This window comes from Streptomyces sp. NPDC001507, from assembly GCF_042894765.1.
Lineage (GTDB): Bacteria > Actinomycetota > Actinomycetes > Streptomycetales > Streptomycetaceae > Streptomyces.
The window spans coordinates 399,423-628,915 of the sequence record NZ_JBIAVV010000006.1 but is presented as its reverse complement, the minus strand read 5'-3'; the positions used below and the strand labels follow the sequence as shown (position 1 = coordinate 628,915).

Here is a 229,493-nt window from a genome sequence, read left to right as displayed (position 1 = left end):
CGACGGTGGTCCGCACCCGGCCCGAGCCGTGCGCCTCCGCGAGATCCGCGATCTTCGCCAGGGTGGCGCCGTCCACCCGGCCGACCCGCGGGGCGAACCCGACGTAGAAGTTGCCGTCCTGCTGCCGGTGCACGCCGACGTGGTCCCGCCAGCGCGACACGGGCTCGGCGGGCGCGGGGCCGTCGACGAGCTTGCGCTCGAGGTACTCGTCCTCCAGGACCTGGCGGAACTTCTCCGCGCCCCAGTCGGCGACCAGGAACTTCAGCCGGGCGCGGGTGCGCAGCCGCCGGTAGCCGTAGTCCCGGAAGATGCCGATGACGCCCGCCCAGACGTCCGGGACCTCCGCCAGCGGCACCCAGGCGCCGAGCCGGACGCCGATCTTCGGGTTGGTGGACAGGCCGCCGCCCACCCACAGGTCGAAGCCGGGACCGTGCTCGGGGTGCTCCACGCCGACGAACGCGATGTCGTTGATCTCGTGCACCACGTCAAGCAGCGGCGAGCCGGAGATCGCGGACTTGAACTTGCGCGGCAGGTTGGAGAACTCCTTGCTGCCGATGTACCGCTTGTTGATCTCGTCGATCGCCCAGCTGCCGTCGATGATCTCGTCCTCGGCGATGCCGGCCACCGGCGAGCCGATGACGACACGCGGGGTGTCTCCGCAGGCCTCGGTGGTGGACAGGCCGACGGCCTCCAGGCGCTGCCAGATCTCCGGCACGTCCTCGATGCGGATCCAGTGCAGCTGGATGTTCTGCCGGTCGGTGACGTCCGCGCTGCCCCGGGCGAACTCCTGCGAGATCTCGCCGATCACCCGCAGTTGCTGTGTGGTCAGCCGGCCGCCGTCGATGCGCACCCGCAGCATGAAGTACTTGTCGTCCAGCTCCTCCGGCTCCAGGATGGCGGTCTTGCCGCCGTCGATGCCGGGCTTGCGCTGCGTGTACAGGCCCCACCAGCGCATCCGTCCGCGCAGGTCGTTGGGGTCGATCGAGTCGAAGCCGCGCTTGGAGTAGATCGTCTCAATGCGTGTCCGCACATTGAGACCGTCGTCGTCCTTCTTGAACTGTTCGTTGCCGTTGAGCGGGGTGAAGTGCCCCATGGCCCACTGACCCTCGCCACGGTGACGGCTCACCTTGCGGCGGGGCGCGGAGGCGGGGTTCTGCGGGGTGGCGGCCATGGCGATATACGTCCTTCAGACGGCGGGGAAGCGGCTCTGACCTGCGCTTGCGGGCGCGCGGGGGCATGTCTGCGCGGCACTGCGCAAGGAGGGTCTGGACAGGGAGGCGCGGCGGTGCTGTGCTCTCAGCCCGCCGGACAGATGGCGCTGGACATGCGGCCGAGGTCGACGTGCCGCCGACTCACCAAGGCAATTCCAGTTCCAGACATGACGGAAGCGTGTCACGCGGATCTCCGGCCAGTCCACCATTGTCCGCGATTCGGACCGATCTATTCTGAATAGTGAGACAGAGTGCTGTGGGTCACGCCCCGTCCCGCGCGGGGGTGTACGCCCCGGGCCACGGTCCGGGCGCCGGGACGTCCGGTTCCTCCTCGACCTTCGTGTCGAAGAGCCGGAACCCGCGTCGCTGGTAGTTCGCCATCGCGTGCTCGCCGTCCAGGCTGCACGTGTGCAGCCACACCCGCTTCGTCGGCGGCAGCCCGTCCCACCGCTCCGCCAGGTCCCACGCCCGCGCGGCGCCGTACGAGAGCAGGTGACCGCCGATGCGGCGGCCCCGGAAGGCCGGGACCAGGCCGAAGTAGACGATCTCCACCACACCGTCGTCCTGCGGTTCGAGTTCCACGTAGCCCGCCGGGGTGCCCCGGTCGTATGCGACCCAGGTCTCCACGCCCGGCCGCGCCAGGTGCTGCTGCCAGCGGGCGTGGCTCCAGCCCAGCCGGTCGGTCCAGCGGATGTCACCGCCGACCGAGGCGTACAGGAAGCGGCTGAACTCGGGGGAGGGCACCTCGGCGCGGACGATCCGGACCGCGTCGCCGTCGGGGGCGGCGGCGGGCAGGAGGTCGGCGGGGGAGGTCTGCTCCAGGGACCAGGTGGTCACGACGATGCTGCTCATGGGGGCCAGGCAATCATCCCGGCCCCGGACGTGTCGACGGCTGTTATCCGAGTGACGCGTCGATCGAGCGCAGCGGGACCGAGAACAGCATGCGGTCCGTGACCGACCACACCTCGCCCGTGTCGGGTGCGTAGGAGAGCGAACCGGTGCCCTCGGCCCAGCAGCGGTGCGAGGCGTCCGAGCCGCAGCGGGTTCCGTCCGCGCCCCTGGCGTCCTGCCGCCACAGGCTGCCGTGCCCGTCCATGGCGCCGGGCAGGTGCCCGACGTACCACTCGGAACCGGTCGCGCCCGGTGGCCGGTAGGACAGGACGCCCCGGATCTCCGAGGCCCCGGTCCGGTACGCCTCGACCGCGTCCACCCGGCCGGAGGCGTCCGTGGCGAGCAGTCCGGCACGCTGCGGGCTCTCGTCGAACGTGTACCGCCACAGCCGGGCGTTCCGGCCGCTGCCGGCGGGTGTCCACTCGCCGAGGACCAGGCTGTCCGGGGCCGTCCCCCGGTCCACGGAGAGCGCGCTCGGACAGGGGGCGCCGGTCCGGGAACAGGCCCCGGCGGTGAACCGGTACGAGCCCACGGCGGGCATCACGTACCGGAAGCCGTCGGCCGACCAGCCGTCGGACACCCGGCCGACCGCGTCGGTCAGCACCGAGGCGCGCTGGATGCGGTTCAGGTCGTAGACGTAGAGCGCGTCGGCGCTGCCCTGCGCGGTGGTGACCAGCAGCCGGTCCCCGTACCAGGCCATGCCGGAGATCTGCGAGGTCAGGCCCCGGTAGTCGCTGCCGCCTTCGGTGGGCACGGTCAGCAGGACCCAGGAGTAGGAGGGGTGGGCGGGGTCGTTCGCGTCGATCACCGCGACCCTGGCCAGGCCCCGGGAGGCGGCGGGGCCGGTGGTGGTGCTGTGCGTCCAGCCGGCCAGCACGACGCGGTTGGCGCCCCACAGGCCGTCGTCGTCCGCCTCCGAGGAGGTGGTCACCGAGGCCGGCCGCCAGTCGTCGGTGAGGGTGTCGGTGGGGTCCCAGCAGTACGCCTCGGTGGCGGCCGGGGTGACCGGCAGCGATTCCCGGTCGTCGGAGCCGCAGTCGGCCGCCCGGCGCAGGGTGTGGTCGGAGGCGGCCAGCACGTCGGCGACCCCGACCGTGCCGCCCATCGCCGAGGCGAGCCGGTCCAGCGAGCGGCGCGGTACGAGGTGCTCCCGGAGCTGCAGCCGGGCGGTGTCGGCGGTGGCGGTCAGGGGCTTCAGCGCGCCGGGGTCCTCGGCGACCGTGGCCTGCGAGGCGCTGACGATCGTGGCCGCCGCGGTGAGCGCCAGCGCGGTGCCGGCCAGGGCAGCGCGCAGGGCCGCGCCCCGTCTGCGCCGCCGGTGTCTGCCGCGATGCTTCATGTCTCCTCCCGAGGCGGGCCAACTGCGCCTGATGGTCAAAGCGTTGACCATGGAGCAGGTGGGGGGCCCGTACCGGGATGCTACGGCAGCCGGGGCCGCCGTACCTCGAAGACCCCGCAAATATGCGGAACATACCTCCCCGGGTGCCCTGGATGCGTCGAACACGGCTGTGTGGACCCGGCCGTGTGAACACAGCCGTGTCAGGTACGTCAGGGCGTCCGGGACGCCGTCACCGCCGGGGCGGTCGAGTCCGGCAGCAGGTCGCGCGGGTCGTCGGGGAGCAGCACCTCGACATCCGCGTCCTCCCGGAAGCGGTACGGCCGGTGTTCGAGCAGCGCCCCCAGGTACCGCCGGATCCTGGACATCTCGGCGCGTACGGTCACGGTCCGCGAGGCGTCTCCGAAGACGTCCTCGGCCAGCCCGGCCGCACTGCGCCCGCCCCGCCGTACCGCCAGCAGGTACAGCAACTCGGCGTGCCGGGGACTGAGTTCATGGGACCACGAGCCCGCGCCGCCGCCGACCGTCACGGACGGCCGGCGCGGCCGGGCCAGGTCGAGCACGAGCCGGCCGCCGCCCACCGGTGCCGGCTCGTCCACCGCCCGCAGCAGCCAGCCACCGGCCAGCGGCTCCACCGCGCACAGCCCGAGCGCGGGCAGCCACCGGCGGCCCGGCGACAGCGACTTGGGCAGCGCGAGCCGCCGCGGGTACGGCATGCCGGTGACCGCCGCGGTCCAGCCGTCGGCGTCCACCACCAGTGCCCGCCCGCCCAGCCGGGCCAGCACCGGCGCCGCGACCGCCCGCAGCCGCTCCAGCGCTTCCAGGTGCAGCTCCCGCAACCGGGCCTCGGCGAGCTTCGCCACCGAGTTCACCCAGGCCAGGGTCGCCGGATGCATCGTCTCCAGCGGGCCGCTGACGTCCACCACCCCGAGCAGGCTGCCGTCCCGGGGGTCGGTGATCGGGGCGCCGGAACACGTCCAGGAGACGTGCGAGCGGACGAAGTGCTCGGCGGCGAACACCTGCACGGGCCTGCGCACCACCGCCGGGGTGCCGACCCCGTTGGTCCCGACGACGTCTTCGCGCCAGTCGGCGCCGAGTTCGAAGCCCAGCCCGTCCGCCTTGCGCAGCACCGGCGAGGATCCCTCCCGCCACAGCACCCGGCCGTCGGCGTCCGCCACCACCATGATGTGCTGGGCCACGTCCGCGACCGAAAGCAGCCCCTCGCGCAGTACCGGCAGCACGTCCTTGAGCCGTGACTCCTCACGTCTGCGCCGGACTTCGTCGGCGGACAGCAGCCCCGCACGGAAGTCGTGGTCGGGGTCGACACCGCTGCGCAGCATTCGCCCCCAGGACTGTTCGATCACCGGCCGGGGCGAGACGCGCCCACGCTGTCCGGCGAGTCTGGCCTCGCGCACCTCGCTCAGTACCCGCGCCGCCTGCGCCGCGTCCTTCGCGGCGAGTCGCGCCACGTCCATCGGCGGGTTCCCCACTGAGGTCCTCCCGGATACGCCTCGGAAAAGGCATCGATGAGTCGCTGTCAAGCCGTCCGGGCGGCGGTTTCCGGTCCGACTGCGCGTCTTATACTGCCGTTTTCCGATGCCGGAGGCACACAGTCCACGCACAGTCACCGATATGTTGCAACCCCTTGCAACCCTGGTGGACCGGCCGGGGGTGGCCGAAACTTGAGCCGACGCCGTGGCGTCACTGGCCTGACATGGGCCGAAGAGGCGGGGGTGGTGCCGTGTCGGCGCAGCACCACCTCCGCCGCCTGGCGGGGGCCGGTCGCAGCAGGGGGTGCGTTGTCCGGTGCGTCGGCGGCTGACGGTTGTGCGGGGTTGCCCGCGCAGTTCCTCCCCCAGCCTTCGGCCGGGGGACCCCCAGCGCCCCTTCAGGCAGGGCGAGTCCCGGATCTCAGAAGGTCACCCGGGATCGGTCCACCACCGCCGTGAGGTCCAGGCCGCTTGGCAACGTGCCGAAGGTCGAACCCCAGTCGTTGCCCAGCCTTGACGCGCAGAAGGCGTCCGCGACCTCCGGTGGGGCGAAGCGGACCAGGAGCGAACCCTGGAGGACCGTTGCCAGGCGTTCCACGAGCCGCCTGGCGCGGGCCTCCATGCCCTCCAGGTCGGCGAGTTCGGAGAAGAGGTCCTTGACGGCCCGGTCCAGGCGGTGGTCGGCGCCGTGGGCGCGGCCGATCTCCTGGAGGTAGGCGTCCAGGGCGCCCGGTTCGCGTTGCAGGGCGCGGAGCACGTCCAGGGCCTGGATGTTGCCCGCGCCCTCCCAGACGGAGTTGAGCGGGGACTCGCGGACCAGCCGGGGCAGGCCCGACTCCTCCACGTAGCCGTTGCCGCCCAGGCACTCGGCGGCCTCCACGACGAGCGGCGCGCAGCGCTTGGTCACCCAGTACTTGGCGGCCGGCAACGCCAGCCGCAGCAGGGCCCGTTCGCTCTCGCTCCCGTCGTCGTAGGCGGCGGCCAGCCGCAGCGCGAGCGTGGTCGCGGCCTCCGACTCGACCGCGAGGTCGGCAAGGACGCTGCGCATCAGCGGCTGGTCGGCGAGGACCGCGCCGAAGGCCTGCCGGTGCGTGGCGTGGTGCACGGCCTGCGCCACCGCCTGCCGCATCAGTCCCGCCGAGCCGAGCACGCAGTCCAGCCGGGTCGCGGCGACCATCTCGATGATGGTCCGCACCCCGCGCCCCTCCTCGCCCACCCGCCGCGCCCAGGTCCCGTCGAACTCGACCTCGGCGGACGCGTTCGACCGGTTGCCGAGCTTGTCCTTGAGCCGCTGGAGGAGGAAGGCGTTGCGGGTGCCGTCCGCCAGGACGCGCGGCACGAGGAAACAGGTGAGGCCCTCCGGCGCCTGGGCCAGCACCAGGAAGCCGTCCGACATGGGCGCCGAGCAGAACCACTTGTGCCCGGTCAGGGTGTACGTGCCGGCCTCGGCGAGCGGGGCGGCGGTGGTCGTGTTCGCCCGGACGTCGCTGCCGCCCTGCTTCTCCGTCATGCCCATGCCGAACAAAGCGCCGGCCTTCCGCGCGGCCGGCCGCAGCTCACGGTCGTAGATCGTCGAGGTCAGCAGCGGCTCCCAGGCGGCGGCCTGCTCCGGGTCGGCGCGCAGCACGGGCACCGCCGCGTTGGTCATCGACAGCGGGCAGCAGTTGCCGGCCTCCACCTGGGTCCAGACCAGGAAGGCGGCGGCACGCCGGACGTGCCCGGACGGCCGCGTCCACCCGGTGGTCAGGCCCGCGCCGACGCCCTTGCCGAGCAGCCGGTGCCAGGCGGGATGGAACTCGACCTCGTCGATCCGGTGGCCGTAGCGGTCGTGGGTGCGCAGTCGCGGCGGGTACTCGTTCGCCTGGACCCCCCACTCCTGCACCTGCGCCGAGCCGGCCGAGACGCCGAGCCCCGACAGCTCGGCGCGCACCTCGTCGAGCAGCTCCGGGCCGGTGTGCCGCTCGACGGCCTCGGCCAGGGCCCGGTCGGCACCGAACAGGTCGTACCCGACCAGCGGAGGCGGCTGGTTGGTCACGGTGTGCGTGGTGTTGCCTGCCATGTCTGCGAACCTACCCGGGAAGGCGGTGGTGGCATCCAGCCTGACACAACGGCCCCGGTCACCGCGCCCGCCCCGACCGGAGCCCCGTGAGGTGAGGAGGGCCCCGGACGGCGGATACCGTTAGGGCGTGCAGCCAGCAAGCGAAACCCCCGAACGGCCCTCCGGCCGGCTCCACCGGGCCAGGGCCCTCTACCGGAACGTCTCCAAGCGCAGGACGGCGTGGCTGCTGCTCAAGGACACCGTCAATTCCTGCATGGAGTACCGCATCCTCGGCCTCGCCGCCGAGGCCGCCTTCTTCACCCTGCTGTCCGTTCCGCCGCTGCTGCTCAGCCTCATCGGACTGCTCGGCTACGTCGACGCCTGGACCGGCGCCGACACCATCGCCAGCCTGGAGAGCAACCTCCTGGAGGCCTCCCGCACGGTCCTGTCCGACAAGGGCGTCAAGGAGATCGCCGAGCCGATCCTGCACGACGTGATGAAGGGCGGCCGCCCCGACGTCATCTCCATCGGCTTCCTGTTCGCCCTGTGGTCGGGCTCCCGCGCGGTGAACGTCTTCATCGACACGATCACCGTGATGTACGGCCTGGACGGCGTCCGGGGCATCGTGAAGACCCGGATCGTCTCCTTCCTGCTCTTCATCGCCGCGCTGCTGATCGGCTCGGTCGCGCTCCCGCTGATGGTGGCCGGGCCGGACGCGGTGGTCGGGATCGTGCCCTGGTCGGAGACGCTCGTCCAGGTCCTGTACTGGCCGGTCGTGATCGTCCTGTCCATCGTCTTCCTGACCACGCTGTACCACGTCTCCGTGCCGGTGCGCTCGCCGTGGATCGAGGACGTGCCCGGCGCCCTGGTCGCCCTGGCCATGTGGGTCCTCGGCAGCTTCCTGCTGCGCATCTACCTGACCAACACCATCGAGGGCGCGACGATCTACGGCTCCCTCGCCGCGTCCGTCGCCGTGCTGCTGTGGATCGGCGTCTCGGCCTTCGCCGTGCTGGTCGGCGCCGCCGTGAACGCCGCGATCGACCGGGTCTGGCCGGCCGCCGCGACGGCGGCGGCGCGCGCCGCCAACGAGCGGCTGCGGGGCGCCCAGGTCGCCGAGTACGTGGCCCGCGCGGCCGCGGCGGCCCGGGAGGCGGGGCCGGACGACCCCGACGACCCGGACATGCCGTCGGAGTTCCCGGAGCGGTGGTCCCGGTTCCTGCCGCCGGAGGACGTCTCGGCGCGGTTGCGGGCGCATGTGAAGAGCAGCCATCCGCCCCACAAGCCGAAGGCCTGAGGGCCGACGCCGGGTTCGGCTCGGGGGATCGCCTTGTCGGCGGGGTGCGGGCGCGTCGTGCTCACCCGCGCAGTTCCTCCCCCGGCCTTCGGCCGGGGGTACCCAGCGCCCCCTGGAGAGGCGCGTCTACGCTGGCGTCCGTGTACAAGGAACGGGCGTCTCGGCTCCCCGGTGCGGTCGTCTGGGTGAACGCGCCCGGCGACGGCGGCGCCGGGCGGGTGCTGCCCGACGGATGTATGGATCTGCTCTGGCACGAAGGGCGGCTGCTGGTCGCCGGGCCCGACACCCGTGCGTACGTCACCGGGGGCGGCGGGGGCGAGTGGGTGGGCCTGCGCTTCTACCCCGGTACCGCGCCCGACCTGCTCGGGGTGCCCGCGTACGCGCTGCTCGACCAGCGGGTGGAGCTGAGTGAGCTGTGGCCGGCTGCCGACGTGCGGCGGCTGCGGGACCGGGTCGACGGGGCGGGCGATCCCGCCGCCGCGCTGGAGGAGATCGCCCTGGAACGGGCCCGGCCCGCCGATCCGTCGTTGCGGCGGCTCGTCGAAGCCCTGGACGCCGGGCGGTCCGTGGCGGCCGCCGCCGAGGAACTCGGACTCGGCGCACGGCAGTTGCATCGGCGCAGTCGGGCCGCCTTCGGCTACGGGCTCAAGACGCTCGCCCGGGTGCTGCGGATGCAGCGGGCGCTCGCGCTCGCCAGGGCCGGGGTTCCGCTCGCCGAGACGGCGGTCCGGGCGGGGTACGCGGATCAGCCCCATCTCTGCCGCGAGGTACGGGAGCTGGCGGGGCTGCCGTTGCGCGGGCTACTCGGCGGGTAGCGGCGCGAACAGGTCGACGCCGTTGCCGTCGGGGTCGTGCACGGTGGCGTACCGCTGGCCCCAGAACGCGTCCCATGGCTTGAGCTCGCCGTGGTACCCGGCGCCGACCAGGTCGTCGTAGAGCGCGTCGACCCCGGCGGGCGAGTCGCAGCGGAAGGCGAGACCCACCCGGCCGCCGCCGGCCGGCGGGCGCCAGGCCGGGTGGAAGGAGCGGATCGTCGCCTCGGTGTCCAGGGCCAGGGTGAGGCCGCCGGGCAACTCGGCCTCGACGTGCGGCTGTTCCTCGGCGCCGGGCGGGAACTCCAGTCCGAGGCGGCGGTAGAAGGCGAGGGCGGCGGCCAGGTCGGAGGTGACCAGACCGATCACGGCGAATCGTGGAGTCATGCCGTCACGGTAGGCGGCGGCCGGCCGCCGGTCTTGAAGGAATCGGACACGCGGTTCAGCGGAAGGCCACCGGGACGTGCGGAAAAAAAAGCGGTCCTCTGCGGAACGCCTGTGCGGCACGATGGGCGCATGATCCGTGCCGTGCGCGTCCTGCCGCCCCTGCTCCTCGCCGCCGCCCTGCTCACCGGGTGCGGCACCGAGAAGGCGGGCCCCGGCGCCTCCGGGAACTCCGGTGCCCCCGCCGATCCGGCCGAACTGGCCTCCAGGGAAGCGGCGTTGGGGATGGCCCCGGAGATGGTCTACGTCACCGACGCGCCGGGCTTCACCCTCGCCCAGCAGTCCGTCGGCGTCCAGGGCGACGACGGCTTCTCCGCCTCGTACGCGGACGAGAAGGGCGCCGTCATCCACCTCTACACCGACCACCTGCGCTATGCCGGGCAGCACAAGTACGAGGTGTCGGAGAAGGACTGCGTGGTGTGGCTGGAGGGTGAGGGCGGAGTCTCCGACGCGGTGCTGGGCAAGGCGCTGCGCGCCGTCCACCGCCCCACCGCCGCCGAACTCGACACCCTCCTGCCCACCCCCGACCCGGCCTTCACCGACGACCAGCCGGTGCAGCGCGGCGACCTGCCGAGCGACGGCGGGGCACCCGACAACAGCGTGCCGACGCCGGGCCTTTGAACCGGCCCCGGCCGTGGGCGATCATGCGGGCATGGCCCCTCGACTGCTCGTCCACACCCGCACCACCGGCTACCGGCACGACTCCATCCCCGACGCCCTCGCCGTCATGCGGGAGTTCACCGGTGCCGGCATCGACGCCACCGAGGACCCGGCCGCCCTCGAACAACCCCTGGACGGGTACGCGGCCGTCGTCTTCCTCTCCACCAGCGGCGAGATCCTGACCCCGGCGGGGCGGGCGCGGCTCGCCGCCCACGTCGAGGCCGGCGGCGGCTTCGCGGGCGTGCACGCGGCGGCCTGCACCGAGTACGACTGGCCGTACTACGGCGAACTCCTCGGCGCCCGCTTCGACCGCCACCCGGAGTACCAGCCCGGCCGGGCGCTCGTCGAGGACCACGACCACCCCGCGACCCGGCATCTGCCCGCCGTCTGGGACTTCACCGACGAGTGGTACGACTTCCGCGACAACCCGCGCGGCCGGGTCCGGGTCCTGCTGCGCGCCGACGAGACGTCGTACGAGGGCGGCGGGACGGGGGACGACCATCCGCTCGCCTGGTGCCGCGAGCAGGGGGCCGGACGGGTGTTCTACACCGGCCTCGGTCACGCCCCCGAGGCCTACCGGGATTCCCGCTTCCTGGCCCACCTGTACGGGGGTGTCGCCTGGGCCGCACGGCTGGTCCAGTGACGTTTCTCCGGTGAACCGGATCCGCCATTGGGGTGAGTAAAGGTCGCGCACGGAGATGGTCACGTGCGTATCTAGAGATGCTCTTGACTTGGCAAAGGGCTGCAGAGACGCGGAGGCCGGTCGCGCCGCCGCGCCACCCACCCACAGGAGGAGCCGGACCTTGACTTACGGGAAGAAGCTGCGCGAGCAGATCGCCGGGCCGGGGACCACCCCGCTGATCGGCGTGTACGACATGTACTCGGCGTCGATCGCGGCCAAACACTACGACGGGATGTTCGTATCGGGCTTCGGCTTCGCCGCCTCGTACTACGGCCTGCCGGACATCGGGTTCATCGCCTGGCCCGACATGGTGGCCTTCGTCCAGCGGCTGCGGGGCGCGTTCCCGCACCACCACCTCCTCGTCGACATCGACGACGGCTACGTCGACCCCGAGGTCGCCTGCCACGTCGTGGAGGGTCTGGAGCGGATCGGCGCCTCCGGGGTGATCCTGGAGGACCAGAAGCGGCCGCGCCGCTGCGGGCACGCCGACGGCAAGCAGGTGCTGCCCCTGGAGGAGTACCTGGACAAGCTGGAGAAGGTCCTGGAGACCCGCAAGGACCTGGTCGTCGTGGCCCGCACCGACGCCACCGACGAGCACGACATCCTGCACCGCGCGGAGCGCCTCGCCGCCACCGACGCCGACGTGATCCTCGTCGACGGGGTACGCAGCGAGGAGTGGATCCGCCGGATCCGCAAGGTCGTCGGCGACAAGCCGCTGCTCTTCAACCAGATCGCCGGCGGCAAGTCGCCCCGTCTCTCGCTCACCGAGCTGGACGAACTCGGCGTCGACGTCGCGATCTACTCCACGCCCTGCCTGTTCGCCGCGCACGAGGCGATGGACTCGGCGCTGAGCGAGCTGAAGTCCGCCGACGGCCGGCTGCCGAAGGTCGACGCGGCCGGCGGCGTGGGCGTCAAGGCGTCCACCACCCTGCTGGAGCGCAACATCGCCCGCGAACGGCTCGACGAGCCCGAGGGCGTGGGCGTGTGACGAACCCGGGGGTGCGGCTGCGCGCGGCCGCGGTGGTCGCCGCAGCCCTGCTGGGCGGGGCCGCGGCACCGGCCTGTGCGGGCGGGAGCCTGATCACCGTGCTCGACAACTCCCACGCGGACTCCATCCTGGAGGTGGACCGCACGGCCAACATCCAGGCCGGGAGAGGGACGGCCGGCAGCGACCACGACGGCAGCGCCGTGGACGCGATCCAGGCGCTGATGGGGGAGCCGCGTCAGAACGACGACGACTGAGCAGGCGGCCGGGCCTGATCGGCCGGTGGGGAACTGCGGGACCGTGTGGCTGGTCACGCAGTTCCCGGCGCCCCTTCGAGGCGCTCTGCGCCTCAGTCCTCGGTCAGGTCCGGCAGGCCGTTCTCGTCCAGCTCCACCTCCTCCTTCGGGTCGTGCTCGTCGGTCGGGGTGGCGGCCACCGTGGCGTGGTGCTGAGCCGGGGCGACCGTCAGGGTCGTGGCCCGGGCGGTGCCCAGGGCCGTGGTCACGGCCGCTGCGGCCAGCAGACAGGCCGCAGCGGTGCGCAGGGTGAGTTTCATACCCCCGAAACGATCTTGATCAAGGTGCGGTCACCGTCGTACGGCCGAACGGGCCGCCGGCGCCGCCGTACTCGCCCGCTGCACCAGCCTGGTCGACAGCTCGGTCGGGGTTCCCTCCGGGCGGTCCCCGTGCACCATCCGCACGAGCAGCCGCAGCGCCGTCGCCGCCACCGCGTGCAGCACGTCGTACGCCGACGGCACCTTCACCGTGCGCGGCGTGGGCCTCAACCTGAACGCCAACGGCCAGGGAATGCCGGCCAGTTCGTACGAAAGCGGGTCACCGGTGACTGCGAGCTCACCGCCGGTCTGGTCGCCCGCTCCGGAGCCATCGCGGACCGGGGCGGGCTGCTGGTGGCCAAGTCGCTCTCGCCGTTCGACCAGGCCGCCGGGGTGATCGTCACCGGCGGCAGCACCGCCCAGCTCATGCGCCGCCCCACCGTCGCCGACGCCTCCGCCTTCACCGGCACCGCCACGGTCCAACTGCCCCTGCTGCTGCGGCTGAAGCGCACCGGCACCGCCTTCGCCGCCGCCGTCTCCGCCGATGACGGCGTCACCTGGACCGCACTTCACCCCCTGAACCCGGGGCATCGGTCAGAGCCGCGCCCAGTCGTCCCAGACCGTCATCTCCGACAGCTCCCGCGGCCGGATCCGCCCCGTCTGCGGCTGCGACCGGCTCGGCTTCGGCACCCTGATGTACGCCAAGTAGTCGCGTGTAGCCGCCCGGCCGCCGTGTGTACCGGAATACTCGAAGTGGCTGTGGTGCTCTTTTCCTGTCGGCGTTTCCGGTGCACGTGGCGGGAGGAGCTGGTGGGGCGGATGACGGCAGAGCGGACGGACCCGGAGGACCCCGTGGCCGGCACCCCGTACGGGGCGGTGCGCGGCAGGTGGGAGCGCGGGGTCGCGGTGTTCCGCGGCATCCCGTACGCCGCCCCGCCCTTCGGGGAGCACCGGTTCCGTCCGCCCGTGCCGCCCGAGCCCTGGGACGGCGTCCGGGACGCGGGGGCGTTCGGGCCGACGGCGCCCAAACCGCCGTACTCACCGGCGTTCGCGCGGTACCTGTCCGACCCGGTGATCCCCGGCGACGACTGCCTCAACCTGAACGTGTGGACCCCGGAGCCGGGCCCCGGCGGCCGGCTCCCGGTCCTGGTCTGGCTGCACGGCGGCGCCCTGACCAGGGGCTCCTCGGCCGTACCGGTGTACGACGGGCACGCGTTCGCCCGGGACGGGGTCGTCCTCGTCTCGGTGAACTACCGGCTGGGCGTGGAGGGCTACGGCCTGTTCCCCGACACCCCGCCCAACCCCGGGCTGCGCGACCAGCTCGCCGCCCTGCGCTGGGTCCACGACACCATCGCGGCCTTCGGCGGCGACCCGGACCGGATCACCCTCTGCGGCCAGTCCGCCGGCGCCATCAGCACCGGCGCCCTGCTCGCCGCCCCCCAGGCCCAGGGCCTGATCCGCCGGGCCGTCCTGCAGAGCGGGCCGCCCGAGGCCTCGGAACGGGACAAGGTACGGCGCATGGTCCGCCGGATGGCCAACCGGCTCAGGATCCCCGCCACCGCCCAGGCCTTCGCCGAGGTGGACCGCGGGCTGCTGCTGCGCACCCAGGCCGAGGTGGGCCGGCTCAGCAGCCCCGTCCTCGGCGGCCCCGCCTTCGGGATCGTCGTCGACGGCGACCTCGTCCCGCGCGACCCGCTCCAGGCCCTCCTCGACGGCGAGGCGGCGCCCGGCGTCGACCTCCTGATGGGCTGGACCCGCGACGAGTACCGGCTCTGGCTGGTACCCGGCGGCCTCGTCGACCACGTCGAGCGGCTCGGCCCGGTCGCCTTCGCCGGCGCCATGGCCCGCTGCCGCGCCGGCCACGAGGTGCCGCGCGGCTACCGCACCCTGCATCCCGAGGCCGGGCCCGCCGAGACCGTCGGCCAGATGGTCACCGACCACCTGCTCCGCCTCCCCCTGCACCGGCTGGCCGAGGCCCGCCCCGGCTCCTCCTACCTCTACGAGTTCGCCTGGCCCTCCAACCGGCCCGGCCTCGGCGCCTGCCACGCCCTGGAACTGGGCTTCGTCTTCGACACCGGGGAGGACCCCGACTCGGTCCGGCTGGCCGGCGAGGGCGCCCCGCAGGAGCTGGCCGACGCGATGCACGGCGCCTGGGTCCGGTTCGCCACCACCGGCGACCCCGGCTGGCAGCCCTGGGACGACACCCACCCGGTCCGCGTCCTCGGCGACGGCGAGCCACGCACCGTGTCCGGCCCCCGGGACGCGGAGTTCGCCCTCTGGAACTCCGGCGCACCCGCGCCGCACCCCGAGCGGACCGCCGAACTCGCCCTGGCGGTACGCCGGCTGCGCCGTTCAGTCGCCGCCGTACGCCGCCACTGAGTGCCGTACCACCACGTGCGTGCCGAGCAGCAGGTGGTCGTCGGCCGACTCCCCGCCGGGCCCGAGCGCGGTGCGCAGCAGCACCCCCGTGGCGAACCGGTGCACCCTCACACCACCCGAGCGATCCCGGCGATCGCCTCCGGCCCCACCCGACAGCACCCGCCGATCAACCGGGCCCCCGCCGCCCGCCACCCCGTCACCTGCTCGGCGGCGAACGTCGACCGCCCCGTCCACGCCCGCGCCTGTGCGTCCCACACCTCACCGCTGTTGGGATAGACGACCACCGGCTTCCCCGTCACCCGCGCCGCCACCTCCACCGCACGGTCGGCATCCTGGGGCGCACAGCAGTTCACGCCCACGGCGATCACCTCGTCCACGTCGGCGGCCAGGGCGAACGCCTCCTCCAGCGGCTGCCCCGCCCGTGTGAGCCCACCGGCCACGCTGTACGACAGCCAGGCCGGCACCCCCAGCCCGCGCACCGCCCGCAGCAACGCCGCCGCCTCGTCCGCGTCCGGCACGGTCTCCAGCGCCAGCACGTCCGGCCCCGCCCCGGCCAGCACCTCGAGGCGCGGCCGGTGGAACCGCTCCAGTTCCCCGACGCTCAGCCCGTACCGCCCCCGGTACTCGGAGCCGTCGGCCAGCATCGCCCCGTACGGCCCGACCGACGCGGCCACCCACAACGGCCTTGCGATCCCCTCCGCCCGCGCCCGCCGTACCGCGTCGCGCCCCAGCTGCACGCTCAGCGCGAGCAGCCGGGCGGCCTCCGCGTGCGGGATCCCGCGCTTGCCGAAGCCCTCGAACGTGGCCTGGTAGCTGGCGGTGATCGCGACGTCGGCGCCCGCCTCGAAGTACGCGAGGTGGGCGTCGCGGACCGCGTCGGGCCGGTCGGCCAGCAGCCGCGCCGACCACAGCTCGTCGCTCAGGTCGTGCCCGGCGGACGCCAGCTGGTTGGACATGCCACCGTCGAGCACGACCGTCCCGGCGGCGAGGGCGTCGGCGAGGCTGGGGGAGTTGTCGCTGGTCATGCTCCCGACGCTAGTCGACCCGGCACCTGAACCGCCATCACGGCCGTCGCCCCGACGGCGCCTCGGATCCCTCCGCTACGCTCGCTCGCGTGACCGTCACCATCGTCCGCGCCTGCCTGCGCGACGGCCGCGGGGGCAGCCCCACCGCGGTCCTGGACGACACGCCGCTCACCGACGACGAGCGCCGCGAGGTACCCGTCCGTGCCGGAACGTCCCACGCCGTGTTCCTCTCGGCTGACCGGGACGGCGGCGGGGTCGCGCTGCGCTTCTTCACCGCCGAGGGCGAACTCCCCGGCTGCGGCCACGGCACGATCGCGGCGCTGGCCGTCCTCGCCGGACGCGCCGGCACCCACGAGGTCACCCTGCGGACCCGGGGCGGCACCCTCGAAGGCCGGGCGATCCGGCACAGCGGCAACGGCGGCCTCGAGGCCTGGTTCGCACCGGGGCCGGTCCGCCTGCGGGCCCCCGCGGCCGGCGAACACGACGAAGTGCTGGCCGCCCTGGGCGTCGCCGGGCACCCGCCCGGCTGTGTCGTCGCCACCCTGGGACGGCCCCGGCTCCTCGTCCCGCTGCCCACCCGGTCCGCCGTCTCCGCCCTGGCCCCGGACCTCGACCGCCTCCGCACCGCCTGCGACCGGCTGGCCCTGCTCGGCTGCTACCTCTACTCGGCCCCGACCCCCGAAGGCCGGGTGGCGGCCCGCATGTTCGCCCCGTCGATCGGCGTCCCGGAGGACATCGCCAACGCCAACAGCACGGCCTGCCTGGCCGCCCACCTCGCCCGTGCGGGTCTGCGTGGCGTCACCGCGGACATGGGCGACCCACTCGGCACCCCGGCGGCCGTCCGGGCCGCCGCAGGCCACGGCCCGGACGGCCCGGAGATCCTCGTGGGCGGCACGGCTGAGATCGTCCGCGACCCGGCCCCGGGGTAGGCCGTCAGGCCGCGTGCCGCCTGCCCCTGCGGCGGCTCCCGCACCGGACATGTCGAGGGCACGGGCGGATCATTCAGAAATCGCTTTCCCCCTTGTCTTGTCAGATCCGTTGACCTTCTCGTAACGCGCCCTTACCTTTTCGCCGATCTCAGAATCCCCCAGAACCCACCAGGAACAATCAAGGAGCGTGTGTGAGATGAGACGTGCGTACGCGATCCTGCTGTCCCTCTGTCTGGCGGTGGTCGGCGCCCTGGCCGCCGCGGGACCGGCCGCGGCCGCCGCCCAGACCGTCACCAACGGCACCCGGTTCACCGACACCTCGGGGAACGTCGTCCACGCCCACGGCGGCGGGGTCGTCAAGGTCGGCGGCTACTACTACTGGTTCGGCGAGGACCGCAACTCCGACAACACCTTCAAGTCCGTGGACGCCTACCGCTCCACCGACCTGAAGACCTGGGAGTTCCGGGGGCACGTCCTCACCCAGTCCTCCGCCTCCGAACTCGGCACCGCCTACATCGAGCGCCCGAAGGTCATCTACAACGCGTCCACCGGCAAGTTCGTGATGTGGATGCACAAGGAGAACGGCGTCGACTACAGCCAGGCCCGCGCCGCCGTCGCCGTCTCCGACACCGTCGACGGCACCTACAGCTACCAGGGCAGCTTCCAGCCGCTCGGCCAGTACATGTCCCGCGACCTCACCACCTTCGTCGACACCGACGGCACCGCCTACATGGTCTCGGCCGCCAACGAGAACGCCGACCTGCACATCTACAAGCTCACCGCCGACTACACCGGCATCGACAGCCTGGTCGCCAACCCCTGGGCCGGCGCCGGCCGCGAGGCCCCGGCGCTCTTCAAGCGGGGCGGCGTCTACTTCATGCTGACCTCGGCCGCCACCGGCTGGAGCCCCAACCAGCAGAAGTACGCCACCGCGAGCTCGCTCACCGGCCCCTGGACCTCCTGGACCAACGTCGGCGACTCCACGGCGTACGGCTCCCAGACCGCGTACGTCCTCCCGGTCAGCGGCACTTCCGGCACCTCGTACCTCTATATGGGCGACCGCTGGGGCAACTCCTTCGGCGGCACGGTCAACGACTCCCGTTACGTCTGGCTGCCGTTGACCTTCCCGACCGCCACCTCGATGTCGATGTCCTGGTACCCGGAGATCTCCGTCGACACGGCCGCCGGCACGGTCACCGGCACCAGCGCCACCTACAACACGCTGATCGCCCGGCACAGCAGCAAGTGCGCCGACGTGCCGAACCAGTCCCTCTGGGAAGGGATCGCGATCAGCCAGTACACCTGCAACAGCGGTGCGAACCAGAAGTGGTGGTTCAAGGACCTGGGCACCGGCTACTACGAACTGATCGGCCGCGGCAGCTCGCTCTGCCTCCAGGAGAACGCGGCCGACGTCACCCAGGAGGACTGCACCGGCGCCGCCGCCCAGCAGTGGTCGGTCGTCACCTCCGGGTCGTACGTGAACATCAAGGCCCGCACGTCGGGTGAATGCCTGGACGTGAGCGGCGCGTCCACCGCCAACTCGGCCGCCGTCATCACGTACACGTGCAACGGCGGCACGAACCAGCAGTGGACGCGCGGAACATGACGGGCTCCCGGTTCAGGTCAGCAGGTCGATCGCGTCGATCGAGGTGCCGGCGCTGAGGTAGGACGTCGTCCCCGAGCCGCTCACCACGTAGATCTTCAGCGTGTTGTAGGCGCTGGTGTCCGTCAGCCAGGCGGACGCCGGCACGCTGTAGGTGAACGTGTGGTTGTTCCCCCGGTACGAGCCCACCGTCAGCGACCGGGTGCTCGGCTGGGTGGGCGGCGAGGGGACGGCGGAGGTCCAGGTGTCGTTGACGACGACCTGCGGCCGGCCGTTCGCGTAGGCCGTCGTCACGCCGATCCTGAGGGTGTGGGCGGCGGCGGCCTGGGCGGCCGTGAGCTTGAAGTAGACGACGATCCCGCTGTTGACGTCCTTCCACAGGTAGCAGGGGAAGGCCGAGGTCTCGGTGCCGCTGCCGACGACCACGTTCCCGGTCCAGGACGCGGCCCGCACGTCGGACGGATGCGCGTACGTCATCAGGTCGGCGTTCTTGAACCCGCCCGGCGTGCCGTCCCAGTTGTTGATCCGCCAGATCGCGGTGGCGTTGCCGGGGTCGTTGGAGGAGGGGACGGCGATGGTGTTGAGCGTGGTGGTCGCACCGGCGGAGACGCTCACCGAGGAGGTGTAGACGGCCAGTTCGCCCTTGAAGACGGTGAGGGTGTACGTCCCCGGCAGCACCCCCGCGATCGAGAAGTAGCCGTCCGACGAGCGCGCCGAACCCCAGTACTGCGCTGCCGAGTTGGCGAGGCCCACGGTGTACGGGTACGCCGTGTCCCGCCCCGTGATCCCGACGCCCGCGACCCGGCCGCGGCCGCCCGCCGCCACGTACCCGGAGATGCCGAGCGAGTCCGCCCACGAGGTGGTCAGGGTGCCCGGGTAGAGGGCCGGGGAGGGCGCGCCGCCGTCCGTGAGGGCGATGACGTACGGGCCCTGGAGGCCGTAGCGCTCCGACTCGGTCTGGTTCTCGCCGTAGTACAGGATCTCGTACAGCCCGCCGCCGTCGGCGCTCTGGTGGCGCAGCAGTGAGCGGTAGAACGGGCCGCCGGAGGCCTTCTCGTGGTTGCTGCGCACGATCCACAGGCCGACGCTGCCGGTCGTCCAGCCGATGTAGCTGTAGTCCATCACCCGCAGTTTCGAGTAGTGCTTGGCGCGGGTCTGGCCGTCGGACTTCTCGAAGACGTCCGCGGACTCGATGACGGTGGGCGCGTAGGTGTAGGAGTCCGGCTCGTCGTTGAGGAACAGACCGGCCTTCACGCGCACGATGTACCGGGTGGCGGTGACGGAAGAGTCGGCCTTGTCGGTCCAGAGGTAGACGTTGTTCTCGCCGCTGCGGGCCGCGTAGTAGTGCTTGAGCGTGCCGTACGAGACGGAGACCAGGATCGTCGAACCGGACTGGGCGATGGTCACCGTGGAGGTCCCGAGCCCCGACTCGACGTGTGAGTTCTTGCCGCCGTAGCCCTGGTACTCGGTGCCCCTGTAGACCAGCGAGGTCAGGTCGCCGTTGGTCTTGCTGACCTTGAAGACCAGGCCGGCCCCGGTGTCCACGACGTAGTCGGAGCCGTCGTCCGACCAGCCGAAGCCCGCCGCCGCGGCGGTGCCGGCGAGCGGTCCGGCGAGGGCGGCGGCGCCGGCGGCGGCCGCGCTGCCGAGGACGAAGGTGCGGCGTCCGAGCGGTCTCCCGGTGGATCCGGACATGGGGGTGCCTCCTTCGGTGGGGCGGGGGTGCGGTCGAGTGTGAGAGTGACAGTTGAATCGATTTCGCGAAAGGGCTTTCGCTGTCAGGGAGTTGGCAGTTTGCGGAAATGGGTCCAGGACCTAGAAAGCGCTTGTCGACCTGGGGTACGGTCCGCGCCAGGTCATGTCGCCACGACGGAGGAGTTACGGGTGAGACGTTTCAACGGAGTCCGTGCCACCGCGCTCGCCGCGGCCGTCCTCGCCGCCTGCCTGACGGCCGCCCCCGCCGCCCGGGCCCACGGCCGGCAGTCGCCCCCCGGCATCGGCAACTGCACCGCGACCGCCTGCCACTTCGACGTCCCGCCGGGCGACTACGACGTGACGGTCCGGCTCGGCGGCGCGGCCGCGTCCGCCACGAGCATCGGCGGCGAGACCCGCCGCTCGCTCCTCCCCGAGACGTCCGTGGCCGCCGGGCGGCAGGTGACCCGCGGCTTCACCGTCGACGTCCGCACCCCCGAGGGCGAGCCGACGGGCCCGGACGGAACTCCCGGACTGGACCTCACCGTCGGCGGCCCGGCCCCCGCACTCGCCGGCATCAGGGTCACCCCTGCTTCCCGGCACACCCGGCAGCTCTTCCTCGTCGGCGACTCCACCGTCTGCGACCAGCCCGCCGACCCCTACTCCGGCTGGGGCCAGCAGCTCCCGCAGTACCTGCGCAGGGGCGTCGCCGTCGCCAACTACGCGGACTCCGGCGAAAGTACGGTGACCTATCTCCAGAACCCGCAACTCTGGGGTACCGTCCAGCCGTTGATCCGCACGGGTGACCTGGTCCTCATCCAACTGGCGCACAACGACAAGACGACGGACGAGGCGACCTACCGGGCGAATCTGGAGACACTGGTGGCGGGCGTACGGGAGAAGGGCGGGCGGCCGGTGCTGGTCACACCCATCGTGCGCCGCTGGTTCAGTGCCGACGGCACGCTGAACAACGACATCGCGCTTCTGGTCAACGGGCTCGGCGTCAATCATCCTGAGGTGATCCGCTCGGTCGCCGCCGCCGAGGACGTTCCGGTGATCGACCTCACGGCGAAGACCAAGGCGCTGGTGGAGTCCCTCGGCGTGGAGGGCTCCAAGGCGCTGTACCTGTACGACGAGAAGAAGGACAACACGCACACCTCCGCGTACGGAGCCACCGTCTACGCGGGTCTGGTGCGCGACGGACTGCTCGCCCAGCATCTGGTGCCCCGGGGCACCGTGCGGGCGGGATGAGCGCCTGGGGCGTCCCGACCGGAACCGGGGCGCCCCAGGTCTGCACGGCGCGAGGTCCGGTACGAGGTCTGGTGGGAACGAGGTCCGGTTCGAACGAGGTCCGGTTCGAACGAGAGCCGACAGGAACGAGAGAGAACCGCGATGCAGCTGCCTCCCGAGGACCACGGCCCGAGCCCGCGCACCGGCTTCACCCGCGCCCACTGGGAGGCCGCGGCCGACGCGCTGCTCGCCGCCGTCGAGCCGTACGCCACCCCGGACCGTGCCCTCTACCACCTCCCCGGCGACCACCAGAGCTGGTCGGGCCGGCTCTCCGACGGCCTGGAGGGCTACGCCCGCACCCTGCTCCTCGCCGCCTTCCGCCGCGACGAGACCGTGCTCCAGCGGTACGCCGACGGCCTCGCGGCCGGTGTGTCGGGCGCCTGGCCGCGCATCGAGGACCGCAGCCAGCCGCTGGTCGAGGCCGCCTCGATCGCCCTGGCCCTGCGCCTGACCCGCCCCCTGCTCTGGGACCGGCTCGACGACGCCGTACGACAGCGCGCCGCGGCCTGGCTCGCCGACGCGCTGACCGCCGAACCCTGGCCGTGCAACTGGGAGTTGTTCCCGGTGACCGTCGGCGGCTTCCTGGCCGAGACCGGCCACGGGCCGGAGGCCGCGCACCGGGCGGTCGACCGCGGCCTGGCCCGCATCGAGGACTGGTACGCAGGCGACGGCTGGTACACCGACGGCGACGGCCGCAAGTACGACTACTACAACGGCTGGGCGATGCACCTCTACCCGGTGCTGCACGCCTGGCTCGCCGACGACGAGAAGCTGCTCGACCTGTACGGCGCCCGTCTGGAACGCCATCTCGCCGACTACGCCCGCCTGTTCGGCGGCGACGGCGCCCCCATGCACCAGGGCCGCTCACTGACGTACCGCTTCGCCACTACCGCCCCGCTGTGGCTGGGCGCGCTCACCGGCCGCACGCCCCTGTCCCCCGGGGAGACCCGGCGGCTCGCCTCCGGAGCGCTGAAGTACTTCCTGGACCGGGGCGCGGTGGACGCCCACGGGCTCCTGACCCTCGGCTGGCACGGCCCCGACGCCGCCGTCCTGCAGGGCTATTCGGGCCCGGCCTCCCCGTACTGGGCGAGCAAGGGCTTCCTCGGCCTGCTGCTCCCGCCGGAGCACGAGGTGTGGACGGCGACGGAGGAGCCCGGCCCGGCGGAACGCGCCGACGCGGTCACCCCGATCGCGCCCGCCAACTGGCTGCTCCAGTCCACGCGTGCGGACGGCGTGGTCCGCCTCCACAACCACGGCAGCGAGGACGTCCGCTACGACCCGTACTACACCCGGCTCGGCTACTCGACCGTGACCACGCCCTCGGCGTCGTACGACAACAGCGTGCTCGTCGGCGACGACCCGAGCCGTACACGGATCGAGCCGCTGGGCGTGGGGGAGGGCTGGGCGGCCTCGCGGCACGCGGCCGGTGCGGGCGCCCGGGTGACCGCGGTCGTCCTCGTGCGCGGGGCCGTGGAGGTGCGGGCCTTCCTGGTGTCGGGGGCGCAACCCGGGACGCCCGTACGGGCGACCGGATGGGCGGCACCGGAAGGCCTGCGGTCCGAACTGCTGCCCGCCGTGGGCCTCGACGACACGTCCACCGGCCTCACGGGGGAGGGCCCGACCCTGTTCGTCGCCCTGAGCCGGCTCACCGGGGCGGTGGACGCCGAGCCGCTGGCGGAGACGGTGACCGTCCGTGCCGAAGGGGAGCGGGAGCTGACGGTGCGGTGGCGCGGGGGCCCTGTTCTCCGGGTCCGGTGGCACGACTCCGGCGTGGACGTGGAACACACCGTGGAGGAGTGAGCCGCGGCGGCCACGACCCCGATCCGCAGGCGGACGTCTCCCCTAGTCCCGGTCGGTGCCGAGGGCCTTGCGCAGGAACGTGGTGGCCTGGTCGATGGCACCGCGGGCGGCCTCGGACTCGCTGAGCGAGTTGAGCATCATGAAGTCGTGGACCGTGCCGTCGTAGCGCACCGTGGTCACCGGAACGTCGGCCGCCCGGAGCTTGGCGGCGTACGCCTCGCCCTCGTCGCGCAGCACGTCGGCCTCGTCGACGATCAGCAGGGCCGGCGGCAGGTCGGAGAGCTGCTCGGGGGCGGCCCGGTTGGGGGAGGCGGTGATCTCCGCGCGCTGCTCCGGGTCGGTCGTGTAGGCGTCCCAGAACCACTCCATCAGCTTGCGGCTCAGGTAGTAGCCGTCGGCGAACTGGTCGTAGGAACCGGTGTTCATCGCCGCGTCCGTGACCGGGTAGTACATCGACTGCTGGACGAACGTGACGTCGCCGCGCTCCTTGGCCATGAGGGCGAGTGCGGCCGTCATGTTCCCGCCGACCGATTCCCCGGCCACCGCCATGCGCTGTGCGTCCAGCCCCTTGGCGGCCCCCTCGCGGACGATCCACTGCGCGGTCGCGTAGCCCTGCTCGATGGCCACCGGGTAGTGGGCTTCGGGCGACGGCGTGTACTCCACGAAGACCACGGCCGCGCGGACCCCGACCGCCAGTTCCCGCACCAGGCGGTCGTGGGTGCCGGCGTTGCCCAGGACCCAGCCGCCGCCGTGCATGTACAGCACGACGGGCAGCATTCCGGTGGCGCCCTGCGGTTTGACGATGCGGACCCGTACGTCGCCGACGGCGGCCGGCACGGTGACCCACTCCTCGTCGACCGGCAGCTTGTCGACCGGCGCGGCCTGGAGGTCGTCGAGGACCTTGCGCGCCGCGGCCGGGTCCAGCTCGTACAGGAAAGGATGGTGCGAGGTCGCCTCGGCGAGTTCCCGTGCTTCGGGTTCGAGGACGATCGAGGAGGTCTGAGCAGCCATGGGAATGCTCCCTGGGAAATCCGAGAACGGCATGGTCGGGAAGGCCGGGAAGGCCGGGAAGGCCGGGAAGGCCGGGAAGGGCACGGCGCCGAGCGCACAAGGCTGACGAGCATCGCGACCCGCCGGCGCCGCGCGGTGGCCGCCGGAGCCCGCGCCCCGGGTCAGCCCCTCGGTGAAGACCTACCGTCCACCATAATCACGGCAGCGCCGCCGCTGCATTCCAGGTGTGCGGCCGGTTGCTCAGCGTATCCCTGCTGCGTCATCCGGTCCTGAGCAGCAAGCGGTTATGGCGCCTGCCCGGCGGCATAAGGTGGTGCGCGGGCGGAAGGGGGATCCGTGACATACGGTGCGCGGCGGGCGGCGCGGTCGGCGGCGCGGAGGGGTGCGGCGGACGGCCGGCCACTGTGGAGACAGCGGGACTTCGGGTTCTTCTGGCTCGCCCAGACCCTATCCGTGCTCGGTGACTCGTTCAGCCTGATCGCACTGCCCCTGCTGGTGCTCCAGGCGACCGGCTCGGTGGCCCGGATGGGTCTGCTCACCGGAGTCGGCGGGGCGGCGATGGTGCTGGCGGCGGTCTTCGCCGGGGTGGTCGTGGACCGGGTCGACCGGCGCAGGCTCCTCATCGCCTGCGACCTGGTCCGGATGGTCCTCTACGGCCTGGTCCCGCTCGTCTGGCTCACCGGGCCGCGGCTGTGGCTCCTGTACGTGGTCCTGCCTTTGTGCGAGGCCGTCGGGATGCTCTTCGCCGTCGGGTACGTCACCGTCGTCCGCGGGCTGGTCGGCACCGGCCTGCTCACCGAGGCCAACGGGCGGTTGAACGCCACGGCGGCCGCGGCCGGTGTGCTGGGCCCGCTGGGCGCGGGCCTGGTCGCCGCCTGGACGGGACCGGCCGATGCCGTGGCCGTGGACGCGGCCAGCTACGCGGTGTCGGCGGGCTGCCTGTTCTTCGTACGGCTGCGGGAGCGCGCCGGAGACGACCGCGTGCCCAAGGACACGAGCGTGGGGCGCGACCTGCGCACCGGCGTCGCGTACCTCGTCCGCCATCCCGTGCTGCGCTCGCTCACCGGCCTCCTCTGCCTCTTCAGCTTCCTCACGCTCGGCATCAACGACCTGGTGATCTACCACCTGAAGCACGACCTCGGCCACGACGACGGGACGGTCGGCACCGTGCTCGCGGTCGGTGCGGTCGGCACGATCACCGGGGCGCTGCTGGTCGCCCGGTTCCGCCGGCGGCTCGGCTTCGGGCCGACCTGGATCGGCACGACCGCGCTGTGCGGACTGGCCTTCGCCGGGCTCGGCCGACTGCACGCGGTGCCCGCCGTGGCCGTCGTGACCGCGGTCTACCTGGCCTGCGTCGGCATGGCGGGCACCTGCTCCATGTCCCTGCGCCAGGAGATCACCCCTGAACCTCTCCTCGGCCGCGTCACCTCCGCGCACTGGACGCTCCAGTACTCGATGGCCCCGGTCGGCGCGGCCGTCCTCACCTGGGCCGCCGAGCGCTACGGCACCGCCCCCGTGGCCGCCGTGGCCGGAGTGGCCTGCACCCTGATCGCGCTCGCGGGCCTGTGCACCCCGATCCGTGGCGCGGGCCGCACCTGACACACGGGGGCAGGTCAGCCGTTGACCCCCGTGTAGTGCCCGAGCGACCACCGCCACAGCAGCCGGGCGGCCAGGTAGGCGAGCAGACCGAGGAGAGGGGAGGCGGCCGCCAGCCAGTAGGGGGCGCCGGTGGAGTGGCCGTGGCCGGTGAGGACGGCCGCCGGGAAGTAGGCGACGAAGGCGAGCGGAAGGCCGTAGGTGAGCAGGCCGCCGACGGCCCGGGGCAGCACGTTCAGCGGGTAGCTGCCGAAGGTGCCGAGGAGTTCCTCCAGCCAGCGGCTCCAGTAGTCGGCGGCCGGGTAGCGCAGCGAGGCGCAGGCGACCACCGTGAACAGGGCCGCCTCCAGCAGCATCCCGCCCAGGACCGCCGCGACCAGGTACGAGATCCGGCCCGCCGTCCAGTCGAGGTGGCTGCGGCCGAGCGCACCCGCCATCAGGCCCGCGGCCACGGTCAGGTCACCGATGGCGTTGGTGGGGAAGTACTCCAGCTGCACCTGCCGGTACACGGGCATCGGGCGCAGCAGATAGGCGTCGATCCTGCCTTCCTGGATGTACCGGCCCACCCCGTGCACCCGGCCCAGGACCAGGACGAACAGACCGTGCGCCAGCATCCGCGTCGCCGGGATGAGCAGGACGTCCGAGCTGTCCCAGCCGCCCATCCCGGAGAACCGGGTGAGCAGCACGGTCGCGAACACGATCACCGACACCTGCCAGACGGCGCCGATCGCGATCATCATCAGGAACTCGGTGCGGTACTCCAGCTGCGCACGGAAGTTGAGGCGCGTGATGCGCCAGGCGATCCGGACGGCGTTCAACGGCCTCAGCCTCCCTGGGAGATGACACGGCGGGCGGCGCGCCGCCACACGAAACGGGTGAAGAGGTACAGCGCCACGACCCAGCCGGCCTGGACACCTAGCTGCCGACCGGCGTCCGACAGCGGGATCCGGCCCACGTACAGCGACAGCGGCACACTCAGCGTCGCCTGGAAGGGCAGGAAGGAGCTGAGCGTGACGAACCAGTGCGGGAAGAACCAGAGCGGCGCGTACACCCCGGACAGCAGGTTCTGCGCGAAGACCAGGATCAGCATCGCCGCGCTGTTGCGCAGCGTCCAGAAGCAGAACTGGTCGATGAGGAGCATGACGTAGTAGAGGACCAGCTGGCCGAGCAGCAGGCTGAGCGCGAACACCGCCGCCGCCGCGGCCGACCGCGGCGGATCCACCACCCCGGCCGCCAGACAGACCACGTATCCCGCCAACGCCCAGGTCAGCCCGTACAGTTGCTCGCCGACCGCGCGCAGCGCGTGGTAGCGCTGGGGCGGCAGCGGGCGCAGGTACCAGTAGACGATGGTGCCGAAGTGCATGTGCTGCATCACGGAGTCCCGGCCCGCGTACTGGTCCAGCTCGCGCAGCCGGGAGGCGAGCACGGCCAGCACCGCGTAGGTGACGGCCTGGCCGCGGTCCAGACCCGCGGTCGTACCCGACTGGGAGTACAGGCCCCGCCACAGCGAGGCGACCAGCACCACCTGCACGGTCAGCCGCAGCAGGACCCCGGTCATCCGGGGCGGGGTGTACAGCTCGCCGAGCGGGGTGACCCGGGCGGCGCGCCAGGCGTACAGGAGGGCCATGTCAGACCGCCTCGGCCTTCGCCTGCGCGTAGGCCGCCCGCATCACGTCCTCCAGGTCCGCCTCGTCCACCGCCACACCGGTCACCTCGTGCCGCTCGATGACCAGCTTCAGCGCCTCGTGGACCGTGGGCGCGGCCGGACCGTCCGGGCCGAACACCACCTGCGGGCCCTCCCGGCTCACCAGGGTGATGCCGGGCAGCGAAACGACCGGCGTGTGCGCCTCGGCGAGCGTGGCCCGCACCTGCCAGGTCGAGCCGAACCGGCGCCGCATCTCGGCCAGCGAGCCGTCGAGCACCAGCCGCCCGTGGTTGACGAGCACCACCCGCTCGGCGAGCCGCTCGACCTCGGTCATGTCGTGCGTGGTCAGCAGCACCGTACGGCCGCGCTCGGCCACCTGGTACCGCAGGAACTCGCGGACCTGCTCCTTCACCACCACGTCCATGCCGATGGTCGGCTCGTCCAGGAAGACGACCGGGGGGTCGTGCAGCAGGGCGGCGGCCAGGTCGCAGCGCACCCGCTGGCCGAGCGAGAGGTGCCGGACCCGGGTGTCCCAGAAGGCGGAGAGTTCCAGAAGGTCGTCGAACTCCCTGAGCCGCGCCGCGTGTTCGGCCTTCGGCACCTCGTAGATGTCCCGCAGGATCGCGAACGACTCCCGCACCGGAAGGTCCCACCACAGCTGGGTCCGCTGCCCGAACACCGCGCCGATGTTGCGGGCGTTGCGCTCCCGTTCCCGGTACGGCACCACGCCCGCGACCCGGGCCTCGCCGGCGGTCGGGGTGAGGATCCCGGTGAGCATCTTGATGGTGGTCGACTTGCCCGCGCCGTTCGGGCCGAGCAGGGCGAGGAGTTCGCCCGGGGCGACGTCGAAGGTGATGTCGGAGACCGCCTGCTTCTCCACGCGTTCGGGGTTGACCAGAGATCGCAGGGCGCCCGCGAACCCCGGGCGCCGGACGGTGGTGTGGAAGGTGCGGGACAGACCGCGGACCTCGATGGTTCCGGCCACGCTGGGTACTCCCTCGTTCCGTGCACGACGTACGGCCGGTCGGTTTGGGAGGCCGACCGGCCGCGGATACGCCACGACGGTCGCAGAGCGCCGAGGGGCCCGGCAATGGACTAATCGTGCCGCGATTTGGACTGTTCGATCAGCGGCGGGACGGCGGTCCCACGGCCGGGAAGTCCGCGTCGGTCAGCGGGAGGCCGGCACGGTGCGGCCCGGGCGTCCCCCGTTGCGCAGGCCCACCGACCGCAGGGCGCCCTCCAGGGCGAAGGTGGCCGCGCCCAGGCAGACCGGGTCGGTGGGGATGGGGGAGAGGACGATCTCGGTGGCGGCGAACGGCCGCCCGAGCGCGTGCCGCCGGACCGCCTCGCGCACTTCCGCCAGCAGCGGCTCGCCGAGCTTGCGGGCCACCCAGCTGCTGAGCACGACCAGTTCGGGGTTGAGCAGGTTGACCAGGTTGGCGATGCCGGCACCGATGTAACGGGCCGTGTCCCGGACGACCGCGACCGCCACCGGGTCGCCGTCCGCCAGACCCCGGGCCAGCGCGCCCACGGTGGCCGTCTGGTCCTCCGGGTGCAGCAGCGGGCTCTGCGGGCTCAGCTCCCGCAGGTTCAGCATGATCCCGGGGGCGCCCACGTACGTCTCGACGCAGCCGCGGTTGCCGCAGTGGCACGGCCGCCCGTCCAGGACGAGCGTCGTGTGACCCCACTCCCCGGCGCTGTTGCTGACCCCCCGGTGCAGCCCGCCGCCGAGCGCGAGCCCGGCGCCGACCCCGGTCCCGAGGTTCACCACCACGGTGTCCCCGCGGCCCCGCGCCGCCCCGAACCACTGCTCGGCCACCGCACACGCCCGCAGCGGGTTGTCCAGGTGGAGCGGGTAGGCGATGTGCTCGGCGAGCAGGCCGAGCAACGGCACGTCGTGCCAGTCCCAGTTGGGCGCGTACTCGGCGATGCCGGTGGCCCGGTCCACCTGCCCCGGCACGCTCACCCCGACGCCCAGCACCCGCGCGCCCTCGATCCCGGCCTGCGCCACCACCGCACCGACCGCCGCGGCCACCTGACCCACCACCTGCTCCGGCCGGTTCTCGCCGGGGCGCATGTCCTCCTCGGCGCGGGCCAGCACGTTCAGGGCGAGGTCGAACAGCTCGACGTGGACGTACGTCTCCGCTATGTCGACGCCGATCAGCGCACCCCCCGAGGCGTTGACCGCGACGAGCCCCCGGGGCCGGCCGCCCGCCGAGTCCTCGAAGCCGACCTCCGTGATCATCCGCAGCTCCAGCAGCTCCCCCACGAGGGTGGCGACCGTGGCCAGGCTGAGCCCGGTGACGGCCGCCAGCTCCTGCCGGGAGGTGGGAGACTCGGCGATGATGTGCCGCAGTACCTCGTAGCGGTTCGCGGTGCGGATGTCACGTGATGTGTGCTTCACGCGGCGCAAGGCTATGGCCTGGGAAGCGCTTTCGACAAGGTATTACGCTAAGGGTTTGATTAAGTCGGTCCTGCCGGGTCCTGTATGGCCCTGGCGGGTCCTGTCCGGTGCGTCAGTCGTCCAGGAGATCCGCCACGAAGGGGTTCGTGAACTTCCCTTCGGGGTCCAGCTCCCGGGCCAGGGCACGGAACTCGCCGAGGCGCGGATACCGTTCGCGCACGTCCGCGGCCGGGACGGCGAAGACCTTGCCCCAGTGCGGCCGCGGGCCGAAGGGCTCCAGCGCCTCCTCCAGGCGGCGCACCACGGGCAGTACGGCCGCCAGGTCGTCCACCCAGGTGAAGTGCAGGGCGACCGAGTCACGGCCGTGGGCGGGGCTGAGCCACTGCGGATCGGCGGCGATCGTCCGCACCTCGCAGGTCTGCAGGACCGGGGAGACCGTCTGCCGGACGGCGTCCACGGCGTGCAGTGCGTCGAGGGCCGTCGTCCTCGGCAGCAGGTACTCGGACTGGAGCTCGTCCCCGCTGCTCGGCGTGAACTCCGCCCGGAAGTGCGGCAGCCGCTCGTGCCAGGGGCCCGGCACCCCGAACTGCTGGGTGCAGTTGCCGGCCGGCATGCCCGGCACCGGGTGCATCGCCTCGGTCGCGGGCGCGGCCCACTCGAACTCCGTGGTGGGCCGGTCGGTGCGCCGCTTCACCCACACCTGCCGGAAGCCCGGCTCCCGCCAGTCGGTGAACAGGCTGACGCTGTAGGCGGCGCCGGAGACGGCCGGGAAGTCCAGGCCGGCCAGGGGGAGTTCGGTGTATACAGTCTGCGCCATGTCATATGCCGCCTCCAGGTCCAGGGTGAGCGCGGTGACGGCCCCCAGCGCCCCCAGCGAGGTCACCGCCCCCTCGAACCCCGCCTCGCCGCGCGCGATCCGCGCCGTCGAGCCGTCGGCGAGGACCAGCTCCACCTCCCGCACCGGCGCCGCGAGCGACCCGTTGGCCACCCCCGAGCCGTGGGTGCCGGTGGCGACCGAGCCGGCCACCGAGATGTGCGGCAGCGAGGCCATGTTGGGCAGCGCGAGGCCGTGCGCATGGACCGCGCGGGCCAGCTCGGCGTACCGTACCCCGCCCGCGACCCGGACCGTGCGGGCCGCCGTGTCCACCTCGGTCACCGGCGGCAGCCCGGCGAGCGAGACCAGCACGCCGTCCGGGCCCGGGTCGGCGATGCGGTTGAAGGAGTGCCCGCTGCCCAGCACCCGTACCCGCGCACTGCCGGCCACCAGCGACCGCAGCGCGTCGAGCGAGTGCGGCCGGTGGAACTCCTTGGCGGTGTACGTGATGTTGCGCGCCCAGTTGGTGACCGTCTGTGCCGGATCCGTCATCTCTGCCGTCCCATCCCTGTCGTTCGCCGGAGAGTGCCGGCCGTCCTGGTAGCAGTGTCCGTCCCCGCCGGGCGGTGCCTGTCCATTGACCCTCTCATTCGCCGAGACCTACGGTAGAGACCGGTTGCTATCGCCGCGTCACCGAGCCGGAAGGTCACTTCCTTGCCCGAGCGTCCCCAGGCATTGTTCGCCATGACGGCCCGGAACGTGCCGCACGTCTTCCCGCCGGAGGTGCTCGCGCGCCTGCGCGAGTACGTAGAAATCGATCCCACTCTGGTGGCGCACGACTTCACCGACCCCCGGGTACGGGAGACGCTCGCCCGCACCGAGGTCCTGGTCACCGGCTGGGGCTGCCCGGTCCTGGACGCGGCCGCCCTGGACGCGGCGCCGAAACTGCGCGCGGTGCTGCACGCGGCCGGCTCGGTCAAGGGCTTCACCACGCCCGAGGTGTGGCGGCGCGGCATCGTCGTCTCCTCGGCCGCCGCCGCCAACGCGCTGCCGGTCGCCGAGTACACCCTGGCGATGATCCTGCTCGCCGGGAAGGACGTCTTCGCCCACCGCGACCTGCTGCGCACCCGCCGCGCCTACCCGTACGGCGACATCGTCCCCGGCATCGGCAACTTCCGCCGCCGGGTCGGCATCGTCGGCGCGTCCCGCATCGGCCGCCGCCTCATCGAGCTCCTGCGCCCGTACGACCTGTCGGTCGCCCTCGCCGACCCTTACGTGGACGCGGCGGAGGCCGCGAGGCTCGGTGTGCCCCTGCTGCCCCTCGACGACCTGCTGCGCACCTCGGACATCGTCACCGTGCACGCCCCCGAGACCCCGGAGACCCGGCATCTCCTCGGCGCCCGCGAGCTCGCCCTGATGCCGGACGGGTCGGTGCTCGTCAACACCGCGCGCGGCTCCCTGCTCGACCACGACGCCCTGATCGACCAACTGCGCACCGGCCGCCTGACCGCCATCCTCGACGTCACGGACCCGGAGCCGCTGCCCGCCGACTCCCCCCTCTTCGACCTTCCCAACGCCTTCCTCACCCCGCACCTGGCCGGCTCGCAGGGCAACGAGCTGGCGAGGCTCGGCCGCACCGTCGTGGAGGAGGCCGGCCGGCTGCTGACCGGTGACGGTCTCCTGCACGCCGTCGACCACTCGGCCCTGGAGCGGGCCGCGTGACGGGCCGTCCGCCTGGCGCCCCCGGCCGTCTCGTAGGGTGACGTGAACACATGACGAAGGGGAGCCGAGCGGTGGCGAAGCGGACGCAGCCGGCGCCGAACGGGGACGCCTCGACGGTACGGGACGTGGCCGCGCGGGCCGGGGTCTCCGCGTCGACCGTCTCCCGGGTCCTCGGCGGCACCTATCCGGTGGCCGCCGCCACCCGCGCCCGGGTCCTGAAGGCCATGCGCGAGCTGGACTACGTGGTCAACGCGCACGCCCGCGCGCTCGGCGGCGCCACCAACAACACGGTCGCCTTCGTCGTCGACGACGTCACCGGCCCCTTCTACGCGCACATCGCCCGCGGGGTGGAGGAGCAGGCCTCGGCGGAGGGCCGGCTGTGCATGCTGTGCACCACGCACGGCGACCCGCGCCGCGTCCTCGCCGTCGTGGAGACCATGCGGGAGCAGCGCGCCGACGCGGTGATCGTGGTGGGCGGCGCCCTTCAGGACAAGGCCTACCACGACCGGATGACCCATTTCGCGCACGCCCTTGACCGGTCCGGCTCCCGGCTGGTGCTCGTCGGCCGCCCGCCGCTCGGCCCCGGCGTCCCGGCCACGGTCGTCGACTACGACAACGAGGGCGGCGCCTTCGCCCTCACCGGCCACCTCCTCTCCGGCGGCCACCGGCGCATCGCCTACCTCGGCCGGGTCCCCGGCCTGTCCACCAGCGCCCAGCGCATCGCCGGCTTCACCCGCGCCCACGAACTCCTCGGCCTCGCCCCGGACCCCGGCCTCGTCCTCGACGGCGTCTTCTCCCGCTCCTACGGCTACCAGGCGACCCGTGAACTCCTCGCCTCCGGGCGCGACTTCACCGCGATCTTCGCGGCCACCGACATGATCGCCACCGGCGTGATCCAGGCCCTGCGGGAGTCCGGCCGCCGTATACCCGACGACATCGCGGTGGCCGGCTACGACGACATCCCGGTCGCACGCGACGTCTACCCGACCCTCACCACGGTCCACGTACCCCAGGAGGAACTGGGCCGTGCCGCCGTCCGCCTCGCCCTGCACCGCGACGAGCTGCCGGACGGACAGCACCTGGTGCTGGGGACACATGTGGTGCTGCGGGAGTCGACGCGGCGCGCTGCCGGTAGCTGACACCTGGAGCACCGGCTGCGGATTTCGTTGCAATGTGCGCTGGGATTGTCGTAATCGTTGATTGCATGGCTATCGGGCTGCGAGATCGGTAGCGTGCGAGGATGACGTCCGACCCACTGCCCCCGCGCCTTCCGGTCACCGACCTCACCCGCCATCGCCGGCTGCGCGAGCAGGGCAGCCATGACCGGGCCGAGCTGGAGGCGATCCTCGACGCCGGGTTCGTCTGCCATCTGGGGGTGGTGGCCGAGGGGCGGCCGCTGGTCGTGCCGACGGTGTACGGACGGGACGAGCGGCAGCTGTACCTGCACGGCTCGGTCGCGAGCCGCAGCCTCGCGGGCGGTACCCCGGTGTGCGTCACCGTGACCCACGTCGACGGCCTGGTGCTGGCGCGGTCCGTCTTCGAGCACGGCGTCAACTACCGCAGCGCGGTGATCCACGGCACGGCCCGCAAGGTGACCGACCCGGAGGAGAAGCTGGCGGGGCTGCGCCTGCTCACCGAACACACGGCCCCGGGCCAGTGGTCGTACGCCCGGCTGCCGAACCGCAGGGAACTCGCCGCCACCACACTCCTCGCCCTCTCCCTGGAGGAGGCCTCCGTCAAGATCCGTACCGGTGCGCCCGAGGACGGCGACGGGCCGGACGCGGAACTGGGGCTGTGGGCCGGCGTCCTGCCCCTGACGTCGGCCTGGGGTGCGCCGGTGACGGACCCCGCACTGCCCACGAACACCCCCGTACCGGGACACATCGCGCGCCGAGAGGGGACCCGGCACGGCTGACGGCGGGGCGGGGGCATACCGTGAGGAGCTGAACGCCTGAGCCGGGAGGAGACACGGGATGGGCAGCCGTACCGCGCTGGTCGAGGATCTGATGGAGAGGTTCCCGCACGTACCACGGGAAGCCGTCTTCAAGGAGGACCTGCTCCGGGGCGGTGTGGCCTTCGACCCGTCCGCGCTGAGCGACAACGAGAGCGGCGAGGTCAAGCCGAAGTCGTACTTCATCTTCTCCTTCGACCACGGCACCCTGCCCGAGCTGGGCGAGGCCGCGCTGCGCCGGCCGCCGGAGGAGATCATCCTCACCGGCGGCCCGTACGACCTGCGGCGGACCGTGGTGTCGGTGCGGGTGAACCCCACCTCGCCGTACCGGGTGGCCGCGGACGAGGAGGGCATGCTCGGGCTCTACCTCGACGGGAAGCGGATCGCCGACGTCGGCGTGCCGCCCATGCCGGAGTACTACCGGCACAAGCTCTCCAACGGGAAGTCCGTGATGGAGGTCGCCCCGACCATCCAGTGGGGCTACCTGATCTACCTCACCGTCTTCCGGGTCTGCCAGTACTTCGGCGCCAAGGAGGAGTGCCAGTACTGCGACATCAACCACAACTGGCGCCAGCACAAGGCGGCCGGGCGGCCCTACACGGGCGTGAAGGACGTCGAGGAGGTCCTCGAAGCCCTGGAGATCATCGACCGGTACGACACCGCCAAGGCGTCCACCGCCTACACGCTGACCGGCGGCGCGATCACCAAGACCGTCTCCGGGCGCGACGAGGCCGACTTCTACGGCCACTACGCCAAGGCCATCGAGGAGCGGTTCCCGGGCCGGTGGATCGGCAAGGTGGTCGCGCAGGCGCTGCCGCGGGACGACGTGCAGCGGTTCAAGGACTACGGCGTGCAGATCTACCACCCCAACTACGAGGTGTGGGACGAGTACCTGTTCAAGATGTACTGCCCGGGCAAGGAGCGGTACGTCGGCCGGGACGAGTGGCACAAGCGGATCCTGGACTCCGCCGAGATCTTCGGCGCGCGGAACGTGATCCCCAACTTCGTGGCCGGGGTGGAGATGGCCGAGCCGTACGGGTTCAAGACCGTCGACGAGGCCATCGCGTCGACCACCGAGGGGCTCCGCTTCTTCATGTCCCACGGCATCACGCCCCGCTTCACCACCTGGTGCCCGGAGCCGACCACCCCGCTCGGCAAGGCCAACCCGCAGGGCGCCCCGCTGGAGTACCACATCCGGCTGCTGCAGGCCTACCGCCAGACGATGGAGGACTTCGGGCTCTCCTCCCCGCCCGGCTACGGCCCGCCCGGCCCCGGCCGCGCCGTCTTCTCCGTCAGCTCCTTCATGGACAGCCTGCCGGCCAGGGAGCCCACGGAGGTGTGACATCCGGCGGCGCGAGCGACTTCCGGGAACGGTGAGTCGAAACGTGGTCGCTGTCCGTACTAGAGGCCGGAGTTGTGGGCCACGGCGGGCACGAACGCGCTTTCCAGCCCGTCGGCGCAGGGGTTGACGTGACACCGGGGACCGGTGGTACGGGTGACGGGGAGAATCCGTGGCACGACCACCGGTAAGCGGTTTCGCATACGCCGCTTGTCAGTTGTGCAGGAGACGTGAAAAGCTCTGGCCCTGCCGTGAGGTTCCCCCCAACTCCGTTGCCGATACGGTGAGTTGACCTCGCTTTGGATGCAGGAGACCCATGCCCGACCTGCCGACCCCTCAGGACGCCGCCGAGGCAGCGCTGTTCTCCGAATGCTGGGACGCGGTGCTCTCCTACGCCGACCTGTGCACCTCCGGCTCTCTGGCGGCCAATCAGCTGGCCACCGAGGCCTTCACGCTCGGCATGCGCGAGGCCCGGGAATCGGACTTCGCGCCGGTGCGCAGCTCCGGACGGCGCGCCGCCCGGCTCCCGATGATCCCGCTGCTGCTCACCGCCGTGCGCAACACGGCCGCCGGCTGGGAGTCCGGCGGGCTCGGACACAAGCTCGACCCGGACCTCAGGCTGTGGCTCAACTCCGAGAAGGCCGCACGCTACACGGGACCGCCGCTGCAGCGGCCCGTCGCGCTGCGCGGCCTGCGCGACATGCAGGAGGCCGACGCCTCGCTGCTGTGGCTGGCCGAGGTGGAAGCGCTGCCGCTGCCCTCCGTGGCGCGCCGGCTCGGCCTCGACCAGACCGTCGTCGTCCAGGAGCTGGAGCAGGTGCGCTGGCTCTTCCGCGACCGCTGCCACCGCGCCCATCTCGACTCGCCGATGGCCGCCGAGTGCCGCAGCTATGCCCGGCTCCTCGACGCGGTCACCCGGTCCTCGGCCGCCGACACGCCCGAGGACCTCTCCCGGCACCTGGCCACCTGTGTGCAGTGCGCCGAGGCCGCCGCCTGTCTGCGGCTGCACGGCGGCGGACTGCCCGCGGCGCTCGCCGGCGGGGTCATCGGCTGGGGCGGCCTCGCCTACCTGGAGCGCCGCCGGCGCGCCGCCGAGGTACGGCTCGGCGCGGGCCGTCCGGCCACGGCCGACAACGACGGCGGCGACCCCAAGGAGAGCGCCGGCCGGGGCAAGGTGCTGCGGCAGGGTCTGCTCGGCGCGGCGGTGCTGATCTCGCTGGTGGCGCTCGGTGTGTCGATGATGCCGATGGGCGGCGGCTCCGGCGACGACACGGCCACCGCCTCCCACGACGACCGCCAGCCGGTCGCCGACCCCACCGCCGACGTCCCCTCGGCCGACCCGACCGCCACCCGCACCGCGTCCGCCTCCGCGGCCCCCTCCACCTCGGCCACCACCGGGAAACCGGGCCACAAGAACCCCGACCCGGAGCCCCAGGGCACCTCCTCGGCCACGGCGAGCACCGGCCACCACGGCACCGCCTCCGCCTCCGCCGACCCCACCACCCCCGCGGCGGCCGCCTGCCGGGTCTCCTACGACCTGGTCAACCAGTGGACCGACGGCTTCCAGTCCACCGTCACCGTCACCACCACCCAGGCCCTGACCGGCTGGCGGGTCCAGTGGTCCTTCCGGGACGGCCAGAAGGTCACCCAGATGTGGGACGCGACCGTCAGCCAGGACGGCGGCCGGGTCACCGCCGACGCCGCCGACTACAACCAGACGGTCGCCGCGAACGGCACCCTGTCCTTCGGCTTCCTCGGTACCTGGAGCGGCAGCAACTCGGCGCCGTACGCCTTCACGCTGAACGGCGACACCTGCTCGCTGAACTGAGCGAGCGGGGTCACCCGCACGGCCGGGGGGCGGGGGGGGGCCCCGCGGGCGGGGGGCCCCCCCCCCCCCCCCCCCCCCCGCCCCGGGGGACCACCCCCCCCCCCCCCCGGGCCCCCCCCACACGCGGCCCCGTACGCCAGCCTCGGTGCCGCGCTACACGGTCTCGCCCCCCGGGGCGCGGGGGCCCCCCCCCCCGGGGGGGGGGGGGGCCCCCCCGGGGGGGGGGCCCCCCCCCCCCCCCGGCCGCACGTCAGGCCGTTTTCCTCAACGCCAGGCTCAGCACTGCGACTTGTAGAAGTACTTGCTGACCGTCGGCTCGTTCATGTTGTCCTTGGTGATCGCCACCATGTTCGTGCCGATCGACTTGCTGACCGACTTGCCCTCGAAGGCGTTGGCGAGCTGGTCCACCGCCTGCCGGCCGATCGCCGCCGGGTCCTGGGCGACCAGCACCTGGAGGGTGCCCGCCTTCAGGGAAGCTATCTCGTCCGGCTCGGCGTCGAACGCGGCCACCTTCACCGCGCCCTCCTTGCCGGCCTGCTTCAGACCGGTGGCGATGCCCTGACCGGTGTTGGTGTTGCCCGCGAACACCCCGCCGAGGTCCGGGTGGGCGGCGAGCGTCGACTGGATCTGGGAGGCCGCGGTGGCCGGCAGGTCGTTGTCGTACAGCGTGGGCAGCACCTTGATGTCCGGGTACTTGGCCATCTCCTCGGTGAAGCCCTTGATCCGCGCGTCGGTCGTCGACACACCGGGCTTGACGCTGATGACGATGACCGAGCCCTTCTTGTTCATCAGCTTGGCCAGCGCGTCGGCGGCGACCCGGCCGCCCTTCTCGTTGTCCGACGAGATCCGGGTGATGCCGACCGACGTGTCGGTCACCGTGGTGTCCACCAGCGCCACCTTGGTGCCGGCCGACTGGATCTGCTTGAGCGACGGCGTCAGCGCGCTGGTGTCGACCGGCGAGATCAGCAGCCCGTCCGGCCGGGACGCGGCCGTCGAGTCGAGCAGCGGCCGCTGCACCGACACGTCCCACTGCGCGGAACCGTCGGCCGTGAAGTCCATCCCCTTGGCCTTCGCCTCCGCCTGCGCGGCACAGGTCATGGTGATGTAGAACGGATCGCTCTTCACCCCGGTGATCAGCCGGACCTTCTTGCCCTTGGCGCTGCCCGAACCCCCCGAGCCGCCACCGTCGCCGGACGAACCGCACGCCGAGGCCCCCGCGCCGAGGGCCAGGACCGTGCCCACCGCGACCAGCAACCGACGCCTGCTGCGAATGCTCCCCATCACCGAGTCCTCCTTAGTCACCAGCGATTCAGTCATGCGCGTTCCCGGGTCTTCCTGCGCAGCTGGTCGATGTAGACCGCCACGACCAGCACCACACCCACCGCCACGTCCTGCCAGTACTGCTGGACGCCGATCACGATCAGCCCGGTGGTCAGCACCGCCGGGATGAACACGCCGATCACCGTGCCCAGCACCGAACCCCGGCCGCCGAACAGGCTGGTGCCGCCGAGGACCACCGCGGTGATCACCTTGAGGTTGTCCGTGGAGTGCCCGGCGATGGACGTCGTGCCGTACGAGGCCAGCCACATCACCGCGCCGAGCCCGGCCAGCAGCCCCATCAGTCCGTAGACCTTGACCAGCTGCCGGCCCACCGGAATGCCCGCCCGCCGCACCGCGGTCGGGTTCGAGCCGATCGCGAGGGTGTGCTCGCCGAACCGGGTGCCGGCCAGCACCGCACCGAAGATCGCGGTCACCACGGCCGCCAGGATCACCATCCAGGGGATGCCCAGCACCTTGCCGAAACCGAGGCTGTTCTGCAGATGCGTGGAGGCCGCCCCGGCCGGGTCCTGTCCGCCGGTGGCCAGTTCGGCGATCCCCAGGGCCGCGCCGAGCCCGCCCAGCGTCACGATCAGCGGCGGCACCTTGCCGGTCGCCACCACCGCACCCTGCAACGCCCCCCACGCCGTGCCCACGGCCAGCGCGATGACGACACAGAACGCGACCGTGCCCCAGCCCGAAGTCGCCCCGCCGTGATGGATGTTGTACTCGCCCGCCGCGACCGCGGCCAGCACCAGCACCGAGCCGATCGACAGGTCGATGCCCGCCGTGATGATCACGAACGTCATGCCGACGCCGAGCACCAGGTAGATGGCCGCGTTCACGGCGATCTGGGTGATGTCGTACGTGGTGAAGAACTTGCCCGGCGCCGCGATCGTGAAGAACAGGACCAGCGCCACCAGGATGACGAAGGTCCACAGTTCGTTGAGGGTCGCGGCGCGGCGCACCCAGTCGGGCACAGCGGACCGGCCGCCCACGGCCGCCGGGGCCTTCTCGCTCTGCGCGGTCATCGTGCGCCCTCCGCTTCCCCGGTGCCGTTCGGCCCGTCCAGCGAGCCGGTCATCGCCCCGACCAGCTCCTCGATCGTCGTGTCGGCGGCGGTGTACGACGCGACGCGCCGGCCCAGCCGCAGCACCTCCACCCGGTCCGCGACCGACAGCACCTCGGGCATGTTGTGACTGATCAGCACGACGCAGATGCCCCGGTCGGCGACCCTGCGGACGGTCTCCAGGACCCGGGCGCGCTGGACGACGCCCAGCGCGGCGGTCGGCTCGTCCATGAAGATGACCTTGTGGGCGAAGGCGACCGCACGGGCCACCGCGACGGACTGCCGCTGGCCGCCGGACAACGTTGTCACGGGAGCCGTCACATCCTTCAGCTCCACACCGAGTTCGGCGAAGGCCTTGACCGCCTCCCGGCGCATCGCGGGCCGGTCGAGCACGCCGATGCGCCCGAGCAGGCCCCCGCGCACGATCTCCCGGCCGAGGTAGAGGTTGGCCGCCGCGTCCAGGTCGGGCGCGAGCGACAGGTCCTGGTAGACGGTCTCCACGCCCTGCCGCTGGGCGTCCATCGGACCGGAGAACCGCACCGGGACGCCGTCCAGGCGGACCTCGCCGGCGTCGGGGGCGAGCACGCCCGACAGGACGTTCACCAGAGTGGACTTGCCGGCACCGTTGTCACCGATGAGGGCGACGACCTCGCCGGGGTATGCCGTGAAATCGGCGCCCGAGAGCGCCTGGACGTGGCCGAAACGCTTGACCACCCCATGTGCCGTGAGCAGTGGTTCCCTTGCAGAGGCCATGTTGTGCCTTCTGGTTGGTATCGTTAACAGCTTGGCTGATTCTTGGGGCGCCCACAGCGGGGTGTCAAGGGTGGTGCAGCCGCTCGCCGAGGGCGCTGGTCGCGCCCTCATCTCCCGTTGTCCGCAAGGCTGTTGACACGCGTGCGAGTTGGTAACGTTAACGAGTCGACGCTCAAACGTGACGCAGCTGGAGGACGTGGCGTGGCAGCCACCCGGCCGACCATGAAGGACGTTGCCGCGGAAGCGGGCGTCAGCACGATGACGGTGTCCCGCGTCGTCAACGGCGATGCGGCCGTCGCCCCGCGGACCGCCGCGCGGGTGGAGGCGGCGGTCCGCAAGCTCGGCTACCAACGCGACGACGTGGCACGGCAGTTGCGGCGCACCCACGAACTGAGCCAGATCATCGGCCTGTTGGTCGACGACGTGACCGACCCCTTCATGGCCGCGGTCGCCTCCGCCGCCGAGGACGTCGCACGTCAGCGCGGCTGCATCATGCTCATCGGCTCCAGCCGCGCCGACCTGCGCCGCGAGCGCGAGGTGATCGCCGCGTTCACCGCCCGCCGCGTCGACGGCCTGATCCTCACGCCGGCCGCCGGCAGCCACCGCTTCCTGCGGCCCGCCCAGACGCAGGGCACGAAGATCGTCTGCGTCGACCGGGCGGCGACCGGCCTGGACGTGGACGCCGTGGTGGTCGACAACTTCGGCGCGGTGCGCGGGGCCGTGGAGCAGTTACTGGCGCACGGCCACCGCAGGATCGGCTACGTGGGCGACACGCCGAGGATCTGGACGTTCGGCGAACGCCGGCGGGGCTATCTCGCGGCGCTGGCGGCCGCGGGCGTCACGGTCGACCCCGCGCTGGTCAGGGACGGCGTGCGGAGCGGCCCGGAGGCGGCCGCGGCGGTCACCGCGATGCTGGCGCTGCCCGACCCCCCGACGGCACTCCTCGCCGGCAACGAACTGCTCGCCTTCGGCGCCCTGACCGCGGCCCCCGGCGACCTCGCCTTCGTCGCCTTCGACGACTTCGCCCTCGCCGCCCGGCTGACCCCGCCCGTCACGGTCATCGCCCAGGACCCGGTCGCCCTCGCCACCAGCGCGGCCCACCTCCTCTTCGCCCGCATCCACGGCGACATCTCACCCCCACGCACGGTGGTCATGCCGACCCGGCTGATCCGACGGGGCTCGGGGGAGATACCCGGCCCCTTCGCCGCAGGCCGATAGCCACCGACGCGGGAACGCCCGGCCGCCTACCGGGTGCGGGCCGGTGGGGGCTGGCCGCGCAGTTCCCCGCGCCCCTTGCGGGGCACGACGGCGTGTGCTGCCCGGCCGGCTACCGGGTGGGGGCTGGCCGCGCAGTTCCCCGCGCCCCTGACGGGGCACGACCGCGCGGGGCGCAGCGGCCGGGTGCCGGGTGCGGGCCGGTGGGGGCGGATCGCGCAGTTCCCCGCGCCCCCTGACGGGGCACGACGAGGCGCCCCGAAGGGGCGCGGGGAACTGCGCGATCGGCCACGATGGTGCCGCAGTTGGGGGACGGCCTGGTGTGCGGTTGTGTGCGGGGCGCGCTTGATGGGGCGGTGTGTTGTTGCGCCCCCGAAGGGGCGCGGGGAACTGCGCGACCAGCCACGGCGGTGGCGCAGTCACGGGACGGCGGTGGCGCGGTGCTTTCGGCGGGCGCTCAGTTGGTCGGGGTGCGGCGGGCGCCCCGGCGGCCGGTGCCGTGGGGGTTCTTGCCGGACGCGTTGCCGGTGGTGCCGCCGGGCGGCGTGCGGCGCCGGGACCCGCGGTCGTCCTTGCCGGACGCGGTGCCGGCGGTCGTACCGGCCGCGGCTCTGCGCTCGGCACCACGGCCACTCGCACCGGTGGCGGTCCCCTGGCGGCCGCCCTCCGCCCCTGCGGCCCGGCGGCCCGAGCCGCGGCCGGTCGCCGTTGCGGCGCCGCCGCCGGAACGACGGCGTCGGCTGCCGGACTTGTCCGGGCGGGGCGACGCGGCCGGCGTCGGCTGGGGGACCTCGATGACGACGGGCACGCCGGAGGGCTCGCGGGCGCCGGTGAGGGTGGTCAGTTCGGCGTCGCCCGACGCGATGCGGGCCGTGCGGGGGCGGATGCCCGCGTCCGACATGAGCCGGGTGACGTCCCGCTTCTGCTCGGGCAGCACCAGTGTGACCACGCTGCCCGACCCCCCGGCGCGGGCCGTACGGCCGCCTCGGTGGACGTAGTCCTTGTGGTCGGTCGGCGGATCGACGTTCACGACCAGGTCGAGGTCGTCGATGTGTATGCCCCGGGCCGCGACGTTCGTCGCCACCAGCGCGGTGACGTGGCCGTTCCTGAACTGCTCCAGGGTGCGGTTGCGCTGCGGCTGGGAGCGGCCGCCGTGCAGTGCCGCGGCGCGGACACCGACGGCGAGGAGCCGCTTGGCGAGCCGGTCGGCGGACCTCTTGGTGTCGAGGAAGAGGATGACCCGGCCGTCACGGGCCGCGATGCGCGTGGTGACGGCCTTCTTGTCGGTCTCGTCCTGGACGTGCAGAACGTGGTGCTCCATGGTGGTGACCGCCCCCGCGGACGGGTCCACGGAGTGCACCACCGGGTCGGTCAGGAACCGCTGCACCAGCCGGTCGATGTTGCGGTCGAGGGTGGCCGAGAAGAGCAGCCGCTGTCCGTCGGGCCGTACCTGCTGGATCAGCTTGGTGATCTGCGGCAGGAAGCCCATGTCGGTCATCTGGTCGGCCTCGTCCAGCACCGTGACGCGGACGTCGCCGAGCACGCAGTCCCCGCGTTCCACCAGGTCGTTGAGCCGGCCGGGACTCGCCACGACCACCTCGGCGCCGCGCCGCAGCGTGGCGGCCTGCTTGGTGATCGACAGCCCGCCGACGACCGTGGCCACCCGGAGGTTCACCGCCGTCGCGTAGGGGGTCAGCGCGTCCGTGACCTGCTGGGCGAGCTCACGGGTGGGCACCAGCACGAGCGCGAGGGGCGCCTTGGGCCGCGCGCGCAGCCCTGCCGTACGGGCCAGGAGCGCCAGCCCGAACGCGAGGGTCTTGCCGGAGCCGGTGCGCCCCCGTCCCAGCAGGTCCCGGCCGGCCAGCGAGTTGGGCAGCGTGGCGGCCTGGATCGGGAACGGGGTGGTCACGCCCTGCGCGGTCAGGGTCTTCAGCAGCGCCGCGGGCATGTCCAGGGCGGCGAAGTCGTCGACGGCGGGGAGTCCGGGCGTCGTGTTCTCCGGCAGCCGGAACTCACGCGCCGCCGCCCCGGACGGCGGGGACGCCGCGGTGGACGTGGACGACGAGGTGCGCCTGTTCGGTTTCTGGGGCCTGCGGGACATGCGGCTGTCTGCCTTCCTGGAACAGCACAAACCGGGGTCCGCACCATGACGATACGGACCCCGGCCGGTGGATGAGCGTCCGGCGATCAGGCGGGGACGATGTTCTCCGCCTGCGGGCCCTTCTGGCCCTGCGTGACGTCGAAGGAGACCCGCTGGCCCTCCTGGAGCTCACGGAAGCCCTGGGACTGGATGTTCGAGTAGTGGGCGAACACGTCCGGGCCGCCGCCGTCCTGCTGGATGAAGCCGAAGCCCTTTTCGGCGTTGAACCACTTCACGGTTCCCTGTGCCATGACCTTCTCCGATCTGTAGGCAGAGGCCCCATCCGGAGATGCCGGTAAAACAACTAATGCGCCTGCAGGAGAAACATTCCCGTCAGGCGCACATAGGTTCATGGGTACCACAACTGCAACTCCACACAACCGTAGCACAGTCCTCAGACCCGGTCCGGAGCGCGCGCGGCCTCCGGCCGTTCGAGGCGCTCCGCGGCCGTCCACCGCGCAAGCGTCACCAGCACCGTGCCCAGCGCCAGGCCCACGGCGGGCAGTACGGGGTACCGCCCGTCGGGCGCGAAGCCCCGCACGGCGAAGCGGGCCAGGGCGGCGACGGCCATGGCCAGTCCGGCCCACAGCGGCCAGGCACCGCGCAGACCGGCGCCCGGGACGGTCCGCTCGTACAGCCCACCCAGCCCGCGCTCCAGCGGCCGGAGCGAGCTGACGACACCGGCCAGGACGGCGCCGAGCACCAGCAGCCAGGGCACGCGCAGCGCCCACCAGGCGGCGGACCCTCGCGCCGGCTCGGGCGCGAGGCCGGTCAGGTAGAACGCGGCGGCGACGACCAGGACCGGCAGCATGTGCCACAGGTACAGCGTCATGCCGGCCGCGCCCACGGGGCGGACCGCCCGCCACACCCGCTCGCGGTCCAGCAGCCGGCGCAGCGGTGGCGCGGCGAGGAGACTCACGCCGACCTGGGCGACCAGCCACGCCAGCATCGCGGCCGACGGCGGATCGGTGTTGCTCGGACTCTGCCCGGCCACCAGGAAAGTCGCCGTGCCGCGAGCCGTAATTCGGTGGCGGCGCGGTGCGTGCGGCTTCTAAGGTCGGTGACGTCAGAGCGGCTGCCCCTCGGGGGTGCCGCAAGTGACCGGGTCCGATCAGGTTCGATCAGGGAGGTGTTGACCGATGGCTGTCGTTGCGATGGGCGCTGCCCGCGACCAGAAGTTCATCCACTCCACCTCCGCGGCCACCGGCTGACCTCTCGACATCCCGGGGCCGCCCTGTGAAGGGTCACCCTTGACTTCCAGCTCCGCTGTTTTCTCCGCGCTCGCTCCCTACGGCTGGGACGAGACCTGGGCGAAGGAGTTCGCCCCCTACGACGCCGAAGGCCTGCTCGCCGGGCGCGTCGTCCGCGTCGACCGCGGGCAGTGCGACGTCGTCACCGCCGGCGGGCCGCTGCGCGCCGACACCGCGTTCGTCACCCCGCACGATCCGATGCGCGTCGTGTGCACCGGCGACTGGGTCGCCGTGGAACCCGGCGGCAACCCCCGCTACGTACGCGCGTATCTGCCGCGTCGCACCGCCTTCGTGCGCTCCACCTCCTCCAAGCGGTCCGAGGGGCAGATCCTCGCCGCCAACGTCGACCACGCGATCGTCGCGGTGTCCCTCGCCGTCGAACTCGACCTCGGCCGCGTCGAACGGTTCCTGGCGCTGGCCTGGGAGTCCGGGGCGCAGCCGGTCGTGGTCCTCACCAAGGCCGACCTGGTCCCGGACCCCGTCACCCTCGCGCACCTCGTGCAGGACGTGGAGACGACCGCCCCGGGCGTGCCGGTCCTGACGGTCAGCGCGCACGCGGGCGACGGCCTGGACCTGCTCGTCGCCCTCGTCGGCTCCGGCACGTCCGTCCTGCTCGGCCAGTCCGGCGCCGGCAAGTCCACCCTCGCCAACGCGCTCCTCGGGGAGGACGTGATGGACGTCCGCGCCGCCCGGGACGTCGACGGCAAGGGCCGCCACACCACCACCACCCGCAACCTCCTCGCACTCCCGGCCGGGGGCGTGCTGATCGACACGCCCGGCCTGCGGGGCGTGGGGTTGTTCGACGCCGAGACCGGGGTCGGGCAGGTGTTCGCGGAGATCGAGGAACTGGCCGGCGACTGCCGGTTCTCCGACTGCGGACACGAGAGCGAACCGGGTTGCGCGGTGCGCCTCGCGGTGGAGACCGGGGAACTGCCCGTGCGCCGGCTGGAGAGCTACCGCAAGCTGATGCGGGAGAACCAGTGGATCGTCGCGAAGACGGACGCCCGGCTCAGGTCCGAGATGAAGAAGGACTGGAAGAAGCGGGGCGCGGTCGGGAAGGCGGCGATGGAGGCGAAGCGGGGACGGTGGCGTTAGCGGGGCCGCCACACCCTTGGCGAGGCGCTCCGCTCACGGGGCGCCGACCCCATGTCCGATTTCCGCCAGCCAGCCCTCCTCCCCTCGCCCACACTTGAACCGTGATGGACGAGGACACCAGGTACGAGGCGGTCCGCAGCCGGGACGCCCGGTTCGACGGCGCGTTCTTCTTCGCCGTCGAGACCACCGGCATCTACTGCCGGCCCAGCTGCCCCGCCGTCACCCCGAAGCGGCGCAACGTCCGTTTCTTCCCCACCGCGGCCGCCGCGCAGGGCTCCGGGTTCCGGGCCTGCCGCCGGTGCCGCCCGGACGCGGTACCCGGCTCCGCCGAGTGGAACGTCCGGGCCGACGTCGTCGGCCGGGCCGTACGGCTGATCGGCGACGGAGTGGTGGACCGGGAGGGCGTCGGCGGGCTCGCCGACCGGCTCGGCTACAGCGCACGCCAGGTGCAGCGGCAGCTCACCGCGGAACTGGGGGCCGGCCCCGTCGCCCTCGCCCGCGCCCAGCGTGCGCACACCGCGCGCACGCTGCTGCAGACCACCGAACTGCCCATCACGGAGATCGCGTTCGCGAGCGGTTTCGCCAGCGTGCGGCAGTTCAACGACACCGTCCGCGCCGTCTACGCCACCACCCCGAGCGGGCTGCGCGAGGCCGCGCCCGGCGGTCGCGGCGCCCGGCGCGGCTCCCCGGCCGCCGGCATCCCGCTGCGGCTCGCCCACCGCGGCCCGTACCAGGCCGGCCCCGTCTTCGACCTCCTTGAACACGAGGCCGTTCCCGGCGTGGAGGAAGTGACGGGCGCCCCCGGCACGCGCACCTACCGCCGTACCCTGCGACTGCCGTACGGCCATGCGGTCGTCGCCGTCGACGAACGGACCGGCACGACGCGCGCGTCCGGTACGGGCCTCGGCGCCCACCCCGGCGGCTGGCTCGAAGCCCGGCTGCGCCTCACCGACCCGCGCGACCTCACCACCGCCGTGCAGCGGCTGCGCCGGCTGTTCGACCTCGACGCCGATCCGTACGCCGTCGACGAGCGGCTCGCCGAGGACCCGCGGCTCGCCCCGCTGGTCGCCGCCCGGCCGGGGCTGCGGTCACCCGGCGCCGCCGACCCGGCCGAGGCCGCCGTACGGGCCCTCGTCGGTACCGCGGGCGCCGAGCGGCTGGTCCGGCGGTACGGCAGGGCACTGGACGCTCGGTCCGGCGGCCCCACCTACCTGTTCCCGGAGCCCGCGGTGCTCGCCGCGGCGGAGCCCGACGGCAGCCTCGGCGCGCTGGCCGCGGCGCTGGCCGACGGGACGCTGCGGCTGGATCCGGGCGCCGACCGGGACGAGGCGGAGTCGGCGCTGCGGGCCCTGCCGGGGATGGACCCGGTGACCGTCGCCACCATCCGCGTCCGCGCCCTCGCCGACCCCGACGTAGCCCCGCCCGGCCTCGACGCCCCGGACGAGTGGCGACCCTGGCGCTCGTACGCCGTCCGGCACCTGCTGGTGGGCGGAGGAGCTACGAGGCACTGACGCCGGCGCGGGGGTGGGGACGCTTACCGGCGCTTGCCGGGTGCCCCTGCGCCCACCCGTGCCGCCCTGCGGCACGCCTGCCCGCAGTTATGTGGAACACAGCTGTGCAGCGCCCCGTCAGGGGCGCTGGGGGTCCCCCCGGCCGAAGGCTGGGGGAGGAACTGCGCGATCAGCCCCCACGCACCCGCACCCCGGAACGCACCGTCACCACCCCTCCGCTCCCACTCACCCACCCGGACAGACGACGAACAGGCACCGTCCCCACCTCCGTCGGCCCCCTCCCCACGCTCCGCCACCCGGGTGGTCTCCTGGTCGAGTCGCTGTTCAGGGCACCGCCCGTATGTCACCTTCCCCTCCAGTGGGCCTCGGAAGGGCAGGTGTGGATGGGCAAGGTCGGGCGCGTGCTCGTCGTGGCGTTGTTGTCGGTGATGGGGGTGAGCGGGCAGGCCGGGGCCGACCCCGAGCCCCCGCTCTGGGCCGGGAGCTGGGAGGCCGCGCCCTCCGGTACCGAACCGGCGGTGCCCGGCGCCGCGTACCGCAACGTCGTTCACCTGAGCGTCGGCGGCGGCGAGGTCCGGGTGCGGGTCAGCAACCGGCTGGGCGGCGCCCCGCTCCGGCTCGGGGCCGTCACCGTCGCCCTGCGGCAGGGCAGCGGCCCGGCCGCCGTACCCGGCTCGATGCGCGCCGCCACCTTCGCGGGCGCCGGCACCGCCGTCGTACCCGTGGGACGGGACCTGGTCAGTGACCCGGTGCCGCTCGCCGTGCAGGCCGGCGCCGACCTGCTGGTCAGCGTCGAGACCCCCGGCGACTCCGGGCCCGCCACCTACCACCGGGTCGCCCTGCAGACCAGCTACCTCGCCGAGGACGGCACCGGGCGGGCCGACGACGAGGACGGGGGCGCCTACACCCGCACCACCGGCCACTGGTACTACGTCACCGGCGTCGACGTGCGGGCCGTGACCCGCGGCACCGTGGTCGCCTTCGGCGACTCCCTCACCGACGGCAACGGCACCAGCATGGACGCCAACCACCGCTGGCCCGACCGGCTCGCGGAGCGGCTGCGGTCCTTCCGGGTCGGCGTCCTCAACGCCGGCATCTCCGGCAACCGGCTCCTGCTCGACAGCACCGGGGGACCGGCGGCCCTCAACCGCCTGGACGCCGACGGGCTCGACCGGAGCGGGGTCCGCACCCTGGTCCTCCTCGAAGGCATCAACGACATCAAGGGCACCCCGGAGGTCACGGACCCCGCCGACCTCGTGCGGGCCTACCGGACCATCGTGGCCCGCGCCCACGAGCGGGGGATCCGGGTGGTCGGCGCGACCCTCACCCCGTACGAGGGGTACAGCGCCTACACCGCGGCCCGGGAGGCCGTGCGCCGGCGGGTGAACGCGCTGATCCGCACCGGACACGTCTTCGACGCGTACGTCGACTTCGACGCCGTCGTACGGGATCCGCAGCAGCCGGGCCGTATCCGGCCCGCCTACGACCCCGGCGACCACCTGCACTTCAACGACACCGGCACCCGCGCCCTCGCCGACGCCGTCCAGCTCGCCGACCTGCTCTGAACGCTCAGCCGGCCCAGACCACCGCGGTCAGCCAGCCGGCCGCGACGAGCAGGCAGGCGAACAGCTCGGCCAGCACGCTGGAGCCGCCCGCGTCCATCGCGGTGCGCAGGGCGGCCCACGCCTCGGCACGGCGGCCGAGCCGGAGGCGTTCGTGCAGGTAGATCCCGGCCATGAAACCGGGGATCGCACCGAGCACGGGGATGAGGACGAAACCGAGGACGGCGCCGGTACCGGCGTACACGCCCATCCGGGGGGTGGCACCGCTCGCCCGGAGCCGGCGCGGTGGCAGGACCCAGCGGACCACCAGCGCCACCAGCAGCACCAGGGTCGCCCCCACCAGGACCGTCCAGGCCACCGGGCGCGGGTCGTACAGCGCCCACCACAGCACCGCGGCCCACACCAGCCCCGTCCCCGGCACCCCGGGCACCAGCACCCCGCACAGGCCGAGCGCCAGCACCAGGCCGACCAGCAGGAGTTCCCCTGCTCCCATCTGCCCAGAGTGCCGGACGGCGGGCGGGCGCGCAGGTCAGTTCCGGGTCACCCAGCCCCGCTCGTACGCGTGCCAGCCCAGTTGCATGCGGGTCGACACGCCGGCCAGCTCCATCAGCCGCCGCACCCGGCGCTGCACGGTCCGCAGGCCCACGTCCAGCTGCTTGGCGACGCTGGCGTCGGTGAGGCCCGCCAGCAGGAGCGACAGCACCTCCAGGTCGGTGGCGTCGGGACCGTCCGGCTCCTCCTCGACCACCCCGGTCGCGCCGAGCCGCAGCGGCAGCGCCTCCCGCCACACCGACTCGAACAGGCCGCACAGAAGTTCCAGCAGGCCGCTGGCGTGCACCACCAGGGCGGCGGGCTCCGCGGCCTGCGAGGTGAGCGGGACCAGCGCAAGGGCGCGGTCGGCGACGACCAGTTTCGTCGGCACCCGCTCCGCCACCCGCACCTGCTCGTCCCGGCCGAGCGCGGCCGTCAGTTCCGGGACGGCGTCCGGCAGGCCGAGCGCCGACCGCTCCACCACCACCCGGTAGCGCACGCCCCGGTCCGCGGCCTGTTCCTCCGCCTCGTTCTGCGTCCCGGTGACGGCCACCGGCTTGTCCGTGACCAGCGCGCACACCTCGTCCACGGCGCCCAGCTGGAGCTGGCGGAACCGCCGGGCGACGGCCGGGGCGCCGGTCACCACCTCCACCAGGTCGTGCACCGCGGGCTCGGCGGCCGCCGCCCGGTACTCCTCCGCGAGCAGCGCCGCCGTCAGCTCCGCCTTCTCCAGTTCGTGCCGCTGCTGGGTGAGCAGGGCGCCCAGCGCGACCCCGGGCGGCGCCGCCACCCAGCGGTCCGGCCGGCCGGGGGACCGGGCCGCGAGCCCGTGCCGCTCCAGCCGGCGCAGTGCGCGCTCGGTGTCCTGCTCCGCCAGCGTCAGACGCCGTGCCAGGCCCGGTACGTCGGCGGCGCCCGCGGACACCAGCGCCCGGTACGCCGACTCGTCCCGTTCGTCCAGCCCGAGCGCTGCCAGCATCGGCCCGTGTCCCTCCCTCGAAGTCCGGTGGCATGGCGGGAACCGGCCACGGCGCAAACCCGCCGCGAGACATCATCGCCGTACCGCGGGTCACTCTGCCAAGATCACGTCACCGCAGCACCTTCGCACGGTGACCGATGCGCCATTCACAGCTGACCACCAGGAAGACCCGTCACAATCTGGCCTTCCGGCCGGCGTCGTGGCGTTCGGCCGTGCGAACGGTGACCGGCCCCACGACGCGCGTACGCGTAGGGGATCTGGGGCCGGTCACTCCGGTGTCGCCGGGTGGTTCTCCCGTGGGGGGTGGGACCACCCGGCGACTCACACGTGTCAGTTCCGGCACTCCCGCCACTCCGGCCACCCCTGTCCGGCGCGCCTCTTCCGTGCCCCGCGTGCCGTCCGTCCCGCGCGTGTCGGCGATTCCCTTTCCTGGCACGGGTGTTCGGGATGTCCCTCGCCACGCCGTTCGAGAGGGGGTCGGGTGCGGGATTTTCCTGATGCCCCGTTTTCATCCGGCCCCCGCGGTGGACAATTAGGGGCATGAGCCAGCCAGGGGGTAGGCCCACCCGTCACGACGACGACTGGTGGGGGCAGTTGTACGACGACTCCACCGAGGACACCGGACCCACGGCCGCACCCGATTCCCTGGACGACCGCTTCGCCTCGGCGAAGAAGACGGTGGGGGGACGGCGGGGCGTCACCGCGGAACCGGGCGACGAGCCGCCGGCGCCGACGGTGCCGGCCCAGCGGGCACCCGCCGCCCCCGCCGCCCCCGCCGAGGGCACCGGGGCCGCCGCGCAGACCTGGCCCTGGGACGTGGAGGACCAGGAGCCGCCCGCGGCGGACGACGAGCCGGCGGACCTCCACCCCGCCACCAGGACCGACCTGTCCGGCCCGCCCGCGGATGCGGCCCAGGACACCCCGGCCGCCTATGCCGTACAGGAGACCCCGGGCGCCTATGGCGTACAGGACACGCCGGGCGCCTATGCCGCCCAGGACACCCCGGCCGCCCATGCCGTACAAGAGACCCCGGACGCATCGGCCGCCCTGGACGTCCCGGCCGCCGCCTCGGCCTCCTCCGTGGACTACGTCGGCTCCGGACCGCCCACCTACGACGCCGAGCCCACCGCCCTGCCCGCCGCCGACCCCGACGAACTCGACGACCTGGTCTCCGACACCGTCCTGGACGGCGCCCGGTACGGCGCCTGCACGCTGCGGGCCGTCTCGCAGCGCGGTGACTCCGCCCGGTACCGGGGCGAACCGCGCCGCGACGCCCTGCTCACCGCCCGGTTCGGGGCCGGCGACCAGGCCCTGGTCCTGGTCGCGATGGCCACCGGCGCCCGGGCCACCCCCGGCGCGCACCGGGCCGCCGCCGAGCTGTGCGAGTGGATCGCCCGGGCCGTGGGCCGCAGCCACCAGCGGCTCACCGAGGACATCCAGGCGGCCCGCCGCGGCGACCTCAAGTCCGGGCTGCACCGGCTCACCGACCGCAGCCTCGGCAAGCTCCGCGCCAGCGCCGCCGAACAGGGCATCGCCCCCGAGGAGTACGCGGCCAGCCTGCGCTGCCTCCTGCTGCCCGCCCACCCCCAGTGCCGTACCCGGGTCTTCTTCGGGGTCGGCGAGGGCGGCCTGTTCCGGCTGCGGGGCGGTGAGTGGCAGGACATCGAACCGCGCGTCGACACGGACACCGCCGGTGAACCCGTGCTCGGCTTCGGCTCGCTGCCCTCCGAGACCCCGGCCGGCGACCGGCTCACCATGGACCTCGGCATCCCGACCCCGCCGAGCCCCTACGAGCCGGCCCCCGAACCGCCCCGCGACCCGTTCCTGTTCCGGGCCTCGGTAGCCCGCCCGGGTGACGCCCTCGTGATGTGCACGGGCGGCCTCGCCGACCCGCTGCGCGGCGAGCCCGCCCTCTGCGCCTACCTGGCCCGACGCTGGTCAGGCCGCACCCCGCCGGGCCTCGCCGCGTTCCTCGCGGACGTCCAGGTCCGGGTCAAGGGGTACGCCGACGACCGTACGGCGGCGGCCGTCTGGGAGGCGTGAGCGCGGCCTGTGTGGATACATGGAAGGGCATCGCGGGGGAGCCGGAGATCCGCGCAGCCGAAGGGTGCCCGAACGCCATGGCCAAGCAGAACGTCGCCGAACAGTTCGTCGACATCCTCGTCCGCGCCGGCGTGCGCCGCCTCTACGGCGTCGTCGGCGACAGCCTCAACCCGGTCGTGGACGCCGTCCGCCGCAACTCCGCCATCGACTGGATCCACGTCCGCCACGAGGAGACCGCCGCCTTCGCGGCCGGCGCCGAGGCCCAGATCACCGGCACCCTGGCGGCCTGCGCCGGCTCCTGCGGCCCGGGCAACCTGCACCTCATCAACGGCCTCTACGACGCCCACCGCTCGATGGCCCCGGTCCTCGCCCTCGCCTCCCACATCCCGTCCAGCGAGATCGGCCTCGGCTACTTCCAGGAGACCCACCCCGACCGGCTCTTCCAGGAGTGCAGCCACTACAGCGAACTGATCTCCAGCCCGAAGCAGATGCCCCGGCTGCTCCAGACCGCCATCCAGCACGCGGTCGGCCGCAGCGGGGTCAGCGTGGTGAGCCTGCCCGGTGACATCGCCGACCAGCCCGCCCCGGAGCAGTCCGCCTCGGCGGCCATCGTCACCTCCCGCCCCACCGTCCGCCCCGGCGACGCCGAACTCGACAAACTGGTCGCGATGATCGACGCGGCCGACAAGGTGACCCTGTTCTGCGGCAGCGGCACGGCGGGCGCCCACACGGAGGTCATGGAGCTGGCCGGGAAGATCAAGTCCCCGGTCGGGCACGCCCTGCGCGGCAAGGAGTGGATCCAGTACGACAACCCCTACGACGTCGGCATGAGCGGGCTGCTCGGCTACGGCGCCGCCTACGAGGCCACCCACGAGTGCGACCTGCTGATCCTGCTCGGCACCGACTTCCCGTACAACGCCTTCCTCCCCGATGACGTGCAGATCGTCCAGGTCGACGTGCGCCCCGAGGTGCTTGGCCGCCGCTCCCGCCTGGACCTCGCGGTGTGGGGCGACGTGCGCGAGACGCTGCGCTGTCTGGTGCCGCGGGTGCGGGCCAAGGAGAACCGGCGGTTCCTCGACCGGATGCTGAAGAAGCACGCGGACGCGCTGGAGGGGGTGGTGAAGGCGTACACCCGGAAGGTCGAGAAGCACGTCCCGATCCACCCGGAGTACGTGGCCTCCGTCCTCGACGAACTCGCCGACGACGACGCGGTGTTCACCGTCGACACCGGCATGTGCAACGTGTGGGCCGCCCGCTACCTCTCGCCCAACGGCCGCCGCCGGGTCATCGGTTCCTTCTCGCACGGCTCGATGGCCAACGCGCTGCCGATGGCGATCGGCGCTCAGTTCACCGACCGGCGGCGGCAGGTCGTGTCGATGTCCGGGGACGGCGGATTCGCCATGCTGATGGGCGACTTCCTCACTCTGGTCCAGTACGACCTGCCGGTGAAGGTGGTCCTGTTCAACAACTCCGCGCTGAGCATGGTCGAGCTGGAGATGCTGGTCGCGGGGCTGCCCGCGTACGGCACCGGCAACACCAACCCCGACTTCGCCGCCGTCGCCCGGGCCTGCGGCGCCTACGGGGTGCGGGTCGAGAAGCCGAAGCAGCTCGCCGGCGCGCTCAAGGACGCCTTCAAACACAAGGGTCCTGCCCTGGTCGACGTGGTCACCGACCCCAACGCGCTGTCCATCCCGCCGAAGATCAAGGCCGAGATGGTCACCGGGTTCGCGCTGTCCGCGTCCAAGATGGTCCTCGACGGCGGCGTGGGCCGGATGGTCCAGATGGCCCGCTCCAACCTGCGCAACGTGCCGCGGCCGTGAGTCAGCCGGTGGTCGGCACCCACTGGCGGACGCCGTCCACGAAGCCGTACCAGTAGTGCGGCAGGCCCTTGATGGAGCTGGTGCGGAACGGCCGGCCGTGGTCGTCGATCCGGACCGTGCCGCTGCGGCCCTGTGACGACCAGTCGAGTTCGAGGTACCAGCGGCAGTCGCAGCCCGCTGTGCTCGCCTTGACGCGCAGCACCTCGGGGTCGGTCGCGGAGACCCGGTAGGGCAGGTGCATGGTCGAGACGGTCTTCCCGTCGGGGCCCTCACCGGCCACCGGGCGGGCGATGGGGCGGTCCTTGTCCAGGTTCACGTCGAAGTACCGCGGGGTGAGCCCGCCGCCGCAGCCGTCGGCCATGGAGTAGGCGACGCCGGGCGCGGGAGTCGTACGGCCGACGACGCGCACCCGCAGCGCCTCCAGGACGACCGCGGTGGACGAACGGCCCTGCACGGAGACGTCCACGATCGTGTTGCCGCCGTGCACCGCGTTCTGGGTGGCCGCCCAGGTGCCGGCGTCCTGCGGGGCGGGCGGCGGCGGGACCTGGGCCGGCTGCTTGTCGATGACGTAGTCGTGGTCGCAGCCCAGCTCCCACAGCTGCGAGTTCGCGGTCCAGGTGAGGGGGGCGCCGGCCGGGGCCGGGGTGCCGGGCGTGCCGCCGGCGGGGGAGGAGGCCTTCGCACCGTCCGACGCGGACGGTGACGGGGCCGAGGACGGGGACGAAGAGGGGGACGAGGGTGACGGGGTGGCGGAGTTCGGCGCCGGGCCGGTGGTGCCGCTGCCGCGGCGCTCGGCGTCACCGGCGGCGGTCGTGCCGGCGGAGGCGGGGTCCCGGGCCGCGGCGCCCGCGGCCTGCCGGTCGTCCGGGAGGGCGGCCAGGGTGCCCAGCGTCGCCAGCAGCACGGTGGCCACGGCCGAGGCGACCAGCGTGCGACGCCGTCGGTACCAGGGCCGGGCCACGGGGGCCGCCTCCGCTTCCGGGGCTTCTTCCGGGGCCGCTTCCGTCAAGGGCTCCGCGGCGGCTTGCGGGGGCTGCACGGATTCGGAGGTACGGGTGCCCGTCGGCCCGGACTTCGTGCTCTCTGCGGGCTCCGTCGGCTCCGTGCTTTCTGTGTTCTCCGCGGGGTCCGTCGGCTCCGCGCCGCGTGGTCGCTGGCGGGCCGCCACCGCGCGCAGCCAGCGCTCGTGGAGTTCGAGCCGTTCCCGCGGTGTCGCCCCGCAGAACGCGGCCAGGCGTTCCACCGGTGCGAAGTCCAGCGGGACCGCCTCGCCCGCGCAGTAGCGGTGCAGGGTGGAGGTGTTCATGTTCAGGCGGCGGGCCAGGGAGCCGTAGCTCCGGTCCGTACGGTCCTTCAACTGCCGCAGCAGTGCCGCGAACTCCTCGACGTCGTCGCGCACCGGCACCTTCCCCCGCTCGTCCGTATCCCAGGCACTCATATACCTGCACGTCAGCAGGGCTGGGATGGTTCCAGGCCGGCGAAACCGGCGGTGGCCGTTGCCGTTCGCCGAGGTGACGGCCGATGCTTCTGGTGTCGCACCGACCAGGGCCGGACCGACCATCCGGCGCCGTCGGCGGCATCCCACACCCATGCACCGACCCACGGGGGAACACCCATGCCCAAGCGCACCCGAGCAGGCGCGCTCACCGCACTCGCCGGCGCCGCACTCGTCGCCGGCACCGCGCTCGCCGCTCCCGCGGCGGCCGCACCCAAGGCGCCCGGCTTCCTCAGGGCGGCCGACCTGCCGCCGCGGGCCGGCACGTCCTGGACGGCCGGCAAGGTCACCGCCGGCATTCCGGAGGAGGTCAAGCAGGACATCTGCATCGGCGTCGGGCTCGGCGGCGGCCAGGACTCCTGGTACCGGAAGTTCCGGACCGACCTCGACACGAGCGCCCGTCAGGTCAGCGCCGTGCTGCCCAGCGTCCGCCTGGCGAAGGGCCGGTTCGCGAAGCTCGACGAGGACATCGTGTCCTGCGCGGACCGGATCGAGATGGCGGACCCGCAGATCCGGGCCACGTTCCAGGACCACGGCACCCTCCCGGTCGGGGACGGCGCCCATGTCTACGCCCTGCGCACCGTGACCGCCTGGGGCGCCAGTGACATCCGGCTGATCTCCATCGGCCGGGAGGGGCGCACCGTCACCGTCGTGGACTGGGGGCAGCTCGGCGGCTTCGTGGACGCGCCCGTGAAGGCCTTCAAGAGGACCACCACCACGGCCGTGAACAAGCTGCACTGACCGACCTGAAGGCCGGGGCCGCCCTCTCCCTCGGGGGAGGGGAGGGCGGCCCCAGACGCAAGACGCAAGACGCAAGACGCAAGACGCAAGACGCAAGACGCAAGACGCAAGACACCAAGGCCAAGACAGCAAGACACCAAGACACAGAAAACGGGGAACAGACATGAGCAGCAAGAGCCGCGCCGTCCTCACCGCCGGCGTCCTCGCCGTGGCCCTCGGGCTCGGCGCCACCGCCCAGGCCTCGGCGGGCGCACCGCGCACCGTCAGCGGCAGTCCGTCCGACAACATCACCCGCATCGCCGACTTCTACGGCGCCTACATCGACGCCGAGAGCGACCCGGACGGCAGCGGCAACCTGCCCACCGCGCTGCGTGCCTACTACATCGCCCCGACCTACCTGAAGAAGCTGAAGGCCTGGGAGAACCGCGAGCACGCGGACGGGGTGCTGCGGGCCCAGAACACCCCGCTCAAGTGGAAGGTCACGGACAACGGCACCGGAAAGTACACGGAGGCCGTCATCACGCTCACCTGGAGCCGCAACACCACCTCGAAGCTGGTCGTCGACATGACCCGTGACACCCACAAGATCGTCAACATCGGCACCAAGGGCCTCGGGAGCAAGTAGCCGGAAGGACAGGTTTCGGCCAGGTTCGCCGGTGCCGCGGACCGCGTGAAACAGCTCGGGGGGTTGGATACGGGGCTGAATCACGCCGGGTCCGCGGCACCCTTGGCGCGTACGGGACGGTCCTGGCGGCGACGTACCTGCCGGAGCGGGCCCGGGACATGGCCGAACACCCGGTCGTCATCGGCGTGACATGACTGGCCCGTGCCCGAGCGGGCATGGATCCCCGTGAACGTGTTCGATCAGGAGGGGAACCGGCAAACAGCGTGCGGGCGGGGGTCATGAACAGTCAGGCACGAGGGGGCGGTCCCGTGGCCATCGGGGCCTCCTCGGCGCAGACGGCGGGGGAAGAGACCGACACGACGGAACGGGGAAACCCGTCGCAGTTCAGGCGCCGGCTGGGACGGTCGGACCTGCGGGCGGTGCCCGAGGCGCGCAGGGAACTGCGCGAGCTGCTGCGGCACTGGGGGCGGCCCGGCCGCTCCGAGATAGCGGAACTGCTCACCAGCGAACTCGTCACCAACGCGCTCGTCCACACCGACCGGGAGGCAGTGCTGACGGCCGTCGTGGAGCAGAGCCAACTACGGGTGGAGGTACGGGACTTCGTGGCCCGCAGGCCGCGGATGTGCGCCCCGGACACCGACTCCGACGACGGCACGCACGGCCGGGGCCTCGTCCTGGTCGACGCCTTCGCCGACGCATGGGGCGTCCAGGCGCACGAGGTCGGCAAGTCCGTCTGGTTCGAACTGGACGCGGAGGCCGCCTAGTCGGCGCCCGGTACCGACGGGACGGGGGCGTGACCGTCATGGTCACGCCCCCGTCCCGAGGTGCTGTGCGGCAGCAGCAGGCGGTCAGCCGAACTGCTGCTCGAGGTCCTTGAGCTTGCGCTCCAGGGAGTCGAGGCGCGGCAGCGCCATTGTGTCGTCCTCCGCGGTCAGGTCGACCGTGATCGGGTCAGACCCTTTGCGGACGGGCTGAAGGGAGGGCCGCTGGCGTACGGGCAGCTGCTCCGGCGCCGCTATGGCAGGCTCCGCAGTGGGCTGGGAGGCGCGCTCCACCTGGTGCACCTCGTCCTGCCTGCCGACGCGTCCGACGAATCCCCGGTGGCCCCGGCTTATGGCCTTGAGCTGAGCCTTCTCCAGACGGTGCTGCTCGCGGCGGCGCAGTCTGTTCTCCTCCTTCTGCCGCTTGTCGTCGCGCACCTCCTCGACCGCCTCGTCCAGGCTGCGCACACCCTCCAGGAGCATCAGCGACCAGGCCCGGTAGGTCTCGACGGGAGCGCGCAGCCAGCGCACGATACGGATCTGGGGGAGCGGGCGCGGCACCAGACCCTGCTCGCGGAGCGCGGCCCGGCGGGTCTGCTTCAGCGCGCGGTCGAAGAGCACGGCCGCCGAGAGCGACATGCCGGAGAAGAACTGCGGAGCACCGTCGTGGCCGCCGCCCCTCGGCGCGTGCACCCAGTTGAACCAGGCAGAGGCGCCCGCGAACGTCCACACCAGAATCCGGGAACCGAGCGCCGCGTCACCGTGGCTGGCCTCACGCACCGCGAGGACGGAGCAGAACATCGCCGCGCCGTCCAGGCCGAACGGCACCAGGTACTCCCAGCCGCCGGACAGGTTGAGGTTCTGCTGGCCGAAGCCGACCAGCCCGTGGAAGGAGAGCGCGGCGGCGACCGCCGCACAGCAGAACAGCAGGACGTAGGAGGCGGTGGCGTATATGGCCTCCTTGCGCCGGCGGCGCTCCTCGCTGCGCTCCCACGAATCGTCCTTCGCGTGCTCCCCGCCGGACCGCTTGGAGCGCGCAAGCACCGCCACCGCGACCAGCATGCCCAGGAGCAGTACGGCGCCGGGAAGCAGCCAGTTCAGCGATATGTCGGTCAGTCTCATCTAGGGGTCCCTTGCATTGGGATAGGGCGTATCGCCCGCCATAGTGGCCCAATCCCACTGGCCCTCAGGGGGTTTCGGGGCAAGAGGCCGCCAAGGAAGTGCAAGGGGATGCCCCAGGACGGCATTCTGCTCGAACTGCCGCGTGAGGGGCGGGAGTTGAGTTCGAGTAAGACTACCCATACGGGTGGTTCCTCGGAAAGTTCCTGCGGCAAGTGAGGAAATTGTGAATTTCCTGTCCGCGCAGGGGTGGTCTTGCCACCGGAGATCTTAGTGGATGCCGGCGGGTGCCGAGTCCCGTGGGGTGGGCCTTACGGGGCCTGAGGGGTCCTCAGGCCGCCGCGGCCGCAGTGAGTTTGGCGATCCGTTCGTCGTCGCAGGTGCGCGGGCAGGTGGCGCAGGTGTCTTCGGGGCGCAGTGTGTAGTACATGCAGCAGCTCGCCCGGTCCCGGGTGGGCAACGGCTCCCCGGCCGGTCCCGGCAGCACCCGGAAGGCGGCCGCGCCGACGTACGGCCTGGTCGCGCCCGGGAGCAGCTGTTCGAGTTCGCGTACGGCCCGTGCCTCCTCCCCGAGCAGCCCGCCGACGTACCAGAGCCCCTCGACGACCTCGTCCGTCGCCATCCCCCACAGCGCGCGCCCGCGCCGCCGCATCCGCGGCCCGAAGCCGGCGAGGACCGGCTCCAGGTGCTCGGCGACGGCCGCCCGCACCTCGGCCCGCAGCGCCTCCTCGCCGGCCACCACGACCGCGCCGGGCAGCGCCGCCGCCGGGTCGCCCGGGAGGCAGGCGAAGGAACCGACCCGTACGGCCATCCGGCCCGCCGTGCGGTCGTACGACACCGCGGCCGCGGGGAGGCGGGGGACCCGGCGCTCCAGGAACCAGGGGAGGGTGATCAGCAGGCAGGCGGCCCAGCCGTAGCGGTGCAGGCCGAAGGTGGCGACCACGTCGGGGCGGGCCGGCTTCCCCTCGTCCCGCAGGATCTGGTCCTCGTCCCAGGCCAGGAAGGTGTCCAGGCCGGGGCCGCCTGCCGCCAGCTCGGCGGCGCCGACCCAGCCGCCGCCCCGGGGTGCCGGTTCGCCGGGGCCCAGCTCCGTGACCGCCAGGTCCGGGCAGGCCTCGGTGAGGCGCGCGTAGGCGGCGGAGACGGGGGAGGGCATGGGTTACCACCGATCGGGTGCGGGCCGACACTCAGATAAGTAAGCCTTACCTTACCCACCAGTTCGAAAATTTGAACCAGCGCCTTGTGCGCCTAAGGTGCTTGACGGACAAGTAACAACCCGCCGTTAATGACCCAAGTGCCGGCGAGCCGGAGGAGGACCTGTGAACCAGCGCGCGCACCCGGCTCCCGCCGGGACGGCCAGGGTGCCGGCGCAGTCGCGGTCCGAGGAGTCGGCACGGGAGGCGGAGGCGCCGGGTTTCCCCGCCGGCCCGCCGGCCGCCCGGGGTGAGCACACGCACAGCGAGCGGCCGATCCCGCAGCCCAGGCCCGCCGTGCAGCGCGCGTCCGTGCGCGGGCAGATCCTCGACGCGCTGCGTACCGCACTGGTCAGCGGGGAGCTGGCGCCGGGCGAGGTGTACTCGGCACCGGCGCTGGGGGAGCGGTTCGGGGTCTCCGCGACACCGGTCCGCGAGGCGATGCAGCAGCTGGCGCAGGAGGGCGCGGTCGAGGTCGTGCCCAACCGCGGGTTCCGCGTCGTCGAACGGGGCGCCCGCGAGCTCGCGGAACTGGCCGAGGTACGGGCGCTGATCGAGGTACCGGTGCTGCTGCGGCTGGCGCGCAGCGTACCCGCCGAGCGGTGGGCCGCGTTGCGGCCGCTCGCCGAGGAGTCGGTGCGGGCCGCGGCGACCGGCTGCCGGGCGACCTACGCCGAGGCCGACCGGGCCTTCCACCGGGCGGTGCTGGCCCTTGCGGGCAACGAGCAGCTGGTCCAGATCGCGGAGGACCTGCACCGGAGGGCTCTGCCGTTGCGCGGGGCTCGGGCGGCGTTGATGGCGGACGCCGCGGAGCATGCGGCGTTGCTGGAGGCGTTGATCGCGGGGGAGCTGGATGCGGTGCGCAGGCTGGTGGCCGGGCATTTCGCCGCCGCGGGCTGACAGGGGGAGGGTGCTTGCGCGGCGGCCCGCCGAGGGGGGTGGCGGTGCGGGCCGTGTGCGGGTGCGTCGTGGCTGGTCGCGCAGTTCCCCGCGCCCCTTACGGGGCGCTGCAGTCGCGTCCTCTGCATAGCTGCGGGCCGTCGTGCCGCTGGGCGGCACGGGTGGGCGCTGGGGGTCCCCCGGCCGAAGGCTGGAGGAGGCACTGCAAGCTCTGGTAAGCGTTTCCCCCCCGGGGTCCCACCCCGCCCGCCTCAGTTGCCCTGTGCCGTCTTCTGGTACGCGTCGTGCCACGCGGCCTTCGCGCCCGAGTCGCCTATGCGGTAGACGTCGACGACCGCGCCGGCCGCCACGGCCACCGACAGCACGCCCACCACGATCCGCACCGGGAGGGCCGACCAGCGGGCGCCCTTGCCGGGGGCCTGCTCCTGACCGGTGCGTCGCGTCGCCCACCACACCACCGTGGCCAGTACGAACAGACCCAGGGCCCACGGCAGCAGACCGTCGCCCAGTTCGGTGTGCCTGCGGACCAGGGTGTCCTCGGTCACGTGCCGCTCCAGCCACTCGCCGGCCTGGGTCGTCAGCGGCACGCTGACCAGGGCGACCAGGGCGAGCCCCGGCAGCAGTACGCCCAGCCGCCGGGCGGCCCGCGGCCACAGCGCGGCGGCCACCAGGGCGAGGGCGGTCAGCGGGACCAGGACGACGACGATGTGGACCAGCAGGACATGGGCCGGCAGCCCGTTGACGGTGCTCATGGCGAAGCGCTCCTGAGGGGGTGGGTCGGGGCGCGTCAGCCTTGCACAGCAGATTCTCAGTTTCCTCTGAGCCCGGTCTCAGGCGGTCGCCGCCCCCGGTGCGGGCGGAGACAGCTGCCTCGCCAGCCAGGTCGGGACGCCGCCCAGGAGGCGGAACAGGCGACCGGCCTCCTCGCGCAGGCGGGACGCCTCGGGCTCGGACTCCGTGTCGGCCAGAGAGGCGAGCGCCGGCGCCGTGCCCACCAGGTAGCCCAGCTCCTCCCTGATCCGCAGCGACTCCGCGAAACCGTGCCGTGCCTCCGCCAACTCCCCCTCCCGCAGCGCCAGTCCGGCAAGGTGACGCCAGGTGAAGGAGAGCAGGAGCGGGTCGGCGTGGGCGGTGGCGGCCGCATGGGCACGGCGGTAGGCGGCGCGGGCCGCCTGCGGGGAGCCGGTGAGGTTCTCCGCCAGCAGGCCCCGGCGGAAGTCGAGCAGGGCCCGGCCCGGCGCCCCCGGAGGGATCAGTGCCGCCGCCCTGCCGAGCGCGGCCCGCGCCTCGTCCGCCCGGTCGCGGACCCCGTGCAGGGTCGCGGCGTAGGCGAGTTGGCCGCGTTCACAGGCCGCAGCGCCCCGCTCCTCGTCGGTCCGGGCCACCGCCTCCGCCGTCCGCAGCGCGTCCTCGGCCTCCTCCCAGCCCCCCTCGGTGTACAGACACCGCTCGACCATCAGCCCGGCCCGCTGCAGGGTGTACGACGCCGTGTCCGAGGGCAGCAGAGCCGCCGCGTCGGCCCAGCAGGCCCGCGAGCGCAGCCGCCACACCGCGGTCTGGAGCGGATCGTCACCAGCGGTCGTTCCGTTCCCAGACATGGCGGAGTACGCCACGTTGCCCTCCCCTAGCGCGCCGTCGAGCAGTGAAGTGGTGGCCGCATTCCAGCACCGATCGCCGCGCGGGGCCAAGAGGGTGGGTGAATAATTTCACAAAGTCGTGGGACGGCGGCGCCACTTGGCCCGAGCCCGTCGCCCGCCCGCGCGACCTCAGCTCATCCGCAACGCCAAGAAGAAATCGAGCTTGTCCTCCAGCCGGGACAGGTCCCGGCCCGTCAACTGCTCGATCCTCCCCACGCGATAGCGCAGCGTGTTGACGTGCAGGTGGAGACGGGTCGCACAACGAGTCCACGAGCCGTCGCAGTCGAGGAACGCCTCCAGGGTGGGGATCAGTTCGGCGCGATGACGGCGGTCGTAGTCCCGGAGCGGGTCCAGGAGGCGGGCGGTGAAGGCGCGGCGGACGTCGTCCGGGACGAAGGGGAGCAGCAGGACGTGCGAGGCCAGTTCCTGGTGACCGGCCGCGCAGACCCGGCCCGGCCGGGCCGCGGCCACCCGGCGGGCGTGCCGGGCCTCCTCCAGGGCGCCGCGCAACCCCTCCGCCGAGTGCACGGCCGCGCTGACGCCGAGAGTGACCCGGCCGTCGTCGTCGAGGCCCGCCGCCAGCGGAGCCCGGACGGCCTCCAGGAGAGCGTCGGCGTGGATGCCGGACTCGGAACCGTCGTGCTCGGCGGTGACGGCCGGCAACGGGACGAGGGCGATCGCCTCGTCGCCGGTGTGGGCCACCGCTATCCGGTCCGAGGGCTCAGGGCCGGTCGCCAGCGGGTCGACCAGGATCTCCTCCAGCAGGGACTGCGCGACCGGGCCGCCCTCGACCTCCCCGCCGTCCCACTCGACCCGGGCCACGACCACCTGCCAGTGCGGGGCCGCGCCCAGCCCGGGCAGCAGGACCGGGGCCGCCACCCGCAGCCGGGCCGCGATCTCGGCCGGGGCCGCGCCCGTCTGCACCAGCTCCAGGACCTCCTGCGCGAGCCTGCGCCGCACCGTACGCGCCGCGTCACGGCGGTCGCGCTCCACGGCGATCAGCTGGGTCACGCCCTGGAGCAGGTCGAGCCGCTCCTCCGGCCAGTCACCCGCGTCCGCCTCCACCGCGAGCAGCCAGTCCGACAGCACGGTCTCGCGCACGTCCCGGGCGCCCTGCGGGGAACGCCCTCCCCCAGCTACCGCTGGGCGGTGCCCCCAGGAACGGATCGGGAAGAGGGAGAAGGTCGTGCCGCCGAGCAGGACGCGGTGCGGCCCGCGACGGCCGGTGCGGGTGGCGGCCAGGTGCTCGGCGGCCAGCCCGGCACAGGCGTCGGCGGGCAGCGCCGGCCCGGACACCTTGGAGCCCGCGATCAGGCGGCCCGCCGGGGACAGCACCCACGCGCGCAGGTCCAGGTCGGAGCCGAGCAGATCCAGGACCACGTCCGGGCCGCCGCCCGCCGGGCCCGAGGTCATCATCCGCCGGTGCCGGTCCACCACGGCCGCCAGGTCCCCCGCGCGCTCGCCGCTGACCTGCCGTACGACATGCTCGGTGATCGTCGCGAAGGCCACCGACTCGTGCACCGCGAAGAGCGGCAGACGATGGCGCGCGCAGGCCGCGGCCAAATCGTCCGGGACGTCGCCCAGCTCCGCCTCGCCGGCCGCCAGCGCGACCACCCCGGCCTGCACCAGCAGTCGTACGAACGGCTCGGAGTCCGCCGCGTCCCGGCGCCAGGCCAGGCCCGTCAGCACCAGTTCGCCGCCGGAGAGGTAACGGCTCGGGTCGCGCAGGTCGGTGGTCATCACCCCGCGCACGGTACGGTCCAGCTCGTCCTCGCCGCCGAGCAGCCGCAGGCCCAGCGCATCGGTGTCCAGCAGTGCGCGCAGCCGCATCTCGTCGCCGCCGTTCTGTGTCTCGAAATCTACGATGAATCTTGAAGGGTCACGGGGGAGGTGCCCGGCGGGCGCCTCCGCGGGCCGTCACCGAGGGCTGCCGGGCCGCCACCGGCGGTCGCCAGGACGTTTCCTGCGTTTCCACAGGAAAACCAAGAGGTTACTGATGACCTCCGTTCATACGAATCTACAAGATGCCCGTGCTGGCCAGCCAACTCCTTCATGGTTTCGGTGACTGACCCCGCTGGAGTAAGGGGCGGTGTACTGGCGTCATTCCGCGTTAACAGGACATGAACGAGCCGGGCCCGCCGCACACGGATTGGCTCAATCCGCACGACTCACGAGACTCACGAGACGGAGAAGAGAGCCGGTCATGGACTTCCTTCGCCCCGCCAGCTGGGAGGAGGCGCTCGCCGCGAAGGCCGAGCACCCCACCGCAGTGCCGATCGCGGGTGGCACCGATGTGATGGTCGAGATCAACTTCGACCACCGCCGGCCCGAGTACCTCCTCGATCTCAACCGCATCGGCGATCTCTACGAATGGGAGGTCGGCGAGGAGAGCGTACGGCTCGGCGCCTCCGTCCCGTACACCCGGATCATGGAGAACCTCCGCGCCGAACTCCCCGGTCTCGCCCTCGCCTCGCACACCGTCGCCTCCCCGCAGATCCGCAACCGCGGCGGCGTCGGCGGCAACCTCGGCACCGCGTCCCCGGCCGGCGACGCCCACCCCGCGCTGCTCGCGGCGGGCGCCGAGGTCGAGGCGGAGTCGGTGCGCGGCACCCGGCTCATCCCCATCGACGACTTCTACACCGGCGTCAAGCGCAACGCCCTCGCGCCGGACGAACTGATCCGCGCGGTGCACGTGAAGAAGGCCGACGGACCGCAGCAGTACTCGAAGGTCGGTACGCGCAACGCCATGGTGATCGCCGTGTGCGCCTTCGGGCTCGCCCTGCACCCCCGGACGAAGACCGTGCGGACCGGGATCGGCTCGGCCGCCCCGACGCCCGTGCGGGCGAAGACCGCCGAGGAATTCCTGAACGCGGCGCTCGACGAGGGCGGCTTCTGGGACAACGGAAAGATCATCACCCCGTCGGTCGCCAAGCAGTTCGCGGACCTGTGCGCCGCCGCCTGCAACCCGATCGACGACGTCCGGGGCACCGCGAGCTACCGCCGCCACGCGGTCGGCGTGATGGCCCGCCGCACGCTCACCTGGACCTGGGAGTCGTACCGCGGCACTACTGGGCAGAACCCTGAGCAGAAGGGGAGTGTCGCCTGATGCGCGTCAACTTCACCGTCAACGGACGTCCGCAGGAAGCCGACGACGTGTGGGAGGGCGAGTCCCTGCTGTACGTGCTGCGGGAGCGGCTCGGCCTGCCCGGTTCCAAGAACGCCTGCGAGCAGGGCGAGTGCGGGTCCTGCACCGTCCGGCTGGACGGCGTGCCGGTGTGCTCGTGCCTGGTCGCGGCGGGGCAGGTGGAGGGGCGGGAGGTCGTCACCGTGGAGGGGCTGGCGGAGTTCGCGGAGCGGCGGGCTTGCGGCGGCGGGACGTGCGACGGTGCTATGTCACATGTCACGCGTGACAGCTCACAGAACTGGCAGCCCAAGCCCCCCACCGACTCCCACACCGGCGAACGAACCCACCTCTCCCCCATCCAGCAGGCCTTCATCGACGCCGGCGCCGTCCAGTGCGGCTTCTGCACCCCCGGCCTCCTCGTCGCCGCCGACGAGATGCTGGAGCGCAACCCCAACCCGAGCGACGCGGACATCCGCGAGGCGCTCTCGGGCAACCTGTGCCGCTGCACGGGCTACGAGAAGATCATGGACGCGGTCCGCCTCGCGGCCGCCCGGCAGGGAGAGGCGGTCTGAACCGGATGCCCAGCAACGGCGCCCCCCTCGGCACGCCCACCAAGGTCACCCAGGGCTCCCAGACCAAGGGCGGCATCGGCGAGTCCACGCTCCGCCCGGACGGCACCCTCAAGGTCACCGGCGAGTTCGCCTACTCGTCCGACATGTGGCACGAGGACATGCTCTGGGGCCAGATCCTCCGCTCCACGGTCGCGCACGCCGAGATCGTGTCGATCGACACCAGCGAGGCCCTCGCCCAGCCCGGCGTCTACGCCGTCATGACCTACGACGACCTGCCCACCGAGGTGAAGAACTACGGCCTGGAGATCCAGGACACCCCGGTCCTCGCGCACGGCAAGGTCCGCCACCACGGCGAGCCGGTCGCGATCGTCGCCGCGGACCACCCGGAGACCGCCCGCCGCGCGGCGGCCAAGATCAAGGTCGAGTACCGCGAGCTGCCCGTCATCACCGACGAGGCCTCGGCCACCGCGCCCGACGCGGTCCTGGTCCACGAGGGCCGCGACGACCACCACATCGGCCACGTCCCGCACCCCAACATCGTGCACCGCCAGCCGATCGTCCGCGGCGACGCCGACGAGGCCGCGAAGCGGGCCGACGTCATCGTCAAGGGCGAGTACTACTTCGGCATGCAGGACCAGGCCTTCCTCGGCCCCGAGTCCGGGCTCGCCGTCCCCGAGGAGGACGGCGGCGTCCACCTCTACATCGCCACCCAGTGGCTGCACAGCGACCTGCGCCAGATCGCTCCCGTCCTCGGCCTGCCCGAGGACAAGGTGCGGATGACGCTGTCCGGCGTCGGCGGCGCGTTCGGCGGCCGCGAGGACCTGTCGATGCAGATCCACGCCTGCCTGCTGGCCCTGCGCACCGGCAAGCCGGTGAAGATCGTCTACAACCGGTTCGAGTCCTTCTTCGGCCACGTCCACCGCCACCCTGCCCGCCTCTACTACGAGCACGGGGCGACGAGCGAGGGCAAGCTGACGCACGTCAAGTGCCGGATCGTCCTCGACGGCGGCGCCTACGCCTCCGCCTCCCCGGCCGTCGTCGGCAACGCCTCCTCGCTCGGCATCGGGCCGTACGTCGTCGACGACGTCGAGATCGAGGCCATCGCCCTCTACACCAACAACCCGCCCTGCGGCGCGATGCGCGGTTTCGGCGCGGTCCAGGCGTGCTTCGCCTACGAGGCGCAGATGGACAAGGTCGCCAAGCAGCTCGGCATGGACCCGGTGGAGTTCAGGAAGCTGAACGCCATGGAGCAGGGCACGATCATGCCGACCGGCCAGCCGGTGGACTCGCCGGCCCCGGTCGCCGAACTCCTGCGCCGGGTCACGGCGATGCCGCTGCCGCCCGAGCGCCAGTGGGAGAGCAGCGAGGGCGCGGACGTACGGCAGCTGCCCGGCGGTCTGTCCAACACCACGCACGGCGAAGGCGTCGTACGCGGCGTCGGGTACGCGGTCGGCATCAAGAACGTCGGCTTCTCCGAGGGCTTCGACGACTACTCGACCGCGCGGGTGCGCATGGAGGTGGTCGGCGGTGAGCCGGTGGCCGTCGTGCACACCGCGATGGCGGAGGTCGGGCAGGGCGGGGTGACCGTCCACGCGCAGATCGCGCGCACCGAGCTCGGCGTGGCGCAGGTGACCATCCACCCGGCCGACACCCAGGTGGGTTCGGCGGGTTCGACCTCGGCCTCGCGGCAGACGTACGTCACCGGCGGTGCCGTGAAGAACTCCTGTGAGCTGGTCCGCGAGCGGGTGCTGGAGCTGGGCCGCCGCAAGTTCGGTACGTACCACCCCGCCTGGGCGACCGCCGAACTGCTCCTGGAGGGCGGCAAGGTGGTCACCGACGGTGGTGAGGTGCTCGCCGACCTGGTGGACGTGCTCGGTGACGAGGCCGTGGAGATCGAGGCGGAGTGGCGGCACCGGCCGACCGTGCCGTTCGACCTGCACACCGGGCAGGGCCACGGTCACGTCCAGTACAGCTTCGCCGCGCACCGCGCGGTCGTCGAGGTGGACACCGAGCTGGGCCTGGTCAAGGTGATCGAGCTGGCCTGCGCCCAGGACGTCGGCAAGGCGCTCAACCCGCTCTCCGTCGTCGGCCAGATCCAGGGCGGTACGACCCAGGGCCTGGGCATCGCGGTGATGGAGGAGATCATCGTCGACCCGAAGACGGCGAAGGTCAGGAACCCGTCCTTCACGGACTACCTGATCCCGACCATCCTCGACACGCCGACCATCCCGGTCGACGTCCTCGAACTCGCCGACGACCACGCCCCGTACGGGCTCCGTGGCATCGGTGAGGCCCCGACCCTGTCCTCGACCCCGGCGGTCCTCGCGGCGATCCGCAACGCGACCGGCCTGGAGCTCAACAGGACACCGGTCCGCCCGGAACACCTGACGGGCAACGCGTAACACCGCCGAACGGCGGCCCGGCGCCGGGCAGTTGCCCAACCACCCGGCGCCGAACCCACAAGCGTGCACCTCCGGGCCGTCCCCCGGGTCATGCACTTCCCAAATCCCGCGTGCCGCCGAAGGCATCGGCATGCGCGGGGGCCCCTGTGAACCTTGGGAGACGGCACCATGACCCAGCAGTCACTCGAACCCAGGGCGACGGCCGAAGACGCGGGAGAAGGCACCCGCGTCCCGGCCGGACGGTCCTGGCTCGACCGGTACTTTCACATATCCCTGCGGGGATCGAGTGTCGCGCGTGAAGTGCGCGGCGGCGTCACCACCTTCATGGCGATGGCGTACATCCTCCTGCTCAACCCCCTGATCCTGTCCGGCAAGGACGCGGCCGGGGACACGCTCGGCCAGAAGGCCCTGATCACCGCGACGGCGTTCGCGGCGGCCTTCACCACGCTGCTGATGGGCTTCGTCGGCAAGGTGCCGCTCGCGCTCGCCGCCGGCCTCTCGGTCTCGGGGGTGCTCTCCTCGCAGGTCGCTCCGCAGATGACCTGGCCGCAGGCGATGGGCATGTGCGTGATGTACGGCGTCGTCATCATGCTCCTGGTCGTCACCGGCCTGCGCGAGATGATCATGAACGCGATCCCGCTCGCGCTCAAGCACGGCATCACCATGGGCATCGGCCTGTTCATCGCGCTCATCGGCTTCTACAAGTCCGGCTTCGTGCACCAGGGCAAGGCCACCCCGGTCACCCTCGGCCCCGCCGGCGAACTGGCCGGCTGGCCGGTGCTGCTCTTCGCCGGCACCCTGCTGCTGATCTTCATGCTGCAGGCACGGAACGTCCCCGGTGCGATCCTGATCGGCATCATCAGCGGCACCGCCGTGGCGGCCGCGCTGAACGGGCTCGGGGTCGTCGACCCCAGGCAGTGGGCCGACGGCGCCCCCGAACTGCACGGCTCCGCCGTGTCCATGCCGGACTTCTCGCTCTTCGGGCACGTCGAGTTCGGCGGCTGGGGCAGGGTCGGCGCGATGACGGTGGCGATGATCGTCTTCACCCTGGTGCTCGCCGGGTTCTTCGACGCGATGGCCACCATCATCGGAGTCGGCACCGAGGCGAAGCTGGCCGACGACAAGGGCCGGATGCCGGGGCTGTCCAAGGCGCTGTTCATCGACGGCGCGGGCGGCGCGATCGGCGGGGTCGCGGGCGGCTCCGGGCAGACCGTGTTCATCGAGTCGGCGACCGGCGTCGGCGAGGGAGCCCGTACCGGTCTGGCGTCCGTCGTCACCGGCCTGTTCTTCGCGGCCTGCCTGTTCTTCACCCCGCTCACCGCGATCGTCCCGCAGGAGGTCGCCTCGGCCGCCCTGGTGGTCATCGGCGCGATGATGCTGATGAACGCCCGGCACGTGGACTGGGCCGACCGGGCCACCGCCATCCCGGTGTTCCTGACGGTCGTCCTGATGCCCTTCACCTACACCATCACCACCGGGGTGGCCGCGGGCGTGATCTCGTACACCGCCATCAAGGCAGCTCAGGGCAGGGCCCGGGAGATCGGGGCATTCATGTGGGGCCTGACAGGGATCTTCCTGGTCTATTTCGCCCTCAATCCCATTGAGAGCTGGCTGGGCGTCCACTAGGCGCTCCGCTGGTTCAGCCGTGATGGGCCGGTTGCTGTCTGCGGGTTCGTCGTGGCTGGTCGCGCAGTTCCCCGCGCCCCTTACGGGGCGCTTGCCCTCAACCTCGTTAAGGAGATCCGGAAATGCTGGACATCGCCGAGGAGCTGAGTCGTTGGGTCGCCGATGGGCGGGACTTCGCCGTGGCCACGGTGGTGGCGGTCGGGGGGAGTGCGCCGCGGCAGCCCGGTGCCGCTCTCGCGGTGGATGCCGAGGGGACCGCCGTCGGTTCGGTCTCCGGCGGCTGTGTGGAGGGTGCCGTGTACGAGCTGTGCCGGCAGGCGCTGGAGGACGGGGAGACCGTTCTGGAGCGCTTCGGGTACAGCGACGAGGACGCCTTCGCCGTCGGCCTGACCTGTGGCGGCGTCATCGACATCCTCGTCACCCCGGTCCGGGCGGACGGCCCCGCCCGGCCGGTGGTCGCGGCGGCGCTGGCCGCTGCCGCGGGCGGGCGGGCGGCGGCCCTCGCGCGGGTCGTCACCGGACCCGCGGAGCTGCTGGGCCGCGCCCTCCTGGTGGACGCCGACGGTGCCCACGAGGGCGGCTTCGGCGCCCACCCCGAGCTGGACCGCACGGTCGCCGCCGAGGCCGCCGCCCTCCTGGACGCGGGCCGCACCGGCACCCTGGAGATCGGAGAGCAGGGCTCTCGGTGCGGAGCGCCGCTCACGGTGCTGGTCGAGTCGTCCGTCCCGCCGCCCCGGATGATCGTCTTCGGTGCGATCGACTTCGCGTCGGCGCTGGTCAGGGTCGGCAAGTTCCTCGGCTATCGCGTGACGGTGTGCGACGCGCGGCCCGTCTTCGCCACCAGGACCCGCTTCCCGGAGGCCGACGAGATCGTCGTCGAGTGGCCGCACCGGTACCTGGAGCGCACGCGGGTCGACGGCCGTACCGTCCTGTGCGTCCTCACCCACGACGCCAAGTTCGACGTCCCGCTGCTCCGGCTCGCCCTCCGCCTCCCGGTGGCCTACGTCGGCGCGATGGGTTCGCGCCGCACCCACCTGGACCGCAACGAACGCCTGCGCGAGGTGGGCGTCACCGAACTGGAGCTGGCCCGCCTCCGGTCGCCCATCGGCCTTGATCTCGGCGCCCGTACGCCGGAGGAGACCGCGCTGTCGATCGGGGCCGAGATCGTCGCGAACCGCCGGGGCGGCAGCGGGGTCTCCCTGACCGGCGCGCACACCCCGATCCACCACGACGTGACATCTGCGGCGCTCCCGGCGCGACGGATCGGATCGGTGGCGTAGGGCCCCCGGTCAGGGCCGCCGGAGGAGTGAGTTGACCGCCCGCCCGAACACGGCACGGGAGGCCCGGCGGACCAGCGGGTCGAAGAGCGACGGCAGCCCCCGGATCCGCAGTTCCTCGTGCCAGACCACCCGGGTGCGGCCGCCGGGCCCGTGGTGCACCTCCAGTTCGGCCCAGCCGAGCACCACCCGGCCGTGCTTGACCAGGCGGCACCGGCCGGAGCCGCCGTCCCGCGGGGGCTCCCAGACGGTCACCTCCATGGGATCGTCGAACGACAGCGGTCCGAACCCGGAACGGGCCACGAAGACCGTGCCCTCGTGGGTCGGGGGATCGGTGAGCACGGTGACCCGGGTCAGCGGAACCACGTCGGCGTGCCGGGACCACTCCGTGAGCCGGCGCCAGGCCTCGTCGATCGGCAGCGGAGCCGTCCGCTGAAGGAGGAAGTTGACCACGGCACGATCGTAGGGAACCGGCCACCGTGCGCGAGTCGCACACGGGATGTTCACGGAACCGACAGATTCGTCCAGGCCGGGCCGGCGCCGGACCCGGTGCCGGCCCGGGCCGGTGGTCACCTCCCGGTGACGGACTCCACCCAGCTGATGAAGTTCGTCGTCGGGTCGCCGGTGCGCTCGGCCTCGGTGTGTCCCTGGGCCCAGACGGTGGCGAAGTCGACGTCGCGGATGCCGTAGTTGCGCAGGGCCAACTGGAGGTTGATCTCAGTGGTGTTGGCGGTGTCGCCCTGCATGATGCCGGTGCGGATGCGCCAGTGACGCGCGACCTGCGACCGGCGGTAGCCGTCGAAGGCGGGGGAGAGGAAGTACAGCGGGTTGTACGCGTCGGCCCGCCAGGCCATGTCCTTGCCGACGCTGTCCTTCTTCGCGAAGTCGCTGTCGTACGCCGCGGAGCCGTAGTCGGAGCTCCAGTCGGAGTACGTGGCGTACGTCGTCTCGTTCGCCCTGACGACGTCACGGGTGAGCGGGGCGAAGTGCGCGGGGGCGTTCAGCCCCGTCGCGAAGACGCCGTTCTCGGTCTGCCCGCGGGAGTACCCGTCGAACGCGCCGACCGGCTTGCTCGCGGTCTTCTGGCTGTTGACGAAGCCTTCGAGGCCGGACACCGTCGCCGTGTTGGTCGTGGCGTCGTAGGTGACCCACGTACTGGCGGTGTTGAGGTAGGCGATGTAGTCGTCGACCGTCTGGTACGTGGTCGAGGTGCCCGGCTGGCCCGATCCGGGCGGGCCGCCCATCGTGGTGATGGTGTACGGGAACGTGGTGTCGGACAGGAAGTTGTTCAGCGAGGTGGTGATCACCTCGACCAGGTGGTCGTAGTAGCTGCCGGCCAGGTAGGTGCCGCTGTCGGACTCGGTCAGCTTCAGGCGCCTGCCCTGCTCGTCACGCAGCCCCAGCCGGTTGAGGTACCTGGGCCAGGCCTTCGCGAGGTCCGCCGAGTAGGCGCCGGTCCAGGTGCCGGACGCGCGCGTGCCGGCCGAGGCGAACTGGCCCATGTTCCACTCGTAGGACAGGTTGGCCTCGTGCAGGCTGGTGATCGGGCACCAGGCCATGACGGCGGCGACCGCGTCGCTGAGGGGCCTGCCCTGGGCGTCCGTCATCGCCGCGCCGATCGTGCGCAGGTACGGGTGGTACAGGGGGCTGTCGCCGGAGGCGCCCGCCACGGTGTCCTGGGCGCCGCCGCCGCTCATGCCGAACAGGACGATGTCGTCCGTGCTGCCGGGCAGGACGCTCCGGTTGTACCGCAGGAAGCGGACCGCGGCCTTGAGGTCGGTCACGCCCCAGGGGGCCGCGTCGGAACGGGTGCCGGTCGAGCTGTCCCGGCCGCGCAGGCCCGGCCACACGTAGATGTGCCCGGCCGCGAGGTACTGCGAGACGCTGCTGTAGCTGTAGGACGTGGCCGGCTTCTGGGCGGCGTAGCCGGGGGTGTTGACCGGGATCACGATCGGCGCCGTGCGTCCTGAGTACGCGCCGACGGTGCCCTTCGGGTCGACCGTCGCGGTGTACGTGGTGCCGTCGCTGTTCACGGTTGCCTTCAGGTAGGCGCCCGGCACGTAGACCGACAGGTTCTCGATGTCCGTCGCGGCCGGGTCGGTGACGTACACCTTCCCCAGCTGGTAGTACACGTCGTTGGCCGAGTCGTACGACCAGGCGGTGGGATCGAACTCCAGCGAGTACGCCGGGTCCGCCGTGGACGTGCCCGACGAACCGGTCGACGCCGAGGTGCCGGCGAAAGCCCTGCCTGCCGCGCCCTCGGCCATTCCGAACGCGGCCATGGCTGCGGCGCCCCGGACAACGGTTCTGCGGTTGATCTCCACCCCTGGACCTCCTTGTGCATCGGGTTGCGGTGCGGCTCTTCCGAGTCCCCGACTGTAGGCAAGGAGGCGGGAGATTGTTGACAATTTTGATGATTATTTTGTTAGAAGGTTGCCGGGTGTCGTACGGAGTCGGCGGTCGTTCCCCGGGAGGGTTCGGCCTTCGGGGCCTCGTGGTGTGAGCATGGAGGAAGGAGACCCGACCCCGCCCGGAGAGGACGAACCGTGCGCTACCGGGACCGCGCCCACGCGGGCCGCGAACTCGCCGCCGTGCTGGGCGAGTTGCGTGACGGGGGCGCCCTGCCCGACCCGATCGTGCTGGCGCTGCCCCGGGGCGGAGCGGCGGTCGCCGTCGAGGTGGCGCGCGAGCTGCCGGCCCCGCTCGACGTGCTCGTCGTCCGCAAGATCGGAGCCCCGTACCACGAGGAGTTCGGCGTCGGCGCGATCGCCGGGGACGACCCGCCGCTCCTGGACCTGGCGACCCTGGCCCACCTGGACCTGAGCGAGGACTCCCTCGCCCCCGTCGTCGAGCGGGAGCGGCAGGAACTGCGCCGCCGCGAGCGCCGCTACCGTGAGGGCCGGCCGCCGCCCGCGCTGCGCGGCCGTACCGTGCTCGTCGTCGACGACGGCCTCGCCACCGGCTCCACCGCCCGCGCCGCGCTGCGGCACGTACGGGGCCGGGGCCCCGCGCGGACCGTCCTGGCCGTCCCGGTCGGCGCCCCCGACTCCCTGGACGCGCTCGCCGCCGAGGCCGACCTCGTCGTCTGCCCGTACCGTCCGGCCCTGTTCAGCGCGGTCGGGCAGTGGTACGACGACTTCGGGCAGCTGACGGACGACGACGTGCTCGACGCGCTGCGCCGGGCCTGACCGGGACGGGGCGCGCGGTGCCGGAGCTGGCCGGGGGCGAGGCACGACGCCGGTTCGCCGCGGCCCGGGTGGCCCGGCTCGCGACCGTGGACGGGAACGGCCGCCCCCATCTGGTGCCGGTCGTCTTCGCCCTGCACGGCGCCGACGGGATCGTCACCGCCGTTGACCACAAACCCAAGACCACCACCCGCCTCAAGCGGCTGCGCAACATCGCCGCGCGGCCGTCCGTGTGCCTGCTCGCGGACGACTACGACGAGAACTGGGACCGCCTGTGGTGGGTCCGGGCGGACGGCGAGGCGGTCGTGGTTCCCGCCGGCGCGGAGCTCGTCGGGCCGCTGAGCGCGAAGTACCCGCAGTACCGGGAACGCCCGCCGGCCGGCGCGGTCGTCCTGGTGACCGTGACGCGCTGGACCGGCTGGCAGGCGGCGCCTCTTTGACCTGGCCGGTTCCGGTCCGCCGGAACGCGGCCTTCTCGCGGGCCTCGGGCCCGCCGGATACGATGTGGGTGATGGCGACGCGCATCGCGGGCTACGAGGTCCAGGGCGAGATCGGGCGCGGCGGCATGGCCGTCGTCTACCGTGCCAGGGACCTGCGTCTGGACCGGACCGTCGCCCTGAAACTGCTGGCCCCCGAGATGGTGCGCAACGACACCTTCCGCCGCCGTTTCAGCCACGAGTCGCGGGTCGCCGCCGCCATCGACCACCCCCACATCGTGCCGATCTTCGAGGCCGGCGAGGCGGACGGCGTGCTCTACATCGCCATGCGGTACGTCTCGGGGCCCGACCTGCGCGCCCTGCTGGACGAGGAGGGCGTACTGCCGGTGGACACGGTGCTGCGGATCGCCGCCCAGGTCGCCTCCGCGCTCGACGCGGCGCACGAGCACGACCTGGTGCACCGGGACGTGAAGCCCGGCAACGTGCTGGTGGCGCGGGGCACGGACAGCGACCACCCCGAGCACGTCTACCTCACCGACTTCGGGCTCACCAAGAAGTCGCTGTCGCTGACCGGGTTCACGACGGTCGGCGAGTTCGTCGGCACCCTGGACTACGTGGCACCGGAGCAGATCTCGGGGCGTCCGGTGGACGGGCGCTGCGATCTCTACAGTTTCGCCTGCGTGGTCTTCGAGATGCTCGCCGGCGGTCCGCCGTTCGTCCGGGACGAGGACGTCGCGCTGCTGTGGGCGCACCAGTACGACGCCCCGCCCGCGCTGAGCGAGGTGCGGGCCGGGCTGCCGCCGGCGCTCGACGACGTGTTCGCCAGGGCGCTGGCCAAGGACCCCGAGGACCGGTACGGCTCCTGCCTGGAGTTCGTGGCAGCGCTGCGGGGCGCCGCGTACGGCCCCGGACCGGCCGGGGAGGCCCCTGTTCACCGGGATGCCCGGGACGACGACGGCGCCCCGACGGTCGGCCGCGGCACCGTCCGCACCCCGACCGTCGTCCGGGAAACCGCGGACACCCCGCCCCCGCCGGCCTGGGCCCGCCCGGTGTTCCGCCGGTAGCCGGAGCCGCCGGCCGGAGCCGCCGGCCGGAGCCGCCGGCCGAAGCCGCCGGCCAGAGCCGGTCGCCGAAGCCGGTGGCCGGGCCCGTGGTGGGCAGCCGCCCACGGCCGCGTCAGTCCTCGGTGAGGTGCTGCTCGGCCCAGACGGTCTTGCCGGTGCCGCCGTGCCGGGTGCCCCAGCGCCGGGTCAGCTGGCCGATCAGGAGGAGTCCGCGTCCCCCCTCGTCGTAGGTGTGGGCCCGCCGCATGTGCGGGGCCGTGTTGCTGGAGTCGAACACCTCGCAGGTGAGGGTGTGGTCGTCGTGGATCAGGCGGAGCCGGACGGGCGGGCGGCCGTACCGGAACGCGTTGGTGACCATCTCGCTGACGATGAGCTCGGTGATGAACGCGGCGGCCTCCTCCAGCTGCCACTCGGCCAGCTGCTCGGTGGCCAGTTTGCGGGCCTCGGCGACCGCGGCGAGGTCGAAGGGGAGCTCCCAGGTGGCGACCCGGTCGGCGTGCAGGGCCCGGGTGCGGGCGACGAGCAGGGCGATGTCGTCGTCGGGGCGGTGGGTGAGCATGGACGTCAGGACCCGGTCGCAGACGGTGTCCAGGGTCTCGGCGGGGCGGCCGAGCGCGGCGAACATCGTGGCGAGGGCGTCGTCGATGTCGTGTTCGCGGGGTTCGAGCAGGCCGTCGGTGTAGAGGGCGATCAGGCTGCCCTCGGGGAGTTCCGTCTCGTACGACTCGAAGGGCAGGCCGCCGAGGCCGAGCGGGGGACCGGCCGGGATGTCGAGGAAGCGGACGGTGCCCGCGGTGACCACGGCGGGGGGCGGGTGCCCGGCCCGGGCGGCGCAGAGCCGCCGGGTGACGGGGTCGTACACGCTGTACAGGCAGGTCGTGCCGACGCCGCCTGCCGCCTCGGCGGCGTTGTCGGCACCGGCCTCCTCGGCGGAGAGATGGACCACCAGGTCGTCGAGGTGGCTGAGGAGTTCGTCGGGCGGCAGGTCGACGTCGGCCAGGGTCTGGACGGCGGTGCGCACCCGGCCCATGGTGGCGGCGGCCCGCATGCCGTGGCCGACGACATCGCCGACGACGAGCGCGACCCGGGTCCCGGACAGCGGGATGACGTCGAACCAGTCGCCGCCCACCCCGGCCTGGCTGACCGAGGGCAGATAGCGGGAGGCGATGTCCAGGGCCGCCTGTTCGGGCAGGGTCTGCGGCAGCAGGCTGCGCTGCAGCGTCATCGTGGTGGTGTGCTGCCGCTGGGCGCGGGCGGCGCTCTCGATGCTGGTGGCGGTGCGCGCCGCGAGCTGTTCGCCGAGCCACAGATCGTCCACGTCGAACGGCTCGGTCCGCCGGTTCCGTCCGAAGAGGGCCACACCGAAGGTGACGTCGCCCACCCTGAGCGGCACCGCGAGCAGCGAGTGCGTCCTGCTCTCCCGGATCCACCCGGCGGCCCGCGGATCCTCCCGCTCCCAGCGGCTCACGACCTCGTCGCCGCCCCGGTACACCGTGCCCCGCCCCTCGGCCAGGCACCGGCCCGACGGTGACCACGGCGGGCAGCACAGCACCTCGCCCGAGGGCTGCGGGAGCGGCGGCCCGTCGGGCAGCGACCGCACGGCGGCCCGGCGCAGGGCGACACCGTCGCGCGGCGGCGCGTCGGGCTGTTGCGGATGCCCCCGGGCGAGCTCGTCCGCGCGTGGGGGAGCGTCCAGCAGGTCCACGGCGCACACGTCGGCGAACTCGGGGACGGCGACCTCGGTCAGCTCCCGCGCGGTGCGCTGCACGTCGGAGCTGGTGCCGATGCGTACCCCGGCGTCGCCGAGGAGCAGCATCCGCCGCCGTACCAGCTGCTGGGACGTGTCGGCGTGCGCCGTCAGGGCCACCGCCCGCACCCGGCCGCCCGAGTCCGTCAGCGGCATGAGCCGGGCGTGCCAGGTGCGCTCCGGGTCGGCCGGATCCAGATGGAGCCGGATCTCCTGCGGTCCGGCGCCGTCCAGGACCCGCCGCATGCTCGCCTCGGCCTCGGCGCTGCCCTCGTACGGCGCGATGTCCGTCAGCCGCAGCCCCCGCATCATCCCCTCCGCCAGCGACAGCGTGCGCTGCGACGCGACGCTCGCCCTGGCCAGCCGCAGCTCCTCGTCGAAGACGGCGGAGACGCAGGGCGACTGCTGGAAGGCCCATTCGCCGAGCGCCTGTCCGGCGGCGATGGCCGCAGGACCGGTCACCGCGGACACCACCTGCCACTGCGTGCCGCCCGCCCGTTCGCCGGTGGACCTGCGGTGGACCAGGACGTCCCGGTCCAGACGGTGCCCGTCGCGGTGGCGCAGCGCGACGGTCCCGCTCCAGCGTGGCCCGGTCGCCGCCTTCCGCCAGGCGTCCAGGTCCGGTTCGGCGAGCAGGCGGGCGGCCGGCTGCCCCAGGATCTCCGCGGGCGGGTAGCCCAGCAGCAGCCGGGCCCCGTCGCTCCAGCCGGTGACGGCACCCTGCTCGTCGACCGTTACCGAGGCGGTGCGGGCCCGCTGGGGCACGGCGTGCGTCTGCGCCGGATCGCTGGGAGGGGTGGGAGGTCGTTCCATCGACGCTCATCCTTCGCGGAACCTGCACGGCCGGCTCTCTCCCCAGGATGATCCCGGCCGCCACGGAGCACCAATCCGCCGCCGCCGCCACTGCGGGCCTCCGCCGCCGCCACGGCGGGCTCCGTCGCCACCCCCGCGGGAGGTTCCTGTGACGCGCCCGTGACAGTCGGGGGACTTGCGCCCACCTCCAGGCGGCCCGGCAGATGGGGCTCTCCAGGCACACGGTCGACGCCTACCTCCGCCGGATCCGCGCCAAGCTCGACATCAACACCACCGCCGAGCTCACCCGGCTGGCCATCTCCCTCGGACTGTGATCCCGCTCCGCCCGACAGATCCGCCCACGCCGTGACAGCGTGGGAGCAGCGGCTGAGCACGGTGGTGTCCTGGAGGCGGAGATGACGGTGAACGGGCTCGGACTGGTGGTGCACGGCGGGCGCGCGGAGGCGGTGGACGCGGCCCGTACCGTACGGGCGTGGGCCGCGGAGCACGACGTGCGGTGCACGGACATCGACGTGTGGCACGACGGCGGACGGCACCACTCCGGGGAGGAGGTCGCGGCCGCCGGCGATCCCGACCTGATCGTCACCCTCGGCGGGGACGGCACCTTCCTGCGCGGCGCCCGGCTCGCCGCCCGCAACGACGCGCTGGTCCTCGGCGTCGACCTGGGCCGGGTCGGCTTCCTGACCGAGGTGCCGGTCTGCTCGGTGCGGGAGGCGCTGGACGCGATCCGCGAGGACCGCTACACCGTCGACAGCAGACTCCTGCTGACCATGCGCGCCTCCCGGCGCCTGGAGGTGCCGGCCGACATGGAGCGGCTGATGCAGTACGGCCGCGGGCCGCTGCTGCCGCCGCCCCAGGTCCGCACCGACTGCGAGCAGGACAGGGACTGGGGCGTCCCGCTGCACGTCGCCGCGGTCAACGACATCGTCCTGGAGAAGCTGTCCCGGGACCGCCAGGTCTCCGTCGGCGTCTATGTCTCCGGGCGGCTGCTCGCCTCCTACTCCGCCGACGCGCTGCTGGTGGCGACGCCGACCGGCTCGACCGCCTACAGCTTCGCGGCCGGCGGCCCGGTCGTCTCGCCGTGCGCGGAAGCCCTCGTCTTCACCCCGGTCGCCCCGCACATGGCGTTCAACCGCTCGGTCGTCACCGCCCCGAACGAGGCGGTCGGGCTGCGCGTCCTGGAACGCTCGGGACAGGCCGCGGTCAGCGTCGACGGCCAGGTGCGTGGCGTCCTGGAACCGGGGGACTGGATCGGCGTCTACGCCGCTCCGACCCGGCTGCGGGTGGTCCGGCTCGCGGCGATGGACTTCTACGGCCGGCTGCGCGAGCGCATGAACCTGACCGACGCCCCGGCCGCCGTCGCCGACGGCACCCCCGCCCCCCTGTGGTCGTTGCGCACGCCCCCGCCCGGCGACCTGTCCCACCTCTCGCTGCCGCTCATGGCGGCGGACTACGCCGAGCCGAAGGATCCGTGCGCCGACTGGAAGGACGGCGTCGCCCCCGCGCTGGAAAGGTCGGCCTTCCCACGCCATGCGGAGGAAGGCGACGGCAACCCATGACCACCGCCGGTCCCGCCGTCCCGACGGTTCTGACGGTCCCGGCCGTCCGTGGTCCGGTACCCGCCGGCGAACTCGGCACCGTGCTGATGCACGAGCGCGTCTTCGTGCTCAGCGAGGAGTTCCGGCGGAGCCTTCGGTCTCGTGCCGAGCAGCCGCCCGGTGGCTGGCCGTCACGAAGCGGGTCACCGCGTCCGCGAAGGCCGCCGGCTCCTCCAGGTGGCCGAAGTGCCCGCTGTTCTCCAGGATCACCAGTTCCGCACCGGGTATCAGGGTGTGCAGTTCCTCGGCCCACCCCACTCCGCAGACGAAGTCGTGCCGGCCGGCGAGCACGAGCGCGGGCACGGTGAGCCCGCCGAGGCCGGCGCGGTCGTCGAAGAGGATCGGGGCCAGGTCCTCGTCGAGACCGGAGACGTACGTCGTCCGCACGGCCGCCCGGACGGGTGCGAACTCCCCTTCCCGGCCCCAGTAGTCGGCGAAGTAGGCGGGGAACAGCCCCCGGGCGACGGCGGTGTGCGCCGCGTCGTCGGTGGCGGCGGGAATGGCCCGGAAGGCGGCCAGGACCTCGGGAAGCCCGGGGTTCTGGGCGTTCCGCGCGGCGAACGCCTCGACCTGGCGCACGGTCTCGGCGGTGTGCTCGGGGCCGGTCACCGGCAGGCTCTCGTACAGGATCACCCCGGCGAGGCGCTCGGGGTGGTGCAGGGCGTGGTACTGGGCGACGAAGCCGCCGTGCGAGTGGCCCAGCAGGTGCACCTCGGGGACGCCGAGGTGGTCGATCAGCGAGCCGAGGAACCGGCTGTAGCGGGCCCGCGTATAGCCGTCGGGGTGGGAGGGCAGCCGGCCCGACCCGCCGCTGCCGACCGGCTCCGGGTAGACGACCGTCAGGTGCCGCTCCAGCTCGGGCATCCGCAGGTACTCCCAGTCGATGCCCGGTCCACCGGAGTGCGCGACGCACACCGGCCCCGTGCCGTGCACGTGGTACCGCTGCACGAGGCCGTCGATCTCGACGGCGTGCGCTCCGGCGGCCAGGGGATCGGTCACGGGATCGGTCACGGGTGTGGTCATGTTCTTCTCCGGGTCGGCGGATCTCGGGACATCGGCAGGACGCCGCCGCGCCGGAGAAGTTCGCACCGGTTCGTGTGAGGGCGCTCACACGCGAGTGGTGTCAGTAGCGGCCGCCCACCGTCCGCGCGGCCAGCCCGTCCAGCGCGGCGGTCTCGTCGGCGGTGAGTTCGACGCCGGCGGCGGCCACGTTCTGCTCCAGCCACTTCACGCGCTTCGTGCCCGGGATCGGCACCACGGGCACCCCGAGGTGCGCGCTCCGGGCCTGCACCCAGGCCAGCGCCAGCTGCGCAGGGGCCACGCCCTTGGCCGCCGCCAGGGTGCGGACGGCGTCCGCGATCACCTCGTTGTCCGTGGTCCGGAACCGGGGCAGCCGCAGGCGCGCGTCGCTCGCGGGCAGCGCGGTGACGTCGACCGTGCCGGTCAGGAAGCCGCGGCCGAGCGGCGAGTACGCCACCAGTGCGACGCCCAGTTCGCGCAGGGCGTCCCCGACGGTCGTCTCCACGTCCCGGGACCAGATCGAGTACTCGCTCTGCACCGCCGTGACGGGGTGCACGGCGTGGGCGCGGCGCAGCAGTTCGCCGCTCACCTCGGACAGGCCGATGTGCCGGATCTTGCCCTCCTTCACCAGCTCCGCCATGGCGCCGACGGACTCCTCGATCTCGGCGTTCTGCGGCGGCCGGTGCAGGTAGTAGAGGTCGATGTGGTCGACGCCGAGGCGCAGCAGGGAGGCGTCGCAGGCGCGCCTGATGTAGCCCGGGTCGCCGCGCAGGGTCCAGGTCTCGGCGCCCATGCGGTCGATGCCGGTCTTCGTGGCGAGCTGCACCTCGTCCCGGCGGCCCGCGAGCGCCCGGCCCACCAGCACCTCGTTGTGCCCGAAGGCGTAGGCGTCGGCGGTGTCGATGAGGGTGACACCGAGGTCGAGGGCCCGGTGGATGGTGCCGATCGCGCCGTCCCAGCTGGTCGGGCCGTAGCCCTCGCTCATGCCCATGCAGCCGAGCCCCTGGGCGGAGGTGGTGAGGTCACCGAGAGAAACCGTGTTCACGGCAGGACTCCGTTCGATGTGCGCAGTGCGTACGATGACAGATACCGGAGGATCCTCCGGTAGTGGAGAAGTTAGTGGAGGATCCTCCGGTAAGCAAGTGGGCAGAATGCCCGGTACGGTGACCGGCCTGGAGGGGAGTACGGCATGAACGAGCAGGGACCCGGGCGGCCGGTGCGCGCCCACGCCCGCCGCAACCGCGAGAAGCTGGTGGCGGCGGCGCTGGAGGAGTTCACGCGCACCGGCAAGGACGTGCCGCTGGACAGCATCGCCAAGGCGGCCGGGGTCGGCATCGGCACCCTCTACCGGCACTTCCCGACCCGGGACTCGCTGGTCCTCGCGGCCTACGAGCAGGAGGTGGACCAGGTGTGCGCCGACGCGGCGGACCTCCTCGCGACCCTTCCGCCGGACCGGGCGCTGCGCGAGTTCATGGGCCGGCTGGCCGGCCTGCTGGTCACGAAGCAGCACATGTCCGAGGCGCTGCGATCCGGCGGGACGGAGGGCTCGTACTCGAAGGTCTACGACACCATCGACACGCTCTTCACGGCGGGCGTCGCCGCCGGGACGCTGCGGTCCGACATGGAGACGGCCGACGTGGTCCGGGCCATGGGCGGTCTGCTGCGGCTGGACGCGGCCGGTGACTGGAGGGGCCAGGCCGGCCGCCAGATCAGGCTCCTGATGGACGGCCTGCAGACGGGAACTCCGGCCCGCGCAGAAGGGCACGGGCCGGAGCGGTAGTTCGGTTCAGGTGCCGGTCAGTCCGCGGACCGCACCGTCGGCATGGCGAGCGGGACCGGGCCGGTCTTGCAGGAGTCGTGGCAGTCCTTCTCCAGGCTGCAGCACAGCGAGCAGATCGCCCCGGAGTGGAACGGGCAGCCCGCCACGTCCGGCCGCTCGAAGTCGGTCGCGCACACCGTGCAGGTCAGGGTGGCCGCCGACGGCAGCCCGTCCGGGCCGAGCAGCGGCTCTTCGAGGTCGTCGACGCGGGCGATGTAGTACTTCCCCTTGGTCAGCACCGCGAACAGCGGCGAGAGCACCATCGCCAGGAACAGCGCGATGAACGGCGAGTACGCCTTGCCGTACGCGCCGAAGGCGTTGAAGTACGCGGCGATCGACACCGCCGACGCGATCAGCATCGAGCCGAAGCCGACCGGGTTGAAGTTGTGCAGGTGGGCCCGCTTGAACTCGATGTACGACGGGCTCAGCATCAGCGGCTTGTTGATGACCAGGTCGGCGACGACCGCGCCGATCCAGGCGATCGCCACGTTGGAGTAGAAGCCCAGCACGGTGTTGAGGAAGCCGAAGACGCCGCCCTCCATCAGGGCCAGGGCGATGCCGACGTTGAGGAAGATGTAGACCACGCGCCCGGGGTGACGGTGAGTCAGCCGGGAGAAGAAGTTCGACCAGGACAGCGAACCGGAGTACGCGTTCGTCGAGTTGATCTTTATCTGGGAGAGGATCACGAAGAACGTGGCCAGACCCAGCGCGACGGGCGCGGCGAACGTCCTGAACCCGGACACGTACTGCTGGATCGGCTCGTTGGCCTTGGCGAGCCCCACGCTCCCGGCGATGAAGAAGGCGAGGAACGCGCCGCCGATCTGCTTGGCGGCGCCGAGCACCACCCACCCCGGACCGGCGGAGAGCACCGCACCCCACCACCTGCGTCCGTTCTCCGGCGTCTTGTCCGGCATGAACCGCAGGTAGTCCACCTGCTCACCGATCTGCGCGATCAGCGACAGCGCCACACCGGCACCCGCGCCCACCCCGAGCATGCTGATGCCGGAGCCGGTGGGGGAGTTGCCCGCGAAGTGCGTGAACTCCGAGAACTTGCCCGGCTCCTGGACCGCGATGGACACGAACGGCGCGACCATCAGCACCAGCCACACCGGCTGCGTCCACACCTGCATCTTCGACAGCGCGGTCATGCCGTAGATGACCAGCGGCAGGATGATGACCGAGCAGATCAGGTACCCGACGGCCAGCGGGATGTGCAGGCCCAGCTCCAGGGACTGCGCCATGATCGAGCCTTCGAGCGCGAAGAAGATGAAGGTGAAACTGGCGTAGATGACCGAGGTGAGCGTCGAGCCGAGGTAGCCGAAGCCCGCGCCCCGGGTCAACAGGTCCATGTCGATGGAGTACTTGGCCGAGTAGTACGAGATCGGGATGCCGGTGAGGAAGATGACCACGGCCGCGGTCAGGATCGCCACCATCGCGCTGGAGAAGCCGTTGGAGACGGCGATCGAACCGCCGATCGCGAAGTCCGCGAGGTAGGCGATGCCGCCCAGCGCGGTGGTGGCCACCACATAGGGGCTCCAGCGGCGGAAGGACTTCGGCGCGTACCGCAGCGAGTAGTCCTCCAGCGTGTCGTTCTGCGCCCAGTCGTTGTACGTCCGTTTGCCGTCCGTGCCACCGTCCGTGCCGCGGCCCGTCCCGCCGTCCGCCACGGCCGGCGGCGCCTCTTTCCCGACGATCTCCGTCACGACTCTGCCCTCTCTCGTCCCCGGTCGTTTGCACGGAAGAGTCGCGGCGCGCTGTTTCCCGAACGTTTCACCTGCTTTAAAAGACAAGGCTTGATACTTCCCGTGGGAAGTATCGGGTTCCGAGGGAGAGTTGGGATCAGAGCTGGGCGACGACGTGGAAGTCGAAGGCGTCCGCCCGTGCCAGGTACAGCCGTTGGGCGAGATGGTTGCCGCGCAGCCGTACGGCCCCCCGCGGGCCCTCGTACGACACCGCGTCCCCGACCGCGCACATCGCCCGCACCTCCAGCGACCGGGCCCGCTCGGCCAGGGCCGCCAGCAGCCGCACCCCCTCGAAGCAGGACTCGCCGAGGCTCCCCACCACCGGGGCGTGCACCCCGAACCGGGCCGCGTGCCGGGCGCCGAAGTCGAGGCTCTCGGCGGTCGCGAGGGTCTCGAAGAAACCGGCCGCCGCCCACAGCCCGTCGGTGCCGTCCGCACCGGTGGCCAGCAGGATGTTCTCGTCCATGTGGGTGCTCAGCCGCAGGCAGCGCTGGTGCAGCCCGTACCCGGCGAACGCCCGGTTGAAGCGGGCCGCGTCCGCGCCCACCAGCAGCATCAGCACCGCGTCCGCCTCGCACCGCTCGATCCGGCGCAGTACCGGCCCGAACCCCTCCGTCCCCAGCGGCACGAACACCTCGTCCCGCACCCGCCCGCCGCACTCCCGCACGTACGCCCGTGCCGTGCGCGCGGTCACCCGGGGCCACACGTAGTCGTTGCCCACCGTGCACCAGCGCCGCACCCCGGCCGCCTCCGCCAGCAGCCGCATCGCGGGCAGCAGTTGGGCGACGTCGGTCTCACCGGTCAGGAAGACGCCGGGAGTCCGCTCGCCGCCCTCGTACTGCGCGGTGTAGACGTACGGCACCCGGCCCGCGATCCGCGGCAGCAGCGCCTGCCGTACCGCCGAGGTGTGCCAGCCCACCACCCCGTCCACGGCGCCCAGCGACACCAGCGTCCCGACCTCGGCCGCCACCCGCGCCGGGGGCGCCCCGCCGTCCACGGTGACCAGCCGGACCTCCCGGCCCAACACCCCGCCCACCGCGTTGAGTTCCTCCACTGCCAGCCGGGCGGCCGACTCGCAGGACGGCCCGAGGACCCCCGCCGGCCCCTGCAACGGCACGACCAGGGCGAGCAGCAGGGTGCCGCTCCCGTCGTCGGACGGCGCCGGACGCATCGGCCACCTCCGTGCGGGCATGGGGAACGCGGATTCCGGTCCCGGGCCCCGGCGCCGTCGCCAAGACTCGTATTCTGCGCGCACAGTAGACCTACCGGAAGGACACCGGCAATGCCGTCCGTACCCTCCTCGCCGGACCTCGCCCACCTCCTCAGCCATGCCGAGCGGCGGGTCGTGCGGCGGCTGGCCGCGGTGCTGGCGGAGGAGGACTGCACGGTCGAGGAGTGGAGGGTCCTGTCGCTCGTCGGGGACGGCCTGGGGCACCCGATGTCCGAGATAGCCGAGCACGCCCTGATGCCGGCGCCCAGCCTGACCAAGCTCGTCGACCGCATGGTCGCGGACAACCTGGTGCACCGCCGACCCGATCCGCACGACCGCCGCCGCGTCCTGCTCCATCTCACCCCGCGCGGCGAGGACCTGCACGGACGCGCCGCCCGCCGGGTCCACGGCGACCAGACCCGGCTGCTCGAGGAGATCGGCGAAGGCGCGGCCCTGGCGGACCTCCTCGCGCGGCTCACGGCGGCGGCCGCCGCCCGGACGGCGGACCTCGGGCCGTCAGTCCTCCCGTAGCCGGATCGCCGCGGCGGGGCAGGTCGCCGCGTCCTCGGGGACCCGGCCGGCCGGGTCACCAGCCGGTGAACAGCAGGTGGTTCAGCAGCAGCCCGAGCAGCGCCTGCGCAGCGAGCCAGGCGCGCGGCCGGGGCAGGAACGCGCAGGCCGGCAGCAGCCACATCGCGAACGGCAGCCAGATGCGTTCCGTCTCCGCCTTGCTCATCCCGGACAGGTCGGCGAGCAGCAGGGCCAGCAGGGCCGCCCCCACGAGGAAGGCGAGCCGCCGCCGCGCGACGGGCGCGGTACGGCGGTGCACGAGTACGGCACCCGACCGCCGCAGTCCGGCCGCCGTCGCCGGCCCCGTGATGACCACCGTGCAGGCCAGGTTGGCCCACACCCAGTAGCCGTACGGCCGGGTCCCGCCGACCCCCTGGTAGTAGCGGGTGACCAGCAGCCGGTACCCCTGCCACCAGTCGAACCCGGCCAGGGTGAACACGAGCGGGACGACCGCCGCCCCCGCCGCCAGCAGCGCGAGCACGACGGGGCGGGCCCGGACCCGGCGCCGGCCGAGCACCAGCACCGCCGCCCCGATCAGCGCGAAGAGCGTCAGGCCGTACGACAGGTAGCAGGTCAGCCCGTACAGCAGCCCCGCACCCGCCGCCCAGGCCACGGACCGGCCGGTCACCGCGAGCGCCAGCAGGGCCACCGTCCAGGCGGCGACCGCCGCGAAGTACCCGTCCGCCGAGGCACCCACCCACACCGCGGCCGGGGCCATCACCAGGAAGGGAGCGGCCCGCCGGGCGAGCCGCTCGTCGGCCAGGGCCCGCACCGCGACCAGCACGGCGACGCAGGCCGTCGAACCGACCGTGATGCACCAGGCCCCCGCCCAGCCGCCGCCGCCCAGCCCGACCCGGTCCAGGAGGACGAAGGTGAGCGTGGCCGCCGGCGGATGCCCGGCGATGTGCGCCGGCCAGGGCGCCGGGGTGCCGCTGACGATGTGGTGGGTGAAGTCCCGCAGGGTCGCCGAGATGTCGTGGAAGCGGGAGACGACCGTCAGGTACTCGTTCGGGCTGGTCAGCCGGCCCGCCACGCCCCGCTGCCAGCCGTCGACCAGAGCCAGCGACCACGTCCAGGCCAGACAGGCGCCCCAGGCCGCGCCCAGCAGCCCGCGCCAGGGCAGCCGTACGGCCAGGTTCGGCCCGTACGCCACCACGGCGCCCGCGACCAGCACGGCTGCCGGGGTGCCCGGGCCCACGTGCGGGTCCCAGTCGGCGAACAGCGGCGGCCAGTGCACGAACAGGACGCGGTAGGTGTCCTGGAGGTGCCGGCCGACCAGGACGGCGACGAGCACCAGCAGGGCGGCGGCGAGGACCGCGAGCAGATCGGCGGCCGAACGGACGGACGGACCGGGGGACGTGTCGGTGGCGGGATCGGCGGGCCGATCACGGTGCGGAGCGCGGGTCACACCGGAACGCTAGGCCGGGGATTGCGCCGAACCGTGCATCAGGCGGCTGACGTCAGACTTTCGTCATGGGTCGCGCACCCGTTCCGGGGGTTCTCCCGGCCTACGGTCGGACCATGCGAGACGACGATCCACGGCTCCCCACCTCACCCGGCTTCTGGCGCAGCCCGCTGCGCGGCACCTGGTTCACCTCGGTGCTCGGCCTGGTGCTCCTCGTCGGCGTCACCGTGCTGTTCGTGACCGGGCTGGTGTCGTACGCCGCGTACAACCCGGACCTGGCCCCGGTGAACGACCAGACCCCGGACAAGGGCATCCTCGGCTTCTACCTCTTCTCCTGGCCGACGAACCCGTACTGGCTCTACCGCGTCACCCAGGGCCTGCACGTCACCCTCGGCATCGTCCTGATCCCGGTGCTGCTCGCCAAGCTGTGGTCGGTGGTGCCCAAGCTGTTCACGCTGCCCCCGGCCCGCTCGCTAGCCCACGCCCTGGAGCGGGTCTCGCTGCTGCTGCTGGTCGGCGGCGGCCTCTTCGAGTTCACGACCGGTGTCCTCAACGTCCAGCTCGACTACGTCTTCCCCGGCTCCTTCTACCCGCTGCACTTCTACGGCGCCTGGGTGTTCTTCGCCGCCTTCCTCGCGCACGCTGCACTGAAGACCCCGACGGCACTGCGGGCGGTCCGGGAACGCCGGCAGCACGGGGACGAGGGGGACGAGGGGGAGTTGGCGACCCCACGGCCGGACGCGCCCACCGTCTCCCGGCGCGGGGCGCTGTGGTTCACGGGCGGCGCGTCCCTGCTGCTGCTCGTCATGACGGCGGGGCAGAGCATCGGGGGCGTATGGCGCCGCACCGCACTGCTCGCCCCGCACGGCGGAGCCGACCCGGGCAGCGGGCCGAACGGCTTCCAGATCAACAAGACGGCCGCGTACGCCGGGATCGACGCGCAGGAGACCGGGCCGGAGGCGTGGCGGCTCGTCGTCACCGGACGCGACGGCCGGACGGTCCGCCTCAGCCGCGCCGAACTGCTCCGGCTGCCCCTGCACAGCGCCGCGTTGCCGATCGCCTGCGTCGAGGGCTGGTCGACCGCCGACCAGTGGTGGCGCGGGGTGCGGCTGCGCGACCTCGCCGCGCTCGTCGGCTACGACACCGACCCGCCGGACGTGCTCGTCGAGTCCGTCCAGCGGCACGGCGCCTTCCGCCGCGCGGCCCTGCGCGCCAACCAGGTCGCCGACCCGCGCTCCCTGCTCGCCCTCCAGGTGAACGGCGAGGACCTGTCCCCCGACCACGGCTACCCGGCCCGCGTGATCGTGCCGGCCGCACCCGGTGTCCTCAACACCAAGTGGGTGGCCCGGATGACCTTCGGAGACCTGTGATGCGCCCGCGCCCGCGCCTCGTCATCGGCAGCCCCCTGCAGATCCTCCTGCTGGTCTGCTCGTTCGCACTCGCCGCCTATGCCGGGGTACGGCTGCTGGCCGGCGACTGGCTCGGCGTCGCGCTGTGGGTGGTGGGCGCGGCGCTGCTGCACGACCTCGTCCTGCTGCCGCTGTACGCGCTGGCCGACCGGGCGGCGGCGCGGGGACTGGGCGCCGCCGGGCGCCGGGAGTGGGTGATGTACGTCCGGGTCCCGGCCGCGCTCTCCGCGCTGCTCCTGCTGGTGTGGTTCCCGCTGATCAGCGGAATGGCGGCCGGGCACTACCGGTCGGCCACCGGCCGGTCCGTGGACGGCTACCTGGCCCGCTGGCTGCTGATCACCGCCGTGCTCTTCGGCGGCTCGGCGCTGCTGCTGGCGCGCCGGTCGCGCAGGGCGGCGAAGCGGCGCCCGCCGGTCTCCCACTGAGCCTCCGGCTCCCAGCCCCGCGCGTACCGCAGCAGGGCCGGGGTGCCCAGCCGCGCCCAGCGGAAGGGGGCGCCGACGGCCTCCCGGGCGTCGGTGAGGTGGACGTCGGCGCGTTCGTCGACGTCCACCGGCGCGGTCTCGGCGATCAGCAGCCCACCGGGTGCGAGGAGCCGAGCCACCCGGCCGAGCAGGACGCGCGGGTCGCCGCCGATGCCGACGTTGCCGTCCATGAGCAGGACGGTGCCCCAGCGGCCCTCGCCGGGCAGCGGCTCGAAGACCGAGCGGCGCAGCGCCTGGCCGCCGAGCCGCACGGTGTGGTCCACGGCGGCCGCGCTCACGTCGATGCCGAGGACGGTACGGCCCCGGGCGGCGAGTTCGGCGACCAGCCGCCCGGGGCCGCAGCCGACGTCCAGGACCGCGCCCTCGCAGCGGTCGAGGACCGACCGGTCGACCGGGTCGGCCCGCGCGCACCAGCGCTCGACGTCCAGGGGCAGCAGCCAGCCGTCGGTGCGGCGCAGGAACAGCGGGCCGTGCCCGGCGCGCAGCGCGGCGGCGTAGGGGTCGGCGCCGGTCCAGCCGGTCCGGGGGACGGGCGGCGAGGTGGTCATGGGCGGTCCGTTCCGCTGTACGCAGTGCACCGGGACAGCAGGGCGGCGAACCGGCCGTGCGGGACGAGGGCGGCGACCGCGGCCGCGTCAGCGGCGGTGTCCACGTCGCGCAGCCGGGGCAGGTCGCGCACCCGCAGCCCGGCGCCGACGAGGCGCTGCCGCTGGACGGCGCCGGTCTCCGGCGTCGACATCGGCACCCCGCGGAGCAGGGCGGGATCCGGGTCGGCCAGTCCCAGCGCCCAGAACCCGCCGTCCTCGGCGCCGCCGAAGTACGCGTCGCACTCCGCGAAGTCCACGGTGAGCAGGGCCGGGGTGACCTGCGGGGTGTCCATGCCGATGAGGAGCGCCGGGCCGGAGCAGTGCGCGAAGGCGTCCGCCAGCCGCTCGTCCAGCCCTCCGCCGCACTGCGGCACGACGTCGAAGCCGGGCGGCAGCCAGGGGCCGGGTTCTCCGTCGAGCACCAGCACGCGGCGGGCGGCCGGGGCCGCGGCCACGGCGTCCAGGGTGTCGGCGAGCGAGGCCTCGGCGAGGGCGGCGGCCTGCGCGGGCGAGAAGGGCGGGGTGAGCCGGGTCTTGACCCTGCCGGGGCGGGGTTCCTTGGCGATGACTAGGAGGGTGGTCATGGGGTTCCTTGAGTGCTGGTGGGGTGGGGACGCTTACCGGCGCTGGCAGGGTGCCTCCCCCAGCCTTCGGCCGGGGGGACCCTCAGTGCCCACCCGTGCCGCCCTGCGGCACGCCTGCCCGCAGCTGAGTAGCTGTGCTGCTGTCCGCGGCTGGGGGTTGCGACGCCGCCCGCGGCTAGGAGGTGCGGCAGGCGTGGCGCTCCGTAGGGGGCGCGGGGAACTGCGCGATCAGCCCCCACCGGCCTGCACCCGAGGTCGCTCCCTCAGCACCCGGCTCATGTCCCGCACCGCCTGAAAGGTGCCACGCCAGGTCCCCGTCACCTTCGACGTACCGGTGCGGGGCAGGTACGCCACATCGCGTTCGGCGATCCGCCACCCCGCGTCCGCCGCCCGCACCACCATCTGCAGCGGGTAGCCACTGCGCCGGTCGTCGAGCGACAGCGCGAGCAGCCGCTCCCGGCGAGCCGCCCGCAGCGGACCGAGGTCGTGCAGGCGCAGCCCCGTGCGGCGCCGCAGCATCCGTGCCAGCGCCAGATTCCCCGCGCGGGCATGCGCGGGCCACGCGCCCCGCCCCTCGGGACGCCGGCGGCCGAGCACCAAGTCCGCCTCGTCGTCCAGGACTTCCCGCACGAACGGCACGAGGAGCCCCGGGTCGAGCGAGGCGTCGCAGTCGCAGAAGCAGACGATGTCGGCGGTCGCCGCGGTCAGCCCCGCATGGCACGCCGCGCCGAAGCCGCGCCGCGCCTCGTGGACGACGGTCGCCCCGTACGCCCGGGCGATGTCCGCCGAGCCGTCGGTGGAACCGTTGTCCACCACGAGGGCCCGCCAGCCCGCCGGGATCCGGCCGAGCACCCAGGGCAGGGCCTCCGCCTCGTCGAGACAGGGCAGGACGACGTCCACGTCCGCCGCCGGGGACGGAGAAGGAGAAGAAGGTGAGGTGGTCACGGCCTTCACCCTACGAACGCGAACCGGACATTCCGGTCCTCGACTGCTTACGAAACGCGGACGTCGGCGCCCGGCGGCACCGGCGCCCCCCGCTCCGCGGTTCCTTACGAAACGCGAACGTCGCACCCCGAGCCCAGGCCCGGCCGCGACACCCGCGACAGCCCGGTGCGAGGGTGGAGGCATGCAGCAGCCCTACGAGCTCACCGAGGCCGGGACCACCACCGGTGCCGCCCGGGTCCTGGTCGTGGACGACGATCCGACCGTCGCCGAGATCGTCGCCGGGTACCTGGACCGCGCCGGGTACCTGGTCGACCACGCCGGTGACGGTCCCACCGCCCTGACCCGCGCCGCCGCCCACTGGCCCGACCTGGTCGTGCTCGACCTGATGCTGCCCGGCATGGACGGCCTGGAGGTCTGCCGGCGGCTGCGCGGCCACGCCCCCGTCCCGGTCATCATGCTCACCGCGCGCGGCGACGAGGACGACCGCATCCTCGGCCTGGAGGTCGGCGCCGACGACTACGTCACCAAGCCCTTCAGCCCCCGGGAACTGGTCCTGCGGGTGGAGTCGGTGCTGCGCCGCAGCCGCCCCGCCGCCACCGACCGGTCCTTCTCGTCCGCCGGGCTCACCCTGGACCCCGGCGCCCGGCGTGCTACCAAGGACGGCACCGAACTCGCCCTCACGCTGCGCGAGTTCGACCTCCTCGCCTTCTTCCTGCGGAACCCGGGACGGGCGTACAGCAGGGACGACCTGATGCGCGCGGTGTGGGGCTGGGACTTCGGCGACCTGTCCACCGTCACGGTCCATGTCCGCCGGCTGCGCGCCAAGGTGGAGGACGACCCGGCCCGGCCGCGGCTGATCCAGACCGTGTGGGGCGTCGGCTACCGCTTCGAGCCGGACGGAGAGCACGACCGGAGCGGCCAGGACGGCCGGAACCTCCAGCACGGCCCGGACGGACGGGAAGGGGCGGCCTGACATGCGCGACACCCTCCTCATCGCCCTGTACGCCTTCGCCGGTGCCGCAGGCACCGGACTGCTCGGGGCGGCCGCGCTGCGCCTGCTGCGGCGCCGCTCGCTGACCGCGTCCCTCACGGTGGTCGCCGTCGTCGGCGTGGTCGCGATGCTCGCCGGCACCCTGGCGGTCGCGTGGGCGATGTTCCTCTCCTCGCACGACCTCTCGGTGGTGACGACGGTCGTCGCGATGGCGGCGGTGGTGTCCCTGGCGACCGCGCTGATACTGGGCCGCTGGGTGGTCGCCCGCAGCCGCGAACTCGTCCTCGCGGCACGCTCGTTCGGCGAGGACGGCGACTTCGCCGCGCCGCCGGTCCCGGCCACCGCCGAGCTGGCCGAGGTGAGCCGCGAGCTGGCGGCGACCAGCGCGAAGCTGGCCGAATCGCGCGAGCGGGAGCGGGCGCTGGAGACCTCGCGGCGGGAACTCGTCGCCTGGATCTCCCACGACCTGCGCACCCCGCTGGCCGGTCTGCGGGCCATGTCGGAGGCCCTGGAGGACGGCGTCGCCACCGACCCCGACCGTTACCACAAGCAGATCCGCACCGAGGTCGAGCGCCTCAACGACATGGTCGGCGACCTCTTCGAACTCTCCCGCATCCACGCCGGCACCCTCGCCCTGAGCCCGAGCCGGATGTCGGTGTACGACCTCGTCGGCGACGCCCTCGCCGGTGTCGACCCGCTGGCCCGGGAGCACGGCGTACGGCTGGTCGGCGACCGGGTGGACCCGGTGCCGGTCGAGGTGGACGGCAAGGAGATGAGCCGGGTGCTGGGCAACCTGCTGGTGAACGCCATCCGCCGGACGCCCCCCGACGGCACGGTCGCGGTCGCCGCCGAACGGTCGGCCGAGGGCGCCGTCGTCCTGTCCGTCACGGACGGCTGCGGCGGCATCCCCGACGAGGACCTGTCCCGCGTCTTCGACACCGGCTGGCGCGGCACCCACGCCCGGACCCCGCCGGCCGGAGCGGGGCTCGGTCTCGCCATCGTGCGCGGGATCGTCGAGGCCCACCAGGGCCGGGCCACCGTGCACAACATCCCCGGCGGCTGCCGCTTCGAGGTCACCCTCCCGGCGGCGCCATGACGCCGGCGGCTACCGCGCCCGCGCGAACTCCCGCATCCCCTCCGCGAACCCGACCTCGGCCTTCCAGCCCAGTTCGGCCCGCAGCCGGGCGGAGTCGGCCGTGATGTGCCGTACGTCGCCCAGCCGGTACTCCCCGGTGACCACCGGCAGCGGGCCGCCGTGCGCCTCGGCCAGCGCGCGGGCCATCTCGCCGACGGTGTGCGGCTCGCCGCTTCCGGTGTTGTACGCGGTCAGCACACCCGGCGCGGAGCCCGCCTCCAGCGCTGCCGCGTTGGCGGCGGCCACGTCCCGGACGTGCACGAAGTCCCGGCGCTGCCGCCCGTCCTCGTACACCCGGGGCGCCTCGCCCCGGGCCAGCGCGGAACGGAAGAAGGAGGCGACGCCCGCGTAGGGCGTGTCGCGCGGCATCCGGGGCCCGTACACGTTGTGGTAGCGCAGCGACACCGCCGAACCGCCCGTCGACCGGGCCCACGCGGCGGCCAGATGCTCCTGGGCCAGCTTGGTCGTGGCGTACACGTTGCGCGGATCGACGGGCGCGTCCTCACCCACCAGCCCCGGCGTCAGCTCTTCCCCGCACACCGGGCAGTTCGGCTCGAACCGTCCCGCGTCCAGATCGGCGACCGCGCGCGGCCCGGGCCGTACGACACCGTGCCGCGGGCACTCGTACCGCCCCTCCCCGTACACGACCATCGACCCGGCGAGCACGAGGTGGCGGACCCCCGCCTCGGCCATCGCGGAGAGCAGTACGGCCGTGCCGAGGTCGTTGCGGGAGACGTACTCGGCCGCGTCGCCGAACCCGACCCCGAGGCCGACCATCGCGGCCTGGTGGCAGACCGCGTCCACGCCCGCGAGGGCCCGCCCCACCGCCACCGGGCTGCGCACGTCGGCGCCCGGATCGTCCCGTACGTCGAACACGACCGCCTCGTGCCCACGCGCGGTCAGCGCCCCTACGACATGGGACCCGATGAACCCGGCACCGCCGGTGACCAGTACACGCATGGGGCCACGCTAGGCGTGCCCGGCCCCCGGACCACGCGCCCACGCCCGCACGTCACGACTCCGTAAGGCGCCGGGCGGCCGGCGCGTTGCGGCGTGCGCACCCTGCGCACGGACTCCGCGACCGGGCGCGGCGGTTGAACGGCCCGGCCGGGGGTCACGTACCTGTCGCTGTGGGCGGTTCCGAGCCGCCCGAAGGCACCGGTGCCGCGCGGCAGCCGGTGGTCAGAGGAAGGGCCGAACCATTTCCGTGGATGCGAGTCGCCCGGCCGGCAGTGCTCTCGACCTGGCCGTCCCCGTAGGCCGGGAGGAGACCGGGACCGGGGACGGGACCGCGGGCCGGCCCCGTCGGCAGGCGCCCGCGCAGGTGCGGGGCCTGGACGGCCTCCGCGGCCTGGCGGCGCTGTACGTCGTGCTGTTCCACTGCTGGCTGTACACCTTCCCCGGCTACCCGCACAGTTCGGCGCCGCCGTGGCTGGGCGGGCTGATGTTCGGGCGCCTCGCCGTCGTCTTCTTCCTCGTGCTGTCCGGGTTCTCCCTGGCGATCTCCCCGGCTCGGCACGGCTGGCGGCCGTCCGGTGTCGGCGAGTTCCTGCGCCGGCGCGCCTGGCGCATCCTGCCGCCGTACTGGGCGGCGCTGGCCCTGAGCCTGCTGGTCTCGTGGTTCGTGGTGCCGGCCTCGCACTTCGGGCCGCCCACCGGCGCGACGGTCCTGGTGTACGGCCTGGTCGCCCAGGACATGGTCACCGCCCCGACGCCGAACGGCGCGTTCTGGTCGATAGGGGTGGAGGCCGAGCTCTACCTCCTCTTCCCCCTGCTCCTCGTCGTCCGACGGCGCTGGGGCGCCGCGATCCTGGCCGCTTCGGTGACACTCCCGGTGGTCGCCCTCGGTCTGACGGCGCCCGGCGCACATCCGGTGGAGGGCGACAACTGGCTCGCACCCCATCTCGCCCCGGTGTTCGCCGCGGGCGTCGCGGGCGCGGGCATCGTCACGGCGTCGGACCGGGTGCGGCGACTGCCGTGGGGATGGTTCGCCGTCCTGGCCGCCCTGCCGGTCCTGGCCCTCGGCGCCGTCCGCGGCTCCGCCTGGACGGTCGATCACTACTTCTGGATCGACCTCGCCGTCGCCCCCGCCATGACGATGCTGCTCGCCGCCGTCGCCACCGGGAAGCCCGCCGTCCTCGTACGGCTCCTGACCGCACGCCCGGTCCACGGCCTCGGCGGATTCTCCTACAGCCTCTACCTGATCCATCTGCCGGTCGTCCTGGCCGTGATCCGCCGGGTGGCCCCGCATTGCGTGGCGCCGGGACTGCCCACGTTCTGGTTCACACTGTCGGTGGGCCTGCCGGTTTCGGTCGTCTCGGCGTGGCTGTTCTCCAAGGTCTTCGAAATTCCGTTCAAGCGGAACAGGTCCTGGAAGACGTTTGTCGCGGCCCGTTCCGGCGCCTGAGGAAAGGCCCGGCCCTCTTCTTCGGGCCGGGCCGCCGGTGCGTCAGCCCGTCGCCGTCGATTTCTGGCCGGAGGGAGTGACGGCGTACCACTCCTGGTCCTTCCCCTGGCCGTTCGTCTGCCCGGCCGCCGTGTCGCCCACGTACCGGTAGAGCGGCCAGCCGGCGAGGGTGAGCTGGGTCCGGCCGTTCCGGTGGACCGTGCCGAGGAGGCTCTTCTCCACCCCCGAGGCCTGCACGGACTCCGGCACGATCACCGGCAGCCAGGTCTTCGTGCACGTGCCGGAGCACGTCCACTTGGAGGGGTTGGGCTGGTCCTTGTCGTAGCGGTAGAGGGTCAGCCCCTTGTCGTCGGTGACGATGCTGCCCAGGCCCTGGGCCGACCTGGTCAGCACGGCCGCGGTGGTGGCCGGCTGCCCGCTCGCGTCGCCGGCGCCGGCGGCCGTCGTGGCGGCGGCCGGATCCGACGCGGCCGGGGTCGCCGACGTGACCGGGGTCGCCGACGTGACCGGGGCGGCCGGGGCGGCGTTGCCGGTGGCGCTGCCGTTCGAGGAGCCGCACGCCCCCAGCAGGAAAGCGGAGGCGAGCCCCAGAGCGAGGCTCGGACCGATGCGTCGCGGGATCAAGACAGGTGCCCTTCGTCGGAGTCGCGTCTACCTGCCCCTTCAGTACGTCGGCCGGCTCCGGCCCGCTCAGCCGCCGTGCCCACGTGACGCACTCTTGACCATCGCCCGACAACAGCAGCGTGATTGCAGGAACCTGCTCCTCGCCGCGCTCCGCTGAGCGGCGGCCGCCCGGCACTCCGTCCCGGCCGGTCCGGCGGCCGGCTGTTAGCGTTCGGACGCATGGCGGACAGCGTGTACGTGGGCAAGGCGGGCAAGGACGCGGCACTGGACCGGGGCTGGCTGCTCGGGCACTTCAAGGAGCCCGACGACCCCCGGCACAGCCAGGCGGTCGAGGTCAAATGGGGCGTCCACGCACGCGGCGAACAGCGCACCCAGTGGGTGGAGGGCGACGTGCGCACAGCACTCCTGGTCCTCGTCACGGGCCGCTTCCGCCTGGAGTTCCCCGGCCGCAGCGTGCTCCTGGAGGAGCAGGGCGACTACGTCGTCTGGGGCCGGGGAGTCGACCACTCCTGGTTCGCCGAGGACGAGTCCGTCGTCCTGACCGTGCGCTGGCCTTCCGTGCCGGGATACGCCGCCGGGTAGGACCGCCGCCTCGGCGCGGCCTGTCGACGGACGCGCTCCGGTGCGATGCTCCGCGAGCGACGAGCACCCACCGGGGGCCCTTCCGGTGGCACGCTCACGCGGTGCGCTGTGACGCGGAGAGCCAGGCGCGGTAGTGGCGCAGGGCCCGTCGCTGGTTTCGCCGCTCGGCCAGGAGGGCTATCGCCGGGTGGGTGCGGGGGGTGGGGCGGCTGCCGCGGGCGATCCGGCGCATCTGGTGGCGGACCTGGGCCATGCCGGCCGCCGAGGCGAGGGCCTTGTCGGACCAGGTGACCGGCCGGATCCGGTCGTCGGCCTCGCGGCCCTGGCGCCAGCGCCCGGGCAGGTCGGGGGTGACGGCGAGGGCCGTGCCCATCCCGACCATCGCCACGCCGCTGTCCAGGACCTCGTCGGCGGTGTGCCGCCGGGTGATGCCGCCGGTGAGCATCAGCGGCAGCGGGCTGGTTGCGGCCAGGTCCTTCGCCAGGTCGAGGAAGTACGCCTCGCGGGCTTGGGTGCGGGCGTCGGCGGGGCGTCCGGACATCGCCGGGCTCTCGTAGCTGCCACCGGACAACTCGACCAGGTCGACGCCGAGCGGTGCGAGCATCTCGATCACCTGGCGGGCGTCGTCGGCGTCGAACCCGCCGCGCTGGAAGTCGGCGGAGTTGAGCTTCACCGCGACCGCGAACGACGCAGACACCGCGGCGCGCACCGTACGGACGACGTCCAGCAGCATCCGGGCCCGGTTCTCCAGCGATCCGCCCCACTGGTCGGTGCGCTTGTTGACCAGGGGAGAGAGGAACTGCGAGAGAAGGTAGCCGTGCGCGGCGTGGATCTCCACCCCGTCGAAGCCCGCCAGTTCGGCGCGCTGGGCGGTGACGGCGTGCCGGGTGACGGTGGCCTGGATCTGTTCCGGCGTCATGGCGACGGGCTTGCCGAAACGGCTGCTGTGCCTGCCCAGGTCGACGGCGACCGCGGACGGGCCCCAGACGACGCCGGGCATGTCGGACCCGATCTGGCGGCCGGGGTGGTTGATCTGCATCCAGACCGCTCCGCCACCGGACTTGGCGGCCCCGGCCCACTCGGTGAACGGCTCCAGTGGTGCGGCCCTGTCGAGTACGACGCCGCCGGGGCCGGTCAGCGCCTCGGCGTGCACCATGACGTTGCCGGTGATCAGCAGCCCGGCGCCGCCGGCGGCCCACTGCCGGTACAGCTCGAAGAGCCCCTTGTCCGGAAGCTGGCCGTCGCCGGCCATGTTCTCCTCCATGGCCGCCTTCGCGATCCGGTTGTTCAGCACCTGCCCGGAGCGCAGGGACAACGGCGAGAACAGTTCGCTGGTCATCCGAGTTCCCCTCTCGATCTCGATCGCCTAATATGTATGCAGCGTTCACATTAGGTCGGCGATGTGAGCGATGTAAACTTAAGGGAGTGTGGCGAATGTCGCAGTCGGGCGGCACGTATCACCACGGCGATCTGCGCGCCGCCTGTCTGCGTGCCGCCCGGGAACTGCTGGAGGAGGACGGCAGCTCGGGGCTTTCCCTGCGGGCGGTCGCGCGGCGGGCCGGCGTCTCGGCGACGGCCCCCTACCGCCACTACGCGGACCGTGAAGCGCTCGTCTCCGCCGTCGCCGCGCAGGGCTACCGCGAACTCGCGGAGTACCTGCTCGCCGCGCACCCCGCGCCCACGACCCCGGACGAGCTGGCCGCGGTCGCCGTCGCCTACGTGCGTTTCGCACTGGACCGCCCGGCCCTGTTCCGGGTGATGTTCGCCGAACCCTGCGATCCGAACAGCGAGGAGCGGGTCGCCGCGACCGCCGCGATCTCGGAGTACGTCCGCGGCGTCGTTCGCGGCGCCTTCCCCGGCGCCGACGCCGACGCGCTGTCCGTCACCGTGTGGGCCCTCGTCCACGGCCTGGCCTTCCTGCACCTCGACGGCAAGCTCGACTCCGCCCCCCCCGAGCTGGTGGCCGACCAGGTGCGCACCGCCGTTCGCGCGCTGTTCACCGCCTCCGCGGCGATGTGACGCACCCTTCTCGTGCCGGCACCTCGGCACGGGCTCGCACGTGCGGGAAGCTCCTGGCAGAAGGGGCCGTTGATGTTCGGCAACCCGTCTGCCAGGAGCCTGGCCGTGCTTAGAGGGCAACCTGCGGGCTTCACCAGCAGGTTGGACATCCACCCTGGTCCGGCGCCGGGAGGCGGTCAGCAGGTGAGGTTGGAGCCTGCGGGGACGCCGAGGACGGAGGTGAAGGAGAGGTAGTCGTTGACGCGGTCCTGCATCTCGGCGGTGTTGCCGCCGTTGCACTCGATGCTGCCGTTGATGCTGCGGATGGTCTCGCCGAAGCCCGCGCCGTTGACCATGGCGTTGTGCCCGGTCATCGTGCCGGGACCGGTCTGGGTGTTCCAGTACCACAGGCCGGTCTTCCAGGAGATCGCCGCATCGGTGGCGACCAGGCCGGGGTTGTCCAGCAGGTCGATGCCGAGGGCGTCACCGGCGGCTTTGTAGTTGAAGTTCCAGCTGAGCTGCATCGGGCCGCGTCCGTAGTAGGCGTACGTGCCGGCGGGGCAGCCGTAGGGTTCGCTCGCGCAGTAGTTCCCGGACTGGTCGACCTCGTTGATGTAGACGAGGCCGCCGGTCTCGTGGTCGACGTTGGCCAGGAACGCCGCGGCCTCCTGCTTCTGCACGGTGGTGCTGCCGGTGGTGGCGAATCCGGGGTAGGCGCCGAGCGCGGCCACCAGGCCGCTGTAGGTGTAGAAGGAGCTCCGGTTCGGGAACATCTGGTTGAACTGGGCCTCGCTGACCACGAATCCACCGGTGCCGCCGCCCCCGCCGCCTCCCCCGCCGGAGCCTCCGGTGCAGGCGTAGGGGGACCAGTACCAGGTGCTGATGGTGGGGTCGTATCCCGGGTTGTCGTGAGTGGCGATGTAGTACTGACCGTTGGGGGTGTACTTCACGACGGCGCCGGTCGCGTAGGACTGCCCGGCGACCCAGGCGGGGTAGTTGCAGCTTCCGCCGGTGCCTCCTCCGCCGGAGCCACCGCAGGCTCCCTGATCGGCCCAGACCGCGGCGACGCCGGGCGTCTCGCCCTGTGTCCACCACTTGGCCTGCCAGTTGTCGCCGTTGTAGGAGGCGGTCATGCCGCCGGTGTAGACCGCGCTGGAGCTCCAGGCCGTGGCGCAGTCCGCCGCCGCCGCGGGGCTCGCGGTGATGGTGAAGGCGCCGAAAAGACCGGCCAGGACGACGAGCAGTGCTGTCATGGACCTGCCATACATGGGTCTGCGAGACCCACGGGGCATGGTGGTGCTCATGCGCCACTCCAGAGGTAGGGGGTGAGTGGTACCCCAGCAGCAAAGCGTGATTGGTCCAGACCAGTCAAGGGCCGGGTGTGGTCTTTTGCCTGGGCATGAGCGATGGGTACTTCCGGAAAGGAATCACCGGCAACGCCGCCGCGGCCTCGTGAGGCGGCCGGGGGACCACGGCCTACCGCGCATGTGTGGTCGGGGTCGCCATGTCGACCGCAGCGGTGCTGAGGCGATCCTGCGGCTCGCGGCATTCGGCGTGCCGGAGGCGGACGACCGCGTCGAGTCCGCCGCCGGGGGCCGCCTCCAGGGTGACCTCGCCCCCTCCGGCGCGGGCGAGGTGCCGGACCAGTGGCAGGCCGAGGCCGGTGCCGTCGTGGTCGGCGTGGGGGGCTCGCCAGAACCGGTCGAAGGCCCGGTGCCGTTCGGCCTCGGTCATGCCGGGGCCCTGGTCGGTCACGTGCAGCTCGGTCATGGCCGGGGTGCGGGTGCCTTCGGCGGGGGTGGTGACCACGGCCAGCGTGACGGAGGTCCCCGGTGCGGACACCCGGAGCGCGTTCGAGAGCAGGTTGTCGATGATCTGTTCCAGCGCGCCGGGGACTGCCAGCACCGGCACGGACGCGCTTCCGGACACCATGATGTCGACCTGCTGTTCGGCGGCGAAGGCCGTCCAGATGTCCGCGCGGTCGCGGACGACGGCATTCAGATCGGCGGCTGCTGCCCGGATCTCCGTGTTCTCCATCCGGGCGAGAGCGAGCAGCCCCTGCACCATGCGGCTGAGCCGCTCCAGCTCGCCGAGCGCCGTGTCGAGGCTGTCCTGGGCGCAGGGGGCGAGGTGCGGCTCGAAGTTCTCCAGGCGCAGGCGCAGTGCCGTCAGGGGTGTCTTCAGCTGGTGTGACACGTCGGAGGCGAACGCCTGCTGAGCCTGCAGCAGGTGCTGAAGCCGGGTCGCGGTCCGGGTGAACGACGCGGCGAGCCTGCGCAGTTCCGGTGGTCCGTGGTCGGTGGCCGGGGGATCGGTGATCCGCCCTTCGGCGAGTTGCGCGGTGGCGCGTTCCAGGGCCTGCACGGGGCGGGTGATCGAGCGCGCGAGAGCGAACCCGATCAGGGAGGCCGCGGCGAGGACTCCGAGACCGACCGCGGCGAGGACCAGCCAGGTGGTGCGCACCCTGGCCTTGAGCGGGCCCAGCGCGTACACCGTGCGCACCACACAGGCGACGGCGGGGTTGGACCCGCCCGGCACGGTGACGAAGAGGAAGTCACTGTCCGCGGGCGGGGCCCTGCGCGTGCCGACGGTGGGGCGATCGTGCAGTGCCGTGGAGATGTCCGGCTCGGCGGAGAGGTCCTCGCCGACCACGGCGCGGTCAGCGGTGTCGGTGAGGACGATGCCCCGGCGGTCGGCGACGAGCACGGTGCCGCCGGTCCGCCGCCCGTACGCGAGGGCGAGGTCGGGCAGGTCGGCCGTCAGTCCGTGCTCCATCTTGTCCTCGCAGACCTCGGCGAGCGTCATCGCCCCCTGCTCCGCCGTGCGGGAGAAGCGGGCCAGCTCGCTGCGGGCGTAGAAGACGCCGAAGGGCACTTCGAGCGCGAGCAGGACGAGCAGTATCAGGCTCAGGTGGCTGAGCAGGAGGCGACGGGTCACCGGAGCTCTCCGCCGCGCGTCCGCACCGCGGCGGACGGGACGTCGGGATGTGCCGGGGGGACGAGGCGGAAGCCGATTCCACGGATGTTCTCGATCCAGGAGGCGTCGCCGAGTTTGCGCCGGAGCGCGGCGATGTGGACGTCCAGGGTCTTGGTGGGCCCGAAGAAGTGAGGTTCCCAGACCGCGTCGAGAATCTGCCGGCGGGAGCAGACGGCGCCGGGGTCCTCGGCGAGGCAGCTGAGCAGGTCGAACTCCTTGGGCGCGAGGGCGATGGACGTCTGGTGCAGGCGAACCTGCCGCGTGCGGCAGTCGATGGTCAGCGGGCCGATCCGCTGGATGCCGGGCGTCGCGGGACGACCGAGGCCGTCGGAGGGGTTCGAGGATCCGGACTGGGGGTCCGGAACCGCTGGACGGGCGCGGCGGGTGACGGCCCGGATCCGGGCGACGAGTTCCCGTACGCCGAACGGTTTGGAGACGTAGTCGTCCGCACCCAGTTCGAGCCCGAGGACACGGTCCACCTCGTCGTCCCTGGCCGTGATCATGATGATCGGTACGGACGAGCGGGATCGCAGCGTCCGGCACACGTCGATGCCGTCCATGTCCGGCAGCCCCAGGTCCAGCAGCACCATCGCCACCTCCGGCGCGGCGAGGCCCTCGGCCCCCGTTCTGGCGTGTTCCACGGTGAACCCGAAACGGCGCAGCCCCTCCGCCAAGGGCCCGGCCACCCGGTCGTCGTCCTCGATCAGCAAGACACGCATGCCGAAAGGCTCACAGACACCGGCCGCGGCGCGTGGCGCAAACGCCGCAAGCTCCCCCGAGTCAGTGATCTTCCACGGTCGGCTCACCCGCTGTGGCGCGGCTTCTTGACGACATCAAGGGCCTGGCCAGCGTGGTGTAAGCCAAGAGTTAAGACGTCGGACGCCGGCACGCGGCCTCCCAGGCGACAGCCGGAATCTGATCCAAGGTCAGCGCGCCGGCCCCTGTGCCGGCCTCGGCCGGACCGGCCGGAACCGTGCCAGGCGAAACGCTGTTCCGGGGGTGTCCGCGACCTCTCGCTGTATTCGCTCTGGCAGTTCCCTTGATCGTCTTCCCGTAGCGTCGGCCGGGCGGTCGGTGCCACCGGAGCACCACCGGACAACCCGCCACCGCAAGAACCAGGGACACCGCATGCCCATGGACGACCGCATGCCCGTTGACGAACTGCGCCGCATCCGCCCGGACCTGGTGGAGCCCTTCGCGACCGCACTCCCGGGAGCACGCGCCACCGTGCTGTCCCGCCTGTGGGGCGCCTTCGGACGAGAACCCCTGCCCGGTGTGACCAGGCGTCGCCGTGAGGCCGGATCTTTGGTCGTCGAGCTGCAAAGGGGCGGTTCGCTCTCGGCGGCCGAGGCCGGCGCGCGGCCCTTTGCCGACGTTCCGCAGGACTTCGCCGTGTCGGGACCGGAGGGGCCGATCGGCGACCCGGCCCGGCTGCTGGCACAGCTGGGCCTGCGAACCCGCGCGGCGGAGCGGCTGGCGGCCGAACTCGGCAACAGCGTCTTCAACCTGGCCCTCGCCAGAGCCGCGAACGCCGACCGGAAGGCCACTCCGGCCGACTCGGCGGATGCCGAGCAGGCGGTCGTCGACGGCCACCCGCAGCACCCCTGCTGCCGGACGCGCACCGGCATGTCCGTCGCCGACGTGCTCGCCTACGCGCCCGAACACCACCCGGTCGTCCGGCTGGCCCTGGTCCGGGTCCCGGCCGACCGCTGGCAGGGCGCCGGCGACTGGCCGCGGGCACTGCGGGACGGCGACGCGTTCCTGCTGCCGGTGCACCCCTGGCAGCGGGACCACGTGCTCCGGCACCACCGCGACCTGGCCGCCGTGGAGGAGACGATCGCGGCCCGCCCGCTGCTCTCGCTGCGCACCCTCGCACCGCTCGGCGCGCTGCCCGGCTGCCACGTCAAGACCGCGCTCGACGTCCAGGTCACCAACTACCGGCGCACCATCTCCCCGGCCGAGGTCGCCGACGGGCCCCCGCTGTCCGAGCTGGTCGCGGCCGTCCTCGACAAGGCCGGGCACAGCGGCAGCCTGCGCGTCCTGCGGGAGCTGGGCGGCGGCTCGGTGCGCGTGGGCGGGCAGCCTTCCGCGAGCCTGACGGCCATGATCCGGGAGTCGACCGAGTGCCACCTCGATGCCGGGGAGATCGCGGTACCGCTCACGGCCGTGCACGCGACCGGAGCCGCCGTGGTGTCGGGGGACCCGGTGAGCTGGCTGGCGGACCTCGCCGGCCTCGTCCTGCCGCCGGCTCTGACGCTGCTGTCCATGGGGGTGGCCCTTGAGGCCCACGGCCAGAACACCCTGGTCGTCCTGCGGAACGGGCGGCCGGTGCGGGTGCTGTACCGGGACCTGGACGGCGTACGGGTCAGCCCGCGCCGCCTGGCCCGGTGCGGCTTCACGCTGCCGCCGCTGCTCGGCACCCGCGCAGGTGACGACATCGACGCGCTGCGCACCAAGCTCTTCGGTGGCCTGGTCAGCGGGGTCTTCAGCGAGCTGGTCGAGGTCCTCGGCCGGACCCGGGCGGCCGAGCCACGAGCGCTGTGGGGCACGGTCGCCGAGGTCGGACGCCGCGTGTTCGCGAGCCTGCCCGACCAGGAGGACGCGGCAGCGTTCTTCGGGGACACGATGCCGCTGAAGGCGACCGTCGCCATGCGCCTGTCCGAGAACCCGGGCGCGGCGCAGTGGACGTCCGTTCCCAACCCGCTGGCGCTGTGCCGTTGACCTCTGACACCGACCGCTGTCCCACTGGAGCGACCACATGAACATCGGCACGGCCCCCCACACCGAAAGCGCCACCACCGTCCCTTCCCCGGCCACGGAGCCGTCGCGGACGGCCGACCTCGTCACGACCCACACGCTGCTCAACTGCCTGATCCGCGAGGTGTCCGCCCCCGAGCACCAGGTGACGGTCGCCGGCGATCACCTCCTGCTACGACTGCCCCGCCGGGGCCTGCTGCTGCGTGCCGCGCTGCGCCGGACCTCGTTGATCGGGGCCCATCGTTTCCAGGGCTCGGTGCAGCGGCTCGACGGCGATGCCTGGGTGACCGTGGACTGGCGCGAGCTGGCCCGGTGCATCCAGGACGAACTGGAACAGCGCACGGGCCTGGCCAACGAGGAGTTCCTGGGGCAGGTGGCGGACAGCCGGGAGGCGATCCGCGTCGTACTGGAGGAGCGGGCGGGCGCCCGGACGGCCGCGGACCCGTACGTGGCCTCGGAGCAGTCCCTGGTGTTCGGCCACCGTTTCCACCCCACTCCCAAGGCCCGTACCGGGGACCCGGCGGACTGGCTGGCGTACGGCCCGGAGACCGGCACCCGCTTCCGGCTCCGCTACCTGGCCGTACGCCGCCACCTCGTACGGGAGGAGGGCGAGCCGCACGTGCTGGACGCGCTGCACCCCGTGGCCGACCCGGAGTTCGCCGTACTCCCCGTCCACCCCTGGCAGTACCGGATGCTGAAGGACCACGACCGGCTGCGCGAGGCGGTCGCCGCCGGGGATGTCGTGGACACCGGCACGGGCGGCCCGGAGCTGGTGCCGACCGCATCGGTGCGGACGCTGTACGCCCCGGAGACCGACGCGTTCCTGAAGTTCAGCCTCAACGTCCGCCTCACCAACTGCGTCCGCAAGCACGCGAGTTACGAGCTGTCCGGGGCCGTTGCCCTCAACCGGCTGCTCCAGCCCGTCTTCGCCCGTCTCACCGACCGCTTCCCGGGCTGCGCACTCCTGGCCGAGCCCGGCTACCGCACCCTCGGCACGGCCGGCGACACCGCCCTCCTGGAGGGCTTCGGCGTCATCGTCCGCTCCGGCCTGCGCCGCCATCTGCGTCCCGGGGTCACACCCCTGCTCGCCGCCGCGGTGGCGGACGAGTATCCGACCGGCGCAGCCCACGTCTCCCAGCTGCTCGCCCGCGGCGACGGTGACATCCTGGCCTGGTGGGACGCGTACCTCGGCCTGTTGCTGCCGCCGGTACTGGCCGCCTACTTCGAACACGGCGTCGTGCTCGAACCCCATCTGCAGAACGTCGTCGTCGGCGTCGGGGCCGACGGCACGCCCGCGCAGATGTTCTTCCGCGACCTGGAGGGCACCAAGCTCCTGACCAGCCGTCACGGTCCGGCCCTCGACGAGCTCCCGGACGACGTGCGCGGACCCCTCACCTACGATCCCGAACACGGCTGGAACCGGGTCGCGTACTGCCTCCTGGTCAACCACGCCGCCGAGATGCTCAGCGCCCTGGCCGACCTCGACCCTGCCCTGGAAGCCGCCCTGTGGGGCCTGGTCCGCGACCACCTCGCCGGCTACGCCCGCACCGCCGCCGAACCGCCCCGCCTGCGTGCCCTGCTGTCCGGCGTACCGCTGCCGGCCAAGGCCAACCTCCTGCTGCGCTGGTCCCGCAAGGCCGACCGGCACGCGACCTACGTGCCCCTGCCCAGCCCGCTCGGCGCGGACTTCCCCCGCGAGGTGGTCCGGTGAGGCCCGGGACGTACGACCTCGTCGCCGCACTGCCCGAGGACGATCTGCCCGCCTACGTCTACGACCTGCCCGGCCTGCGCGAACACGTGCGCACGATCCGCGCCGCACTGCCCGACCGCGTCGAGCTGCTGTACGCGGCCAAGGCCAACTCCGACCCCCTGATCCTGCGCACCCTCGCCGCACACGTCCATGGCTTCGAGGTGGCCTCCGGCGGCGAACTGGACCACGTCCGCGCCGTCGTCCCGGGCGCACCGATCGCCTTCGGCGGCCCGGGGAAGACCCAGCAGGAGCTGGCCCGCGCGCTGGACGCGGGAGCCGAGCGGCTGCACATCGAGAGCGAACACGAACTCCGCGTGCTCACCACCCTGCTGGGCGGCCGGAGCGTGGACGTCCTGCTGCGCGTCAACCTGCCCGTCGACGTGGGCCGGGTCGCCCTGGCCATGGGCGGCGGGCCGTTCGGCATGGACCCCGTGCAACTGGACCGCTGCCTGGAGGTGATGGCGCCGGTCCCGGGTGTCCGACTGCGCGGCCTCCACTTCCACCTGGCCAGCGGGCTCCAGGCCCAGGCCCATCTCCCGCTCGCCGACAAGGTCCTCGCCTGGGCCGGGAGCTGGGCCCGCGCCCGCGGAGTGGACCTGCGCGAGGTCAACGTGGGCGGCGGCATGGGCGTCGACTACACGCATCCGCCCAGGGTGTTCGACTGGCCCGCACTCGGCGCCGGACTGCGCCGGATCCTCGGCCGCCACCCCCACCTCACCCTCCGGATCGAGCCCGGCCGCTCGGTCACCGCCTACTGCGGCTGGTACGTCACCCAGGTCCTCGACATCAAGTTCAGCCGGGGGCACGCGTTCGCCGTACTGCGCGGCGGCACCCACCACCTGCGCACCCCGGCCGCGAAACAGCACGACCAGCCCTTCGAGGTGATCCCCGACGACACCTGGCCGCGGCCCTGGAACCGTCCGGAGGTCCGGGACGAGCCGGTGACGCTGGTCGGGCAGCTCTGCACGCCCAAGGACGTCCTGGCGAGCCGGATCATGATCGAACGGCTGCGTGTCGGCGACCGCGTCGCCTTCGCCATGGCCGGCGCCTACGCGTGGAACATCTCCCACCACGCGTTCCTCATGCACCCCCACCCGACCTTCCACCACCTCGACGACGAGGCCGGCACGCCCGTCGCGGGCGGCACGTATGCCCGCCGGACGTCATGAGCGCCGGCTTCCGCCTGCCGGCGACGCACGCGCTCGCCGTCCCGGACTTCCGGCGCTACCTGCTCGGACAGCTGGTCTCCAACACCGGCACCTGGATGCAGCGCGCGGCCCAGGACCTGCTCGTCCTCCACACCACCGGCAACAGCGGCAGCGCGGTCGGCATCGTGACCGCGCTGCAGTTCCTGCCGCAGACCCTGCTCGGCCTGACCGGCGGCGTGCTGGCCGACCGGTACCCCAAGCGACGGACGCTGCTCCTGACCCAGACGGCGATGGCCGCCCAGTCGCTCCTGCTGGGGCTGCTCACGGTGACCGGGGCGGTGAGCCTGCCGTCCCTCTACGCGCTGGCCTTCGCCCTCGGCACCGCCACCGCCGTGGACAGTCCCGCCCGCAACGCCTACATCTGCGAACTCGTCTCCCACGAGCGCACGGCCAGCGCGGTCGGCCTGAACGCCGCCCAGTTCAACGTGGCCCGCGCCGTCGGCCCGGCCCTCGCAGGTCTGGCCGTCGCGGCCTTCGGCACCGGCCCGGTGTTCCTCCTGAACACCGCCTCGTACCTGGCCGTCCTCTACGGCCTGATCACCATCCGTACCGACGTACCGGACGCCCCGGCCCGCGCGCGACCGGGCCGCATCCGGGCGCGCGAGGCGTTCCGCCACATCGCCGCCACTCCGGAACTGCTGCTGCCGGTCAGCCTCGTCGCCTTCGTCGGCACCTTCGGTCTCAACTTCCAGGTCACCGTCTCGCTCGTCGCCATCACGGTGTTCCACACGGGCGCCGCCACCTTCGGCTACCTCTCCGCCGCCTACGCCCTGGGCAGCCTCCTCGGCGCGATCCACTGGGCCAACCACGGCAGGCCCCCCACCGCACGCCGTCTGATCTCCGCCACGATCGGCTTCGGTGCACTGGAAGTCGCGCAGGGCCTCATGCCGGGCTACGGCTCGTTCCTGGTCCTGCTGTTCGTCACCGGATGTGCCGCGGTGACCGTGACCACCACCGCCAACGCGATGGTCCAGCTCCATGCCGACCCACTGCTACGGGGTCGCGTCCTGTCCGTATACTTTGTCGTCCTCCTCGGCGGCACCCCTGTCGGCGCACCGCTGGTCGGCCTGGTGTCCGACGCTCTCGGAGCCCGCTTCACCCTGGTGCTGGGCGGTGTCGTCTCGCTCGCCACCGCGCTCGTGCTCTCCGTCCTGTTCGCGAGCCGAACCCGACGGCGGGTCCGGGTCACGGAGCCGGCACCGGTGACCGGCGCACCCTTTGCTCCGGTCCGGCCGGAGCGGGAGCGGCAGCCCGAGCTCTGACCGGGGCTGCAGGGGGGCGGCTGCATGCGCGGTGCGCGAGCAGCTTACTCTTACAACATGTAGGAGTAGGTGGGGGGGCACCGACTGAGGAGTGGCGAGAATGAGCGAACACCGGCGCCGATCGTCGGGGAGGACCACACCGTCCGGCCCCGACGGCATGCACGGCGGTGGCCGGGCCGCGGCGCGCAGGGCTGCGCAGTCCCGGGGCGGGCGCGGCCGCCGAGCCGCCGGCACCCGGCATGCGAACGTCGCACGGCCCGGTCGGCGGAGCCTGATCGACTACCCGCGCGCCGGACGACGCGGTGTCCGGCGGTGGCTGCCGTCGTGGAAGCTGGTGTCCGGCACCTTCCTGCTGTTCGTCGGCTGTCTGGTGGGGCTGTTCGGCTACGCCTACGCCACGACGACCATTCCCAGCGCGAACCCCAGCACCCAGGCGCAGAGCAACACCTACTACTGGTCGGACGGCTCGGTGATGACCACCCAGGGGGCCACCAACCGGCAGAACGTCGACCTCGCCCAGGTGCCGAAGCTGGTGCAGTGGGACTTCCTCGCGGCGGAGAACGCGACCTTCTACTCCGATCCGGGCGTCGACACGCAGGGCATGCTCCGGGCCGTGTACCACATGGCCACGGGAGGTGAGGTGCAGTCGGGGTCCACCATCACCCAGCAGTTCGTGAAGAACACCTACCTCAGCCAGGACCAGTCGGTCACCCGTAAGCTCAGGGAGATCATGATCTCCCTGAAGATCGGCGGCCAGCTGTCCAAGCAGCAGATCCTGCAGGGCTACCTCAACACCTGCTACTACGGCCGGGACGCCTACGGCATCGAGGCCGCGGCCCGTACCTACTACCACGTGCACGCCTTCCAGCTGAACGTCAGCCAGGGGGCCTTCATCGCCGCCACGGTCAACGAGCCGAGCCTGCTGATGCACGCCGACACCGACCCGCAGGCCAAGGCCCAGGCCAAGGCCCGCTGGACGTACGTGCTGGCCCGGATGGCCAAGATCCACAAGATCACCGACGCCCAGGAACAGCGGTACCTCGCGGCGGGCTTCCCCACGCCCAAGCCGTACGCACCGTCGGCGGGCATGGCCGGGCAGACCGGGTACCTGGTGCAGGCCGCGGAGAAGTACGTGAAGGCCCACACGTCCCTCACGGACCAGCAGCTGGGCCACGGCGGCTACCAGATCTACACCACCTTCGACAAGAAGAGGGTCAGCGCCCTGTCGGCGTCCGTCGCGGCGATGGAGCGCAAGCATCTCGATCCGCAGCACCGCTCCGCCGACAAGGACGTCCAGGTCGGCGCGGCGTCGATCGATCCGTCCACCGGCGCGATCGTGGCGCTGTACGGCGGGGCCGGCTGGAACAAGGGGCACTGGACGGACAACGCGGACGCGACCGGTGTGCCGGTCGGCTCCACCTTCAAGCCCGTCGACCTGGCCGCCGCCCTCGACCACGGCGCCGTCCTCTCCCCGGGGCAGCCGCCCTCACCGGTCACCCCGGCCTCGAAGTTCGACGGCGACGACGGCATCACCATCAAGAACCAGCAGGGCCAGGAGCTGCCGGACTCGAACGACCCCACCGGTCTCCTGCACCAGCGCAACGACGTGTCCACGAAGTGGGGATACATCACCCTGCGCAAGGCGATGGAGCAGTCGGTCAACACCCCCTACGTCCAGCTCGGCGAGTACGTCGGCTACGACAACGTGGAGAGCGAGGCCCTGAAGGCGGGCCTCCTGCACACGAGCCTGCAGTACGACACCCCGGGCTTCTACATAGGTACCTCCACACCGTCGGCGATCCGGATGGCGGACGTGTACGCCACCTTCGACGACGGCGGGGTCCAGCACGAGCCGTACTCGGTGACCAAGGTCGTCGCCGACGGCCGGCAGCTGGCCGGTTTCGACAAGCCCAAGGGCACCATGGCCATGCCCGCCTCGACCGCCGACACCGTGACCGACGTCCTGCGAGGTGTCGTCAAGAACGGCACCGGCACCAACGCCCAGGCCCTGGGCCGCCCGGCCGCCGGCAAGACCGGTACGACCGACGACTACAAGTCCGCCTGGTTCATCGGCTACACCCCGCAACTGACCACGGCCGTGAGCATGTTCAAGGAGGACCCGAAGAACGCCGGCCTCCAGTCGATGCAGGGCGTCGGCGGCTACGCCAAGGTCTTCGGCGCCGACATGCCCACCGAGGTGTGGACCGGCTACATGACCGCCGCCCTCCAGGGGCAGCCCGTCCAGCAGTTCCCGCCCGCACCCGCGCTCGGCCAGTCCACGGACGAACTCGGCGCGCCCTCACCCACCCCCTCCGCCACCGCGACCCAGAGCACACCCCCGGCCACCCCGACCGTGCCGGCCACTCCGACCCCCACCACCGCACCGTGCCACGGGCACGGGAAGCACTGTGTCAGCCCGAGTCCGACCGACACCGCAGGAACCACCGCCGGTACCGGCGGCGGCCTCCTCGGCGGCACGACCGGCGGCGGAACCTCACCCACACCCACGCCGACGGGCAGCACACCCGCGCCGGCAGGCGTCCGCGGCCGGCCCTGAGCCGTCGCGTCGTCCGAGGCCGAGAGCGTGGCTCAGGCGGCGTTCACCCGCGGGGCAGGCCGGGGACGCCGTGTTCGCGCAGGGGGCCGACCTGCCAGCCGCGTTCCTGGCAGGTGTCGAGGATGCGGGGAAGGGCGGCGAGAGTGGTGCGCCAGGAGCCGGTGGCGGAGGTGCAGTCGGAGTCGTGCAGCAGGATGGTGCCGCCACCGCGCAGGTCGGTCAGAACGGTGCGCTCGACGGACTGGCGGGTGGCCCGCCTGCGCCAGTCCTCGCCCCAGCAGGTCCACAGCACCGGGGTCATACCGAGGCGCCGGCAGGCCAGATGGGCGGCGGTGCTCATCACCCCGTACGGCGGCCGGAAGAGCACGGGTGGCCTGCCGGTGACGTCGGCCACGGCGTCGCGGGCGCGGGCGAGGTCGTCGTAGGCGGCGCGGGGACCGCGGAGCAGCAGCGGGCGGTGGTGCCAGCCGTGGACGGCGATCTCGTGCCCGGCGGCGGCCATCTCCTTCGCCAGGCCGGGAGAGCGGGCCAGCATGGAGCCGAGCAGGAAGAAGGTGGCCCGCAGCCCGCGTGCGTCGAGGTACTCCAGGAAGCGCGGGGTGGACAGGTGGTCGGGGCCGTCGTCGAAGGTGAGCGCGACGTGATCGGGACGGCCGCGCCCTGCCAGGCGCGGCATGGCCGCGTTGCGCAGCGGCCCGAACGTGGAGATCACGGGTGCCGCGTGCAAGGCCGCCAGCGCGGGCACCGCCGCGGCGGAGGCGAGCGCCGTGGCACGGACGAGACGGGCCGGGGTCACCGACCGTCTCCGTCCAGGTAATGAGCGACGGCCGTGAAGCGGGCGGGCGTCTCGTTGTAGGCGTAGGCCAGTGGGGCGGCGACGCCCAGACAGGCCGTGGCCGCCACGGTCACGGCCGTCAGGGCGACCCGCCGTCGGCCGGCGAGGCGCCGCGCCACGGGCTGTGCGTGCGGCGCGGGGTGCGGCCCGGTCCTGGCGGCGATGGCGGTCACCGGTCCGGGGGCCAGGCGGTGCAGGTCGAGTCCGACCGCACGCTGGGCCCGACCGCGGGGTCCGTGGAGGAGCTCGGCCAGCACCCGGCCGAGGTCCGCCGGGTCGCGGACCCAGGCCGCCAGGCCCGCCTCGTCCAGGGCGTCCGCGTTGGTCTGGCCGTGACCGGGGATGCAGCGGTAACTGGCCACCGGCAGCCCGGCGGCGAACGCCTCCAGCGAGGTCAGCCCGCCCGCGTTCTGTACCAGGACGTCGCAGGCGTGCATCAGCCCGGGCATGTCGTCCACCCAGCCGAACGCGTGCGTGATGCCGTCGGCGCGCAACTCCTCCACGAGGGCCTCGTTGCGTCCGCACACCACCACGGGCACCGCGACCCCGGTCTCCCGTATCTCGGCGGCGGCCCGTCGCACCGGTCCGACGCCCCACGACCCGGCGACCAGCAGGGCCAGGGGCGCGTCCGCGGGCAGGGCGAACCGCTCGCGGGCGGCGGTCCGTTGCCCGGCGGTGGCGGGGGTGAAGCGCGCATCGGTGACCGGACCGACGACGGTGGCGGCGGCCGCGCCCTGTACGTGGGCCTGGGCCGCCGGCACCGGGTGCACGGCCAGGTGGGCGTCGATGCCGGGGGCGACCCAGAGGGCGTGGACGGAGAAGTCGGTGAGGTAAGTGAAGGCCGGCACCGTCAGCTTGCCGCGCCGGCGCAGTGCACCGAGGACCTGGCTGGCGCCGGGGTAGGTCGAGACGACCGCGCGGGTGTCCGGCGCGAGCGCCCGCAGGGTGCGCTGCTCGGCTGCGCGGAACAGGGCCCGCCACAGCGCGCCGGGGCGGGCGGCCCGGTCGGTGGCCGCGTACAGGCGCTGGTAGCCGTCCGGCATCCAGGTCAGCATCCGGTGGTAGGTACCGCACAGCAGCCGGCCCGTACCGGTGGGCAGCAGGTCGAGGAAGTCGTGCCGGTCCACCAGGTACCCGTGCTCGGTCAGCCGCTGCGCCAGCCCCGCGGCCGCACCGTCGTGTCCCGCGCCGACACCGGCCGAGATGATCGCGATCCGCCCGGCACCGCCCTGCGGCGGTGCGGCGGACGGCGAGGGCGCCGACTCCGGCACCAGGTCGTCGGGGTGGACCACGGTGGATCGCCTCCTGATGGGCTACGGGGCACGCCGGGCATGCCCCGGCCCGGACGGCGCTGCGGGCAGGCCGAGGCCGCGCCTGCGCGCGGGCCAGGGCCACGAGTCGACCGCTGTGGTGCCGAGAACGGAAGCTACTACATGATGTAGAACTTAGGAAACGATCGTCGCGGGGCGGGTGTTCGGCGGCGGCTCGGACCCCGGTCTCCCGATGGGTGCCGGTCAAGTTACTACAAGATGTAGAGGTAATGGTGGTTCGCCGAAGGGAGGGGCGCCGATGGCGTCAGCTCTCATGACCGCTGCGGCGGCGCTGGATCCACAGGCGATGCTGACGAGGTTCGGGGCGTGGGCCGTACTGGTCGTGGTCTTCGCCGAGACCGCCCTGCCCGTGGTGGGCGTTTTCCTGCCCGGTGACACCCTGCTGTTGCCGGCCGGGCTGGCGTGCTCGCTCACTGCGCTGGGTGCGGCCCGGCTGTCGCTGCCCCTGGTGCTGACATGCGCGGGTGCGGGTGCGCTCGCCGGCGCGCAGACCGGTTTCTGGCTGGGGCGGCGCGGCGGCCGGGCGGTGCGGCTGCGCGGACGCGGCGAGGTCCGAACCGGGCGGGCCGAGGCGCTGTTCGTGCGCTACGGGCCCAGGCGGGCGGTGTTGCTGGGGCGGTTCGTCCCGGTCGTGCGCACCCTGGTCCACCCGGCGGCCGGCCTGCTGGGCATGCCGGCTGTCTCCTTCACCCTGTGGCAGTCCCTGGCCGGCATCGTCTGGTCGCAGTCGCTGGTGCTTGCCGGTTACGCGCTCGGCGAGAGCGGGCGGCGCGGGACGGCATACCTCACGCCTGCCATCGGGGCCGTGGTCGCCGCCGGGTTGCTGCCTCCTGCCATCGCGTGGCTGCGCACTCGCCGGGCGCGACGCCGGTGACCGGACGCCTTCCCGGGCGGTGAGCCCGCGGCGCCGGACAGGCGGACGGGCGGCCGGCTCCCGGGATCGGGTGAACCTGGCGAACCGCGTCGTCCCCGCCGTGCGGCGAACGGCCCGCGCCACTCGCATCTACAACATGTAGTAGATTAGTCGGGTGGTCACTCCGGCGTCGTCGCCACGTCATTCGAGCGTCACCTCGCAAGCGCGAGGCGACCGGTGACAGAGCCCGGGCCCCATCGCCGCTCGCTCATCCCGTGAGCACTCGGCGCACTCACATGGACGGAAGGACCCCCCGCTATGGCCGCGGCCGCCACCGCGCAACCGGCCCTCGACGGATCCGGCATCGACGGCTCGTTGTTCACCTCGGTCACCGACTTCGCCCGTGACACCAAGTGGCTCAACACACCCATGGAGGTGTGGACCAACCTTGGTCTCGGAGTCTTCGCCATCCTCATGATCGCCGGCTGGTGGACCGCACGGCGCCGTGGCCCGCGGGCGATGACCGTCGCGCTGGCCGCGCCGGTCGCCGTCCTGACAGCCTTCGCCGCCGCCGAGGTCGTCAAGAAGCTCGTCGCGGAGGTGCGGCCCTGCCGGTCGATGCCCCACGCCTACTTCGTCGACACCTGCCCGGCACCTTCGGACTACGCCTTCCCCAGCGGGCACGCCACCGTCGCCGCCGCGACCGTGGCAGCGCTCTTCCTGCTCGACCGCCGGCTGAGCGCCGTCGCCGCCGTGTTCGCCGTACTGGAGGGCTTCAGCCGGGTCTACGTCGGCGCCCACTACCCCCACGACGTCCTCGGCTCCGCCGCAGTCGCCCTCCCGGTCGCCTTCCTCGTCAGCGCGGCATTGAGCCGCTGGGCCACCCCGCTGGTCGGCTCCCTGAGCCACGGGCCGCTGCGCCCCTTGCTGGCGGCCGAGCTCGTCGCCACCACAGCGCCGGCCCGGCAGGCCGCTTCCGCCGGGGATCCACTGTGACCACCCGCCCGACGGCGTGAACTCGTAACTTCTTGCGGCGGGCCGGAACGGGCAGGATCAGGGGGCCGGCAGCAGAGGACCGGCGCCCCGCAGGTCAGAAGTGCCGCTCTCCGTGATCCGGACGATCAGGGACGGCACAGCAGCCGTCCGGTCCGTGCGCAGGGGCATCGTCGTGGCCGGCCGGCGCGGCGGCGGTGGTGGTGGCAGTGGCCTGTGCGCTGCACAGCGCCCAGTGCGCGCTGTCCAGCATGCGGTCGCTGTCCGAGGCGGCGTTGGCCAGGCTCGCGCAGCAGACGGCCAGCAGCAGACCGCCCACGAGCAAGGGCAGGCTGCGACGGGCGGGCGGCGGTGCCAGCAGGGCCCGTACCCGTTGCGGCACCACCCCGCCGGTCGCGGCCAGCGCGGCGGTACGGGACGCACCGGCGGATGCCAGGGCGGCGCGGCCCACGGCGTGGGCGACGACCGTACGGTCACCTACCCGCTCGGCGGCCTCCTCGTCGGCCCAGCGCTCCAGGACGAAGTTGCCCGCGACGGCCACCGGCCGCAGCAACGGGTTCAGGGCGGCCGTGAGCCGCCACACGCTCTGGAAGACGTGGTGACGCCCGCGCAGATGCGCCCGCTCGTGGGCGAGCAGTGCCTCGCGCTCTGCGCCGTCGAGGCGGCGCAGCATCCCCCGGGAGACGACGATCCGGCCCGGTGACCCAGGCAGTGCGAAGGCCAGCGGGACGTCGTCGTCGAGTACGGCAAGCTCCGTGTGTCCGGGCAGGCCGGCGCACTCCCGCCGGGCCCGGAGCAGGTGACGGCCCTGCCGGACGGCGGCCACACCGAGGGACACGACACACACCGCTAGCACCAGGGTGCTGACGGCCGCGACCACGGCGTAGACGGGATCCTGGGAGCGCAGCGCGGACACGGACCAGCGGCCTTCCTCGGCGATCTGCGGGATCTGCGCCACTCCGGTGAAGGCCAGCAGGGCGAGGGACCCCGCCCATCCGGCCGCCGTCACCACCGCAGCGCAGGCGAGCGCCAGGGCCGCCGGGCGCGGGGGCAGCCGCTGCGCCACGGGCGGCGCGAGCACGGCGAGCGCGGCCGTGACGAGGAACGGGATGTAGACGCTGATCAGCACCGGCTCACCGCTTCCCGGGCGAACGCCGGCTCTCGGGGGGCACGTCGTCGTGCCCGGCCAGCAGCTGCTGCAGCAGGTGCTCGTCCTGTGCGGACAGCTCCGAGACGAAGCGGGCCAGCACCGCCTGGCGGTCGGAGCCACCCGTCAGCAGGGAGTGCATGCGCTGGGCGGTGTGCGACGCCTCGTCGCGGGCCGGCTCGTAGGCGTAGCCACGGCCCTCGCGGCGCCGCACCAGCATGCCCTTGTCATGCAACCGGGACAGGATGGTGAGTACGGTCGTGTAGGCGAGGTCGCCCGGCAGCTGTTCCCGGACTTCCCGCGCGGTGAGCGGACCGCCGGCGGCCCAGAGTGCGGCGAGCACATCGCTCTCCAGTTCGCCGCGCGCCCGCCTGCCGGACCCCACGTGGGCTTCCTCGTCTGCCTGGCCCGTCACCTCGCCGTCCGCCTTCCCTCGCCGTCGTCGGGTACAGGCTACCTGCCCGTTTCCTACTTGTTGTAGGACGTGTCCCTGCGTGAGACGGCCAGGTAGCCGACGAAGCAGGCGATGGCGACCGTCCAGGCGAGGGTGACCGGACCGAGTCCGAACCCGAGGCCGCCACGGCTGTGCCCGAGTGCCATCCAGTCCGCGAGGGATGCGCCCAGGGGGCGGGTGATGACGTACGCCGTCCAGAAGGCGGGCACGGCGGCCAGGATGCCGAAGCGGTGGACGACTGCGGGCACGCAGATCGCCACGGCGAAGAGGACGGCCGAGCCGAGGTAGCCGAGTCCGGCGGTCGCGGTGAGGTCGCCGGCGGCGGTGCCGAGGGCGAAGGTGGCCAGGACGGCGGCCCAGTAGAAGAGTTCCCGGCTGCGCGTGGTGATGCTGTGGATGGACAGGGTGCGCTCGACGGCGTACCAGAGGGCGAAGACCGCGGCCAGCGTGACGAGGAAGAGCGGGGTGGACACGATGTAGGGCACGCCGAGACCGACGTGCAGCACGTCGGCGGCCATCGTGCCGAAGACGCTGACCATGACGACGGCCGTCCAGTAGACCCAGGCGACGTAACGGCGCACGGCGAACTGCACGGCCAGGGAGAGCGCCAGGGCGAGAGCTCCGAGGCCGACCGCCGGCACCGGGCCGAGGACCTTGGCCAGCAGGTCCGACGCGGTCTCGCCCATTCCGGTGGTGAGAACCTTGATGATCCAGAAGTAGGCGGTCACTTCCGGCACCTTGTTCGCCATGGCGCGCACGGAGGTGAGGGGGCGGTCGTCGAGGAGACGGTCTGTGGTCATGGTGCGCACGATGACATGGCCGTCTCCCGCTGCCCCCGGCCCCTTTACCGTCGCTTGGGAACTTCTGGTGCATGAATTTCACTACCGCGCGTTCAACCTGACCACAACCTGAACGCTTCGCCGAAGTCCCTGGTCACGACGGCCATGGGGATGATATGACCGACGGTTGCCTCTCTCGTCCCGCCCGGCCGTCCCGGCGAAATGTGAGATTCCGTACGGCTCCCGATCGCCTACTACAGCACGTAGAGGTAGGGCGTATGGTGGGCGCATCGCAGGAGCCGGGCAGCCTTCCGGCCTGTGCCGACCTTCTGCCGTCGGCCGCGCCGGGTGACGTGCGGGAGCGGATGCTCCCGGCGGGCGCCCAGGTTCCAGAAGCGGTCCACGAGGCTTCGGCCGGCTGGTTGTCTGTCTGAACCGATCCATCCGAAAGGACCCTGCTCCATGACGGCACCGATTCCGGCGGCGTCCCAGCTGGCTGTGAACGTGCTCGACGCCCACTCCCTGCTGGCGGCCTTCGGCGTGCTGGGCGTCGCGGTGGTGATGTTCGCCGAGACAGGACTGCTGGTCGGGTTCTTCCTGCCGGGCGACTCCCTGCTGTTCACCGCCGGCCTGCTGTGCACCGGGTCGGCGCAGGGCAGCCTGCACCTGTCTCTCGGCCCGCTGCTCGTGGCGGCGGCGGCAGGCGCGCTGGCCGGGGCTCAGTGCGGATACCTGCTCGGGCGGAAGGCCGGCGGAGCGCTGCTGGCTCGCAGCCACGCTCCGCGACTGCACGAGGGAGCGAGGCGCGCCGAGGAACTCCTGGAGCGCTACGGGTATGCCAAGGCCGTCGTGCTGGCCCGTTTCGTGCCCGTGGTGCGCACCGTCCTCAATCCGGTGGCGGGCGCGCTGGAGGTGCCGGTACGGACGTTCACCCTGTGGCAGGTCGTCGGCGGGCTCGTGTGGAGCGTCGGCCTCACCCTCGCGGGGTACGCGCTCGGTTCGTCGATCCCCAACGTCGACCGCTACCTGCTCCCGTTGGTGGCACTGATCGTCGTCGTGTCACTGGTCCCCCTCGTCGTCGAGGTGTACCGCGGGCGCCGGGCGGCGCGGGCGGATGTCGCGCACCACCAGGGCGCCGGCCGGGGAAAGTAGAGAACAGTTGCCGGAGTACCTGGGGTCAGCCTGTGGCTTTCATTGTGGTCTGTGAGGATGACGCGGCGGTCCGTGACGTCCTCAAGCGGGCACTCGAGCACGACGGCCATACGGTCGCAGTCGCTTCCACCGCGGACAGCCTGCTGCGGCAGCTCGAGCCGGTCCCTCACCTGGTCGTCCTGGATCTGGGACTCCCGGACGCCGACGGCCGCGACGTCTGCCTGGCGCTGCGCGCCCGTGGCGTCGACGCCCCGGTGCTGATGCTCACCGCTCTGGACGGCATGCATCACAAGGTGGGCGGCTTCGAGGCGGGAGCCGACGACTACCTGACCAAACCTTTCGACATCCCGGAGCTGCTGGTGAGGGTCCGTGCCCTGCTCCGCAGAACAACCGCGCCGACCCCACCGAGAGGTGTCGTTCTCGATCCGGCGAAACATGTCGTGACCCACGGTTCGACGAGCGAGAGCCTCACGCCGACCGAGTTCCGGCTGCTGGGCAGGCTCATCGCCTCGCAGGGCGACGCGGTACGCCGCCACGCCCTCGTTGCCGCGGGCTGGCCGCACGGCGCGCAGGTCAGCGACAACACCCTCGACTCCTTCGTTCGCCGGCTACGGACGAAACTCGGTGCGCTGGGCGTGGCCGACCGCCTGGCGACGGTCCGTGGGGTGGGCTATCGATGGGAGTGACGGGCTTCCGCGGGAGGGTCGTCGCCCTTGCGGTTCTGATCGCGACAGCGGTGGTCGCGGTGCTGGTGGTGGTCTCGCACGTGCTGCTGAGCCAGGTGACCGACGCGGACGCGAACGCTCTGGCACACACCCGTGCGGAGGCGGTCGCGTCGAACGTCGCCGTACGCGGCGGCCACGTCGTGCTGATCGAGGGCGGCAACGAGGCGCTGGACACGGTCTCGTGGGTGTACGCCGACGGGCACCTCATCGACGGAATCGTGCCGGGCAGCGTCCTCGAACGCGTCGATACGCTCGTCGGCTCCGGGCAGTCCCAGACCACCACGGTCGGCAGTCACCTTCTGTACGCCCAGCCGATCCGGCTGCAGGGCCACCAGGTCATGGTGGTCGTGAGGGTGGATCTGACGCCGTACGAGACGTCGGAGCAGCGCAGCCTGACGATGTCGCTCGTTCTGGGCGGCATCTCGATCCTGCTCGCAGGCGTCGTCGCGCACCTCGTGGTGGGCCGTGCGTTGCGGGTGGTCCACGAAATGGCGGCTCTCGCCGACGAATGGGGCGATCACGAACCCGGGCGCCGATTCGACCTCGGCGTGCCCCGGGACGAATTCGGGGAGCTCGGGCGAACCCTCGACCGCCTGCTCGACCGCGTGGACAACGCGCTCGCGGACGAGCGCCGGCTCACCGACGAGATCGCCCACGAGTTGCGGACGCCCCTGACCGCCCTGCGGGGCGAGGCACAGCTGGCGCAGCTCTCCGGTCAACAGGTGGCACCGGAGTCCGTTCTGACCGAGGTCGACCGCCTGAACTCGGCGATCACCACGATCCTCGGTGCCGCCCGGACACGGATCGACGGCGGTACCCGTTGCGATCTCAGGGCGGCGGCGCGGCAGGCGATCGCCGGTCGCTCCATCGAACTCGCCGTCCCGGCCGACGTCGACGTCGCCGTGGCGGCCGAACTCGTCGTGGCCGTGCTGTCACCCCTGCTGGAGAACGGCCTGCGGCACGCGAGTTCGCGCGTCTGGGTCACGGCGCGCGTCCAGCCCGAGGGGGTCGTGATCGATGTCCTCGACGACGGCCCGGGGTTCGACCCGGCGGAGGTCGACCGGGTCTTCGAAGCGGGCGTGACCAGCGGCGACGGGCACGGGTTGGGGCTGGCGGTGGTAAAACGGCTCGCCGTGTCCGCAGGCGTGGCCGTCCGTGCGATCGCGGATGGTCACGGTCGCGTCGAGGTGACCTTCCCCACGGCAGAGGCGATCGCGTAGTCAGGTTGTGTGCAGGTTGGCCACACCAACCTCATTGCATGACAACGACAAGCGAAGCCCGCACACGCCACAGCGGGCGGCTGATGCTGAACAAGGTTCCCGAGGTCACCATCTGGTTCTGGGTGATCAAGATCCTGTGCACGACCGTCGGTGAGAGCTTCGCCGACTGGATCAACATGAAGCTGGGCGTCGGCCTGGTGAACACGGCCTGGATCTTCACCGCGGTGTTCGTCGTGGTCCTGGGCGTCCAGCTGCGGCTGAAGCGGTACGTCCCGTTCCCGTACTGGCTGACCGTGGTCGTCGTCAGTGTCACGGGCACGCTGTACACCGACATCCTGACCGACCAGCTCAACGTGCCGCTGTGGATCAGCACCACCGTGTTCTCGGTCCTGCTCGCCGTCGTCTTCGGCGCGTGGTGGCTGCGCGAGCGCACCCTCTCGATCCACTCGGTCAACACGCTGCCGCGCGAGTCGTTCTACTGGCTCACCGTTCTGGTCACCTTCGCGCTCGGCACCGCGACCGGCGACTGGACCCTCGAACTCACCGGCTGGAGCCCGGGCGTCTCGGTCCTGCTGCCGCTCGGCCTCATCGCGGCGATCATGCTGCTGTGGAAGTTCGGCGCCAACCCGGTGCTGTCCTTCTGGCTCGCCTACATCCTGACCCGCCCGCTGGGCGCCAACATCGGTGACTGGCTCGCCTCCCCGAAGGTCGCCGCGCCGGGCGAGCCGACCGGCCTCGCGCTGGGCACCTTCACCACCAGTCTGATCTTCCTCGGCCTGATCCTGGCGACCGTCGTCTACCTGACGGTGACGCGCTCCGACGTGATCGAGACCTACGACGCCACGCACACCCCGCAGACCACCGCCAACCCGCAAAGGGAGCGCACCGCGCTGGCGGGCTTCGGCCTCCTCGCCGTCGCCACCGTGGGCCTGCTGGTCTGGGCGCACAACCAGCCGCACGTCGGACCGGCGCCGGAGGAGGACGCCACCTCCACCGTGCACCTCGCCCCCGGCCAGGCCGTGAAGAAGTTCCCGGCCACGAAGGTCGACGCGCTGCGGACCCTCGCATCGACCTCGCTCAGGGACGCACAGTCCGGGAACGCCACCGGGGCCCACACGGCCGCCCAGTCGCTGCGGGACCTCTGGGACGCCGACCAGGCTTCGCTGCAGCCGCTGGACAACACCGGATGGACGTTCCTCGACGCCCAGATGGACCAGGTCCTGAAGACCTTCGGCATCGACCACTCCAACCCGCCGATGTCGTCGGCCCACCAGGAGGCCGAACTGCGCACCCTCCTCACGGACATGCGCTGACGGACCTGGTCGGCGCCGACTCCGCAGGGTCGGGCGCTGCGAGCTCCGCTGGAAGGGCCGCCGTTCTCGGCAGTCAGGATGTGTTCAGGTAGTCCGTGGCACGGGCCTCATGGCGCACGAGACATCGGAAACCACGGCGGCCTCGTCGGCCGATGCCGCGGCGTCCTCGGGCCGCCGGTCGCGCGGGAACAAGGTGCCCGAGGTCACCGTCCGCTTCTGGACCACCAAGGTGCCGTGCACGTCGGTCGGGGGGACCGCCGCCGACCTGCTCGACGAGAAGGCCGGGCACGGCCCGACCGGAGTCTCGGTGCTGATGGGCGTCCTGCTGCCGGTCGTCCTGGTCGTGCAGTTCCGTACGGGCGCCTGCCGTGCCGGCGTGTACGGGGCGGCTGTCGCGCTGACCGGCGTCGTCGGCACGCTGGTCAGCGACGGTCTCACCGACGGCATGGGGGTGCCGCCGGAGGCCGGCACCATCGTCTTCGCGCTCGTCCTCGCGGTGGTCTTCACGGCCTGGTACCGGCGCGAGCGGACGCTGTCCGTCCGCAGCATCGACACCCCGGGCCGCGAGTCCTTCCACTGGCTCGCCGTCCTGTGCGCGTTCGCGCCCGGTACCGCCGCCGGCGACCTGGTCTCCGCGCAGACGGACTTCGCCCACTGGCTGTCCGCGGTCCTGTTCGCCCTGGTCATCGCCGCGGTCGCCCTCGCACACCGCGCGTTCGACGTGGGCGCGGTGTGGAGCTTCTGGATCCTCTACGTCCTCACCCGCCCGTTCGGCGCGGCCGTCGGCGACTGCCTTTCGCAACCGGCCCGCGACGGCGGAGCGGGTCTGGGCGCCGTCGTCACGAGCGTGCTGTTCCTCGGTGCCGTCCTCGGTCCGGTGGTGTGTCCGGCGGTGCCCCGGAAGGACGTCACGCAGCCGCAGGAAACCGTGCGCCACGCCGCCTGAACAGGGAAGGAGCAGGCGTTCAGGAGGTGTTCGGGTTGTCGCTGCCAAGGTCGTTGATCGCGGTCGCCTCACCGCGGTCGCCCCTTCACACAAGGAGCCCCCCACCTTGCAGCAGCCGAACCACCTCACCGATCTCGACGTCGCGAGCACGACGAAATCGGTGATGAAGAAACTGCCCGAGGTCACCCTCGTCTTCTGGATCATGAAGATCGCGGCGACGACCCTGGGCGAGACGGCCGGCGACCTCTTCTCCCAGACCCTGAAGCTGGGTTACTTCCTCACCACGATCGCGCTGTTCCTGATCTTCGTGGTGACCCTCGTCGTCCAGCTCAGGTCCCGCCGCTACAACCCGTTCTTCTACTGGACGGTCATCCTGTCGACCAGCATGGCCGGCACCACGATGTCCGACTTCATGAACCGCGACGCCAGCACCAGGTACCTGTCCGGCGGAGCCACCTCGCTCGGCTGGGGACCGCAGGGCCTCGGACTCGGCTATCCGGCCGGCGCGGCGATCCTCATCTCCCTCCTGCTGGTCGTCTTCGCCATCTGGCGGCTGAGCGGGATGACGTTCCAGATCCGCGACATCGTCACCTTCCGCGGCGAGGCACTGTTCTGGTCGGCGATCCTCGTCTCCAACACCCTCGGCACCTCCATGGGTGACTTCCTGTCCGACAGCTCCGGCCTCGGCTACGCGGGCGGCGCGCTGCTGGTGACCGGGCTGCTCGCCGTACTGGTCGCCCTGATGAAGGTGCCCGTGGTGCCGAACGTCCTGCTGTTCTGGATCGCGTTCGTCCTCACCCGCCCGCTCGGCGCCACCGCGGGCGACTTCCTGACCAAGCCGGCCGCCAAGGGCGGCCTCGATCTCGGCACCCTCGGTTCTTCCGCGGTCCTGCTTGCCGTCCTGCTCGGCCTCATGGCCTACGCACACGTCCAGGAAGGCAGGACCCGCAGCGAGCGGCGCGTGACCTGACCGGTGAGACCAAGGGCGCACTGACGTGTAGTACCGCGGTACGACCCGGTGGGTGTGGATCAGCCCGCGGTACCACCGAATCGAGGCGTTTCGCCCCCTAGCGTGGTCGGTGAGGCGCCAGGGGCGACAGACGGGCGCCGGTTCCCACAGGAAGAGACGCGCATGATCGACGCACAGCAGCTGACCAAGAGATACGGCGAGAAGACGGCCGTCGACGGGCTGGACTTCGCCGTGCGGCCGGGTTCGGTGACCGGGTTCCTGGGGCCCAACGGCGCGGGGAAGTCCACCACCATGCGCATGATCGTCGGGCTCGACGCGCCGACCAGCGGGTCGGTGACGGTCAACGGGCAGCACTACGCCGGCCACCAGGCACCGCTCCAGGAGGTCGGTGCCCTCCTGGAGGCGAAGTCGATCCACCCGGGCCGCTCGGCCTACAACCACCTGCTGGCGCTCGCGCTGACCCACGGCATTCCGCGCCGCCGGGTCGACGAGGTGATCGAACTGGCCGGCCTCGGCAGCGTGGCGAAGAAGCGGGCCGGCGCGTTCTCCCTCGGCATGGGGCAGCGGCTCGGCATCGCCGCGGCGCTGCTGGGCGATCCGCAGACGGTGATGCTGGACGAGCCGGTCAACGGGCTCGACCCCGAGGGTGTCCTGTGGATCCGCAACCTGCTCAAGGCCCTCGCAGACGAGGGCCGGACCGTGTTCGTGTCGTCGCACCTGATGAGCGAGATGGCCCTGGTCGCGGACCATCTGATCATCGTGGGGCGCGGGCGGCTGCTGGCCGACACCACCGTGGCGGACCTCGTCCGGGAGGCGGGCGGCGACACGGTGCAGGTGGCCACCCAGGAGCCGGCGCGGCTGCGGGAGGCACTGGCGGGTCCCGGTGTCGACATCACCGGCCGGGCCGGCTCCGAGGAGCTTCAGGTGACCGGGCTCAGTGCCCGGGAGATCGGCCTGAAGGCGGCCGAGAACGGGATCGCGCTGTTCGAACTGACCGCGCGGACGGTGTCGTTGGAGGAGGCGTTCATGAACCTGACCAGGGATGCCGTGGAATACCACGGCTCGACCGGCATAGAGAACCGCGTGGCCGAGGGGAGTGCGGCATGAGCACCCTCACCGCGCCCGTCGACGCTTCCCCGGCCGCCCCCGCCCGTCCCGCGTACCGGGTGACCGGACGGCGCGTACTGGCCTCGGAGTGGGCCAAGCTGTGGTCGCTGCGCTCGACCTGGATCACCCTGGGCCTCGGTCTGCTCTTCCTCATCGCTTTCGGGCTCATCGCCGCGAACCACTACAAGTCCGGCGTCGGCTCCCCGCACCAGGACCGCGACTTCGCCACCGCGACGGCCCTGAGCCTGTCCCTCTTCGGCACCAATTTCGCCCAGCTCGCCCTCGGTGTGCTCGGCGTGCTGGTCACGGCGGGGGAGTACTCCACCGGGATGATCCGCTCCACGCTCACGGCCGTACCGCGCCGGCTGCCCGTGCTGTGGTCCAAGGCGGCCGTGTTCGGGCTGGTCGCGCTGGTGGTGGCCACACTGGGCGCGTTCGTCGCCTTCCTGTTCGGCAGCCAGATCGTGTCCGGCACGCCCGCGGCCATGGGCCTCTCGCACGCGGGTGTCGTACGGAGCCTGCTGGGCGCCGGGCTCTACCTCGGCCTGGTCGGCGTCATCGGCACCGCCCTGGGTGCCCTGCTGCGGTCGGTGGCCGGCGGCATCTCGGTCCTGGTCGCCTCCCTGATGCTGGTCCCGGGCCTGATCTCGCTGCTGCCGAGCTCCTGGCAGGACAACATCAGCCCCTACCTGCCGTCCAACGCGGGCGAGTCGATGTTCGCCCTCACGCACGACTCCACGACCCTGTCGCCGGGTGCCGGACTGCTGGTCTTCCTCGGCTGGACGGTGCTCGCGCTGGCGGGGGCGGCGTACCGGCTGGTGCGCAGCGACGTCTGACCGCCTGCACCATGGGCAGGTGACACCCTTGACCACCAGCATGATCACTGACGACGTCGGCGGGATGGGACCGCTGGTCGCCCGGTTCGCCCGGGCCGGCCAGCGGCTCCGCCAGGCGGACCGGGCCCGCCCGTGGGTGCTGGACACCGCGGTGGTGGTGCTGGTCCTTCTCATGTTCTGTCTGCCGGACCTGCTGCACCAGGGCGGCGCGGGGGACGGGGACGACCGGCACAGGTTCCGGTTCGTCTTCACCCAGCTCCCCCTGGCGGCCGTGCTGGCCCTGCAGGCCGGGCTGGTGCTGCCGTTGCTGTGGCGGCGGCGCCGGCCCCTGGCGGCCTTCGGCGCCATCGCCGTGGTCTTCGTCCTGCAGTGGTCGCTGGATGCCGTGCTGCGCGCGGACGTCGCCCTGTTCGTCGCCCTGTACAGCCTGGCTCTGCACGGGCAGCTGCGCCGGCTGCCGTGGGCCTGTGCGGTCATGGCCGCGGGGATGGTGCTGGTCGCGGTGCGGGTATCGCCGGCCGTGTCCGTCTGGGACGCCCTGTTCTTCCTGCTGAGCACGGCGACCGCGGCCCTGGCCGTCGGCCTGATGGTGCGGACCCGGCGGGCCCAGCTCGCGGGGCTGCGGGAGCGGGCGGCGCGGCTGGAGACGGAACGCGACCAGCGCATCAGACTCGCGACCGCCACGGAGCGCGCCCGGGTGGCCCGTGAGATGCACGACATCGTCGGGCACAACCTGTCCGTCATCATCACCCTCGCCGACGCCGGCGCGTACGCCTCCGACACCGCTCCCGAACGCGGCAAGGAGGCCCTCCAGCTCATCGGCGACACCGGCCGTACCGCCCTCGGCGAGCTGCGCAGGGTGCTCGGCGTCCTGCGCGAGGCGTCGGACGGCGCCCGGCAGGCACCCGAACTCAGCCCCCAGCCGGGCCTCGCGGACATCGAGACGCTGTGCGACGGCGTACGCACCGCCGGACTGGAGATCGTCTACCGCACCGTCGGCGAGGTGGACGCCCTGGACCGCGGGATGCAGCTGACGGTCTACCGCATCGTCCAGGAAGCCCTGACCAACACCCTGAAGCACGCCGGCGCCGGCACCCAGGTGAACCTGACGGTCGTCGTCGAGGACGAACGGCTCGTCATCCGGATCCGGGACAACGGCCCGGCCGGACCCGCCGGACCACGGAACGAGGAAGGACACGGACTGGTGGGCATGCGCGAACGAGCGGCGCTGTACGGAGGGACCGTGAGCGCCGGACCCGCGGCCGACGGGGGCTGGGCCGTGCAGGCCGTCCTCGACCTGGCACCGCAGGGAGGCACCCGGTGACCACCGTGCTCATCGTCGACGACCAGCAGCTGCAGCGCTACGGCTTTCGGGTGCTGCTCGACTCCATGCCCGAGACCGAGGTGGTCGGCGAGGCCGCGAACGGCGCCGAGGCCGTCCGCAGGACCGCCGAACTCCGTCCCGACGTCGTGCTGATGGACGTACGGATGCCCGGCATGGACGGCATCGAGGCGACCCGCCGGATCGCCGGGGCCGGAGGGCGGTCCCGGGTCCTCGTGCTGACCACCTTCGACCTCGACGAGTACGTGCATGCCGCCCTGCGGGCCGGAGCCAGCGGTTTCCTCCTCAAGGACGCGCGCCCCGACGAACTCCTCGCCGGGATCCGCGCGGTCGCCGGAGGTGACGCGGTGATCGCGCCGGCCCTCACCCGCCGCATCCTGGACGAGTACGCCCGGCACGTGCCGGCCGGCCGGGGCGACCCCGGAGAGGACCCGCGGCTGGCCTCCCTCACCGAACGCGAGCGGGAGATCCTCGTCGCCATCGGCAAGGGCTGGACCAACGGTGAGATCGCCGCGCGCTTCGTGGTGGCCGAGTCCACGGTGAAGACGCACGTGGGCCGCGTCCTGGCCAAGATCGGCGCCCGGGACCGCGTCCAGGCCGTGATCTTCGCCTACGACCAGGGAATCGCCCGCCCCGGCGCCGGCTGAAGGCAACGGGCGGGCCGAGCGGAACGGCCGTCCTCTCACCCGCCTCTCACCCTACGAGCCGTAGGGTGGGATGTCCTGTGCGAGCTGCAGGAGGATCCGGCGCCGCGGCCGGCGGAGAGCGACGACGAGAGGCACACGATGACCGAGGGCCCGAACGCCACGACCACCGGCGTCCCCCGCATCGGCCTCCCCGCGCGGGCCGTCCGGACCCGGCGCGCCCGGGGCGAGCCCCGGCTCGGGGCCGTGGCGGCCGCCTTCACGCTCGCCCAGCTCGTCCTCGTACGGCCGGATCTCGGTCTCGGCTGGGACGAGACCGTCTACGTCAGCCAGGTCAGCGGTCACGTTCCCGCCGCCTACTTCAGCGCGCCCCGCTCCCGCGGCATCTCACTCCTCGTGGCGCCGGTCGCGTCGTGGTCCGACTCCACCGTCCTGCTCCGGATCTACCTGGCCGTCCTGTCCGGCCTCGCCCTCTACCTCGCCCTGCGCGTCTGGCGAGGCCATTTCGGTCCCGGCGTCCTGGCCCTGGCCGGCGCCCTGTTCGCCTCGCTGTGGGTGACGCTGTTCTACGGTCCCGAGGCCATGCCCAACTACTGGGTCGCCATCGGCGCCCTGGCCTGCGTCGGCTGCTTCCTGCGGGCCCGCGCGAACCCCCGGGACCGGGCGGCCTGGTGGGGGGTGTTCGCGGGCGCGGCGCTGATGGCGTGGATGCGCCCGATGGACGCGGTCTACGTCGTGCTGCCGCTGCTCGCTCTCTCCGTGCGGCGGCCCCGTCTGCTCGCCGTGCTCGGCATGGGCTTGGCGGCCGGTGCCGGCGAGTGGGTGATCGAGGCGTACACGAGCTACGGCGGCCTCGCTCAGCGCCTGTCCGCCGCCTCCGCCATCCAGGGCGGACTCGGCTGGCACCTCGCGGTGGTCGACCAGCTGCGCAGTCTCGGCGGACGTACTCTGTGCCGGCCCTGCACCGGAGCGGCCCCCAGCCCCGTGGTGACGTTGTGGTGGTTCGTGCTGCCGCTCCTCGCCGTCCTGGGAGCGGTGGTCGCCGTTCGCGCCCGGCGCGCGCTGCCCGTGCTGCTTCCACTGGCCTGCGCGGTCACGGCTGCCGTCCCCTACCTGTTCCTCATCGGCTACGCGGCCCCCCGCTTCCTGCTGCCCGCCTACGCCCTGCTCGCCCTGCCCGTCGCCCACGGCCTCGCCCACCTGGTCACCGCTTCGGCGGGCCGGACGGCGCGCACCGTCGCCGTCGGCCTGGTGGCGATCGGTGTGGCGGGTCACCTGGCCGTGCAGTACGTCGTCCTGGAGCACACGGTGGACGGCTCCGCGGCCTCCCGCGCCGACTGGTCCCGCACCGCCGCCGCCCTCCATACGCTCGGTGTACGGCAGCCCTGTCTGCTCAGCGGGTACGACGCCGTGCCGATCGCCTTCTACACCGGCTGCGGCTCCGCCCAGACGGCGGGGCACGACGCCAGCACCACCGTGGCCGAACTGAGGCGCGCCGCTCACCGCACGTCCTTCGCCGTCCTCACGCCACCGGGGGGCCGCCCGCCCGCGTACGCGCGCACCTGGCCCGCGGAACAGGCCGGCGGTCTCCGGGCGTACGTGGCACCCGGTGCACGGCAGGGAAGGTGAGCGTGGTGACCGCGACCGAGAGCCTGCCGATCCCCATGGGCAGGCGCCCGTACTTCCAGCTGGGCGTCACCGTGATCGTGCTCGCCGCCGCCGGCTGGGTGCTCGCCGCGCACCGGGCCACGCTGGACAGCGGCACCGACCGGCTGGCCGCCGCCGACCGGGAGTGGCTGGTGCTCGCCTGCCTCGCCGCCATGGGCACCTGGGTGTGCGCGGCCGTGGCACAGCAGGGGGCGGTGGTCGAACGGCTGCCCAGGGGGCGGCTGGTGGCGGCGCAGTTCGCGGCCGGCGCCGCCAACCACCTGCTCCCGGCGGGGGCCGGGGCGACGGTGGTGAACCTGCGGTTCCTGACGCGGTGCGGGCTGTCCACCCGGCGCTCGGCGACCGCACTGGCGGTGAAGGCGGCCGTCGGCGGACTGGTGCGGTGTGCGATGGGCGTGGCTCTGCTGGTCGCCTCGCCGGGCACGGTCCCTCTCTCCGTGCGGGTCCCGCACGTCCTGGTCCTGCTGCCGGTGGCGGCCGGAGCCGTCGTCCTGGCGGCCGCGGTCAGCGGCCGCCTCAGACGACTGGTGGCCCGCGCCTTCGCCGACGTGCGGGACGTGCACCAGTGCCGAGCGCGGGCCTGCGCGCTGTGGGGCGGGTCGGTCGCGTTCGCCCTGCTGCATGCCGGTGTGGTCCTCGCCGTGATCCATGCGATCGGCCTCGGCCTCCCCGCCAACCGCGTGGTCATGGCCTACCTGGTCGCCAGTGGTGCGGCAGCGCTGCTGCCGACGCCGGGCGGGCTGGGGTCTCTGGACGCCGCGCTCGCTCTCGCGCTCACGGCGGCCGGCGCGCCGGGAACGGCGGCGGTGACGACGGTCATCGGCTACCGCCTGCTGACCGGCTGGCTGCCGATGGCCCCCGGACTGCTGGTCCTGGCGCTCCTGGCCCGCCGCTCGGCCCTGTGAGCCGGCGCGGTGTTCGTCGTTCCGGGGTACTCCGCCCGCCCCCTGTCCGGTCGAACTCCGCGGCCCCCGGCGGGACTTCGGGACCGAGCAGCACGCGGCGGTAAGAGACGGGTGCCTTGTCGGTGGGAGGTTTCACGCGAACCGCTTACCGACTACGTCCTTGTAGACGCCAGGTGAACTGGAGAGGATCGAAACGGGACGCCCATGCGTCCCTGCCCTGAACGACGGGAGTGCGAACTCCGTGCCGGGGCGGTCGGACGAGCCTCCGGCCCGGCGGAACCGGCCGGCCCCACACCTGCGGTCGCCGCCCGGCGGGGACGAGGCAGAGGAGGCAGATCTTGGCTGACAGCCATCGGGGCGGAACGGGCGTCGAGATCCGTCCCCGTGCCACGACGCACCTGGCGGCACCGCCCCCCACCCGGACGCCGGCCCCCGGCGTCCCGGACGCCGGACCCCAGCAGTGGCACCGGGGCATGACCCTGCTGGCCGCGATCAGCCTCTTCATCGGCACACGCGCCGCCTGGACGACCGCGATGGACTCGCGTCCACCGGTCGCCGCCGTCATCTCCGTCTGCTACGCCTCGATCCTCGTCTGCGCCGTCCTCGCCCTCCTCGTACCGAGCCGGCGGGCCCTGATCAGGGTCGACGCGGCGGTACTGGTCACCGCCGTCGCACTGGTGATCTGCGGCTACCTGCTCGACCACGCGGGCGCGGACGAAGCCGCCCTGACCTCCCAGGCCGCGCACCAGATCCTGCACGGCCGTCCGGTGTACGGCCAACCGTGGCCCTGGTTGTTCGGCACACACGGCGTCGGGATCACCAAGACCATGTCCGGCGGCGCCGACTACACCTACGGCTACCCTCCGCTGACCGCCCTGCTGGCCGCACCGGTGGCCGCCGTCCTCCACTCCACGGCAGCCGCGACCCTGGTCCCCACCGCCGCGCTGCTGGCCTCCTCGGTCCTGCTGTGGTTCCTGCTGCCGGCGCCCTGGCGCTCCGCCGGCACGGCCGTCTGCCTCGGCTTCGGCCTTCTGCCCCACTACGCCTACGCCGGCTACCCGGCCGTCACGACCCTCGCCCTGCTGATCCCCGTCGTGGTCCGCTGGCCCGGCACGGGCGAGCGCGGCCTCCTCGGACCAGGCGGCGTCCTGCGGGCGGCCTGTCTGGGCGCCGCCTGCGCCGCCCAGCAACTCGCCTGGTTCCTCGCCCCGTTCCTCCTGATCGGCCTCTACGCCGTCCGGCGCGGCGAACTCGGCCCCCGGCGCGCCCTCGCGGTCACCGCCCGCTACACGGCCACCGCCGCCCTCACCTGGTCCGCGGCCAACGCGTACTTCGCCGTCCAGGACTTCCCGGCGTGGCTGAACGGAATCCTGCTGCCACTGGAGCAGAAGGCGATCCTGCACGGCCAGGGCGTGATGGGCATCTCCTACTACTTCACCGACGGCAGCAGCCGCCTCGACTACTACTCCTACGGCAGCCAACTGCTCCTGCTCGGCCTCCTCGCGGCCACCCTCCTGTTCGTCCGACGGCTGGGCCCGGCCCTCACCGTCCTGCCGTGGCTCGCGTTCTACCTCGCCACCCGCTCGCAGGACGGCTACTTCCTGATGATGACCCCGCTGTGGCTCGCGGCCGCCGCCACCGTCCCGGCCGCCGCGTTCGCCACCGCCTGGCAGCCACGCCTGCCCCGCCTCACCCGCCGCCGCGCCAAGGCCGTCGTCGCGGCCGGCCTGCTCGCCCCCGCCCTCGCGTGCGTCGCGATCGCCGCCGCGAGCCCGCCGCCGCTGCGCATGAGCCTCGCGGCGCACTTCGCAAAACACGGCGCACACACCGGGGTCACCGCCATCGACGTCCGGGCCGTCAACACCACGGGTACGGCACTCCAGCCGCACTTCGCGAGCCGCACCGGCCAGGGCGCCTCCGACTGGTGGACGATCGCCTCGGGACCGGCCGTACTGTCCCCGCACGCCTCCGCCGACTACCGGGTGGAGCCCGAGGGCGGCTTCCTCGCGATGTCCGGTGGCCACGGGCCGGGCAGCTCTCTCATCGCCGTCACCGGCACCCCGATGACGATCACTTCCGCCCACATTCCCGTCAGCCAGAGGCTGAAGGCGCGTTAGCCGCCGAGAAGGACGCCGCCGGCGGGCTCGGGACTCCGGCCGACCGCGGTGATCGATGGTGAACGAGCGGCAGCAGGCGCTCCTCGACTCGCGACGGCGCACCGACGACTGGTGAGCACGCCACTGTGCGCAGCGAGTTGATCCGTCTCACCGTCTGCCGGCGTCCCATTCGGCACCGGCGTCTCCGGTGGCCTCTCGTGCCCGCACGGAGTGTCCGCCAGGCCACCACCGCCGTGGCGACGGACAGGAGGCGTCGTTCGTCATGCGAGCCACGCGGACTCCTTGTGACGTATGCGTGGGGAGACGTCCGAGTGGCCCGCGGCAGCCGGCGTGCCCGTGGTGCCGGGTGCGGCCGAGTGCCCCAGGTGCCGGTGCACGAAGTGGATGGCCATGGCGCCCTCACCGGCCGCGGAGGCCACCCGCTTCACCGAGCCGCTGCGGACGTCCCCTACCGCGAAGACTCCCGGGAGGCTGGCCTCCAGGGTCATGCACGGGCGCCCGCGGCCTTGCCACACCTCGGGGGAGGCGCAGGCTTCCTGAGCCTCCGGCCCGGTGAGGACGAAGCCGCGGGAGTCGAGGGCGAGGATGCCGGCGAGCCACTCGGTGTGAGGGTCGGCGCCGGTGAAGACGAACAGGCTCCGTGCCGCGAGCCGGCGGTGCTCGCCCGTGCGGTTGTCGACCACGTCGAGCTCCTCCAGCACTTTCTCGCCGATGACCTCGGCGACCTCGGTGTGCAGCATGACCTCCACCCGCGGATGGCGCTCGACCTGGTCGATCAGGTAGCGGGACATGTTGGCGTCCAGGCTGGCTCCTCGGACCAGCAGGTGCACCTTCGGTGCGTACCCGGCGAGGAACAGCACCGCCTGGCCCGCCGAGTTGCCTCCGCCGACGACGGCCACCGGGTCGGTGCGGCACTGCTGGGCCTCGTAGACGGTCGCCGAGTAGTGCACGCTCGTTCCCTCCAGGCGTTCGATGCCGGGCACCTGGAGCCGGCGGTAGCGGGCGCCCATGGCCAGGACGACGGCGCGGGCGGCGATCTCGCTGCCGTCGGCGAACGCCACGACGTAGTGGTCGTCGTCCTTGGCATGGAGACCGGTCGCCTCCAGCGGAAGGCTGATCCCGGCGCCGAACTTGTCGGCCTGGAGCACGGCGCGTTCGGTGAGCTCGGCGCCCGAGATACCGGACGGGAAGCCGAGCAGGTTCTCGATGCGGGACGACGTGCCGGCCTGGCCGCCGGTGGCCATCGCCTCCACCACCGTGGTGCTCAGACCCTCGGAGGCGGCGTACACCGCGGCAGCGAGGCCGGCCGGTCCGGAGCCCACGATGAGGACGTCGCCGTGACGGTTTCCGGCGGGCAGTGACGGCAGGCCGATGAGCCGGGCCAGTTCCGCGTTGCTGGGGTTGCGCAACAGGGTGGTGTCCCGCCAGATGACGAGCGGTGTCTCCGCCGGGCCGACGCCGAAGCGGCGCAGCAGTTCCTCGGCCTCCTCGTCGGTCTCCAGGTCGATCCACCGGTGCGGCAGCCGGTTGCGGACGGCGAACTCGCGCAGCCGCCTGGTGTCGGGCGAGTAGCGCGAGCCGACGATGCGGAAGCCGGCGCCCTGTCCGACGAGCAGCGCGCGACGGCCCAGACAGGCGCGCAGCACGACGTCCCCGATGCCGGAGTCCCGGGCCACCAGGTGGCGCAACTGGTCCAAGGAGACGACGAGGACCTCGCCGGGCTCCCTGGCGACAGCGGTGTAGAAGGCCACCTGTCCGTGCAGCAGGCCGAGTTCGCCGATGAAGCGACCGGGGCCGTGCACGCGCAGCAGGTGCTCCTCGGGAGTGCCGTAGTCCTCGACGACGGCGACGGAACCGCTGAGGACGACGAAGAACGTCTCGCAGCGCTCCCCCTCCCGGATCAGCACCTCGTTCGGCGCCATGCTCCGGCGTTGCCCGTGCTCCGCCAGACGTGCGATCTGGTCGTCCGTGAGGCGCGGGTACGCGCCGTAGATGTCCGGGGTCTCCCAGAAGGCGGCCTCGCCCTTTTCCTCCGGCACCGGTGCTTCGCCCGGCAGCGGCTGGTCGCCGGACATCAGACGAACGCCTCGTGGACGAAGCACCAGCGCCAGTCCTCGCCGGGCTGGAACGACTGCACGATCGGATGGGCGACGGCAGCCGCGTGCCTGCGCGCGTGCTTGTTCGGCGAGGAGTCGCAACAGCCGACGTGCCCGCAGGTCAGGCAGAGCCTCAGGTGGACCCACGGGGAGCCGAGCGCCAGACACTCCTGGCACCCTTCCGGGGTCAGCGGCTGGACCGGCCGGACAAGCGTGAGGTGGGGGTCTGCGTGCAGGGTCATCCGGATCACCCTTTCCTGGTGGTGATCGACTGTTCCACCCACTGGCGCAGAGCGGGGGCGGGCGCCGCCCCCGTCTGCCGGGCGACCGTCTCGCCCTGGTCGAGGATCAGCAGGGTCGGTACGGCCTGGACGTCGAAGCGCTGCGACAGTCGTGGGTTCCTGTCGATGTCGACCTTGACGAGTTTGATCCGGCCGGCGAGATCGGTGGCGACCTTCTCCAGTGCGGGGCTGACCATGCGGCAGGGGCCGCACCAGGTGGCCCACAGGTCGACCACGACGGGGACGTCGGCCCGCTCGGCGACCTCGGTGAAGTCGTCGTCGCCCGCGTCCACCATCCACGGCAGGGGCTGCTTGCAGTGGCCGCACCTGGGACGGCCCGCCGCGGCCACGGGCACCCGGTTGGTGCGCCCGCAATGGGGACAACTGACGGTCGTCGCCTGCATCGTGCTCATGCCGCCCGCGCTCCCTTCACGTCCTCGGGCCGGTCGTAGGTGACGACCAGCTCTCCGTGTTCGGCGTCGACGCGGACCGTCGCGCCGTCCTGGACGTCACCGCGCAGCAGGGCCCGCCCGACCATCGTCTCGACCTCGTGGGAGATGTAACGGCGCAGCGGCCGGGCACCGTAGACCGGGTCGTAGCCCTGGTGCGCGATCACCTCACGGGCCGCTTCGGTGAGTTCGACGGTGATACGGCGTTCGGCGAGGCGGCGGCGCAGTTCGTCGAACTGCAGCTCCACGATCTGCTCGATCTGCCGCTCGCCGAGCGGCTTGAACAGCACGATGTCGTCGACGCGGTTGAGGAACTCCGGGCGGAAGTGCCCGCGCAGCTCGCCCATCACCAGGGCGCGGGCGTCCGGCTTGATCTCGCCCTCGGCGGTGGCGCCGTCGAGGAGGTGCTCGGAGCCGATGTTGGACGTCATGATGATCACGGTGTTGCGGAAGTCGACGGTGCGGCCCTGGGAGTCGGTGATGCGGCCGTCGTCGAGGACCTGCAACAGGGTGTTGAAGACATCGGTGTGCGCCTTCTCGATCTCGTCGAACAGCACGACCGAGTACGGCTTGCGGCGCACGGCCTCGGTGAGCTGGCCGCCTTCCTCGTAGCCGATGTATCCGGGCGGTGCGCCCATGAGCCGGCTGACGGTGTGCCGCTCCTGGTACTCGCTCATGTCGAGGCGGACCATGTTCTCCTCGGAGTCGAACAGGGCCGCCGCGAGGGTCTTGGCCAGCTCGGTCTTCCCGACGCCGGTGGGGCCGAGGAAGATGAACGAGCCGATGGGGCGGCGCGGGTCGCGGATGCCGGAGCGGGCGCGGATGATGGCGTCGGCGACGAGTTTGACGGCCTCGTCCTGGCCGATGACGCGCTCGCGCAGGATCTCGTCGAGGCGCAGCAGCTTCTCGCGTTCGCCCTCCTGGAGGCGGGCGACGGGGATGCCGGTCCACGCGGCGACGATCTCGGCGATCTCCTCCTCGGTGACGACCTCGCGCAGCAGCCGGTTCTGCCCTTGTTTGGCGGCCAGTTGCTCCTCCTCGGCCTTCAGCCGGCGCTCCAGGTCCTGGAGGCGGCCGTAGCGGAGTTCGGCGGCGCGGTTGAGGTCGTAGGCGCGTTCGGCCTCCTCCGCCTCGAGGCGGACCTGCTCCAGTTCCTGGCGCAGCTCCTGCACGCGGCGGATGGCCTGCCGTTCGGCCTCCCACTGGGCGCGTTTGGCGTCGGCCTCGCCGCGCAGGTCGGCCAGTTCCTTGCGCAGTTCCTCCAGGCGGGTCTTGCTGGCGGCGTCGGTCTCCTTGGACAGGGCCGCCTCCTCGATCTCCAGGCGGGTGACGCGGCGGGTGATCTCGTCGAGTTCGGCCGGCATCGAGTCGATCTCGGTACGCAGCCGGGCGCACGCCTCGTCGACGAGATCGATGGCCTTGTCGGGCAGGAACCGGTCGGTGATGTAGCGGTGGCTTAGGGTGGCCGCGGAGACCAGCGCGGTGTCCTGGATCTTCACGCCGTGGAAGACCTCCAGGCGTTCGCGCAGTCCGCGCAGGATGGAGATGGTGTCCTCCACGCTCGGCTCGTCGACCAGCACCTGCTGGAAGCGGCGTTCGAGGGCGGCGTCCTTCTCGATGTGCTTGCGGTACTCGTCGAGGGTGGTGGCGCCGATCATGTGGAGTTCGCCGCGGGCGAGCATCGGCTTGAGCATGTTGCCCGCGTCCATGGCACCTTCGGCGGCGCCCGCGCCGACGACGGTGTGGAGTTCGTCGACGAAGAGCAGGATGCGCCCCTGGGCGGCCTTCACCTCGGCCAGCACGGCCTTGAGGCGTTCCTCGAACTCGCCGCGGTACTTGGCGCCGGCGACCAGGGAGCCCATGTCGAGGGCGAACACCGTCTTGTCGCGCAGGCCTTCGGGGACGTCGCCGCGCACGATGCGCTGGGCCAGGCCCTCGACGATGGCGGTCTTGCCGACGCCGGGATCGCCGATGAGGACGGGGTTGTTCTTGGTCTTGCGGCTGAGGATCTGGGTGACGCGGCGGATCTCCGCATCACGGCCGATGACCGGGTCCAGCCGCCCGGACCGGGCCTCCAGGACCAGGTCGCGGCCGTACTTCTCCAGAGCCTCGTAGGCGACTTCGGGGTTGGCGGAGGTGACGCGCTGGTTGCCGCGGACCTGGGTGAGGACGCTCAGGAACGAATCCCGGGTCACGCCGTGCTCCTTGAGCAGGCGCCCGGCGGCGGTCGCCGAGCCCTCCTCGGCCAGGGCGAGCAGGAGGTGCTCCACGGACACGTACTCGTCCTTCAGGCGTTTGGCCTCCCGCTCGGCGGCGTCGAGCAGGCGCGACAGGCGCTGGGTGACGAAGACCTGGCCGGGTGCCGCGCCGGGGCCGGTGACCTTCGGGCGACGGGAGAGTTCCTCGCGCACGGCCGCGCGCAGCTCCTTGGGCTCGGTGCCGGCCTGCTGCAGCAACCGTGGGATCAGGCCGTCCTCCTGATCGAGGAGCGCGAGCAGCAGGTGTTCCCCGTCGACCTCGGTGTGCCCCATGCCGATGGCCGCGCTCTGGGCCTCCTGGAGGGCTTCCTGGGACTTCTGGGTGAGACGGTTCATGTCCATGGGGGTGTTTCACTCCTCGTGCCGCGGCCGCGCAGGGCGGCTTCGAGCAGGCTGATGCGGTCGAGCAGGTCGAGCACCAGGCCGATGGATGCGTAGTTGAGGCAGAGTCCGGTGCGCAGCCGCTGGATACGGGCGAGAACCGCCGGGGCCGTGGGGTCGAACACCAGTCGCCCCGCGGAGTCGCGTTCGGCGTCGACCAGGCCGAGGGCGACGAACCGGCGGATCAGATCGGGGTGGAGGCCCGAGCGAAGGGCCACGGCGGCCAGGGAGAGCCTGGGGACGGGCACGAGGGCGTACCGGACGGCCGTCGAGGCGGTGATGTCGACGCCCGTTCGGACCGGACGGGCGCCCATGGCGCTCCGGCCGATGCCTCCCGCTCCTGCGGGTCGGTCGTTCATCGCGTCCTCCTGGGGTCGAACGAGGAAGTGGCGGCGAGCTCCTCGAACAGTTCGCGCTCCCGGTCGCTGAGGACGGGAGGCACCATGATGCGGAGTTCGGCGTACAGGTCGCCGTTCGCGCCGCGCGGGTTCGGCATGCCCTCGCCGCGCAGCCGCAGCCGCCGGCCGCTGGACGAGCCCGCGGGCACTGTGACCTTGGCCGTGCCGCCGCCGGGCGTCGGCACCGGCACGGTCGCACCCAGGGCCGCCTCCCACGGGGCGACCGGGACCTGGACGTGCACGTCACGGCCGTCCAGCCGGAACCGGGGGTGGGGCTGGATACGTACCCGCAGGTACAGGTCACCCGCGGCGGCGTCACCACTGCCCCGGCCACCCTCGCCCGCCAGCCGGATGCGCTGCCCGTCGGTGACGCCCGGCGGCACGTCGACCTCGTACCGCCGCGGCTGCCCGGTGGGGCCGGCGAGGGTGACGGTACGACGGCCGCCTCGGTACGCCTCCTCGACGGTGAGCGGCAGTTCGGCCTCCTGGTCCGCTCCGGGGACGCCGCCTCGGGCGGCGCCGCCTCCGAACATGGAGCCGAGCAGGTCCTCGATGTCGATGCCCTCCGCGCCGAAGCCGTCCCCGAAGCCGTCGCCGAAGCCGGTGGCGTACCGGACGCGAGGACCGCCACCGCCTGCGGTCCGACCGCGGAAGCCGCCGCCCGCTCCGGCCGCGACCCGCTCGTCGAAGTCCTCGGGGATCTTGCGGAAGTCCTCGCCGAAGCGGTCGTAGCGGGCTCGGGTCTTGGGATCGGACAGGACGCTGTATGCCTCGTTGAGGTCCTTGAAGCGTTCCTCCGCCCCGGGGTCCTTGTTGACGTCGGGGTGGTACTTGCGGGCGAGCTTCCGGTATGCCTGCTGGATCTCGTCCTGGCTCGCCGTCCGCGACACGCCCAGCACCTCGTAGAAGTCCCGTGCCATGACCGGTCACTCCCGCTTCGCGACCGTCACGGCGGCGGGCCTGAGCTGCCGTTCGCCGTCACCGTAGCCGGGGCGCAGCACCTCGACGACGGTGCCCGGTGGGGCGTCGGGGTCCTGGACGACGCCGACCACCTCGTGCCGGGCCGGGTCGAAGGGGACGCCGGTCTCCGCGTGCCGCGGGTAGCCGAGCAGTTCGAGGACGTTCACCGCCTGGTCGCGTACGGCCCGGACGCCCTCCACGATCGCGCCGGGATCGGCGCCGGCGTGGGTGAGGGCGAGTTCGAGGTTGTCGAGGACGGGCAGGAAGGCGGCCGCCGTGCGGGACCGCTCGACCGCCCGTTCGCGCTCCAGTTCCCTGGCGTGACGCTTGCGAAGGTTGTCGAGGTCGGCGAGTGCGCGCCGCCAGCGGTCCTCCAGTTCCCGGATCGCGGTCGTGTACTCGTCCTCGGCAGGCGTGGGGCCGGCGGCATCGGGTCCCGGTTCACCGTTCGCCGCCTCGGGCCGGGGCGGGCCCGGTCGGGGCAGATCCTCGCGAGGAGGAGGTCCGGCGCCTTCCGGGACCCGCACGTCCGGATCCGACGCGGCCCGGTCGGGTTCCTGAGGGTGGGTGGGCATGGCGCGCCTCAGCCCTTGTCGAACTCGGCGTCGATGACATCATCGTCACCGCCACCGTCGGTCGTGGGACCACCGGTGCCGGTGTCCTGGCCGGGACCGCCGCCCGTGGCGGAGGCGCCCTGATGGGACGCCAGCCCGGCGAGCACCTGCTGGAGTTCGGAGGTCAGAGGCCGCACGCGCTCCACGCCCGCCTCGTCCTTGACCGCCGCCCGGGCGTCGGACACGAGCATCTCGGCGCGTGCCTTCTCGTGCGCGGGCGCCGCGTCGCCGAGTTCGGCGAGACGCTTCTCGACCTGGTACGCGACGGCGTCGAGTTCGTTGCGGGCGTCGACGGCCTCCCGGAGTGCCTGGTCCTGGCCCTGGTTGCGCTCGGCCTCCTGGACCATGCGTTCGACCTCACTGCGGTCCAGGTTGGAGCTCTCGCTGATGGTGATGCCCTGTTCCTTGCCGGTGTCCCGGTCGCGGGCCTTGACGTCGAGGATGCCGTTGGCGTCGATGTCGAAGGTGACCTCGACCTGTGGTTCGCCCCGCGGCGCCTGCCGGATGTCGGTGAGCTGGAACCGGCCCAGGGCCCGGTTGTCGGCGGCGCGCTCGCGCTCGCCCTGCAGGACCACCACGTCGACGGCCGGCTGGTTGTCCTCGGCGGTGGAGAAGGTCTCGCTGCGGCGCACCGGGATGGTGGTGTTCCGCTCGACGATCTTCGTCATCACTCCGCCGCGCGTCTCCACGCCCAGCGACAGAGGTGTGACATCGAGCAGCAGGACGTCCTTGACCTCGCCCTTGAGCACCCCGGCCTGGATCGCGGCGCCCAGGGCCACGACCTCGTCGGGGTTGACGCTCATGTTGGGTTCCTTGCCGCCGGTCAGCCGGCGGACCAGAGCCTGGACGGCGGGGATGCGGGTGGAACCGCCGACGAGGATGACCTCGTCGATGTCGCTCTCGCCGACCTTCGCGTCGGCCATCGCCTGCTCCACCGGTCCGAGGCAGCGCTCCACCAGGTCGCCGGTGATCTGCTCGAACGTGGACCGCATGATCGAGTCGGTGAGGTGCTTGGGGCCCGAGGCGTCGGCGGTGATGAACGGCAGGCTGACCTGCGTCTGCGTCACCGAACTGAGCTCGGTCTTGGCCTTCTCCGCCGCCTCGAACAGCCGTTGCAGCGCCTGCGGGTCCTTGCGCAGGTCGATGCCGTTCTCCTTCTGGAAGTCGTCCGCGAGGTAGTCCACCAGACGCCGGTCGAAGTCGTCGCCGCCCAGGTGGCTGTCACCGGCGGTGGAGCGCACCTCCACCACGCCGTCGCCGACGTCGAGGATGCTCACGTCGAAGGTGCCGCCGCCCAGGTCGAAGACGAGGACCGTCTCGTGCTCCTTCTTGTCCATGCCGTACGCGAGGGCGGCCGCCGTCGGCTCGTTGATGATCCGCAGCACCTCAAGACCGGCGATCCGTCCGGCGTCCTTGGTGGCGGTGCGCTGGGCGTCGTTGAAGTAGGCGGGCACCGTGATGACCGCCTCCGTGACCCGTTCCCCCAGCTGCTTGGACGCGTCGTCGGCGAGTTTGCGCAGCACCTGTGCGCTGATCTCCTCAGGCGCGTACAGCTTGTCGCGCACCTTGAAGCGGGCCGCCCCGCCCTCGCCCTCGACGACGTCGTACGCCACCGCCCTGGCCTCATCGGAGACCTCGTCGAAGTGCCGGCCGATGAACCGCTTGGCCGAGTAGATGGTGCCCTTGGGGTTGAGGATCGCCTGGCGCCGGGCCAGCTGGCCCACCAGACGTTCCCCGGTGTCGGTGAAGGCCACCACGGAGGGTGTCGTGCGGTTGCCCTCGCTGTTGGGCACGACGGACGGCTCGCCGCCCTCCCACACGGCGATCACCGAGTTGGTGGTGCCCAGGTCGATGCCCACTGCCTTGGCCATGAGGAACTCCTTCCGCGGCGGTCGACGTCCGTCGGCGACCGTTCTTCCTCCGGGCCCTGTGTGCCCGGCTTCGAAACTCGTTCAGCCGGGGGCGGGGTGGCTGCGCGGGCGCCGGCCCCCGGAGGAGGCGCTCTCCGTGTTCGTACCGGGACGGCTGTCCAGCCCGGCGACCAGCCGCACGGCCTCATCGGCGACGTCCTCGTCCGCCACGACGTCGTACCGGCTGGGCTCGATCGAGCGGACCGACGCGAAGTCCCGGCGGCCGCCCTGGGCCGCGTGCAGCAGCACGCCGAACAGCGCACCGACGACCGCTCCGAAGATCAGCCCGTACAGGGCGAGGAGCAGACCGGAGACGACCGGATTCAGCCAGTTCAGCAGCCCGAAGATCCAGCCGACGAGCACGCCGGGCAGCGCTCCGGTGGCTGCGCCGTGGAGGGCGGCGTCGCCGTACCCCATTCGGCCGATCACTTGTTCGACAAGGCGCATGTCCCGACCGATGATCGCGACCTTCTGGACGGGAAAGCCCTGGTCGGCGAGGTGATCGACGGCGCGTTCGGCTTCCTGGTACGTGGAGTAGGTGGCAACGGCCCTGCGGGCCTGCTCGGTCATGGCCACTCCTTCCCGCCGACGGACCGCCGAGCGGTCCCGACAGGCCCCAGAGTGGCGCTTCGCCCGGTCACCCCGCCTGCGCCCAGCGGGTCGAAAAGTGGCGCCGGCGGTCGGTCTGCGAGGACAGGAGGCGGGATGAAGACTCTTTCTCCCGCTCCGGCGCTCGGGAGGCGGGGCAGCACCCGGGACACCACCGCGCCCCGATGACACCGGGCCGAGGTGCGACCGCGGAAACTGGCGAACGGCCCCCGTGATCGGGCCGGTGGCCGCACCGCTCCGGCCCGGTGGTCTCGCGCACCGGCGCAGTGCGCGAGTGCGCCGACGGCACGGCAACCGCGGGACCCGACATGCCGCGGCAGTCCCGCAGCCCGGCGTGAGCGGTGGCGTGTGGCGAGAATGATCCCCATGCGCATGGTGATCGCGGGTGGACACGGAAAGATCGCGCGCCGGCTGACCCGGCTGCTCTCGGCGCGCGGCGACCACGTCACAGGGCTGATCCGCAACCCGGAACACGCCGACGACCTGCGCGCGGACGGCGCGGAACCGGTGGTGTGCGATCTGGAGCACGCCTCGGTGGACGAGGTGACCGGCCACCTCCGCGGCGCCGACGCGGCACTGTTCGCCGCGGGCGCCGGACCGGGCAGCGGCGCGACCCGCAAGCAGACGGTCGACCGGAACGCGGCCGTCCTCCTCGCCGACGCGGCCGAGCGCGCCGGGGTGCGCCGCTTCCTGGTGATCTCCGCGATGGGCGTGGACAGCCCGCCGCCGCCCGGCACGGACCCGGTGTTCGCCGCCTACTTGAAGGCCAAGGGCGAGGCGGACGCCGACATCGCCTCGCGCCCGGGACTTGACTGGACGATTCTGCGCCCGGGGATGCTGACCGACGACCCCGGTAGCGGCCGCGTCCGGCTCGCCGAGCACACGGACCGTGGCCAGGTGCCTCGCGACGACGTGGCTGCGGTACTCGCCGCCCTGCTCCACGAGCCCAGGACCGCCGGGCGCATCCTCGAGCTGATCAGCGGGTCCACCCCGATCGAGGAGGCGGTGCGCGCCGCGGTCGGCGGCTGACGACGCGGACGCCGCGTCACGGCCTGAGAGGGGAGGATGGATGTGAGCGAAGCGACGGAAGGAGGCCCGTCATGAAATCCCGGTCCCCTGATGACGACGCCTGGTACGCGCGCACACCCTCGCAGGCCGAGGGCGAGCGGGACGAGGCGAGTGAGCGTACCGCAGCGGAACAGCACCCGGACGTCCTCCGGAGCGAGCCGTCCCAGGCGGAGGGCGAGCGCGGCGACGACGCCTAGCGCCGCCAGTCGATGACACCGTCGCCGGGGGCGGGTGAGAGTGGTGCACTTTCCGGCACTGTCACCGGTTCCCGGCCCGCCTGCCGTCCGGCAGTCCGTGCGGGTGCGCGGCGGCATTCCCGATGTCCGCGTATGTCTGCTGTCCGGCGCGTACCCCGGCGGAGGGCACACCGCAGCGGTGGACGCGCTCGAAGTCGCCGGTGAATCCGTGCTCCTCGAACGTGCCGCCTTGCGCGCTGCGGCTCAGGCCGCCGACGTGTCCTGGCGAACGCCGCCGAGGTCGGGACGCTCACCGCTGCGTTGAGGGTCCTGCTGGACGCGGTGCGTCCCTTTACCGAGGAAGGTGAAGAGGACCGAAAGTGACCGGCGCTTCCGGGACTTCGCCCACCGCTTGGGGCAGTGCATGCACGGTACCTGCGACGGCTTGCGGATCGGAGGCGCCGTGGACAGCGACGGGTCCGTCCGGCTCGTCCGCCGACGGACCCACGACCGCCCGGGGCACCGGTGACAGCGCCGCCTGCCGGGTGGAGTTGCCCCTTGGCCGGCCGAGGCGACGTGAGCCAGCTGACTGCGGAACGAGGCGGGCCTGGCCTCAAAGGGATCCACACATCTCGGGTAAGCCGGACCTGAGGGGGTACGCGACATGCCGCTCGGTTCTCTGCAGGCGTCGAGGGACGGAGTGATCCCATGGTCAGCAGTCGGGCGCACAGCCTGCACCGCCGCCCCTCCCCCCGGAAGGGCAGCCTTTCACGGGGCAGCGTCGGGCGGCGCCCCATGGCCGCGCGCGGAGAGCCCCACCCGCCCGCCCGCACCCCGGCCGACCATGCCCTCCTCGATCTGGTCGCGCTCTCCCGGGCCCTGTCCGGCGCCCCGGACGAAGTCGAGATCCTGCGTCTGGCCATGGACCACGTAGCCGCCGCGGGGCCGTACAGTGCCGAGGCCGGGTACCTCCAGGTGGGTGGCGACCTGGTCCCCAGTCCGAGGAACGGGCAGACGCATGCCTCGGCCGTGGGCCGGAGGGTGCGGGAGCTGGCCGGGCAGGACGGTGACGTCGCCTTCCCCGGCAGGCGCTGGGGCTGGGCCCTGGGGCTACGCGGACCTGCGGGACTCCACGGCTACCTCGTGGTCACGTCCCGCTCCCGGCCCACCGCGGCCGAACGATCCCTGCTCGCCATGCTCGTCCGGTACACCGCCGCCGCGCTGTCCGCCGCCTTCGCACTTCGCCGCCAACGCGAGGACGCGCGGGAGCTGCGCCGGCTGAGGGAGGAACGCACAGTCCTCCAGCAGCAGCTGATCTCCGTGATGGCTGAGCTGGGCTACGAGCGAGCCGTCCACGCTGTCATGGCCGACGTCGCCGCCTCGGGTGGCGGGGAGGATGCCGTCACCCGAGCCCTGCACAGGCTCACCGGACTTCCCGCGCTGGTCGAGGACCGCTTCGGTCGGCTGAGGTCCTGGTCCGGCCCCAGCCGCCCCGCCCCCTATCCCGAACCGAACCCCGTGCACCGGGACGAAATGCTGCACGCCGTCGCCCGTCAGACCGGGCCCGTGCGGATAAAGGACCGGCTGATCACCCTGATCCGCTCGCACGGCGAGATCCTGGGCGTGCTGGCCCTGGTCGATGCCGGGGACGAGGCCGACGCGCACACCGTGCTCGCGCTGGAACAGGCCGCCGCGTCGCTCGCCGCGAAGCTGACGCACGTGCGCGATCTGGCCGAGGTGGAGCTGCGACTGCACCGCGAGTTGACCGACGACCTTCTGGCAGGGACGGACGAGTCGAGCGCCTACGCCCGGTCCGAGGCAGTCGGACACGACCTGCACCGCATCCACTACATCGTCGTTGTGCAGTGGTCGAACCGGACCGCGGACGATCTCTTCGCGCAGACCGTGAGCCGGGCGGCCACTGCCGTGGGCATGCGCTCGCTGCTGACCCGACGTGCCGACCACGTCGTCCTGATCGCCGACGACAGGCCGCACACCCGCGCGTTGTACGAGGAGCTCGCCCGCGAGACCGGTACACGGTCCGGGACGATCGGAGTGAGCGCCCCCTGCGTCTCCGTGAACGACATCCCCCGCCGTTACGAGGAGGCGCAGCGCGCCCTGGAGGTGCGCCGCCACTGCCGCGAGCGCTACGGCACGTCGTTCTTCGACGAGCTTGGCCTCTACCGCATCCTGGGCCCCGGCAGCGATTACCGGGAACTGGAGACATTCGTACAGGAGTGGCTCGGGCAGCTCATCGACTACGACTCCCGGCACCACGCGACCTTGGTGGAGACCCTGTCCCGGTACTTCGACTGCGGGGGCAACTACGACGAGACCGCCGACTCCCTCGCGATCCACCGCAGCACACTTCGCTACCGGCTCCAGCGCATCCGCGACATCAGTGGCAACGACCTCGCGAACGTCGAGGACCGGCTGAACCTCCAGGTGGCGACCCGAGTGTGGAGGATCGTGCTGGGCGGGCCACGCTGACGCCTCGCTGGAACCCCATGTCGAAGCGGGAGTGGGTGGCCGGGCTGCGGAGGAGCATCCGGGCTGCCCGGTTCACGTCGAATGCGCAGAGTCGACGCCCGAGTTCGGTTACGCCGGCGCTCTCATGGTGCGGTGGTCACCGCCGTCCGTGCGCGGGCGCGGCCGAGGTCGGTGTGACAGGCTTGCAAGGGGTCCGCGTCGTTCGTCGCAACACAGCAGCGAAGGAGGACCACACATGGATGAGCAGGAATTCGTCCGTACCGTCGCCGAGCGCACCGGACTGGGCCGGCAGGAGGCGGCGGACCTGACCTGGGCCACGCTCGAGACGCTGGCCCACAGGCTGAGTTCGGGGGAGGCCAGGGACCTGATCACCGAACTCCCCGAGGGCCTCGCGGAGGCGGTGCGCCGGGGAACCACGGACCGCATCGAGCGCTTCGGCCACGACGACAGCGTGCGGCGCGTTGCCGAACGCACCATGCTCAAGGAGGAGGAAGCCGACCGGGGTGTGCGGACCGTACTGGCCGTGCTCCGGGAGGCGATCAGCGAGAAGGAGTTCAACGACCTGATGTCGCAACTCGGATCGGACTTCTCCCAGGCCGTCGAATCCGCCGAGTGACCCCGGATCCCTCGGCACGCCGACCGCGCCACGGCGGCAGCGGCCCGGACGCCGCGTGTGCGCCGGGGACGGACGGCACGGCGCGCGACACCCGCGGACCGCAGGTCCCTCGCGGCCGCGAGGGCGTGAGGCGCACGGCGTGCGGCGCACACGAAGGTGTGGTTCATCACCGCCATCGCGATGGTCGGCGGGGCCTTCGGCACCGGCCTCGAAGGGGACGAGAAGGTGTCCGAGGCCGCGTATGGACGACGGCAGCGTGAGCGTCAGCGGATGCTGCGGCAGATGTCGCGGCCGGAGCGAGACGGACGCGGAGGGCCGGACACCAACGACGAATGACGCCGGGGGCGGCCGGGCGTCACAAGGCGATGACGTGGAGATCGACCAGGTCGAGCAGGGCTCGCAGAGCCGAGCTGGGCCGCCGGGTCGACGACGTGCCGAGATGCATGCTCCAGCGGAGCATGGTGCCGTCGACGTCCAGGACGTGCAGGCCGGGGGTGCGGGCGACGGCGAACGCGGGCAGGAAGGCGATGCCCAGACCGTGCCGGACCAGTGCCGCCCCCATGTCGATGTCGGGCACTTCCAGTGCCACCCGGCGTACGACGCCGGCCGCCGCGAACGCCCGGTCGACCACCTCGCGGTTGCCGTAGCCCGGCGGGAAGTCCACGAAGGGCTCCCCCGCGAGGTCCGCAAGTGCCACCTCTCCCCGCTGCGCGAGCGGATGGGCGGCGCTCACCACCAGGACGAGCGGCACGGTGGCCAGCTCCCGCGCGTCGATCCCGGCGGGCTTGCGTTCGGGCAGCGACAGGAAGGCCACGTCAAGGTCCCCGCCGAGCAGCGCGTGCGCCAGTCCCGCCGAGCCGGCCGTCGCCAGCCGCAGCCGGACGTCGATCGCCGGGTGCCGCGCGTGCAACTGCCCGAGGAGCGCAGGCAGGTCCACCACCTCGACCGAGGCCATGGCGCCCACGTTCACCGTGCCGCGCACCGTGTCCTGTGCGGCGCGCACGGCGTCCTGGGCGGCCTGGGCGGCGTTCAGGGTGGCCCGGGCATCCGGCAGCAGCGCGGCGCCCGCCCCGGTGAGCCGGACCTGCTGCGACGTGCGCTCGAACAGCGCGCAGCCGAGCTCGCGCTCCAGTGAGCGGATCGCGGCGGACACCCCTGACTGCACCACGTGCAGCCGACGGGCGGCACGCGTGAAACTCAGCTCCTCGGCGACCGCGATGAAGTGCTCCAGCTGACGTAGCTCCACACGAGAAGTATCACTCGTGTTGCTGGAGCTCAGCAAAAACATTCGTTGGCACTGATTCTGGCTGGTGAGGAGGATGGAAAGTGTCATCCGCCGCCACCCGAGGAGGGGTACCCCTGCCTGCCGTTCCGACGCCGCTGAGCCGTCCCACAGCCGACGCTCCCGGCGACCCGACCCCGACCACGACCCCGACCCACCGGATCCCAGCACCCGCTCCCGCCGGCCTGCCGCCCCGTGCCCCGGCCCGGCGCCGTGCCTCGCACACCACCGGCTTCTGGTTCGTGGCGGTGGCCTTCACCGTGCTGATGGCCTTCGGCACCGCGCCGACCCCGCTGTGGCCGCTGTACGAGGCCCGGGACCACTTCGGCGCGACCACGGTCACGGTGGCGTACGCCTCGATGGTCGTGGGCGCAGCGGCCGCCTTCCTGGGGCTGGGACACCTGTCGGACCGGCTCGGCAGACGGCGCATCATCGTCCCGGCACTGCTGGTCGGCATCGTCGCGTCGGTCGTACTGATCGTGTGGCGGGACCTGCCGGGGCTGATCGCGGGCAGGATCCTGAACGGTGCCGGACTGGGGCTGATGGCCTCGACCGCCACGACGTACCTGCACGACCTGCATCACGAGGTCCGTCCGGAACGGACGGGTTCGGTGCTGCCCGGCATCGTGGCCACCGCCGCCAACCTCGGCGGCCTGGCCACCGGGCCCCTGGTCGCCGGAGCCGCCGCCGAGTGGCTTCCCGCGCCCCTGATCACCGCCCAGGCGATCTTCACGCTCGCCATGGCAGTGTGCCTGGCGCTGGTGCTGTGCACCCCGGAGACCGTGGACCTGGAGCTGCCGGCGGCTGGACCGCCCGACAGGTTCGTCCTGCGCCCCGGCGGCCGGCGGTCGTTCGGTGCGGCCGGCGCGCTGGGCGCCTTCGCCTTCGCGATCCTCGGCCTGATCTCCTCCCTCGGGGCGAGCGTGCTCCACGGCACCCTGCACACCGACTCGCACCTCGTGGTCGGCCTGGCGGCCTTCCTCATGTTCGGTTCCGCGGCGGCCGCCCAGCTGGTGCTGGGCCGCCTCCCACTGCCCCGGCTCCTGACCGTGGGGGCAGTGGTCTTTCCGGTCGGCCTGGTCCTGTGCGCCGTCGCCCTCTACCACCCGGCGCTCTGGCTCTACCTGGTCGCCGTGTCCCTCTCGGGAGCCGGCTCCGGGCTGCTGTTCAAGGGAGGAGTCGAACGTGCCGGTTCAGCGGCCGAGCCCGCCTCACGCGCGGGAGTCCTCGCCGTGTTCTTCGTCATCGCGTACCTGGGCATGGGCCTGCCCTCCGTCCTGTTCAGCATCGCTCTGCGGCACTTCGCCGTGCAGACCGCGATGATCGGCTTCGCGGCGGTCCTCTCCTGCGGCGCCGTTGTGTCGGTGGTCGTCGCGTTGCGGGATCGCGCACCCGGTCCCGGCGAGCTCTCGGCGCAGTCCGCTCGCCCCTCCTGACCTCCCTCCGGCGCGTCTCACACCGGTTGTCTGGGAGGCGTGGACCTGGGCACCCGGTGCGCGTGACGCGGACCCGCGGTGGACAGGAGGCCCGAGATGTCTGCAGCATCGGCCAGAACGATCGCGCTCCCCTCCGGTGAGGAGATCGCGGCGCTCGGGCAGGGCACCTGGTACCTGGGGGAGGACCCGGCCCGGCGTGAACAGGAGATCGCGGCGCTGCGGCTGGGCGTGGACCTGGGCATGACCGTCGTCGACACGGCGGAGATGTACGGCGACGGCGCGGCCGAGGAACTCGTCGCAGAGGCCATCCGGGGACGCCGGGAGGAGGTCTTCCTCGTCAGCAAGGTGCTGCCCGGTCACGCCGACCGGAAGGGCACCGTCGCCGCCTGCGAGGACAGCCTGCGGCGGCTCCGTACGGAACGGCTGGACCTGTACCTGCTGCACTGGCGGGGACGGTGGCCGCTCGAGGAGACCCTTGCGGGATTCACCGACCTGATGGAGGCGGGGAAGATCCGTCACTGGGGGGTGAGCAATCTGGACGTCGCCGACATGGCCGAGTTGGCCACCCTCCCCGGTGGCGACGCCGCAGCCGTCGACCAGGTGCTGTACAACCTCTCCCGGCGCGGCATCGAGTGGGATCTGCTCCCCTGGTGCCGCCAGGCCGGGGTGACGGTCATGGCCTACTCCCCGGTCGAGCAGGGCCGGATCCTGGAGGCCGAGGCACTGGATGCCGTGGCCCGGGCCCTCGGAGCGACGCCGGCCCAGGTGGCACTCGCCTGGGTGCTGGAACAGGAGGTGGCCGCGATCCCGCGCTCCGGATCACCCGACCACGTTCGGGAGAACCGCGGCGCAGTGGACCTCCGCCTTCCCCCCGAGGCGCTCGCCGCCCTCGACGAGGCGTTCCCGCCGCCCGGCGGGCCCACGCCCCTGGAGATGCTCTGAAGGAGTTGACAGCATGACGCGGCCGCTCGTCGTCGGAATGGGAGGCTCGCTGCGCACACCGTCGACCAGCCTCACCGCACTGTGTGTGGCGGTCGAAGGGGCGGCCGACGCGGGCGCCGGCACCCTGGTGATCGACCTCAAGCGGCTGGCTCTTCCCTTCTACACGTCCGAGCACGGGATCCCCGCGTCCGCCCGCCGGCTTGCGGACACCGTTCAGGCCGCCGACGCCCTGCTGTGGAGCAGCCCGACCTACCACGGGTCGGTCAGCGGCGCGTTCAAGAACGCGGTGGACTGGCTCGCCCTCCTGGCCGACCACGACCCGCCCTACCTCAGCAACAAACCCGTGGGGATGCTGACGACCGCCGGTGGAGTGCAGGGCCTGCAGGCGATCAACGCGATGGAGTTCATCGTGCGGTCGCTGCGCGGCTGGGCCGTGCCGCTGGTGTTCGCGGTCCCGCGGTCCTCCAGGCTCTTCGACGGCGACGGACGCCTCACCGACCAGGCGGTCGCCGACCAGTTGCGCGGCCTCGGCGCGGAGGTGACCAGGGCGGCCCTGCAGTTCCGGGCGGAGGGCACGTGCGACTACGCGCAGGAGCTGCCGTCCGGGGCCGTCCGGGACTGAGCGCGCCCCCTGTCACACAGGGGGCGCCGGGAACGTGCTTCGTCAGCGCCCGGTCCGCTCCACGGGCCGCCGGTGCTCCCCGCGCACCCCGGGACGCCCGGGCGGGAAGTGCGGCAGCACGTGTTCGGCCAGTTCGTCGATCACTTCGGCGACCGGACGGCGGCTGTGCTTGAAGTTGATCATCAGCTGGTCGATGCCGATGTCCTGCCAGGCCCGCATCATCGCCAGGAACGACACCCGGCCCACCGAGAAGCCCTGGTGGATGCGGCGGGGCAGGGCCAGCGGGTCCTCGGTCAGGTCCAGATAAGTGGCCTGCGCATACGGCTTGAACCCGCCGCCATCGCCCCGGGTCAGCTCCCGCCACCGCTCGATGTTCTCGGCCTGCTGCTGGAGTGGCGGGGTGTAGTAGAGCCAGCCGTCCGTGTTCTCGGCGATCCACCGGACGTCCTGCCTGCCGCGTCCCGTCATCAGTACGGGGATCCGCCGATACACCGGCTTGGGCAGCAGATCGGTGCCGCGCATCCGGCCGAGCGGCGACTCCACCTGCGGGAAACGGTGCTCGAGGACGATACGGAAGTACTCCAGCGACTGCCGGAACCTCTCGGCCCGGTCGCCCAGGTCCTGGCCGAAGGCCGGGAACTCCACGGGCCGGTCACCGGTGGCCACCCCGAGCAGGAGCCGTCCCCCTGACAGCCGGTCCACCGTGGCGGCCGCCTTGGCCGTGTGCAACGGATGCCGCAGCGGCATGACGATGCTGGCGGTCCCCAGGGTGATCGAGGTGGTGCGGGCACTGAGCTGCCCCAGGTACACCCACGGGTCGAAGACCTGCCCGGCGTCCCCGAAACCCGGGTCCAGCAGCGGCACGTCACGGACCCACACCGAGGCGAAGCCGGCCCGCTCGGCCTGCTGGATCCGCTCGATGTGCCCGGCCAGGGACGGCACGGGCCCGTCGAAGCCCTCCAGGGGCGTGATGGCGCCCACGGTCATCCGGCCGCCGGGATACGCCCTGGCCATGGCCGCGTGCTCGGAGAACGGCCGCTGCGCCCCGCCTTCGACGTCCACGGGTGCGCCGGCTGAAGGAACTGTCGACCGTGTCATGCGATCCTCCGGCGATTTCGTGCCGAGTCCGAGTCTGCGCGCCGTGTGGCGGGACGGTCATGGCTCCTGCTGGCCCGGGGCGCCGACGACGGCCTCGAAGTCCCGGGGCAGCTGGGACATCACGTGGCGGAACTCGCCGTCACTGACCGCGTCCCTCAGGGTGCTCAGCTCCGCCCGTACGCCCTCGCGGGCCTCGTCCGGGCTCACCCCTGCTCGCCTGCTCACCCGATGGATGAACTCGTCGAGTCCGAAGGGCTCGGCCTCCGGAGTGGGAGAGACCAGCGGTTCCTTCAGCTGCTTGGGCAGTTCGGACGCGAGGTCCTCCGCCTCACCCCTGGTGAGCCGCTCGGCGAGGGTTTCCAGGGTGGCACGGGTGAGGGGCTCCGCCTTCTCCGGGGGGACAGGGGCGCGCCGGGTGATGGTGTCGAGGAAGGTCTTGTAGTCCATGTGCCGTTCCCTCTCCGAAGTTTTGCGACTCGCGTCCTGGTCCGTGCGCGTCACCAGTGGCCGTTTCCATGCTCCGCATGCGGGCCCCTTCCGGCCTGCTCCCGGCGGGCGGAAAAGCGGCCGGCTCCATGGACCTCCGAGCACGAGTGCGGACGGCCTCCGCCACGGGAAAGGGGACACCGCCGGACGGGCGTCAGGGCGCCGTGCCCGTGGGCGCGGTCGGCTTTCCCGCCGTCGCGTTTCCGGTCGGCCCGTTCGGCGTCGGGGGTGGTGGCCGATCTGGTGGGCGCCGGCTTGTCGAGGGGCCGGGTGATGCCACCTCATGCTGCTCTGCCAGGGCAGGAGGGGTCGCCGATTTTCGGCCTGGAGTGCGGAGGCGGTCAGCAGGGGGCTCTGCGAATCTCGACCGGGTACAGCCGATGGCGACGCCGGCGGGAGCGAAGGACGCCGGCCGGTTTCCGGTGAGGAGGCGAGAGGCATGGCCGTGATGGGTGTGTCGAAGTTCGAGAGGTTCTTCCGCGCCGCCGCGGGCCTCGACGTGGACAAGAACGACCTGAAGCGGTATGGCGACTTCGTCGACGCCAAGCTCTACGACCTCCTGGTCGTCGGCCAGGCATCGGCCAAGGCCAACGGCCGGGACACCGTCGAGCCGTGGGACCTGCCGATCACCAAGGGCCTCCAGGAGAGCGTCCACCGGTTCCGGCGGCTCGACGAGGAGGTCGAGCTGAAGCCGATCCTGGAACAGCTCGCCGCGCATCCTCCCCTCGACAGGACACCCACCCAGGAGACCGAAGAGCGCTACCCCGAGATCATCGGCGGTCTCAGCGTCGCCCTCGCCGACACGTTCAAAATCATGTACCCGGACATCAAGAACCCGCAGACCAGCCACTGGGACGGCGTGACCGCGGTCTTCGACCGGCTGCTGTAGCGCGGTCGCGCTCCGTCGCATGTCCCCGGACTCGTCCCAGGCCGGGAAGGCCGAGCCGCCCCGGAGCGTCTCCAAGGAGCTCGTCCTCACGCGGACGGCGGGGATGCGGACGATCCCTGCCGGGTCGGACAGTCCCTGCCGGGTCTGTCGACCGCTCGCGGCCTGCACCCAGCGACTCGTGAAGGGAGCCTTGCCATGACACAGGAACTCCGGGGGATGCGGGTGGGGATTCTGGCCACCGACGGGGTCGAGCGCGTGGAACTCGACCAGCCGCGCGGTGCGCTGCAGGGCGCAGGGGCGAAGACCGAGATCGTCTCGCTCCACCACGGCGAGATCCAGGCCCGCCAGTTCGACCTCAACGCGGCCGGAACCTTCCCGGTGGACCGCCTGGTCGCCGACGCCTCCGTCGACGACTACCACGCGCTGCTCCTGCCCGGCGGCACCATGAACCCCGACCAGCTGCGCATGGACCGCGACACGGTGCAGTTCGTCAAGGACTTCATGGCCAGCGGGAAACCGGTCGCATCGATCTGCCACGGCCCGTGGACCCTGGCGGAAGCCGACGCCGTGCGCGGCCGGCGCCTGACGTCCTGGCCCAGCATCCGCACCGACCTGCGCAACGCCGGCGCGGAGGTCGTCGCCGACGAGGAGGTGGTCGTCGACGGACAGCTGATCACCAGCCGCGGCCCGGCCGACCTGCCCGCCTTCTGCGCCGCCATCGTGGAACAGTTCGCCCGGGCGCACCATCCCATCCCCGGCTGACCCGGCTGACCCGGCAGACCGGTTGCGGGCGCCGCGCAGGGGGAGTGGGCCCACGGCCTGCGAGGCCCACTCTCCATCTCACGGGCCGATCAGCCGTGCGGTCGCGTGCCCACGGCTGCCGTTCCGTGGCTGTCGCGCAGCCACGTCGACTGCCGCCACACCACCGCGCCCGAACCCGGCTGACCGGTGCTCAGCCCCCCGCCCTGTCGTCAGGAGCGCGCGAGCCGGGCCGCGAGATAGGGCGCGGTGGCGCTGCGGCGGGCCCTCGCCACCTTGGCCGGCGGGCCCGCCGCGACCACCCGCCCGCCCGCGTCGCCGCCGCCCGGACCGAGGTCGATGACCCAGTCGGCGGTGGCGATCGTGTCCAGGTCGTGCTCGACGAGGACGACCGTGTTGCCGGCGTCGACGAGCCGGTGCAGCTGTCGCAGCAGCAGCGCGATGTCCGAGGGGTGCAGCCCCGCCGTCGGCTCGTCGAGCAGGTAGAGCGCGTGCCCGCGGCGGGCTCGCTGCAGTTCGGTGGCCAGTTTGATGCGCTGCGCCTCGCCGCCGCTGAGCTCCGTCGCGGGCTGGCCCAGCCGCAGGTACCCCAGTCCCACCTCGCGCAACGTCTCCAGACTGCGGGAGGCGGCCGGGACGGCGGACAGGAACTTGGCAGCGGCGTCGACGGACATCGCCAGTACGTCCGCGATGTTCTTGCCGCGGTAGGTGACTTCCAGCGTTTCGGCGTTGTACCGGGCGCCTTCGCAGGTCGGGCACGGCGCGTAGGTGCCGGGCAGGAACAGCAGTTCCACCGCGACGAATCCTTCGCCCTGGCAGGTCTCGCACCGGCCCTCGGGCACGTTGAAGGAGAACCGTCCGGCCGAGTAGCCGCGCGCCCTGGCTTCGTCCGTCGCCGCGTACAGCTTGCGCACCGCGTCGAACATCCCCGTGTACGTGGCCAGGTTGGACCGGGGCGTTCGGCCGATGGGCCGTTGGTCGACCCGGACCAGCCGGTCGAACGACTCGACCCCCGACGCGTCCTGGACGTCGACCTCCAGCTGCGCCTCGTCGGGTTCCTCGGGCACGAGTCCGAGGTGGCCGCGGACGACCTCGGCGAGCACCTGCGTCACCAGCGTCGACTTTCCGGAACCGGACACGCCCGTCACCGCCGTCAGCACGCACAGCGGTACGTCGACGGACACGTCGTGCAGGTTGTGGCGGGAGACGCCGCGCAGGCGCAGCCACCCGTGCGGCGTACGCGGGCTGTGATCGAGCGGCTGGGCGCGCCCGAACAGGTACTGGCTCGTGGCCGACTCCGCGACCTGCTCAAGCCCGGCGACCGGGCCGCTGTACAGCACCCGCCCGCCGCCCTCGCCCGCACCGGGGCCGATGTCGACCACCCAGTCCGCCCGCCGTACGACGTCCATGTCGTGCTCCACGACGAACAGCGAGTTGCCCGCCGCCTTGAGGCGGTCCAGCACGTCCAGCAGCGGTTCCGCGTCGGCCGGGTGCAGGCCCGCGGACGGTTCGTCGAGGACGTAGACGACGCCGAACAGCCCCGAGCGCAGCTGGGTGGCGATCCGCAGGCGCTGTGCCTCGCCGGGCGACAGGGTCGTCGAGCGGCGCCCGAGGCTGAGGTACCCGAGGCCCAGGTCGAGCAGCACGTCGATCCGCGCGACCAGATCGCCGCAGATCCGGACCGCGACCTCGGTCGTTTCCCCGGACCGGGCGGTCGACGTGGTGGCGTCGGCCTCGGACCGCCCCGCGACGGGTCGCAGCAGCGCCACGACCCCGGTGAGCGGCAGCGCGTTGATCTCGGCGATGGAACGTCCGGCGAAGGTCACGGCGAGCGCCTCGGGCCGCAGTCCGCTGCCGTGACAGGCAGGGCAGGGCACACTCCTGACGAACCGGAGCGCCCGTTCGCGCATCTTCTCGCTCTTGGAGTCGGCGAGGACGTGCATGACGTGCTTGCGGGCGCTCCAGAACTTGCCCTGGTAGCCGTAGTCGATCCGGTCCTCCTCCGGCTCGATGTACACGGAGGGCTGCTCGTCCGTGTACAGCAGCCAGTCCCGGTCCTTCTTCCTGAGCCTGCGCCACGGCCGGTCGATGTCGATCCCCAGGTTGCTCACGACGCTGCGCAGGTTGGCGCCCTGCCAGGCGCCCGGCCAGGCGGCGATCGCCCCCTCGCGGATGCTCAGCGAGGGATCCGGGACGAGCAGGTCCTCGGCGACGTCGTGCACGACGCCCAGTCCGTGGCACTCCGGGCAGGCACCGGCCGCGGTGTTGGGGGAGAACGACTCGGCTTCCAGCCGTGCGGCCCCGGGCGGATAGGTGCCGGCGCGGGAGTACAGCATGCGCAGCAGATTGGACAGCGTGGTGAGGGTGCCGACCGTCGAGCGCGAGCTGGGCGCCCCGCGTCGCTGCTGCAGGGCCACGGCCGGTGGCAGTCCGGTGATCTCCTGCACGTGCGGTGCGCCGACCTGTTGCAACAGCCTTCGGGCGTACGGTGCCACGGACTCGAAGTAGCGCCGCTGGGCCTCCGCGTAGAGCGTGCCGAACGCCAGCGAGGACTTGCCCGAACCGGAGACGCCGGTGAAGGCGACCATCGCGTCCCGCGGAACGTCGACATCGACGTTCCGCAGGTTGTTCTCACCGGCGCCCCGGACATGCACGAAGGGGTCGGTCGCGTCCTTGTTCACCGTTCCTGACTACCTGATCGCGCCGGGAACCGCGCGACAGACGCCGTCACCAGGCCCCGCTCGCACGAGTGCCGACGTCCGGCGGGGCACGCAGCCACCTGCGGGCAGGGGCCAGCGTGTCACGGGGAGTCGGTGTCACATCGGCGGGCATTCTGTGGGCACTCGCGATCGCGGGGGCAGCCGACGAGCAGGAGGCATGCGGGTGTCGTCTCAGGGCGTTACGGTCGTGACTCTTCTGGCGGATCCGGATGCGCCGACGGAGATCGCGCAGCGCATGGCCCGGATGCTTCCCGACCGGCTGGCCGACAGGTCGGGCGAGGGACGACGATTCGACGTCGAGGTGGTCAGTGAGCCCTTCACCGCAGCGGCCGAGGACCCGCTCACCCTGATGCACCGGATCAGGGACCGCGGAAGTGCGGGGAACTGGGACATCGTCGTGGCCCTCACCGACCTCCCGCTGCACTCACATGGGCACAAGCTCGTGGTGGATCTGAGTCACGAACACGGCTTGGCGCTGCTGTCTCTTCCCACGCTGGGGGGCTTCCGGCTGCAGGCCAGGGCCCAGCGGGCCGTGGAAGAAGCCGTGCTCAGTCTGGCGAGCCCGCAGGCCACTGAGCCTGAGGGAACTTCACGAGGTCAGCCGCTGCGCGGGCCGTTCGTCGGTCGTCTCGCGCCTGTCCGGCCGGGCCAGATCGGTGCGGAGGAGATCGTCGATCTGCGGTACGTCGTCAGCGGGCCGCGCGGTTACCTGAGGGTGCTCCTCGGTATGGTCCGCGCCAACCGGCCGTGGCGCCTGGTGCCGGGCTTGTCGAAAGCCCTGGCGGCCGCACTCGCCACGGGAGCGGTCGCCACCGTGAACTCCACCATCTGGAACCTGGCCACCTCCCTGAGCACGCCACGACTGGTGATCGCCACGGTCGGGTCCGTGGCGCTCATGATCGGCTGGCTGATCGTGGACGCGGACCTGTGGCATCGAACGGACGAGGTTTCGCCGGAGGCGAGGAAGAAGGCGGCTCTCTACAACGCCTCGACGGTCGTGACCCTGGGTATCGGGGTGATCGTCTGCTACGTGGGTCTGGTGCTCATCAACCTGGTGTGGGCGCTGTTCATCCTCAACGACCGGCTGTTCGCTTCCACGACACGAACGCCGCTGCACGCCACGGAGTACTGGACGCTGGCCTGGTTCGTCGCTTCGGTCGCCACGGTGGGTGGCGCGCTGGGATCGGGCCTGGAGAGCGACGAGGCGATCCGGGCAGCCGCCTACTCCAAGCGCGAACAGGAGCGTCGCACCGCGCTGCAGGGCGACCAGGGTGCTTAGCGGGAGACCTCGGTCGCGGACGTGCCGTCGCCCGGTGGTTTCAGGTCGGGATATTCCGCTGATCGCTCGGTGTGTATGTGTTTGTCCCAGGGGTCGACGGGGACTCGCAGGGCACGCCGCCGAAGCGCCCGAGCCCCCTCTGGCGGGCCCACGGCGGAACCACCGTTCCACCTGACCCAGGTGAACGGCCCCCAGAGGCGTGCCGGAACCCCGCACCCCGTCGCAGCACTTCCGAGAGTCAGGCTTCAGGCGCCCTCTCACGTCATGAGACGACATCTAGGGAAGTCATCATGAAAGCAGCGGTATACGAAGGCCCGCGAACGGTCACAGTGACGGACGTACCGGACGCGAAGATCGAGCACCCCTGCGACATCATCGTCAAGATCACCACCACCAACATCTGCGGTTCGGACCTGCACATGTACGAGGGCCGCACCTCGTTCGAGTCCGGCCGCACCCTGGGACACGAGAACCTGGGCCAGGTGGTGGAGGTCGGCTCGGCCGTCCGCAAGGTCCAGGTCGGCGAGTACGTGGTCCTGCCCTTCAACATCGCCTGCGGCTTCTGCAAGCAGTGTGAGCAGGGCCTGACCAACTACTGCCTGACCATGCAGCCGGAACCGGCTCTCGCGGGAGCCGCCTATGGATTCGCCGACATGGGCCCCTACCAGGGCGGCCAGGCGGAGCTGCTGCGCGTGCCCTATGGTGACTTCAACGCGCTGCGTCTGGGCGAGGACGCCGCCGAGCGGCAGACCGACTACGTGATGCTCGCCGACATCTTCCCCACCGGGTATCACGCCACCGAGATGGCCCACGTCAAACCGGGCGACCAGACGATCGTCTTCGGAGCCGGTCCGGTCGGGCTGATGGCGACCTACTCCGCCCTCCTCAGGGGCGCCGGCCGCGTTTGGACGGCCGACCACCAGCCCGACCGGCTGCGCAAGGCGGAGGAGATCGGGGCCATCCCGATCAACACCGCCGAGCAGAACCCGGCGGAGGTCGTCAAGGAGGCCACCCTCGGCCTGGGCGCCGACAACGGCTGCGAATGCGTCGGCTACCAGGCGCACGACCCCCAGGGACACGAGGACGCCAGCCTCACGCTCAACGGACTGATCGACTCGGTCAGGTTCACGGGCGACATCGGCGTGGTGGGCGTGTTCCTGCCCCAGGACCCCGGTGGCGCGGAGGCCCAGGGGGAGCTGGAGGCGCAGGGCAAGGTCCCGATCGACTTCGGCATGATGTGGTTCAAGGGCCAGCGCATGGGGACCGGGCAGGCGCCGGTGAAGAGGTACAACCGGGCGCTGCGGGATCTGATCGCCGGCGGGAAGGCGAAGCCGAGTTTCGTCGTCTCCCACGAGCTCAGCCTGGACGAGGCCCCCACCGCCTATGAGCACTTCGATGCCCGTGACGAGGGGTGGACCAAGGTGGTCCTCCATCCGAACGGGCACGGGAACGGCCACAAGCGGTAAGAGACCGGGGCCGCCGTGCCCCCTGTCTCACCTGGACCGGTCCGGGGGACGGATGGCGATCCGCCCGTCCGCCGGACGCGGCCGGGGGCAGTCACCGCGCTCCGGCCGGACCTGAACCTACAACGACTGCCCGAGCTCCGGCCTGGAAGGCGGACGGCGGACGCTCGGCAGTGCCCGCAGGGGCGGCACCCCGTCCAGCGGCTGCGGCCGCCGGCCGGTCAGCGGGCCGCGTGGGAGGCTTCCTTGCCCGACGGCTACCGGACCCCAACCAGGCCGACGCGACGCGGCAGAGCGCTCCGGCCGGGCGGACACCCGTGACGTGGCTGCGGGCCTTCGGGGAGGTCGTGCGCTCCGGGCTCACGATCGAGGAGACGCGGCTGGAGCCCCTGCTCGCGCTGCGCGCGGCCGCCGGGGTGGCGATCGTCGTCGGGCCGGCACTGTGGCTGGTCTCCCCTGCGTACGCCGCGTCCGCGGCCCTCGGCGCCTACTCCGCGGGCGGGGCCACCTTCCAGCGCACCTGGCGTCCGCGCAAGGTGATCGCGCTCGGCGCGGGCGCGGGTCTGGCGCTCAGCACCTTCGTGGGCTACCTGGCGGCGGGGCGACTCGTGACGTTTCTGCCGCTGCTGGCGGTGTGGGCCTTCGCCGCGGGAATGGCGTGGGCCGTCGGATCGACCGCCGGGATCGTCGCGGCGACGACCGTGGGCAGCATGCTGGTGACCATCACCCTGCCCACGAGCGTCGGGCTCGCCCTGGAACACGCCGGGGTCATCGCACTCGGGGGCGTGACGCAGGCCGTGCTGATCCTGCTGTTCCCGATCCGGCGTTGGGGAGCGCATCGGGACGCGCTCGCCGACGCCCTGGCCGCCGTCGCGGACTACGCCCGCCGGTTGCGGCACGACCCGACCGCCCCGTTCGACCCCGAGCCGTTGATGACGGCCCGGGACGCGGCTGCCGTGACGCCGTCACAGGCCCGCACCCGTCCCCCCGTCCTGCACGGCCCCCGGGGCCTCGCCGAGCGCATCCGGCCGGTGGTCGCGGCGCTCGCCGACCCGGACGTCGGGGCCCCGGCGGAGGGACCCGGCCGGGACCGCGCGCGCGAGTTGCTCGACGCGGCCGCCGACGTCCTGGACGCGGCCGCCCGCTCGATCCGCCGCGGCACTCCCGCCGAGGTACGGCCCGAGAGCATGGACGCCCTGCGCGTCGACGAGGAGCACGAGGTGCTGGAGGGCCCCGCGCGGCAGGCCGCCGAGCAGCTCGTGGAACTGCTCGGCGAGGCCTTGGAGATCGCCGGGAGCGGCTGCGCGCCCGGGACGACGCCCACGCCGCCCGGCCCCGCCGGCGCCCAGTTCCTCGTGCGCCCGACCATGCTCCGGCTGGTCCCGGTCGTCGTCCGGGCGGTCCGCCGTGAGCTGCGCCCCGACTCGCCCGTGTTCCGGCACGCCGTCCGCCTGGCGGCGGTGGCCCCGCTCGGCTATCTGATCGCCGCCCGGCTGCCTCTGGGCCACGGCTACTGGGCGCCCCTGTCCTCGGTGATGGTGATGCGTCCGGACTTCCACCGGACGTACGCGCGTGCGGTGGCCCGTCTCGCCGGGACCCTGGCGGGGGTCGCACTCGCCACCGGGACGGTGCGGGCCCTGGGACCGGACGCCCATGTGTCCGGCGCGCTCGCGGTGGTCTCGGCGGGCCTGTCGTACACGCTGAACCGGACCGGCTACGCCTACTCCCAGTGCTTCACCGCCGCGTACGTCGTCTTCCTGCTCGGCATGGGCGGCCAGGCATGGGAGCAGACGGTCCCGGAGCGGGTGTTGCTCACCCTGCTCGGCGGGGCCCTGGCGATGCTGGCGTACGTGGTGTTCCCCGCATGGGAGACACCCCGCCTGCCGGGCCGGCTTGCGGACTGGCTCGCCGCCAACGGCCGCTACGCGGCCGCGGTGCTCCGCGACTACGCCGAACCGACCCGGGAGCATCACGCCGCCATGCGCAGGGCACTGCTGGAGAGCAGGGAGGCACGGGCCACCTGGCAGGAGGCATACGACCGGGCAAGGCGGGAACCGGTCCGCCCCAGGGGTCTGACGTCGCGCGAGGCGCAGGAGGCGCAGGAGGCGCTCAAGGGGTTCGGCCGGGCTGCGATGCTCATGGAGGGTCACGTCCCGCGGGCCGAAAGCCGTTCCGTCCCCGAGGCGGAGCGATTCGCCGAGGCTCTGGAGACGGACACCGCGAAGGCGGCAGCCGCCGTGCGCGAGCACAGGAATCCGGACTGGGGACGCGTGGAGGAGGCCCTCCACTCGTGGAAGGAGGCCGCCGCCGGCAACGGGAGCCCGGTCGTGCGGCGCGAAGCGGAACTGCAGAAACGGGCCTTGGAAGACCTCGCGACAGCCGTGAGCCGCACACCCCTGGAACGGGACGTCGGCTCTGCTCGCGAGGAGCAGCGAGTACGGGCCGCCGCGGCGGCGGAAGGAGACGGCTCAGGACCCGCGCACCGGGCCCCGACCGAGCCCGAATAGGGTCCGAGACCAGCAGCTTCGAAATTCCCTGGCCTCGCGCTTTCACGCGGCAGGGATCCGGTGGGTGATCAGACGCTCCGGGGGCCGTCCGGAGCGACGGGATCATAGGCGCGCGGTCGGGCAGGCGGCCGTACGGCTCAGTGGAGGCTGCCGACCAGGCCCCGGTGGAACGGGGTGAGTTCGTCGACGCGTCCGGCGAGGACCTTCCGCAGCCATTCGGGGTCCCCGAGCAGGGCCCGGCCGACCGCCACGAGGTCGAACTCCTCGCGCTCCATGCGGTCGAGCAGCTCGCCGATGTCCGTGACCGTGGCCTGCGCACCCTGGAACACCTCGAGGAACTCGTTGCTGAGGCCCACCGAGCCGACGCTGATGGCGGGCTTGCCGGAGAGCTTCTTCGCCCAGCCCGCGAGGTTGAGGTCGGACCTCTCGAACTCGGGGAGGTGGAACCGCCGGGTGGAGCAGTGGAAGGCGTCGGCGCCCGCGTCGGCCAGGAGACCGAGCATGGTCTGCAGTTCCTGCGGCGTCTCGGCGACCCGCGCCTGGTAGTGGTTCATCTTCCACTGGGAGAACCGGAAGGAGATCGGGAAGTCGTCGGAGACGCTCTGCCGGCAGGCGGCCACGATCTGGGCGGCGAAACGGGTGCGGCCGACGATGTCGCCGCCGTAGGCGTCGGTGCGCCGGTTGGTGTGCGCCCACAGGAACTGGTCGATGAGATAGCCGTGGCCGCCGTGGATCTCGACGCCGTCGAAGCCCAGCGACTCGGCGGACGCGGCGGACGTGGCGTAGGCGGCGACCACGTTGTCGATGTCCGCCTGGGTCATCTCCTTGCCCGACTTCGTGCCGTCCAGGGCGATGCCCGAGGGGCCGATCCGCGGGGCGTCGGGGACCGGCGGACTGCCTGCCGTGCGGTCCATGCCGACGTGCCACAGCTGCGGCATGATCCGGCCGCCCGCCTGGTGGACGGCCTCGGCCACGGCCGCCCAGCCGGCGAGCGCCTCGTCGCCGTAGAAGTGGGGGACGCGGGCGCTGCTGCCCGCCGAGTCGTGGCCGACGTAGGTGCCCTCGGTGATGATCAGACCGACCCCGGCGGCCGCCCGCCGGGCGTAGTACCGCGCCACGTCGTCGCCCGGCACTCCGCCGGGGGAGAACTCGCGCGTCATCGGGGCCATCACGACGCGGTTGGGCAGTATGAGGCCTCCCAGGGAGAACGGACGGTCCAGGACGTCCCGGGCACGTTCGACGGAGTACTTGGGCATCGGTGTTCGCCTTCGATAGGGGCCGGCCGCACGGCGACGGTGGATTCGTCCGTGCGGCCGGCTGCTTGGGTGGGTAGGGGGACGGGTGACGGCGCGGGGCCGCGCTCAGTCCTCCGAAGGGGTCCGGGCGGAGTCCGTCCCGGCACCGGCTCCGGCCCCGGCGGCCGTCGGCCGTGCGGCAGTCGGGATCAGGGGCGGCGCGGCACGGACGAACCACGCCGTGCCGAACGCGAGCGCGGACAGGACGGCCGCGCCCAGCAGGACGCCGTGCAGACCGCTGCTGACGGCTTCCCGGACCGCGTCGCGCGTGGCGGTCGACATGTCCTTCAGCTGCGCCGGGGTCAGTGCACCGCCCGCGGTGAGCCGCTGCTGTGCGGCGGAGCCCAGCCGCTCGGTCAGCACATCGGTCATGCGGCTGCTCTGCAGGGCGCCGAGCAGGGCGACCCCGAGGGAGCCGCCGATGGTGCGCACCAGGGTGACCGTGCCCGTGGCCGCGCCCATGTCCCGCGGGGCCGCGTTGTTCATGGTGGCCACCATGGTGCTCTGGATCAGGGCGCCGACTCCCACCCCGATGACCAGGGTGAACGCGGAGGCCGTGACGAGCGGGGTGTCCGTGCCGAGCAGGAGGAGCAGCAACGCCCCGGCGAGGGCGACGGCGCCGCCGGTGAGCGCCACGACGCGGTCCAGACCGCCTCGGTCCATCAGCCGCCCGGTGGCCAGCTGTGCCGTCAGCATGCCGAGCATCAGCGGCAGGATGAGCAGGCCGCTGGCCGTGGACGACGAACCCTGGACGAACTGCATGTACTGCGGGAGGTAGTTGACGACGGAGAAGAGTAGGGCGCCGACCAGGAAGCTGAGGATCTGGGCGAGGGTGAAGTCCCGGCGGGCGAAGAGCCGGGGCGGCGTGATCGGTTCGGCGGTGCGCAGTTCCACGCGCACGAACCAGGCCAGTGCGAGCACGACGACCACGGCGAGTCCGGCGATCTGCCAGGACGTCCAGGCGTAGGTGGTGCCGGCCCAGCCGGCCAGCAGGGTGAGGGCCAGGATGCCGCTGGTGAGCAGGGCCGTGCCGAGCCAGTCGATCCGCCCCGCGACCCGGCCGGCGGGCAGCCGCACGCCCTTGGTGATCGCCGTCAGCGCGACCAGGCCGATGGGCACGTTGACGTAGAAGGCCCAGCGCCAGCTCATGTAGTCGGTGATGAACCCGCCGAGCAGGGGGCCGCCGACGAAGGCGACCGGCATCATGACGCCCACCATCGACTGGATGCGGCCGCGGTCCTGCGCGGGCACCACCACGCCGATGACCGAGAGGGCGCCGACCGTCAGGCCGCCGGCGCCGAGGCCCTGGAGGCCGCGGAAGGCGATGAGCTGCCCCATGCTCTGCGCCAGGCCGCAGAGCACCGTCCCGACCAGGAAGAGCGTCACGGAACTCAGGCAGGCGCCCTTGCGGCCGTACAGGTCCCCGAGCTTGCCCCAGACGGGAGTGGACGCGGCCATGGTGAGCAGGTACGCCGTCACCGCCCACGAGAAGTGGTCGAGGCCGCCGAGGTCGCCCACGATCGTGGGGAGCGCCGTGCTGACGAGCTGTCCGTCGAGCGTCGCCAGGAAGATGCTGAGCATCAGTCCGAAGACACCCAGCCGGGGCAGGCCGGGCCGGTCGGGCGCGGGAGTGTCGGTTGCGGGGTCGTTCATCGCTGCCCCCAGGGCACGAGTGGAGGGGTGTCAGACGGCATACGGGCGCGCGCGCCTGGCCTCGCGCAGGGCCTGCCCCCACCAGGTGAGCTGGTCGAGCATGGCCTTGGCCGCAACGTCGCACCCGGGGTCGGTCGGCCTGCCGTCGGCACCGAAGACCTCGCCGTAGTTGTGGAAGCTGACGGTGTTGCGGATCGTGACCGCGTGCAGCTCTGCGAGCACGACACGGAGCTGTTCGACGGCGCGCAGGCCGCCGGCGAGTCCGCCGTAGGAGACGAAGCCGACCGGCTTGGCGTGCCACTGCTCGTTGTGCCAGTCGATGGCGTTCTTCAGCGGCGCGGGGAAGCTGTGGTTGTACTCGGGCGTGACGATCACGAAGGCGCCGGCCCGGGCCAGCCGCGGGGACACCGCCCCCAGCTGGGTCACGACCTCGTCGGAGGGGGCCTGCCCGAACGCCGGGAAGACGGTGGGCAGAGGCGTCTCGACGAGGTCGATCAGGTCGACCTCCATGTCCTCGCGCTGGGTGATGTGTCCGGCGATCCAGTCCGCGATGACCGGACCGAACCGCCCGTCCCGGGTGCTGCCGATGATCACCGCGGTCCGGAGGGTGTCGTCAGTCACGTCGGCCATGGAGGACTCCTCGGTGGTGTGTACGTCGTATCTATCTCGTACAACGTACACAGCGGCGCGTACGCCGTCTACTGGTGATACGGTGTACACAGCACCGTTCGTCGGAAGGAACCGAAGCGATGGCCGCCCGGGAGAGACAAGCAGCGAGCGAGGACAAGGACCGCGTCTCCGTGTGGGAGCGCCTCGAACGGCCGACGCCCGCCCCCCGCACCACCCTCACCCCCCTGCGGATCGCCAAGGCCGCCGTCGGCGTCGCCGACGCGGAGGGACTCGACGCGGTCACCATGCGCCGCCTGGCCACCGAACTCGGCGTCGCCCCCATGGCCGCGTACCGCTACGTCACCGGCAAGGACGAGCTCCTCGAGCTGATGGTCGACTTCGTGTACGCGGAACTGGAACTGCCCGACGGCAAGGAGGGCTGGCGCGCGACCATGCGGTCCGTCGCCCTGCGGATAAGGGAGGTCCTGCTGCGGCACTCGTGGGTGACGCGGGCGACGTGGTGCGCGCCGACCCCCAACCAGCTGGCCGTGCCCGAGGCCGTCCTGGCCGCGCTCGACGGCCTCGGGCTCGACCCGGACACCGCCATGGCGGTCTACAACACCCTCACCGCCTATGTGCACGGCGCGGTGGACTCGGAGGTCAGGCTGACGCAGATGCTGCGCGTCCGCGGCTGGTCCACCCGGGAGGAGGCCCGCGCGGGACTGGCCTCGCAGATGGCCTGGCTCATGAGCACCGGCCGTTTTCCGATGTACGCGCGCTACATCGGCGAGGCCCGGCGCAAGGACGATCAGCAGTGGCAGTTCGAGGCCGGTCTGGACTCCGTCCTCGACGGCATCGCGGCGCGCCTCTCGATCTGAGGACATCGCCAGGACAGGTCGGTGTAGAAAACCATAGGCCCGCTACAGAGAAATTACATGTAGCGGGCCTTCGCTTGTCCGTTCGCGAATTCGAGAAATAGGTTCGCCTCACTCGAAGCGGCCGGTGTGATGCGTGCTCATGTCGTGAGACCGAGTTCGCGTCAGGCGCCCAGGGAGGGTCCCGCGGACTTCGGGCCGGCTCATTCCTTCGATGCCGGTCCCATGGCTGTCGGGAAATGAAAAACCTCGACAGCGGCCATCAATCTCGGGGACGACGCATGGTCCCAGCCGCCTTCGTGCGTGGAAATCACTGTCCCCGGTACCGTTAACCGCATTACGGAAACGTATCCCAGCGGCTCGCCGCTCCTGCGGTGCGACACCGTCGACGCGAGCGTCCCGACGGGCTGCAACTATCAGCAGTTCACGGCTTCGATGCGTTACGCGCTCGATGGTGAACGGGCGGATTATCCTGAGCCGGCCTGGCATATCAGGCAGGCGCAGCAGGGCTACGGTGTTCCGGGTAGGAACGGCGGAGGACGCCTACCCGGGAGTCCGTCGGGCTCCCCGCTGCGGTCGAGGTGGAGCTGCCCTGGGGCGGTCCGGAGGACGACCGGGAGAGGAAGAAGTTCCCGCTCATTCTCACCACGACGTACGGGAACGCCCTCCGGGCGAACATCTCCAATGTCGAGGTGTGGAAGCCTGCTCTGGCTGCGGTCGGCGTCATCCCGGTGCGGAATGCGGGGGAACGCTGGAAGGCGTCTCGCAAGGACGGCTTCCACGTGCTGCGGCACACCTACGCGTCGGTCATTCTGGAAGCGGGCGAGTCCGTGGTCACGCTCGCTCGGTGGCTCGGCCACTCGACGCCCACCATCACCCTCCCGTCACGGCCGGTTAGTGGGACGCTATTCGGACGCCTACGAGAAGAGGGGCGCAGCATTGCCCAGATTCTCCCCAGCGGCCTCGGGCGGCCCTTTTGACGACTGACTCGGCTCCCGTGAGGCCCTGGCGTAGGCCCTCGTCGACCGGTTACTCAGAGCCAGTCCTTCCGCTTGAAAATGAAGTACAAACTGGTGCATACGGCCGCCATCAGGACGATCGCGAAGGGGTATCCCAGCGCCCAGTGCAACTCCGGCATCTCCCTGAAGTTCATGCCGTAGATCGTCCCGACCAGCGTCGGGGCGAACAGAATCGCCGCCCAGGAAGAGATCTTCTTGAAGTCGTCTACCTGGCGGCGCTGACCTGCGATGATGCTGCTGGGAACGTCTCTGGCCTGGGCCGATCCGTCTTTCTGGGTCTTTCACGCTCGTGCCCGGTTATGCAGTCGATTCTCCCCACGCGCTCCCCAGCGTCGCTCGTACTTCCCAGATGCTCCCCAGAGGGGGCAGGGGGATGATCGTGGCCGGCGTGGTGAAGAAGGTCCGCCGACCATGTGCTCCGGTCACACCTCGTGGCCGAGAGTGGCAGGAGAGTCAGTGCTGCGACGGCCGTAGCGACTACTCCGGTGCAACGCATAACGGGCGCTCCTTTCAATTGTCCCGAATGCGACCGGTGGACTCGACGAAGTACCCGAGCGTGGGCAGGGAGCGGTGGTTGGGCGCCACTGCGCCCTTGTGCGGGGGCGGGGTGTCCGGGCGGTCTATGTCCGGGCACCCCGCCGGATTTAGTTGTCAGTTGTCGGGTCCGAGGGCTGTCAGGTCGAGAGTGGCTGTGACTGCGAGGTAGCCGTTGGCGGTGAGGTTGACGTGGTCGCCGGTGTCGTAGTTTTCGGGTGCCGTGCCGGCATCGAGTTTCAGTGGCAGTGGTTCGGTGGTGGAGTTCGGATCGACGGGGATCGCCACGGTCGATTCGGTGTCCGCGTGGGTGACCTTGGGGGTGGTGAAGTCGTCCTGGTCGGTGATCCAGGTGTTGGTGTCGATGCGGTTGGCGTCGATGGCTGTGGTGCAGGCGGCGTAGCCCTGGCACGGTGTGAGGGTCGTGAGGACGACCCTGACGCCCCAGCCGCGGAGTTGGGCGACGAGTGTGGCATACGCCTCTTCCACTGTGGTGTCCTCGGTACCGGCGACGATGTCCTCGAGACCTTCATCGACGATCACGGTGGTGACACTGGGCAGGGTGAGGACGTCGCGGTCGAGGCGGGTGAGGGTGGCCGCTCCGCCGCGGGTCTGTTCGGTGGTGAGGCGGTTGCTCTCGATGCCGGTGGCGACGACGCCGTAGTCGGGTACGCCCTGTTGGTTCGTCTGGAGGGCGCTGGCGAGGTCGTCGGAGAGGCGGGGCGTGGTGAGGCCGGGGGTGGTGGCGTCGGCGAAGGGGTCGACGAGTTGGTCGCCGAGGACGGCCACGGTGGGCCGGCTGTCGCTGGTGGTGACGTCGATGCCGGTGAGGATGTTGGTGAAGTAGCCCGAGAAGACTCCGGTGCCGGTGAACGCGGTGTCGGTGGTGTCCGCTGTGCGGTCGCCGGAGCCGACGGCGCTGACGTACTGGGTAGCTGCGCTCGCCCAGCTGTGCTGGACCAGGTAGGGGGAGTCGTTGACCAGATGGAGGCTGATCATGAGGCGCTTACCGGGAGCTGCGGCGTAGGCGGCTGGGTCGGTGTAGATCTCTCCTCCGATCGGAATCGTGACGGACTTGCTGCCGCCGTTGAAGGTCAGGTCGGCGGGTTTGGCGGTCGGGACCGCGCCGGAGAGCTGGGTGGCCAGGGTGGCGTGGTCGATCGTCAGAGGGGTGCGGCCGAGGGCGTTGGAGAGCCTCAGGCGGACGCCGGAGCCCGCCACGCTGGGGTTGGCGGCGATGCGGAAGGTCTGGTCCTTGTAGTCGGTGCTTTCGTAGTTGAAGGCGCCCTCGTTCGGGCTGCTCCAGGCGCCCGTCCACGTTGATCCGGCGGCTGCAGTGGTCGTGTCGCGGACAGCCATGCCGAAGAGGTGCAGTCCGGGTGTGTACTTGCGGGCGGACGCGGTGAGGTCGGGCAGAGTGACGGAGCTGACCTTTGCCCCCGGCTTGAGGGGGACCGCGAAGGCGTAGATGTTGGTGCTGCGGGTTTCCTGCGTGCCGGTGGAGAGGTTGCGGTGGGGGAGGGTGACGGCGGCCAGCGCGTTGGAGCCGTAGACCCAGTCGGGGACGGTCAGGTGATAGGCGGCGGTGGTGCCGTCGGCGTAGGTGATGGATCCGTAGGGGCCGCCTGCGCGGCAGTCCTCGTACTGTCCGTTGCCGAGGGTGCATTCGGTGCCGCTGACCGAGGTGCCGTCGGGGATGGCGGGGCTGGAGTAGTCGTCCTCGGCGCGTTCGGAGCTGACGAGGCCGTAGGTGGAGAAGCCGAGGAAGACCAGGGCCTTGCCGCCGGTGCCGTTCATCTGGATCGTCTGATTGGCCGCCAGGACGTTGTCGCCGGCGGCGGAACCGAAGGCGGGCAGGGTGAAAGCGGCGCCGTCAACGGTGATTTTGCCGCCGGGCTGCCAGCCGGCTGCCTTGAGGTCTTGGAGGGACATGGTTGCGCCGTAGCCGTCCGCGTCGGCTGTGGCCTTGTTGCTGTCATCGGTGACGGCGGTGTTGTTGAACGCGGCCTGAAGGCTCGCATAGCTCTTGCCGGCGTGGCCGAGCGCCGTGAACTGGTACTGCTGCTGCGTAGAGACGTTTCCGGCGGAGTCGACTGCGTAGACGTACAGGGTGTGGGTGCCGGGAGCGGTGGGCGTGACGGTGATGCTGGCTTTGTTCGCGGTAGCGGGAGCGATCTCGGAAGTCGGTGTGTTGGAGGTGGGCGGCGTGGCGTCCAGCTCGTAAAGGAACTTGGTGGCGCTGTTGGTGGTGAGCGTGAACGTGTCCGGAGTGCCGGCCGCCGTGACGCCGGATTCGTCCTCGGGGTAGAGACCGGCCGGGTCGGCGACGGTGGGCGGGTTGGGGGCGGTGAGGTCGACGGTGAAGTGGCAGGTGGAGGATGCCTTGCTGGTGTCCTTGCCGTCGCTTGAGGTGACGTTCCAGCTGACCACGTCACCGGACTTCAGGCCACTCATGAAGCTGGAGGAAAGCTGCTTCGGCGCGTTGGCGCCGCTGGCGACGGTGGCGCTCGCTGTCGTGGTGGCGGCGGAGCTGTTGACCCAGTACTTGTACGTCGCAGCCAGAGCGTCCCTGTCACCATCGCTGACGACAGCGTTGAGCGTGGGTGGCGTGGTGACCAGGGTCTTGCCGATCACGGGGTAGGGCGTCCCCGTTCCACAGCCGACCGAGTGCGTACCGAACTTCGCGGCCAGCGTTCCGGGCGCCGTGGGGACATGGTTGTACTCGATGGACATGGAGGGGTTGTTGGCGAAGCGTTTGAAGTAGTTGCCGTCGCTGCTGCTCTCCTGGCTGTTGACCAGGGCGAAGGTCCAGCTCCCGTCCTTCGCGGCGGCCTTCTTCGCGATGGTGGACGTGACCGAGAACCCGCCGGACGGTTCGCTGGTGCAGGCGGGACCGAAGCTCTTCGTTGCCAGCAGGCTGGACAGGGCGGGCCGGTTGCTCCACGTGGTGCTCGCGCCGATGGCGCCCGTGAGATACAGCTTGACGTCCGATGTCAGGCTGCAGCTGGCCGAGTAGTTCTCCTTTGCGTCGACCGTGGCGGCCACGATGTGGGTGCCCCAGACGCTGGAGGGGATGCCGAGCTGGAAGTAGGAGCGCTCGCCGCCGATGCACCCGGACCAGCTGTTGTAGCCGACGCCGGGATCCCCGTACTGCGTGGAGTCGTAGTTCTTAGCCGACGAGCAGCCCTGCTGCGTCTCCGCGTAGTGCTGCTTGCTGCCGGTCGCGTAGTGCGGATTCCAAGTGGGATCGATGTAGACCGGGTACCTGGTATCCGAACCGGTGAGCAGCGCCTGGTCCGGAGTCAGCGAGAGCTCGGAACCCTTGACGTCGTCGCCCACGTGGGCGACCTGCGCGCCGATTCCCGGAACGGCAACGCTCGGGTCCGAGGCCGCTGAGGCAGTGCGCGCCCGGGCCGTCCCACCGGACGAGGAAGAATCCCACATCAGCGGCTGCGGCGCGCTGAACATCACCTGACCCGTCGTCGAGGTGGCCTGGAGGTTGTCGTGGCCGTCGTCGGTGACGGCCACGCCGGTCGCGTGGGTCGTCAGCTTCAGGGTGGCCAGCGCGGGTTCCTTGGCAGCGTCCGCAGTCTTCACGACGATGAGTTCGGAGAAGCCGCCGAGAGTGTTGGCCGTCAGCCGCAGATCCACGTCCTTGAGCACGTCCGGGTACGTGATCGTGGCCCCGGACACGGTGGGCGTGGGCAGTGACGTCGGCCAGGTGAAGGAGAGCTGCGCGGTGTCGCTGGTCATGGAGACCAGGGGCACGGTCCCGCCCCCGGAGAAGACGAGCGGCTCGGAGGCCGCGGCGGGGCTGTAGGTGCCGTCGGCGTTCCGCTGGAGCGTGGCGTCGACGGGCTGCCACGCCCCGTTCTTTCTGACCCGTTCGGGTAGCAGAGTGGTGGTCCAGGTGACCGTGCCGGACGGATTCGCCTGCACCGTGGCGGTCTCGGTCGTCAAGGCGTCCACCTGGACGGAGCCGCCGGTGTCGGCGGCTCTGCTCTGCGCGTCGGCCAGAGCGGCCTCCTGCTCCTTGGAGAGCCCTGAGTCATCCGCGGGCCGCGAGGTGCCCAGTGGACCGTCCGGGCTGCTCTGCGGCAGCGAGGGCGCAGGGGTGGACAGCGGCATCGAAGCACCGCTGTCGGCTGCGGCCGGCACCGCGGTCACCGTGGACAGCGACATCGCACCAGCTACGGCCGTGAACATGAAACGGGCGAAAAATCGTCGCCGTTTACTGGCTTGTTTTCCCGCGTAATGCGGGGTGGAAATCTCGGACATCTGCCCCCCAAATGTTGCGTCCGAATGTGAGTGCGCGATGGGCGCGAGGAGGTTACACACAAATTCTTCAAGCCGACAACCGGTGGCCGAAAAGCGCCCCTGCCGAGCGGACTCCAGGGATGGGTGCTGTGTGCAACTTGGTTACAGGAGAAGGCGGTTGGTGAATATTTTGACCGATCACCAGTCATTCATCCTTGTATCGATGCGCTGAACAGCACTTTTTGGCGTCACTCGGAGGATTTCATGGGCATCTCTATACCAATTGATTACTGTGAAGGTCCTGTGGATTTAAGTGGCGCCCTGATCAAATAACCCGTCGTCGGTCACGTTGAATTGGGGGGTCCGTGGTGCGTCGTCATGCGCTGTGGCGGATATACGGCAAGACCATGCGGTTGCAGCGCATGCCCGCTCTATGGGTGATCGCGGTCACTGCGCTCGGTCTTCTGACGGGTTTTCTCGCGCCGCAATCTGCTCTGGCCGACACGAAGAGCCCCGACTACCTCGTCACTGCCAAGAAAGAACCGTCCGTCCCGGTCACGCCCGTCAAGGCCAAGCCGGTCAAGAGGAAGACGATGGGGCGCTGGAGCACTGCTCAGGCGCACCGGACCTGGCCCGCGGCCGCGACGGCCGAGGCGACCGTGCCTGCCAAGGACGCCGCGCACGCGGCGAAGCTGCCGGTCACCGTGGCCGCCGCCAGGCACGGCCATCGCGTCGCTGCAGGTACGAAGGTGCACGTCCGGCTGCCCGGCCAGGCCACGGCACAGAAGCTCGGCGTGCGCGGCGTGGTGTTCACGGTCCAGCAGGATGACGCGACGGCTTCGGGTACCGCTCGGCTCGGCCTGGACTACGCTGCCTTCCGGAACGCCTACGGAGGCGACTGGGCCGGCCGACTCCGCCTCGTGCAGCTTCCTGCGTGTGCGCTCACCACTCCCTCCAAGGCCGCATGCCGCACCGAGACTCCCCTGACCAGCAGCAACGACGCCAAGAGCAGCACAGTCTCCGCCGATGTCACCCTCCCCTCAGCCAAGAACGCGACGGCCGGGCGAAATGCGGCTACCTCTCCGATGGTGCTCGCGGCCGTGGCTGGTGCCTCGGGTGGAGGCGGCACCTATGCGGCCACGTCCTTGGCTGCCTCCGGTCAGTGGACGGCGGGCGGTTCGGCCGGCGCCTTCAGCTACTCGTACCCGATCTCTGTGCCGGACGTGCCCGGCAGCCTGGTACCGAGCGTGTCCTTGGGATACAGCTCTCAGAGCGTGGACGGGCGCACCTCCTCGACCAACGCCCAGTCCTCCTGGATCGGTGACGGCTGGGACTACTCGCCCGGCTTCGTCGAGCGCAGCTACGCCTCCTGCTCCGACGACTCTGCGAACGGCACCCCGAAGACTTCCGACGAGTGCTGGTCCGACGACGTCGACTCACTCACGTTGTCGCTGAACGGTGCGTCCAACACGCTGGTCCACGACGACAAGACGGGTACCTGGCATCCGCAGGGCGACAACGGCGAGAAAATCGAGGTCAAGACCGACACCGTCAACGGCGACAACGACAACGAATACTTCGTCGTCACCACCACCGACGGTACGCAGTACTACTTCGGCAAGAACCGGCTGCCCGGCTGGACCACGGGCAACGCGACCACCAACTCGGTGTTCACCACGCCCGTCTACGGCAACGACACCGGCGAACCCTGCCACGCGTCCACTTTCGCCGACTCCTGGTGCCAGCAGGGCTACCGCTGGAACCTCGACTACACCGTCGACCCGCACGGCAACGCCATCAGCTACTGGTACACGCAGGAGACCGGCTACTACGGCCGGGACAACTCCACCACGCCGACCGCCTACGCCCGCGGCGGCTACCTCGCCAAGATCCAGTACGGGCAGTTGGCGGGCAAGGTCTACGACACCACAGCCCAAGCGGCGGCCCAGGTCTTCTTCGACACCTCAGAACGTTGCCTGCCCGACTCGGGCTTCGACTGCGCCTCCTCGAAGATGACCACAGCAAACGCCACGCACTGGCCCGACGTCCCCGTCGACCAGGTCTGCGCCTCGTCGGGCACCTGCAACAACCACGGTCCGTCGTACTTCACCACCCAGCGCCTCGCCGGCATCCGCACCCAGGTGCTGGTCGGTAGCGCCTACCAGAACGTCGACGCCTGGACCCTGACCCACACCTTCCCGCCGACCGGCGACACCGCCACGCCGTCGCTCTGGCTGAGCCAGATCGTGCGTACCGGCAAGGACGGCGGAAGCCTGGACCTGCCGCCGGTGAAGTTCGTCGGTCAGGCACTGGCCAACCGCGTGGACGGTCTGGACGGCTACCAGCCCATCACCCGCTACCGGATGACCACGGTCACCACCGAGTCCGGTGAAGTGATCACCGTCAACTACACCGCGCCCCAATGCCATCGCACGGGCACGGTGGTACTCCCGTCCAGCGAGGACAACAACACGTACCGCTGCTATCCGCAGTACTGGACCCCTCCGGGGCAGACCTCCCCGCAGCTGGACTGGTTCAACAAGTTCGTCGTCAACTCCGTGACGACACAGGACCCCACCGGCGGTGGGCTGCCGGTCCAGACGTCGTATAAATACGTCGGTGATCCGGCCTGGCACTACAACGACGACCCGCTGACCCAGGCCAAGTACCGTACCTGGAACCAGTGGCGCGGTTACGGCACGGTCGAGACCCGCACCGGCACGTCCCCGGAGAAAGTCACGCTGTCCCGGGAGACGTACTTCCGCGGCATGGACGGCGACAAGACATCCACCGGCACCCGGAACGTCCCACTCAACGACGACGCGGGCGACGACCCGCAGAAGGACTCCGACTGGCTGGCGGGCCAGACCTTCGAGACGCAGTCGTTCAACGGCGACGGCGGCGCACTCCTGTCCGACGGGGTCACCGACCCGTGGAGTTCGCCGGCGACGGCCACCCAGGCCCGTACGAAGGCGGGCCTGGACCCGCTGGTCGCGCGCCGTACGAACATCCAGCGGGCTCGTACCGTCACCACCAAGGCGGACGGCACCAAGCGCACCACCGAGATCGACTACACGATCGACGCAGCCAGCGGTCTTCCCAAGGCCGTGGACGACCTCGGCGACACCTCGACCGCCTCCGACGACAAGTGCACCCGTACCTGGTACGCGGCGGACTCCTCCGGAAACGCTCTGCCGATCCCGCGCCGGGTCCAGGAGGTCGCGGTCTCCTGCTCGGCCACCCCGAAGTACCCGGACGACCTGCTCAGCGACGACCTCACCTTCTTCGACGGCTCCACCAGCAACACCGCCACGCCCACCAAGGGCGACGTCACGATGGTCCAGAAGGCCGACTCCGTCGCCGCCGACGGCACCCCGCACTACGTCACGGCGCTGAAGAACACCTACGACTCCTACGGCCGCGAACTCACCGAGACGGACGCCGACAGCCACGTCACGACCACCGTCTACACACCCACGTCCGGTGCCTCCCCGACCACCATCAAGGTCTCCCAGCCGAAGGTCACCGGTCAGACCGCCGGGTTCGCCACCACGACGACACTGGACCCGGCCCGCGGCCTGGACCTGAAGACCACGGACGCGGCCGGCTACTCCACCACCAGCTCCTACGACCCGCTGGGCCGCCTGACCCAGGTATGGAGTCCGGGCTTCCCCACCGACAACAACCCCAACGTCAAGTACAGCTATAACCTCTCACCGTCGGTGCCGTCGACGGTCACCACCCAGACCCTCACCGACAAGAACGCCTACGTCACGTCCATCTCGATCTACGACGCGATGCTGCGGCCGCGCGAGACGCAGACGGCGACCGTCGACGGCGGCCAGACGATCACCGACACGGTCTACGACTCTCACGGCTGGGCGGTCAGTTCCTCCGACCCCTACTACAACGCCGGCGCCCCCACCGGCACACTGGTAGACGCGCCCGACAACAAGACCCCGTCCCAGACCGCCACGGTCTACGACGGCGCAGGCCGCGCCACGGCCTCGATCGCCTACCACTTCGCCTCCGAGACCTGGCGCACCACCACCGCCTACCCCGGTTCCGACCGCGTCGACGTCACCCCCTCCGCGGGAGTCGCACCCTTCGGCGCCACCCCCACCACCACGTACACGGATGCCCGCGGCCAGCTGGCCAAGCTGCTGCGCTACCACGGCGCCACCACCACCGGTGCTGCCGACACCGTCACCTACTCCTACGACGCCACGGGCCACCAGACCGGCGAGGACGACGGCCAGGGCCACACCTGGTCCAGCGGCTACGACCTCCTGGGTCGCCGCACCTCCCAGACCGACCCCGACACCGGTACCTCCCACTCCACGTACGACAACGCAGGGCAACTGCTGACCACGACCGACAACCGCGGCAAAACCATCAGCTACACGTACGACGAGATGGGCCGCAAGACAGCCGAGTACGACACCACCGGCGGCGTCGCGCAGTCGACGTCGAACGAGCTGGCCGCCTGGACGTACGACACCCTGAAGAAGGGCAAGCCGACCGCGTCGACCCGCTACGTCGGCGGCACCGGCGGGTCCGCCTACACCAGCAAGGTCCTCGGGTACGACAGCCACGGCTGGGCACAGGCCACACAGCTCACGCTCCCCGCAGCGGAAGGAAGCCTGGCCGGCAACTACATTCACCAGAACAAGTACAACCTGACCGGAACCCTGGCCAGCTACACCGACCAGGACCCCACGGCCGTCAAGCTGCCGCAGGAGACCGTCTCCTACACCTATGACGCCTTCGACCGGCCCATCGGCGTAGGAGGTGACACCAATGGCTGGGCCTACGTCAGCGGCCTGACCTACACCGAGTTCGACGAGCCCCAGCAGTTCACCTACGGCACCTCAGGCAACTTCGCCCAGCAGACCCTCACCTACGACGACCAGACCCACCGCCTCATGGGGTCCACCACCGTCACCAAGTCGGGCGCCGCGATCGCCGACAAGACCAGCTACACCTACCAGCCCTCCGGCAACGTCACGAAGATCAGCGACAAACTGGAGACCGGCTCGACCGACACCCAGTGCTTCGACTACGACTGGGCGCAACGCCTGAAGGATGCGTGGACGGCCACCGACGACTGCGCGGCCACCCCCGCATCCGGTGCCTCCACGACCGTGGGCGGCCCGTCGCCGTACTGGCAGTCGTGGTCCTACGACGCCACCGGCGCCCGCTCCGCCCAGGTGGACCACAACACCAGCGGCGACACGTCCCACGACGCGACGTCCTCGTACACCCCCTTCAAGGCGGGCGAGGGCCCGGCTCACGCGGTGTCGACGGTGGACAAGGTGGTGCCCGGCGACCCGACGGCCGACACCACCAACGCCTACACCTACGACGACGACGGCAACGTCCACACCCGCACCACCCGAGCCGGCACCGACACCTTCACCTACAACGACGAGGGAGATCTGTCGGAACTGTCCTCCACCGGCTCCGCGGGCGACACAAAGTACCTGTACGACGCCGACGGCGGCCTGCTGATCCGGCACAGTCCCGACGCCACCACCCTTTACACGGGTGACGAGGAGATCACCCTCAAGATCGGCGCCACCACCGCCGACGGCGTTCGCTACATCTCCATCGCCGGCCAGACCGTGGCCACCCACTCCTCCGACGGCAAGTTCACCTACCTGATCCCCGACCGCCAGGGCACCGGCGCTCTGCAGATCGACTCCCAGACCCAGCAGGTCACCCGCCGCCAGTACAAGCCCTTCGGCGAGTCACGCGACCAGAGCGGCACCTGGGTCGGGCAACGCGGCTACGTCGGCGGTACCCAGGACGACAACACCGGCCTGACCAACCTCGGCGCCCGCGAGTACGACCCCACCATCGGCCGCTTCCTGAGCCCCGACCCCCTCATGGACCCCGGCTCCCCACAGAGCTGGAACGCCTACGACTACGCCGACGACACCCCGGTCACCAGCTCGGACCCTTCCGGCGGCTGCGCGGAGATCGACTGCCCCACTCGCAACTGCCCGTCGTGTCTGAACCGCACTCCCACCGACAAGAACCCCAACTCTCCGGCCCTGCACGACTACCCGGGCTCGGGCAGCACGCCGACCAACACCAAGTCGTACGCGAAGAAGTACCAGGCCGACATCAGTAACAGCACCGCCAACGCCCAGGCCGAGGAGCAGGCCCTGGAGCGACAGAAAGCCACAGCGGACGCCGCAGCAGCTGCCGCGAAGAAACAGGCGACAGGCTTCAAACACCGCCTGCTCAGCCTGGTCGCCGACGTACTGGGCGTGACCGACGCCTACAACTGCTTCACCAAGGGCGACGTCATGGGCTGCATCAGCACAGCCCTGACCTTCGTGCCCTGGGGCAAGGTCTTCAAAGCCATCAAGGTCGGAGTCGAAGCACTCAAAATCTGGCGCGCCCTGGACCGGGCTTACACCGCCGTGAAGGACGCTGAGGAAGCAGCCAAGGTCGCCGACGACGCACTCGAGGCGGAACGCTTCGTGGTGGGAGCGGAAGGAGCTGGTACAGACGTCGCCGAAGCCTGCGAGGTGCACAGCTTCGTGCCCAGTACCGAGGTCCGCCTGGCCGACGGCACGTCGATACCCATCAGCAAGGTGAAAGCCGGCGACACAGTCCTCGCCACCGACCCACAGACCGGCGTCACGGCACCCGAGAAGGTCCAGCGCGTCATCATCACCACGACGGACGAGGACTTCACCACCCTCACCCTGGACACCTCCCCGACCCGAGGCCCCCCGCACGGGAAGCCTTCCGCCTCCCCGTCTGCGAAGCAGACTCTCACCACCACCTGGCACCACCCATTCTGGGACGCCACGCACCACCGCTGGACCGACGCCCACAACCTCACCCCGGGCACCAAGCTCCGCACCGCTGACGGCACGACCGTCACGGTGGCCGAAGTCCGCAATTTCCACCAGCATGAGACGACTTACGACCTCACCGTCGGCACCCTGCACACGTACTACGTGCTGGCGGGATCCGTGCCGATTCTGGTTCACAACTGCGGCGAGCAGGTATATGAGGCAGGCGGCAAGCACGGATCTGAGGCGAGGAGTAGTTCGCGTGGTGAAAACAGTGCTGAACCAGCGGATGGACAGGGGGCACTGGATAACTCGGTACAGATCAAGCCCACATCTCCCCGTAGGGTGGGGATCGACCCGTCCACCGGGGATACAGTGATCCTTGACCGGACTGGCGAGGTTCCCTGCGGTTGTACCGTTGAGGATGGAACCAACGAGATATTCCATGGCCATGTCCGAACAGATGTCGATACGGATCCCGGCATGGCGAAGGCGAAGACGGCGCTGCGTAAGGGAATCAAGTCAGGGGACATTGAGGTTCCATGATGGATCGAAAGCAGCTGGAGCTGGAGAATTGGCGGGCCGCCCTGACGGCAGACATCCAGAGTTCAGATGTCGGGCTGTCGACTAGGGCTCTGCTGAGGCTGACCTATGATGATCCGGATCGCATACGGGTGGAAGCTGTATTGCTCGGCTGTCTTTCACCTGAAGCGGACGCTCAAATCAGAGCCCTGGCAGTGACTTGCATGGGACATCTGGCAAGGATCCATCGAGCGGTCAGTGCGAACATCGTCCGTCGGTTGCAAGAGCTGCTCGACGACCCTGAACTGGGGGGCCGGGCGGAAGATGCGCTCGATGACATTGCGGCCTTTTCCGGTGAAGACCTGAATCCGGATCGACATGACGTTTGAGCGTTGGAAAACCAGCCTGGCTGGCCGTGTTCACGGGAAATGAAGGCGTTGATGAACAGAAAAGCAGGAATGGTGCCAGCCGGAATCGTCGTCGGCTCGGTGTTATTGGCCACGGGATGTGGAGGGCATGGCTCCTCCTCCAAGGCGGCTGAGCCTTCAGCGAAGGCGAGTGGTACGACCGCTGCTGCGGCCGGGGGGAAGTCGGCCGCGATGACGCGTGCGCAGTTGGAGAGTGCGGTGATCGCCGATGGTGATGTGGCGGGGTGGAAGGTGTCTGTCCCCAAGTCGGCCTCCGGGCCCGTCGGCGGGGCGCGCATGGCGGCCGACAAGGCCGCGTGTCAGCCCGTTGCCGACGCACTGAGCGAAACCGGGGCCGTCAAGCCGGTGGCCTCCGTTGAGCGGAGCGCGGTGGCGGAGGACCGTTCCGGGGTCATGGTGCGGGTGCGACTGGCCTCGTACGCCGGCGGCGGCGCCAGCAGGATCATGGCTGACCTGGCGGGTGCGGCTCAGCAGTGCAAGGGCTTCGACGGGTCCGGCGGTGACGGTAAGCAGCATGTCGGGGTGGCTCAATACGGCGCCTATCTGAGTGCCCAGACCTCTCTAGGTTTCCGGCTGGCCGCGAAGGTCGGCGGCCAGACCCTGCCCATCTACCTCGACGTCGGCTCCGTCGGCGGCACGGTGGAGTACCTCGCGACCTTCAACGTCCTGGGAGACGACCCAGGGACCGGGTCGACGACGGCGGAGCGGCAGCAGTCCGTCAAACTGGGGGCCGCGACCACCTGAACTCGCGCCAGACCACCTTGCCGCGCCGCAGGTGGGTAGGTCGGTGCGTCGAGGGGAGCTGGCCCGGCACTTGGGCGGTGGCGCAGCTCCGGTGCCGCTAATGAGGCGATCCGACGCCCTGATCCCCTCTCGACGTCGGAGTCACCGGCTGGACACCGACATATGTCCGGTCGATGGCGCTGTTGCCATGGCAGATTGGGACGGTCGAGCGGCCGAGTTGGAGGCGGGCTACGGCCTGGGGGCGTTAGCAGTTTCTCAAGGGCGGTCGGAGTCACGGTCGGTCGCCGTCCTCCTGCAGAAACTGCCCTTGATGGGAGCGGTCGTGACAAACGGCGGCGGCCAGTAGTTCCTTGCCGGTGCTGCGGCCCGGCCCGTGGTGGACCCTGTGGCCGACGACCTGGGTCGTGGTCGGGTCGAAGTCCGGCAGGTCGGCGGTTGCGCGGGCCTTTTCTCGCGGCGGGTGTCGCGCAGAGGGCGACCACTCTTGCGGTCAAGCTGGGCGTGCCCACGTGTGTTTCACTGCGGGACTACTCCTAGGGCAGGTACAACGTCGGCGGCGAAGGATCGCGCGGCGAGCCACTCACCCGCGCCGGCGCTGCGACGGGACGCGTACCGGCGAGGATTGTTCATGTCGTATGAGGACGTCCCCGACCACGTCATGTGCAGTGGTCGCTCCACAGTCGGTTCCTCTCACTCGTTCGGCGACTCTCTGTCACGTGCCACAGGCAGGCCGGCGCGGCGGAAGCCGGCGAACGGCGAGACGCGACGGGTTCGTTGTGCATGGCGGAAAGCGGGTAGCGGTTTTCGATCCTCCCCGGATTCTCCCCAGCGTCGACAGGCGCTCAAAAGGCCAGGTCAGAGGCGTGGTTTCGTGAGGGCGAGGAGATCATCCACATCGCTTCTCCCCAGAGGCTCCCCACGGCCGATCCTGCGCCGATCTGCAGCAGATGCGTGAGCAAAGGGTGAACAGGGACTTGAGCGTAGCGCGAGGGGCTAGAGCCAGTCCCGTCGCTTGAAAATCACGTACAAACTGGCGCATACAACCCCCATCAGGCCGATCGCGAAGGGGTATCCGAACCCCCAATGCAGCTCGGGCATGTGTGAGAAGTTCATGCCGTAAATAGTTCCAACGAGGGTCGGAGCAAACAGGATCGCGGCCCACGACGAGATCTTCTTGATCTCTTCGTTCTGTTCGAACCCCGCCTCCGCCAGCGCTCGCATCTCCGCGTTCTGTTGCTGGGTGACGAGGGTTGCGTTGACCGTGAGGATCTCGGTGAGGGCCTGGCGGAAGCCGTCCACGCGTTCGCTGATGTGGGTGACGTGGTCGGCGACGTCGCGGAGGTAGCGCTGGAGTTCCTCGTCGGTCTCGTACTTGGTGAAGCCGGCCATCAGGCCGTGCAGCATGCCGACGAGTGGGCGCGTCGCGCGCTGGAACTCGACCATCTCGCGCGAGAGTTCGTAGATGCGGCGGGAGACGGACGGGTCGCCGCGGAAGACTTCCGTCTCGATCTCGTCGATGTCGTTCTGGACGCCCTCGACGACCGGGGCGTAGCCGTCGACCACTGCGTCGAGTATCGCGTAGAGGACGGCCTCCGGGCCGAGTTTGAGGAGGTCGGGGGAGTCCTCCATGCGACGGCGGACCGCCGAGAGGTCCGGGGCCGCGCCGTGCCGGACCGTGATCACGAAGTCGGGGCCGACGAACACGTGCAGCTCGGCGAAGTCGACCTCCTCGGGCGCGTCCAGATAGCGGGCGGCGCGCAGGACCACGAAGAGCGTGTCGCCGTACCGCTCCAGCTTCGGCCGCTGGTGGGCCTCCATCGCGTCCTCGACCGCGAGCGGATGCAGGTCGAACTCGCTGGCGAGGGAGAGGAGTTCGTCCGAGGTGGGCCGGGCGAGGCCGATCCACGCCATGCCCGAGGGCGTGTCGCGCAGTTCGCGGTAGGTCTCCGCGAGGGTCGCCGGGGTCGACACCCGTACCCCGTCGCTGTACAGCGCCGCCTCCACGATGCTCGGCGGCTCGGCGGACTCCCCGCCCGGCGCGGACCCCGCCGCCGGCAGCTCGGCCGTGTCGTCGTGCTCCTGCGACAGGGCGCGACGCCAGACGGACCTTCTGGTGCCCCGGCCGTTCGCGGTGTTTTTCGAGGCCGGGCTGCGGCGTCGCTCGGACATCGCGGCCGCCTCTCGGTGGAGCCAGTATCGGCGTGAGCTGTGTGATCCACGCGGTCGGGGTGATCACACGTGATCGGTGAGTCTCGTCGCAGGATATACGGGGCATACGGGCCCGGCGGAGGGAATCGAGGACGGGATTCGGTGAGAGACGCGGTGCGATCGAGGACAGGGACTGTCCTCATTCGGCGTTAGCGTGCCCGGTATGAAGAACCAGCCGTCCGGCCCGGTCCTCGGCACCCGCGCCCTCAACCGCGCCACCCTCGACCGCCAGCTCCTGCTGCGCCGCTCGTCCCGGTCGGCGAGGGAGGCCGTGGCGCACCTCGTCGGCCTCCAGGCGCAGAACGTCAAGCCGCCGTACTACGCACTCGCCGCCCGCCTCGACGGCTTCGCCCCCGAGCAGCTCTCCGGGCTGATGGCCGACCGGGAGGTGGTCCGGATCGTCACCCTGCGGTCGACCATCCACACCCACACCGCCGCCGACGCGCTGACCCTGCGCCCGCTGGTCCAGCCCGCCCGGACCCGGGAGCTGACCGCCTTCCGCAGGGGGCTGGCCGGTGTCGACCTGGACCGGCTCGCCGCGCTCGCCAGGGACCTTGTCGAGGCCGAGCCGCGCACCATGGCCGGGCTGCGGGAGGCGCTGCGCGCCGAATGGCCGGACGCCGACCCGCACTCCCTCGCCGTCGCCGCCCGCTGCACCCTGCCGCTCGTCCAGGTCACCCCGCGCGGACTGTGGGGCCGGTCAGGGCAGGTCGCCCTCACCACCGCCGAGCACTGGCTCGGCCGCCCTGTCGAGCCGGCCTCCGCCCTCGACACCACGGCCGCCACGGACACCGCGGCCGCCACGGACACCGCGGCCGCCCCGGACACCGCGGTCCTGCGCTACCTCGCCGCCTTCGGCCCGGCCTCCGTCAGGGACATGCAGACCTGGGCCGGACTGACCCGGCTCGGCGCGGCCTTCGAACGGCTGCGGCCCCGCCTCCTCACCTTCCGGGCCGAGACCGGCACCGAGCTCTTCGACCTCCCCGACGCCCCCCGCCCCGACCCCGCGACCCCGGCCCCGCCCCGCTTCCTCCCGGAGTTCGACAACCTGCTCCTCTCCCACGCCGACCGCACCCGCGTCGTGCGCCCCGAGCACCGTGGCCGTGCCTGGCGGGGCAACCAGGCATACCGCACCCTGCTCGTGGACGGTTTCCTGGCCGGTGTGTGGAAGCTGACGGAGGACGCCCTGATCGTCGAGACCTTCGGGCCGCCGCGCGGCGGGGCTGCCGAGCGGGCCGCGATCCTGGCGGAGGGCGAGCGGATGCTGGCCACCCTGCACCCCGGTGAGCGCTACGACGTCCGGTTCGGGACCGTCGTGGCGCAGGCAGGGCGTTGAAGGGCGGCGAATCCGCCCGCCCCCCGGCGCGCCACCGGAGGCTCCGTGACATCCGGTGTGCCGCCGGAGGCTCCGCCACATCCGGTGTGCCGCCGGAGGGTCCGCCACATCCGGTGTGCCGCCGGAGGCTTGGCGGCATGCCGTCTGCCGACCGCGGCGGCGTCGGGGCCGGTCGCGCAGTTCGGCCCCCGGCCGAAGGCTTGGGGTGCCCCGGCGTCCTTCGGGGGCGCTGCCCACCGCGGCGGACTTCGCCAGGACCCGCCTAGAGTCAGGGCCATGGAACTGCGGCAGCTCAGCTACTTCGTCGCCGTGGCCGAGGAACTGCACTTCGGGCGGGCCGCCGAACGCCTGCACATCGTGCAGTCGGCCGTCAGCCAGCAGATACAGCGTCTCGAACGGGAACTGGGCGCCGAACTGTTCGACCGCTCGCCGCGCCGGGTCCGGCTCACCGGTGCGGGGGAGCGGCTGCTGCCCGAGGCACGGGCGGTGCTGGCGGCGGCCGAGCGGGCGCGGGCCGCGGTCGCCGCGCCGGCCGGCCTGCGGATCGGCACCAGTACGGGACTCGGCGCCCACCTGGACCGGGTGCTGGACGCGTTCGCGCGCCGCGCGCCCGGTGTGCCCGTCGAGCTCTTCTCGCTGCCGGCCGCGGAACGCCTCGCCCGGGTCGCGGGGGGCCGCCTGGACGCGGCGTTCGTCCGGGCCGTCGAGCCCGTGCCCGGCGTCCGGGTCCGGCCGCTGTGGCCCGACCCCCTGGTGGCCGCCCTCCCCGCCACCCACCCCCTCGCCGGCCGCGCCGAGATCGGCGTCGAAGAACTGGCCGGCCTCCGCCTCGCGCTCGTTGAGCGCCGTACCAACCCCGCCCTCGTCGACCTGGTCGTCGGTGCCTGCCGCGAGGCCGGCTTCGAGCCGCTGCCCGGACCGTCGACCGGTTCCCTCCAGGACACCCTCGCCAGCATCGGCACCTTCCCGCACTCTCGGCTTCGCTCGAGCGGGGGGACCCCCGTGCTCTGGACGGTCGTGTACGCGTCCCACGCGCGCGTGCTGCACAGTCCCCGGGTCGCCTTCGTGCCGTTCCGGGCACCGGGCCTGGCCCTCACCACGGGCCTCGCCGTGCCCGCGGCCGCCCCCTCCCCGCACCTGGCCGACCTGCTCCTGGCCTGCGGCGATCACGGAAGCTGATCGCTGCGGTCGGGATCTGCTCCTTGGCCGCGGACGCCAGGCGCGATGGACTGGACCCATCGAACAGGACCGAACGGGGCTCCCGGCAGCACTGCGGAAGGACCCCGAACGGGCCACCCACTCGAAGGAGTTCAGCGATGCCGATCGTCACCGTCCAGCAGGGACCCCGCGACCCCGAACTCAAGCGGGACCTCGTCCGGCGCGTCACCGACGCGTTCGTCGACGCGTACAAGATCCCCGCCGAGACCGTGCAGGTCTGGATCCACGAGGTCCCGGCCGACAGCTGGGGTGCCGCGGGGAAGCTCACCGCGGACAAGTAGGCACCCGCATGGATAGGGGGCGCTGCGGGCTGCTCGTGGTAGCCCGCAACGCCCCCTGGTCACTCACCCGAGGGATACTCGGGAGACCTTCTGGTTACGAGTTGACCTGCGCGGTCACCAGGTTCGAGAAGGTGGTCAGCCGGGTGTAGACACCCGGGTAACCCGCCTCCGCGCACCCCTCTCCCCAGGAAGTGATCCCTGCCAGGACGCCCCCGATGAGCAGGGGACCGCCGCTGTCGCCCTGGCAGGTGTCTACGCCGCCGGACGTGTATCCGGCGCAAACCATGTCGGTCTGGACGAAGTCCGAACCGTAGGAGCTCTTGCAGCTGGAGTCGGACACGACCGGGACGGTCGCGGTCCGCAGCTGGTTGGAGGAGCTGCCGTTCTCCGAGGTGGTGCCCCAGCCGAGGATGCGGGCCGTGGTGCCGGCCGCGTACACGCTCGTCTGGGAGGACGTCACGTACGACGCCGGGGTGTACGACATCGCCGTCGAGAGCGTCAGGACGGCCACGTCGTCGCCGTTGGTGGCGTCCGTGTAGTCCGGGTTGATCCAGATCTTGCTGACCTTGCTGACCGTGCCGTTGGTGCCGTTGAGGTACGTGCGGCCGCCGACCACGCGGACGCCGCTCGCCGACTCGCCCTCCATGCAGTGCGCGGCGGTCACCACCTTGGTGGCCGACACCAGGGTGCCGCCGCAGAACTGGCTGCCGGACGCGTCCGTGATCTGCATCATGAACGGGTACGCGGTCGTGGTCGTCGTGGTGCCGCCGACGATCGGCTGGGGGGCGGCTGACGCGGTGGGGGACGCGATCAGCGCGGTCGCCGCGGCGGCGGCGGTGGCCACCAGGACTGCGGCGGACTTTCTTGCGCGGTGCTGCCCGAACATGAGTCTCCTCAGTGGGGGTTGCCGGTGGGGGTCGCGCGGGTGTGGGGGGTGCAGCACGGGGGTCGCGGGACCGACCCCCGTATGCCCGGGCGAGCGGCACATCCATAAGCTAGGACCCGGAACCCCACCCTCCCAATGAGGGAACCCCCTAGGGGGATGGGGGAGGGAAAACCCTCGGTCCGCCTCAGTTAACCGGGAGCGTCCTCACTTCGCGCGTCGCCCCGCGGCCAAACGGACTATGTCCACGCGCGATCGGATGCCCAGCTTGCGGTAGACCCGGGTGAGCGTGGCCTCCACCGTCTTGACGCTGATGAACAGCCGGGCGGCGATCTCCCGGTTGGTGGCGCCCTCCATGACCAGCGCGGCGACCTGACGCTCCATCGCGGCCAGCCCGTCCAGGGCGTCGAGCGCGGCGGGTGCCTCGACCGGCGGCTCCGGCGCGGAGACGGCCTCGTCCACCTGCCGCAGCCACGGCAGCGCCCGGCACCGCCTGAACAGCCGGGTGGCCTCGTCGAACGCGGTCGGGGAGCGCCTTTCGCGCAGCACGGCCAGCGCGAAGGCGGCCCGCGCCTCCTCCAGGCCATGGCCCAGTTTGGCGAACCGGTCCTGAGCCGAGGTCAGCAGGGTGACGGCGGTGTCGCGTTCCCCGTGCGCGGCCCGGACCAGCGCCTCGGCCCGGTCGAGCGCGGCCAGGACACTCTCCCGGCCGAGTCTGAGCGCGTGCTGACGGGTGACGTCGATGACGTCCTGCGCCTCGGCGGGTTCACCCACCCGGACGAGTGCCTCCGCGAGGTCGCCCTGCCAGCGGCCGCGGGCCGGGTCGGTGATGCCGAGACTCTGCTCCAGCTCCCGCACCCGGCGCAGCGAGCGGACCGTGCCCGCCGGGTCTCCCGCCACCAACTGGGCGTATCCGAGGGCGCCCAGGGCCCGGGACAGGTACATCGTGTCGCCGTCCTGCTCGGCGTGCTCCACCGCCTCCCGGGCCAGTGCCAGGCCCCGGTCCACGTCGCCGCCGGACGCCTCGGCCAGTGAGGTGAGCATCGCGGAGGCGGTCTCACCGATCCCGGAGTCGTGGGCGAGGCGCAGGCCCTCCCGGGCCAGGTCGAGGGCGCGCCCGCAGTGCCCGGAGCGCAGCTCGGTCTCGGCGAGCCCGCGCAGGAAGTGCACCTCGCTCTCCACCTGCCCGCGCCTGCGGACCTCGCGCAGCAGGGCGGTGACGGTGGTGCGCGCCTCGGCCAGCTGGTCGCCCATCACCAGCCAGCGGAACCTGGCGCTGCCCGCCCCGTTGTGGTGGCAGGCCACGTACGGGTCCTGCGGCTCCTTCAGGGCGCGCTTGATGGTGGCGGGGGCCGCCGGGTGGCCCATCAGGGTCTCGACCTGGGCCTGGAGGGAGAGCGCGAGGAGTTCGGTGCGCCGGTCGCCGCCCTCGGCCGCGAGGTCCGCGGAGTGCGCCGCCGCCTGCCGGGCCTCGGTGAAGTCGCCGCCCACGATCAGCGCCCGCCAGGCCAGCTGGTAGTGGACCTTGCCGAGCAGCCGCGGGTCGTCACCGGCGTCGGCGAGGGCGTGCGGGAAGGCCGCGTCGACCTCGGTCATGGTGTGGCCGGCGGAGTCGATCACCAGGATCCAGGCCCGTACCCGGTCCGCCGGGCGGGTGGCGTGGGTGAGCACCTCGCGGGCGATGTCCTGGGCGAGGTCGATCTCGCCCGCGCTGGTCGCGTCCTCGGCCGCCTGGAGCCGGCGTTCGACCGGGGTGGGCGTGTTGTCGCCGGGGGTGTGCCGGGCGGCGAGCAGGCCGATCTGCGCGGCCACCGAGGGGGCGCCGCGGTCCCGTGCCTCGGTCGCGGCCTCGGCGAGCCGGTCGGCGACCTCCGGGTCGGTGCCGGTGGTGGCCAGCGCCAGGTGCCGGGCCCGCTCGATCGGGTCGGAGGCGGCCGTGGACAGCGCCGCGTGCGCGGCCCGGCGCTCCTGGGCGGGCGCCTCCGCGTACAGCGCGGCCGAGATGAGGGGGTGCGCGAACCGTACGGCGGGTCCCTCCGGCTCGGTGGCCAGCAGCCCCAGTTCGGCCGCCTGGGCGCACTCGGCCTCGGCGTTCTCCCGGCCGGCCGCATGCAGCAGGGCGTGGGTGGGGCGGGCACCGGCGCTGGCCACCAGCAGGGTGCGGCGGGCCTCGACGGAGAGCATGTCGAGGCGGCTGAGCACCAGGGCGCGCAGCGAGGTCGGCACCGGCAGCGGCTCGCCGGGGCGGGGCGGGGTCGGGTTCTCGGCGAGGGCGCGGCCGAGTTCGAGGGCGAACAGCGGGTTGCCGCCGCTGGTGCGGTGGATCTCCCGGACCGTGGACCGGCTCAGGCCGGTGTGGCCGCGGTGGTCGAGGAGGTCGGAGACCTGCTTGCGGTTGAGCGCGCCGAGGCGGACGGCGACGGTGTCCGGGGGCGACGCGCGTAGGTGACGGTCGTACTCCTGGCCCTCGGTGCGGACCGCGCTGAGCAGTTGGACCGGGGTGCCGCCGAGGCGGCGGGCCGCGAAGCCGAGGAGTTCGGCGCTGGCCGGATCCAGCCACTGGAGGTCGTCGGCGACGATCAGTACGGGCCCCTCGGCGGCCAGCGCGCGCAGCGTGGACAGCACGGCGAGGCGCAGGGCGAGGCCGTCGCGCTGGAGGGTGGACTCGCCGCGGCCGGTGAGGGCCGACTCCAGGGCGGTGCGCTGGGCGCCGGGCAGGTGGGCGGAGACGTCGTCGAGGACCAGGCCGAAGAGGTCGGCGAGGGCGAGAAACGGAAGATGGGATTCGGACTCCGTGGCCGAGCAGCGCAACACGGTGCGGGCGGTCCCGGCATATTCCGCGTCCAGCGCCCGCAGGACGGTCGATTTACCTATTCCGGCGGGCCCGTGCAGGAGGACGCTGCCCCCCGAGGAGAGCTGCTCCCGGGCGGCCGCGAACAGCTCCGCCCGGCCGATGACCAGGTCGGGGCGGCATCTGGCAGGCTCCTGGAAGTCCCGTCGCACGGTCACCGCTCCCCTCGTGTGTCGTGTCCGGGCCAAATTCTAGGCAATGAACCCTGAAATCCGGCCGAACGGCGTGGTGAGGGAAATAACAGGGGCTTCGCATAGGTCAATTCACTGCGCGTCCGCATGAATGGAATGGGTCCCCTCCGGCTATGGCAACACCCCCGTCCGACGAGCCGCCGACACCGCCTCCCCCCGGGTGTGCGCGCCCAGCTTCCGCATCGCCGAGCGCAGGTAGCCCTTGACCGTCTCGGGCCGCAGCCCCAGCCGCTCGGCCACCGCCGCGTTGGTCGCCCCGGCCGCCACCCACGTCAGCACGTCCACCTCCCGGGGTGCCAGCACCGCCTCCGCCTCCGCAACCGGCGCCGGCGCGGTCAGCAGCCCGCAGGCGGCCAGCAGTTCGGCGCGCAGCCCCAGGTCGGTGATCCGCGGCGCGAGGGCCCGCAGCGCGGCGTGCGCCTCCCTCACCTGCTCCCAGGCGGTCCCCGGCTCCGCCACCGCACCGGGTGCCGGCCGCGCCGCGGCCAGCAGCCCCCTGGCCTCGTCCTGCACGACCAGCGCCTGCTCCACGTCCCGGGCCGCCGCCACCGCCGCGCCCAGCGTGCGGTCGCCCAGCGGCTGGGCGGTGCGCAGCGCGCCGTACAGCACGCCCCGCACCCGGCGCCGTACCACCACCGGCACCGCGAGCACCGAGCGGAGGCCCTCGGCCGCCACCGGGATGTCGTACTCGTGGCTGATCTGCCGCGAGGCCGAGTAGTCGACGACCGCGCAGGGGCGGGCCAGGGCGACCGCCCTGCCGCCCAGGCCGTTTCCCGAGGTGACCGCGAGCGAGCGCAGCGACGCCGTGTTGGTCCCGGTCAGCTCACTGATCCGGACCTGTGTCCGGCCCGCCTCGACCAGCCCGCCGAAGGCGATCGGAAGGCCGGTGGTGCGCCGGAGTCTGGACAGCGCACCACGTATCTCCAGCGCCCCCGCGACCTCTGCTGCCACCTGTCCTGCCCCTTCGACCCCGGCCTTGTGCGGTCCACACCCCCGTTCGGGGGTAGTGAGACCTGCATCACGGATTACACGATGCCAGAGAGCCGCCCGGCAATGGTCCGGTACTGAAGGAGACGCGAATGACGAGTGCGACGGAGGACTTCCGCAGGGCACGGGACTTCCTGCTGGAACACCGTGCGGACTACGCCACCGCCTACGCGGGCTTCGAGTGGCCGCGTCCGGACCACTTCAACTGGGCGCTGGACTGGTTCGACGTCATCGCCGAGGGCAACGCCCGCACCGCCCTGCACATCGTCGAGGAGGACGGCTCGGAGACGAAGCTGTCCTTCGCCGAGCTGTCCGAGCGCTCCGACCGGGTCGCGAACCACCTGCGCGCGCGGGGCGTCGAGCCGGAGGACCGCATCCTGGTCATGCTCGGGAACCAGGCCGAGCTGTGGGAGACCGCGCTGGCCGCGATGAAGCTGCGGGCCGTGGTCATCCCGGCCACCCCGCTGCTCGGCCCGGCCGACCTGCGCGACCGCGTCGACCGGGGCCGGGTCAAGCACGTGCTCGTGCGGGCCGAGGACGCCGCCAAGTTCACCGAGGTGCCGGGCGCGTACACGCGGATCGCGGTGGGCGGGCTGCCGCCGTCGGAGGCGGGGCCCTGGGAGCCGTACGAGGACGCGTACACCGCCTCGGCCGACTTCGTCCCCGACGGCCCCACCCTCGCCGACGACCCGCTGATGCTCTACTTCACCTCGGGCACCACCGCCCGTCCCAAGCTGGTCGAGCACACCCACACCTCGTACCCGATCGGGCACCTGGCGACCATGTACTGGATCGGCCTCAAGCCCGGTGACGTGCACCTGAACATCTCCTCGCCGGGCTGGGCCAAGCACGCCTGGTCGAACCTCTTCGCCCCCTGGAACGCCGAGGCGACGGTCTTCATCCACAACTACGCGCGCTTCGACGCGGGCCGGCTGATGGCAGAGATGGACCGGCACGGCGTGACGTCCTTCTGTGCCCCCCCGACGGTGTGGCGCATGCTCATCCAGGCGGACCTGAGCCAGCTGGCGACCCCGCCCCGCGAGGTGGTGGCGGCGGGCGAGCCGCTCAACCCCGAGGTGATCGAGCAGGTGCGGCGGGCCTGGGGCGTGACCATCCGGGACGGGTTCGGGCAGACCGAGACGGCCGTGCAGGTCTCCAACAGCCCCGGGCAGCCCCTGAAGACCGGGTCGATGGGCCGCCCCAGTCCGGGGTACCGGGTGGAGCTGCTGGACCCGGTCAGCGGCGCCCCCGGCGCGGCGGAGGGCGAGATCGCGCTCGACCTGTCGGCGCTGCCGGTGGGCCTGATGACCGGCTACCACGGGGACGCGGACCGTACGGCGGAGGCGATGGCCGGCGGCTACTACCGCACCGGCGACATCGGCTCCCGCGACGAGGACGGTTACATCACCTACGTCGGCCGCGCGGACGACGTGTTCAAGGCGTCCGACTACAAGATCAGCCCGTTCGAGCTGGAGAGCGCGCTCCTGGAGCACGAGGCGGTGGCCGAGGCGGCCGTCGTGCCCGCGCCGGACGACCTGCGCCTCTCCGTGCCCAAGGCGTACATCGTCCTGGCGGCGGGCTGGGAGCCGGGCCCGGACACCGCGAAGGTGCTCTTCGAGCACTCCCGGCAGGTCCTGGCGCCCTACAAGCGGGTCCGGCGGCTGGAGTTCGCCCCGCTGCCCAAGACCGTGTCCGGCAAGATCCGCCGGATCGAGCTGCGCGAGGCCACGGCCGCCGGCTCGGCCGCCGAGTACCGCGAGGAGGACTTCCGGTGAACTCGTCGTACGCACAGGGGTCTTACGCGCACGGCACGAGCGGCAGCACGCTGCTCGGCGACACCATCGGGGCCAACCTGGACCGGGCCGTCACCGCCTGGCCGGACCGCGAGGCGCTGGTGGACGTCCCGACCGGCAGGCGCTGGACGTACGCGCAGTTCTCCGCCGACGTCGACCGGCTGGCGTACGCGCTGCTGGCGAGCGGGGTCGCCAAGGGCGACCGGGTGGGCATCTGGGCGGTCAACTGCGCGGAGTGGGTGCTGGTGCAGTACGCCACCGCGCGGATCGGCGCGGTCATGGTCAACATCAACCCGGCCTACCGCACCCACGAGGTCGAGTACGTCCTCAACCAGGCCGGGATCTCCCTGCTGTTCGCCTCGCTCCGGCACAAGGGCAGCGACTACCGGGCGATGGTGGAGGAAGTGCGGGGCAGGTGCCCCGAGCTGCGGGAGACGGTGTACATCGGCGACCCGAGCTGGGACGCCCTGACCGCGCGCGGGACCGCCGACAGGGCCCCCGAACTGGCTGCCCGAGCGGCCGAGTTGTCCTGCGACGACGCCATCAACATCCAGTACACCTCGGGCACCACAGGCTTCCCGAAGGGCGCCACCCTCTCCCACCACAACATCCTCAACAACGGCTACTTCGTGGGTGAGTTGATCGCCTATACGGAGCAGGACCGGATCTGCATCCCGGTCCCCTTCTACCACTGTTTCGGCATGGTCATGGGGAATCTGGCCGCCACTTCCCACGGCGCCTGCATGGTGATCCCGGCCCCGTCCTTCGATCCGCAGGCCACCCTGGAGGCGGTCCAGCGGGAGCGCTGCACCTCGCTGTACGGCGTCCCGACCATGTTCATCGCGGAACTGAACCTCCCCGACTTCGCGTCGTACGACCTCTCCACCCTGCGCACCGGCATCATGGCGGGCTCGCCCTGCCCGGTCGAGGTGATGAAGCGGGTGGTCGCCGAGATGCACATGGCGGAGGTCTCCATCTGCTACGGCATGACGGAGACGTCACCGGTCTCGCTCCAGACCCGGATCGAGGACGACCTGGAACACCGCACCGGCACGGTCGGCCGGGTGCTGCCTCACCTGGAGGTCAAGGTCGTCGACCCGGCCACCGGGGTCACCCTGCCGCGGGGCACCTCGGGCGAGCTGTGCACCCGCGGCTACAGCGTGATGCTCGGCTACTGGAACGAGCCCGGGAAGACCGCGGAGGCCGTCGACGCCGGCCGCTGGATGCACACCGGCGACCTGGCGCTGATGCGCGAGGACGGCTACGTGGAGATCGTCGGCCGCATCAAGGACATGATCATCCGGGGCGGCGAGAACATCTACCCGCGCGAGATCGAGGAGTTCCTCTACGCCCACCCCAAGGTCCGGGACGTCCAGGTGGTCGGGGTGCCGCACGAGAGGTACGGCGAGGAGGTCCTCGCCTGCGTCATCCCGCACGACCCGGCCGCCCCGCCCACCCTGGACGAGCTCCGCGCCTTCTGCGAGGGCCGCCTCGCCCACTACAAGGTGCCGACCCGCATCCAGATCCTGGAGACCTTCCCCATGACGGTCTCGGGCAAGGTCCGCAAGATCGAACTGAGGGAGACCTACCGCGCCTCGCAAGGGGAAAGCCCCGTTGCGGACAGCGCCCCGTAAGGGGCGCGGGGCTGTATCGATGTGCGGCTCCGCCGCGTGGGCGCGACCAGCTCCCACCGGCCCGCAGCCGGATCACGCACCTGAACCGCGCAGTTCATCGGCGCACCCGTTGACCGGCTGAGGCGTCCCCGTGAAGTCCAGCACGAACAACGGCACCCCCAGGGCGTCGGCCCGCTCACGCGCCTCCTCGGCGTACCCCGCAAGGGAGAAGTACACGCACCCCGAGTCCTCCGTCATGGCCGTCAGCCACACGCACTCCACGTCCCGCGGCGAGGCCGGCTGCAAGGTCGGGTCCACCTGGGCCACCAGCCCCCGGGCGGCCAGCCCGATGCCGGACGGCGGCCGCTGGTCGGCCCGCCGTATGTCCCGGTAGCCGAGCCAGCGCAGGTACAGCGCGGCCGCGGTGACCGCGTCCCGGGCGGTGCGGATGGTCACGGGATGGAAGGCGGCCCGCGGCTCGGCCCCGGGCCCGCACTGCGCCGGCGGCACGGACAGGCCGCCGGCGACCGCGATGCGCAGCACCGCCCCGCACGGGCAGCCCAGCTCCGGCTGCGGCCACTGGTCCCGCCGTCCGCAGGACCCGCAGCTCACCGTCACCCAGTCCGCGTCCCATGCGCGGTGCGCCACCGGCGTCGGCCCGGCCGTGCCGTCGAGGTCCGGGGTGACCGGCGCGCCGCAGGCGCACGGGTACGACGGCGCGGTGTAGACGTGCTCGCGCCGACAGGCCGGACAGCGCACCGGCACGCTCTCGGACATGGCCCCACCTCAGGCGTCGCGTCGCTTCAGCCGTCCCATGGTGCTCCCGCCGGGGCCCGGTTGTCCGTCCCTTGACGACGTTCGTCACCGCACCTACATTGATTTCAGATAGTAGAAGTTACTTTCCGCTATGTGGAAAAACTGCGGAACAACTCGAACAACTGGAAACGATGCTCACCGCGGGGCGCGACGGGAGCAGGCATCCGACAGCCGAAAGCAGGAGTTCTCGATGGCTCGTATGACCGCTGCCCGCGCGGCAGTTGAGATCCTCAAGCGCGAGGGCGTCACCGACGCGTTCGGTGTGCCCGGCGCGGCGATCAACCCCTTCTACGCGGCGCTCAAGGCCTCCGGCGGCATCCACCACACCCTCGCCCGCCACGTCGAGGGCGCCTCGCACATGGCCGAGGGCTACACCCGTACGGAGCCCGGCAACATCGGCGTCTGCATCGGCACCTCGGGACCGGCCGGCACCGACATGATCACCGGCCTCTACTCGGCCACCGGCGACTCCATCCCGATCCTGTGCATCACCGGCCAGGCCCCGACCGCGGTGATCCACAAGGAGGACTTCCAGGCCGTCGACATCGCCTCGATCGCGGGGCCGGTCACGAAGATGGCGGTCACCGTGCTGGAGGCCGCGCAGGTCCCGGGCGTCTTCCAGCAGGCCTTCCACCTGATGCGCTCCGGCCGCCCCGGCCCGGTCCTGATCGACCTGCCGATCGACGTGCAGCTCACCGAGATCGAGTTCGACCCGGAGACGTACGAGCCGCTTCCGGTCTACAAGCCGGCCGCAACCCGCGCCCAGATCGAGAAGGCGATCGGGATGCTCAACGCGTCCGAGCGCCCGCTGATCGTCGCGGGCGGCGGGGTCATCAACGCGGACGCCGCCGGACTCCTGGTCGAGTTCGCCGAGTTGACCGGCACCCCGGTCGTTCCGACCCTGATGGGCTGGGGCGTCCTGCCCGACGACCACGAGCTGAACGCCGGCATGGTGGGCCTGCAGACCTCGCACCGCTACGGCAACGCGACCTTCCTGGAGTCCGACTTCGTCCTCGGCATCGGCAACCGCTGGGCCAACCGCCACACCGGCAGGCTGGACGTCTACACGGCTGGCCGCACCTTCGTCCACGTGGACATCGAGCCCACCCAGATCGGCAGGATCTTCGCCCCCGACTACGGCATCGCCTCCGACGCGAAGGCAGCCCTGGAGCTCCTCGTCGAGATGGCACGGGAGTTGAAGGCGTCGGGCGGCCTCCCGGACCGCTCGCGCTGGGCGGCCGCGGCGCAGGAGAAGCGGGCGACCCTCCAGCGCCGTACCCACTTCGACGACATCCCGATCAAGCCGCAGCGCGTCTACGAGGAGATGAACAAGGCTTTCGGCCCGGAGACCCGGTACGTCTCCACGATCGGCCTCTCGCAGATCGCCGGCGCCCAGATGCTGCACGTCTTCAGGCCCCGGCACTGGATCAACTGCGGCCAGGCGGGCCCGCTCGGCTGGACGGTGCCGGCCGCGCTGGGCGTCGCCAAGGCCGACCCGGAGGCGTCCGTCGTCGCCCTCTCCGGCGACTACGACTTCCAGTTCATGATGGAGGAGCTGGCGGTCGGCGCGCAGCACAAGATCCCGTACGTCCACGTCCTGGTCAACAACTCCTACCTGGGCCTGATCCGGCAGGCGCAGCGGGCGTTCGACATCGACTTCCAGGTCAACCTGGAGTTCGAGAACATCAACTCGCCCGAACTGGGCGTCTACGGCGTCGACCACGTCAAGGTCGCCGAGGGCCTGGGCTGCAAGGCGATCCGGGTGACGGACCCGGCGGAGCTGGGCGCGGCCTTCGAGGAGGCCAGGAAACTGGCCGCCGAGCACCGCGTGCCGGTCGTCGTGGAGGCGATCCTGGAGCGGGTCACCAACATCTCCATGTCGACCACCAACGACATCTCGAACGTCGTGGAGTTCGAGGAGATCGCGACCGAGCCCGGCCACGCGCCCACGTCCGTCAGGACGCTGAAGGTCTGAGCCGGCGCGGACGAGAGCGGGCGGCCCATCCGGGGGATGGGCCGCCCGTTTCGCGTCGCAGACGACTCGGTGCCCGCCGCCCCCGTGCCGGCGGGCACCTTGTGAGGTGAATATGCCCTCTGACTGGGGCGGTTGAAGCATGTTGAACGGAGTTCAGAGCTTGATTTGAGGTTCGGCCGGTCTCTTCGTCCCGGTACCTCAGCCTTCGGGGTGCTCGCTCAGGCCCGGCCAGTCGTCCGGGCCGCCGCCCTGCCACTCGATGAGGTCGCTCTCCTCGACCTCGATCCGGTCCAGGTCGGCCAGCCGCAGGATCTCGATCACGTCGTCGAGGTGGGAGGCGATCCCCAGGGTCACGTCGCCCTCGGTGACCCGCCGGGAGCCGTCCAGGGCGGGGGCGTGCACGACGATGTGCGGGAACTCGGTCGGTGGATGTGCAGTCATGCCACAAGGCTCCTGCGGCGGGGCCGGAAACGCACGCCGAAGCGCCGGACGCGGGCGGTTCCGCATCCGGCGCTCGGGGAGCCCGTGGGGCTCTCTGCCGCTGTGGCCGTCCGACGGCGCGAGGCTGGGCGCGACAGGACGTTCGCGCCGCCGGACGGGGTTCAGGGGGATGGCTGGGACCGCGGCGGGTGCGACGGAGTCCGGGGCGTTCCTCCCTCTGGTCGGGAAGAGCGCTCGGTTCCTTCACCACCGCACTGGCTCGCACGCCGCCGCGGTCCTCGCCCCGCCCGCGTGCCGACACCGACCGGTCACCCCTCATCCGGGCCGGTCGGCCGCCGCGGGCCGCCTGTGGGGTCAGTCCTCGCGCAGGGCGCGGACCGCCTCCGCCACGCGCCTGCCGTACTCCGGGTCGGCGGCGTGGAAGTGGGCCAGGTTCTTCTCGATCACGTCGTCGCGGGAGACCTGCGAGAGGCTGCCGGCGATGTTCGCCACCAGCCGCCGCTGCTCCTCCGCGGACATCAGGCGGTACAGCTCACCCGCCTGGGAGAAGTCGTCGTCCTTGGTGTGGAGCGGGGCCTCATGGGTGCCCGTGTGGCCGGTCACGGCGAGGGGTGCCGACAGGGGGCGGCCGGTCTGCGCCGGGCCGTCGTAGGAGTTCGGCTCGTAGTTCCTGGCGTGCCGGCCCTGGGCGTTGGCCGCCATGAAGCCGTCCCGGCCGTAGTTCTGCGCGGTCGTCGCCCGCGGGGCGTTGACGGCCAGCAGGGTGTGGTTGACGCCCAGGCGGTAGCGGTGCGCGTCCGCGTAGGCGAACAGGCGGCCCTGGAGCATCTTGTCGGGGGAGGGGCCGATGCCCGGCACGAAGTTGTTCGGGGAGAACGCGGCCTGCTCGACCTCGGCGAAGACGTTGTCCGGGTTGCGGTCCAGGACCAGGCGGCCCACCCGCTGGAGCGGGTGGTCCCGGTGCGGCCACACCTTGGTCAGGTCGAACGGGTTGAAGCGGTAGTCCGCCGCCTCGGCCGCCGGCATGATCTGCACGTACAGGGTCCAGGACGGGTGCACGCCCCGCTCGATGGCCTGGAGCAGGTCCGTCTGGTGCGAGTTCGGGTCCTTGCCCGCGAGCTCCGCCGCCTGCTCGGCGCTCAGACTGCGCACGCCCTGGTTGGTCTTGAAGTGGTACTTGACGAAGAAGGCGTCGCCCTCGGCGTTCGTCCACTGGTAGGTGTGCGAGCCGTAGCCGTTCATGTGACGGTACGACGCCGGGATGCCCCGGTCGCCCATCAGCCAGGTCACCTGGTGGGTGGCCTCGGGGGAGTGCGCCCAGAAGTCCCACACGTTGTCCGGCTCCTGACGGCCCGTGAAGGGGTCGCGCTTCTGCGAGTGGATGAAGTCCGGGAACTTGATCGGGTCCTTGATGAAGAACACCGGGGTGTTGTTCCCGACGAGGTCGTAATTGCCCTCTTCGGTATAGAACTTGACGGCGAAGCCGCGCGGGTCGCGGACGGCGTCGGCGCCGCCGAGGGAGTCGGCGACCGTCGAGAACCGCAGGAAGACCTCGGTGCGCCGGCCGACCGTGCTCAGGAAGTCGGCGTGGGTGAAGCCGGTGACGTCGTCGGTCACCTCGAAGTGGCCGTAGGCGCCGCTGCCGCGGGCGTGCACCACGCGCTCCGGGATGCGCTCGCGGTTGAAGCGCGCGAGCTTCTCGAGCAGGTGCTGGTCCTGGAGGAGGAGCGGGCCGCCGATGCCGGCGGAGGCGGAGTTCTGGTTGTCGGCGACCGGGGCGCCGGACTCGGTGGTGAGCACGCGCTTCGACATCGTGGGCCTTCCGTGCGGATGTCAGCGGAAATTCATTTCCGCTTCGTGGAGCGTAGGATCGGGTCGGCCGGGGCGTCAACAGTTTGTTGAAGTGGTTTCCGGGCGGCGCCGGAGCCTGGGCGCGACAGGACAGGTGTCGGCGCCGGCACCGCCCGGAAGTCATGCGGTCCGGCTCAGACCTGCGCGCCGGACAGGCGCTCCACCGCACGCAGCAGCGCGGAGTGGTCGAGGCCGCCGTCGCCCTGCGCCCGCAGGGACGCGACCAGTTGGGCCACCACGGCGCCGACGGGCAGGGCGGCGCCGACGTTGCGGGCCGCGTCCGTGACGATGCCCATGTCCTTGTGGTGCAGGTCGATCCGGAAGCCCGGCCTGAAGTCGCGGCTGAGGAAGTTGTCCTTCTTCCGCGTCAGTACGGTCGAGCCGGCCAGGCCGCCGTTCAGCACGTCCAGCGCGGCGGTCAGGTCCACCCCGGACTTCTCCAGGAAGACCACGGCCTCGGCGCACGCCTGGATGTTCACGGCGACGATCAGCTGGTTGGCGGCCTTCACGGTCTGGCCGGAGCCGTGCGGACCGCACAGCACGATGGTCCTGCCCAGCGCCTCGAAGATCGGCCTCGCGGCGTCGAAGTCGGCGTGCTCGCCGCCGACCATGATGGACAGCACGGCCTCGACGGCCCCGGCCTCGCCGCCGGACACGGGCGCGTCGAGGACGCGGATGCCCTTGTCCCCGGCGGCCTTCGCCAGGTCGACGGAGGTCTGCGGCGTGATGGACGACATGTCGATGAGGAGCGCGCCGGACCGCGCGTTCTCCAGGATGCCGTCCGGGCCGTACGCGACGGCCTCGACCTGCGGGGACGCGGGAACCATGGTGATGACCACGTCCGCGTCCCGCACCGCCTCGGCGATCGAGCCGGCCGCGGTGCCGCCGGCGGCGGTCAGCCGGTCCAGCTTGTCCCGCTCCAGCGTGAAGCCGGTGACGTCGTAACCCGCCTTGACGAGGTTCTCGGACATCGGGGAGCCCATGATGCCGAGGCCTATCCAGGCGATCTTGGGGAGGGTGCTCATAAAAGGGTGCCTCTCTGACTGCTGTGATACGTCTGCTGCTCGGCGGGCGTCGGCAAAAGCAGCCCGTCCGGCGTGTGAGGACGAGGGCCGAAGGCCGAAGCGGGGATCCAGGGGCGGCGGCCCCCGGGGACGGTCACCTCAACGGGCGGCGCGCTGTTCCGCCGGCAGCCAGCCGAAGGCCTCGGCGCTCGGCGAAGCCCCCGCCTTGTACTCCAGGCCCACCCAGCCGTCGTAACCGGCCTTGTGCAGCCGGCCGAGGAGGTCTTCCAGGGGGAGTGAGCCCGTGCCCGGGGCGCCGCGGCCCGGGTTGTCGGCGATCTGGACGTGGCCGGTCTTCGCGGCGTACCGCTCGATCACCGACGGCAGGTCCTCGCCGTTCATCGACAGGTGGTACAGGTCCATCAGGAAGCGGGCGTTGCCGAGTCCCGAGGTCTCGTTCACCTTGTCGACGACCGCGACCGCGGCCGGCGCCGACACCAGCGGATACCGCGGCGACTCCGGCTCGTTGAGCGCCTCGATCAGCAGGACCGCCCCGTTGCGGTCGGCCGCCTCCGCCGCCCGGACCAGGTTCTCCAGGGCCAGCGCGTCCTGCTCGGCCGGGTCCACGCCGTCCACGCGGTTTCCGTAGAGGGCGTTGAGCGACCGGCAGCCCAGGGTGCGGGCGAAACCGGCCGCCACGTCGATGTTGGCGCGGAACCGCTCCGACTCCGCGCCCGGGACCGACAGCGCGCCCCGGTCGGGGCCGGGCAGTTGTCCGGCGTAGAAGTTGAGGCCGGTCAGCCGGACGCCGGCGTCCTCGATCGCCTTCCGCAGCCCGTCGAGCTCGGCGCGCTCGGGGGTGGGGGAGTCGACCCAGGGCCACCACAGCTCGACCGCGGTGAAGCCGGCCGCGGCGGCGGCCGCGGGACGCTCCAGGAGCGGGAGTTCCGTGAAGAGGATCGACAGGTTGACGGTGAAGCGCTGCTCTGCAAATCCCATGGGGGTGGGCGCTCCCTTCCGCTGTCTCTGTTTCCATATTGTGGAAGTTGATTTCTGCTTAATGGAAGACTGCCTGTGACCGGGGAGAGCTGTCAAGAGCGCCCGCGCGAAACGGGCGCCCTACCCTGAAGGCATGGCTCGGTCCAACGACGAAGTGGCGGCGCTGCTCCAGGAGTACGCGGACCTGATCTCGATCACCGGCGGCGACGCGTTCAAAGCGCGTGTCTACGAGAAGGCCGCCCGGTCCGTCGGCGGCCACCACGCCGACGTCGCCACGCTCGACCTCAAGGGGCTGCAGGAGATCCCGAACGTCGGGAAGTCCATCGCCCAGAAGGTCCGCGAGTACCTCGACAGCGGCTCGGTGGCCGCCGTCGAGGGGCTGCGGGCGAAGATCCCGGACGGGGTCCGGCGGCTGACGGCCATTCCCACCCTCGGCCCGAAGAAGGCCATGGTGGTCTACGAGGAGCTGGGCGTCTCGTCGGTGGACGAACTCGCCGCCGCCATCCGCGACGAACGGCTGCGCGACCTCAAGGGCTTCGGGCCGAGGACCGAGGAGAACATCCTGCACGGCATCGAACTGCTCCGGTCCTCCGGCGGACGGGTGCGGATCGACGCGGCCATGGAGCTGGCCGAGGACGTCGTCGGCGCGCTCTCCGCCGTGACCGGCTGCGAGCGGTGCGCGTACGCCGGGTCGCTGCGCCGGATGCGCGAGACCATCGGCGACATCGACATCCTCGCCGCGGCCGAGGACTCCGCCCCGCTCATGAAGGCGTTCACCGGGCTGCCGTACGTCACCGAGGTCATCGGGCAGGGCGGGACCAAGACGTCCGTGCGCACCGCCAAGGGGCTCAACGTCGACCTGCGGGTCGTCCCGCCGGACTCGTGGGGCGCCGCGCTGCAGTACTTCACCGGCTCGAAGGCCCACAACATCCGCACCCGCGAGATCGCGGTGCACCAGAAGCTCAAGCTCTCCGAGTACGGCCTCTTCGACGCCGGGAGCGGCGAGAAGATCGTCTCCGGGACCGAGGAGGAGGTGTACGCGCGCCTCGGCCTGCCCTGGATCCCGCCGCCGCTGCGCGAGGACCGCGGGGAGATCGAGGCCGGGCTCCGCGACGAGCTGCCCGAGCTGGTCACCGAGGCCGACCTCCGCGGCGACCTGCACACCCACACCGACCTCACCGACGGGCTCGCCCCGCTGGAGGAGATGGCCGAGGCGGCCGCCGCGCGCGGCTACGCCTACTACGCGATCACCGACCACGCGCCCGACCTGGCCATGCAGCGCATGACCGACGAGCGGATGCTGGCCCAGCGCGAACGGGTGCGCGAGCTGGACGGCACCTACCCCACCAAGGGCCGACGGGGCGGGCTGCGGCTGCTGCACGGCACCGAGCTGAACATCGGCCCCGAGGGCGAGGTGGACTGGCCGGACGACTTCCTCGCCGGGTTCGACCTGTGCGTGGCCTCCGTGCACTCGCATTTCAGGCAGAGCCGCGAGCAGCTGACCCGGCGGCTCGTCCGGGCCTGCGAGAACCCGTACGTCAACGTCATCGGCCACCCCACCACCCGCCTCATCGGCAGGCGGCCCGGCATCGACGCCGACCTCGACGCGGTCTTCGCCGCCTGCGCCCGCACCGGCACGGCCCTGGAGATCAACGCCCACCCGGACCGCCTCGACCTGCGCGACGAGGACATCCTGCGGGCCCGCCGGCACGGTGTGCGGTTCGCCGTGAACAGCGACGCGCACGCCGTGCCGCACCTCGCCAACATGCGCTACGGCATCGGCACCGCCCAGCGGGGCTGGCTCACCGCCGACGACGTGATCAACACCTGGCCCGAGCGACGGCTGCGGAGCTTCCTGCGTAAGGGCCGATGATCCCGGAGGGCTGCCCGAACACCGGCGCCGCGCGTTAGGTTGAGCGCGTGCGATTGAGAGTGGAGTTCACGACCGAGCCCTTCGACCTCGACGAGGCCCCCGCGCACGCGCTGGTCGCCCGTGAGGTCATCGAGGCGGCCGAGCTGGACGCGGTGGACGTCGGGCCGTTCGGGAACACGGCGGAGGGCGGCTCCGACACCGTGCTCACCGCCGTGGACGCGCTGCTGCGCAGGGCCCTGGAGGCCGGCGCCACCCGGATCTCGCTCCAGGTCAACGTGGTGGGGGAGGGCGGCGACAAGTGACCGGAAACGGGGACGAGCCCTTCATCACCGCCGTGAAGCCGCTGGTCGACGCCATGGGCGGGGAGATGCTCCCGCCCGACGAGGCCGGTCCCGACGACGTCGTGCTCGCCTGGGACGGCGTCGACGTGGTCGCCGTACGGCTGCCGCAGCTCGCCGACTCCCTCGACCACATCCTGGCCGCCATGGAGCGCAAGCAGGGCAGGCCGCTGGCCGACCTGGACCGCAAGGCGAAGCAGGAGGTCGTGCGCATACTGGAGGCGCGGGGCGCCTTCTCCGTCCGGCACGGCGTGGAAACCGTGGCGGGCGCGCTCGGCGTGAGCCGCTTCACCGTCTACAACTACCTCAACCGCGAGAAGGAGAACTGACCCTCCCGGTGTGCCGCGGGGGTTGTTACGCGGAATTTTCAACAAAGTGTTGACGCTGGGTGCCGGAGGGCGTTAGCTAACGGCAGCCCGTTCAGCACGAAGGCCGCACACGGCCACGGAGGCTCCCGTGACGTCGACTTCCACGCCCCCGGGCCTGGCCCGGTTCAACGACCTGGAGGAGCCCGCGGCACTCGCCGCCCTCCACGAGGCGTGCGCCGCCACGGCCTGGGCCCGGCGCCTGCTCGCCGCCCGCCCCTACGCCACCCCCGAGGCCCTCTACTCCGCCAGCGACGCCGCCACGGCCGAGCTGGGGGAGGGGGACCTCGCGGAGGCCATGGCCGGGCACCCGCCGATCGGCCGCCCCAGGCCGGGCGACCCCACCTCGGCCAGGGAGCAGTCGGGCATGGCCGGCGCCGCGGACGGCCTCAAGGCGGAGATGCTCGAACTGAACCTGGCCTACCAGGAGCGGTTCGGCCATGTCTTCCTGATCTGCGCCACCGGCCGCACCGGCGAGGAGATGCGGGACGCGGTCAAGGAGCGGATCGGCAACCCGCCGGAGCGTGAGCGGGAGATCGTCCGCACCGAGCTGGGCAAGATCAACCGCATCCGGCTAGCCCGACTCGTCGAAGAGGACGCCTGAGACCATGAGCACCAGCACCACCGCCTCCGTGTCCACCCACATCCTGGACACCAGCGCCGGACGTCCCGCCGAGGGCGTCGCCGTCCGGCTCTCCGCCCGCCCCGGCCGGGAAGCGCAGTGGCAGGCGCTCGGCGGCTCCGCGACCGACGGGGACGGCCGGTGCAAGGATCTGCCGGCGCTGCCGGAGGGCACCACACACGTACGGCTCGACTTCGCCGTGGAGCCGTACTTCGAGAAGAAGCAAGCCGATGCGCAGCAGGACGCCCCCGCGAGTCGGGACAGCGGACCGGCCGTGTTCTTCCCGGAGGTGGCGATCACGTTCGCCGTCGTGCCGGGCGAGCACTACCACGTACCGCTGCTGCTCAACCCGTTCGGCTACTCCGTTTACCGAGGGAGCTAGCTACACATGCCTACGATTCTTGGACAGAACCAGTACGGCAAGGCCGAGAACCGGGTCGTCAAGATCACGCGGGACGGTGCCACCCACCACATCAAGGACCTCAACGTCTCGGTGTCGCTCTCCGGTGACATGGACGAGGTCCACTACTCCGGCTCCAACGCCAACGTCCTGCCGACCGACACCACCAAGAACACGGTGTTCGCGTTCGCCAAGGAGTACGGCATCGAGTCGGCCGAGCAGTTCGGCATCCACCTCGCCCGTCACTTCGTGACCTCGCAGGAACCGATCCACCGGGCCCGGATCCGCATCGAGGAGTACGCCTGGGAGCGCATCGAGGCCTCGGACGCCAACTCGAAGTTCATCGGCGCCGACGAGGTCAAGCACTCGTTCGTGCGCAAGGGCCAGGAGACCCGGCTCACCCAGATCACCTACGACGGCGAGCAGTGGGAGGTCATATCCGGGCTCAAGGACCTCGTCGTGATGAACTCCACCAACTCGGAGTTCTGGGGCTACGTCAAGGACAGGTACACCACCCTCCCCGAGGCGTACGACCGCATCCTGGCCACCCAGGTCTCCGGCCGCTGGCGGTTCAACTGGACCGACGACGAGCAGAAGATGCCCAACTGGGAGAAGTCCTACGAGCAGACGAAGAAGCACATGCTCCAGGCCTTCGCCGAGACGTACTCCCTCTCGCTGCAGCAGACGCTGTACCAGATGGGTGCGCGCATCATCGACAACCGCGGCGAGATCGACGAGGTCCGCTTCTCGCTCCCCAACAAGCACCACTTCCTGGTCGACCTGGAGCCGTTCGGCCTCAAGAACGACAACGAGGTGTACTACGCCGCCGACCGGCCCTACGGCCTGATCGAGGCGACCATCCTGCGGGACGGCCGCGAGGCGAGGATCCCGGTGGACCTCACCAACCTCTGACCTGCCCTTTTTCGGCACCCTCGGCCGGGGTGCCGGGCCTTGCCGGCTCCCCGGCCGCGGCACTCAAATCCCCGGGGTCCTGCCGTGCCCACACCACAAGTCCACTGAGCGAAAAGGACGAATCATGGCAGCAGACCAGCGCATCGTCATCGAGAACTGTTCGATCGCGACCGTCGACGCCCACGACACCGAGTACGCGAACGGGTACGTCGTCATCGCCGGCAACCGGATCGAGTCGCTCGGCGCGGGCCGTGCTCCCGAGGGCCTGGAGAACGTCGTACGGCGTGTCGACGCCACCGGCCACCTGGTGACCCCCGGCCTGGTCAACACCCACCACCACTACTACCAGTGGATCACCCGGGGCCTGGCGACCGACCACAACCTCTTCAACTGGCTGGTCGCGCTCTACCCGACCTGGGCGCGCATCGACGAGCCCATGGTGTACGCGGCCGCGCAGGGCTCGCTCGCCATGATGGCCCGCGGCGGTGTCACCACCGCCATGGACCACCACTACGTCTACCCGAAGGACTCCGGCGACCTCTCCGGCGCGATCATCCGCGCCGCCCGCGAGACCGGTGTCCGCTTCACCCTCGCCCGCGGCTCCATGGACCGCAGTGAGAAGGACGGGGGACTGCCCCCGGACTTCGCCGTCGAGACCCTCGAAGGCGCCCTCACCGCCACCGAAGCGACCGTCAAGGAGCACCACGACCCCTCCTTCGACGCGATGACCCAGGTGGCCGTCGCGCCCTGCTCGCCGTTCTCCGTCTCCACCGAACTCCTGCGGCAGGGCGCCGAACTGGCCCGCCGGCTCGGAGTGCGCCTGCACACCCACGGCTCGGAGACCGTCGAGGAGGAGCAGTTCTGCAAGGAACTGTTCGGGATGGGCCCGACCGACTACTTCGAGTCCACCGGCTGGCTCGGCGAGGACGTGTGGATGGCGCACTGCGTCCACATGAACGACTCCGACATCGCCGCGTTCGCCCGCACGAGAACCGGCGTCGCCCACTGCCCGTCCTCCAACGCCCGCCTCGCGGCCGGCATCGCCCGCGTCCCCGACATGCTCGCCGCCGGCGTCCCGGTCGGTCTCGGCGTCGACGGCACCGCGTCCAACGAGTCCGGCGAACTCCACACCGAACTGCGCAACGCACTGCTGATCAACCGCCTCGGCGCCCACCGGGAAGCGGCCCTGAACGCCCGCCAGGCACTGCGCCTCGGCACCTACGGCGGCGCCCAGGTCCTCGGCCGCGCGAGCCAGATCGGGTCCCTCGAACCCGGCAAGCTCGCCGACCTGGTCCTCTGGAAGCTGGACACCCTCGCCCACGCCTCGATCGCCGACCCGGTGACCGCCCTGGTCCTCGGCGCGGCCGCCCCGGTCACCGCCTCCTTCGTGAACGGCCGTCAGATCGTCGCGGACAACCGGCTGCTGCACGTCGACGAGGACGCGATCGCCCGCGCGACGCGGGCCGAGGCCCAGCGGCTGGCACAGATCGCCGGGCGGTAACCCCGCTTTTCCGCACACCACTTGAGCTCCGGTCGGGAGGGACGGCTCCCGGCCGGTGGCCGTGGACCCCGAAAGGGCCCACGGCGGCCGTCTCCCGGGCGCGCGCAGCCCTGCGCGCGCCCGGGAGAGCGGTCACCGTCCTTCGGTCCCTCCCCCACTCTCGGCTTCGCTCGAGCGGGAGGTGCCCCCATGACCGCCGCACCACCTCCCTGAAACCCGCGTCAGAGCCGATGCGTAACCGACCGGAGGAGCCGCCCGTGTCCGCGTATCCCGTGCACCCCGTCGACGAGAAACTCCCCGCCCTGAAAATGGCCACCACGGGCCTGCAGCACGTGGCCGCCATGTACGCGGGAGTGGTCGCCCCGCCCCTGATCGTCGGCGCGGCCATCGGCCTCACCGGCACCGAACTGACCTTCCTGACCGCCGCCTGCCTGTTCACCGCAGGCCTCGCCACCTTCCTCCAGACCCTCGGCTGCTGGAAGATCGGCGCCCGGCTGCCCTTCGTCAACGGCGTCACCTTCGCCGGGGTCGCCCCGATGACCGCGATAGCCGCGTCCACCCGCGACAAGTCCGACGCCCTGCCCGTCATCTTCGGCGCGGTGATCGTCGCGGGCCTGCTCGGCTTCCTCGCCGCCCCCTTCTTCAGCAAGGCGATCCGCTTCTTCCCGCCCGTCGTCACCGGCACGGTCATCACGCTCATCGGCGTCTCCCTGCTCCCGGTCGCCTTCGGGTGGGCGCAGGGCCCCGACCCGGCGGCGAAGGACTACGGTTCGGCCGAGTACCTGGGGCTGGCCGCCGCGACCCTCGTCATCGTCCTGCTCCTGCGCCGCTTCACCCACGGCTTCGTCAAGCAGATCGCCGTGCTGCTCGGCCTGGTCGCCGGCACGGTCGTCGCGATCCCGCTCGGCGTCACCGACTTCGGCCCGGTCGCGGACGCCGACGTGATCGGCTTCCCGGCGCCCTTCCACTTCGGCGCCCCGCAGTTCCAGCTCGCCGCGATCCTCTCCATGTGCGTGGTCATGGTGGTCTCGATGACCGAGTCGACCGCGGACATGCTGGCGCTCGGCGAGATCGTCGAACGGCCCGCCGATGAGAGGACGATCGCGGCCGGGCTGCGCGCCGACACCCTCGGCTCGGCGCTCAGCCCGCTCTTCAACGGGTTCATGTGCAGCGCGTTCGCGCAGAACATCGGTCTGGTCGCGATGACCCGGATCCGCAGCCGGTTCGTGGTCGCGGCCGGCGGCGGCTTCCTGGTGCTGATGGGGCTGTGCCCGATGGCCGCCTCGCTGATCGCCGTCGTACCCCGCCAGGTCCTGGGCGGCGCGGGGGTGGTGCTGTTCGGCTCGGTGGCGGCCAGCGGCATCCAGAACCTGGTCGGGGCCGGCCTGGAGAAGGGCGAGAACGTCCTGGTCGTCGCCGTCTCCCTCGCCGTCGGCCTGATCCCGGTCACCGAGCCGGACTTCTACCACGCCTTCCCGGAGACCGCCCGGATCGTCCTCGACTCGGGGATCTCGACGGGATGCATGACGGCGGTGGTGCTCAACCTCGTCTTCAACCACCTGGGCCGGCGGCGCGCGCAGACGAGGGGAGCGATGGAGACCGCCGTACCGCTGGCCGCACCCCAGTCGATCACGTGATGCCACGGCTTCGGCCCGCCGCCCCGGTTCAGGGCACCCCGGAGCCGGATCGCCTGGCAGGGCGTGGTCGCGGGCAGCCGGTCCGTGAAGTACGAGCGGGGCGGGACTCCCATCAGGGCGCGGAAGTCGGCGGTCATGTGCGACTGGTCGAAGTAGCCTGCGACGGCGGCGAGTTCGGACCAGCCGACGCCGCCCCCACGGGCGGCGACCGTGCGGACCCGGTCGATACGGGCGTAGTGCTTGGGGGAGACCCCGACGCCATCGGTGAACATGTTCCGCAACTGGCGCTCGATGACGGCGAGTTCGCGGGCCACGTTCCCTACCTGCGCGGGCGCCCGGTCCAGCCGCACGGACAGTGCGTCGACGCCCGCCCGCGGCAGCGGCGTCCCGAGGACCACCGGGCGTTCGCGGGGCCTGAGCGGCCGGCCCCGTCCGGTCCGGGCGCGCCGCCGCCCGGTTCAGGCGCGCCCGGGCCGCAGCACGGCCGCCGCCAGTGCCACGGCCCCCGCGGCGATCACCGCGGCCACCCGGAACGCCAGCCGGTAGCCCTCCGCGGTGGCAGGCACCAGTTCCGCGCCCGCGTGCAGCAGGCCGTCGGTACGGCTCGCCGCCAGGGTGGACAGGGCGGCGAGGCCGAGTGAACCCCCCACCACCTGGGTGGTGTTGAAGAGCCCGGAGGCCAGTCCCGCGTCCTCCTCGCGGGCGCCGGCCATGGCGAGGCCGGTGAGCGGGGGCATCGCCGCGGCGAAACCGGCCGCCATGAGCAGCATCGGGGGCAGCACGTCGGCCGCGTACGAGCCGTCGGCGGGCGCCCGGCTCAGCAGGGCCATCCCGGCGGTGACGAGGACCAGCCCGGCGAGGAGCACGCGGTACGCGCCGAAACGGGCGGTCGCGCGCGCCGACAGCCCCAGCATCAGGGCGCCGACCGCGAGCGGTGCCGGCAGGAAGGCGAGGCCGGTCCGCAACTCGTCGTAGCCCAGCACACGCTGCATGTAGAGCGCCCCGATGAACTGGAAGCCGTACATCGTCGCGATCAGCAGGACCTGCACGCCGTTCGCGCCGCTCAGCGTCCGGGAGCGCAGCAGCCGCAGCCGCAGCAGCGGGTGCTCGGCCCGGGCCTGGCGGGCGGCGAACGCCACGAGGAGCGCAAGGGCGAGCGCGGCCAGGAGCCAGGTGGTGGCCGGGCTCCGGTCGCCGGAGCCGACGATGACGTAGACGGTGAGCATCAGCGCGCCGGTGACCAGGGCCGCCCCCGGACCGTCGGCGCCCCTGCGGAGCCCGGCCCCGGGCTCGGGGGCCAGGATCCGTACCGCGGCCAGCCAGGCCGCCAGCCCGATCGGCAGGTTGATCAGGAAGATCCAGTGCCAGCTCAGCGCCTGCGTCAGCGCGCCGCCCAGGAAGGTGCCCAGGGTGGCGCCCACCGCCCCCACCGCGCTGAACACCGCGATGGCGCGCGCCTGTTCGCGCGGCTCCGGGAAGAGCGACACCAGCATGCCGAGCACGACGGCCGAGGTCATCGCGCCGCCCGCGCCCTGCACCGCCCGTGCCGCGATCAGCGCGCCCTGGCCGGTCGCCAGCCCGCACGCCACGGAGGCCGCGGTGAACAGGACGAGCCCGGCCGCGAACATCCGCTTCCGGCCCACCAGATCACCCAGACGGCCGAACAGCAGAAGCAGACCGCCGAACGGGATCAGATAGGCGTTCACCACCCAGGCCAGCCCCGCCCCGCTGAAGCCCAGGTCGCGTTGGACGGCCGGCATCGCCACGGTGACGATGTTGCCGTCCAGGATCGTCATCAGCGCACCCGCGCACAGGACGGCGAGGGACGCCCGTCGCGGGTATGTTCGGGAAGGAGTCACCGGTGCGGCCGGTGTGCCGGTCGTGGTCGACATGGCCTTGTGGCCTCCGCAATCGCCGTAGCTCGCCGTGGACATCAACAGGAACCGATCGTGCGCAAGGTGCACGACTTGTAACGGGGTTCATGGTGAGTGACCATGAGAGGACGGCGTAAGGAGGCAGCTCGATGTCCCAGAGGAACACCGGTGTTACCAGCCAGGTCGTGAACGCGCAGGCCTGCCCCGTCCGCGAGGTTCTTGACAGGGTGGCCGGCAAATGGAGCGTGCAGATCCTGGTGGCGGCCTCGCACGGGCCCATCCGCTTCACGGAACTGGAGCGAGGCATCGAGGGCATCAGCCGCCGGATGCTGACCCTCACCCTGCGCAACCTGGAGCGCGACGGCCTGGTGACCCGCACCGTGTATCCGACGGTTCCTCCGCGCGTGGAGTACGAACTCACCCCGGTGGCACTGGAGTTGCACGAGACCCTGCAGCGGCTGACCGACTGGGCCGAGCACAACCGCCACTACATCGCGCAGGCCCGGGCGGTCTACGACGCCGAGCACCAGCCGGAACTGCTCGACGTGTAGACGGCGCTGCCGACGCGGCCGGCGTGGACCGCGTCAGAACCCGAACAGCTCCGGGGCCGAGGTGAGTTCCTCGAAGACCTCGCGCGGGTCGGCGACCAGCTTCCGGGCCTTCAGGTCCAGCAGCCCGCCGACCGCGTCGACCTCGGCGGCCAGCGTGCCGTCCGCCTTGGTGATCTTCTGCAGCACGCGGAACGTCTTGCCGGCTCCCCACTCGAACGCGCAGGTCACGTCGACCTCGTCGCCGGCGAGCAGCTCCCGCTTGTAGCGGATCGTCGTCTCCAGCGAGACCGGGCCGACCCCCCGCCCTATCAGCCCGGCCTGGCTGACCCCCGCCGCCTGGAGCAGTGACCAGCGCGCGTGCTCGGCGTAGTTGAGGTACACCGCCTGGTTCAGGTGCCCCTGCACATCGGTCTCGTAGCCACGGACCGTGACGCGGACGGAATACGGTTCGCTCACGACTTCCCCTTCTCGTGTACGACGCACTGATCCTTTGCCGGCATCCTGACACGCCCGTCACACCCGGCGCGGCGATGCCAGCAGATAGCGCGTTCTGGTACGCGGCTCCGTGTACTCGCCCGTCTGCCAGCCCGCCCGGTCCAGGGTGGCCGCGCACGCCCGCAAGGGCTCGCCCTCCGGCGCGTACACCGCGACCGCCTCCGGCTGCGGGGTCGCCCGCACCCGGTAGCCGGGGACGTCCGGCCCCTCCGGCGGATGCCCGGCCGCCTCCAGGGCGAGTGCGGCGGCCCGTACCAGATGCGCACGCTCCCAGCCGCACGGCCGGTCCGTGGCGCCGTCGGGATTGGTCATCCGGCGCAGTTCGAGCAGTCCCTGCCAGGCGCTGTGCACCTCACGGGCGCGCGCCGGGCCGGCGTCGGCCGACTCCTCGCCGCCGACGCGCGCGGCGAAGCCCTGGGCCCGCTCGGGCTCCGTCTCGGCCCGGGGCTCCGGAGCCTCCCGCAGACGGTGCCCGGCCGGTGTCAGGAAGTGGTCGTGCGGCGGGCGCGGGTGCCGGAAGGCGAGCCCGCGCTTCACCAGCGCCGTCAGCTGCGCCTCGGTACCCCGCAGCCGCCCGGTGACCGGGTCGGCGGCGTCGACGACCCGCCGTTGCGCGGCGGTGGGCGGTCGGGTCAGAGTGCACACCTCCCGGCGTCGCGCGCGGTCCTGATCCCTGCTCCTGATCCCTGCTCCGGATCCCTCCTCGGGATCCCTTCTCCGCAGCCTACGACCGGGCACTGACAACGCACTGACCGCGCGGTCCCGCTAGCCGCCGGGCCGGATGTTCCAGCCCGCGATCACCGGCCGGTCGTGCTCCGTGCCCAGCCGGCACAGCGTCCCGGTGGCCAGCTGGAACAGGGCTCCGGCGGACGGCGGCAGGCCGAGTCGGCGGGCGGTCAGGACGCGCAGGAAGTGCCCGTGGGCGACCAGCAGGACGACCCCCTCCGTGTCGGCGAGGGCCGCCTCGACCTTGGACAGCATCCGGTCGGCCCGCTCCCCGACCTGCTCCGGGCTCTCCCCGGGATGGTCCGGCGGGCCGGGCGCGACCCCGTCCGTGAACAGGAACCAGCCGGGCCGGGTGCGCTGGATCTCCGCGGTGGTCACGCCCTCGTAGCCGCCGTAGTCCCACTCCCGCAGGTCGGCGTCGACCCGGGCGTCGGGCACCCCGATCAGCTCGGCGGTCTCGCGGGCCCGCTGGAGCGGGCTGACGAAGGCGGCACCGATGCGGTGCGAGCGGATCAGCGGCACCAGCCGGCGCGCCTCCTCCCTGCCGTGCTCGGTGAGCGGCACGTCGGTCCACCCGGTATGCCGTCCGGACCGCGACCACTCGGTCTCACCGTGCCGGACGAGAAAGACATCAGCCATACGTCAGAGGCTAAGAGCCCAGCGCTCCAGTTCGGCGAAGTCACGCGCCCGCAGACCGTGCCGCGGATCCACCGGAAGGAGCAGCGCGGGCCTGTCGTGGTGCTCGGCGACATGGCGGGCGTCGAGTTCGGTGACCATGTCGTCCACCCACACGAACGGCCGCCCGGCTGCCCAGGCCAGGACGGTCCGCGTCTTCCAGTACAGGCCGTCCGGATCCTTCGCGAACAGCTCCGGCCACTCGATGACGGGCAGCTCGGGCAGTCCGACGACCGGCCCGATCATCTCGTTGGCCTGGTGCATCCAGGTGGTGGCCCAGGCCGGCTCGTACGGCAGCGCGAGCAGCCGCGCCCCGTGCCCCGGATGCAGCCGCACCCGCAGCCCCCGGCGCAGCGCCCGGGAGCCGGGCCGCTGGCGGGCGGACCAGTTGGCGGGGTACAGCCTGCGGGTCACGTACCCGCGGTGCCGCAGGAACCGGGCCCGGAAGGGGTTCAGGGGGCCGTCGACGTCGAGGAGGAGCAGAGGCCGCTGGGTCATGGGGACGGCATACCCGGACGGCCCCGGACGACTACCACGCGACTACTGCCGATAGCCGCTCAGGAACCGCCCGATCCGGCCGATCGCCGTCTCCAGGGTCTCCGCGTGGGGCAGGGTGAGGATGCGGAAGTGGTCGGTGGTGGGCCAGTTGAAGCCGGTGCCCTGGACGACCTGGATCTTCTCCTGGAGCAGCAGGTCCAGGACGAACCGCTCGTCGTCGTGGATGGGGTGCACCTTGGGGTCGATGCGGGCGAAGGCGTAGAGGGCGCCCTTCGGCTTCACGCATGAGACGCCGGGGATCTCGTTGAGCTTCTCCCAGGCCACGTTGCGCTGCTCGTAGAGCCTGCCGCCGGGGCTGACGAGTTCGCGGATGGACTGGCGGCCGCCGAGCGCGGCCTGGATGGCGTACTGGGCGGGGGCGTTGGCGCACAGCCGCATGGAGGCCAGCATGGTGAGGCCCTCCAGGTAGTCCTTGGCGTGCTGCCTCGGGCCGGTGACCACGAGCCAGCCCGAGCGGAAGCCGGCCACCCGGTACGTCTTGGACAGGCCGCAGAAGGTCAGGACGACCAGGTCGGGGGCGAGGGCGGCGACCGAGTGGTGGACGGCGTCGTCGTACAGGATCTGGTCGTAGATCTCGTCCGCGAAGACCATCAGGCCGTGCCGGCGGGCCAGGTCGAGGATGCCCTCCAGGATCTCCCTGGGGTACACCGCGCCGGTCGGGTTGTTGGGGTTGATGATGACGACGGCCTTGGTACGGTCCGTGATCTTCGACTCCATGTCGGCCAGGTCCGGGTACCAGTCGGCCTGTTCGTCGCAGAGGTAGTGCACCGCCTTGCCGCCGGCGAGGGTGGTCACCGCGGTCCAGAGCGGGAAGTCCGGGGCCGGGATGAGGATCTCGTCGCCGTCCTCGACGAGCGCCTGTACGGCCATGGAGACCAGCTCCGAGACGCCGTTGCCGAGGAACACGTCGTCGACGCCCACCTCCAGGCCCAGCGTCTGGTAGCGCCCGGCCACCGCCCGGCGGGCGGAGAGGATGCCGCGTGAGTCGGTGTAGCCGTGCGCCTGCGGGAGCATCCGGATCATGTCCTGGAGGATCTCCTCAGGCGCCTCGAAGCCGAACAGCGCGGGGTTGCCGGTGTTCAGGCGCAGCACGCTGTGGCCCGCCTCCTCCAGCGCGTTGGCGTGCTCGATCACCGGTCCGCGGATCTCGTAACAGACCTCGCTGAGCTTGTTGGACTGCCGGAACTCCATTGCGCCCCTCCGGAAACTCGTGTTGCTTGGTTTTACCAAGTGGGAGCTTGGAAAGTCCAACATCTTGTCTAGACTGCGTCGCATGCCACCTCGCCGAAGCTACGACCAGTTCTGTTCCGCGGCCCGCGCCCTCGACGTCGTCGGCGACCGCTGGACCCTGCTGATCGTCCGGGAGCTGCTCGCCGGTCCGCGCCGCTACACGGACCTGCACGCGGATCTGCCGGGGGTCAGCACGGACGTCCTCGCCTCCCGGCTGAAGGACATGGAGCGGGACGGGCTCACCACCCGGCGGCGGCTGCCCCCGCCGGGCGCCGCGTACGTCTACGAACTCACCCCACGGGGACGGGAGTTGCTGCCGGTGCTTCAGGCGCTGGGCAGGTGGGGTGAGCCCGAACTGGGCGAACGCCGCCCCACCGACGCGGTACGCGCCCACTGGTTCGCGCTGCCGTTGCTGCGGGCCCTGCCGGGCGAGGGGCTCGTCGAAGTCCGGCTGGGGGAGGCGCACTTCCACCTGCGCGCCGGCGCGGAGGACGGTCCGGTGTACGGCGACGGCCCGGCACCGGCCGAGCCCGACGCCCGGCTCGTGCTCGACGCCGGCACGGGTGCCGCCCTGGCACGGGGCGAGTCGGGCCTGGCGGAGGCGGTGCGGGACGGGCGGATCACCGTGACGGGGGACGGGCCTTTGGCCAAGGAACTGCGGGAGGCGTGAAACGACGACCGGGCCGCCGCGAACGGGGGCCCGGTCACCGGTTCCGGTATCGGTTCACACGCCCGGCGGCACTCGCCCCGGCCGTCCCGAGCCCCGGGTCAGCGCGTACCCGCCGATCCCCGCCAGCGCGGCCAGCAAGCCGCCGATCCCGGTCCACACCCACCGGTCGCTCCACCAGCCGGAGGACCAGCCGCCGTCGGGCTCGATGCTGGACAGCACCGCCGACTTCGTGGACGAAGAGCCGTCGTCGGACGAGGAACCGCTCCCGTCCGAAGCGGACTTGACCGCGATCCCCGGCACCAGCGGCTCGGCCAGCGAGCCGTCCACCGCCGCCGAGCCGCCGATGTCCTTGGAGTCCACCTTCACCTCGGCGCTCACCGGCTGGCCCAGGTCGGCCGAGGTCAGGTCCACCACCGTCAGCCGGATGTAGTACGTGCCGGGCAGCGGGTCGTCGGCCCACGGCTCCGACCAGGCGCGCACGGTACGCATCACACAGGCCAGCTCCACCGAGGCGGCGCCCTGTGCGGCCGTGCGGGTCTGCGCGCCGTACTGGCAGGCCTGCCGGCGCCGCAGCCCGTCGTACACGTCGAGCTGCCAGGTCTGTCCCGCGTGCGCGTCGGGCAGCTTCACCGTCGCCTTGACGTCGGGGCGCTGGCCGGCGTCGGCCGGGAACGACCAGTACAGGTAGTCGCCGGTCGACCCGCTGGCCGTCGCCTGCTGCCCCTGGCCGATCTCGGCCGCGGTACGGAAGGAGGTGCCCGCCTGGGTGGGCGCGCCGCTGTCCTGCGAGGCGCTGGGGGAGGGGGAGGAGTCCGCGGCCGCCGGACCGGCCGCCAGGCCCACCGCCAGCAAGGCGGCGCTCAACACACGTGTGATCGACATCAGTTGGTCCTCCAGACCGCGACCCGCCACCGCGACACCCAGCCCCACACCAGACCCGCGAGGAAGCCGGTCAGCACCAGCGCGCCGAGCAGCCACCAGCCGCGGCCGAGACCGAAGGAGGCGACGTCGCTCGCCTTCGAAGGACCGTCCACCACGTCGACCGTCAGCTCGACCGGCAGACCGGGGCTGGTCTTCACCCCGCCTGCGGCCGAGAAGGAGTTGGTCACCTGGAGGCAGACGGTCTCCGGGGTGGTGTCCTCGTCGTCGCTCTCGGCCTTCGGGTACCGCAGCCCGGTCGAGATGACGTCCGTACGGCCGGTCCCCGAGGCCTCGCCGCGCACGATCTCACGGCCGTGCACGGTCACCGCGCGCAGCAGCACGCCGTAGTCGGGGTTGACGGCCCGGTCGGCCGCGACGCTCACCGAAGCGCGCAGCTCCTTGCCCGGCTCGACGTCGACCTTGTACCAGCGCTGCTGCCCGAACTCCTCACGGTCGGTGTACAGCCCCGACTTCAGGGCGGGCGCGGACGAGCACTGGTCCGTCCCCTCGGTGGCCACCGGCGTGACCACGGGGTCCGCCGCCCGGTCCACCAACTGGCCGACCCGGTCGGTCAGTTCCTCCTTGTGCTGGACGGAGGTGTAGGTGCCGCCGGTCGCGTCCGCGATGCAGCTGAGCTGGTCGCGGGTCTTGGCGTCCGGGACCAGGCCGAGGGTGTCGATGGTCAGCCCGACGCCCTTGGCGGCGATCTCGCGCGCCACCTCGCACGGGTCCAGCGGCTGGCAGGTGTCCTCGCCGTCGCTGATCAGGACGATCCGGCGGGTTCCGGCACCGCCCTGGAGGTCGTCGGCCGCCTTGAGCAGCGCGGGGCCGATCGGGGTCCAGCCGGTCGGCGAGAGCGTGGCGACGGCGGTCTTCGCCTCGGTGCGGTCCAGGGTGCCGACCGGGTACAGCTGCGCGGTGTCCTTGCAGCCCTCCTTGCGGTCGTTGCCGCGGTAGTTGGCACCCAGGGTTCGGATGCCGAGCTGGACCCCCTCGGGCGTCGCGTCCAGCACCTCGTTGAACGCCTGCTTGGCCGCGGCCATCCGCGTCCCGCCGTCGATGTCCGCCGTCCGCATGGAACCGCTGACGTCCAGCACGAGCTCCACCTTGGGAGCGGCCTGTTCGGTCTCGTCGGCGACCGCATGGCCGGGGAACGCGATCCCGGCCGCCAGGGCGGCGAGCAGAGCACAGACTCCTGCCGCCGGCCGATGTGTTCTGATCATCGGCGGATCCTATTGATCAAAGGCGCCGGGCTCCAAAACGGGGTCCGGACCGGTGCATCAGGGTGGCCGGCAGGTCAACGGACGGCGGCGAGCGGGTTCGGCAGGGCCGTCCACTGGTCGCCGGGCACCTCCGGGGAGAGCCGCATCAGGGTCAACGCCTTGGTGGGCAGCGGGCCTTCGCGGAGCGCCGTCAGGTCGGGGGTGGCGGGCAGGTGCCGTACGGCCGCCTCCAGGGCCGTCGCCAGGGCCGGTCCCGAACCCGCCGTGCCCGCGAGGGCGCCCGCGACCAGGGAGCCGAACAGCTTGCGGCGCAGGACGGTTTCGTCGTCCGTGACCAGACGGCCCGTCAGATCGGGCGGGGTGACGCCGTGGCGGCGCAGGCGGGCTGGGCTGAGGCGGATGTCGGCCAGGTCGCGGTAGACCAGGCGGAGCGGGGCGCCGGTCCCGGAGAGCACGACCAGGAGGTTCTGGCCGTGCGCCTCCAGGGCCACGCCCAGGTCCAGCAGCCGCAGCCCCACCGTCAGCGCGAGCCGGGTGAACGCGGCCAGCCAGGACGGCGATTCGGGGAGCGTGGTGGTGGCCAGCGCGGCCACCGGGAGGACCCGCTCGCCCGGTGCCGCGTACGCCTGCGGGGACTCGCGCAGCAGCGCCGCCAGGTCGGGGGACCCGGCGGTCACCGCGCCCAGCGTGCGGGTGACGTGCAGGAGCCCGTCCGTGCGGTCCGCCACGTCGGTGGCGAACGACGACAACGTCGCCGCCGCGCCCACCGAGTACGCCGAGATGTCCCGCACGGACGAGGTCAGCCGGGCACTGAGCGCGGTCTTCACGTGCGTCCCGCCGTCAAGGGCGAGCGTGCGCAGGGACATCAGCGGGTGCGCCTCCCGCCAGGGCCCGGCCGGGCCGCCCTTGAGGACGTGGGCGTGCTGCCAGGGGTGCACGGGAATCAGCAGACGCTGCCCATCGCGGAGTTCGGCCGGCCAGTCGCCGATCAGCAGGCAGTCCCCGGCCGCGGCCGGGACCGTCTCCAGCCGCACGGCCTGCCGGTGCTCCGGCCCGTACGCGAGCTGCTCCGCCGCCGAGAAGCCCGGCCGGGAACGGCAGTTGGGGTGGAAGGGATGGCCGTCGACGACCCGCTGCTCCCACTCCCAGTCCGACCGGGGCCACTCTGGGGAACCGGCCTCCTGACCGGCCCGCGAGAGCGCCAGCGAGGCCGCACTGTGGCCGAGCTCGGCTGCGAACCCCGTCGAGTGCGGCCACCCCAGCTCCGTCATCAGCCGCGCCGGATCGTCGTACGCCTCCCCGTCCAGACGCACGGCGGTCACATACGCGCCCGTCGCGTACGGATCCGCCCGCGGCCCGTGCAGCGCCCGCCCGTCGGCCAGCCACAGGGCGAGGCTGTGCGCCCCGCGCACCCGGCGCGCCACCCACGGCAGCGGCTCGTGCGCCAGCGCCCGCCACAGCCGGGTCAGCACCGCCGCCCGCGCACCGGGCAGCTCGGCCGTGTACCGGTCGACGAGGTCCGGCCGCACCTCGGCCAGCTCCGCGGCCAGCCGGGTCTCGACGGGGGAGGGACGGCGCACGGGGAGGCTCCTCGGGGACGGGTACGACGGACATGATGACCGATGACGGGCGACATACTGATCAGGAACGGACTGTGTGGACGTAGCGAACGAATGGAACGCGTGGACCTCATGCCCCTCAGCGACGCGGCCGGCGAACGCGCCGACGCGTATGCTGCCGCGCCCCTGCTCAACTGCCTGCTGCGGGAGGTGGCCCACCCGCTCCCGGACGCCGGGGAAGGGCCGTGGCGGGTCCACCGGCTGCCCGGCGGCGGACGGCTGCTGCGGGTGCGCGGCGAACGCCGGCCGACCGCGCCCGAGGTGTTCGCGGACGGCACCTGGCACCGCCTCGGCCACGCCGAACTCGTGAAACTCGTCGCCGAGGAGCTGCGCACCCACACCGGGCACTCCAACGGCGACCTGCCCGCCGAGATGCTCGACAGCCGGGACGCGGTCGCCGCGCTGCTCACGGCACGCGCCGGGGCGACGGCGCCCGACGATCCGTACCTGCGCTCGGAGCAGTCCCTCATCACCGGCCATCCCTACCACCCCGCCCCCAAGGCACGCGGCGGCGGCCCGGTCACCGCCTGGCTGCCGTACGCCCCCGAGGCGCACGCCCGGTTCCCGCTGGTGCTGCTCGGGGTGCGCGAGGACGAGGTGGCGGAGGAGGGCGACACGACGGCGCTGGACCGGCTGGCCGCCGTACCGCCCGGCTACCGGCTGCTGCCCGCCCACCCCTGGCAGCTCGACCTGGCCGCCCGCGGCCTCGCCCCCGCCTTCGCGGACGGCCGGCTGCTGCGCCTCGGCGAGAGCGGCTTCACGGCCTGGCCGACGGCGGCGATCCGCACGGTGTACGAACCGGAGCGGGACCTCTTCCTGAAGTTCAGCCTGGACGTCCGGATCACCAACGACATCCGCCGCCTCTGGGCGCACGACCTGCGGAAACTGGGCCGTACCAACGCGGCCGTCACCGCCGCGTTCACGGCGATGGGCGGGCCCGCGGGCTGGCTCGGCGACCGCGGCTACCGCACCGCCCGGTTCGCCTTCGAGGAACTCGCGGTCATCGTCAGGGACGGGCTGCGCGGACCGCTGCTCCCCGGGGCGACCCCGCTGCTCGCCGCCGGCCTGGTGGAGGGCTTCGACGGCGACCCGCTGGCCGCGGCGGCGGACCCCGGCGCCTGGTGGGAGGCGTATCTGCGGGCGGTCGTACCCCCGGCCCTGACCGCCTTCGCGGAGCACGGCGTCGTCCTCGAAGCGCATCTGCAGAACACCCTGGTCGCCGTCGACGCCGACGGCATGCCCGTGCAGGCGCTGTACCGGGACGCCGAAGGGGTCAAGCTGCGCGCCGACGTGGACCGGGTGGCCGGGTGGGAGCGGCTGGTGTACTGCCTCGTCGTCAACCACCTGACCGAGGTCGCCGCCGCCCTCGCCGAACGCCACCCCGGGTTCGACCCCTGGCCCGCGGCCCGGCGGGAGCTGGCCCGGCATCCGCTCCCGGAGACGGCCGAACTGCTGGCCTCCCCGGCCCTGCCCGGCAAGACCAACCTCCTGCTGCGCTGGACCGGCGCGGACGGGGCCGACGCGCGCTATCTGCCGTTGCCGAATCCGCTGGCCTGAAACCGGCGGGGGCGAAGGGGCGCCGGCCTACGATCACAGCGTCCGGTCCGCTGCCGACGAGGAGTGCCAACCGCCATGGGTGACGAACGAGTTGTCGTGGTGACCGGCGGCGGTACCGGCATCGGCGCCGCCACCGCCCGGCTGCTGCGGGCCGCCGGACACCACGTGGTCATCGGCGGGCGGCGGCCCGAACCGCTGCGGCGGGTGGCCGAGGAGACGGGCGCGCTGGCGCACCCCGGCGACCTCGCGGACCCGGCGGCGATCCAGGACCTGATCGGCACCGCCGTCGCCCGCCACGGCCGGCTCGACGGACTGGTCCTCAACGCCGGCATCGGCCGCAGCGGCGCGGTCGGCGACCTCTCGGACGAGACCTGGGACGAGGTGCTGCGCACCAACCTGACCGGCCCGTTCCTGACCCTGCGCGCCGCCCTGCCGCACCTGCTGGAGACCCGCGGCGCGGTCGTCGCGGTCGCCTCCGTCGCCGCGCTGCGCAACGGCTGGGGCAACGCCGCGTACGCCACCTCCAAGGCCGCGCTCCTCCAGCTGTGCCGCTCGGTGGCCGTCGACTACGGCAGCAGGGGCGTGCGGGCCAACACGGTGTGCCCCACCTGGGTGCGCACCGAGATGGCCGACGGCCGCATGGCCCGCTTCGCGGCGGAGGAGGGCATGGCCGGCGGGATCGAGGAGGCCTACGCGGAGGCGACGCGCCTGGCGCCGGCCGGCCGCCCGGCCGACCCGGCCGAGGTCGCCGAGGCGATCGCCTGGCTGCTCTCGCCCGCCGCGTCCTTCGTCAACGGCGCGGCCCTCACCGTCGACGGCGGGATCACCGCCCTCGACCCGGGCACGGTGCCGTTCGGATTCCGCGTGGAGAGCCGGGAGAGAGGTTACTGAGTTCCGGCGCTGACGGCCGTGCCCCGCGGGACGGCAGAGAGAGCGAGCGGTGCCGACGGAGACGCCGAACCGTTGCGAGGGTGCCGTGCAGCCACAGGCGCAGCAGGGCCGACCGGGGCGCGCTGGTGGCAGGGGATCTTGCAACGTCGGTGGCAACCATCCCGTCCCCCGATCAGTCGCCACGCCGAAGAGTTCACCGCACCGACGATCACCAGATCGGCACGCGCCGGCCACGCCGCTGTCGGCTTGCGCGGGGGCGGGCTGTTGTTGATCCACCCGCCCCCCCCGCACGCGGAAGAAGGCCCCCGCCGAGTGGCGGGGGCCTTCGACCTCTTGGAGACTCCTAGCCTTCCAATGCCGTGCGGGTCAGTGCAGTGCGCTGACTTCGGTCGCCGAGAGTGTCCGGGGGTAGACGTGAACGTCGGCGACGGAGCCGGGGAAGGCCAGGTAGGGGGTGGTGGCGGAGGCGCTGTTGACGCAGCCGCCGATGGTCAGGGGCAGGGAGGAGTCGTACTGGGGGCTGAGGTTGGTGGCGGTCCCGACCAGGGTGCCGTTCTGGTAGAGCGCCATGTTGCCGGTGGTGGAGGCTCCGGGGACCGGTGCCCGGAAGGTGGCGACGAGGTGGGTCCAGGTGCCGACCGGGCCGGAGTTGTTGTCTCCCTCGGCGGTGGGGAAGTCGGAGTTCTCGTCGTTGGTGGTGGTGGTCTGGAACATCCAGGCGGCGCTGGGTTTGTCGTAGGAGAGGTAGAAGGACTGGTGCTGGGTGGTGCCCTGGCAGACGGCGGTGGTGCCGAGGGCTGAGTTGATCTTCACCCAGGCGGAGACGGTGTAGTCGCCGAGGGTGTTGACCGCGCTCTGCCTGCTCTTGAGGAAGCCGGTGCTGCCGTCGAAGGCGACACTGCCGGACAGCCCGCTCGGCGCGTCGCTGCCGTAGGTGGCGCCGCCGGTCGCGGTGACCGGGTTGAGGGAGGCGGTGTCGGCGCCGTTGGCGGCGAGCTTCCAGTCGTCCTCGGGCATGCCGTTCTGCCAGCCGGCGGGCACGATCACGCTGTTCGCGCCGGCGTCACTCGCCGTCATGGCGAAGGGGTAGACCTGGACGTCCGAGACGGAGCCGGGGAAGGCGTTGTACGGAGAGGTCGCGGCGGGGTCGTTGACGCAGCCGCCGACGGTCAGGGGCATGGAGGAGTCGTACTGCGGGGTGAGGTTGACGGCGGTCCCCATGAGGGTGCCGTTCTGGTAGATGGACATCACGCCGCTGTTGCCGTCGCCTTCCACGGGTGCGGTGTAGGTGACCAGGAGGTGGGTCCAGGTGCCCAGGGCCCCGGTGTTGGTGTCTCCTTCCGCGGTGGGGAAGTCGGCGCTGTCGTCGTTGGTGGTCGTGGTCTGGAACATCCAGCCCTTGTTGCCCCGGTCGTAGCCGATGTAGAAGGCCTGGTGCTGGCTGGTTCCCTCGCAGATGGCGGTGGCCGGGTTGTCCGCGGAGTCGAGCTTCACCCAGGCGGAGACGGTGTAGTCGGCGAGGGTGTTGACCGCGGTGTGGTCGCTCTCCAGGAAGCCGGTGCTGCCGTCGAAGGAGATGGCGGTGTCCGGGGCGTTGACCGCGTCGGCGCCGGTCGAGCCGAAGCTCGCACCGCCGACCGCGGTGAACGGGTTGTCCCCGCGTGCGTCGGTGCCGTCGGCGGCCAGCTCCCACTCGTTGTCGGGGGTGTCGCCGCCGGTGGCCTCCGGGACGATCAGGTTCGGCGCGATGCCGACGACCTGGGTGTTGGTGTCGTTGAGGTAGCGGGCGGCGAGGTCGTCGTAGTACGTGTTCGACGGGTTGCCGCTGGAGAGGTCCGCCGCCTTGACGGTCGAGGAGGTGGCCGTGCCGTCCGTGGAGACGGCCGCCGCGAAGTCGATGACCTGGGTCGGGAAGTTGTCGAGCAGGTACTGGTTCACCTGCTCACGCGCTGCCTCCTGGGTCGCCGTGCCCGGGTGCGCGGCGGTGAACGGCGGGATGGTGGTGAGGTAGACGGTGATGTTGGAGTTCTGGGTGACCGGCTGCCCGTTGATGTAGGCCTGTCCGTCGTCGGTGTAGTACGAGCTCAGTTCGCTGTTGAGCGCGGCCAGTCCGGTCTCGACGCCGGTGGCGCAGGCGTCGGCGGTGCCGGTGCAGTTGAGCAGGTCGGCGGCGCCGGTGGAGACGAGCACGGTCCGCACGTTGCCCTGTGCCAGGACGTTGCGGTCCAGTGGGTTGAGCGCGTTGGTCGGGGTGTCGCTCGACGTGCCCTGCGGCAGCAGGTTGTTGCTCAGACTGGTGCTGTTGGTGCCCGCGTTGAGCACGCCGTAGTCCACCGAGGAGTCCCCGTTGGCGTCGCCCACGATGGCGCCGGTGATGGCGTCGCTCAGGTGGTGCTGTCCGTCGCCGCTCGCGGTGTCGCCGTTGACGCTCTGGTCACCGTAGAGGACCAAGGAGCCGGTGGGGGCGGAGGCCGGCGTGGTGACGTCGATGCCGGCCAGGTATGGCAGACCGGTGTACGTGGTCTGCGTGAACTTGGTGGCCGCGGTGTCGCCGGTGCGGTTGGCCGCGTCGCTGACCCAGACCGGGGTCTGGGCCGTGGCGTGGCCAGGCAGGGCGGACACCGAGCCGTGCACCTGGAGGGAGACCAGGACCGTCGCCTGCTGGTCGACGTGCAGGGTCACCGGGTCGCTGGTGACGTCGCCGCCCGCCGGGATCGTGACCGTGGCGGCGCCGCCGAAGGCCAGCGCCACCGGTGCCGCGGTCGCCGTGGCGCCGCCGGCGGTGGTGTCCTGCAGGGCGACGGAGGCCGCGTCGAAGGTCACCGGGCCGCTGCCCATGGCGTTGGACAGGTGGACACGGACGCCGTTGCCGTCGTCCGTGCCGATGCTGACGTGGGCCGGGACGCGCAGTGTCTGCCCGTTGACGGTGGCGGCGCTGCCGCCGGACTGCGTCACCTTGGCGGTGTCCTGGACGGAGGACCAGGTGCCGACCCAGTGCTGGGCGCCGGTTCCGCTGCCGGTGGCGGTCAGCGGCCGCAGGCCCATGCCGAGGATGTGCAGCGCCGGCTGGCCGGCCTGGACGCCGTTGGTGAACAGCGGCAGGGAGATGCTGCTGATGACCGAGCCGGGGCAGGCCAGCGGGACGCTGACGGCGTAGATCTTCGGGCCGGGGCTCGGGCTGGTCTGGGTGTTGTTGCTGTGGTTCTGGTGGACGAGGGTCAGCGTGGCCCCGGAGGCGGGCCCGCTCAGCCAGTCGGGCACGGTGTCCAGCGTGTACGACTGATCGGCGGGGGCGCCGTTCGGGTCCAGGCAGTTGTTCTTGGCGTAGGTGACGGTGCCGGTGGCGCCCTTGGCCGCGCCGCCGGTGGCGAAGGCCAGGAAGACCACGGCGCCGCCGGTGTTCACCGTGCCGCTGCTCGGCACGGTGACGGTCTGCCCGGAGGCCAGCATGTTGTCGTAGGTGCCGGTGCCGAACTTCGGCAGCGCGATGCTCGTACCGTCGACGGTCACCGACTTGCCGCTCTGCCAGCCCGAAGTGCCGGTCAAATCAGCGGAGTTGATGCTGTTGCCGGATCCGTCGGCGTCGGCCGGGCTGGTCGCGGTGGTGAAGGTGCTGGTCGCGGTGTTGTTCAGGCAGCTGCCCGTGCTGTTGATCGCGCAGGTCAGTGCCGGCGCCAGCCGCAGCACGTCGATGCCCGCCTGGTAGCCCGTGGAACTGGGGTTCTTGCCGGTCAGGGTGAGGGTCAGGGTGTGCGCGCCCTGCTTGAGGGTGAGCAGCTGGCCGTTCGCGTCCTTGGGGATGCCGAGGTTGACGAACCGGGTGGTGGTGTACGAGCCGTAGGCGTCGAAGCCGCTGAGCAGCGTGGCCTGGGTGGGCTTGCCTGCGTCCAGGACCAGGTTGTAGATGCCGTAGTCCTTGGCCTTGGTCAGGTTGGCCCCGAAGCTCCAGGGACCGTCCTTGGGGATGTCGAAGCCGAACGTCGCGGTGTCACCGCTGACCACCTTCGAGGTGGTGCTCTTGTTGGCCAGCATGGCTTGGTAACCGTCGGCGAACTCGTAACCGCTGAAAGCGGCCTGGCTGATCAGCTGACCGCCCTTGGACGTGGTGGTCGCCTTGGGTACGGCGGTGGTCGTGCCGTCGGTGTTGGTCGCCGTCCAGCCGGTGATCATCTTGTCGCCGTAGGCGTACGTCGGGGTGCTGGTGCCGGCGTAGAAGGCGTAGCTCGTCTGCGTGATGGACGTCGAGCCCGCCTGGTCCACCGCCTTGGCGTACAGCGTGTGCGGTCCCGCCTTGGCGGGGGCGAAGGCGGGGGAGGCGCTGCCGTTGAGGACCGCGGTGCCGGTGCCGGGGCCGTTGTCGGAGGTGGCGTAGTAGACGTGGCCCGGTGCGATCGTCGTGCTGGTGGTCCAGTGGGTGACGGTGCTGCTGTAGACGGTGTTGCCGAGCGTGGCGTCCAGCGCGAAGAGGTAGCCGGTGATGTTGTTGGTGTGGTTGTTGCTGATCGTGAAGGTGCCCTTGTCGCCGTAGGCGGCCCCGATCTGCTTGGCCGGGAACTGACTCGAGGTCACCGTGGGCGCGGGAGGCGCGCTGGTGTCCACCGTGAACGTCTGCGTCTTGGTCCAGATGCCCGATCCGGTGCCCGCCCAGTAGCCGGCCGAGTTCTGTGCGGTGGCCTTCCAGGTGTAGGTGCCGTCCGGCAGACTCGGCGTGGTCCAGTCACTGCCGTTGGTGTTGTACCTGGCGCGCTTCTTCGAGTCCGTGCTGGGTCCGAAGCCCTGGTGGATCAGGGTGCCGGAGGAGTTGTAGACGTTGTACTCGATGCGCACCAGTTCGCTTCCGCCGGCCAGGTCGGGGTCGACCGCGCGCGCGGACAGCGTCGGGGTGTGGGTGGTGGTCATCGTCTTGCCCAGGTTCACCGTGGACGGCTTGATGGCGGGGGTGCCGGTGCCGTTCTTGAGCTTGGGCCGGTAGCTGTAGGTGACCGACATGGTGGCGCCGCCGCCATAAGCGAGCTGCTTCCACTGCGTGGCGTCGTTCATGTCGGGCGACTGGACCATCAGCGTCATGCTCTTCCAGCCACCGGCCGCCGCGCTCTGCGCCCGGGAGGTCACGTCGAACTCCAGTGACGGCGGGCTGACCCAGGAGTTGGCACCGTCGGTGACCGGGCAGGTACCGGCCTCGTGGCTCTTGGGGTTGGTGCCCAGCGAGCCGGTGCGCCCGCCGGGCTCATGACCCCAGTACAGCGACGACGAACTCCACCCGGCGGGGCGGTCGGTGCCGTAGACGGCGGCCGGGGTGTCCGAGCAGGAGGCGGCGGAGAGCTGCTTCACGTACAGCGAGGCGTGTGTGACCACCGCGCCTTTGATGCCGCTCGTGTTCATCTGGTAGTAGGTGCGGGCCCGTTCTCCGTTGCCGGGGGAGGAGTTGTCCCAGCCCTCGCGGGCGTTGGTCGCGCCCGAGGTGGACGTCGAGTTGTAGACGTTCC

Annotated in this window: 190 protein-coding genes and 3 pseudogenes (2 of these 193 cut by a window edge); 101 read left to right on the top strand and 92 right to left on the bottom strand. The window is 72.0% G+C overall.

Annotation, left to right across the window (positions count from 1 at the left end):
- The 6 genes from ACFY0K_RS22795 to ACFY0K_RS22770 all read right to left on the bottom strand — a co-directional run.
- A protein-coding gene (locus ACFY0K_RS22795) for a nitrite/sulfite reductase (protein WP_351962807.1) crosses the window boundary here: on the bottom strand, positions 1-1,171 show its 5' portion. 524 nt of this gene lie to the left of the window's left edge; 1,171 of the gene's 1,695 nt are visible here — the first part of the coding sequence; it begins with the start codon at positions 1,169-1,171; its stop codon lies off the left edge, out of view.
- Positions 1,172-1,296: 125 nt separating this feature from the next.
- Positions 1,297-1,380: a putative leader peptide gene (locus tag ACFY0K_RS22790; protein ID WP_309500612.1), complete on the bottom strand. Its 84-nt coding sequence runs from the start codon at positions 1,378-1,380 to the stop codon at positions 1,297-1,299.
- Between the two features lie 92 nt (positions 1,381-1,472).
- Positions 1,473-2,063: a GNAT family N-acetyltransferase gene (locus ACFY0K_RS22785; protein WP_390641368.1), complete on the bottom strand. Its 591-nt coding sequence runs from the start codon at positions 2,061-2,063 to the stop codon at positions 1,473-1,475.
- Positions 2,064-2,106: 43 nt separating this feature from the next.
- Positions 2,107-3,441 (bottom strand): hypothetical protein, encoded by a 1,335-nt coding sequence (locus ACFY0K_RS22780; protein ID WP_390641367.1) that lies wholly within the window; start codon positions 3,439-3,441, stop codon positions 2,107-2,109.
- Between the two features lie 209 nt (positions 3,442-3,650).
- Positions 3,651-4,913, bottom strand: coding sequence for a GAF domain-containing protein (locus tag ACFY0K_RS22775; RefSeq protein ID WP_390641366.1), 1,263 nt, complete (start codon positions 4,911-4,913; stop codon positions 3,651-3,653).
- 436 nt (positions 4,914-5,349) lie between these two features.
- Positions 5,350-6,987 (bottom strand): acyl-CoA dehydrogenase family protein, encoded by a 1,638-nt coding sequence (locus ACFY0K_RS22770; protein ID WP_390641365.1) that lies wholly within the window; start codon positions 6,985-6,987, stop codon positions 5,350-5,352.
- 127 nt (positions 6,988-7,114) lie between these two features.
- Here ACFY0K_RS22770 and ACFY0K_RS22765 point away from each other — a divergent pair, with 127 nt between their 5' ends.
- Positions 7,115-8,260 (top strand): YihY/virulence factor BrkB family protein, encoded by a 1,146-nt coding sequence (locus tag ACFY0K_RS22765; RefSeq protein WP_390641364.1) that lies wholly within the window; start codon positions 7,115-7,117, stop codon positions 8,258-8,260.
- 140 nt (positions 8,261-8,400) lie between these two features.
- Complete coding sequence (locus ACFY0K_RS22760) at positions 8,401-9,075, top strand: helix-turn-helix domain-containing protein (RefSeq protein WP_390641363.1); 675 nt, start codon at positions 8,401-8,403, stop codon at positions 9,073-9,075.
- Here ACFY0K_RS22760 and ACFY0K_RS22755 read toward each other — a convergent pair.
- Positions 9,061-9,459 carry a VOC family protein gene (locus ACFY0K_RS22755; RefSeq protein ID WP_390641362.1) on the bottom strand — a complete coding sequence of 133 codons (399 nt, stop codon included), beginning with the start codon at positions 9,457-9,459 and terminating at the stop codon, positions 9,061-9,063. The genes ACFY0K_RS22760 and ACFY0K_RS22755 overlap by 15 nt on opposite strands.
- A gap of 129 nt (positions 9,460-9,588) precedes the next feature.
- Here ACFY0K_RS22755 and ACFY0K_RS22750 point away from each other — a divergent pair, with 129 nt between their 5' ends.
- From ACFY0K_RS22750 to ACFY0K_RS22735, 4 genes are all read left to right on the top strand, one after another.
- Complete coding sequence (locus ACFY0K_RS22750) at positions 9,589-10,137, top strand: membrane lipoprotein (protein WP_390641361.1); 549 nt, start codon at positions 9,589-9,591, stop codon at positions 10,135-10,137.
- A 31-nt stretch (positions 10,138-10,168) separates the two neighbouring features.
- Positions 10,169-10,819: a ThuA domain-containing protein gene (locus ACFY0K_RS22745; RefSeq protein ID WP_390641360.1), complete on the top strand. Its 651-nt coding sequence runs from the start codon at positions 10,169-10,171 to the stop codon at positions 10,817-10,819.
- Positions 10,820-10,979: 160 nt separating this feature from the next.
- Positions 10,980-11,846 carry an isocitrate lyase/PEP mutase family protein gene (locus ACFY0K_RS22740; RefSeq protein WP_351958566.1) on the top strand — a complete coding sequence of 289 codons (867 nt, stop codon included), beginning with the start codon at positions 10,980-10,982 and terminating at the stop codon, positions 11,844-11,846.
- Positions 11,843-12,100 (top strand): hypothetical protein, encoded by a 258-nt coding sequence (locus tag ACFY0K_RS22735; RefSeq protein ID WP_177232899.1) that lies wholly within the window; start codon positions 11,843-11,845, stop codon positions 12,098-12,100. Before ACFY0K_RS22740 ends, ACFY0K_RS22735 begins: the two co-directional genes overlap by 4 nt.
- A 92-nt stretch (positions 12,101-12,192) precedes the next feature.
- Here the strand turns inward: ACFY0K_RS22735 and ACFY0K_RS22730 are convergent, their stop codons facing one another.
- Positions 12,193-12,399, bottom strand: coding sequence for a hypothetical protein (locus ACFY0K_RS22730; RefSeq protein WP_351958568.1), 207 nt, complete (start codon positions 12,397-12,399; stop codon positions 12,193-12,195).
- Positions 12,400-12,429: 30 nt separating this feature from the next.
- Positions 12,430-12,621 (bottom strand): annotated as a pseudogene (locus ACFY0K_RS22725) (LacI family transcriptional regulator); the annotation flags it as partial.
- 594 nt (positions 12,622-13,215) lie between these two features.
- On the opposite strand from ACFY0K_RS22725, the gene ACFY0K_RS22720 reads away from it, so the two are divergent.
- Positions 13,216-14,775, top strand: coding sequence for a carboxylesterase/lipase family protein (locus ACFY0K_RS22720; protein WP_390641359.1), 1,560 nt, complete (start codon positions 13,216-13,218; stop codon positions 14,773-14,775).
- Here the strand turns inward: ACFY0K_RS22720 and ACFY0K_RS22715 are convergent.
- Positions 14,749-14,880 (bottom strand): hypothetical protein, encoded by a 132-nt coding sequence (locus ACFY0K_RS22715; protein WP_390641358.1) that lies wholly within the window; start codon positions 14,878-14,880, stop codon positions 14,749-14,751. The genes ACFY0K_RS22720 and ACFY0K_RS22715 overlap by 27 nt on opposite strands.
- Positions 14,881-14,882: 2 nt before the next feature.
- On the bottom strand, positions 14,883-15,800 hold the full coding sequence (gene mmuM / locus ACFY0K_RS22710; RefSeq protein WP_390641357.1) for a homocysteine S-methyltransferase: 918 nt from the start codon (positions 15,798-15,800) through the stop codon (positions 14,883-14,885).
- Positions 15,801-15,889: 89 nt separating this feature from the next.
- On the opposite strand from mmuM, the gene ACFY0K_RS22705 reads away from it, so the two are divergent.
- Together ACFY0K_RS22705 and ACFY0K_RS22700 are read left to right on the top strand one after the other, a co-directional pair.
- Positions 15,890-16,729: a PhzF family phenazine biosynthesis protein gene (locus ACFY0K_RS22705; protein WP_390641356.1), complete on the top strand. Its 840-nt coding sequence runs from the start codon at positions 15,890-15,892 to the stop codon at positions 16,727-16,729.
- 196 nt (positions 16,730-16,925) lie between these two features.
- Positions 16,926-18,335 (top strand): RICIN domain-containing protein, encoded by a 1,410-nt coding sequence (locus ACFY0K_RS22700; protein ID WP_390641355.1) that lies wholly within the window; start codon positions 16,926-16,928, stop codon positions 18,333-18,335.
- 12 nt (positions 18,336-18,347) lie between these two features.
- Here the strand turns inward: ACFY0K_RS22700 and ACFY0K_RS22695 are convergent, their stop codons facing one another.
- Positions 18,348-20,027: a rhamnogalacturonan lyase B N-terminal domain-containing protein gene (locus ACFY0K_RS22695; protein ID WP_390641354.1), complete on the bottom strand. Its 1,680-nt coding sequence runs from the start codon at positions 20,025-20,027 to the stop codon at positions 18,348-18,350.
- 189 nt (positions 20,028-20,216) lie between these two features.
- On the opposite strand from ACFY0K_RS22695, the gene ACFY0K_RS22690 reads away from it, so the two are divergent.
- Positions 20,217-21,275, top strand: a complete 1,059-nt coding sequence (locus ACFY0K_RS22690) for a rhamnogalacturonan acetylesterase (protein ID WP_390641353.1) — start codon at positions 20,217-20,219, stop codon at positions 21,273-21,275.
- Between the two features lie 141 nt (positions 21,276-21,416).
- A complete protein-coding gene (locus tag ACFY0K_RS22685; RefSeq protein ID WP_390641352.1) occupies positions 21,417-23,114 on the top strand; it encodes a DUF2264 domain-containing protein in 1,698 nt (565 codons plus the stop codon).
- Between the two features lie 42 nt (positions 23,115-23,156).
- On the opposite strand, the gene ACFY0K_RS22680 is transcribed toward ACFY0K_RS22685, so the two are convergent.
- Complete coding sequence (locus ACFY0K_RS22680; RefSeq protein ID WP_390641351.1) at positions 23,157-24,125, bottom strand: alpha/beta hydrolase; 969 nt, start codon at positions 24,123-24,125, stop codon at positions 23,157-23,159.
- A 336-nt stretch (positions 24,126-24,461) separates the two neighbouring features.
- Between ACFY0K_RS22680 and ACFY0K_RS22675 the strand changes: the two genes are divergently transcribed.
- Positions 24,462-25,724, top strand: coding sequence for an MFS transporter (locus ACFY0K_RS22675; protein WP_390641350.1), 1,263 nt, complete (start codon positions 24,462-24,464; stop codon positions 25,722-25,724).
- Positions 25,725-25,738: 14 nt separating this feature from the next.
- Here ACFY0K_RS22675 and ACFY0K_RS22670 read toward each other — a convergent pair whose 3' ends face one another.
- From ACFY0K_RS22670 to ACFY0K_RS22650, 5 genes are all read right to left on the bottom strand, one after another.
- The gene (locus tag ACFY0K_RS22670) at positions 25,739-26,539 is read right to left on the bottom strand and encodes an ABC-2 family transporter protein (RefSeq protein WP_351958581.1); all 801 of its coding nucleotides are present in this window, start codon (positions 26,537-26,539) and stop codon (positions 25,739-25,741) included.
- A gap of 5 nt (positions 26,540-26,544) precedes the next feature.
- Positions 26,545-27,348 carry an ABC transporter permease gene (locus ACFY0K_RS22665; RefSeq protein WP_390641349.1) on the bottom strand — a complete coding sequence of 268 codons (804 nt, stop codon included), beginning with the start codon at positions 27,346-27,348 and terminating at the stop codon, positions 26,545-26,547.
- Position 27,349: 1 nt separating this feature from the next.
- Positions 27,350-28,351, bottom strand: coding sequence for an ATP-binding cassette domain-containing protein (locus tag ACFY0K_RS22660; RefSeq protein ID WP_390641348.1), 1,002 nt, complete (start codon positions 28,349-28,351; stop codon positions 27,350-27,352).
- A gap of 183 nt (positions 28,352-28,534) precedes the next feature.
- Positions 28,535-29,770 carry an ROK family transcriptional regulator gene (locus tag ACFY0K_RS22655; RefSeq protein ID WP_382728936.1) on the bottom strand — a complete coding sequence of 412 codons (1,236 nt, stop codon included), beginning with the start codon at positions 29,768-29,770 and terminating at the stop codon, positions 28,535-28,537.
- Between the two features lie 112 nt (positions 29,771-29,882).
- The gene (locus tag ACFY0K_RS22650) at positions 29,883-31,136 is read right to left on the bottom strand and encodes an FAD-binding protein (RefSeq protein ID WP_390641347.1); all 1,254 of its coding nucleotides are present in this window, start codon (positions 31,134-31,136) and stop codon (positions 29,883-29,885) included.
- 162 nt (positions 31,137-31,298) lie between these two features.
- Between ACFY0K_RS22650 and ACFY0K_RS22645 the strand changes: the two genes are divergently transcribed.
- The 5 genes from ACFY0K_RS22645 (at position 31,299) to ACFY0K_RS22625 (ending at position 37,424) form a co-directional block, all read left to right on the top strand.
- Entirely contained in the window at positions 31,299-32,306 is a 1,008-nt protein-coding gene (locus ACFY0K_RS22645) for a hydroxyacid dehydrogenase (RefSeq protein WP_390641346.1), read from the top strand.
- A 71-nt stretch (positions 32,307-32,377) separates the two neighbouring features.
- Positions 32,378-33,445, top strand: coding sequence for a LacI family DNA-binding transcriptional regulator (locus ACFY0K_RS22640; protein ID WP_390641345.1), 1,068 nt, complete (start codon positions 32,378-32,380; stop codon positions 33,443-33,445).
- 101 nt (positions 33,446-33,546) lie between these two features.
- Positions 33,547-34,221, top strand: a complete 675-nt coding sequence (locus ACFY0K_RS22635; protein WP_390641344.1) for a pyridoxamine 5'-phosphate oxidase family protein — start codon at positions 33,547-33,549, stop codon at positions 34,219-34,221.
- A 58-nt stretch (positions 34,222-34,279) separates the two neighbouring features.
- Complete coding sequence (locus ACFY0K_RS22630) at positions 34,280-35,599, top strand: radical SAM protein (RefSeq protein ID WP_390641343.1); 1,320 nt, start codon at positions 34,280-34,282, stop codon at positions 35,597-35,599.
- A gap of 313 nt (positions 35,600-35,912) precedes the next feature.
- Positions 35,913-37,424 carry a cellulose binding domain-containing protein gene (locus ACFY0K_RS22625; RefSeq protein WP_390641342.1) on the top strand — a complete coding sequence of 504 codons (1,512 nt, stop codon included), beginning with the start codon at positions 35,913-35,915 and terminating at the stop codon, positions 37,422-37,424.
- 276 nt (positions 37,425-37,700) lie between these two features.
- Here the strand turns inward: ACFY0K_RS22625 and ACFY0K_RS22620 are convergent, their stop codons facing one another.
- From ACFY0K_RS22620 to ACFY0K_RS22610, 3 genes are read right to left on the bottom strand one after another with little or no spacing between them, the layout of a single operon-like run.
- Positions 37,701-38,741: an ABC transporter substrate-binding protein gene (locus ACFY0K_RS22620; RefSeq protein ID WP_390641341.1), complete on the bottom strand. Its 1,041-nt coding sequence runs from the start codon at positions 38,739-38,741 to the stop codon at positions 37,701-37,703.
- A complete protein-coding gene (locus ACFY0K_RS22615; protein WP_390641340.1) occupies positions 38,738-39,772 on the bottom strand; it encodes an ABC transporter permease in 1,035 nt (344 codons plus the stop codon). The genes ACFY0K_RS22620 and ACFY0K_RS22615 overlap by 4 nt, the downstream gene beginning before the upstream one ends.
- Positions 39,769-40,563, bottom strand: coding sequence for an ATP-binding cassette domain-containing protein (locus tag ACFY0K_RS22610; RefSeq protein WP_390641339.1), 795 nt, complete (start codon positions 40,561-40,563; stop codon positions 39,769-39,771). Before ACFY0K_RS22610 ends, ACFY0K_RS22615 begins: the two co-directional genes overlap by 4 nt.
- 201 nt (positions 40,564-40,764) lie before the next feature.
- Between ACFY0K_RS22610 and ACFY0K_RS22605 the strand changes: the two genes are divergently transcribed.
- Entirely contained in the window at positions 40,765-41,781 is a 1,017-nt protein-coding gene (locus tag ACFY0K_RS22605; RefSeq protein WP_390641338.1) for a LacI family DNA-binding transcriptional regulator, read from the top strand.
- A 454-nt stretch (positions 41,782-42,235) separates the two neighbouring features.
- On the opposite strand, the gene ACFY0K_RS22600 is transcribed toward ACFY0K_RS22605, so the two are convergent.
- From ACFY0K_RS22600 to ACFY0K_RS22590, 3 genes are all read right to left on the bottom strand, one after another.
- Entirely contained in the window at positions 42,236-43,879 is a 1,644-nt protein-coding gene (locus ACFY0K_RS22600) for a DEAD/DEAH box helicase (RefSeq protein WP_390641337.1), read from the bottom strand.
- Between the two features lie 86 nt (positions 43,880-43,965).
- Positions 43,966-44,169 carry a cold-shock protein gene (locus tag ACFY0K_RS22595; RefSeq protein ID WP_016578941.1) on the bottom strand — a complete coding sequence of 68 codons (204 nt, stop codon included), beginning with the start codon at positions 44,167-44,169 and terminating at the stop codon, positions 43,966-43,968.
- Between the two features lie 143 nt (positions 44,170-44,312).
- Positions 44,313-44,912 carry a hypothetical protein gene (locus ACFY0K_RS22590; RefSeq protein ID WP_390641336.1) on the bottom strand — a complete coding sequence of 200 codons (600 nt, stop codon included), beginning with the start codon at positions 44,910-44,912 and terminating at the stop codon, positions 44,313-44,315.
- A gap of 256 nt (positions 44,913-45,168) precedes the next feature.
- On the opposite strand from ACFY0K_RS22590, the gene rsgA reads away from it, so the two are divergent.
- The 3 genes from rsgA (at position 45,169) to ACFY0K_RS22575 (ending at position 49,339) form a co-directional block, all read left to right on the top strand.
- Positions 45,169-46,263, top strand: a complete 1,095-nt coding sequence (rsgA, locus tag ACFY0K_RS22585; protein WP_390641335.1) for a ribosome small subunit-dependent GTPase A — start codon at positions 45,169-45,171, stop codon at positions 46,261-46,263.
- 104 nt (positions 46,264-46,367) lie between these two features.
- Entirely contained in the window at positions 46,368-47,774 is a 1,407-nt protein-coding gene (locus ACFY0K_RS22580; protein ID WP_390641393.1) for a DNA-3-methyladenine glycosylase 2 family protein, read from the top strand.
- Between the two features lie 383 nt (positions 47,775-48,157).
- A complete protein-coding gene (locus ACFY0K_RS22575) occupies positions 48,158-49,339 on the top strand; it encodes an SGNH/GDSL hydrolase family protein (RefSeq protein ID WP_390641334.1) in 1,182 nt (393 codons plus the stop codon).
- Between the two features lie 4 nt (positions 49,340-49,343).
- On the opposite strand, the gene ACFY0K_RS22570 is transcribed toward ACFY0K_RS22575, so the two are convergent.
- Together ACFY0K_RS22570 and ACFY0K_RS22565 are read right to left on the bottom strand one after the other, a co-directional pair.
- On the bottom strand, positions 49,344-49,829 hold the full coding sequence (locus ACFY0K_RS22570; protein WP_390641333.1) for a DUF456 domain-containing protein: 486 nt from the start codon (positions 49,827-49,829) through the stop codon (positions 49,344-49,346).
- A gap of 36 nt (positions 49,830-49,865) precedes the next feature.
- Entirely contained in the window at positions 49,866-50,846 is a 981-nt protein-coding gene (locus tag ACFY0K_RS22565) for a helix-turn-helix domain-containing protein (RefSeq protein ID WP_390641332.1), read from the bottom strand.
- Between the two features lie 540 nt (positions 50,847-51,386).
- Between ACFY0K_RS22565 and ACFY0K_RS22560 the strand changes: the two genes are divergently transcribed.
- Both ACFY0K_RS22560 and ACFY0K_RS22555 read left to right on the top strand, forming a co-directional pair.
- Complete coding sequence (locus ACFY0K_RS22560) at positions 51,387-52,889, top strand: protein phosphatase 2C domain-containing protein (RefSeq protein ID WP_390641331.1); 1,503 nt, start codon at positions 51,387-51,389, stop codon at positions 52,887-52,889.
- A gap of 77 nt (positions 52,890-52,966) precedes the next feature.
- Positions 52,967-54,709: a pyruvate dehydrogenase gene (locus tag ACFY0K_RS22555; protein ID WP_351958604.1), complete on the top strand. Its 1,743-nt coding sequence runs from the start codon at positions 52,967-52,969 to the stop codon at positions 54,707-54,709.
- Between the two features lies 1 nt (position 54,710).
- On the opposite strand, the gene ACFY0K_RS22550 is transcribed toward ACFY0K_RS22555, so the two are convergent.
- Positions 54,711-56,147 (bottom strand): helix-turn-helix domain-containing protein, encoded by a 1,437-nt coding sequence (locus tag ACFY0K_RS22550; RefSeq protein WP_390641330.1) that lies wholly within the window; start codon positions 56,145-56,147, stop codon positions 54,711-54,713.
- A gap of 177 nt (positions 56,148-56,324) precedes the next feature.
- Here ACFY0K_RS22550 and ACFY0K_RS22545 point away from each other — a divergent pair, with 177 nt between their 5' ends.
- The 3 genes from ACFY0K_RS22545 to ACFY0K_RS22535 all read left to right on the top strand — a co-directional run bounded on the left by ACFY0K_RS22545 (position 56,325) and on the right by ACFY0K_RS22535 (position 58,334).
- A complete protein-coding gene (locus tag ACFY0K_RS22545; RefSeq protein ID WP_390641329.1) occupies positions 56,325-56,945 on the top strand; it encodes a hypothetical protein in 621 nt (206 codons plus the stop codon).
- A gap of 163 nt (positions 56,946-57,108) precedes the next feature.
- Entirely contained in the window at positions 57,109-57,570 is a 462-nt protein-coding gene (locus tag ACFY0K_RS22540) for a hypothetical protein (RefSeq protein WP_390641328.1), read from the top strand.
- A 308-nt stretch (positions 57,571-57,878) separates the two neighbouring features.
- Positions 57,879-58,334: an ATP-binding protein gene (locus tag ACFY0K_RS22535; RefSeq protein ID WP_390641327.1), complete on the top strand. Its 456-nt coding sequence runs from the start codon at positions 57,879-57,881 to the stop codon at positions 58,332-58,334.
- A gap of 84 nt (positions 58,335-58,418) precedes the next feature.
- Here the strand turns inward: ACFY0K_RS22535 and ACFY0K_RS22530 are convergent, their stop codons facing one another.
- Positions 58,419-59,453 (bottom strand): DUF2637 domain-containing protein, encoded by a 1,035-nt coding sequence (locus ACFY0K_RS22530; protein WP_352358841.1) that lies wholly within the window; start codon positions 59,451-59,453, stop codon positions 58,419-58,421.
- Positions 59,454-59,781: 328 nt separating this feature from the next.
- Positions 59,782-60,606, bottom strand: a complete 825-nt coding sequence (locus tag ACFY0K_RS22525; RefSeq protein ID WP_390641326.1) for a (2Fe-2S)-binding protein — start codon at positions 60,604-60,606, stop codon at positions 59,782-59,784.
- Positions 60,607-60,769: 163 nt separating this feature from the next.
- On the opposite strand from ACFY0K_RS22525, the gene ACFY0K_RS22520 reads away from it, so the two are divergent.
- Entirely contained in the window at positions 60,770-61,543 is a 774-nt protein-coding gene (locus tag ACFY0K_RS22520) for a GntR family transcriptional regulator (RefSeq protein WP_390641325.1), read from the top strand.
- A gap of 251 nt (positions 61,544-61,794) precedes the next feature.
- On the opposite strand, the gene ACFY0K_RS22515 is transcribed toward ACFY0K_RS22520, so the two are convergent.
- The 3 genes from ACFY0K_RS22515 to ACFY0K_RS22505 form a co-directional block, all read right to left on the bottom strand.
- Complete coding sequence (locus ACFY0K_RS22515) at positions 61,795-62,295, bottom strand: DUF2231 domain-containing protein (protein ID WP_352358847.1); 501 nt, start codon at positions 62,293-62,295, stop codon at positions 61,795-61,797.
- A gap of 78 nt (positions 62,296-62,373) precedes the next feature.
- Positions 62,374-63,141 (bottom strand): hypothetical protein, encoded by a 768-nt coding sequence (locus ACFY0K_RS22510; protein WP_352358849.1) that lies wholly within the window; start codon positions 63,139-63,141, stop codon positions 62,374-62,376.
- Positions 63,142-63,309: 168 nt separating this feature from the next.
- Complete coding sequence (locus tag ACFY0K_RS22505; RefSeq protein WP_390641324.1) at positions 63,310-65,010, bottom strand: PucR family transcriptional regulator; 1,701 nt, start codon at positions 65,008-65,010, stop codon at positions 63,310-63,312.
- Positions 65,011-65,383: 373 nt separating this feature from the next.
- On the opposite strand from ACFY0K_RS22505, the gene ACFY0K_RS22500 reads away from it, so the two are divergent.
- The 5 genes from ACFY0K_RS22500 to ACFY0K_RS22480 all read left to right on the top strand — a co-directional run bounded on the left by ACFY0K_RS22500 (position 65,384) and on the right by ACFY0K_RS22480 (position 72,184).
- Positions 65,384-66,286 (top strand): FAD binding domain-containing protein, encoded by a 903-nt coding sequence (locus tag ACFY0K_RS22500; protein WP_390641323.1) that lies wholly within the window; start codon positions 65,384-65,386, stop codon positions 66,284-66,286.
- Positions 66,286-66,876, top strand: coding sequence for a (2Fe-2S)-binding protein (locus tag ACFY0K_RS22495; RefSeq protein ID WP_390641322.1), 591 nt, complete (start codon positions 66,286-66,288; stop codon positions 66,874-66,876). The genes ACFY0K_RS22500 and ACFY0K_RS22495 overlap by 1 nt, the downstream gene beginning before the upstream one ends.
- Before the next feature lie 5 nt (positions 66,877-66,881).
- Positions 66,882-69,278 (top strand): xanthine dehydrogenase family protein molybdopterin-binding subunit, encoded by a 2,397-nt coding sequence (locus ACFY0K_RS22490; protein ID WP_390641321.1) that lies wholly within the window; start codon positions 66,882-66,884, stop codon positions 69,276-69,278.
- A gap of 168 nt (positions 69,279-69,446) precedes the next feature.
- Positions 69,447-70,904, top strand: coding sequence for an NCS2 family permease (locus ACFY0K_RS22485; protein WP_390641320.1), 1,458 nt, complete (start codon positions 69,447-69,449; stop codon positions 70,902-70,904).
- Between the two features lie 122 nt (positions 70,905-71,026).
- Positions 71,027-72,184: an XdhC family protein gene (locus ACFY0K_RS22480; RefSeq protein ID WP_390641319.1), complete on the top strand. Its 1,158-nt coding sequence runs from the start codon at positions 71,027-71,029 to the stop codon at positions 72,182-72,184.
- A gap of 9 nt (positions 72,185-72,193) precedes the next feature.
- Here the strand turns inward: ACFY0K_RS22480 and ACFY0K_RS22475 are convergent, their stop codons facing one another.
- Positions 72,194-72,634 carry an SRPBCC family protein gene (locus ACFY0K_RS22475; RefSeq protein WP_390641318.1) on the bottom strand — a complete coding sequence of 147 codons (441 nt, stop codon included), beginning with the start codon at positions 72,632-72,634 and terminating at the stop codon, positions 72,194-72,196.
- Positions 72,635-72,750: 116 nt separating this feature from the next.
- Positions 72,751-74,505: an esterase gene (locus tag ACFY0K_RS22470; RefSeq protein ID WP_390641317.1), complete on the bottom strand. Its 1,755-nt coding sequence runs from the start codon at positions 74,503-74,505 to the stop codon at positions 72,751-72,753.
- A 222-nt stretch (positions 74,506-74,727) separates the two neighbouring features.
- Between ACFY0K_RS22470 and ACFY0K_RS22465 the strand changes: the two genes are divergently transcribed.
- From ACFY0K_RS22465 to ACFY0K_RS22455, 3 genes are all read left to right on the top strand, one after another.
- A complete protein-coding gene (locus ACFY0K_RS22465; RefSeq protein WP_390641316.1) occupies positions 74,728-75,369 on the top strand; it encodes a phosphoribosyltransferase in 642 nt (213 codons plus the stop codon).
- A 17-nt stretch (positions 75,370-75,386) separates the two neighbouring features.
- Positions 75,387-75,806: a TIGR03668 family PPOX class F420-dependent oxidoreductase gene (locus ACFY0K_RS22460; protein WP_390641315.1), complete on the top strand. Its 420-nt coding sequence runs from the start codon at positions 75,387-75,389 to the stop codon at positions 75,804-75,806.
- A 62-nt stretch (positions 75,807-75,868) separates the two neighbouring features.
- The gene (locus tag ACFY0K_RS22455; RefSeq protein WP_390641314.1) at positions 75,869-76,867 is read left to right on the top strand and encodes a serine/threonine-protein kinase; all 999 of its coding nucleotides are present in this window, start codon (positions 75,869-75,871) and stop codon (positions 76,865-76,867) included.
- A 112-nt stretch (positions 76,868-76,979) separates the two neighbouring features.
- On the opposite strand, the gene ACFY0K_RS22450 is transcribed toward ACFY0K_RS22455, so the two are convergent.
- The gene (locus tag ACFY0K_RS22450; RefSeq protein WP_390641313.1) at positions 76,980-79,427 is read right to left on the bottom strand and encodes a SpoIIE family protein phosphatase; all 2,448 of its coding nucleotides are present in this window, start codon (positions 79,425-79,427) and stop codon (positions 76,980-76,982) included.
- Between the two features lie 203 nt (positions 79,428-79,630).
- Here ACFY0K_RS22450 and ACFY0K_RS22445 point away from each other — a divergent pair, with 203 nt between their 5' ends.
- Positions 79,631-79,741 carry a hypothetical protein gene (locus ACFY0K_RS22445; RefSeq protein WP_390641312.1) on the top strand — a complete coding sequence of 37 codons (111 nt, stop codon included), beginning with the start codon at positions 79,631-79,633 and terminating at the stop codon, positions 79,739-79,741.
- A gap of 81 nt (positions 79,742-79,822) precedes the next feature.
- Positions 79,823-80,986: an NAD(+)/NADH kinase gene (locus tag ACFY0K_RS22440; protein ID WP_390641392.1), complete on the top strand. Its 1,164-nt coding sequence runs from the start codon at positions 79,823-79,825 to the stop codon at positions 80,984-80,986.
- Between the two features lie 108 nt (positions 80,987-81,094).
- Here ACFY0K_RS22440 and ACFY0K_RS22435 read toward each other — a convergent pair whose 3' ends face one another.
- Positions 81,095-82,048: an alpha/beta fold hydrolase gene (locus tag ACFY0K_RS22435; RefSeq protein WP_390641311.1), complete on the bottom strand. Its 954-nt coding sequence runs from the start codon at positions 82,046-82,048 to the stop codon at positions 81,095-81,097.
- A 100-nt stretch (positions 82,049-82,148) separates the two neighbouring features.
- Positions 82,149-83,036 (bottom strand): aldo/keto reductase, encoded by an 888-nt coding sequence (locus tag ACFY0K_RS22430; RefSeq protein ID WP_390641391.1) that lies wholly within the window; start codon positions 83,034-83,036, stop codon positions 82,149-82,151.
- A 198-nt stretch (positions 83,037-83,234) separates the two neighbouring features.
- On the opposite strand from ACFY0K_RS22430, the gene ACFY0K_RS22425 reads away from it, so the two are divergent.
- Complete coding sequence (locus ACFY0K_RS22425) at positions 83,235-83,825, top strand: TetR/AcrR family transcriptional regulator (RefSeq protein ID WP_390641310.1); 591 nt, start codon at positions 83,235-83,237, stop codon at positions 83,823-83,825.
- Positions 83,826-83,842: 17 nt separating this feature from the next.
- On the opposite strand, the gene ACFY0K_RS22420 is transcribed toward ACFY0K_RS22425, so the two are convergent.
- Entirely contained in the window at positions 83,843-85,567 is a 1,725-nt protein-coding gene (locus ACFY0K_RS22420; protein ID WP_390641309.1) for a hypothetical protein, read from the bottom strand.
- 136 nt (positions 85,568-85,703) lie between these two features.
- Entirely contained in the window at positions 85,704-86,777 is a 1,074-nt protein-coding gene (locus tag ACFY0K_RS22415) for a substrate-binding domain-containing protein (RefSeq protein WP_390641308.1), read from the bottom strand.
- 111 nt (positions 86,778-86,888) lie between these two features.
- Here ACFY0K_RS22415 and ACFY0K_RS22410 point away from each other — a divergent pair, with 111 nt between their 5' ends.
- Positions 86,889-87,347 carry a MarR family winged helix-turn-helix transcriptional regulator gene (locus ACFY0K_RS22410; RefSeq protein WP_390641307.1) on the top strand — a complete coding sequence of 153 codons (459 nt, stop codon included), beginning with the start codon at positions 86,889-86,891 and terminating at the stop codon, positions 87,345-87,347.
- Positions 87,348-87,402: 55 nt separating this feature from the next.
- Here ACFY0K_RS22410 and ACFY0K_RS22405 read toward each other — a convergent pair whose 3' ends face one another.
- A complete protein-coding gene (locus tag ACFY0K_RS22405; RefSeq protein ID WP_390641306.1) occupies positions 87,403-88,794 on the bottom strand; it encodes a hypothetical protein in 1,392 nt (463 codons plus the stop codon).
- A 113-nt stretch (positions 88,795-88,907) separates the two neighbouring features.
- Between ACFY0K_RS22405 and ACFY0K_RS22400 the strand changes: the two genes are divergently transcribed.
- Together ACFY0K_RS22400 and ACFY0K_RS22395 are read left to right on the top strand one after the other, a co-directional pair.
- Complete coding sequence (locus ACFY0K_RS22400; protein ID WP_390641305.1) at positions 88,908-90,161, top strand: molybdopterin-dependent oxidoreductase; 1,254 nt, start codon at positions 88,908-88,910, stop codon at positions 90,159-90,161.
- On the top strand, positions 90,161-90,625 hold the full coding sequence (locus ACFY0K_RS22395) for a hypothetical protein (protein ID WP_390641304.1): 465 nt from the start codon (positions 90,161-90,163) through the stop codon (positions 90,623-90,625). The genes ACFY0K_RS22400 and ACFY0K_RS22395 overlap by 1 nt, the downstream gene beginning before the upstream one ends.
- On the opposite strand, the gene ACFY0K_RS22390 is transcribed toward ACFY0K_RS22395, so the two are convergent.
- The 3 genes from ACFY0K_RS22390 to ACFY0K_RS22380 all read right to left on the bottom strand — a co-directional run bounded on the left by ACFY0K_RS22390 (position 90,514) and on the right by ACFY0K_RS22380 (position 92,810).
- Complete coding sequence (locus ACFY0K_RS22390; protein ID WP_382733071.1) at positions 90,514-91,233, bottom strand: class I SAM-dependent methyltransferase; 720 nt, start codon at positions 91,231-91,233, stop codon at positions 90,514-90,516. The genes ACFY0K_RS22395 and ACFY0K_RS22390 overlap by 112 nt on opposite strands.
- Entirely contained in the window at positions 91,230-91,856 is a 627-nt protein-coding gene (locus ACFY0K_RS22385) for a DUF2064 domain-containing protein (RefSeq protein ID WP_390641303.1), read from the bottom strand. The genes ACFY0K_RS22390 and ACFY0K_RS22385 overlap by 4 nt, the downstream gene beginning before the upstream one ends.
- A 228-nt stretch (positions 91,857-92,084) precedes the next feature.
- Positions 92,085-92,810, bottom strand: coding sequence for a glycosyltransferase family 2 protein (locus tag ACFY0K_RS22380; protein WP_390641302.1), 726 nt, complete (start codon positions 92,808-92,810; stop codon positions 92,085-92,087).
- 172 nt (positions 92,811-92,982) lie between these two features.
- On the opposite strand from ACFY0K_RS22380, the gene ACFY0K_RS22375 reads away from it, so the two are divergent.
- On the top strand, positions 92,983-93,774 hold the full coding sequence (locus ACFY0K_RS22375; RefSeq protein ID WP_390641301.1) for a response regulator transcription factor: 792 nt from the start codon (positions 92,983-92,985) through the stop codon (positions 93,772-93,774).
- 1 nt (position 93,775) lies between these two features.
- Positions 93,776-94,888 (top strand): HAMP domain-containing sensor histidine kinase, encoded by a 1,113-nt coding sequence (locus tag ACFY0K_RS22370; RefSeq protein ID WP_352358895.1) that lies wholly within the window; start codon positions 93,776-93,778, stop codon positions 94,886-94,888.
- Positions 94,889-94,897: 9 nt separating this feature from the next.
- Here ACFY0K_RS22370 and ACFY0K_RS22365 read toward each other — a convergent pair whose 3' ends face one another.
- A complete protein-coding gene (locus ACFY0K_RS22365; RefSeq protein WP_390641300.1) occupies positions 94,898-95,887 on the bottom strand; it encodes an NAD-dependent epimerase/dehydratase family protein in 990 nt (329 codons plus the stop codon).
- Positions 95,888-96,134: 247 nt separating this feature from the next.
- Between ACFY0K_RS22365 and ACFY0K_RS22360 the strand changes: the two genes are divergently transcribed.
- Complete coding sequence (locus ACFY0K_RS22360; protein WP_390641299.1) at positions 96,135-97,334, top strand: acyltransferase family protein; 1,200 nt, start codon at positions 96,135-96,137, stop codon at positions 97,332-97,334.
- Positions 97,335-97,376: 42 nt separating this feature from the next.
- On the opposite strand, the gene ACFY0K_RS22355 is transcribed toward ACFY0K_RS22360, so the two are convergent.
- Complete coding sequence (locus tag ACFY0K_RS22355; RefSeq protein ID WP_390641298.1) at positions 97,377-97,958, bottom strand: hypothetical protein; 582 nt, start codon at positions 97,956-97,958, stop codon at positions 97,377-97,379.
- A gap of 219 nt (positions 97,959-98,177) precedes the next feature.
- Between ACFY0K_RS22355 and ACFY0K_RS22350 the strand changes: the two genes are divergently transcribed.
- Positions 98,178-98,540, top strand: coding sequence for a signal peptidase I (locus ACFY0K_RS22350; RefSeq protein WP_390641297.1), 363 nt, complete (start codon positions 98,178-98,180; stop codon positions 98,538-98,540).
- Between the two features lie 94 nt (positions 98,541-98,634).
- On the opposite strand, the gene ACFY0K_RS22345 is transcribed toward ACFY0K_RS22350, so the two are convergent.
- Positions 98,635-99,879 (bottom strand): NADH:flavin oxidoreductase/NADH oxidase family protein, encoded by a 1,245-nt coding sequence (locus tag ACFY0K_RS22345; RefSeq protein WP_390641296.1) that lies wholly within the window; start codon positions 99,877-99,879, stop codon positions 98,635-98,637.
- 95 nt (positions 99,880-99,974) lie between these two features.
- Here ACFY0K_RS22345 and ACFY0K_RS22340 point away from each other — a divergent pair, with 95 nt between their 5' ends.
- The gene (locus ACFY0K_RS22340; RefSeq protein ID WP_390641295.1) at positions 99,975-100,559 is read left to right on the top strand and encodes a TetR/AcrR family transcriptional regulator; all 585 of its coding nucleotides are present in this window, start codon (positions 99,975-99,977) and stop codon (positions 100,557-100,559) included.
- A 176-nt stretch (positions 100,560-100,735) separates the two neighbouring features.
- Here ACFY0K_RS22340 and ACFY0K_RS22335 read toward each other — a convergent pair whose 3' ends face one another.
- From ACFY0K_RS22335 to ACFY0K_RS22325, 3 genes are all read right to left on the bottom strand, one after another.
- Positions 100,736-101,791: a glycoside hydrolase family 19 protein gene (locus ACFY0K_RS22335; protein WP_390641294.1), complete on the bottom strand. Its 1,056-nt coding sequence runs from the start codon at positions 101,789-101,791 to the stop codon at positions 100,736-100,738.
- A gap of 223 nt (positions 101,792-102,014) precedes the next feature.
- Positions 102,015-103,475: a sensor histidine kinase gene (locus tag ACFY0K_RS22330; RefSeq protein WP_390641293.1), complete on the bottom strand. Its 1,461-nt coding sequence runs from the start codon at positions 103,473-103,475 to the stop codon at positions 102,015-102,017.
- Positions 103,472-104,233 (bottom strand): response regulator transcription factor, encoded by a 762-nt coding sequence (locus tag ACFY0K_RS22325; protein ID WP_351958646.1) that lies wholly within the window; start codon positions 104,231-104,233, stop codon positions 103,472-103,474. The genes ACFY0K_RS22330 and ACFY0K_RS22325 overlap by 4 nt, the downstream gene beginning before the upstream one ends.
- Before the next feature lie 409 nt (positions 104,234-104,642).
- Between ACFY0K_RS22325 and ACFY0K_RS22320 the strand changes: the two genes are divergently transcribed.
- From ACFY0K_RS22320 to ACFY0K_RS22300, 5 genes are all read left to right on the top strand, one after another.
- Positions 104,643-106,235, top strand: a complete 1,593-nt coding sequence (locus ACFY0K_RS22320) for an IucA/IucC family protein (RefSeq protein ID WP_390641292.1) — start codon at positions 104,643-104,645, stop codon at positions 106,233-106,235.
- A 37-nt stretch (positions 106,236-106,272) separates the two neighbouring features.
- Complete coding sequence (locus tag ACFY0K_RS22315) at positions 106,273-107,982, top strand: IucA/IucC family protein (protein ID WP_390641291.1); 1,710 nt, start codon at positions 106,273-106,275, stop codon at positions 107,980-107,982.
- Positions 107,979-109,190, top strand: a complete 1,212-nt coding sequence (locus tag ACFY0K_RS22310) for a type III PLP-dependent enzyme (protein WP_390641290.1) — start codon at positions 107,979-107,981, stop codon at positions 109,188-109,190. Before ACFY0K_RS22315 ends, ACFY0K_RS22310 begins: the two co-directional genes overlap by 4 nt.
- Positions 109,187-110,491, top strand: coding sequence for an MFS transporter (locus ACFY0K_RS22305; RefSeq protein WP_390641289.1), 1,305 nt, complete (start codon positions 109,187-109,189; stop codon positions 110,489-110,491). Before ACFY0K_RS22310 ends, ACFY0K_RS22305 begins: the two co-directional genes overlap by 4 nt.
- A 100-nt stretch (positions 110,492-110,591) precedes the next feature.
- Entirely contained in the window at positions 110,592-113,048 is a 2,457-nt protein-coding gene (locus ACFY0K_RS22300; RefSeq protein ID WP_390641288.1) for a transglycosylase domain-containing protein, read from the top strand.
- A gap of 43 nt (positions 113,049-113,091) precedes the next feature.
- On the opposite strand, the gene ACFY0K_RS22295 is transcribed toward ACFY0K_RS22300, so the two are convergent.
- Positions 113,092-113,844, bottom strand: a complete 753-nt coding sequence (locus ACFY0K_RS22295; RefSeq protein WP_390641287.1) for a polysaccharide deacetylase family protein — start codon at positions 113,842-113,844, stop codon at positions 113,092-113,094.
- Complete coding sequence (locus tag ACFY0K_RS22290; protein WP_390641286.1) at positions 113,841-115,175, bottom strand: glycosyltransferase; 1,335 nt, start codon at positions 115,173-115,175, stop codon at positions 113,841-113,843. Before ACFY0K_RS22290 ends, ACFY0K_RS22295 begins: the two co-directional genes overlap by 4 nt.
- Positions 115,176-115,452: 277 nt before the next feature.
- On the opposite strand from ACFY0K_RS22290, the gene ACFY0K_RS22285 reads away from it, so the two are divergent.
- Entirely contained in the window at positions 115,453-116,088 is a 636-nt protein-coding gene (locus ACFY0K_RS22285) for a DedA family protein (protein ID WP_390641285.1), read from the top strand.
- Between the two features lie 297 nt (positions 116,089-116,385).
- A complete protein-coding gene (locus tag ACFY0K_RS22280; protein ID WP_390641284.1) occupies positions 116,386-117,063 on the top strand; it encodes a phosphatase PAP2 family protein in 678 nt (225 codons plus the stop codon).
- A 94-nt stretch (positions 117,064-117,157) separates the two neighbouring features.
- On the opposite strand, the gene ACFY0K_RS22275 is transcribed toward ACFY0K_RS22280, so the two are convergent.
- From ACFY0K_RS22275 to ACFY0K_RS22265, 3 genes are all read right to left on the bottom strand, one after another.
- The gene (locus ACFY0K_RS22275; protein WP_390641283.1) at positions 117,158-118,189 is read right to left on the bottom strand and encodes a M56 family metallopeptidase; all 1,032 of its coding nucleotides are present in this window, start codon (positions 118,187-118,189) and stop codon (positions 117,158-117,160) included.
- Positions 118,190-118,193: 4 nt separating this feature from the next.
- Positions 118,194-118,592 carry a BlaI/MecI/CopY family transcriptional regulator gene (locus tag ACFY0K_RS22270; RefSeq protein WP_390641282.1) on the bottom strand — a complete coding sequence of 133 codons (399 nt, stop codon included), beginning with the start codon at positions 118,590-118,592 and terminating at the stop codon, positions 118,194-118,196.
- 83 nt (positions 118,593-118,675) lie between these two features.
- A complete protein-coding gene (locus tag ACFY0K_RS22265; protein ID WP_390641281.1) occupies positions 118,676-119,461 on the bottom strand; it encodes a hypothetical protein in 786 nt (261 codons plus the stop codon).
- Between the two features lie 441 nt (positions 119,462-119,902).
- Between ACFY0K_RS22265 and ACFY0K_RS22260 the strand changes: the two genes are divergently transcribed.
- From ACFY0K_RS22260 to ACFY0K_RS22200, 13 genes are all read left to right on the top strand, one after another.
- Complete coding sequence (locus ACFY0K_RS22260; protein ID WP_390641280.1) at positions 119,903-120,592, top strand: DedA family protein; 690 nt, start codon at positions 119,903-119,905, stop codon at positions 120,590-120,592.
- A gap of 32 nt (positions 120,593-120,624) precedes the next feature.
- Complete coding sequence (locus tag ACFY0K_RS22255) at positions 120,625-121,278, top strand: response regulator transcription factor (RefSeq protein WP_351958660.1); 654 nt, start codon at positions 120,625-120,627, stop codon at positions 121,276-121,278.
- Positions 121,269-122,537 carry a sensor histidine kinase gene (locus tag ACFY0K_RS22250; RefSeq protein WP_390641279.1) on the top strand — a complete coding sequence of 423 codons (1,269 nt, stop codon included), beginning with the start codon at positions 121,269-121,271 and terminating at the stop codon, positions 122,535-122,537. Before ACFY0K_RS22255 ends, ACFY0K_RS22250 begins: the two co-directional genes overlap by 10 nt.
- Positions 122,538-122,575: 38 nt before the next feature.
- On the top strand, positions 122,576-123,850 hold the full coding sequence (locus tag ACFY0K_RS22245) for a hypothetical protein (protein ID WP_390641278.1): 1,275 nt from the start codon (positions 122,576-122,578) through the stop codon (positions 123,848-123,850).
- Between the two features lie 109 nt (positions 123,851-123,959).
- Positions 123,960-124,796 (top strand): hypothetical protein, encoded by an 837-nt coding sequence (locus ACFY0K_RS22240; protein ID WP_390641277.1) that lies wholly within the window; start codon positions 123,960-123,962, stop codon positions 124,794-124,796.
- A gap of 106 nt (positions 124,797-124,902) precedes the next feature.
- On the top strand, positions 124,903-125,766 hold the full coding sequence (locus ACFY0K_RS22235; RefSeq protein ID WP_390641276.1) for a hypothetical protein: 864 nt from the start codon (positions 124,903-124,905) through the stop codon (positions 125,764-125,766).
- 162 nt (positions 125,767-125,928) lie between these two features.
- A complete protein-coding gene (locus tag ACFY0K_RS22230; protein WP_390641275.1) occupies positions 125,929-126,873 on the top strand; it encodes an ABC transporter ATP-binding protein in 945 nt (314 codons plus the stop codon).
- On the top strand, positions 126,870-127,709 hold the full coding sequence (locus ACFY0K_RS22225; protein ID WP_390641274.1) for an ABC transporter permease: 840 nt from the start codon (positions 126,870-126,872) through the stop codon (positions 127,707-127,709). The genes ACFY0K_RS22230 and ACFY0K_RS22225 overlap by 4 nt, the downstream gene beginning before the upstream one ends.
- Before the next feature lie 40 nt (positions 127,710-127,749).
- Complete coding sequence (locus tag ACFY0K_RS22220; protein ID WP_390641390.1) at positions 127,750-129,033, top strand: histidine kinase; 1,284 nt, start codon at positions 127,750-127,752, stop codon at positions 129,031-129,033.
- On the top strand, positions 129,030-129,698 hold the full coding sequence (locus ACFY0K_RS22215) for a response regulator (RefSeq protein WP_390641273.1): 669 nt from the start codon (positions 129,030-129,032) through the stop codon (positions 129,696-129,698). The genes ACFY0K_RS22220 and ACFY0K_RS22215 overlap by 4 nt, the downstream gene beginning before the upstream one ends.
- A 138-nt stretch (positions 129,699-129,836) precedes the next feature.
- A complete protein-coding gene (locus tag ACFY0K_RS22210) occupies positions 129,837-131,324 on the top strand; it encodes a hypothetical protein (protein ID WP_390641272.1) in 1,488 nt (495 codons plus the stop codon).
- A gap of 5 nt (positions 131,325-131,329) precedes the next feature.
- Positions 131,330-132,268, top strand: coding sequence for a lysylphosphatidylglycerol synthase domain-containing protein (locus ACFY0K_RS22205; protein WP_390641271.1), 939 nt, complete (start codon positions 131,330-131,332; stop codon positions 132,266-132,268).
- 473 nt (positions 132,269-132,741) lie between these two features.
- Positions 132,742-134,385, top strand: a complete 1,644-nt coding sequence (locus tag ACFY0K_RS22200) for a hypothetical protein (RefSeq protein WP_390641389.1) — start codon at positions 132,742-132,744, stop codon at positions 134,383-134,385.
- A gap of 260 nt (positions 134,386-134,645) precedes the next feature.
- Here ACFY0K_RS22200 and ACFY0K_RS22195 read toward each other — a convergent pair whose 3' ends face one another.
- The 9 genes from ACFY0K_RS22195 to ACFY0K_RS22155 form a co-directional block, all read right to left on the bottom strand.
- The gene (locus ACFY0K_RS22195; RefSeq protein WP_390641270.1) at positions 134,646-136,460 is read right to left on the bottom strand and encodes an FAD-dependent oxidoreductase; all 1,815 of its coding nucleotides are present in this window, start codon (positions 136,458-136,460) and stop codon (positions 134,646-134,648) included.
- Complete coding sequence (locus tag ACFY0K_RS22190) at positions 136,460-136,723, bottom strand: UBP-type zinc finger domain-containing protein (protein ID WP_390641269.1); 264 nt, start codon at positions 136,721-136,723, stop codon at positions 136,460-136,462. Before ACFY0K_RS22190 ends, ACFY0K_RS22195 begins: the two co-directional genes overlap by 1 nt.
- Before the next feature lie 5 nt (positions 136,724-136,728).
- The gene (gene trxA / locus ACFY0K_RS22185; protein ID WP_390641268.1) at positions 136,729-137,175 is read right to left on the bottom strand and encodes a thioredoxin; all 447 of its coding nucleotides are present in this window, start codon (positions 137,173-137,175) and stop codon (positions 136,729-136,731) included.
- Positions 137,172-139,811 carry an ATP-dependent chaperone ClpB gene (clpB, locus tag ACFY0K_RS22180; RefSeq protein WP_390641267.1) on the bottom strand — a complete coding sequence of 880 codons (2,640 nt, stop codon included), beginning with the start codon at positions 139,809-139,811 and terminating at the stop codon, positions 137,172-137,174. The genes trxA and clpB overlap by 4 nt, the downstream gene beginning before the upstream one ends.
- Positions 139,802-140,209: a chaperone modulator CbpM gene (locus tag ACFY0K_RS22175; RefSeq protein WP_388598595.1), complete on the bottom strand. Its 408-nt coding sequence runs from the start codon at positions 140,207-140,209 to the stop codon at positions 139,802-139,804. Before ACFY0K_RS22175 ends, clpB begins: the two co-directional genes overlap by 10 nt.
- Entirely contained in the window at positions 140,206-141,168 is a 963-nt protein-coding gene (locus ACFY0K_RS22170; protein WP_388598596.1) for a DnaJ C-terminal domain-containing protein, read from the bottom strand. Before ACFY0K_RS22170 ends, ACFY0K_RS22175 begins: the two co-directional genes overlap by 4 nt.
- 6 nt (positions 141,169-141,174) lie before the next feature.
- The gene (gene grpE, locus ACFY0K_RS22165) at positions 141,175-141,783 is read right to left on the bottom strand and encodes a nucleotide exchange factor GrpE (protein ID WP_046734395.1); all 609 of its coding nucleotides are present in this window, start codon (positions 141,781-141,783) and stop codon (positions 141,175-141,177) included.
- 8 nt (positions 141,784-141,791) lie between these two features.
- Positions 141,792-143,693, bottom strand: coding sequence for a molecular chaperone DnaK (gene dnaK / locus ACFY0K_RS22160; RefSeq protein WP_390641266.1), 1,902 nt, complete (start codon positions 143,691-143,693; stop codon positions 141,792-141,794).
- Positions 143,694-143,774: 81 nt separating this feature from the next.
- On the bottom strand, positions 143,775-144,302 hold the full coding sequence (locus ACFY0K_RS22155) for a general stress protein (RefSeq protein ID WP_390641265.1): 528 nt from the start codon (positions 144,300-144,302) through the stop codon (positions 143,775-143,777).
- Positions 144,303-144,707: 405 nt separating this feature from the next.
- On the opposite strand from ACFY0K_RS22155, the gene ACFY0K_RS22150 reads away from it, so the two are divergent.
- From ACFY0K_RS22150 to ACFY0K_RS22135, 4 genes are all read left to right on the top strand, one after another.
- Positions 144,708-145,370 (top strand): SDR family oxidoreductase, encoded by a 663-nt coding sequence (locus tag ACFY0K_RS22150; protein WP_390641264.1) that lies wholly within the window; start codon positions 144,708-144,710, stop codon positions 145,368-145,370.
- Between the two features lie 71 nt (positions 145,371-145,441).
- Entirely contained in the window at positions 145,442-145,606 is a 165-nt protein-coding gene (locus ACFY0K_RS22145; protein ID WP_390641263.1) for a hypothetical protein, read from the top strand.
- Between the two features lie 774 nt (positions 145,607-146,380).
- Entirely contained in the window at positions 146,381-148,075 is a 1,695-nt protein-coding gene (locus ACFY0K_RS22140; RefSeq protein ID WP_390641262.1) for a PucR family transcriptional regulator, read from the top strand.
- Positions 148,076-148,310: 235 nt separating this feature from the next.
- Entirely contained in the window at positions 148,311-148,691 is a 381-nt protein-coding gene (locus ACFY0K_RS22135; protein ID WP_390641261.1) for a DUF2267 domain-containing protein, read from the top strand.
- A gap of 355 nt (positions 148,692-149,046) precedes the next feature.
- On the opposite strand, the gene ACFY0K_RS22130 is transcribed toward ACFY0K_RS22135, so the two are convergent.
- Positions 149,047-149,937 (bottom strand): LysR family transcriptional regulator, encoded by an 891-nt coding sequence (locus tag ACFY0K_RS22130; protein WP_390641260.1) that lies wholly within the window; start codon positions 149,935-149,937, stop codon positions 149,047-149,049.
- Positions 149,938-150,017: 80 nt separating this feature from the next.
- Here ACFY0K_RS22130 and ACFY0K_RS22125 point away from each other — a divergent pair, with 80 nt between their 5' ends.
- From ACFY0K_RS22125 to ACFY0K_RS22115, 3 genes are all read left to right on the top strand, one after another.
- Entirely contained in the window at positions 150,018-151,409 is a 1,392-nt protein-coding gene (locus ACFY0K_RS22125) for an MFS transporter (protein ID WP_390641259.1), read from the top strand.
- Positions 151,410-151,505: 96 nt separating this feature from the next.
- Positions 151,506-152,351, top strand: coding sequence for an aldo/keto reductase (locus tag ACFY0K_RS22120; protein WP_390641258.1), 846 nt, complete (start codon positions 151,506-151,508; stop codon positions 152,349-152,351).
- Between the two features lie 13 nt (positions 152,352-152,364).
- Positions 152,365-152,973, top strand: coding sequence for an NADPH-dependent FMN reductase (locus tag ACFY0K_RS22115; RefSeq protein ID WP_382723926.1), 609 nt, complete (start codon positions 152,365-152,367; stop codon positions 152,971-152,973).
- A 42-nt stretch (positions 152,974-153,015) separates the two neighbouring features.
- Here ACFY0K_RS22115 and ACFY0K_RS22110 read toward each other — a convergent pair whose 3' ends face one another.
- Positions 153,016-154,071: an LLM class oxidoreductase gene (locus ACFY0K_RS22110; RefSeq protein ID WP_390641257.1), complete on the bottom strand. Its 1,056-nt coding sequence runs from the start codon at positions 154,069-154,071 to the stop codon at positions 153,016-153,018.
- Between the two features lie 57 nt (positions 154,072-154,128).
- Positions 154,129-154,518 (bottom strand): DUF2267 domain-containing protein, encoded by a 390-nt coding sequence (locus ACFY0K_RS22105; RefSeq protein ID WP_390641256.1) that lies wholly within the window; start codon positions 154,516-154,518, stop codon positions 154,129-154,131.
- 478 nt (positions 154,519-154,996) lie between these two features.
- Between ACFY0K_RS22105 and ACFY0K_RS22100 the strand changes: the two genes are divergently transcribed.
- On the top strand, positions 154,997-155,446 hold the full coding sequence (locus ACFY0K_RS22100; RefSeq protein WP_390641255.1) for a DUF1931 family protein: 450 nt from the start codon (positions 154,997-154,999) through the stop codon (positions 155,444-155,446).
- Positions 155,447-155,641: 195 nt separating this feature from the next.
- Positions 155,642-156,208, top strand: a complete 567-nt coding sequence (locus ACFY0K_RS22095; RefSeq protein WP_390641254.1) for a type 1 glutamine amidotransferase domain-containing protein — start codon at positions 155,642-155,644, stop codon at positions 156,206-156,208.
- 209 nt (positions 156,209-156,417) lie between these two features.
- Here ACFY0K_RS22095 and uvrA read toward each other — a convergent pair whose 3' ends face one another.
- The gene (gene uvrA / locus ACFY0K_RS22090; RefSeq protein WP_390641253.1) at positions 156,418-158,886 is read right to left on the bottom strand and encodes an excinuclease ABC subunit UvrA; all 2,469 of its coding nucleotides are present in this window, start codon (positions 158,884-158,886) and stop codon (positions 156,418-156,420) included.
- A 154-nt stretch (positions 158,887-159,040) separates the two neighbouring features.
- On the opposite strand from uvrA, the gene ACFY0K_RS22085 reads away from it, so the two are divergent.
- The 3 genes from ACFY0K_RS22085 to ACFY0K_RS22075 all read left to right on the top strand — a co-directional run bounded on the left by ACFY0K_RS22085 (position 159,041) and on the right by ACFY0K_RS22075 (position 164,174).
- On the top strand, positions 159,041-160,204 hold the full coding sequence (locus tag ACFY0K_RS22085; protein WP_390641252.1) for a hypothetical protein: 1,164 nt from the start codon (positions 159,041-159,043) through the stop codon (positions 160,202-160,204).
- Between the two features lie 290 nt (positions 160,205-160,494).
- Complete coding sequence (locus ACFY0K_RS22080) at positions 160,495-161,670, top strand: glutathione-independent formaldehyde dehydrogenase (RefSeq protein ID WP_390641251.1); 1,176 nt, start codon at positions 160,495-160,497, stop codon at positions 161,668-161,670.
- A 314-nt stretch (positions 161,671-161,984) separates the two neighbouring features.
- Positions 161,985-164,174 (top strand): FUSC family protein, encoded by a 2,190-nt coding sequence (locus tag ACFY0K_RS22075; protein ID WP_390641250.1) that lies wholly within the window; start codon positions 161,985-161,987, stop codon positions 164,172-164,174.
- A 137-nt stretch (positions 164,175-164,311) separates the two neighbouring features.
- Here the strand turns inward: ACFY0K_RS22075 and ACFY0K_RS22070 are convergent, their stop codons facing one another.
- The 3 genes from ACFY0K_RS22070 to ACFY0K_RS22060 form a co-directional block, all read right to left on the bottom strand.
- Positions 164,312-165,430 (bottom strand): NADH:flavin oxidoreductase, encoded by a 1,119-nt coding sequence (locus ACFY0K_RS22070; RefSeq protein ID WP_390641249.1) that lies wholly within the window; start codon positions 165,428-165,430, stop codon positions 164,312-164,314.
- 105 nt (positions 165,431-165,535) lie between these two features.
- On the bottom strand, positions 165,536-167,122 hold the full coding sequence (locus ACFY0K_RS22065) for an MDR family MFS transporter (RefSeq protein WP_390641248.1): 1,587 nt from the start codon (positions 167,120-167,122) through the stop codon (positions 165,536-165,538).
- 30 nt (positions 167,123-167,152) lie between these two features.
- On the bottom strand, positions 167,153-167,752 hold the full coding sequence (locus ACFY0K_RS22060; protein WP_390641247.1) for an NADPH-dependent FMN reductase: 600 nt from the start codon (positions 167,750-167,752) through the stop codon (positions 167,153-167,155).
- Between the two features lie 119 nt (positions 167,753-167,871).
- On the opposite strand from ACFY0K_RS22060, the gene ACFY0K_RS22055 reads away from it, so the two are divergent.
- Together ACFY0K_RS22055 and ACFY0K_RS22050 are read left to right on the top strand one after the other, a co-directional pair.
- On the top strand, positions 167,872-168,609 hold the full coding sequence (locus ACFY0K_RS22055) for a TetR/AcrR family transcriptional regulator (protein ID WP_390641246.1): 738 nt from the start codon (positions 167,872-167,874) through the stop codon (positions 168,607-168,609).
- A gap of 578 nt (positions 168,610-169,187) precedes the next feature.
- The gene (locus ACFY0K_RS22050; RefSeq protein ID WP_390641245.1) at positions 169,188-169,586 is read left to right on the top strand and encodes a hypothetical protein; all 399 of its coding nucleotides are present in this window, start codon (positions 169,188-169,190) and stop codon (positions 169,584-169,586) included.
- A gap of 53 nt (positions 169,587-169,639) precedes the next feature.
- On the opposite strand, the pseudogene ACFY0K_RS22045 reads toward ACFY0K_RS22050, so the two are convergent.
- A pseudogene (locus ACFY0K_RS22045) lies at positions 169,640-169,837 on the bottom strand (CorA family divalent cation transporter); the annotation flags it as partial.
- 439 nt (positions 169,838-170,276) lie between these two features.
- Positions 170,277-174,365: a hypothetical protein gene (locus tag ACFY0K_RS22040; protein ID WP_390641244.1), complete on the bottom strand. Its 4,089-nt coding sequence runs from the start codon at positions 174,363-174,365 to the stop codon at positions 170,277-170,279.
- Between the two features lie 416 nt (positions 174,366-174,781).
- On the opposite strand from ACFY0K_RS22040, the gene ACFY0K_RS22035 reads away from it, so the two are divergent.
- The 3 genes from ACFY0K_RS22035 (at position 174,782) to ACFY0K_RS22025 (ending at position 182,922) form a co-directional block, all read left to right on the top strand.
- Positions 174,782-181,774 carry an RHS repeat-associated core domain-containing protein gene (locus tag ACFY0K_RS22035; RefSeq protein ID WP_390641243.1) on the top strand — a complete coding sequence of 2,331 codons (6,993 nt, stop codon included), beginning with the start codon at positions 174,782-174,784 and terminating at the stop codon, positions 181,772-181,774.
- Positions 181,771-182,139, top strand: a complete 369-nt coding sequence (locus tag ACFY0K_RS22030) for a hypothetical protein (protein ID WP_390641242.1) — start codon at positions 181,771-181,773, stop codon at positions 182,137-182,139. Before ACFY0K_RS22035 ends, ACFY0K_RS22030 begins: the two co-directional genes overlap by 4 nt.
- A gap of 210 nt (positions 182,140-182,349) precedes the next feature.
- Complete coding sequence (locus tag ACFY0K_RS22025) at positions 182,350-182,922, top strand: hypothetical protein (RefSeq protein ID WP_390641241.1); 573 nt, start codon at positions 182,350-182,352, stop codon at positions 182,920-182,922.
- A gap of 993 nt (positions 182,923-183,915) precedes the next feature.
- Here the strand turns inward: ACFY0K_RS22025 and ACFY0K_RS22020 are convergent.
- Complete coding sequence (locus ACFY0K_RS22020) at positions 183,916-185,091, bottom strand: magnesium and cobalt transport protein CorA (protein ID WP_390641240.1); 1,176 nt, start codon at positions 185,089-185,091, stop codon at positions 183,916-183,918.
- A gap of 202 nt (positions 185,092-185,293) precedes the next feature.
- Here ACFY0K_RS22020 and ACFY0K_RS22015 point away from each other — a divergent pair, with 202 nt between their 5' ends.
- The 3 genes from ACFY0K_RS22015 (at position 185,294) to dmpI (ending at position 187,965) form a co-directional block, all read left to right on the top strand.
- Entirely contained in the window at positions 185,294-186,466 is a 1,173-nt protein-coding gene (locus tag ACFY0K_RS22015; protein ID WP_390641239.1) for a winged helix DNA-binding domain-containing protein, read from the top strand.
- A 276-nt stretch (positions 186,467-186,742) separates the two neighbouring features.
- The gene (locus ACFY0K_RS22010; RefSeq protein WP_390641238.1) at positions 186,743-187,645 is read left to right on the top strand and encodes a LysR substrate-binding domain-containing protein; all 903 of its coding nucleotides are present in this window, start codon (positions 186,743-186,745) and stop codon (positions 187,643-187,645) included.
- A 137-nt stretch (positions 187,646-187,782) separates the two neighbouring features.
- Positions 187,783-187,965, top strand: a complete 183-nt coding sequence (gene dmpI / locus ACFY0K_RS22005; RefSeq protein ID WP_390034615.1) for a 4-oxalocrotonate tautomerase DmpI — start codon at positions 187,783-187,785, stop codon at positions 187,963-187,965.
- Positions 187,966-188,059: 94 nt separating this feature from the next.
- On the opposite strand, the gene ACFY0K_RS22000 is transcribed toward dmpI, so the two are convergent.
- The 3 genes from ACFY0K_RS22000 to ACFY0K_RS21990 all read right to left on the bottom strand — a co-directional run bounded on the left by ACFY0K_RS22000 (position 188,060) and on the right by ACFY0K_RS21990 (position 192,841).
- Positions 188,060-188,851, bottom strand: a complete 792-nt coding sequence (locus ACFY0K_RS22000) for a S1 family peptidase (RefSeq protein WP_390641237.1) — start codon at positions 188,849-188,851, stop codon at positions 188,060-188,062.
- Positions 188,852-189,055: 204 nt separating this feature from the next.
- Positions 189,056-191,857, bottom strand: coding sequence for an AAA family ATPase (locus tag ACFY0K_RS21995; RefSeq protein ID WP_390641236.1), 2,802 nt, complete (start codon positions 191,855-191,857; stop codon positions 189,056-189,058).
- A gap of 144 nt (positions 191,858-192,001) precedes the next feature.
- Positions 192,002-192,841 carry a response regulator transcription factor gene (locus ACFY0K_RS21990; protein WP_390641235.1) on the bottom strand — a complete coding sequence of 280 codons (840 nt, stop codon included), beginning with the start codon at positions 192,839-192,841 and terminating at the stop codon, positions 192,002-192,004.
- Between the two features lie 128 nt (positions 192,842-192,969).
- On the opposite strand from ACFY0K_RS21990, the gene ACFY0K_RS21985 reads away from it, so the two are divergent.
- Both ACFY0K_RS21985 and ACFY0K_RS21980 read left to right on the top strand, forming a co-directional pair.
- Complete coding sequence (locus ACFY0K_RS21985; RefSeq protein WP_390641234.1) at positions 192,970-194,652, top strand: AMP-binding protein; 1,683 nt, start codon at positions 192,970-192,972, stop codon at positions 194,650-194,652.
- Entirely contained in the window at positions 194,649-196,304 is a 1,656-nt protein-coding gene (locus tag ACFY0K_RS21980) for an AMP-binding protein (RefSeq protein WP_390641233.1), read from the top strand. The genes ACFY0K_RS21985 and ACFY0K_RS21980 overlap by 4 nt, the downstream gene beginning before the upstream one ends.
- A 72-nt stretch (positions 196,305-196,376) precedes the next feature.
- On the opposite strand, the gene ACFY0K_RS21975 is transcribed toward ACFY0K_RS21980, so the two are convergent.
- Positions 196,377-197,060: a hypothetical protein gene (locus tag ACFY0K_RS21975; protein WP_390641232.1), complete on the bottom strand. Its 684-nt coding sequence runs from the start codon at positions 197,058-197,060 to the stop codon at positions 196,377-196,379.
- 229 nt (positions 197,061-197,289) lie between these two features.
- Between ACFY0K_RS21975 and gcl the strand changes: the two genes are divergently transcribed.
- Positions 197,290-199,074: a glyoxylate carboligase gene (gcl, locus tag ACFY0K_RS21970; protein ID WP_390641231.1), complete on the top strand. Its 1,785-nt coding sequence runs from the start codon at positions 197,290-197,292 to the stop codon at positions 199,072-199,074.
- 198 nt (positions 199,075-199,272) lie between these two features.
- Here gcl and ACFY0K_RS21965 read toward each other — a convergent pair whose 3' ends face one another.
- The 4 genes from ACFY0K_RS21965 to ACFY0K_RS21950 form a co-directional block, all read right to left on the bottom strand.
- On the bottom strand, positions 199,273-199,515 hold the full coding sequence (locus ACFY0K_RS21965; RefSeq protein WP_390641230.1) for a hypothetical protein: 243 nt from the start codon (positions 199,513-199,515) through the stop codon (positions 199,273-199,275).
- A 354-nt stretch (positions 199,516-199,869) separates the two neighbouring features.
- Positions 199,870-201,327: a catalase gene (locus tag ACFY0K_RS21960; protein ID WP_390641229.1), complete on the bottom strand. Its 1,458-nt coding sequence runs from the start codon at positions 201,325-201,327 to the stop codon at positions 199,870-199,872.
- 173 nt (positions 201,328-201,500) lie between these two features.
- Complete coding sequence (locus ACFY0K_RS21955) at positions 201,501-202,391, bottom strand: 2-hydroxy-3-oxopropionate reductase (protein WP_390641228.1); 891 nt, start codon at positions 202,389-202,391, stop codon at positions 201,501-201,503.
- Between the two features lie 138 nt (positions 202,392-202,529).
- Positions 202,530-203,369, bottom strand: coding sequence for a TIM barrel protein (locus ACFY0K_RS21950; RefSeq protein WP_390641227.1), 840 nt, complete (start codon positions 203,367-203,369; stop codon positions 202,530-202,532).
- A 133-nt stretch (positions 203,370-203,502) separates the two neighbouring features.
- Here ACFY0K_RS21950 and polX point away from each other — a divergent pair, with 133 nt between their 5' ends.
- The 8 genes from polX to ACFY0K_RS21910 all read left to right on the top strand — a co-directional run bounded on the left by polX (position 203,503) and on the right by ACFY0K_RS21910 (position 211,017).
- Positions 203,503-205,242, top strand: a complete 1,740-nt coding sequence (gene polX / locus ACFY0K_RS21945; RefSeq protein ID WP_390641226.1) for a DNA polymerase/3'-5' exonuclease PolX — start codon at positions 203,503-203,505, stop codon at positions 205,240-205,242.
- A 47-nt stretch (positions 205,243-205,289) separates the two neighbouring features.
- Positions 205,290-205,544, top strand: coding sequence for a hypothetical protein (locus ACFY0K_RS21940; protein WP_351958716.1), 255 nt, complete (start codon positions 205,290-205,292; stop codon positions 205,542-205,544).
- Positions 205,541-205,909: a helix-turn-helix domain-containing protein gene (locus ACFY0K_RS21935; RefSeq protein ID WP_390641225.1), complete on the top strand. Its 369-nt coding sequence runs from the start codon at positions 205,541-205,543 to the stop codon at positions 205,907-205,909. Before ACFY0K_RS21940 ends, ACFY0K_RS21935 begins: the two co-directional genes overlap by 4 nt.
- 127 nt (positions 205,910-206,036) lie before the next feature.
- Positions 206,037-206,549 carry a 2-oxo-4-hydroxy-4-carboxy-5-ureidoimidazoline decarboxylase gene (uraD, locus tag ACFY0K_RS21930; protein ID WP_390641224.1) on the top strand — a complete coding sequence of 171 codons (513 nt, stop codon included), beginning with the start codon at positions 206,037-206,039 and terminating at the stop codon, positions 206,547-206,549.
- A gap of 4 nt (positions 206,550-206,553) precedes the next feature.
- Positions 206,554-206,949, top strand: a complete 396-nt coding sequence (gene uraH / locus ACFY0K_RS21925) for a hydroxyisourate hydrolase (protein WP_390641223.1) — start codon at positions 206,554-206,556, stop codon at positions 206,947-206,949.
- Positions 206,950-206,955: 6 nt separating this feature from the next.
- On the top strand, positions 206,956-207,879 hold the full coding sequence (gene pucL, locus ACFY0K_RS21920) for a factor-independent urate hydroxylase (RefSeq protein ID WP_390641222.1): 924 nt from the start codon (positions 206,956-206,958) through the stop codon (positions 207,877-207,879).
- A gap of 124 nt (positions 207,880-208,003) precedes the next feature.
- Positions 208,004-209,380 (top strand): 8-oxoguanine deaminase, encoded by a 1,377-nt coding sequence (locus ACFY0K_RS21915; RefSeq protein WP_390641221.1) that lies wholly within the window; start codon positions 208,004-208,006, stop codon positions 209,378-209,380.
- 230 nt (positions 209,381-209,610) lie between these two features.
- Positions 209,611-211,017: a nucleobase:cation symporter-2 family protein gene (locus ACFY0K_RS21910; protein WP_390641220.1), complete on the top strand. Its 1,407-nt coding sequence runs from the start codon at positions 209,611-209,613 to the stop codon at positions 211,015-211,017.
- Between the two features lie 146 nt (positions 211,018-211,163).
- On the opposite strand, the pseudogene ACFY0K_RS21905 reads toward ACFY0K_RS21910, so the two are convergent.
- Positions 211,164-211,289 (bottom strand): annotated as a pseudogene (locus ACFY0K_RS21905) (AraC family transcriptional regulator); the annotation flags it as partial.
- A gap of 186 nt (positions 211,290-211,475) precedes the next feature.
- Positions 211,476-212,909, bottom strand: a complete 1,434-nt coding sequence (locus tag ACFY0K_RS21900; RefSeq protein ID WP_390641219.1) for an MFS transporter — start codon at positions 212,907-212,909, stop codon at positions 211,476-211,478.
- Positions 212,910-213,040: 131 nt separating this feature from the next.
- On the opposite strand from ACFY0K_RS21900, the gene ACFY0K_RS21895 reads away from it, so the two are divergent.
- Positions 213,041-213,442: a winged helix-turn-helix transcriptional regulator gene (locus tag ACFY0K_RS21895; RefSeq protein WP_390641218.1), complete on the top strand. Its 402-nt coding sequence runs from the start codon at positions 213,041-213,043 to the stop codon at positions 213,440-213,442.
- Between the two features lie 33 nt (positions 213,443-213,475).
- Here the strand turns inward: ACFY0K_RS21895 and ACFY0K_RS21890 are convergent, their stop codons facing one another.
- The 5 genes from ACFY0K_RS21890 to ACFY0K_RS21870 all read right to left on the bottom strand — a co-directional run bounded on the left by ACFY0K_RS21890 (position 213,476) and on the right by ACFY0K_RS21870 (position 217,087).
- On the bottom strand, positions 213,476-213,898 hold the full coding sequence (locus ACFY0K_RS21890) for an acyl-CoA thioesterase (RefSeq protein WP_351958726.1): 423 nt from the start codon (positions 213,896-213,898) through the stop codon (positions 213,476-213,478).
- Positions 213,899-213,955: 57 nt separating this feature from the next.
- Positions 213,956-214,573, bottom strand: coding sequence for a hypothetical protein (locus ACFY0K_RS21885; protein WP_390641388.1), 618 nt, complete (start codon positions 214,571-214,573; stop codon positions 213,956-213,958).
- A 129-nt stretch (positions 214,574-214,702) separates the two neighbouring features.
- The gene (locus ACFY0K_RS21880; RefSeq protein ID WP_390641217.1) at positions 214,703-215,302 is read right to left on the bottom strand and encodes a histidine phosphatase family protein; all 600 of its coding nucleotides are present in this window, start codon (positions 215,300-215,302) and stop codon (positions 214,703-214,705) included.
- Positions 215,303-215,305: 3 nt separating this feature from the next.
- The gene (locus ACFY0K_RS21875; RefSeq protein ID WP_390641216.1) at positions 215,306-215,836 is read right to left on the bottom strand and encodes a hypothetical protein; all 531 of its coding nucleotides are present in this window, start codon (positions 215,834-215,836) and stop codon (positions 215,306-215,308) included.
- A 42-nt stretch (positions 215,837-215,878) separates the two neighbouring features.
- The gene (locus ACFY0K_RS21870; protein WP_390641215.1) at positions 215,879-217,087 is read right to left on the bottom strand and encodes a pyridoxal phosphate-dependent aminotransferase; all 1,209 of its coding nucleotides are present in this window, start codon (positions 217,085-217,087) and stop codon (positions 215,879-215,881) included.
- A gap of 82 nt (positions 217,088-217,169) precedes the next feature.
- Here ACFY0K_RS21870 and ACFY0K_RS21865 point away from each other — a divergent pair, with 82 nt between their 5' ends.
- Positions 217,170-217,796, top strand: coding sequence for a winged helix-turn-helix transcriptional regulator (locus ACFY0K_RS21865; RefSeq protein WP_390641214.1), 627 nt, complete (start codon positions 217,170-217,172; stop codon positions 217,794-217,796).
- A gap of 54 nt (positions 217,797-217,850) precedes the next feature.
- Here the strand turns inward: ACFY0K_RS21865 and ACFY0K_RS21860 are convergent, their stop codons facing one another.
- The 3 genes from ACFY0K_RS21860 to ACFY0K_RS21850 all read right to left on the bottom strand — a co-directional run bounded on the left by ACFY0K_RS21860 (position 217,851) and on the right by ACFY0K_RS21850 (position 221,520).
- Positions 217,851-218,678, bottom strand: a complete 828-nt coding sequence (locus tag ACFY0K_RS21860) for a hypothetical protein (RefSeq protein ID WP_390641213.1) — start codon at positions 218,676-218,678, stop codon at positions 217,851-217,853.
- Positions 218,678-219,940, bottom strand: a complete 1,263-nt coding sequence (locus ACFY0K_RS21855; protein WP_390641212.1) for a VWA domain-containing protein — start codon at positions 219,938-219,940, stop codon at positions 218,678-218,680. Before ACFY0K_RS21855 ends, ACFY0K_RS21860 begins: the two co-directional genes overlap by 1 nt.
- A gap of 74 nt (positions 219,941-220,014) precedes the next feature.
- Positions 220,015-221,520 carry an IucA/IucC family protein gene (locus ACFY0K_RS21850; RefSeq protein WP_390641211.1) on the bottom strand — a complete coding sequence of 502 codons (1,506 nt, stop codon included), beginning with the start codon at positions 221,518-221,520 and terminating at the stop codon, positions 220,015-220,017.
- Positions 221,521-221,613: 93 nt separating this feature from the next.
- On the opposite strand from ACFY0K_RS21850, the gene ACFY0K_RS21845 reads away from it, so the two are divergent.
- Positions 221,614-223,116, top strand: coding sequence for an IucA/IucC family protein (locus ACFY0K_RS21845; protein WP_390641210.1), 1,503 nt, complete (start codon positions 221,614-221,616; stop codon positions 223,114-223,116).
- Positions 223,117-223,191: 75 nt separating this feature from the next.
- Complete coding sequence (locus ACFY0K_RS21840; RefSeq protein WP_390641209.1) at positions 223,192-224,007, top strand: SDR family NAD(P)-dependent oxidoreductase; 816 nt, start codon at positions 223,192-223,194, stop codon at positions 224,005-224,007.
- 366 nt (positions 224,008-224,373) lie between these two features.
- On the opposite strand, the gene ACFY0K_RS21835 is transcribed toward ACFY0K_RS21840, so the two are convergent.
- A protein-coding gene (locus ACFY0K_RS21835; RefSeq protein ID WP_390641208.1) for a LamG-like jellyroll fold domain-containing protein crosses the window boundary here: on the bottom strand, positions 224,374-229,493 show its 3' portion. The gene runs 1,000 nt beyond the window's last position; only the last 5,120 of its 6,120 coding nucleotides appear in the window; its start codon lies beyond the right edge, outside the window; it ends in the stop codon at positions 224,374-224,376.

Coding starts and splice junctions, on each gene's coding strand:
- ACFY0K_RS21895 (WP_390641218.1), top strand. CDS start 213,041: ATGTCCCAGAGGAACACCGGTGTTACCAGCCAGGTCGTGAACGCGCAG.
- ACFY0K_RS22395 (WP_390641304.1), top strand. CDS start 90,161: ATGCGCCCGCGCCCGCGCCTCGTCATCGGCAGCCCCCTGCAGATCCTC.
- ACFY0K_RS22305 (WP_390641289.1), top strand. CDS start 109,187: ATGAGCGCCGGCTTCCGCCTGCCGGCGACGCACGCGCTCGCCGTCCCG.
- mmuM (WP_390641357.1), bottom strand. CDS start 15,800: ATGACCAGCGACAACTCCCCCAGCCTCGCCGACGCCCTCGCCGCCGGG.
- ACFY0K_RS21880 (WP_390641217.1), bottom strand. CDS start 215,302: ATGGCTGATGTCTTTCTCGTCCGGCACGGTGAGACCGAGTGGTCGCGG.
- ACFY0K_RS22730 (WP_351958568.1), bottom strand. CDS start 12,399: ATGAAACTCACCCTGCGCACCGCTGCGGCCTGTCTGCTGGCCGCAGCG.
- ACFY0K_RS22780 (WP_390641367.1), bottom strand. CDS start 3,441: ATGAAGCATCGCGGCAGACACCGGCGGCGCAGACGGGGCGCGGCCCTG.
- ACFY0K_RS22040 (WP_390641244.1), bottom strand. CDS start 174,365: ATGTTCACGGCCGTAGCTGGTGCGATGTCGCTGTCCACGGTGACCGCG.
- ACFY0K_RS22610 (WP_390641339.1), bottom strand. CDS start 40,563: ATGGCCTCTGCAAGGGAACCACTGCTCACGGCACATGGGGTGGTCAAG.
- ACFY0K_RS21965 (WP_390641230.1), bottom strand. CDS start 199,515: ATGACTGCACATCCACCGACCGAGTTCCCGCACATCGTCGTGCACGCC.
- ACFY0K_RS22565 (WP_390641332.1), bottom strand. CDS start 50,846: ATGCTGGCAGCGCTCGGGCTGGACGAACGGGACGAGTCGGCGTACCGG.
- ACFY0K_RS22260 (WP_390641280.1), top strand. CDS start 119,903: ATGACGGCACCGATTCCGGCGGCGTCCCAGCTGGCTGTGAACGTGCTC.
- ACFY0K_RS22140 (WP_390641262.1), top strand. CDS start 146,381: ATGGCCGCGCGCGGAGAGCCCCACCCGCCCGCCCGCACCCCGGCCGAC.
- grpE (WP_046734395.1), bottom strand. CDS start 141,783: ATGCCCACCCACCCTCAGGAACCCGACCGGGCCGCGTCGGATCCGGAC.
- ACFY0K_RS22385 (WP_390641303.1), bottom strand. CDS start 91,856: ATGACCACCCTCCTAGTCATCGCCAAGGAACCCCGCCCCGGCAGGGTC.
- ACFY0K_RS21985 (WP_390641234.1), top strand. CDS start 192,970: ATGACGAGTGCGACGGAGGACTTCCGCAGGGCACGGGACTTCCTGCTG.
- ACFY0K_RS22250 (WP_390641279.1), top strand. CDS start 121,269: ATGGGAGTGACGGGCTTCCGCGGGAGGGTCGTCGCCCTTGCGGTTCTG.
- ACFY0K_RS22340 (WP_390641295.1), top strand. CDS start 99,975: ATGTCGCAGTCGGGCGGCACGTATCACCACGGCGATCTGCGCGCCGCC.
- ACFY0K_RS21875 (WP_390641216.1), bottom strand. CDS start 215,836: ATGACCCAGCGGCCTCTGCTCCTCCTCGACGTCGACGGCCCCCTGAAC.
- ACFY0K_RS22700 (WP_390641355.1), top strand. CDS start 16,926: ATGAGACGTGCGTACGCGATCCTGCTGTCCCTCTGTCTGGCGGTGGTC.
- ACFY0K_RS22100 (WP_390641255.1), top strand. CDS start 154,997: ATGGCCGTGATGGGTGTGTCGAAGTTCGAGAGGTTCTTCCGCGCCGCC.
- ACFY0K_RS22265 (WP_390641281.1), bottom strand. CDS start 119,461: ATGACCACAGACCGTCTCCTCGACGACCGCCCCCTCACCTCCGTGCGC.
- ACFY0K_RS22030 (WP_390641242.1), top strand. CDS start 181,771: ATGATGGATCGAAAGCAGCTGGAGCTGGAGAATTGGCGGGCCGCCCTG.
- ACFY0K_RS22115 (WP_382723926.1), top strand. CDS start 152,365: ATGACGCGGCCGCTCGTCGTCGGAATGGGAGGCTCGCTGCGCACACCG.
- ACFY0K_RS22065 (WP_390641248.1), bottom strand. CDS start 167,122: ATGAACGACCCCGCAACCGACACTCCCGCGCCCGACCGGCCCGGCCTG.
- ACFY0K_RS22575 (WP_390641334.1), top strand. CDS start 48,158: ATGGGCAAGGTCGGGCGCGTGCTCGTCGTGGCGTTGTTGTCGGTGATG.
- ACFY0K_RS22350 (WP_390641297.1), top strand. CDS start 98,178: ATGGCGGACAGCGTGTACGTGGGCAAGGCGGGCAAGGACGCGGCACTG.
- ACFY0K_RS22245 (WP_390641278.1), top strand. CDS start 122,576: ATGACAACGACAAGCGAAGCCCGCACACGCCACAGCGGGCGGCTGATG.
- ACFY0K_RS22790 (WP_309500612.1), bottom strand. CDS start 1,380: ATGTCTGGAACTGGAATTGCCTTGGTGAGTCGGCGGCACGTCGACCTC.
- ACFY0K_RS22505 (WP_390641324.1), bottom strand. CDS start 65,010: ATGCGGCTGCGCGCACTGCTGGACACCGATGCGCTGGGCCTGCGGCTG.
- ACFY0K_RS22190 (WP_390641269.1), bottom strand. CDS start 136,723: ATGACCCTGCACGCAGACCCCCACCTCACGCTTGTCCGGCCGGTCCAG.
- ACFY0K_RS22745 (WP_390641360.1), top strand. CDS start 10,169: ATGGCCCCTCGACTGCTCGTCCACACCCGCACCACCGGCTACCGGCAC.
- dmpI (WP_390034615.1), top strand. CDS start 187,783: ATGCCGATCGTCACCGTCCAGCAGGGACCCCGCGACCCCGAACTCAAG.
- ACFY0K_RS22525 (WP_390641326.1), bottom strand. CDS start 60,606: ATGCCCTCCCCCGTCTCCGCCGCCTACGCGCGCCTCACCGAGGCCTGC.
- ACFY0K_RS22500 (WP_390641323.1), top strand. CDS start 65,384: ATGGACTTCCTTCGCCCCGCCAGCTGGGAGGAGGCGCTCGCCGCGAAG.
- ACFY0K_RS22200 (WP_390641389.1), top strand. CDS start 132,742: ATGACCCTGCTGGCCGCGATCAGCCTCTTCATCGGCACACGCGCCGCC.
- uraH (WP_390641223.1), top strand. CDS start 206,554: ATGAGCACCAGCACCACCGCCTCCGTGTCCACCCACATCCTGGACACC.
- ACFY0K_RS22225 (WP_390641274.1), top strand. CDS start 126,870: ATGAGCACCCTCACCGCGCCCGTCGACGCTTCCCCGGCCGCCCCCGCC.
- ACFY0K_RS22210 (WP_390641272.1), top strand. CDS start 129,837: ATGACCGAGGGCCCGAACGCCACGACCACCGGCGTCCCCCGCATCGGC.
- ACFY0K_RS22015 (WP_390641239.1), top strand. CDS start 185,294: ATGAAGAACCAGCCGTCCGGCCCGGTCCTCGGCACCCGCGCCCTCAAC.
- ACFY0K_RS22560 (WP_390641331.1), top strand. CDS start 51,387: ATGAGCCAGCCAGGGGGTAGGCCCACCCGTCACGACGACGACTGGTGG.
- ACFY0K_RS21960 (WP_390641229.1), bottom strand. CDS start 201,327: ATGTCGAAGCGCGTGCTCACCACCGAGTCCGGCGCCCCGGTCGCCGAC.
- ACFY0K_RS22370 (WP_352358895.1), top strand. CDS start 93,776: ATGCGCGACACCCTCCTCATCGCCCTGTACGCCTTCGCCGGTGCCGCA.
- ACFY0K_RS22110 (WP_390641257.1), bottom strand. CDS start 154,071: ATGACACGGTCGACAGTTCCTTCAGCCGGCGCACCCGTGGACGTCGAA.
- ACFY0K_RS22685 (WP_390641352.1), top strand. CDS start 21,417: ATGCAGCTGCCTCCCGAGGACCACGGCCCGAGCCCGCGCACCGGCTTC.
- ACFY0K_RS22665 (WP_390641349.1), bottom strand. CDS start 27,348: ATGGCCCTCCTGTACGCCTGGCGCGCCGCCCGGGTCACCCCGCTCGGC.
- ACFY0K_RS22320 (WP_390641292.1), top strand. CDS start 104,643: ATGCCCATGGACGACCGCATGCCCGTTGACGAACTGCGCCGCATCCGC.
- ACFY0K_RS22435 (WP_390641311.1), bottom strand. CDS start 82,048: ATGACCACACCCGTGACCGATCCCGTGACCGATCCCCTGGCCGCCGGA.
- ACFY0K_RS21910 (WP_390641220.1), top strand. CDS start 209,611: ATGCGTAACCGACCGGAGGAGCCGCCCGTGTCCGCGTATCCCGTGCAC.
- ACFY0K_RS22375 (WP_390641301.1), top strand. CDS start 92,983: ATGCAGCAGCCCTACGAGCTCACCGAGGCCGGGACCACCACCGGTGCC.
- ACFY0K_RS22635 (WP_390641344.1), top strand. CDS start 33,547: ATGACGTCCGACCCACTGCCCCCGCGCCTTCCGGTCACCGACCTCACC.
- ACFY0K_RS22010 (WP_390641238.1), top strand. CDS start 186,743: ATGGAACTGCGGCAGCTCAGCTACTTCGTCGCCGTGGCCGAGGAACTG.
- gcl (WP_390641231.1), top strand. CDS start 197,290: ATGGCTCGTATGACCGCTGCCCGCGCGGCAGTTGAGATCCTCAAGCGC.
- ACFY0K_RS22755 (WP_390641362.1), bottom strand. CDS start 9,459: ATGACTCCACGATTCGCCGTGATCGGTCTGGTCACCTCCGACCTGGCC.
- ACFY0K_RS22325 (WP_351958646.1), bottom strand. CDS start 104,233: ATGCGTGTCTTGCTGATCGAGGACGACGACCGGGTGGCCGGGCCCTTG.
- ACFY0K_RS21865 (WP_390641214.1), top strand. CDS start 217,170: ATGCCACCTCGCCGAAGCTACGACCAGTTCTGTTCCGCGGCCCGCGCC.
- ACFY0K_RS22620 (WP_390641341.1), bottom strand. CDS start 38,741: ATGACTGAATCGCTGGTGACTAAGGAGGACTCGGTGATGGGGAGCATT.
- ACFY0K_RS22315 (WP_390641291.1), top strand. CDS start 106,273: ATGAACATCGGCACGGCCCCCCACACCGAAAGCGCCACCACCGTCCCT.
- dnaK (WP_390641266.1), bottom strand. CDS start 143,693: ATGGCCAAGGCAGTGGGCATCGACCTGGGCACCACCAACTCGGTGATC.
- ACFY0K_RS22230 (WP_390641275.1), top strand. CDS start 125,929: ATGATCGACGCACAGCAGCTGACCAAGAGATACGGCGAGAAGACGGCC.
- ACFY0K_RS22150 (WP_390641264.1), top strand. CDS start 144,708: ATGCGCATGGTGATCGCGGGTGGACACGGAAAGATCGCGCGCCGGCTG.
- ACFY0K_RS22480 (WP_390641319.1), top strand. CDS start 71,027: ATGCTGGACATCGCCGAGGAGCTGAGTCGTTGGGTCGCCGATGGGCGG.
- ACFY0K_RS22425 (WP_390641310.1), top strand. CDS start 83,235: ATGAACGAGCAGGGACCCGGGCGGCCGGTGCGCGCCCACGCCCGCCGC.
- ACFY0K_RS21900 (WP_390641219.1), bottom strand. CDS start 212,909: ATGTCGACCACGACCGGCACACCGGCCGCACCGGTGACTCCTTCCCGA.
- ACFY0K_RS22555 (WP_351958604.1), top strand. CDS start 52,967: ATGGCCAAGCAGAACGTCGCCGAACAGTTCGTCGACATCCTCGTCCGC.
- ACFY0K_RS22285 (WP_390641285.1), top strand. CDS start 115,453: ATGGCGTCAGCTCTCATGACCGCTGCGGCGGCGCTGGATCCACAGGCG.
- ACFY0K_RS22025 (WP_390641241.1), top strand. CDS start 182,350: ATGACGCGTGCGCAGTTGGAGAGTGCGGTGATCGCCGATGGTGATGTG.
- ACFY0K_RS22335 (WP_390641294.1), bottom strand. CDS start 101,791: ATGACAGCACTGCTCGTCGTCCTGGCCGGTCTTTTCGGCGCCTTCACC.
- ACFY0K_RS22055 (WP_390641246.1), top strand. CDS start 167,872: ATGGCCGCCCGGGAGAGACAAGCAGCGAGCGAGGACAAGGACCGCGTC.
- ACFY0K_RS22060 (WP_390641247.1), bottom strand. CDS start 167,752: ATGGCCGACGTGACTGACGACACCCTCCGGACCGCGGTGATCATCGGC.
- ACFY0K_RS22105 (WP_390641256.1), bottom strand. CDS start 154,518: ATGGACTACAAGACCTTCCTCGACACCATCACCCGGCGCGCCCCTGTC.
- ACFY0K_RS22390 (WP_382733071.1), bottom strand. CDS start 91,233: ATGACCACCTCGCCGCCCGTCCCCCGGACCGGCTGGACCGGCGCCGAC.
- ACFY0K_RS21840 (WP_390641209.1), top strand. CDS start 223,192: ATGGGTGACGAACGAGTTGTCGTGGTGACCGGCGGCGGTACCGGCATC.
- ACFY0K_RS22400 (WP_390641305.1), top strand. CDS start 88,908: ATGCGAGACGACGATCCACGGCTCCCCACCTCACCCGGCTTCTGGCGC.
- ACFY0K_RS22415 (WP_390641308.1), bottom strand. CDS start 86,777: ATGCGTCCGGCGCCGTCCGACGACGGGAGCGGCACCCTGCTGCTCGCC.
- ACFY0K_RS22440 (WP_390641392.1), top strand. CDS start 79,823: ATGACGGTGAACGGGCTCGGACTGGTGGTGCACGGCGGGCGCGCGGAG.
- ACFY0K_RS22155 (WP_390641265.1), bottom strand. CDS start 144,302: ATGACCGAGCAGGCCCGCAGGGCCGTTGCCACCTACTCCACGTACCAG.
- ACFY0K_RS22595 (WP_016578941.1), bottom strand. CDS start 44,169: ATGGCACAGGGAACCGTGAAGTGGTTCAACGCCGAAAAGGGCTTCGGC.
- ACFY0K_RS22490 (WP_390641321.1), top strand. CDS start 66,882: ATGCCCAGCAACGGCGCCCCCCTCGGCACGCCCACCAAGGTCACCCAG.
- ACFY0K_RS22240 (WP_390641277.1), top strand. CDS start 123,960: ATGGCGCACGAGACATCGGAAACCACGGCGGCCTCGTCGGCCGATGCC.
- ACFY0K_RS21915 (WP_390641221.1), top strand. CDS start 208,004: ATGGCAGCAGACCAGCGCATCGTCATCGAGAACTGTTCGATCGCGACC.
- ACFY0K_RS22145 (WP_390641263.1), top strand. CDS start 145,442: ATGAAATCCCGGTCCCCTGATGACGACGCCTGGTACGCGCGCACACCC.
- ACFY0K_RS21845 (WP_390641210.1), top strand. CDS start 221,614: ATGGAACGCGTGGACCTCATGCCCCTCAGCGACGCGGCCGGCGAACGC.
- ACFY0K_RS22615 (WP_390641340.1), bottom strand. CDS start 39,772: ATGACCGCGCAGAGCGAGAAGGCCCCGGCGGCCGTGGGCGGCCGGTCC.
- ACFY0K_RS22020 (WP_390641240.1), bottom strand. CDS start 185,091: ATGTCCGAGCGACGCCGCAGCCCGGCCTCGAAAAACACCGCGAACGGC.
- ACFY0K_RS22785 (WP_390641368.1), bottom strand. CDS start 2,063: ATGAGCAGCATCGTCGTGACCACCTGGTCCCTGGAGCAGACCTCCCCC.
- ACFY0K_RS22750 (WP_390641361.1), top strand. CDS start 9,589: ATGATCCGTGCCGTGCGCGTCCTGCCGCCCCTGCTCCTCGCCGCCGCC.
- ACFY0K_RS21955 (WP_390641228.1), bottom strand. CDS start 202,391: ATGAGCACCCTCCCCAAGATCGCCTGGATAGGCCTCGGCATCATGGGC.
- ACFY0K_RS22550 (WP_390641330.1), bottom strand. CDS start 56,147: ATGAGTGCCTGGGATACGGACGAGCGGGGGAAGGTGCCGGTGCGCGAC.
- ACFY0K_RS21975 (WP_390641232.1), bottom strand. CDS start 197,060: ATGTCCGAGAGCGTGCCGGTGCGCTGTCCGGCCTGTCGGCGCGAGCAC.
- ACFY0K_RS22775 (WP_390641366.1), bottom strand. CDS start 4,913: ATGGACGTGGCGCGACTCGCCGCGAAGGACGCGGCGCAGGCGGCGCGG.
- ACFY0K_RS22570 (WP_390641333.1), bottom strand. CDS start 49,829: ATGGGAGCAGGGGAACTCCTGCTGGTCGGCCTGGTGCTGGCGCTCGGC.
- ACFY0K_RS22430 (WP_390641391.1), bottom strand. CDS start 83,036: ATGGGCATGAGCGAGGGCTACGGCCCGACCAGCTGGGACGGCGCGATC.
- ACFY0K_RS22515 (WP_352358847.1), bottom strand. CDS start 62,295: ATGAGCACCGTCAACGGGCTGCCGGCCCATGTCCTGCTGGTCCACATC.
- ACFY0K_RS22365 (WP_390641300.1), bottom strand. CDS start 95,887: ATGCGTGTACTGGTCACCGGCGGTGCCGGGTTCATCGGGTCCCATGTC.
- ACFY0K_RS22280 (WP_390641284.1), top strand. CDS start 116,386: ATGGCCGCGGCCGCCACCGCGCAACCGGCCCTCGACGGATCCGGCATC.
- ACFY0K_RS22445 (WP_390641312.1), top strand. CDS start 79,631: ATGGGGCTCTCCAGGCACACGGTCGACGCCTACCTCCGCCGGATCCGC.
- ACFY0K_RS22495 (WP_390641322.1), top strand. CDS start 66,286: ATGCGCGTCAACTTCACCGTCAACGGACGTCCGCAGGAAGCCGACGAC.
- ACFY0K_RS22170 (WP_388598596.1), bottom strand. CDS start 141,168: ATGGCACGGGACTTCTACGAGGTGCTGGGCGTGTCGCGGACGGCGAGC.
- ACFY0K_RS22080 (WP_390641251.1), top strand. CDS start 160,495: ATGAAAGCAGCGGTATACGAAGGCCCGCGAACGGTCACAGTGACGGAC.
- ACFY0K_RS22770 (WP_390641365.1), bottom strand. CDS start 6,987: ATGGCAGGCAACACCACGCACACCGTGACCAACCAGCCGCCTCCGCTG.
- ACFY0K_RS22455 (WP_390641314.1), top strand. CDS start 75,869: ATGTGGGTGATGGCGACGCGCATCGCGGGCTACGAGGTCCAGGGCGAG.
- ACFY0K_RS22625 (WP_390641342.1), top strand. CDS start 35,913: ATGCCCGACCTGCCGACCCCTCAGGACGCCGCCGAGGCAGCGCTGTTC.
- ACFY0K_RS21855 (WP_390641212.1), bottom strand. CDS start 219,940: ATGATCAGAACACATCGGCCGGCGGCAGGAGTCTGTGCTCTGCTCGCC.
- ACFY0K_RS22135 (WP_390641261.1), top strand. CDS start 148,311: ATGGATGAGCAGGAATTCGTCCGTACCGTCGCCGAGCGCACCGGACTG.
- ACFY0K_RS22530 (WP_352358841.1), bottom strand. CDS start 59,453: ATGAGACTGACCGACATATCGCTGAACTGGCTGCTTCCCGGCGCCGTA.
- ACFY0K_RS22300 (WP_390641288.1), top strand. CDS start 110,592: ATGAGCGAACACCGGCGCCGATCGTCGGGGAGGACCACACCGTCCGGC.
- ACFY0K_RS22175 (WP_388598595.1), bottom strand. CDS start 140,209: ATGAACGACCGACCCGCAGGAGCGGGAGGCATCGGCCGGAGCGCCATG.
- clpB (WP_390641267.1), bottom strand. CDS start 139,811: ATGGACATGAACCGTCTCACCCAGAAGTCCCAGGAAGCCCTCCAGGAG.
- ACFY0K_RS22540 (WP_390641328.1), top strand. CDS start 57,109: ATGAGCAGCAAGAGCCGCGCCGTCCTCACCGCCGGCGTCCTCGCCGTG.
- ACFY0K_RS22580 (WP_390641393.1), top strand. CDS start 46,368: ATGGACGAGGACACCAGGTACGAGGCGGTCCGCAGCCGGGACGCCCGG.
- ACFY0K_RS22220 (WP_390641390.1), top strand. CDS start 127,750: ATGATCACTGACGACGTCGGCGGGATGGGACCGCTGGTCGCCCGGTTC.
- ACFY0K_RS22630 (WP_390641343.1), top strand. CDS start 34,280: ATGGGCAGCCGTACCGCGCTGGTCGAGGATCTGATGGAGAGGTTCCCG.
- ACFY0K_RS21860 (WP_390641213.1), bottom strand. CDS start 218,678: ATGTCGATCACACGTGTGTTGAGCGCCGCCTTGCTGGCGGTGGGCCTG.
- ACFY0K_RS21870 (WP_390641215.1), bottom strand. CDS start 217,087: ATGGAGTTCCGGCAGTCCAACAAGCTCAGCGAGGTCTGTTACGAGATC.
- ACFY0K_RS22000 (WP_390641237.1), bottom strand. CDS start 188,851: ATGTTCGGGCAGCACCGCGCAAGAAAGTCCGCCGCAGTCCTGGTGGCC.
- ACFY0K_RS22095 (WP_390641254.1), top strand. CDS start 155,642: ATGACACAGGAACTCCGGGGGATGCGGGTGGGGATTCTGGCCACCGAC.
- ACFY0K_RS22485 (WP_390641320.1), top strand. CDS start 69,447: ATGACCCAGCAGTCACTCGAACCCAGGGCGACGGCCGAAGACGCGGGA.
- trxA (WP_390641268.1), bottom strand. CDS start 137,175: ATGAGCACGATGCAGGCGACGACCGTCAGTTGTCCCCATTGCGGGCGC.
- ACFY0K_RS21950 (WP_390641227.1), bottom strand. CDS start 203,369: ATGGGATTTGCAGAGCAGCGCTTCACCGTCAACCTGTCGATCCTCTTC.
- ACFY0K_RS22720 (WP_390641359.1), top strand. CDS start 13,216: ATGACGGCAGAGCGGACGGACCCGGAGGACCCCGTGGCCGGCACCCCG.
- pucL (WP_390641222.1), top strand. CDS start 206,956: ATGCCTACGATTCTTGGACAGAACCAGTACGGCAAGGCCGAGAACCGG.
- ACFY0K_RS22120 (WP_390641258.1), top strand. CDS start 151,506: ATGTCTGCAGCATCGGCCAGAACGATCGCGCTCCCCTCCGGTGAGGAG.
- ACFY0K_RS22070 (WP_390641249.1), bottom strand. CDS start 165,430: ATGCCCAAGTACTCCGTCGAACGTGCCCGGGACGTCCTGGACCGTCCG.
- ACFY0K_RS22410 (WP_390641307.1), top strand. CDS start 86,889: ATGCCGTCCGTACCCTCCTCGCCGGACCTCGCCCACCTCCTCAGCCAT.
- ACFY0K_RS22680 (WP_390641351.1), bottom strand. CDS start 24,125: ATGGCTGCTCAGACCTCCTCGATCGTCCTCGAACCCGAAGCACGGGAA.
- ACFY0K_RS22600 (WP_390641337.1), bottom strand. CDS start 43,879: ATGTCCCGCAGGCCCCAGAAACCGAACAGGCGCACCTCGTCGTCCACG.
- polX (WP_390641226.1), top strand. CDS start 203,503: ATGGCTCGGTCCAACGACGAAGTGGCGGCGCTGCTCCAGGAGTACGCG.
- ACFY0K_RS22195 (WP_390641270.1), bottom strand. CDS start 136,460: ATGTCCGGCGACCAGCCGCTGCCGGGCGAAGCACCGGTGCCGGAGGAA.
- ACFY0K_RS22695 (WP_390641354.1), bottom strand. CDS start 20,027: ATGTCCGGATCCACCGGGAGACCGCTCGGACGCCGCACCTTCGTCCTC.
- ACFY0K_RS22450 (WP_390641313.1), bottom strand. CDS start 79,427: ATGGAACGACCTCCCACCCCTCCCAGCGATCCGGCGCAGACGCACGCC.
- ACFY0K_RS22345 (WP_390641296.1), bottom strand. CDS start 99,879: ATGACCAGCGAACTGTTCTCGCCGTTGTCCCTGCGCTCCGGGCAGGTG.
- ACFY0K_RS22545 (WP_390641329.1), top strand. CDS start 56,325: ATGCCCAAGCGCACCCGAGCAGGCGCGCTCACCGCACTCGCCGGCGCC.
- ACFY0K_RS22510 (WP_352358849.1), bottom strand. CDS start 63,141: ATGTCTGGGAACGGAACGACCGCTGGTGACGATCCGCTCCAGACCGCG.
- ACFY0K_RS22650 (WP_390641347.1), bottom strand. CDS start 31,136: ATGACGGATCCGGCACAGACGGTCACCAACTGGGCGCGCAACATCACG.